This window comes from Halomonas salinarum, assembly GCF_012062845.1.
GTDB lineage: Bacteria > Pseudomonadota > Gammaproteobacteria > Pseudomonadales > Halomonadaceae > Onishia > Onishia salinarum.
The window spans coordinates 115,344-325,730 of record NZ_WWNB01000002.1 but is presented as its reverse complement, the minus strand read 5'-3'; the positions used below and the strand labels follow the sequence as shown (position 1 = coordinate 325,730).

At 63.5% G+C, this 210,387-nt stretch carries 195 protein-coding genes, 4 tRNA genes, 1 rRNA gene and 1 pseudogene (1 of these 201 cut by a window edge); 111 read left to right on the top strand and 90 right to left on the bottom strand.

The genetic code is table 11. The annotated features are described in order from the left end of the window. Positions 1-95, top strand: a 5S ribosomal RNA gene (gene rrf, locus HF027_RS03035); the annotation flags it as partial. A gap of 230 nt (positions 96-325) precedes the next feature. On the opposite strand, the gene hisC is transcribed toward rrf, so the two are convergent. Next, positions 326-1,381 carry a histidinol-phosphate transaminase gene (gene hisC, locus HF027_RS03030; protein ID WP_168012732.1) on the bottom strand — a complete coding sequence of 352 codons (1,056 nt, stop codon included), beginning with the start codon at positions 1,379-1,381 and terminating at the stop codon, positions 326-328. Positions 1,382-1,491: 110 nt separating this feature from the next. Here hisC and HF027_RS03025 point away from each other — a divergent pair, with 110 nt between their 5' ends. After that, on the top strand, positions 1,492-2,394 hold the full coding sequence (locus tag HF027_RS03025) for an AEC family transporter (RefSeq protein ID WP_168012730.1): 903 nt from the start codon (positions 1,492-1,494) through the stop codon (positions 2,392-2,394). Positions 2,395-2,400: 6 nt separating this feature from the next. Here HF027_RS03025 and HF027_RS03020 read toward each other — a convergent pair whose 3' ends face one another. Beyond that, complete coding sequence (locus HF027_RS03020) at positions 2,401-2,907, bottom strand: MarR family winged helix-turn-helix transcriptional regulator (RefSeq protein WP_168012728.1); 507 nt, start codon at positions 2,905-2,907, stop codon at positions 2,401-2,403. Positions 2,908-3,217: 310 nt separating this feature from the next. Here HF027_RS03020 and hmgA point away from each other — a divergent pair, with 310 nt between their 5' ends. From hmgA to mnmH, 7 genes are all read left to right on the top strand, one after another. Continuing rightward, positions 3,218-4,531 carry a homogentisate 1,2-dioxygenase gene (gene hmgA, locus HF027_RS03015; protein ID WP_168012726.1) on the top strand — a complete coding sequence of 438 codons (1,314 nt, stop codon included), beginning with the start codon at positions 3,218-3,220 and terminating at the stop codon, positions 4,529-4,531. A 73-nt stretch (positions 4,532-4,604) separates the two neighbouring features. Further along, positions 4,605-5,624: a fumarylacetoacetate hydrolase family protein gene (locus HF027_RS03010; protein WP_168012724.1), complete on the top strand. Its 1,020-nt coding sequence runs from the start codon at positions 4,605-4,607 to the stop codon at positions 5,622-5,624. A 9-nt stretch (positions 5,625-5,633) separates the two neighbouring features. Continuing rightward, on the top strand, positions 5,634-6,275 hold the full coding sequence (gene maiA / locus HF027_RS03005; protein ID WP_168012722.1) for a maleylacetoacetate isomerase: 642 nt from the start codon (positions 5,634-5,636) through the stop codon (positions 6,273-6,275). 242 nt (positions 6,276-6,517) lie between these two features. Next, positions 6,518-6,976, top strand: coding sequence for a copper resistance protein NlpE N-terminal domain-containing protein (locus HF027_RS03000; protein ID WP_168012720.1), 459 nt, complete (start codon positions 6,518-6,520; stop codon positions 6,974-6,976). Positions 6,977-7,135: 159 nt separating this feature from the next. Further along, positions 7,136-8,512, top strand: a complete 1,377-nt coding sequence (gene radA / locus HF027_RS02995) for a DNA repair protein RadA (RefSeq protein WP_168012718.1) — start codon at positions 7,136-7,138, stop codon at positions 8,510-8,512. 43 nt (positions 8,513-8,555) lie between these two features. Beyond that, entirely contained in the window at positions 8,556-9,593 is a 1,038-nt protein-coding gene (selD, locus tag HF027_RS02990; RefSeq protein ID WP_168012716.1) for a selenide, water dikinase SelD, read from the top strand. Then, positions 9,590-10,690 carry a tRNA 2-selenouridine(34) synthase MnmH gene (mnmH, locus tag HF027_RS02985; RefSeq protein ID WP_168012714.1) on the top strand — a complete coding sequence of 367 codons (1,101 nt, stop codon included), beginning with the start codon at positions 9,590-9,592 and terminating at the stop codon, positions 10,688-10,690. Before selD ends, mnmH begins: the two co-directional genes overlap by 4 nt. On the opposite strand, the gene HF027_RS02980 is transcribed toward mnmH, so the two are convergent. Then, positions 10,670-11,377, bottom strand: coding sequence for a type 1 glutamine amidotransferase (locus HF027_RS02980; RefSeq protein WP_168012712.1), 708 nt, complete (start codon positions 11,375-11,377; stop codon positions 10,670-10,672). The two genes, mnmH and HF027_RS02980, sit on opposite strands and share 21 nt — an antisense overlap. Positions 11,378-11,634: 257 nt before the next feature. Here HF027_RS02980 and HF027_RS02975 point away from each other — a divergent pair, with 257 nt between their 5' ends. Together HF027_RS02975 and HF027_RS02970 are read left to right on the top strand one after the other, a co-directional pair. Beyond that, positions 11,635-11,931: an MGMT family protein gene (locus tag HF027_RS02975; protein ID WP_168012710.1), complete on the top strand. Its 297-nt coding sequence runs from the start codon at positions 11,635-11,637 to the stop codon at positions 11,929-11,931. A 108-nt stretch (positions 11,932-12,039) separates the two neighbouring features. After that, the gene (locus tag HF027_RS02970; protein ID WP_168012708.1) at positions 12,040-12,633 is read left to right on the top strand and encodes a YjaG family protein; all 594 of its coding nucleotides are present in this window, start codon (positions 12,040-12,042) and stop codon (positions 12,631-12,633) included. 89 nt (positions 12,634-12,722) lie between these two features. Here HF027_RS02970 and HF027_RS02965 read toward each other — a convergent pair whose 3' ends face one another. The 5 genes from HF027_RS02965 to hisB all read right to left on the bottom strand — a co-directional run bounded on the left by HF027_RS02965 (position 12,723) and on the right by hisB (position 16,214). Continuing rightward, the gene (locus HF027_RS02965) at positions 12,723-13,244 is read right to left on the bottom strand and encodes a hypothetical protein (protein ID WP_168012706.1); all 522 of its coding nucleotides are present in this window, start codon (positions 13,242-13,244) and stop codon (positions 12,723-12,725) included. Next, complete coding sequence (gene hisF, locus HF027_RS02960; RefSeq protein ID WP_168012704.1) at positions 13,241-14,014, bottom strand: imidazole glycerol phosphate synthase subunit HisF; 774 nt, start codon at positions 14,012-14,014, stop codon at positions 13,241-13,243. Before hisF ends, HF027_RS02965 begins: the two co-directional genes overlap by 4 nt. 15 nt (positions 14,015-14,029) lie before the next feature. Next, positions 14,030-14,785: a 1-(5-phosphoribosyl)-5-[(5-phosphoribosylamino)methylideneamino]imidazole-4-carboxamide isomerase gene (gene hisA, locus HF027_RS02955; RefSeq protein ID WP_168012702.1), complete on the bottom strand. Its 756-nt coding sequence runs from the start codon at positions 14,783-14,785 to the stop codon at positions 14,030-14,032. A gap of 117 nt (positions 14,786-14,902) precedes the next feature. Then, positions 14,903-15,544, bottom strand: coding sequence for an imidazole glycerol phosphate synthase subunit HisH (gene hisH / locus HF027_RS02950; protein WP_168012700.1), 642 nt, complete (start codon positions 15,542-15,544; stop codon positions 14,903-14,905). Between the two features lie 76 nt (positions 15,545-15,620). Continuing rightward, complete coding sequence (gene hisB, locus HF027_RS02945) at positions 15,621-16,214, bottom strand: imidazoleglycerol-phosphate dehydratase HisB (protein WP_168012698.1); 594 nt, start codon at positions 16,212-16,214, stop codon at positions 15,621-15,623. 145 nt (positions 16,215-16,359) lie between these two features. Here hisB and HF027_RS02940 point away from each other — a divergent pair, with 145 nt between their 5' ends. The 8 genes from HF027_RS02940 to HF027_RS02905 all read left to right on the top strand — a co-directional run bounded on the left by HF027_RS02940 (position 16,360) and on the right by HF027_RS02905 (position 22,409). After that, positions 16,360-16,815, top strand: a complete 456-nt coding sequence (locus HF027_RS02940; RefSeq protein WP_168012696.1) for an acetyl-CoA sensor PanZ family protein — start codon at positions 16,360-16,362, stop codon at positions 16,813-16,815. Then, positions 16,812-19,280, top strand: coding sequence for an AsmA family protein (locus HF027_RS02935; RefSeq protein ID WP_168012694.1), 2,469 nt, complete (start codon positions 16,812-16,814; stop codon positions 19,278-19,280). Before HF027_RS02940 ends, HF027_RS02935 begins: the two co-directional genes overlap by 4 nt. Positions 19,281-19,541: 261 nt before the next feature. Then, positions 19,542-20,651: an A/G-specific adenine glycosylase gene (gene mutY / locus HF027_RS02930; RefSeq protein ID WP_168012692.1), complete on the top strand. Its 1,110-nt coding sequence runs from the start codon at positions 19,542-19,544 to the stop codon at positions 20,649-20,651. A 4-nt stretch (positions 20,652-20,655) separates the two neighbouring features. Then, positions 20,656-20,928 carry an oxidative damage protection protein gene (locus tag HF027_RS02925; RefSeq protein WP_168012690.1) on the top strand — a complete coding sequence of 91 codons (273 nt, stop codon included), beginning with the start codon at positions 20,656-20,658 and terminating at the stop codon, positions 20,926-20,928. Between the two features lie 81 nt (positions 20,929-21,009). Then, positions 21,010-21,085, top strand: a tRNA-Phe gene (locus tag HF027_RS02920). A gap of 5 nt (positions 21,086-21,090) precedes the next feature. Then, positions 21,091-21,165: transfer RNA gene (locus HF027_RS02915), tRNA-Gln, on the top strand. 52 nt (positions 21,166-21,217) lie between these two features. Further along, positions 21,218-21,293: transfer RNA gene (locus tag HF027_RS02910), tRNA-Thr, on the top strand. 450 nt (positions 21,294-21,743) lie between these two features. Continuing rightward, on the top strand, positions 21,744-22,409 hold the full coding sequence (locus HF027_RS02905) for a fumarylacetoacetate hydrolase family protein (protein WP_168012688.1): 666 nt from the start codon (positions 21,744-21,746) through the stop codon (positions 22,407-22,409). Between the two features lie 129 nt (positions 22,410-22,538). Here HF027_RS02905 and speA read toward each other — a convergent pair whose 3' ends face one another. The 3 genes from speA to HF027_RS02890 all read right to left on the bottom strand — a co-directional run bounded on the left by speA (position 22,539) and on the right by HF027_RS02890 (position 25,997). Continuing rightward, positions 22,539-24,440, bottom strand: coding sequence for a biosynthetic arginine decarboxylase (speA, locus tag HF027_RS02900; RefSeq protein ID WP_168012686.1), 1,902 nt, complete (start codon positions 24,438-24,440; stop codon positions 22,539-22,541). Positions 24,441-24,631: 191 nt separating this feature from the next. Further along, complete coding sequence (locus tag HF027_RS02895) at positions 24,632-25,579, bottom strand: homoserine kinase (protein ID WP_168012684.1); 948 nt, start codon at positions 25,577-25,579, stop codon at positions 24,632-24,634. Positions 25,580-25,688: 109 nt separating this feature from the next. Beyond that, positions 25,689-25,997, bottom strand: a complete 309-nt coding sequence (locus HF027_RS02890; protein WP_168012682.1) for a DUF2782 domain-containing protein — start codon at positions 25,995-25,997, stop codon at positions 25,689-25,691. 144 nt (positions 25,998-26,141) lie between these two features. Between HF027_RS02890 and polA the strand changes: the two genes are divergently transcribed. Next, positions 26,142-28,973, top strand: a complete 2,832-nt coding sequence (gene polA, locus HF027_RS02885) for a DNA polymerase I (protein WP_168012680.1) — start codon at positions 26,142-26,144, stop codon at positions 28,971-28,973. Between the two features lie 188 nt (positions 28,974-29,161). Here the strand turns inward: polA and HF027_RS02880 are convergent, their stop codons facing one another. After that, positions 29,162-29,455: a YkgJ family cysteine cluster protein gene (locus tag HF027_RS02880; protein WP_168012678.1), complete on the bottom strand. Its 294-nt coding sequence runs from the start codon at positions 29,453-29,455 to the stop codon at positions 29,162-29,164. Positions 29,456-30,075: 620 nt separating this feature from the next. Here HF027_RS02880 and HF027_RS02875 point away from each other — a divergent pair. Continuing rightward, entirely contained in the window at positions 30,076-30,426 is a 351-nt protein-coding gene (locus HF027_RS02875; RefSeq protein ID WP_168012676.1) for a hypothetical protein, read from the top strand. A gap of 205 nt (positions 30,427-30,631) precedes the next feature. Here the strand turns inward: HF027_RS02875 and HF027_RS02870 are convergent, their stop codons facing one another. Continuing rightward, positions 30,632-31,660: a Fe(3+) ABC transporter substrate-binding protein gene (locus tag HF027_RS02870; protein WP_168012674.1), complete on the bottom strand. Its 1,029-nt coding sequence runs from the start codon at positions 31,658-31,660 to the stop codon at positions 30,632-30,634. A gap of 274 nt (positions 31,661-31,934) precedes the next feature. Here HF027_RS02870 and HF027_RS02865 point away from each other — a divergent pair, with 274 nt between their 5' ends. Beyond that, positions 31,935-33,062, top strand: coding sequence for an ABC transporter ATP-binding protein (locus tag HF027_RS02865; RefSeq protein ID WP_168012672.1), 1,128 nt, complete (start codon positions 31,935-31,937; stop codon positions 33,060-33,062). Here the strand turns inward: HF027_RS02865 and HF027_RS02860 are convergent. The 3 genes from HF027_RS02860 to HF027_RS02850 form a co-directional block, all read right to left on the bottom strand. Further along, positions 33,015-34,673 (bottom strand): ABC transporter permease, encoded by a 1,659-nt coding sequence (locus HF027_RS02860; RefSeq protein WP_425338659.1) that lies wholly within the window; start codon positions 34,671-34,673, stop codon positions 33,015-33,017. The genes HF027_RS02865 and HF027_RS02860 overlap by 48 nt on opposite strands. A 244-nt stretch (positions 34,674-34,917) precedes the next feature. Further along, positions 34,918-36,681 (bottom strand): C4-dicarboxylic acid transporter DauA, encoded by a 1,764-nt coding sequence (gene dauA / locus HF027_RS02855; RefSeq protein WP_168012667.1) that lies wholly within the window; start codon positions 36,679-36,681, stop codon positions 34,918-34,920. Positions 36,682-37,303: 622 nt separating this feature from the next. After that, a complete protein-coding gene (locus HF027_RS02850; RefSeq protein ID WP_168012665.1) occupies positions 37,304-37,453 on the bottom strand; it encodes a hypothetical protein in 150 nt (49 codons plus the stop codon). Positions 37,454-37,588: 135 nt separating this feature from the next. Here HF027_RS02850 and HF027_RS02845 point away from each other — a divergent pair, with 135 nt between their 5' ends. From HF027_RS02845 to HF027_RS02830, 4 genes are all read left to right on the top strand, one after another. Next, entirely contained in the window at positions 37,589-38,665 is a 1,077-nt protein-coding gene (locus HF027_RS02845) for a TRAP transporter substrate-binding protein (protein ID WP_168012663.1), read from the top strand. Between the two features lie 119 nt (positions 38,666-38,784). Then, entirely contained in the window at positions 38,785-39,414 is a 630-nt protein-coding gene (locus HF027_RS02840; protein ID WP_168012661.1) for a TRAP transporter small permease subunit, read from the top strand. After that, positions 39,414-40,778 carry a TRAP transporter large permease gene (locus HF027_RS02835; RefSeq protein WP_168012659.1) on the top strand — a complete coding sequence of 455 codons (1,365 nt, stop codon included), beginning with the start codon at positions 39,414-39,416 and terminating at the stop codon, positions 40,776-40,778. Before HF027_RS02840 ends, HF027_RS02835 begins: the two co-directional genes overlap by 1 nt. 118 nt (positions 40,779-40,896) lie before the next feature. Continuing rightward, positions 40,897-43,287, top strand: a complete 2,391-nt coding sequence (locus HF027_RS02830) for a tRNA(Met) cytidine acetyltransferase TmcA (RefSeq protein ID WP_280730167.1) — start codon at positions 40,897-40,899, stop codon at positions 43,285-43,287. A 202-nt stretch (positions 43,288-43,489) separates the two neighbouring features. Here the strand turns inward: HF027_RS02830 and HF027_RS02825 are convergent, their stop codons facing one another. Further along, complete coding sequence (locus HF027_RS02825; protein ID WP_168012655.1) at positions 43,490-43,963, bottom strand: Dps family protein; 474 nt, start codon at positions 43,961-43,963, stop codon at positions 43,490-43,492. Positions 43,964-44,106: 143 nt separating this feature from the next. After that, the gene (locus HF027_RS02820; RefSeq protein ID WP_168012653.1) at positions 44,107-45,276 is read right to left on the bottom strand and encodes a glycerate kinase; all 1,170 of its coding nucleotides are present in this window, start codon (positions 45,274-45,276) and stop codon (positions 44,107-44,109) included. A gap of 228 nt (positions 45,277-45,504) precedes the next feature. Between HF027_RS02820 and HF027_RS02815 the strand changes: the two genes are divergently transcribed. From HF027_RS02815 to HF027_RS02800, 4 genes are all read left to right on the top strand, one after another. Then, positions 45,505-46,131: a hypothetical protein gene (locus HF027_RS02815; RefSeq protein WP_168012651.1), complete on the top strand. Its 627-nt coding sequence runs from the start codon at positions 45,505-45,507 to the stop codon at positions 46,129-46,131. Between the two features lie 128 nt (positions 46,132-46,259). Beyond that, entirely contained in the window at positions 46,260-46,535 is a 276-nt protein-coding gene (locus HF027_RS02810) for a hypothetical protein (RefSeq protein ID WP_168012649.1), read from the top strand. Between the two features lie 199 nt (positions 46,536-46,734). Next, positions 46,735-47,400, top strand: a complete 666-nt coding sequence (locus HF027_RS02805) for a DUF1007 family protein (RefSeq protein WP_245184459.1) — start codon at positions 46,735-46,737, stop codon at positions 47,398-47,400. Further along, positions 47,388-48,395, top strand: a complete 1,008-nt coding sequence (locus tag HF027_RS02800) for a nickel/cobalt transporter (protein ID WP_245184458.1) — start codon at positions 47,388-47,390, stop codon at positions 48,393-48,395. Before HF027_RS02805 ends, HF027_RS02800 begins: the two co-directional genes overlap by 13 nt. A 31-nt stretch (positions 48,396-48,426) precedes the next feature. On the opposite strand, the gene HF027_RS02795 is transcribed toward HF027_RS02800, so the two are convergent. Continuing rightward, positions 48,427-48,849, bottom strand: a complete 423-nt coding sequence (locus HF027_RS02795) for an HIT domain-containing protein (protein ID WP_168012647.1) — start codon at positions 48,847-48,849, stop codon at positions 48,427-48,429. Between the two features lie 69 nt (positions 48,850-48,918). On the opposite strand from HF027_RS02795, the gene HF027_RS02790 reads away from it, so the two are divergent. The 4 genes from HF027_RS02790 to HF027_RS02775 all read left to right on the top strand — a co-directional run bounded on the left by HF027_RS02790 (position 48,919) and on the right by HF027_RS02775 (position 54,226). After that, a complete protein-coding gene (locus tag HF027_RS02790; RefSeq protein WP_168012645.1) occupies positions 48,919-49,098 on the top strand; it encodes an FAD-binding oxidoreductase in 180 nt (59 codons plus the stop codon). A 177-nt stretch (positions 49,099-49,275) separates the two neighbouring features. After that, entirely contained in the window at positions 49,276-52,941 is a 3,666-nt protein-coding gene (putA, locus tag HF027_RS02785; RefSeq protein ID WP_168012643.1) for a bifunctional proline dehydrogenase/L-glutamate gamma-semialdehyde dehydrogenase PutA, read from the top strand. A 302-nt stretch (positions 52,942-53,243) separates the two neighbouring features. Then, the gene (locus HF027_RS02780) at positions 53,244-54,002 is read left to right on the top strand and encodes a sulfite exporter TauE/SafE family protein (RefSeq protein WP_168012641.1); all 759 of its coding nucleotides are present in this window, start codon (positions 53,244-53,246) and stop codon (positions 54,000-54,002) included. A gap of 89 nt (positions 54,003-54,091) precedes the next feature. Next, the gene (locus tag HF027_RS02775; protein WP_168012639.1) at positions 54,092-54,226 is read left to right on the top strand and encodes an entericidin A/B family lipoprotein; all 135 of its coding nucleotides are present in this window, start codon (positions 54,092-54,094) and stop codon (positions 54,224-54,226) included. 124 nt (positions 54,227-54,350) lie between these two features. Here HF027_RS02775 and HF027_RS02770 read toward each other — a convergent pair whose 3' ends face one another. The 7 genes from HF027_RS02770 to HF027_RS02740 all read right to left on the bottom strand — a co-directional run bounded on the left by HF027_RS02770 (position 54,351) and on the right by HF027_RS02740 (position 61,559). Next, entirely contained in the window at positions 54,351-54,860 is a 510-nt protein-coding gene (locus tag HF027_RS02770; protein ID WP_168012785.1) for an acyl-CoA thioesterase, read from the bottom strand. 185 nt (positions 54,861-55,045) lie between these two features. Continuing rightward, complete coding sequence (locus tag HF027_RS02765) at positions 55,046-56,356, bottom strand: short-chain fatty acid transporter (RefSeq protein ID WP_168012637.1); 1,311 nt, start codon at positions 56,354-56,356, stop codon at positions 55,046-55,048. A gap of 71 nt (positions 56,357-56,427) precedes the next feature. Then, positions 56,428-57,762, bottom strand: coding sequence for an MATE family efflux transporter (locus tag HF027_RS02760; RefSeq protein ID WP_168012635.1), 1,335 nt, complete (start codon positions 57,760-57,762; stop codon positions 56,428-56,430). A gap of 117 nt (positions 57,763-57,879) precedes the next feature. After that, positions 57,880-58,482: a porin family protein gene (locus HF027_RS02755; RefSeq protein ID WP_168012633.1), complete on the bottom strand. Its 603-nt coding sequence runs from the start codon at positions 58,480-58,482 to the stop codon at positions 57,880-57,882. 373 nt (positions 58,483-58,855) lie between these two features. Beyond that, a complete protein-coding gene (locus HF027_RS02750; RefSeq protein ID WP_136254140.1) occupies positions 58,856-59,104 on the bottom strand; it encodes a YfhL family 4Fe-4S dicluster ferredoxin in 249 nt (82 codons plus the stop codon). 66 nt (positions 59,105-59,170) lie between these two features. Beyond that, positions 59,171-59,650 carry a pantetheine-phosphate adenylyltransferase gene (gene coaD / locus HF027_RS02745; RefSeq protein ID WP_168012631.1) on the bottom strand — a complete coding sequence of 160 codons (480 nt, stop codon included), beginning with the start codon at positions 59,648-59,650 and terminating at the stop codon, positions 59,171-59,173. A gap of 7 nt (positions 59,651-59,657) precedes the next feature. Further along, on the bottom strand, positions 59,658-61,559 hold the full coding sequence (locus tag HF027_RS02740; protein WP_168012783.1) for a beta-ketoacyl synthase: 1,902 nt from the start codon (positions 61,557-61,559) through the stop codon (positions 59,658-59,660). Positions 61,560-61,800: 241 nt separating this feature from the next. On the opposite strand from HF027_RS02740, the gene trmB reads away from it, so the two are divergent. After that, on the top strand, positions 61,801-62,487 hold the full coding sequence (gene trmB / locus HF027_RS02735; protein WP_168012629.1) for a tRNA (guanine(46)-N(7))-methyltransferase TrmB: 687 nt from the start codon (positions 61,801-61,803) through the stop codon (positions 62,485-62,487). A 13-nt stretch (positions 62,488-62,500) separates the two neighbouring features. On the opposite strand, the gene HF027_RS02730 is transcribed toward trmB, so the two are convergent. Further along, positions 62,501-63,394: a LysR family transcriptional regulator gene (locus HF027_RS02730; protein WP_168012627.1), complete on the bottom strand. Its 894-nt coding sequence runs from the start codon at positions 63,392-63,394 to the stop codon at positions 62,501-62,503. 181 nt (positions 63,395-63,575) lie between these two features. Between HF027_RS02730 and HF027_RS02725 the strand changes: the two genes are divergently transcribed. From HF027_RS02725 to HF027_RS02690, 8 genes are all read left to right on the top strand, one after another. Continuing rightward, positions 63,576-63,995 (top strand): PACE efflux transporter, encoded by a 420-nt coding sequence (locus HF027_RS02725; RefSeq protein WP_168012625.1) that lies wholly within the window; start codon positions 63,576-63,578, stop codon positions 63,993-63,995. After that, positions 63,992-64,321 (top strand): DMT family transporter, encoded by a 330-nt coding sequence (locus HF027_RS02720; protein ID WP_168012623.1) that lies wholly within the window; start codon positions 63,992-63,994, stop codon positions 64,319-64,321. The genes HF027_RS02725 and HF027_RS02720 overlap by 4 nt, the downstream gene beginning before the upstream one ends. A gap of 105 nt (positions 64,322-64,426) precedes the next feature. Next, entirely contained in the window at positions 64,427-65,875 is a 1,449-nt protein-coding gene (gene dacB / locus HF027_RS02715) for a D-alanyl-D-alanine carboxypeptidase/D-alanyl-D-alanine endopeptidase (RefSeq protein WP_168012621.1), read from the top strand. Positions 65,876-66,030: 155 nt separating this feature from the next. Next, complete coding sequence (locus HF027_RS02710; RefSeq protein ID WP_168012619.1) at positions 66,031-66,402, top strand: diacylglycerol kinase; 372 nt, start codon at positions 66,031-66,033, stop codon at positions 66,400-66,402. Positions 66,403-66,507: 105 nt separating this feature from the next. After that, a complete protein-coding gene (glnE, locus tag HF027_RS02705; RefSeq protein ID WP_168012617.1) occupies positions 66,508-69,516 on the top strand; it encodes a bifunctional [glutamate--ammonia ligase]-adenylyl-L-tyrosine phosphorylase/[glutamate--ammonia-ligase] adenylyltransferase in 3,009 nt (1,002 codons plus the stop codon). After that, positions 69,513-69,950, top strand: a complete 438-nt coding sequence (gene aroQ, locus HF027_RS02700) for a type II 3-dehydroquinate dehydratase (protein WP_168012615.1) — start codon at positions 69,513-69,515, stop codon at positions 69,948-69,950. Before glnE ends, aroQ begins: the two co-directional genes overlap by 4 nt. 113 nt (positions 69,951-70,063) lie before the next feature. Beyond that, positions 70,064-70,216: a hypothetical protein gene (locus tag HF027_RS02695; protein ID WP_168012613.1), complete on the top strand. Its 153-nt coding sequence runs from the start codon at positions 70,064-70,066 to the stop codon at positions 70,214-70,216. 406 nt (positions 70,217-70,622) lie between these two features. Next, positions 70,623-71,726, top strand: a complete 1,104-nt coding sequence (locus HF027_RS02690; RefSeq protein WP_168012611.1) for a potassium channel family protein — start codon at positions 70,623-70,625, stop codon at positions 71,724-71,726. 43 nt (positions 71,727-71,769) lie between these two features. On the opposite strand, the gene HF027_RS02685 is transcribed toward HF027_RS02690, so the two are convergent. The 3 genes from HF027_RS02685 to HF027_RS02675 all read right to left on the bottom strand — a co-directional run bounded on the left by HF027_RS02685 (position 71,770) and on the right by HF027_RS02675 (position 74,119). Next, positions 71,770-72,141, bottom strand: a complete 372-nt coding sequence (locus tag HF027_RS02685; RefSeq protein ID WP_168012609.1) for a hypothetical protein — start codon at positions 72,139-72,141, stop codon at positions 71,770-71,772. A 283-nt stretch (positions 72,142-72,424) separates the two neighbouring features. Further along, a complete protein-coding gene (locus HF027_RS02680; protein ID WP_168012607.1) occupies positions 72,425-73,435 on the bottom strand; it encodes an LLM class flavin-dependent oxidoreductase in 1,011 nt (336 codons plus the stop codon). A 96-nt stretch (positions 73,436-73,531) separates the two neighbouring features. After that, complete coding sequence (locus HF027_RS02675; protein WP_168012605.1) at positions 73,532-74,119, bottom strand: YqaA family protein; 588 nt, start codon at positions 74,117-74,119, stop codon at positions 73,532-73,534. A 96-nt stretch (positions 74,120-74,215) separates the two neighbouring features. Here HF027_RS02675 and HF027_RS02670 point away from each other — a divergent pair, with 96 nt between their 5' ends. Further along, complete coding sequence (locus HF027_RS02670; protein WP_168012603.1) at positions 74,216-74,419, top strand: hypothetical protein; 204 nt, start codon at positions 74,216-74,218, stop codon at positions 74,417-74,419. Positions 74,420-74,455: 36 nt separating this feature from the next. Here HF027_RS02670 and HF027_RS02665 read toward each other — a convergent pair whose 3' ends face one another. Further along, positions 74,456-74,698, bottom strand: a complete 243-nt coding sequence (locus HF027_RS02665) for a DUF1127 domain-containing protein (RefSeq protein ID WP_168012601.1) — start codon at positions 74,696-74,698, stop codon at positions 74,456-74,458. Between the two features lie 176 nt (positions 74,699-74,874). On the opposite strand from HF027_RS02665, the gene HF027_RS02660 reads away from it, so the two are divergent. From HF027_RS02660 to HF027_RS02615, 10 genes are all read left to right on the top strand, one after another. Beyond that, the gene (locus HF027_RS02660; RefSeq protein ID WP_168012599.1) at positions 74,875-76,311 is read left to right on the top strand and encodes an aminotransferase-like domain-containing protein; all 1,437 of its coding nucleotides are present in this window, start codon (positions 74,875-74,877) and stop codon (positions 76,309-76,311) included. A 154-nt stretch (positions 76,312-76,465) separates the two neighbouring features. Further along, on the top strand, positions 76,466-77,437 hold the full coding sequence (locus tag HF027_RS02655; protein ID WP_168012597.1) for an aldo/keto reductase: 972 nt from the start codon (positions 76,466-76,468) through the stop codon (positions 77,435-77,437). 120 nt (positions 77,438-77,557) lie between these two features. Then, positions 77,558-78,490, top strand: coding sequence for a cobyrinic acid a,c-diamide synthase (locus HF027_RS02650; protein ID WP_168012595.1), 933 nt, complete (start codon positions 77,558-77,560; stop codon positions 78,488-78,490). A gap of 227 nt (positions 78,491-78,717) precedes the next feature. Then, positions 78,718-80,127 (top strand): toxic anion resistance protein, encoded by a 1,410-nt coding sequence (locus HF027_RS02645; RefSeq protein ID WP_168012593.1) that lies wholly within the window; start codon positions 78,718-78,720, stop codon positions 80,125-80,127. A gap of 269 nt (positions 80,128-80,396) precedes the next feature. Further along, positions 80,397-81,701 (top strand): ATP-grasp domain-containing protein, encoded by a 1,305-nt coding sequence (locus tag HF027_RS02640; protein WP_168012591.1) that lies wholly within the window; start codon positions 80,397-80,399, stop codon positions 81,699-81,701. 126 nt (positions 81,702-81,827) lie between these two features. Beyond that, complete coding sequence (locus HF027_RS02635; RefSeq protein ID WP_168012589.1) at positions 81,828-83,870, top strand: CocE/NonD family hydrolase; 2,043 nt, start codon at positions 81,828-81,830, stop codon at positions 83,868-83,870. Positions 83,871-84,309: 439 nt separating this feature from the next. Beyond that, positions 84,310-85,947, top strand: a complete 1,638-nt coding sequence (locus HF027_RS02630; RefSeq protein ID WP_168012587.1) for a GGDEF domain-containing protein — start codon at positions 84,310-84,312, stop codon at positions 85,945-85,947. Beyond that, on the top strand, positions 85,944-87,338 hold the full coding sequence (locus HF027_RS02625; protein ID WP_168012585.1) for an MFS transporter: 1,395 nt from the start codon (positions 85,944-85,946) through the stop codon (positions 87,336-87,338). Before HF027_RS02630 ends, HF027_RS02625 begins: the two co-directional genes overlap by 4 nt. 63 nt (positions 87,339-87,401) lie before the next feature. Then, entirely contained in the window at positions 87,402-89,147 is a 1,746-nt protein-coding gene (locus HF027_RS02620; protein ID WP_168012583.1) for a VRR-NUC domain-containing protein, read from the top strand. Further along, positions 89,144-91,492: an ATP-dependent DNA helicase gene (locus tag HF027_RS02615; RefSeq protein WP_245184455.1), complete on the top strand. Its 2,349-nt coding sequence runs from the start codon at positions 89,144-89,146 to the stop codon at positions 91,490-91,492. The genes HF027_RS02620 and HF027_RS02615 overlap by 4 nt, the downstream gene beginning before the upstream one ends. 42 nt (positions 91,493-91,534) lie before the next feature. Here the strand turns inward: HF027_RS02615 and HF027_RS02610 are convergent. After that, positions 91,535-91,663: pseudogene (locus tag HF027_RS02610) on the bottom strand (DUF808 family protein); the annotation flags it as partial. A gap of 4 nt (positions 91,664-91,667) precedes the next feature. Continuing rightward, positions 91,668-93,488: a monovalent cation:proton antiporter-2 (CPA2) family protein gene (locus HF027_RS02605; protein WP_168012581.1), complete on the bottom strand. Its 1,821-nt coding sequence runs from the start codon at positions 93,486-93,488 to the stop codon at positions 91,668-91,670. A gap of 200 nt (positions 93,489-93,688) precedes the next feature. Here HF027_RS02605 and HF027_RS02600 point away from each other — a divergent pair, with 200 nt between their 5' ends. Continuing rightward, positions 93,689-94,354, top strand: a complete 666-nt coding sequence (locus tag HF027_RS02600) for a cupin domain-containing protein (protein WP_168012579.1) — start codon at positions 93,689-93,691, stop codon at positions 94,352-94,354. A 7-nt stretch (positions 94,355-94,361) separates the two neighbouring features. Here the strand turns inward: HF027_RS02600 and HF027_RS02595 are convergent, their stop codons facing one another. The 3 genes from HF027_RS02595 to HF027_RS02585 are packed head-to-tail and all read right to left on the bottom strand — an operon-like array spanning position 94,362 to position 95,553. Continuing rightward, a complete protein-coding gene (locus HF027_RS02595; RefSeq protein ID WP_168012577.1) occupies positions 94,362-94,925 on the bottom strand; it encodes a DNA polymerase ligase N-terminal domain-containing protein in 564 nt (187 codons plus the stop codon). Between the two features lie 54 nt (positions 94,926-94,979). Further along, a complete protein-coding gene (locus tag HF027_RS02590; RefSeq protein WP_168012575.1) occupies positions 94,980-95,186 on the bottom strand; it encodes a DUF3565 domain-containing protein in 207 nt (68 codons plus the stop codon). Positions 95,187-95,196: 10 nt separating this feature from the next. Continuing rightward, complete coding sequence (locus HF027_RS02585; protein WP_245184453.1) at positions 95,197-95,553, bottom strand: efflux RND transporter permease subunit; 357 nt, start codon at positions 95,551-95,553, stop codon at positions 95,197-95,199. Between the two features lie 162 nt (positions 95,554-95,715). Here HF027_RS02585 and HF027_RS02580 point away from each other — a divergent pair, with 162 nt between their 5' ends. Then, the gene (locus HF027_RS02580) at positions 95,716-96,387 is read left to right on the top strand and encodes a rhomboid family intramembrane serine protease (RefSeq protein WP_168012573.1); all 672 of its coding nucleotides are present in this window, start codon (positions 95,716-95,718) and stop codon (positions 96,385-96,387) included. Positions 96,388-96,494: 107 nt separating this feature from the next. Here HF027_RS02580 and HF027_RS02575 read toward each other — a convergent pair whose 3' ends face one another. The 3 genes from HF027_RS02575 to HF027_RS02565 all read right to left on the bottom strand — a co-directional run bounded on the left by HF027_RS02575 (position 96,495) and on the right by HF027_RS02565 (position 101,818). Beyond that, positions 96,495-97,211, bottom strand: coding sequence for a glutaredoxin (locus HF027_RS02575; RefSeq protein ID WP_245184451.1), 717 nt, complete (start codon positions 97,209-97,211; stop codon positions 96,495-96,497). Between the two features lie 349 nt (positions 97,212-97,560). After that, positions 97,561-98,814, bottom strand: coding sequence for a ribonucleotide-diphosphate reductase subunit beta (locus HF027_RS02570; protein WP_168012569.1), 1,254 nt, complete (start codon positions 98,812-98,814; stop codon positions 97,561-97,563). 94 nt (positions 98,815-98,908) lie between these two features. After that, a complete protein-coding gene (locus HF027_RS02565; RefSeq protein ID WP_168012567.1) occupies positions 98,909-101,818 on the bottom strand; it encodes a ribonucleoside-diphosphate reductase subunit alpha in 2,910 nt (969 codons plus the stop codon). Positions 101,819-102,254: 436 nt separating this feature from the next. On the opposite strand from HF027_RS02565, the gene HF027_RS02560 reads away from it, so the two are divergent. Together HF027_RS02560 and HF027_RS02555 are read left to right on the top strand one after the other, a co-directional pair. Further along, positions 102,255-102,956 (top strand): winged helix-turn-helix domain-containing protein, encoded by a 702-nt coding sequence (locus HF027_RS02560; RefSeq protein WP_136254082.1) that lies wholly within the window; start codon positions 102,255-102,257, stop codon positions 102,954-102,956. 2 nt (positions 102,957-102,958) lie between these two features. Next, positions 102,959-104,596, top strand: a complete 1,638-nt coding sequence (locus tag HF027_RS02555; RefSeq protein WP_245184449.1) for an ATP-binding protein — start codon at positions 102,959-102,961, stop codon at positions 104,594-104,596. Here the strand turns inward: HF027_RS02555 and HF027_RS02550 are convergent. After that, a complete protein-coding gene (locus HF027_RS02550) occupies positions 104,583-105,497 on the bottom strand; it encodes a LysR family transcriptional regulator (protein WP_168012565.1) in 915 nt (304 codons plus the stop codon). The genes HF027_RS02555 and HF027_RS02550 overlap by 14 nt on opposite strands. Before the next feature lie 103 nt (positions 105,498-105,600). Here HF027_RS02550 and HF027_RS02545 point away from each other — a divergent pair, with 103 nt between their 5' ends. From HF027_RS02545 to HF027_RS02535, 3 genes are all read left to right on the top strand, one after another. Continuing rightward, on the top strand, positions 105,601-105,789 hold the full coding sequence (locus HF027_RS02545; RefSeq protein WP_168012563.1) for a hypothetical protein: 189 nt from the start codon (positions 105,601-105,603) through the stop codon (positions 105,787-105,789). A gap of 116 nt (positions 105,790-105,905) precedes the next feature. Continuing rightward, a complete protein-coding gene (locus HF027_RS02540) occupies positions 105,906-106,733 on the top strand; it encodes an MliC family protein (protein WP_168012561.1) in 828 nt (275 codons plus the stop codon). Between the two features lie 147 nt (positions 106,734-106,880). After that, on the top strand, positions 106,881-107,498 hold the full coding sequence (locus HF027_RS02535; RefSeq protein ID WP_245184447.1) for an FMN-dependent NADH-azoreductase: 618 nt from the start codon (positions 106,881-106,883) through the stop codon (positions 107,496-107,498). Between the two features lie 200 nt (positions 107,499-107,698). Here HF027_RS02535 and HF027_RS02530 read toward each other — a convergent pair whose 3' ends face one another. Next, positions 107,699-108,769, bottom strand: a complete 1,071-nt coding sequence (locus tag HF027_RS02530) for a metal-dependent hydrolase (protein WP_168012557.1) — start codon at positions 108,767-108,769, stop codon at positions 107,699-107,701. Positions 108,770-108,874: 105 nt separating this feature from the next. Then, positions 108,875-109,408 carry a DNA-3-methyladenine glycosylase I gene (locus HF027_RS02525; protein WP_168012555.1) on the bottom strand — a complete coding sequence of 178 codons (534 nt, stop codon included), beginning with the start codon at positions 109,406-109,408 and terminating at the stop codon, positions 108,875-108,877. Positions 109,409-109,669: 261 nt separating this feature from the next. Here HF027_RS02525 and gloA point away from each other — a divergent pair, with 261 nt between their 5' ends. Next, complete coding sequence (gloA, locus tag HF027_RS02520; protein WP_168012553.1) at positions 109,670-110,110, top strand: lactoylglutathione lyase; 441 nt, start codon at positions 109,670-109,672, stop codon at positions 110,108-110,110. Between the two features lie 75 nt (positions 110,111-110,185). Here gloA and HF027_RS02515 read toward each other — a convergent pair whose 3' ends face one another. After that, a complete protein-coding gene (locus tag HF027_RS02515; protein WP_168012551.1) occupies positions 110,186-110,590 on the bottom strand; it encodes a DoxX family protein in 405 nt (134 codons plus the stop codon). Between the two features lie 173 nt (positions 110,591-110,763). On the opposite strand from HF027_RS02515, the gene HF027_RS02510 reads away from it, so the two are divergent. Beyond that, positions 110,764-111,216 (top strand): META domain-containing protein, encoded by a 453-nt coding sequence (locus HF027_RS02510; RefSeq protein ID WP_168012549.1) that lies wholly within the window; start codon positions 110,764-110,766, stop codon positions 111,214-111,216. Between the two features lie 229 nt (positions 111,217-111,445). On the opposite strand, the gene HF027_RS02505 is transcribed toward HF027_RS02510, so the two are convergent. The 4 genes from HF027_RS02505 to HF027_RS02490 form a co-directional block, all read right to left on the bottom strand. Beyond that, positions 111,446-114,295 (bottom strand): valine--tRNA ligase, encoded by a 2,850-nt coding sequence (locus tag HF027_RS02505; RefSeq protein WP_168012776.1) that lies wholly within the window; start codon positions 114,293-114,295, stop codon positions 111,446-111,448. 199 nt (positions 114,296-114,494) lie between these two features. Next, entirely contained in the window at positions 114,495-114,950 is a 456-nt protein-coding gene (locus tag HF027_RS02500) for a DNA polymerase III subunit chi (protein ID WP_168012548.1), read from the bottom strand. A 342-nt stretch (positions 114,951-115,292) separates the two neighbouring features. Further along, positions 115,293-116,393, bottom strand: coding sequence for a branched-chain amino acid aminotransferase (locus tag HF027_RS02495; protein ID WP_168012547.1), 1,101 nt, complete (start codon positions 116,391-116,393; stop codon positions 115,293-115,295). Positions 116,394-116,530: 137 nt separating this feature from the next. Continuing rightward, positions 116,531-118,054 carry a leucyl aminopeptidase gene (locus tag HF027_RS02490; RefSeq protein ID WP_168012546.1) on the bottom strand — a complete coding sequence of 508 codons (1,524 nt, stop codon included), beginning with the start codon at positions 118,052-118,054 and terminating at the stop codon, positions 116,531-116,533. Positions 118,055-118,264: 210 nt separating this feature from the next. Between HF027_RS02490 and lptF the strand changes: the two genes are divergently transcribed. The 5 genes from lptF (at position 118,265) to bfr (ending at position 122,129) form a co-directional block, all read left to right on the top strand. Then, positions 118,265-119,344 carry an LPS export ABC transporter permease LptF gene (gene lptF / locus HF027_RS02485; RefSeq protein WP_168012545.1) on the top strand — a complete coding sequence of 360 codons (1,080 nt, stop codon included), beginning with the start codon at positions 118,265-118,267 and terminating at the stop codon, positions 119,342-119,344. Then, complete coding sequence (lptG, locus tag HF027_RS02480; RefSeq protein WP_168012544.1) at positions 119,344-120,408, top strand: LPS export ABC transporter permease LptG; 1,065 nt, start codon at positions 119,344-119,346, stop codon at positions 120,406-120,408. Before lptF ends, lptG begins: the two co-directional genes overlap by 1 nt. A gap of 103 nt (positions 120,409-120,511) precedes the next feature. Continuing rightward, positions 120,512-120,964, top strand: coding sequence for an RDD family protein (locus HF027_RS02475; RefSeq protein WP_168012543.1), 453 nt, complete (start codon positions 120,512-120,514; stop codon positions 120,962-120,964). A gap of 237 nt (positions 120,965-121,201) precedes the next feature. Beyond that, positions 121,202-121,402 carry a (2Fe-2S)-binding protein gene (locus HF027_RS02470; RefSeq protein ID WP_136254066.1) on the top strand — a complete coding sequence of 67 codons (201 nt, stop codon included), beginning with the start codon at positions 121,202-121,204 and terminating at the stop codon, positions 121,400-121,402. Between the two features lie 250 nt (positions 121,403-121,652). Continuing rightward, on the top strand, positions 121,653-122,129 hold the full coding sequence (gene bfr, locus HF027_RS02465; RefSeq protein ID WP_168012542.1) for a bacterioferritin: 477 nt from the start codon (positions 121,653-121,655) through the stop codon (positions 122,127-122,129). 120 nt (positions 122,130-122,249) lie between these two features. On the opposite strand, the gene HF027_RS02460 is transcribed toward bfr, so the two are convergent. From HF027_RS02460 to HF027_RS02450, 3 genes are read right to left on the bottom strand one after another with little or no spacing between them, the layout of a single operon-like run. Further along, positions 122,250-122,486 carry a DUF1653 domain-containing protein gene (locus HF027_RS02460; protein ID WP_168012540.1) on the bottom strand — a complete coding sequence of 79 codons (237 nt, stop codon included), beginning with the start codon at positions 122,484-122,486 and terminating at the stop codon, positions 122,250-122,252. After that, positions 122,473-123,339, bottom strand: coding sequence for a tRNA cyclic N6-threonylcarbamoyladenosine(37) synthase TcdA (gene tcdA / locus HF027_RS02455; RefSeq protein WP_168012538.1), 867 nt, complete (start codon positions 123,337-123,339; stop codon positions 122,473-122,475). The genes HF027_RS02460 and tcdA overlap by 14 nt, the downstream gene beginning before the upstream one ends. Next, complete coding sequence (locus HF027_RS02450) at positions 123,336-124,127, bottom strand: pseudouridine synthase (RefSeq protein WP_168012536.1); 792 nt, start codon at positions 124,125-124,127, stop codon at positions 123,336-123,338. The genes tcdA and HF027_RS02450 overlap by 4 nt, the downstream gene beginning before the upstream one ends. A gap of 283 nt (positions 124,128-124,410) precedes the next feature. Here HF027_RS02450 and HF027_RS02445 point away from each other — a divergent pair, with 283 nt between their 5' ends. The 10 genes from HF027_RS02445 to HF027_RS02400 all read left to right on the top strand — a co-directional run bounded on the left by HF027_RS02445 (position 124,411) and on the right by HF027_RS02400 (position 133,612). Further along, positions 124,411-124,656 (top strand): DUF427 domain-containing protein, encoded by a 246-nt coding sequence (locus HF027_RS02445; RefSeq protein ID WP_168012534.1) that lies wholly within the window; start codon positions 124,411-124,413, stop codon positions 124,654-124,656. Between the two features lie 96 nt (positions 124,657-124,752). Then, positions 124,753-125,610 (top strand): tyrosine-type recombinase/integrase, encoded by an 858-nt coding sequence (locus tag HF027_RS02440; RefSeq protein WP_168012532.1) that lies wholly within the window; start codon positions 124,753-124,755, stop codon positions 125,608-125,610. Then, positions 125,603-126,754, top strand: a complete 1,152-nt coding sequence (locus tag HF027_RS02435) for an IS91 family transposase (protein ID WP_168012530.1) — start codon at positions 125,603-125,605, stop codon at positions 126,752-126,754. The genes HF027_RS02440 and HF027_RS02435 overlap by 8 nt, the downstream gene beginning before the upstream one ends. Before the next feature lie 339 nt (positions 126,755-127,093). After that, complete coding sequence (locus HF027_RS02430; RefSeq protein ID WP_168012528.1) at positions 127,094-127,495, top strand: GFA family protein; 402 nt, start codon at positions 127,094-127,096, stop codon at positions 127,493-127,495. A 126-nt stretch (positions 127,496-127,621) separates the two neighbouring features. Then, positions 127,622-128,338 carry a hypothetical protein gene (locus tag HF027_RS02425; protein ID WP_168012526.1) on the top strand — a complete coding sequence of 239 codons (717 nt, stop codon included), beginning with the start codon at positions 127,622-127,624 and terminating at the stop codon, positions 128,336-128,338. A gap of 74 nt (positions 128,339-128,412) precedes the next feature. Further along, the gene (locus tag HF027_RS02420; RefSeq protein WP_209316384.1) at positions 128,413-129,165 is read left to right on the top strand and encodes a hypothetical protein; all 753 of its coding nucleotides are present in this window, start codon (positions 128,413-128,415) and stop codon (positions 129,163-129,165) included. Between the two features lie 380 nt (positions 129,166-129,545). Continuing rightward, entirely contained in the window at positions 129,546-130,283 is a 738-nt protein-coding gene (locus tag HF027_RS02415; RefSeq protein WP_168012524.1) for an SIR2 family NAD-dependent protein deacylase, read from the top strand. Between the two features lie 198 nt (positions 130,284-130,481). Further along, positions 130,482-131,465, top strand: a complete 984-nt coding sequence (locus tag HF027_RS02410) for an MBL fold metallo-hydrolase (protein WP_168012522.1) — start codon at positions 130,482-130,484, stop codon at positions 131,463-131,465. Positions 131,466-131,744: 279 nt separating this feature from the next. Beyond that, complete coding sequence (locus tag HF027_RS02405) at positions 131,745-132,788, top strand: bile acid:sodium symporter family protein (RefSeq protein ID WP_168012520.1); 1,044 nt, start codon at positions 131,745-131,747, stop codon at positions 132,786-132,788. After that, positions 132,785-133,612: a tRNA-uridine aminocarboxypropyltransferase gene (locus HF027_RS02400; protein WP_168012518.1), complete on the top strand. Its 828-nt coding sequence runs from the start codon at positions 132,785-132,787 to the stop codon at positions 133,610-133,612. Before HF027_RS02405 ends, HF027_RS02400 begins: the two co-directional genes overlap by 4 nt. A 168-nt stretch (positions 133,613-133,780) precedes the next feature. Here HF027_RS02400 and HF027_RS02395 read toward each other — a convergent pair whose 3' ends face one another. From HF027_RS02395 to def, 8 genes are all read right to left on the bottom strand, one after another. Further along, positions 133,781-134,947, bottom strand: a complete 1,167-nt coding sequence (locus HF027_RS02395) for a GGDEF domain-containing protein (RefSeq protein ID WP_168012516.1) — start codon at positions 134,945-134,947, stop codon at positions 133,781-133,783. A gap of 422 nt (positions 134,948-135,369) precedes the next feature. Then, positions 135,370-136,599, bottom strand: a complete 1,230-nt coding sequence (locus HF027_RS02390) for a TraB/GumN family protein (protein WP_168012514.1) — start codon at positions 136,597-136,599, stop codon at positions 135,370-135,372. A gap of 138 nt (positions 136,600-136,737) precedes the next feature. Continuing rightward, a complete protein-coding gene (locus HF027_RS02385) occupies positions 136,738-138,186 on the bottom strand; it encodes a TrkH family potassium uptake protein (protein ID WP_168012512.1) in 1,449 nt (482 codons plus the stop codon). Between the two features lie 61 nt (positions 138,187-138,247). Beyond that, positions 138,248-139,621 carry a Trk system potassium transporter TrkA gene (gene trkA, locus HF027_RS02380; RefSeq protein ID WP_168012510.1) on the bottom strand — a complete coding sequence of 458 codons (1,374 nt, stop codon included), beginning with the start codon at positions 139,619-139,621 and terminating at the stop codon, positions 138,248-138,250. A gap of 203 nt (positions 139,622-139,824) precedes the next feature. Further along, on the bottom strand, positions 139,825-140,028 hold the full coding sequence (locus tag HF027_RS02375; protein WP_168012508.1) for a dodecin: 204 nt from the start codon (positions 140,026-140,028) through the stop codon (positions 139,825-139,827). Between the two features lie 133 nt (positions 140,029-140,161). Continuing rightward, entirely contained in the window at positions 140,162-141,544 is a 1,383-nt protein-coding gene (gene rsmB / locus HF027_RS02370; RefSeq protein WP_168012507.1) for a 16S rRNA (cytosine(967)-C(5))-methyltransferase RsmB, read from the bottom strand. After that, entirely contained in the window at positions 141,541-142,536 is a 996-nt protein-coding gene (fmt, locus tag HF027_RS02365) for a methionyl-tRNA formyltransferase (RefSeq protein WP_168012506.1), read from the bottom strand. Before fmt ends, rsmB begins: the two co-directional genes overlap by 4 nt. A 143-nt stretch (positions 142,537-142,679) precedes the next feature. Further along, entirely contained in the window at positions 142,680-143,192 is a 513-nt protein-coding gene (gene def, locus HF027_RS02360) for a peptide deformylase (protein ID WP_168012505.1), read from the bottom strand. A gap of 334 nt (positions 143,193-143,526) precedes the next feature. On the opposite strand from def, the gene HF027_RS02355 reads away from it, so the two are divergent. From HF027_RS02355 to aroE, 5 genes are all read left to right on the top strand, one after another. Continuing rightward, complete coding sequence (locus HF027_RS02355; RefSeq protein ID WP_245184444.1) at positions 143,527-144,687, top strand: LysM peptidoglycan-binding domain-containing protein; 1,161 nt, start codon at positions 143,527-143,529, stop codon at positions 144,685-144,687. 96 nt (positions 144,688-144,783) lie between these two features. Then, positions 144,784-145,944, top strand: a complete 1,161-nt coding sequence (gene dprA / locus HF027_RS02350) for a DNA-processing protein DprA (protein WP_168012504.1) — start codon at positions 144,784-144,786, stop codon at positions 145,942-145,944. A 79-nt stretch (positions 145,945-146,023) separates the two neighbouring features. Beyond that, entirely contained in the window at positions 146,024-146,605 is a 582-nt protein-coding gene (gene tsaC / locus HF027_RS02345) for an L-threonylcarbamoyladenylate synthase type 1 TsaC (protein ID WP_168012503.1), read from the top strand. Positions 146,606-146,679: 74 nt separating this feature from the next. Next, positions 146,680-147,612 carry an oxygen-dependent coproporphyrinogen oxidase gene (gene hemF / locus HF027_RS02340; protein ID WP_168012502.1) on the top strand — a complete coding sequence of 311 codons (933 nt, stop codon included), beginning with the start codon at positions 146,680-146,682 and terminating at the stop codon, positions 147,610-147,612. After that, positions 147,609-148,445, top strand: a complete 837-nt coding sequence (aroE, locus tag HF027_RS02335; protein WP_168012501.1) for a shikimate dehydrogenase — start codon at positions 147,609-147,611, stop codon at positions 148,443-148,445. Before hemF ends, aroE begins: the two co-directional genes overlap by 4 nt. A gap of 118 nt (positions 148,446-148,563) precedes the next feature. Here the strand turns inward: aroE and HF027_RS02330 are convergent, their stop codons facing one another. Together HF027_RS02330 and HF027_RS02325 are read right to left on the bottom strand one after the other, a co-directional pair. Then, positions 148,564-148,836, bottom strand: a complete 273-nt coding sequence (locus tag HF027_RS02330; protein ID WP_168012500.1) for a hypothetical protein — start codon at positions 148,834-148,836, stop codon at positions 148,564-148,566. Continuing rightward, the gene (locus HF027_RS02325) at positions 148,837-149,637 is read right to left on the bottom strand and encodes a M48 family metallopeptidase (protein ID WP_168012499.1); all 801 of its coding nucleotides are present in this window, start codon (positions 149,635-149,637) and stop codon (positions 148,837-148,839) included. Between the two features lie 122 nt (positions 149,638-149,759). Between HF027_RS02325 and HF027_RS02320 the strand changes: the two genes are divergently transcribed. After that, positions 149,760-150,629, top strand: a complete 870-nt coding sequence (locus tag HF027_RS02320; RefSeq protein WP_168012498.1) for an ATP-binding protein — start codon at positions 149,760-149,762, stop codon at positions 150,627-150,629. A gap of 55 nt (positions 150,630-150,684) precedes the next feature. Here the strand turns inward: HF027_RS02320 and HF027_RS02315 are convergent, their stop codons facing one another. The 15 genes from HF027_RS02315 to HF027_RS02245 all read right to left on the bottom strand — a co-directional run bounded on the left by HF027_RS02315 (position 150,685) and on the right by HF027_RS02245 (position 165,247). Beyond that, on the bottom strand, positions 150,685-151,335 hold the full coding sequence (locus HF027_RS02315) for a hypothetical protein (RefSeq protein WP_425338658.1): 651 nt from the start codon (positions 151,333-151,335) through the stop codon (positions 150,685-150,687). 135 nt (positions 151,336-151,470) lie between these two features. Beyond that, on the bottom strand, positions 151,471-152,874 hold the full coding sequence (der, locus tag HF027_RS02310; protein WP_168012497.1) for a ribosome biogenesis GTPase Der: 1,404 nt from the start codon (positions 152,872-152,874) through the stop codon (positions 151,471-151,473). Next, positions 152,871-154,022 carry an outer membrane protein assembly factor BamB gene (bamB, locus tag HF027_RS02305; RefSeq protein ID WP_168012495.1) on the bottom strand — a complete coding sequence of 384 codons (1,152 nt, stop codon included), beginning with the start codon at positions 154,020-154,022 and terminating at the stop codon, positions 152,871-152,873. Before bamB ends, der begins: the two co-directional genes overlap by 4 nt. Next, on the bottom strand, positions 154,019-154,678 hold the full coding sequence (locus tag HF027_RS02300) for a YfgM family protein (RefSeq protein WP_168012493.1): 660 nt from the start codon (positions 154,676-154,678) through the stop codon (positions 154,019-154,021). Before HF027_RS02300 ends, bamB begins: the two co-directional genes overlap by 4 nt. A gap of 66 nt (positions 154,679-154,744) precedes the next feature. Next, a complete protein-coding gene (gene hisS, locus HF027_RS02295; protein WP_280730166.1) occupies positions 154,745-156,061 on the bottom strand; it encodes a histidine--tRNA ligase in 1,317 nt (438 codons plus the stop codon). A 27-nt stretch (positions 156,062-156,088) separates the two neighbouring features. Then, a complete protein-coding gene (gene ispG / locus HF027_RS02290) occupies positions 156,089-157,204 on the bottom strand; it encodes a flavodoxin-dependent (E)-4-hydroxy-3-methylbut-2-enyl-diphosphate synthase (protein WP_168012491.1) in 1,116 nt (371 codons plus the stop codon). Between the two features lie 6 nt (positions 157,205-157,210). Beyond that, a complete protein-coding gene (locus HF027_RS02285; protein WP_168012489.1) occupies positions 157,211-158,233 on the bottom strand; it encodes a RodZ domain-containing protein in 1,023 nt (340 codons plus the stop codon). A gap of 30 nt (positions 158,234-158,263) precedes the next feature. Next, the gene (pilW, locus tag HF027_RS02280; RefSeq protein ID WP_168012487.1) at positions 158,264-159,028 is read right to left on the bottom strand and encodes a type IV pilus biogenesis/stability protein PilW; all 765 of its coding nucleotides are present in this window, start codon (positions 159,026-159,028) and stop codon (positions 158,264-158,266) included. A gap of 130 nt (positions 159,029-159,158) precedes the next feature. Continuing rightward, positions 159,159-160,307 carry a dual-specificity RNA methyltransferase RlmN gene (gene rlmN, locus HF027_RS02275; RefSeq protein WP_425338657.1) on the bottom strand — a complete coding sequence of 383 codons (1,149 nt, stop codon included), beginning with the start codon at positions 160,305-160,307 and terminating at the stop codon, positions 159,159-159,161. Between the two features lie 54 nt (positions 160,308-160,361). Continuing rightward, positions 160,362-160,790 (bottom strand): nucleoside-diphosphate kinase, encoded by a 429-nt coding sequence (gene ndk, locus HF027_RS02270; RefSeq protein ID WP_168012483.1) that lies wholly within the window; start codon positions 160,788-160,790, stop codon positions 160,362-160,364. 316 nt (positions 160,791-161,106) lie between these two features. Further along, the gene (locus HF027_RS02265; RefSeq protein ID WP_168012481.1) at positions 161,107-161,433 is read right to left on the bottom strand and encodes a HesB/IscA family protein; all 327 of its coding nucleotides are present in this window, start codon (positions 161,431-161,433) and stop codon (positions 161,107-161,109) included. 85 nt (positions 161,434-161,518) lie between these two features. After that, positions 161,519-162,667, bottom strand: coding sequence for an aminotransferase class V-fold PLP-dependent enzyme (locus HF027_RS02260; protein WP_168012479.1), 1,149 nt, complete (start codon positions 162,665-162,667; stop codon positions 161,519-161,521). 29 nt (positions 162,668-162,696) lie between these two features. Then, complete coding sequence (locus tag HF027_RS02255) at positions 162,697-163,176, bottom strand: Fe-S cluster assembly transcription factor (protein ID WP_168012477.1); 480 nt, start codon at positions 163,174-163,176, stop codon at positions 162,697-162,699. Between the two features lie 139 nt (positions 163,177-163,315). Next, complete coding sequence (cysE, locus tag HF027_RS02250) at positions 163,316-164,266, bottom strand: serine O-acetyltransferase (RefSeq protein WP_168012475.1); 951 nt, start codon at positions 164,264-164,266, stop codon at positions 163,316-163,318. 90 nt (positions 164,267-164,356) lie between these two features. After that, positions 164,357-165,247, bottom strand: coding sequence for an RNA methyltransferase (locus HF027_RS02245; RefSeq protein WP_168012473.1), 891 nt, complete (start codon positions 165,245-165,247; stop codon positions 164,357-164,359). A 173-nt stretch (positions 165,248-165,420) separates the two neighbouring features. Here HF027_RS02245 and HF027_RS02240 point away from each other — a divergent pair, with 173 nt between their 5' ends. Then, positions 165,421-166,218 carry an inositol monophosphatase family protein gene (locus tag HF027_RS02240; RefSeq protein WP_168012471.1) on the top strand — a complete coding sequence of 266 codons (798 nt, stop codon included), beginning with the start codon at positions 165,421-165,423 and terminating at the stop codon, positions 166,216-166,218. Between the two features lie 167 nt (positions 166,219-166,385). On the opposite strand, the gene secF is transcribed toward HF027_RS02240, so the two are convergent. The 5 genes from secF to queA all read right to left on the bottom strand — a co-directional run bounded on the left by secF (position 166,386) and on the right by queA (position 172,114). After that, on the bottom strand, positions 166,386-167,294 hold the full coding sequence (gene secF / locus HF027_RS02235) for a protein translocase subunit SecF (RefSeq protein ID WP_425338656.1): 909 nt from the start codon (positions 167,292-167,294) through the stop codon (positions 166,386-166,388). A gap of 11 nt (positions 167,295-167,305) precedes the next feature. Beyond that, complete coding sequence (gene secD / locus HF027_RS02230; protein WP_168012467.1) at positions 167,306-169,153, bottom strand: protein translocase subunit SecD; 1,848 nt, start codon at positions 169,151-169,153, stop codon at positions 167,306-167,308. Between the two features lie 119 nt (positions 169,154-169,272). Further along, positions 169,273-169,602, bottom strand: coding sequence for a preprotein translocase subunit YajC (gene yajC / locus HF027_RS02225; RefSeq protein ID WP_168012465.1), 330 nt, complete (start codon positions 169,600-169,602; stop codon positions 169,273-169,275). Between the two features lie 100 nt (positions 169,603-169,702). Continuing rightward, on the bottom strand, positions 169,703-170,830 hold the full coding sequence (gene tgt, locus HF027_RS02220) for a tRNA guanosine(34) transglycosylase Tgt (protein WP_168012768.1): 1,128 nt from the start codon (positions 170,828-170,830) through the stop codon (positions 169,703-169,705). Between the two features lie 240 nt (positions 170,831-171,070). Beyond that, a complete protein-coding gene (gene queA, locus HF027_RS02215; protein ID WP_168012463.1) occupies positions 171,071-172,114 on the bottom strand; it encodes a tRNA preQ1(34) S-adenosylmethionine ribosyltransferase-isomerase QueA in 1,044 nt (347 codons plus the stop codon). Between the two features lie 157 nt (positions 172,115-172,271). On the opposite strand from queA, the gene HF027_RS02210 reads away from it, so the two are divergent. Continuing rightward, a tRNA-Leu gene (locus HF027_RS02210) sits at positions 172,272-172,358 on the top strand. 316 nt (positions 172,359-172,674) lie between these two features. After that, entirely contained in the window at positions 172,675-174,438 is a 1,764-nt protein-coding gene (locus HF027_RS02205; protein ID WP_168012461.1) for a methyl-accepting chemotaxis protein, read from the top strand. Positions 174,439-174,617: 179 nt separating this feature from the next. Here HF027_RS02205 and HF027_RS02200 read toward each other — a convergent pair whose 3' ends face one another. After that, the gene (locus tag HF027_RS02200; protein WP_168012459.1) at positions 174,618-174,806 is read right to left on the bottom strand and encodes a hypothetical protein; all 189 of its coding nucleotides are present in this window, start codon (positions 174,804-174,806) and stop codon (positions 174,618-174,620) included. Between the two features lie 148 nt (positions 174,807-174,954). Beyond that, the gene (locus HF027_RS02195) at positions 174,955-175,887 is read right to left on the bottom strand and encodes a LysR family transcriptional regulator (protein WP_168012457.1); all 933 of its coding nucleotides are present in this window, start codon (positions 175,885-175,887) and stop codon (positions 174,955-174,957) included. 136 nt (positions 175,888-176,023) lie between these two features. Between HF027_RS02195 and HF027_RS02190 the strand changes: the two genes are divergently transcribed. From HF027_RS02190 to HF027_RS02175, 4 genes are all read left to right on the top strand, one after another. Next, positions 176,024-176,503 carry a DoxX family protein gene (locus HF027_RS02190; RefSeq protein WP_168012455.1) on the top strand — a complete coding sequence of 160 codons (480 nt, stop codon included), beginning with the start codon at positions 176,024-176,026 and terminating at the stop codon, positions 176,501-176,503. A gap of 113 nt (positions 176,504-176,616) precedes the next feature. Beyond that, on the top strand, positions 176,617-177,450 hold the full coding sequence (locus HF027_RS02185; RefSeq protein WP_168012453.1) for a DODA-type extradiol aromatic ring-opening family dioxygenase: 834 nt from the start codon (positions 176,617-176,619) through the stop codon (positions 177,448-177,450). A 247-nt stretch (positions 177,451-177,697) separates the two neighbouring features. Next, positions 177,698-178,306, top strand: coding sequence for a LysE family translocator (locus HF027_RS02180; RefSeq protein ID WP_168012451.1), 609 nt, complete (start codon positions 177,698-177,700; stop codon positions 178,304-178,306). 94 nt (positions 178,307-178,400) lie between these two features. Then, positions 178,401-179,660: an EAL domain-containing response regulator gene (locus tag HF027_RS02175; protein WP_168012449.1), complete on the top strand. Its 1,260-nt coding sequence runs from the start codon at positions 178,401-178,403 to the stop codon at positions 179,658-179,660. A 66-nt stretch (positions 179,661-179,726) separates the two neighbouring features. Here HF027_RS02175 and HF027_RS02170 read toward each other — a convergent pair whose 3' ends face one another. Beyond that, on the bottom strand, positions 179,727-181,388 hold the full coding sequence (locus HF027_RS02170; protein WP_168012447.1) for an acyl-CoA dehydrogenase family protein: 1,662 nt from the start codon (positions 181,386-181,388) through the stop codon (positions 179,727-179,729). Between the two features lie 158 nt (positions 181,389-181,546). Between HF027_RS02170 and HF027_RS02165 the strand changes: the two genes are divergently transcribed. Genes HF027_RS02165 through HF027_RS02140 form a run of 6 tightly spaced genes read left to right on the top strand, consistent with a single transcriptional unit; the run spans position 181,547 to position 187,047 of the window. Then, positions 181,547-182,086 (top strand): NUDIX hydrolase, encoded by a 540-nt coding sequence (locus tag HF027_RS02165; RefSeq protein WP_168012445.1) that lies wholly within the window; start codon positions 181,547-181,549, stop codon positions 182,084-182,086. After that, positions 182,083-183,012, top strand: coding sequence for an AAA family ATPase (locus tag HF027_RS02160; RefSeq protein ID WP_168012443.1), 930 nt, complete (start codon positions 182,083-182,085; stop codon positions 183,010-183,012). The genes HF027_RS02165 and HF027_RS02160 overlap by 4 nt, the downstream gene beginning before the upstream one ends. Before the next feature lie 28 nt (positions 183,013-183,040). After that, on the top strand, positions 183,041-184,219 hold the full coding sequence (locus HF027_RS02155) for a DUF58 domain-containing protein (RefSeq protein WP_168012441.1): 1,179 nt from the start codon (positions 183,041-183,043) through the stop codon (positions 184,217-184,219). Continuing rightward, a complete protein-coding gene (locus HF027_RS02150; RefSeq protein ID WP_168012439.1) occupies positions 184,216-184,515 on the top strand; it encodes a hypothetical protein in 300 nt (99 codons plus the stop codon). Before HF027_RS02155 ends, HF027_RS02150 begins: the two co-directional genes overlap by 4 nt. Further along, positions 184,419-186,533, top strand: a complete 2,115-nt coding sequence (locus HF027_RS02145; RefSeq protein ID WP_168012437.1) for a transglutaminase TgpA family protein — start codon at positions 184,419-184,421, stop codon at positions 186,531-186,533. The genes HF027_RS02150 and HF027_RS02145 overlap by 97 nt, the downstream gene beginning before the upstream one ends. A 19-nt stretch (positions 186,534-186,552) precedes the next feature. Beyond that, positions 186,553-187,047 carry a glutathione peroxidase gene (locus HF027_RS02140; protein ID WP_168012766.1) on the top strand — a complete coding sequence of 165 codons (495 nt, stop codon included), beginning with the start codon at positions 186,553-186,555 and terminating at the stop codon, positions 187,045-187,047. Between the two features lie 66 nt (positions 187,048-187,113). On the opposite strand, the gene HF027_RS02135 is transcribed toward HF027_RS02140, so the two are convergent. Next, entirely contained in the window at positions 187,114-187,509 is a 396-nt protein-coding gene (locus tag HF027_RS02135) for a DUF7079 family protein (RefSeq protein ID WP_136254013.1), read from the bottom strand. Between the two features lie 138 nt (positions 187,510-187,647). On the opposite strand from HF027_RS02135, the gene fabV reads away from it, so the two are divergent. The 4 genes from fabV to HF027_RS02115 all read left to right on the top strand — a co-directional run bounded on the left by fabV (position 187,648) and on the right by HF027_RS02115 (position 191,509). Beyond that, positions 187,648-188,847 carry an enoyl-ACP reductase FabV gene (gene fabV / locus HF027_RS02130; protein WP_168012435.1) on the top strand — a complete coding sequence of 400 codons (1,200 nt, stop codon included), beginning with the start codon at positions 187,648-187,650 and terminating at the stop codon, positions 188,845-188,847. A 65-nt stretch (positions 188,848-188,912) separates the two neighbouring features. Further along, a complete protein-coding gene (locus HF027_RS02125; protein WP_168012433.1) occupies positions 188,913-189,116 on the top strand; it encodes a hypothetical protein in 204 nt (67 codons plus the stop codon). A gap of 199 nt (positions 189,117-189,315) precedes the next feature. After that, the gene (locus tag HF027_RS02120; protein WP_209316383.1) at positions 189,316-190,293 is read left to right on the top strand and encodes a GlxA family transcriptional regulator; all 978 of its coding nucleotides are present in this window, start codon (positions 189,316-189,318) and stop codon (positions 190,291-190,293) included. A 184-nt stretch (positions 190,294-190,477) separates the two neighbouring features. Then, positions 190,478-191,509, top strand: a complete 1,032-nt coding sequence (locus HF027_RS02115) for an aldo/keto reductase (protein WP_209316382.1) — start codon at positions 190,478-190,480, stop codon at positions 191,507-191,509. Positions 191,510-191,541: 32 nt separating this feature from the next. Here HF027_RS02115 and HF027_RS02110 read toward each other — a convergent pair whose 3' ends face one another. Further along, the gene (locus HF027_RS02110) at positions 191,542-192,477 is read right to left on the bottom strand and encodes a LysR family transcriptional regulator (RefSeq protein ID WP_168012431.1); all 936 of its coding nucleotides are present in this window, start codon (positions 192,475-192,477) and stop codon (positions 191,542-191,544) included. Between the two features lie 196 nt (positions 192,478-192,673). Here HF027_RS02110 and rluF point away from each other — a divergent pair, with 196 nt between their 5' ends. Continuing rightward, positions 192,674-193,990, top strand: coding sequence for a 23S rRNA pseudouridine(2604) synthase RluF (gene rluF, locus HF027_RS02105; protein WP_245184441.1), 1,317 nt, complete (start codon positions 192,674-192,676; stop codon positions 193,988-193,990). Here the strand turns inward: rluF and HF027_RS02100 are convergent. Both HF027_RS02100 and HF027_RS02095 read right to left on the bottom strand, forming a co-directional pair. After that, the gene (locus HF027_RS02100) at positions 193,970-194,602 is read right to left on the bottom strand and encodes a class I SAM-dependent methyltransferase (protein ID WP_168012429.1); all 633 of its coding nucleotides are present in this window, start codon (positions 194,600-194,602) and stop codon (positions 193,970-193,972) included. The two genes, rluF and HF027_RS02100, sit on opposite strands and share 21 nt — an antisense overlap. Before the next feature lie 185 nt (positions 194,603-194,787). Further along, positions 194,788-195,582, bottom strand: a complete 795-nt coding sequence (locus HF027_RS02095; RefSeq protein WP_168012427.1) for an SDR family NAD(P)-dependent oxidoreductase — start codon at positions 195,580-195,582, stop codon at positions 194,788-194,790. Between the two features lie 312 nt (positions 195,583-195,894). Here HF027_RS02095 and HF027_RS02090 point away from each other — a divergent pair, with 312 nt between their 5' ends. The 6 genes from HF027_RS02090 to zapE all read left to right on the top strand — a co-directional run bounded on the left by HF027_RS02090 (position 195,895) and on the right by zapE (position 203,639). Next, positions 195,895-197,109 carry an aspartate aminotransferase family protein gene (locus HF027_RS02090; protein ID WP_168012425.1) on the top strand — a complete coding sequence of 405 codons (1,215 nt, stop codon included), beginning with the start codon at positions 195,895-195,897 and terminating at the stop codon, positions 197,107-197,109. 65 nt (positions 197,110-197,174) lie between these two features. Next, positions 197,175-198,239, top strand: a complete 1,065-nt coding sequence (locus HF027_RS02085) for an arginine N-succinyltransferase (RefSeq protein WP_168012423.1) — start codon at positions 197,175-197,177, stop codon at positions 198,237-198,239. Further along, the gene (gene astA, locus HF027_RS02080) at positions 198,239-199,291 is read left to right on the top strand and encodes an arginine N-succinyltransferase (RefSeq protein ID WP_168012422.1); all 1,053 of its coding nucleotides are present in this window, start codon (positions 198,239-198,241) and stop codon (positions 199,289-199,291) included. The genes HF027_RS02085 and astA overlap by 1 nt, the downstream gene beginning before the upstream one ends. 112 nt (positions 199,292-199,403) lie before the next feature. Further along, complete coding sequence (gene astD / locus HF027_RS02075) at positions 199,404-200,873, top strand: succinylglutamate-semialdehyde dehydrogenase (RefSeq protein WP_168012421.1); 1,470 nt, start codon at positions 199,404-199,406, stop codon at positions 200,871-200,873. Between the two features lie 20 nt (positions 200,874-200,893). Beyond that, entirely contained in the window at positions 200,894-202,243 is a 1,350-nt protein-coding gene (gene astB / locus HF027_RS02070) for an N-succinylarginine dihydrolase (RefSeq protein WP_168012420.1), read from the top strand. A gap of 217 nt (positions 202,244-202,460) precedes the next feature. Then, positions 202,461-203,639, top strand: a complete 1,179-nt coding sequence (zapE, locus tag HF027_RS02065) for a cell division protein ZapE (protein ID WP_168012419.1) — start codon at positions 202,461-202,463, stop codon at positions 203,637-203,639. A gap of 18 nt (positions 203,640-203,657) precedes the next feature. Here zapE and HF027_RS02060 read toward each other — a convergent pair whose 3' ends face one another. Together HF027_RS02060 and HF027_RS02055 are read right to left on the bottom strand one after the other, a co-directional pair. After that, on the bottom strand, positions 203,658-205,052 hold the full coding sequence (locus tag HF027_RS02060) for a PepSY-associated TM helix domain-containing protein (protein WP_168012418.1): 1,395 nt from the start codon (positions 205,050-205,052) through the stop codon (positions 203,658-203,660). 97 nt (positions 205,053-205,149) lie between these two features. Continuing rightward, positions 205,150-205,575 carry a DUF2946 family protein gene (locus HF027_RS02055; RefSeq protein WP_168012417.1) on the bottom strand — a complete coding sequence of 142 codons (426 nt, stop codon included), beginning with the start codon at positions 205,573-205,575 and terminating at the stop codon, positions 205,150-205,152. Positions 205,576-206,304: 729 nt separating this feature from the next. Here HF027_RS02055 and malE point away from each other — a divergent pair. From malE to malG, 3 genes are all read left to right on the top strand, one after another. Next, positions 206,305-207,501 (top strand): maltose/maltodextrin ABC transporter substrate-binding protein MalE, encoded by a 1,197-nt coding sequence (gene malE / locus HF027_RS02050; protein ID WP_168012416.1) that lies wholly within the window; start codon positions 206,305-206,307, stop codon positions 207,499-207,501. A gap of 79 nt (positions 207,502-207,580) precedes the next feature. Next, positions 207,581-209,155: a maltose ABC transporter permease MalF gene (gene malF / locus HF027_RS02045; RefSeq protein ID WP_168012415.1), complete on the top strand. Its 1,575-nt coding sequence runs from the start codon at positions 207,581-207,583 to the stop codon at positions 209,153-209,155. A 13-nt stretch (positions 209,156-209,168) separates the two neighbouring features. Then, positions 209,169-210,059 (top strand): maltose ABC transporter permease MalG, encoded by an 891-nt coding sequence (gene malG, locus HF027_RS02040; RefSeq protein ID WP_168012413.1) that lies wholly within the window; start codon positions 209,169-209,171, stop codon positions 210,057-210,059. A 214-nt stretch (positions 210,060-210,273) separates the two neighbouring features. Here the strand turns inward: malG and ugpC are convergent, their stop codons facing one another. Beyond that, positions 210,274-210,387: the 3' end of a sn-glycerol-3-phosphate ABC transporter ATP-binding protein UgpC gene (gene ugpC, locus HF027_RS02035; RefSeq protein WP_168012411.1), read on the bottom strand. It continues 1,002 nt past the right edge of the window; only the last 114 of its 1,116 coding nucleotides appear in the window; its start codon lies beyond the right edge, outside the window — the gene reads right to left on this strand; its stop codon occupies positions 210,274-210,276.

Below are 210,387 nucleotides of genomic sequence, written 5' to 3'. Positions count from 1 at the left end.
GAACCACCCGATCCCATGCCGAACTCGGAAGTGAAACCGCTTAGCGCCGATGGTAGTGTGGAGTCTCTCCATGCGAGAGTAGGTCATCGTCAGGCACTTACACTGAAGAAACCCCGGCCCTTACAGGCCGGGGTTTTTTTATGGCTGGACGGTCGCGGCGCTCGAGGCGGGGGCCGGGGCGGCGTGATATCATTGCGCTCAAAAAAATCGCCCCGGTTGCGTCGCTGCAACCGGGGCGATGTGGTTCAGAACTGCTGGCGGCCATTGAACTCAATCGGTGGTGCTCTGGATTGAATGTTTCGGCTTGAAGGCCGAAGGGGCGCCTTTAGCGAACCAAGGCTTCCATGGCCTCGATCAGGCTGTCCATTTCATCATCGGTGCCGATGGAAATGCGCATGAAGTCACGCAGGGCCTCGGTGTTGAAGTGGCGAACCAGGATGCTGCGTTCGCGCAGACCCACGAATAACTGGGCGGCGTCATGGTCAGGGTGGTGCACCAGGAGGAAGTTGGCCTGGGAGGGCAGGACCTCGAAGCCGAGCTCCGTGAGGCGACGACGAGTCCGCTCGCGGGTGGTGATCACCTGCTCGCGACAAGCCTCAAAGTAGGCCTTGTCTTCCAGGGCAGCGATGCCGACAGCACTGGCGAGGCTGTCGACCGGATACGAGTTGAAGGAGTTCTTGATCCGCTCCAGGCCTTCGATCAGTTCTCGTGAGCCGATGGCATAGCCCAGGCGGAGCCCTGCCAGGCTTCTCGACTTCGAGAAGGTGCCGGTCACCAGCAGGTTGGGGTAATCCCCGATCAGCGGCACGGCGCTCTCACCGCCAAAGTCCACGTAGGCCTCGTCGATGAGTACCACGCATTCTGTGACGCGCTTGAGCAGATTGGCGATGGCATCGCGGTTATGGCCATGGCCGGTCGGGGCGTTGGGGTTGGCGAAGATGATGCCGCCGCTGCGAGCCTCGAAGACCTCGAGCGGCACCTGCCACTCATCACCCAGGGCCACGGTGCGATAGTTGACGCCATACAGCCGGCAATACACCGGGTAGAAGCTGTAACTGATGGCCGGCATCGACAATGGCTGCGGCTGGCGGAAGAAAGCCTGGAAGGCGAGGGCAAGCACCTCGTCGGAACCGTTGCCGACGAAGACCTGCTCGACCTCGACGCCATGCTCCTGAGCCAGTGCCTCACGCAGGGCACGAGAATCCGGATCCGGATACAAACGCAGATGGTCGACGGAGAACTCGCGTAGCACGTCCTCGACGCCGGGCGCCGGCGGATAGGGGTTCTCGTTGGTGTTCAGCTTGACCAGGCGCTCGCGCGGCTGCTCACCCGGGGTATAGGGCGTCAGCTCACTGACACCTGGGCTCCAGTACTTGCTCATGGGCACTCGCAGTTAAAGGGGAGATGGGACTTTGGTCATGGTGACGTGCCTTACGGCCCTTCGCAAGCGGTTGGCATGCTAGTGTTGCAGGGCTAATTCAGGAGCTTACGATGATTGCGCAGATTCTTGCCACTCTACTGCCGGTCTTTCTGATCGCCGGCTGCGGCACTCTCTACGGACGCTATCGCAGCCCGGACATTCGCGGCCTCAACACCCTCAATATGGAGCTGTTCGTGCCCATGTTGGTGTTCGCCGTGCTGGCCGACCAGCAGGCGCCACTGCAGGACTATGCGGCGCTCGCCCTGACTGCCGCATTGGTCGTGCTCGGTTCTGGCCTGGTGCTTTGGCCACTGGCTCGTTGGCTCAGGCTCGACCTGAAGACCTTCCTGCCACCGATGATGTTCAACAACTCGGGCAACATGGGGATTCCGCTGATCGTGCTGGCCTTCGGCGAGGAGGCGTTGCCCGCCGCGGTGGTGCTGTTCATCGTCGAGATGTTGCTGCATTTTTCGGTGGGGCTCTACATGTTGAGCCCTCACACTCCGCTGTGGCGGCTGCTGCGCATGCCCATCGTGTTGGCGAGTATCGCCGGCCTGGCCTTCAATCTTGGGGGTATACCGTTGCCGGGGTGGTTGCTCGAGGCCCTCGACATGCTCGGCGGTGTCTGCATTCCATTGATGCTGTTCGCCCTTGGCGTGCGCATGCTCGATATCGATTTCAGTGACTGGAAGACCGGGGTGCTGGGCGCCATTCTCTGCCCACTCAGCGGCTTGGTATTGGCGGCGCCGATGATCCTTTTGCTCGATCTTTCTGGCTTGCAGGCAGCGAGCCTGTGGGTATTCGCCGCGCTACCCCCGGCGGTGCTCAACTATCTGGTGGCCGAGCAGTATCGCCAGGAGCCTCATAAGGTCGCCTCTCTGGTGTTGATCGGCAACCTGGGCAGCCTGATCGTGATGCCGATCGTGCTCGGCCTGGTGTTCAGCTATCAGCTCGCCCCGGTCGGAGCCGGCTAGGTCGGTTCAGCCTTCCAGACGGGCGAGCTGCCGTTCAAGCTTGCCCATGGTGTTCAGCAGGTCGCGATATTCTCCTGTCGAAAGCGTTGTCACCAGTTCGGCCTCCCAGGCGTGCGCCTGGGGGATCAGCTCGCCGAGCATTTCCTCCCCTTCCCGAGTCAGGTGCAGATAGTGCACCCGCTGGTCCTGCGATGATTGGGTACGGCGGATCAGCGTTCTGCCTTCCAGCGACTGAATGGCCCTCGACACCTTGGCCTTGTCCATGCGGGTATGCTCACCGATCTGCTTGGCAGTGAGTTCCTCCCGATGGCTGAGCCAGGCCAGCACCCGCCACTCGGCGATGGTGATGCCAAAGCGCTCGCCATAGATCCTCGACAGTGCCTGACTTATCCGGTCCGCCAGGCTATTCAACCGATAGGGCAGGAACTGTCCGAGATCGAGTTCGTGGCGTTCATCGCGGTGGTCAGGAGCCTCGTGGGAAGCGTCAGGATCAGATGGCGAGTGAGGGGACATGGTCTGTCTCCTGTTGAGCGGTATCGAATGCGGCCGGCAGCGAGAGAGTGAAAGACAGCGACACCTCAGCGTCTTTTTGTGGCCCTTGGACAGCCATTATGCGTCATGCGAGTGCTTGCGAGAAAAGAATCAGATGAAATGATCTCGTAGTGGCTTCTATATAGGGATTTTTCGCTCTCTTGCGACTTTGGTGGAGGTTGAGTGGTGAGCTCGGCTGTGCTTTCATTTGTCCATATAGTTTCAAGTGAAACTAGTTGCCGGGGCTACTTGCATCTGGCAACGATCCCGAGATCAACACGAGGCCAGGAGCATGTCCGCGTCATCGAATAAGCTTTCCTACCAGAGCGGTTTTCGAAATCACTTCGCAACCGAAGCACTGCCCGGGGCGTTGCCAGAGGGGCAGAACTCCCCTCAGCGCTGCGCTTATGGTCTTTACGCCGAGCAGCTGACCGGCTCGGCCTTCACCTCGCCACGCCCGCAGAACCTGCGAAGCTGGTTGTACCGGATCCGCCCCTCGGTGTCGCAGGGCGCCTATCGTCGTTTGCCGGAAGGGCGCGTCGCCTCTGCGCCGCTGGCCGGCCACGCCGACCCCAACCAGATGCGTTGGGATCCGCTGCCACTACCCGCGTCACCCACCGATTTCGTCGCTGGCCTCGAGACACTCGCCGCCAATGGCGATGCTTCCGCCCAGGCCGGCTGTGGCGTGCATCTCTATGCCTGTAACCGGGACATGGTCGAGCGCTTCTTCTATGACGCCGATGGCGAACTCCTCATCGTGCCCCAGCTGGGTGGCCTGGTGTTGCGCACCGAGTTCGGTGTATTCGAGGTGGCGCCCGGCGAGATAGCGGTCATTCCACGTGGCATCAAGTTCCAGGTGCGTCTTGGTGACGCTGCCACCACCGCTCGGGGCTATGTCTGCGAGAATTATGGAAGCCCCCTGGAGCTACCTGGCCTCGGGCCCATCGGCGCCAATGGCCTGGCCAACCCGCGGGACTTCCTGACGCCGGTGGCGGCTTACGAGGAGGTCAGCGGCGACTTCGAGCTGGTGGCCAAGTTCGGCGGGGGCTTATGGAGCGCCTCACTGGATCATTCGCCACTGGATGTAGTGGCCTGGCATGGCAACTACGCGCCTTATAAGTATGACCTGGCACGCTTTAATACCGTCAACACGGTGAGCTTCGATCACCCGGATCCCTCGATCTTCACGGTGCTGACCTCGGTCTCGGATACGCCCGGCATGGCCAATCTCGACTTCGTGATCTTCCCGCCGCGCTGGATGGTCGCCGAGGACACTTTCCGCCCGCCGTACTTCCATCGCAACCTGATGAGCGAGTTCATGGGGCTCATCGAAGGGGTTTACGACGCCAAGGCGGAGGGCTTCGCCCCCGGCGGTGCCAGCCTGCACAACTGCATGTCACCTCATGGCCCGGATGCCGCGACCTTCGAAGCCGCAAGCACGGCCGAGCTTTCCCCGCAGTACCAGGGCGAGACCCTGGCCTTCATGTTCGAGAGCCGCTACGTCTTCCAGCCGACCGAGACGGCACTGGCCGCCGACTTCCGCCAGCGGGACTACGTCGATGTATGGAAAGACCTCGTCTCTCACTTTGATCCGACGGCGCCGTGAGTCGCCGTAGCTAACGCTCGCGACGATATGCGTCCCTTACCCATTCGCCACACTGATTGTCAGGACATTGCTTATGAAACTTGCCACCCTCAACACAGGCCGCGACGGTGAACTGATCGTGGTTTCCCGCGACCTTTCCCGAGCCGTGCGTGTCACCGATATCGCCGCCACCCTTCAGCAGGCTATCGAGGCCTGGGACACTCTCGCCCCGCGTCTCGAGGCGCGCTATACCGCCCTCAACGACGGCAATGCCGAGGATGCCTTCGCGCTGGACATGGCCAAACTGCATTCGCCGTTGCCGCGCACCTACCACTGGGCCGATGGCTCCGCCTATCTCAATCACGTGCAATTGGTGCGCCGTGCCCGCGGTGCCGAAATGCCTGACACCTTCTGGACAGACCCGCTGATGTATCAGGGCGGGGGCGACCACTTCCTGGCACCGACCGAAGACATCGAGGCGGTCAGCGAGGAACACGGCATCGATTTCGAGGGCGAGATCGCGGTGATCACCGACGACGTGCCCATGGCGGTCAGCCCGGAGGCGGCCGCTGGCCACATCAAGCTGATCATGCTGGTCAATGACGTCAGCCTGCGCGGCCTGATTCCCGGTGAGCTTGCCAAGGGCTTCGGTTTCTTCCAGGCCAAGCCGGCGTCGAGCTTCTCGCCGATTGCCGTGACTCCCGACGAGCTGGATGACGCCTGGCAGGGCGGACGCGTGCACCTGCCACTGAGCGTGCATCTCAACGGTGAGGCTTTCGGGGTGCCCGAAGCCGGACCGGACATGATCTTCGGCTTCCCCGAACTGGTCGCCCATGCTGCCCGTACCCGGCATCTTGGCGCCGGTGCCGTGATTGGTTCCGGCACCGTTTCCAACCCGGATGCCGATGGCGGCCCTGGCAAGCCGATGCGCGACGGCGGCGTGGGCTACAGCTGCCTGGCCGAAGTGCGCATGGTCGAGAAGATCCTGCACGACGAGGTGCGTACGCCCTTCATGCACTTTGGTGATCGGGTGCGCATCGAGATGTTCAACCGTGATGGCCAGAGCATCTTCGGTGCGATCGACCAGCAGGTCGTCGAGTATCGGCCGAAGTGAGGAGGCGTCATGACGCTATACGGTTACTATCGTTCGTCGGCGAGCTATCGGGTGCGTATCGCGCTTAACCTGAAAGGGCTCGATGTCGATCAGGTGGCGGTCAATCTGGCCGCCGGTGCGCAGCACGGGGAGGATTTTCAGGCTCTCAATGCGCAAAGAATGGTACCGGTACTCGAAACTGACGATGGCCTGCGCCTGACGCAATCGCTTGCGATCTGCGAGTATCTGGACGAGTGCTACCCCTCGACGCCGGCCCTGCTGCCGGCCGATGCTGCCGGTCGCGCGCGGGTGCGCGGGCTCGCCAGCCTGGTGGCAAGCGAAATCCATCCGCTCAACAACCTGCGGGTGCTCAAGTACCTGGTCGGTGAGCTCGAGCTGGATGAGCGAGCCAAGCTTGACTGGTACCGGCACTGGGTCGCGGAAGGCTTCGCGGCGTTTGAGGCCATGCTTGAAAGCGAGCAGACCGGGCAGTGCTGCCATGGCGACACGCCTACGCTTGCCGATATCTGTCTGGTGCCGCAGGTCTACAACGCCAAGCGCTTCGACTGCGATCTCAGCGCCTACCCTCGTCTTAGCGCCATCGCCGGGCACTGCCTTTCGCTTCCCGCCTTCGAGCAGGCTAGTCCGCCCCGCCAGCCCGATGCCTGCTGAGCGGAAGCCCCCCTCAGCGGAGTGAGAATCGTGGTGTGACGGCGGGTTATGAGACTCGCGCGAAGCAGGGTGAGAACCAGGCACTGCGGGAGGTCGACGGGAAAAACGCTGGGATAACCGATGGACAGTTGAATCTGCGCTAACGCTTGATGATTGCGTGACTGTCCGTCGGCGCTACTTGACGTTATGCTGTGGGACAACCGCCGCCGCCGCGGCGTGTGTCTCACAGCTAGGAGAAATACATGCAGATTAGGACGCTGCTGGCCGGGACCTTCATGCTTGCCTCCTTGGCAGGCTGTGCCACCGGTCAGATGGATCAGACTGGTGGTGAAGTCGTCGATGACACGGCCCTCTATGAGGGTACCCTGCCTTGCCGTAACTGCGCCGGCATCGATATTGATGTCGAGCTCGATGGCACTGAAAGTGGTGCTGCCGCTGAACGTACGTTCAGCCTGAACGCCAGCTATCGCGAGCATCCGCAGAATCCGCCGGACGAGACATACACCGGCCAGTGGAGCGTGCTCACTGGTACGCCGGTCGACCCCGAGGCTACCGTCTATGAACTGACGCCTCAGGGCGAGGGGCAGATCTACTACTTCCTCAAGCTTGATGCGGACACCCTGGAACTGATCGATCCTCAGCGTCGGCGTTTCCAGAACCGCGACATGCTGCAACTGCAGCGCCAAGACGCCAGCCAGTAAGTCCGGCAGCGTGATTGGCAGGTGAAGAGGCGGCCCTCGGGCCGCCTCTTTGCGTCTGACTCTTTCTGCGTCCGGCGTCTCATGTTCGTGCCCTCGGCGCATGCGTCGCATCAACGGGCCCGGCTGGTAGAATAGGTCTTTTAACCGGTGGAGCCTGGCATGGCCAAAGCGAAGAGTGCTTTCGTCTGCACCGAATGTGGTGCGGAATACCGCAAGTGGCAGGGCCAGTGCACCAGCTGTCGTGAGTGGAACACCTTGAGCGAGGTGCAGTTGGCACCGGCCCGCCCCGGTGCGTCGGCTAGCGCCAGTAGTGGTCGCAGTGGCTACGCTGGCGGCATTTCCCGGGACGTCACCGATCTGGCATCGGTGGATCTGAGCGAAGTGCCGCGGCTGTCGTCGACCTTTGGCGAGTTCGACCGGGTGTTGGGCGGCGGGCTGGTACCAGGATCAGCGGTGTTGCTGGGTGGCCACCCTGGTGCCGGCAAGTCGACTCTCTTATTGCAGACTGCCTGCAAGCTGGCACAAGAGCGCTCTTCGTTATATGTCACCGGCGAGGAGTCGCTGTCTCAGGTGGCGATGCGCGCTAACCGCCTGCAGTTACCGACGCAGGGCCTCAAGATGCTTGCCGAGACCAGTGTCGAGACGATCCTTGGCGTCGCCGAGCGCGAGCGTCCTGAAGTGCTGATCATCGACTCCATCCAGACCATGCACCTGGAGGATATCGCCTCGGCACCCGGCGGCGTGGCTCAGGTGCGCGAGTCCGCGGCGGCGCTGACCCGCTTCGCCAAGCAATCCAACACGGTGTTGCTGCTGGTTGGTCACGTCACCAAGGATGGCAGCCTGGCCGGGCCCAAGGTGCTCGAGCACATGATCGATGCCTCGCTGCTGCTCGAGGGCGATACCGATTCGCGCTTTCGCACCCTGCGCGGCCAGAAGAATCGCTTTGGTGCGGTCAACGAGCTCGGCGTCTTTGCGATGCTCGAGCACGGCCTGAAGGAGGTGAAGAACCCCAGTGCCATCTTCCTCTCGCGAAGCGAGGAGCAGGCCTCGGGCAGCCTGGTGATGGTAATCTGGGAGGGCACCAGGCCCATTCTGGTCGAGGTCCAGGCGCTGCTCGACGACTCGCCGCTGGGTAACCCACGGCGCATCGCAGTGGGCCTCGATGGCAATCGGTTGTCGATGCTGCTGGCGGTGCTGCACAAGCATGGCGGGCTCTTCACCGGCGACCAAGATGTCTTTCTCAACGTGGTCGGCGGGGTCAAGGTGCTGGAGACCAGCGCCGATCTGGCCGTGCTGCTGGCGGTGGTCTCGAGCCTGCAGAATCGCCCGCTTCCCCGGGAGCTTGTAGTATTCGGTGAGGTTGGCCTTTCCGGCGAAATCCGCCCGGTGCCCAGTGGCCAGGAACGTATCATCGAGGCTGCCAAACACGGTTTCACCCGCGCCATCGTGCCGCGCGGCAATGCCCCCAAGACCTCGCCGGCCGGCATGGAAGTGGTCGCCGTCGACAAGCTGGCCGATGCCCTCGAGGCGCTGTGATGACCGGCGAGACAACAAGAACGTCTTCAACAAGGAGATCGTGATGAGCGCGATTCGTCTGACCCAATACAGCCACGGTGCTGGCTGCGGCTGCAAGATAGCCCCCGATGTGCTCGATGGTATTCTCGCCAAGGCAGGGCCTGGCATCAGCCATTCGCAGCTGATCGTGGGTAACCAGGGACGTGAGGACGCTGCCGTCTATGATCTGGGCGATGGGCGCGGCATGATCGCTACCACCGATTTCTTCACACCGATTGTCGATGATCCCTTCGATTTTGGCCGGATTGCCGCCACCAATGCCATCAGCGACGTCTATGCCATGGGCGGCAATCCGGTGATGGCGCTGGGCATCCTCGCTTGGCCACTGGATAAGCTCGGTGCCCATATCGCCGGTGATGTGGTCGCCGGTGCCCAGGCGGTGTGCCGTGAGCACGGCATGGCGCTTGCCGGTGGGCACTCGATCGATTCCTCGGAGCCGATCTTCGGCCTGGCCGTCAACGGCCTGGTCGATCTCGAGCATCTGACCCTCAACAAGGGGGCCGAGGTGGGCGACCTTCTCTATCTGACCAAACCGCTTGGTGTGGGTCTTCTGACGACTGCCGAGAAGCAGGGGTTGGTCAAGCCGGGTCACCAGGGTCTCGCGCGGGAGACCATGCTCGCTTCCAACCGGGCCGGTGCCGATTTCGCCAAGATCCAGGGCGTGCATGCCATGACCGACGTCACCGGCTTTGGGCTTGCCGGCCATCTGATCGAGATCTGCGAGGCCAGTGGCGTGGCCGCGCGTCTCGACTACAAGCGGTTGCCGCGCCTTGCCGAGGCTGAGCACTACCGGCGTATGGGCGCCGTCCCCGATGGCACCCGGCGTAATCACGCGGCATTGGGCGAACGGCTGCCGGTCATGGACGAGGCTCACTGGCAGTGGCTCTGTGACCCTCAGACATCCGGCGGGTTGCTGCTCTCGGTGCACCCCTCCTGGGCCGATGATGTCGAGCGTGTCGGCCGAGCCCATGGTCTGAGCCTGTCTCCCTGCGGCGAAGTCGTTGCCACTAACGGCTCCTCTCGCCTTGAGGTAAGGGGATGAGACTGCCCCTGGTCGACCCAAGCCTTGATCTGTTGCATAACCGCCGACGCCTGATCGACGTGCGAGCGCCGGTGGAGTTCGCCCAGGGGAGTCTGCCTGGAGCGGTCAACCTGCCGCTGATGGATAACGAGGAGCGCCACCGGGTCGGTATCGCCTATGCGGAGCAGGGCCAGGACGCCGCTATTGCGCTAGGCAAGCAACTGGTTGACGGGGGCATCAAGCGTGCCCGTATGACCGCCTGGCAGCAGGAAATTGCAGCCCATCCGGATGCGCTTATCTACTGTTTTCGCGGTGGGCTGCGCTCCGAGACTGCCCAGCAGTGGCTATGGGAGGCCGGCATCGAGCGACCGCGGATTCGCGGGGGCTGGAAGGCCATGCGCAAGCTGATCTGCAATCATGTCGATGCGGCCAGCGAACGCCCGATGCTGGTGATCAGTGGCTTGACCGGTTCGGCCAAGACACCGCTGATCAACAACCTCGAACAGGGGCTCGATCTGGAGGGCTGTGCCCGGCACAAGGGCTCGGCCTTTGGTCGTCATCCGCTGCCCGCCCCCTGTCAGATCGACTTCGAGCACGCCATGGGCATGGGCCTTCTGAATCAGCAACAGCCGCAGGGACCGACGGTGGTCGAAGACGAATCACGTCATATCGGCGCAGCCAATGTGCCGTTGATCTTCTGGCGTGGCATGGAAAAGGCACCGCGGGTTCGCGTCGAAATGCCGCTGGACTGGCGGCTGGCGCAGATCCGCAAGGACTACATCGACGATCTATGGACGCTGTATCAGCGCCAGTACGGCGATTGGTTGGGGTGGGCCCTGATGCGCAAACAGCTTTCCACGGCGCTTGTCCGCCTGCGCAAGCGCCTGGGCCTTGCGCGGCTGCAGCGTCTGCAGCGCCTGCAGACGCTGGCGTTTCGCGAGCATGAGCGTGGCAACCGTCATGCGCATGAGGCCTGGCTGGGGCCACTTCTCACTGAATATTATGATCCGCTGTATCGTTACCAGCTTGAAAAGCACCCACAGACCTTTCTGCATGTGGGCGACTGGGACAGCTGCCTGGCGTTCGCCAGAGACTGGTCAGCGCGCCACGCTGCGTAACCATTGCACCATCAACCGATCGAGCAAGGCCGCCTGACGATCCACGCGTCGCGTATCTTCACGTATCGCCTCGGCTGCCTGCACGTAGGGGCCCTCCAGAAGGCTGGCGCCTGCCTCGGTCTGTGCGTCGAGATGCTCGAAGAGGGCCGCGATGCTGGCGTCGGTGGCCTCCAGATGGCACTGCAGGGCCACGACGCGTCCACGGTCCCAGGCGAAGCCCTGCAGCGGGCTCGCCTCGCTGCTGCCCAGCGGCAGGGCATCATCGGGCAAGCCGAAGATATCCCGGTGCCAGCTGAAGGCCTCGAAGGTCTCGGGCAGGTCGAATGGGCTCTCTGGGGCAAGTTCGATGCGCTGCCAGCCAAGCGCGTGATAGGTGCCACGGGAGACGATGGCGCCCAGACCCTCGGCGATCAGGCGAGCCCCCAAGCCGACGCCAAGCACTGGCTTGCCGCTCTTCAACGCCCGGGTCAGCAGCTTCTTCTCGCGGGAAAGCCAGGGGTAAGTCGCGGTATCATCCACGGCCAGGTCGCCATCGAGCAGTATCAGGGCATCACAATCCTCTAGGCGCGGTGGTGACTCATCGGCATAGAGATGGCAGGTGTTGTGGCTGTGGCCCATGCTGTCCAGCCAGTCGGCAAAGCGGGCTGGGCCAAGCCCGGCGGCATGCTGAATAAAGTAGGTATGCATGTCGCCATGATGACCGGGCGAGGGTCAGGGCGTCCAGCGCTTGGCATGCCAGCGTTCCATGGCAGACCAGTTCGCCATGACCAGTTCAGCATGGTCAGTTCGACACGGTCAGTTCGACACGGTCAGTTCGACACGGTCAGTTCGACACGGTCAGTTCGACACGGTCGGTTCGACACGGTCGGTTCGACACGGTCAGTTCGACACAAGTACCGCGGCATCGTTATCAGACCCAGGCATCATGATAAGTGGAGGGCGCCATGGCGAGCAGCGCCGTGCTGGAACAGATCTATACCATTGTTGCCCAGATTCCCGAGGGGCGTGTTACCACCTATGGCAGCGTGGCCAAGATGACCGAGGGCGCCACCGCGCGCATGGTCGGCGGCGCCATGCGCCATCTGCCCGAGGGTCATGGCCTGCCCTGGCATCGTGTGATCAATGCCACCCGGCGCGTCACCGAGCACGGCGGCGCCGTTCGGCAGCGTGAAAAGCTACGCGCCGAAGGGGTGGTGTTTGATGCGCGGGGCAAGGTGCCGGCCGAGCTGCTCTGGCCCTGAAGCAAGTCTTGGGCGGTCTTGCCGATATACGTTCTGACCTTCATACGTACTTGCGTACTTACTTTCAATCTTGCGTGTTTTCTTTTCTACCTGATGTGGGGAGACTCAATGACTCAGCTCGCCGGTGGCTTCAATGACCGCCTGAAGAATCTCGACGCCCGTCGCCGGCTGGCCTTCATGGCCGCCCTCGGCGAGCGGCTGATGCCCAACTACGCCCTCTATGCAGACCATGCCGAGGTAGGCGACCCGGCGGCGCTGCGCAGCATTCTGGCGCTGGTCTGGGAGCATCTGACGGTAAAGGGCGCCAAGATCGACTTCGATCGCCAGGCCGAGAAGCTCGCCGAACTCGAGCCGCCGACCGATGATGACAGCTTCGGCGCGCGGCGTGCTCTGGAGGCGGTGATGGCGGTCTCGGCGATGCTCGACACCCTGCGTGGCGAGGCGCCCGAGGCGGTGCTGGAAGTCAGCCGTGCCTCACTCAGCGGTGTGCGTGCCTTCATCGAAGTCAGCGAAGGCGAAGAGGACGCCACGCGGTTGGCCGCACTCATCCGCGAACATGAGCTGATGGCAGATGAGCGCGACTTTCAGGATGCGGTGCTGGAGACGGTCGAAGAGGGCGAGCTTGATCGCGACGCCCTGAAGAAGCTCAAGGTCCTGGGGCGCAACGAGGGGGTCAGCAATCTGGGATTGACCCTGGACTAAGGTGTTGCCGGGAAAGCCCCGGTGCTCACCGGCTTATCAGAAGGCGCCGGTGTCGGCGTCGCGAGTCATCAGAAACCGCAAGGCTGAGGCTAGAAGCGCAGCCCGCCATTGACCATCGCGCCGGCGGTGCCGAAGAGTAAGACATCGGCTTCGAAGCGGCGCCAGCGCGCGCCGATGGTCGGCAGAATCGCCGGGGCCACGCCCAGGCTGTTGTAGGCGATCTTGTCTTGCTTGTCGCCGTCATAGCCGCGTATGCCACCGGCGGTGAGCTTGGCGCGCACCTCCAGGTTTTCCCGGGGCTGCCAGAGAGGAAACTCACGACCCGCATAGAAGTACCAGATCGGCTGGTCGAAGGAGTTCTTCAGCCAGGCCGTGCCGGCGAACCAGCGGTCGGGGTTGTGCAACTCAATCCCGATCAGGTTCTGCTGGTCGTTGTACTCCTCATCGTCCTCGTTGGTCTTGTAATGCGTGGTCACGAGGCTTGACTGCACCAGGCCGTGATCGTATTCGAAGAAGCCGTTGGCCTGGGCCCAGGAGGGGGCGAGCAGGCTCGCCAGTAGCAGTGCCGGCAGCAGGCGACGTGACGCTAGGTGATGACCGGTTCGGCTCACAGCCTCATCTCGATACCCTGGTCCGCCATGTAACGCTTGGCATCGGGAATGCTGTATTCACCGAAGTGGAAAATGCTGGCGGCGAGTACCGCATCGGCACGGCCCTTGGTCACCCCTTCGACCAGATGATCGAGGGTGCCGACGCCGCCCGACGCGATCACCGGCACGCATACCGCGTCTGAAATGGCGCGGGTCAGCTCGTTGTCGAAGCCGATCTTGGTACCGTCACGGTCCATGCTGGTCAGCAGCAGTTCGCCGGCGCCCAGTTCCACCATCTTCTTGGCCCATTCCACCGCATCCAGGCCGGTCGGCTTGCGCCCGCCATGGGTGAAGATTTCCCAGCGTGGCGTCTCGCCTTCGGCCGATACCTGCTTGGCGTCGATGGCCACCACGATGCACTGGCTGCCGAAGCGCTGTGTGGCTTCAAACACGAACTCGGGGTTATGCACGGCGGCGGTATTGATCGAGACCTTGTCGGCACCTGCGTTGAGCATGGTGCGGATATCCTCGCAGCTGCGGATGCCGCCGCCGACGGTCAGTGGAATGAACACTTCACCGGCAATCCGCTCGACCATATCAACGGTGGTGCCGCGGTCTTCGTGGCTCGCCGTGATGTCGAGGAAGGTGATCTCGTCGGCGCCCTGCTGGTTATAGCGCTTGGCGATCTCTACCGGGTCGCCGGCATCGCGGATGCCGACAAAGTTGACACCCTTGACCACGCGACCGGCGTCGACGTCGAGACAGGGAATGATGCGTTTGGCGAGTCCCATGAGTCAGATCCCTGCTTATTGAGAAGTGTCGGCAGCGCCGGAGAGTTCGTCGCAGAGGCGCTGAGCCTCGGCGAGATCCAGGCTGCCCTCATAGATGGCGCGACCGGTGATGGCGCCGAGGATGCCATCGCCTGCGACCTTGGCCAGCGCGCGCAGATCCTCGAGATCAGTGACGCCACCCGACGCGATCACCGGCAGGCCGCCGTGGCGGGCAAGCTCGGCGGTGGCTTCGACGTTGACGCCCTGCATCATGCCGTCGCGGGCGATGTCGGTGTAGACGATCGAGGACACGCCATCATCGGCGAAGCGCTTGGCCAGGTCGGTGGCCTTGATGGTGGAGACCTCGGCCCAGCCGTCAGTCGCCACGTAGCCGTCGCGGGCATCCAGGCCGACGATGATCTTCCCCGGGAAGGCGCGGCACATCTCGGTGACGAAGTCCGGCTCCTTGACCGCCTTGGTGCCGATGATCACGTGTGACACCCCGGCGTTCAGGTAGTGCTCGATTGTGGCCGCGCTGCGGATGCCGCCACCGATCTGGATCGGCAGGTCCGGGTAGGCGCGGGCGATGGCCGTGACCGCCTCGCCGTTGACCGGTTCGCCCTCGAAGGCGCCGTTGAGATCGACCAGGTGCAGGCGTCTGGCGCCCGCCTCGACCCAACGGGCCGCCATGGCCACCGGATCATCGCCGTAGGTGGTGGAGTCATCCATCCGACCCTGCTTCAAGCGAACGCACTTGCCGTCCTTGAGATCAATGGCGGGAATTACCAGCATGTCGTGTCCTCGTGGGCGCCTTGTGGGGCGCATGATTCTTGTCGGTGCGTATCGGGGCGGGCGGCGCCCGCCCCGTTCTGGCGTCATGGGACGCCATCAGTCAAAGCAGGCCTTTGCTCAGGGCGCCCACTGCACGAAGTTTTCGAGCAGGCGCAGGCCCGCCGCCGAGCTCTTCTCGGGGTGGAACTGTGTCGCGAAGACCGGCCCGCGACCCACGGCGACATGGGCCGTGATGCCGCCGTACTCGGTGGTGCCGAAGACATCGGCGTCTTCGGCAGCATCAACGTAGTAGCTGTGCACGAAATAGAAGCGCTCGCCGTCTTCGATGCCGTTCCACAGCGGGTGGTCATGGCGCTGGGTCAGGCGATTCCAGCCCATGTGCGGCACCTTGAGGCGCTCGCCATTGGCATCGCGCATGTCGGTAGGAAAGCGCCGCACGCTGCCCGGCAGGAATCCCAGGCAGGCCACGCCGTCATTTTCCTCACTCTCGTCGAGCAGCATCTGCTGGCCGACACATATTCCCAGCAGCGGCTTGTCGCCGCTGGTCAGCAGTTCCTGAACCAGGCCCTTGACCTGGCTACGCTCAAGCTCGCCCATACAGTCGCGGATCGCCCCCTGACCGGGCAGCACCAGCCGGGTAGCGCCACGAATACGGCGGGCATCACGGGTCACCACGATGTTCTCGTGGGTGACGTGCTCGAGCGCCTTGGCGACGCTGTGCAAATTGCCCATTCCATAATCGATGACGGCAATGGTCATGCTGCGCTCCTTGTCAGTGAGTGGCCGAGTGAATGGCCTGAGAGGCGAAGGGGGATCATCATGCCATCATGACAGCTTACAGGCTGCCTTTGGTGGATGGCATCTGACCCGCCATGCGCGGATCTTCGGCGGTGGCCATGCGCAGGGCGCGGCCGAAGGCCTTGAAGATCGTCTCGGCCTGGTGGTGGGCGTTGAAGCCTTTCAGGTTGTCGATATGCAGCGTGACCTGGGCATGATTGACGAAGCCCTGGAAGAACTCCCAGAACAGCTGGGTATCCAGTTGACCGAGACTTCCACGCGTAAATTCCACGTTCATGAATAGCCCCGGGCGTCCGGAGAAGTCCACGACCACGCGGGAAAGCGCTTCGTCCAGCGGTACATAGGCATGGCCATAGCGATAGATGCCACGCTTGTCGCCGATGGCCTGAGCAAAGGCCTGGCCAAGGGTGATGCCCAGATCCTCGACGGTATGGTGCGCATCGATGTGCAGGTCACCTACTGCCTTGATGTCCAGGTCGATCAGGCCATGGCGGGCCACTTGGTCGAGCATGTGGTCGAGGAAGTGTATGCCTGTCTCGCAATTAAGCTCACCCTTGCCATCGAGATTCACGCTGACCGTGATCTGCGTTTCCTTGGTGTCTCTGGAAACCGTGGCGGTACGCTGGGTCATGGTGGCATTACTCCTGCGCTGGGCGCATTGCGATGAAACGTCGTCGGGCGACGGGGGTCGAGCCCGCCATTATAGTGAATCGCGCCCCCCATCCGCTACAATGCGGGTATTGTCAGGTTGTCCCGTTAACCAAGGAGAAACGTCGATGCCGGTTACCCTGCACAAGGTTGGCAAGGCCGAGTGGGAACGGGATACGCAGCTTGCTCTGGATCTTTCCCGCATCTATGCCGATGTTTCGGCGGAGCGACTGCCGTTCCCGGCGGATGACTATATTCGCGATCAGCTCGAACGACAGGGTACCTTCTGCTGTGCCCGCTTCAATGATCGCTTGCTGGGGGCCGTGGCGATGAACGTCGTCGATGAGGCCTGGTGGCTATCGAACCTCTGCGTTCGCAAGACCACCCGGCGCCGTGGGGTGGCGTCCCGGCTGGTAACGCTGATCTGCCAGGACGCCTATCGAGATGGCTACCTGCTGCGCGTCGCGGCCTCCACGTTGCTGCTTGGCGACGAGTTGCTGCTCAAGAGGATGGGCTTCAAGCTGGTTGCTGGTGGAGAACACTACGAATTGGACCCCAAGGCTTCACTAGGAGGTAAAGGATGAGAGCACTGTTACGAACACTGCTAGCAGTGGTAGGGATACTTGGCTTGGTAGTGGTGGGTGCAGTGGTCTACATCACGACCTTCTTCGACCCTGAAGATTTGAAGCCACACCTGGTAGAGGTAGTGCGCGATCAGAGTGGCCTTGAGCTGACGCTGGATGGGCCGCTGACCTGGTCCTTCTACCCGCGACTGGGGCTAAGCGTTGCCGATGCACAAGCGCGCTTGCCTGATCAGCCCGCCAATGAGCAGGCCTTCTTGGCCTTTGATCAGGCCGAGGTCAGCTTGGCCTTCTCGACGCTGCTCTCCGGTCAGGTGGCCATCGATGGCCTGAGTCTCGATGGCATGCGCCTGAACCTCAAGCGAGACGATGAGGGACTCGGCAACTGGCAGACACTGCTTGATCGGCTTGAGCGTCAGCAGGAACTGGCCGCCATTGAGGCCGAAGCCAAACCGGCTGCCGCCGAGGCAGAAGCAGGCGGCGAGACAACTGACAATGCTGCCAACACAGCCTCCAACGAGAGCGGCAGTGAATCATCTACCTCGCAACTGCCAGGCGACCTGGGTGGCAAGAACGGCGTGGCCGTGGCGCTCGATATCGCGCGTGTCGACATTACCGACGGCAGCATTCGCTATTCTGATCGCCAGAGCGGTCAGACCTGGCACATCGATTCGCTCAATATCAGTGGCAGTAACGTCAATCCTGCCAAGCCCTTTCCGCTCAAGGCTGACTTCGCCCTGTCCTCGTTCCTGATTCCCGAGGGGCAGTCGCGTGAAGCCGACGCTCAGTGGGTAAGCCAGGTGAAACTCGACAGCCAGGTAGAGCTCGGTCTCGACGATGGCCGCTACGTGCTGAGCAATCTCAAGCTTGATACCACCACTCAGCTGGCCGGTGCCGACGGTAAGCAGCAGAAGGCCAACCTGCGCTTCCCGAGCCTTGAGGCCAATATAGGAACCGGCCGCTATGTGCTAGAGGACGGCCAACTGGAGGCCAGCCTGTCTCACCCGTCGCTTGGCGAGAAGTCGCTGCCGCTGACACTGACGTTTGCTGCCGATGCTGACCTCGAGGCGCAGACCCTGCGCATCAGCGAATGGCAACTCAGTGGAGAAGACAGCCTGAAGCTTGGTGGCAATCTGTATGTCGAACAGCTGCTTGAGGCGCCGCAGTATCGTGGTCAGTTGGCGCTTGAGCCGCTGTCGCTGCGCACCTGGCTCGAGCGTCTGGACAGCCTGCCTGAAACGGCCGATGACGCTGCGCTCGGTAGCCTTGCTCTGACCAGCCCGCTGGAAGGTGATCTCGAACGTGTCAGCCTGCCAAGCCTTAACCTGACGCTGGATGACACCACTCTGAGTGGTTCGCTCTCCGCCGGCCTCGATGGCCGCTCGCTGGCACTCGACCTGCAGGGCGACGTGCTGAACCTTGATCGCTATCTGCCGCCGGTCGAAGAGGGCAACGACAATGCACAGGCAAGTGCCGAGGGTGGGGACGCCGTTGGTGCGGCGAGCCAGGCGGGGGTCGCTGCGGTCAGCGAAGCCGGCGGCGAACTGGTGCCGGCGGCGACGCTCAAGTCCCTGAGCCTCGACGCGGATATCGCCCTCGAGCGGCTCACTGTCAAGAACATGGACCTTGAGCAGGTCGTACTCAAGGCGCGTGGCAGCAATGGCCAGCTGCGTCTGGAGCAGTTCGATGCGCGCTTCTTTGACGGGACGCTTGCCGCGAGCGCCGGGCTCGACCTGCGCGAAACGCCGCTGCGCTGGCGCTTTACCCCGACGGTCAAGGACGTGTCCGCCGAGCCCTTCCTCGCCGCACTGACCGGGGAAGCGTCTCCGCTGCGCGGCAAGCTCAACCTCAACGGCGAGCTGACGACCCGTGGCAATAGCGCCGCCGAGCTGCCTGCGCGGCTCAACGGGCAGCTGAGTACCCGCATCAACGATGGTGCGGTGCTGGACGTCAACGTCTCGGAGGAGTTGTGCACCGCCGTGGCGCTGCTCGAAGGCAAGCAGACCAGTCGCGATTGGCGTCCCGACACGCGCTTCGACAGCGCAAGCGCCACCCTCAATATCCGTAATGGCGAAGTGCGCAACGATGATCTGGATATCAGCATTCCCGGCATTCAGGTGACCGGCGAAGGCAAGGTGGGCCTGGTCGATAAGCGCTTTGATTATCGCGCCGCGGCCCGCTTCGTGGATACCGCCGACGCCGCCTGTGAGGTCAACCCGCGCTTGACCAAGGTGCCGCTACCGGTGCGCTGCGAAGGCAGCCTGTCCGGCGCGCCTGCCGACTGGTGCCGCTTCGATCGCGGCGCCTTCCGCGACGCAGTGACCAACCTCGCTCGCCAGGAGATCGAAGAAAAGGCCAGCGAAGAGGTCCAGAAACGTCTCGACGAGGCGCTGGAAGGGGTCGATGAACGCATCGGCGAAGATGCCTCCGGGGAACTTCGTAACGCTCTCAAGGGTCTATTCAACTAGTCGTGAGCCTCGGTGAGCTCGGTGAGCTCGGTGAGTAAGCCGAGGTCCATGACCAGTCGTTTCATGCAAGCCTTTATTGCGCCGACCTGACCGTCGGCGCTTTTTTATGGCCGCCTGTTTGATGGCCATCCGGGCGGTTTTTTGTGCGTGGCCCCGGCCACTCGCTACCATGTCGCTCCTGCCGGGTTCGTCCATTACCGTTGACGTTTTAACATGCGTGCCAACTGGCCACCTCGTCCACTCCTGCAAGCAGTGCCGACCATGACCGATATCCCCGAGGCCATAGAGCCGATCGACCTCTCACCCGACGAGTTCCAGCGCCGCCTGATGGCCTGGTTCGATGAGTATGGCCGCAAGACGCTGCCCTGGCAGCACAACACCACGCCCTATCGGGTCTGGGTCTCCGAGATCATGCTGCAGCAGACGCAGGTGGCCACGGTGATTCCCTACTACGAACGCTTCATGGAGCGCTTTCCCGACGTGAACGCCCTGGCCAGTGCCTCTCAGGACGAGGTGCTGCATCTGTGGACTGGGCTCGGCTACTACGCCCGCGGCCGCAATCTGCACAAGGCCGCCCAGATGGTCGTGGACGCGCATGGCGGCGAGTTTCCTGTGCATAGCGTCGAGGCCATGGCCGCGCTGCCCGGTATCGGCCGCTCCACCGCGGGTGCCATCATCAGCATCAGCACCGGCGAGCGCGCGGTCATCCTCGATGGCAACGTCAAGCGCGTGCTGACACGCCTGCACGCCGTTGAGGGCTGGCCAGGGCGTCCCAGGGTCGAGCGCCCGTTGTGGGCGCTCGCCGAGCGTTACACGCCCCATGAGCGCCTTTCTGATCACACACAGGCGATGATGGACCTGGGGGCCACCCTATGCCGGCGCGGCAGCCCCAGCTGCCTGCTGTGCCCCTTTGAGGACGTCTGCCTGGCCCATGCCCGCAACCAGGAGAAACGCTTCCCCGAATCCAAACCCAAGAAGGCGCTGCCCGAACGCTCGACCATCATGTTGCTGCTGCACGACGAAACCGGTCGCGTATTGCTTCAACAGCGTCCTGCAGTGGGCCTGTGGGGCGGTCTGTGGTGTTTCCCCCAGTTCGATGACGCTGAGGCTCTCACGGCCTGGCTGGACGCTCATGCGCCGGATGCCGAACTGGCGACGGCCTGGGACGCCTTTAACCACACCTTCAGCCACTTTCGCCTGTCCATCACCCCGCAGCCTGCCCGTAGCCGACAGGCTGCCGTGACCGAAGGCGGGGGCCTCTGGTATAACCCCAGCGAGCCCGCCAGTATTGGCCTGGCCGCGCCGGTCAAGGCGCTGCTAGAGTCGCTGGCACGACTCGCCACCTCATCCATACAGCAAGACCCGGAGTGATCCCATGAGCCAGACCGTGTTCTGCCGCAAGTATCAGCAGGAGCTCGAAGCCCTGCCGTTTCCGCCGCTACCCGGCCAGAAGGGTCAGGAGATCCAGGCCAACGTGTCCAAGCAGGCCTGGGAAGAGTGGCAGGCGTTGCAGACTCGCCTGATCAACGAGAAGCATCTGAGCATGCTTGATCCCAAGACCCGCGAGTACCTGATGGAGCAGATGGAGCTTTTCCTGGACAACCGCGATACCGATCAGGCCGAAGGCTACGTGCCGCCCAGCCAGTGAATTTTGGGGATTCCATCTCTTTGAAAGAAAAAGGGTTGACGGGCGGAAAGCTTTCTAGTTAAATACGTCCTCGTTGGCACGGGCCAGATAGCTCAGTCGGTAGAGCAGGGGATTGAAAATCCCCGTGTCGGGGGTTCGATTCCCTCTCTGGCCACCATCTGCTGGGGTATAGCCAAGTGGTAAGGCACCGCTTTTTGGTAGCGGCATTCGCAGGTTCGAGTCCTGCTACCCCAGCCATTGCCAACCCAGATTCAGTAGCATCATCTGGCACTTGTGGCGAGTTGCACCTGCCGGCATAGCTCAGTTGGTAGAGCAACTGACTTGTAATCAGTAGGTCCCGGGTTCGACTCCTGGTGCCGGCACCATTAAAGTTGCAGCAAGCTCAAGACGTTAGATATGAAGAGGTCGCCCATCGAGGCGGCTTTTTTGTGTGCGCGCAATAAAACCATCCCTCCACAAGCGCCCACTATCCACACCTGCCTTGTCTCAATTCCCCTTGTGGAGGACGTTTCCTCCATATTGTCCCCCTATCTGGTGCGATGAATGGCCTAGCGTGTGTCCTGCCTGCCCTCAAAACGAACACAGCCCGTTCTTTCTATCAGCACCGCTGTAAGCCTAGCGTATCGCTCCGGGAGGCTTGAGCGTTGAGCGCCCGCTCTTGAGCATAGGGCGTATCTCATGGCTCTATTGTGCATAGTTCTTTGGTGGTGGGGCGTCTCAATGAGGAAAGTGTGCAGTAAACTGGCATCAGGCCCTTCACCGTGAGATGCGCGCCCGCGGCACCGCTCACTGTCATTGTTAAGGAGAATCGCTCTATGCATTTTGTGCCTCGTTTCACCGACGGTCAGGATTTTCCCTATGCACTCGGAAAGATCGTGTGCGTGGGCCGCAACTATGCCGAGCATGCCAAGGAGATGGACAGCCCGGTGCCCGATTCGCCGCTATTTTTCATCAAGCCGGCTACCGCAGCAGTGCCGCTGAAGAACCCGATTTCAATCGAGCCCTCTCGCGGCGAGGTCCACTTCGAGACCGAACTGGCATTGTTGATCAGCCAGACACTGACCGATGCGAGCCCGGAGGAGGCCGAGCAGGCAGTTGCCGGCATAGGGCTGGCGCTTGATCTGACGCTGCGCCAGGTGCAGACCGAACTCAAGGAAAAGGGCCATCCCTGGGAAGTCGCCAAGGCCTTCGATGGCGCCTGCCCGCTGTCGCAGTTTCTTCGCCTGAGCGGCCCGCTGGATTGGTCGAACCTGACCTTCTCGCTGGATATCGACGAGGAGCGCCGCCAGACTGGCCACGCCAAGGATATGTTGTTCCCGATTCCTGAACTGCTGGCCGAGATGAGCCGTCACTTCACGCTCGCGCCTGGCGATGTGGTGATCACCGGCACGCCGGCCGGGGTAGGGCCACTGCCACGAGATGCCAGCCTGCACTTCGAGCTCAACGACTGGCTCGAACTCGATACCCGCGTCGCGCCCTGAATCGATGGCGCTGCCTTTGCGCTGAAGGCAAGCCTGTAAGAGATACGACACCGCCCCGCCAGGTAGCTGGTGGGGCGGTGTGGTTTGTAGCCCTGTGTGTCGGTGTGATGCCAAGGCGCGCCGACGTGATCACCCCAGGTAGGTATAGCTCTCGAGTCCTGCATGCAGGTCATCGAGGAAGGCCCGACGCTGAGCCTCTGGCAGGCCACTGGCCTCGAGCTGGCGGCTTAGCTTGCGGCGCAGCACCTCAGCATCGAAGTTGACGTAGCCGAGTACCTTGGCCACGTCATCACCAAGGATCGGTTCGGAGAGTATCCAGTTGCCGTTTTCATCCAGTGCGGCGTCCACCGAGTCGGTATCGCCAAACAGGTTGTGCAGGTCGCCGAGGATCTCCTGATAGGCGCCGACCAGGAAGAAGCCCAAGAGCTTTTCTTCGTCGTGCTGCCAGTCCGGTAGTGGCAGGGTGGCCTCGACGCCCTGGCCGTCGACGTAGCTGTCGATGCGGCCGTCGCTGTCGCAGGTGATGTCCTGCACCACGGCGCGGCGGGTCGGCTGCCGGTCGAGCCCCGAAAGTGGCAGCACCGGGAATATCTGCTGAATGCCCCACACATCGGGCACCGATTGGAACAGTGAGAAGTTGACGAACAGCTTGTCGGCGAGCTTCTCGGCCAGCTCATCGAGGATCTCTCGGTGGGCGCGGTTGCGGGCATCGAGCTGGCCGCGCAGCCGGCCACAGGCGGCGAAGTAGACGGCTTCGCCTTCGGCACGAGCGGAGATGTCGGCAAGGCCCAGCACGAAGCGGTCATGCAGCTCGGCCATCGCCTGGGCCAGGTCATGGTAGGCCTCGACCAGCCCGCGGGGCTCCTGGCTCGCTGAGAGCTGGTCATGCACTCGCCACAGTTCCTTGACTTCACCGTCCTGCGAGGCGCGCGCCGAAGGCGGCGCGTCACCGATGCGCTCTTCGCCGATCACGTTGGTGATCAGTACCGCGTGATGGGCGGTCAGGGCGCGGCCGGACTCGGAGATCAGATGCGGGTGGGGCAGGCCCTCGGCGTCGCAGGCCTGGCGAAAGGCGGCCACCACGTTGCCGGCGTACTCGCGCATTGAATAGTTGATCGAGCACTCGCTTCTGGAACGGGTACCTTCGTAGTCGATGCCGAGACCGCCGCCGACATCGACGGTATCGACCGGCGCGCCGAGTTCGCGCAGGCTCTGGTAGAAGCGGGCGCATTCGCGCAGGCCGCGTTGGATGTCACGAATGTTGGCGATCTGCGAGCCCAGATGGAAGTGCACCAGTTGTAGGCTTTCCAGGAAATCGGCCTCGCGCAGCCGCTCGACCACGCCGAGGATCTGGCTGGCGGTGAGGCCGAACTTGGATTTCTCACCGCCGGTGTTCTGCCACTTGCCCTTGCCCACCGAGGCTAGACGGGCGCGCAGGCCGATGCGCGGCGTCACCTCGAGTCGCTTGGCCTCCTCGAGGATCATCTCCAGCTCGGAGAACTTCTCGACCACCAGATAGACCTTGTGGCCAAGCTTTTCACCCATCAGTGCCAGGCGCACGTACTCGCGGTCCTTGTAGCCGTTGCAGACGATCAGCGAGGGGCCGTCGCCGGAAAGGGCGAGCACTGCAAGCAGTTCCGGCTTGCTGCCGGCCTCAAGCCCGACCCGGCCGCGACCGCGCTCCTGGGTGGCGAGGATCTCCTCGACCACGCGGCGCTGCTGGTTGACCTTGATCGGATAGACCGCGGTGTAGCCGCCGCTGAAATCCTCATCCTGCATCACGTGATCGAAGGCCGCGCACAGCTGCTCGACCCGGTCATGGAGGATGTCGGTGAAGCGGACCAGCACCGGCAGGCGTAGGCCCGCCTTGCGCAGTTGGTCGGTCAGGCCGTCCAGCGGCAGGCTGGGGCCATCCACTTCGCTTCCCAGCGGGCGCACCAGGGCGTGGCCCTGATCATCGACGTCGAAGTAGCCGCTGCCCCACTGATCGATGTTGTAGGTGCGGCGTGCCTTGGCGGCGGGTGAGGTCATGTCGCTCTCCTGAGCTGGCCTGAGCCGGCGCGATGACGGAAACGGAGCCGCATTATGCCGCGGGGCAGTGCGACTGTCAGTGGCCTGCGGCATCTGCGAGCAACGGGCCGGCACGAGGTAAGCACACATAATAACGCCCGCCGTGGTGGCGGGCGCATGGACCGAACGCCGATCGTGCTCTCGTGGAACGATCAGGCCGGCAGGGGCAGCACACCCTTGAGGCGCTGGCCGAGGATGGTGCGGAAGCGCTCCGGGTCGTGGGGCGTGAGGTCGTGAGCCGGCGGGTCCACATAGACCACCAGCAGCCGCGAGAGCCAGTAGCGCAGTGCCGTCATGCGCAGCATCATCGGCCAGGCGTCGCGCTCGTTGCTGGTCAGGGGGCGGCGAGTCTGATAGGCCGACAGGATGGCGTCGTGGCGCTCCTGGTTCAGGTGGCCATCGTCTTCGGAGGCCCAGTCGTTGATGACGATCGCCAGGTCAAAGAGCAGGTCGCCGGTGCAGCCGTTGTAGAAGTCGATGATGCCGCCCAGTCGTTCGCCGTCGAACAGGGTGTTGTCGCGGAACAGATCGCCGTGAAGGGCCCCCTGGGGCAGGTCGGGCGCGTCACCGAAGAAGGCCTGATAGGCGTCGATTTCGTCGCTCATCAGCGCTTGATCTTCGGGCGAAATATACGCAAGCACCCGGTGGTGCATGGGCGCTAGCCAGTGGAGGTCGCGGGGGTTGGGTCGCTGGCCCTCGAAGTGGCTCGATACGCCATGCATGCGGCCCAGTGTGTCGCCGAGAACGCGGCACTGCTCGATGCTGGGGTCGCTGGGGTGTTTGCCGGGCAGGCGCGGGAACAGCAGCGCGGGCTTGTCGGCCAGGCTCTGCAGGGCGACACCATCGCGGTCGTGCAACGGACCCGGCACGGGCAAGCGGTGCTCATCCAGGTAATCGAGCAGGTCGACGAAGAACGGCAGTTCATCGTGCTCGCCCTGCTCGAATAGCGTCAGCACCAGCTCGCGGGAGTCGGTGGACACGAAATAGGTGGTGTTCTCTGTACCGCTGGCCACGCCTTTGAGTCCCGTCAGGGAGCCTGCTTCGAAGCGTGTCAGGAAGTCCGCGACCTGCGCGTCGTCAAGCGGGGTGAATACGGCCATGTCTCTCTCGCCCGGAATGCCAAGCTGCATATTGTACCGGCTTGCCAGCACGATGCACGGCCGATGTCATCAGTCCTTAAGCTGTGTCATGTTCTTTGCAATACAAGGATTACCATTCGACCAGCACCCAACTGGGAATCGCGATCTCATCACCTGACTGGCGGGCGAAGTTGCCATCACCATCTTCGTCGACCAGGTAGTAGGACGGCCCCGCATCAGGATTGATCTTGATGGCATAGAGCTGGCCGTTGACGCGATACTCCTCGATGGTGCGTTCTTCCTGTTGGCGGATGGTGACATCGGGCTCGACATCGGTGGATTGCGCCCAGGAAGGGGCGGCGGCGCTCAGGCAAAGGCTCACGATGACGAAAAGGCCAAGGCCTGTCTTGAACGAAAGGCGACGCGGAATGGCGAACATGGTGGGCTCCTGAATATCAGCAACATGGTGTTCATGCTTGATGTGGCCAGTGTAGGTCAGCTCGCCCGTGCCAAGCGAGCCTGACGTGATGCGGGTAGCTGCGTATCATGGGTGATAGTGATCTTGCTCAAGGAATCGGTTTTTATGGCCACCCCGCCCATCGTCCTCGTCGACGGCTCCTCGTACCTGTACCGCGCCTTTCATGCCCTGCCGCCGCTGACCACCTCCAAGGGCCAGCCGACCGGCGCCGTAAAGGGCGTACTCAACATGCTCAAGAGCCTGATCAAGCAATACCCGGACAGTCCGATGGCGGTGGTCTTCGATGCCAAGGGCAAGACCTTTCGCGATGAGATGTTCGAGCAGTACAAGGCGCAGCGGCCACCCATGCCGGACGACCTGCGCAGTCAGGTGCAGCCACTGCACGACTGCGTCAAGGCGCTTGGCCTGCCGCTCTTGTGCATCGAAGGCGTCGAGGCCGATGACGTCATCGGCACTCTGGCACGCCATGCCACCGAGGCCGGGCGCGATGCGGTGATCTCGACCGGCGACAAGGACATGGCCCAGCTGGTGAATAATCACATCACCCTGGTCAACACCATGAAGGGCGAGACTCTCGACGTGGACGGGGTCAACGAGAAGTTCGGCCTGCCGCCGGAGTTGATCATCGACTTCCTGGCGCTGATGGGCGACAAGGTCGATAACATCCCCGGTGTGCCGGGTGTTGGCGAGAAGACCGCGCTGGGTCTCTTGCAGGGCATGCAGGGCGGACTCGATACCATCTACGACGATCTGGATCGTATCAAGACGCTGAGCTTTCGCGGTGCCAAGACGCTTCACAAGAAACTCGAGGCCCACCGCGACGAGGCCTTCCTCTCCTACAGGCTCGCCACCATCAAGACCGACTGCGAGCTGCCGGCGGGACTGGATGATCTCGATATCGCCCACCCGGATCGCGAGGCGCTGGCCGAGCTGTATCGCGAGCTTGAATTCAAGGCCTGGCTATCCGACCTGCTCGAAGGCAAGGATGAGGCGGTCGACGGCAAGCCAGCGAGCGATGGCGGGTCGGCTGAATCAGCAAAATCTGGCGCCAAGCAGGCAGAAGGCCAAGAAGACGCCGACGCTGGCGGCGATTCTTCTTCCAACTCTCCCACGGACACCCCTTCGGTCGAGCGCGTCGACCAGGTGATTCTCGAACAGGCCGATTTCGATGCCTGGCTCGAGCGTCTTCAGGGCTGTGACGCCTTCTGCTTCGATCTCGAGACGACGAGCCTCAACTACATGGAGGCCGAAATCGTTGGCGTCGGGCTGGCGCTGGAAGTCGGCGAAGCCGCCTATATTCCGCTGGCACACGACTATCTCGACGCCCCCGCCCAGCTCGATCGCCAGGCGGTACTCGAGGCGCTGACACCGCTTCTTGAAGATGCCGGCAAGACAAAGATCGGCCAGAATCTCAAGTACGACATCTCGGTGCTCGCCAACTACCACATCAAGGTGGCCGGGCCGCTTCACGACACCATGCTCGAGTCCTACGTGCTCAACTCCACCGCCACCCGTCACGACATGGATTCGCTGGCGCTCAAGTACCTGGGCGAGAAGACGGTGGGCTTCGAGGAGATCGCCGGCAAGGGCGCCAAGCAGCTGACCTTCAACCAGATCGCCCTCGAGCAGGCCGCGCCCTACGCCTGTGAGGACGTCGACATCACCCTGCGCCTGCACCATAAGCTGCGTCCGCAGCTCGAGCAGGAAGGCCGCGTCAGCGAGGTGCTGGACGCTCTCGAGCGCCCGCTGATACCGGTGCTCTCGCACATCGAACGTACCGGCGTGGCGCTGGATGCCGAGCGCCTGCACACTCAGAGCAAGGAACTCGAGACGCGCATCCGTGAGCTAGAAGCCCGTGCCCACGAGCTCGCGGGTCGCGAGTTCAACCTGGGCTCGCCCAAGCAGCTTGCCGAGATCCTCTTCGAGGAGCAGAAGCTGCCGGTCAAGAAGAAGACGCCCAAGGGCGCGCCTTCCACCGCCGAGGCAGTCCTCGAGGAGCTGGCGCTGGACTTCCCGCTGCCCAAGGTGATCATCGAGCACCGTGGTCTGTCCAAGCTCAAGTCGACCTACACCGACAAGCTGCCGCTGCTGGTCAACAAGGCCACCGGCCGGGTGCACACCAGCTATCACCAGGCGGTTACCGCCACCGGGCGGCTGTCATCATCTGATCCCAACCTGCAGAACATCCCGATTCGCACCGAGGAAGGCCGCAAGATTCGCCAGGCCTTCATTGCCCGGCCCGGCTACAAGATCGTCGCCGCCGACTATTCCCAGATCGAGCTGCGCATCATGGCGCATCTCTCCGAGGATGCCGGCCTGCTGGAAGCCTTCGCCGAGAACCGCGACATCCACGCCGCCACCGCCGCCGAGGTCTTCGGTGTCGAACTCGATAAGGTCTCCAGTGAGCAGCGCCGTAGCGCCAAGGCCATCAACTTCGGGCTGATCTATGGGATGAGCGCCTGGGGGCTCGGCAAGCAGCTCAACATCGAGCGCAATCAGGCCCAGACCTATATCGATCGCTACTTCGACCGCTACCCCGGTGTGGCCCGCTACATGGAGGGCATCCGCGCCCAGGCCGCCGAAGACGGCTTCGTCGAGACCGTCGCCGGCCGCCGCCTCTATCTGCCCGAGATCAAGGCGCAGAACCAGGGCCGTCGCCAGGCCGCCGAGCGTACCGCCATCAACGCCCCCATGCAGGGCACTGCCGCCGACATCATCAAGCGCGCCATGATCGACGTGCACAACTGGCTAATGGAAGGCGAGATGGATGCCTGGATGGTCATGCAGGTGCACGACGAACTGGTCTTCGAGGTGAAGGAAGAACAGCTCGACGACTTCATCGACGCCGTGAAGGCCCGCATGCGTGACGCCGCTGATCTGAAGGTGCCACTGATCGTCGAGGCCGAGAGCGGCATCAACTGGGACGAAGCGCACTGAGCACAGGCGCCCAGCAAGGGTGATCGAGGCTTGAGCGCCTCGAGCGCAGTAACGCATCGGCCCGGCCCAAGCCGGGCCGATGCGTATTGGAAGAGGAAAAGGGCAGGGCGGTGGCAACCAAGCAAAGCGCTACCGCGAAATAGAGAAAAGCTCAATCAGCTTCTATTTAGCTACTATCTATTTAGCTACTACATGCTGGCGGCGCGTTCGGCGAGGCATTCATCCGAGGCCACTTCGAATTCCCGGCAAATCAGCGGCCTATTTTCGTAGATGCTGCACATAAGCGTGTCGCGATCGAGTGCAGAGCACCAGCCATCGTCCAGGCGTCGCATCGTTTCCCTGCCCCACTCATCCACTGAGAGATGGCGTTCCGGCACTCCCGTGTCGGTCAAGATGACGACCTCCAGACGACAGCAGCAGGCCTGACAGTTCGAGCAGGCGACTTCGGAGACCGGCAGGTTCTTGGCTTCGATGGGCGTCATGGAAATCCGCGGTTGGCTAAGGTTGCCCTCATCATACGCCAGCTTTGCGTCGAAAGACCTTCTTAGTCATGTGCTTAAATCCTAATGCAATACCTGGAAGGTACCGATTGACCGAGCCCTTGAGAATACCTCTTTCCGTTTTACATTATTTTTCCAACCTGCCGATAGAGGGATTGAGACAGTCCATCAGTATGACCTCGACTTGGCGCGAAACCTTGGGCTTGCTACCGCCTACATCAAGCGCCCAGATGAGTTTGGCGCCACCCATCTCAAGGACGTGTCGGGTTCGCCTGCCAATGACTGGCACGCGTCGACACTGCTTGAGCTTGCCGCCCCAACTTGGCTGCTGAGCCTGCGGGTGTGTGCTGGTGATTTGTTGGCAGGCCCCGCAGGATAATTAAGCGTGCACAAAATTATCGTGGCGTATCTAACGCCGCGAATGGAGATATTGTAATATCGGTTTTTTGTATCGAATTCTTAGCTTTATTGGCTGAGTGTTCAAATAACGGACGTCAGGTATTTGCTATACAGAAGACTGGCAACCTTGGTGTGATCAGGGGCCTGCTGGCCGTTCATGTCTGCTGCGATTTACCGGATTTGTCACCAGAGGCATGTGGGATATGGAAAAAGACGAGGAGCAGGACAAGTATGTGTTGCTGGGGGCTGGGCCTCACGGTGGCTATATCATCTTGTGCTCTTGCGGTGCGGTAGAGGTCACGCGGCAGCCCAAGGAATGGCGACGTTTCAACCCCTGCTATACAAAGCGGCGCTGCCACTGCAACGAATGTGGTTCGACATTCCCCATGAAGATTCACGAAGCCGACTTTTACGGAATCGACCGCAAGGCGCTGTTAGACGCCATGGCTGATCCCGACAATGACGCCAAGTCCGACCCCGATAATGGCACCAAGTCCGACCCCGATAATGACACCATGTCTGATCCCGGGGACAATGATTCCAGCCTAACTTGACGGCGACGGGAGGTGGCTCCTCGCCAATGCCAGTGGTGTGTCGCGTTAAGTGAGTGAAAGCGACGAGACCCCATGACACCCGGTCAGATACGAGAAGGCCCGCGGCATCGCCGCGGGCCTTCTTGCATCAATGACCTGCCACGTTCGGCGGTCTGGCAGTGTGATGGTGTATCACCGCTATGGTGTCAGGCCTACCGGCCTAGACTTAACGCCAGCCGACGCGGTCGAAGATACGCACTGCCTGGGGGTTGTTTTCACCGAGCAGGCTGATGTTCAGGTCATCGCGCTTGAAGTCACCCCAGGACGCCAGTACCTCGTCGATCTCGACGCCATCGACCACCGGGAACTCATGGTTACCCTTGGCGAACAGTTCCTGAGCCTGATCGGAGGCCAGGAATTCCAGTAAGCGCTGGGCGTTTTCCGGGTGCGGCGCGCCCTTGACCATGCCGGCGCCACCGACGTTTACGTGGGCACCGCGGTCTTCCTGATTGGGGAAGAGGATATTGATCGACTCGGCGGCCTCGCGGTCTGCCTCGTTGTCGGACTTGAGCAGGCGCACGTAGTAGTAGTGGTTGGCGACTGCCACGTCACACTCGCCGCTGGCTACGCCGAGTAGCTGATCGGTGTCGCCGCCCTCGGGGTCGCGTGCCATGTTGTCGACCACGCCCTGGGCCCATTCCTCAGCCCCTTCCTCGCCGTGGTGGGCGATCATCGAGGCCAGCAGCGACTGGTTGTAGATGTTGTTCGAGGAGCGGATGCATACCCGGCCTTCAAGGCTCGGGTCGGCGAGGTCCTCATAGGTGGCAACGTCGCTCGCGTCGATGGCTTCCGGGTTGTAGAAGATGGCCCGTACGCGCTGGCTGAAGCCGAACCACTCGCCCTCAGGATGCTGCATGGAAGCTGGCAAACGTTCGTCGAGCACCTCGGAATCGACCGGGGCGAAGATGCCTTCTTCCTCGGCGCGCCACAGGCGCCCGGCGTCCACGGTCATCATGATGTCGGCGGGGCTGGCCTCGCCTTCCAGCAGGATGCGCTGGATCAGCTGGTCGGAGTTGCCCTCGAGCACGTTGACGTCGATGCCGGTCTTCTCGGTGAAGGCATCATAAAGCGCCTGGTCCGAGTCGTAGTGACGTGCCGAATAGACGTTCACGGAATCGGCCATGGCCTGGCTGGCAACAGCAGAGCCTGCCACCAGGGCGGCAAGGGGAATGACGTGACGACGCTGCAAGGGCATAGGACACCTCATGGAGATAGAACCTGAATTGGAATGATAATGCGTTGCATTAATCGGCTTTCATTGAAGCGCTTCTAGCGTGCAGCGTCAACTGCCATTACGGGCGTCTTGCGGAGAAGTTGAGGAGAAAGCGCGGTAGCACTGATCCATGTCATGTGGGTGTGGCGTGCGAAAGGGGCCATAAAACGAGTAGACTGGAATGCACTTAGGACGCATTCCCGCTTTCACGCTGCGGCGCCTGCCGCAGACGGACGCAATGAGACGACGAGCTTCCATGAACTCCCAAGCGACCCCGACCGACGCCGACTGCCAGGTTTCCCACGAGGCACCTGTCCTTGCCATGCACCACATACGCCATACCTACGGCCAGCATCAGGCGGTGGAGGATGTCAGCCTATACGTTGAGCAGGGCGAGGTCGTCTGCCTGCTGGGGCCATCGGGCTGCGGCAAGACCACGCTGCTGCGCATCGTCGCCGGCCTCGAAGCCGTGCAGGAAGGGGGCGTCGATCTGGGAGGCCGGCCGATCGGCCGCCCCGGTAAACCCCATGTGCCGCCAGAGAAGCGCAATGTGGGGCTGGCGTTTCAGGATTCGGCGCTGTTTCCGCACCTCTCCGTGCTCGACAACGTCGCCTTCGGCCTGGAATCGCTGCCCGGCAAGCAGCGCCGTGCGCGTGCCATGGAGCTGCTCGAGCAGCTGGGCATGCAGGCCTATGCCAAGAGCTATCCGCATACGCTGTCCGGCGGTCAGCAGCAGCGTGTGGCGCTGGCGCGTGCGCTGGCACCGGCGCCATCACTGATGCTGCTCGACGAGCCCTTCTCGAGCCTGGATGCACGCCTGCGTGACCGCATTCGCGACGATACGCTGCACGTGCTGAAGCGCGTCGGGGCGGGGGCCCTGTTGGTCACTCATGACCCGGAAGAGGCGATGTTCATGGCCGATCGCATCGCGCTGATGCGTGATGGCCAGATCGTGCAGATGGGCACGCCGCTGGAACTCTACTGCGCGCCGCGCGATCCCTTTGTGGTGACCTTCTTCGGTGAGGTCAACGAGATGGCCGGTGAGGTACAGGGCGGGCAGGTGAAGACCCCGGTCGGTAATGTACCGGTAAACGATATAGCGGATGGCAGCCCGGTGCGGGTGTTGATTCGCCCCGAGGCCCTCAAGGTAGTGACCCTCGATGAACCGCTGGCCGAGCACCACAGCCATGTGGTGATGGCCAAACTGCTGGGGCGATCAAGTCTCGTGCACATCTGCGCCCATGACGCGGATGGCTGGGAGTCCCATCTCCATGCCCGGGTGCCGGGCGTGTTCCTGCCGGAAGAAGGCCAGCCGGTACTTATCCAGCTGGACCCGTCACAGGTCTTTGTCTTTCCCGCTGAGGGTGCCACTGCCGGGGCGTGAGCCCCGGATCGCCAGGCTTAACAGAATCACCGGGATGATCCCCACGGCAACGATGGTAAGCGAGGCGGTAGAAGCCTCGGCGAGGCGCTCGTCCGCCGCCAGATTGTGTGCCCGCACCGCCAGGGTGTCGAAGTTGAAGGGCCGCAGGATGATGGTCGCCGGCAGTTCCTTCATCACGTCCACGAAAACCAGGATCGCGGCGGCCAAGAGGCTGCCGCGGATGATCGGCGTGTGTACCTTGCGCAGCGTGCCGCCGGCGGTCTGGCCCAGGGTGCGGGCCGCGGCGTCCATGCTTGGCGTCACCTTGCCAAGGCTCGCCTCGATGGCGTTGAAGGACACGGCCAGGAAGCGCACCACATAGGCATAGATCAGGATGAAGGCGGTGCCACTGAACAGGAGGCCGACCATCATGTTGAATTGCGCATCCATGAAGCCGTTGATGCGCTGGTCCAGCCACGAGAAGGGGATCAGGATACCGACCGCCACCACCGAGCCGGGCACTGCATAGCCGATGGCGCCGATGCGGGTGGCCAGTCGTGTAACCGGTTGCGGATTCAGGCGCGCCCCATAGCTGAGCACCAGCGCCAGGCCCACCGCCACCAGGGCGGCGATGGTCGCCAGTACCAGGCTGTTACCGGCGAACTCAAGGAACTGAGCGCCAAACAGATCATCTCCACCCCGCACCGAGAGATAGCCCAGCAGGCCGCTGGGAATCAGGAACCCCACCATGATCGGCGCCAGGCAGGCCGCGCAGGCCGCCACACCCCGCCAGCCGCGAAGATGAAACTCCGGTAGCTGCTGATAGCGCCCGGAGGTATGGAAGTATTGCCGCTTGCCCCGTGACCAGCGCTCGAGCAGCACGAAGATGATCACGAAGGCGAGCAGGCAGGCCGCTAACTGGGCAGCGGCGACCTGCTCGCCCATGCCGAACCAGGTGCGGTAAATGCCGGTGGTGAAGGTATCGACGCCGAAGTACTGCACCGCGCCGAATTCGTTGAGGGTCTCCATCAGGGCAAGCGATACACCGCCGACGATCGCCGGTCTGGCCAGCGGAATCGCCACGCTGGTGAACAGCCGCCAGGGGCCGCGCCCGAGGGTGCGGCCCACGTCCAGCACGCACACCGACTGCTCGAGGAAGGCCGCCCGGGTCAGCATGTAGACGTAGGGATAGAGCACCAGGGTAATCAGCGTCGCGGCGCCGCCCAATGAGCGGATATCGGGGAAGAAGTAGTCACCGCGACCCCAGTCGAAGACCTCGCGCAGCCAGGTCTGCACCGGCCCTGCGTACTGCAGGAAGTCGGTGTAGGCATAGGCGATCACATAGGTCGGCACCGCCAGCGGCAGCAGCAGCGCCCATTCGAACAGGCGTCGTCCGGGAAAGCGGCACATCACCACCAGCCAGGCCGTGCCGGTACCGATCACGAAGGTGCCAATGCCCACCGTCACTACAAGGAAGAGAGTGTTGCTGAGATAGCGCCCCAGCACGGTGCTTGCCAGGTGCTGCCAGATACCGTCGGTGGGCACCACAATATGGGCAAGCACCACGATCACCGGCAGGGCCACGATCAGGGCGATGCCGATGGTCAGTACGCTCCATGCACTGAAGTGCAGAGATAGGCGACGAGCAAGACTGGCCGGTCGGGAACTGGCGGGACTGGTCAAGCGGAGACTCCTTGCGTCAATAGGGCCTGCGGTGAGAGGTCCAGGTCCTGCGGGCCAGAAAATGGATCAATGCGACGAAATGACAGGTGAGAATGGTAACCGACGAGGATGTTACCAGTTGGTGCCACTCCCTGCAGCCTGCCGGGGCCATCACGAGGCCTCGGTGCGGTCGTTCAGCGAGAGTCGGGTCGTCTTAGTGTTGTACCGTCTTAGTGTTGTGCTGAGGGCCTTGGTCGAGCCAGCGCAGGGCGACCGTTCTTGCGCGGGTCAGGCTCCTGCAGTGTGTGAGTTCGCCGGCGGTGGTGTGGATGCCGGCGCGGCGTAGCTTGATGATCTGGCGGGGCGACAGGCCGATCAGGATCAGGGCGACCTGTTGGCGGCGCATCTCCTCGACCATGCGGCGCAACGCCACGAGTGCGGTGCCGTCGATGCTCGGCACGCCGTGCATGTCCACCATCACGATGCGAATCTCGGGGTCGACCATCTGCAGCGATGACAGGGCCTTCTCGGCGACGCCGAAGAACATGGGGCCGTTGATGTCGTAGAGCGCTACCTGAGGCGGCAGGTCCTGAACCTCGGGGTGCTGGTCGAGTTCGCGGGCGGTGGTCTGGGTCACCTGGGTCATGCGACGTATGAACAGAGCCGCCGCCAGGCCGATGCCGACGGACACTGCCAGCACCATGTCGAACAGTACCGTCAGCGAGAAGCAGATCGTAAGGATGGCAACATCGCCTGCGGGAGCGGAGCGCAGGGTGTGCACGAACATTCGAGCCTCGCTCATGTTCCAGGCGATGATGAACAGCAGCGCGGCCAGTGAGGTCATCGGCACCAATCCCAGCAGCCCGGCCAGGGCGACCACCGCCAGCAGTACCACCAGCGCATGTACCACGACGGCGATAGGGGAGCGCGCGCCACTGCGGATATTGGTGGCGGTGCGTGCCAGAGCGCCGGTGGCAGTGATGCCGCCAAAGAAGGGCACGACCATATTGCCAAGTCCCAGGCCAATCAGTTCGGCATTGGGATCATGTCGGGTGCGGGTCATGCCGTCGGCAACCACTGCACATAACAGTGACTCGATGGCGGCCAGCATGGCGATGGCGAAGGCGGGTCCCAGCAATGAGCGGATCAGATCGAAGCTAACCGTTAGTGGCTCGCCCTCTGCATTGGGCATCTGCCAGGGAAGCGCGAAGCTCGGGGCAATGGGCGGAATACCGACGCCGCTCTCGCCCTGGGCGCTCCATTCAAACCGCGAGGCAATGGTCGCGATATCGCCCCCCAGCCAGTGATTGGCAGCGTAGGCGGCCAGTGCCCCTGTTACCAGCCCCGCCAGCGGCGCGGGCACCGGTATGCGTAGCCGCGGCCACAGCAGCAGCACCGCCAGGGTGGTCACGCCGATGGCAAGTTCGTCAGGGCGAGTGTCGGGCAGAGCGATCAGAATGTTCGCCAGGCTGTCGGTGAAGTGCTCGCCCTGAGCGATCTCCAGGCCGAGGAAGTCCGGTACCTGGAGGGTGGCGATAACCACTGCGATGCCGGCGGTGAAGCCGAGTACCACCGGATAGGGCACGAACTGTATCAGCGCGCCCAGGCGGGCAAGCCCCAGGCCGACCAGGATCATTCCCGCCATTAGCGTGGCAATTAACAACCCACCCAGCCCGTAGTGCTGCACGATCGGCAGCAGGATGACCACGAAAGCCGCCGTTGGCCCCGACACGCTGAAGCGCGAGCCGCCGGTGAGTGCGATCACGATGCCGGCGATGATGGCGGTATAGAGGCCGTGCTGAGGCGCCACTCCGGTAGCGATGGCCAGGGCCATTGATAGCGGTACCGCGACGATGCCGATGGTCAGCCCGGCCAGAATGTCATGGCGTAGGTCCCCAAGCCCATAGCCTGCTTGCCAGGCGGCGAGCATACCGGTGCCAAAGCGAGGGCGTTTCGCAGAGGGAGGGGGAAGTGCCATGAGGAGTCCTTGAAGCAGAAGGGTGAGAGTCATCGAGCATGTAATGTAGAAAGCCGCCCGGGCTAATTGGCATCCAGGCTTCCGCGCCGTTTGGGGCCGGCGCGGGGAAGGACAGCCCTCCATAGCATCGCGGAAATGATGGGCGAGACAAAAGCGTTCTTTTGCCGCACCGCCTGATGCAGGGAGCCGTTGAATGCCGTCAGGCCTTGATATCTGTCCCTGTGCCTCTCTGTCTGGACAGTGAGTATGTGAAGGAAGTGGCTAAGGGGTGGGTAGTGTCTGGGGTCCGTTGGTCTAAGTGTCACCGTTGGCCTATCAGGGAGGTATTGGTCTGTCCAATTTTTGGAACTGCAATCTGGCTGTCATGTTCGGTTCATCTTCAAGGGCCATGATTGCCCTGAAACTTGCCATTTCACCCGTGTGATGACTGATCCATTCGTCGCACTCAAGCTGTTCTTGATGGATGATTGGTTTTTTATGAAAGTGTATTTTTCTCGCGTTTTTCCTGTTTATTCCGGCTGGAATGATGGTTTTCCAGCTTTTTATGGATGTTGCGCGGGAGTGGTGCATTGGTCTTTATTGGTAATACCAATTATCCAATGTTGAGTCGGTCATGGGGGCGCTATAGCCTCTCGACCTGGGCATCGCGTCGAGCGTTGACGCTTACGTTAGGTCCACTCGCGCAGCGCATGCCATAACTGATCTTGAGTTGTCGCGTCGCCAGGTCATCGGCCCGGTCAGTGTGTCGCTTGTCGATAACGTCACGCGGCATGATCAGGCAGTCCCGATCAGGAACGACCGATCAGGAACTCTCGGTTGGGCGACTGGATGACGTTTGCTGCGTCTTGCCCAGTGCCAGACGCTTACAGATGAACAATCACAACAACTGCAGACGGAGAATTCACTCATGAAAATCATCAAGACCCTGGTCGGCACTGCCGGCGCTCTGGCCCTGTGTACGGGTACCGCGGCCGCCGAGGACCTGCGCTGGAAGATGCCCACTGCCTTCGCCACCAATCTGCCGGGTCTGGGCTCGCCGGCGGCCTGGGTCGCCGAGAATTTGACCACTGCTTCCGGCGGCTCGCTGCAGGTGCGCGTCTATGAGCCGGGCAAGCTGCTGCCGGCCTTTGACATCCTGCAGGCGGTGTCCGATGGCAAGGTGTCGGTCGGCTACACCTGGATCGGCTATGACCAGGGCAAGGTCCCGGCCGTGCCGTTGTTCGCGGCCGTGCCCTTCGGGCTGAAGCCCTGGTCCTATACCGCCTGGTACTACTATGGCGGCGGCCACGAGATGCTGCAGGAGGTCTATGCCAACAAGGGCTTCGACGTGCATGCCCAGCTCTGCGGCATCATCGGGCCCGAGACCGCCGGCTGGTACGCCGACGAGATCACGAGCCTCGAGGACTACCAGGGCATGAAGATTCGTTTCGCCGGCCTCGGCGGCAAGGTCCTCGAGCGGCTCGGCGCCTCGGTGACCATGATGCCGGGCGGCGAGCTGTTCCAGGCGCTGGAGAAGGGCACCATCGATGCCACCGAATTCTCGATGCCGGCCATCGACCAGATCCTCGGCTTCGATCAGGTGGTGAAGTACAACCTCTTCCCCGGCTGGCACCAGCAGTTCACCGCCCAGTACATGCTGATCAACAACGACGAGTGGGAACGCACCACCGAGGCGCAGAAGGCGCTGATCGAAGCGTCCTGTACCGCGGCCGTGACGCGTGGCCTCGCCGAGGGTGAGTACAAGAACGGTGCGGTGCTGGCTGGCTTCCAGGAAAAAGGTGTTCAGGCCAAGCAGATCCCCGATGAGATCCTTGCTGAGCTGAAGGACGTGACCGATGAGGTGCTCGCCGAAGAAGCGGCCAACGACGCAGACTTCAAACGGGTCTACGAGAGTCAGCAGGCCTTCCAGGAAAGCTATTCCGTGTGGGGCAGCCGTGCCTATCTGCCGGCCGACATGAGTGAGCTCGAGTCCGACGACGAGTGATCTCGCTGCGCCGGGCCGCTGGCCCGGCCATCATCAAAGCGGGCGGCCTCTCGGTCGCCCGCGTGGAACATGCAGCGAGGCCCGTCGAGACGGGTCTCGTTTGGTAAGGGGGCAAGTCCATGACCTCGCCTGATCAAGACCCGTCGAAACAGCCGCACAGCTATACGACGGACGCAGAAAATATTCTTAACCATCACACCGAGTTGCCCCGGACGCGTCTCAGCCAGGGGCTCGATGCCTTGCTGATCGCGATCGGCAAGCTCGCCTCCTGGTTCTGGCTGCTCGTCGTCGGGGTCATCATCTGGTCAGTGGTCGGCCGCTATGCCTTCGGCCAGGGCTCGGTCACCCTCGAGGAGTGGCAGTGGCATATCGCCGGCGCCGCCTGGCTCTTGGGGCTCGGCTATACCCTGACCACCGACGACCATGTGCGGGTCGACGTCATCCATGAGCGTTTGAGCCTCAAGGCGCAGGGCCGCATCGAGCTTGCCGGCATTCTGCTGCTGTTGCTGCCGTTCCTCGGCATCTCGCTCTACGAGATGGTGCCCTACGCGATGAGCTCCTTCAGCCAGGGCGAGACCAGTCAGGCACCTGCCGGCCTGTCCCATCGCTGGGTGCTGAAGGCCGTCGTGGCGCTGTCCTTCGCGCTGTTGATCGTCGCTGCGCTGTCAAGGCTTACCCGGGTAACCGCCTTGCTGTTCGGCTTCCCCAGGCCGCTCGCCGATGATTCCACTAAAGAGGACGCGTCCTGATGTCTCTAGAAGCGATGTTCGTCATCGGCATGTTCGTCACCTTCGGCATGTTGCTGATGAGCGGTTTCCCCGTCGCCTGGGTACTCGGTGGTACCGCCGTGATCTGGACCCTGGTCGGGGTGGTCGCCGTCGACAGCTTTGGCGCCAACCTGTGGTTCGACTATTCCTCCTCGATGGGCCTGATGCCTGAGCGGGTATGGGGGCTGGTCGAGAGCGAGACCCTGGTCGCCCTGCCCATGTTCATCTTCATGGGCATCATGCTGGATCAGTCCGGCATCGCCGAGAAGCTGATGAACAACATGGTCAAGCTGTTCGGCGCGGTGCGCGGCGGCTATGCGGTGACCGTGATCGTGATCGGCGTGCTGCTGGCGGCCACTACCGGCATCATCGGCGCTTCGGTGGTACTGCTGGGCATGCTGTCGCTGCCGGTGATGATGGAGAACAAGTACGACAAGGGCTTCGCCGTGGGTACTGCCTGTGCCACCGGTACCCTGGGCATCCTGATTCCGCCTTCGATCATGCTGGTGCTGATGGCCGACCGCCTCGCGGTACCGGAAGCCTCGGTGGGTGATCTGTTCATGGGCGCCTTCTTCCCGGGCCTGATGCTGGGCGCGATGTACGTGGCCTATGCGATCCTTCGGCCGATGTTCCAGCCACATATCGCCCCTGCGCCGGAGAATCTGCCTGATATCGGTCCCGGCGTGATCTGGGATGTAATCAAGGCGGTCATCCCTACCGCCGCGCTGATTCTCGGTGTCCTTGGCACTATCTTCGCCGGCATCGCCACACCGACCGAGGCCTCGGGGGTGGGCGCGCTGGGGGCTACTCTGCTGGCGCTGATGTCGGGGCGCCTGACGCTGCCGGTGATGAGCAGCTCGCTCTACCAGACCACGCGGACCTCGGCCTTCATCTTCGCCATCTTCCTCGGCGCCACGGCCTTCTCGGTGGTGCTGCGCGGGCTGGGCGGCGATGAGGTGATCGAGAACGCGCTGCTGGGCCTGCCGCTGGAGCCCTATGCCATCGTGCTGGTGATCCTGTTCGCGGTCTTCCTGCTCGGCTTCTTCCTCGATTGGGTGGAGATCACCCTGATCATCCTGCCGCTGGTGGCGCCGGTGGTGCAGTCGCTGGGCTTCGATCTGGTCTGGTTCACCATCCTCTTCGCGATGTGTCTGCAGACCTCCTTCCTGACGCCGCCGGTGGGCTTCGCGCTCTTCTACATCAAGGGCGTGGCGCCGCCGGAGATCAAGGTCACCGACATTTACCGTGGGGTGGCGCCCTTCATCCTGATCCAGCTGGTGGCGCTGGTCTTGGTGTTCCTGCTGCCGGCGATCGCCACCTGGCTGCCGAGCGTGGCCTACGGCTAGGCAGAGAGGGCAATGACAATCCCCGCCTAGCAGGAAAAGGCCCCCGGCAGCGGGGGCCTTTGGTTTTGGGCAGTGCCAGGGCTGGCCCAATGCCCCTGCATGTCGCATGCTGTGCGCCATGACCATCCCGCCTACTACTCCTGATATGTTGTCGCCTGATGCGGTGCCTGCCCTCGATACGTCCGAGCATGAGGCGCTGATGACTCTGCTTGGCCACCTCACGGCCCGGCACCACCGCGGCCTTTTGTGGATCACCGCCCCTGCGGAGACCGCTATCGCCCGGGCAGTCTCGCTATGGCAGGCCATCGACTGGACAGATCCGCTATGGCTTGGGACACCCCAACCGAACCTCGAGGCGGCAGGCATCGTGGCGCTTCCCGCCGCCAAGGCGCGCACCCGGCTGGGGGGCGAGCATGGCCTTGTGGTGATCGATGCGGTGTCTGCAACGGCGGGTTTCGACCCCGAGGCCTTTGGTGCGGTCTCAGGCACGCTGCGCGCGGGTGGCCTGCTGGTGCTGCTGACGCCGATGGACTGGGGCGCCCGGCCGGATGGCGACTATGCCCGCCTCGCCGAGCATCCCTACAGCGCCGATGAGCTGAACTCGCGCTACCTGGCGCGTCTCGCCCGGTTGCTATCGGCCTCGCCACAGGTCGCGACCTGGACTGCCAATGGACTGAGCCTGCCTCAGGGGATGGATGCCGGCGCGAGTTTGCCGGCCAAGTCCTCCTGCGAGTCGGAGCCAGAGGATACTGACTGTGCCACCGTCGATCAGGCCCGGGCGGTGGCGCGCCTTTGTCGGCTGAAGCGCCGTCGCCCACTGGTGCTGACCGCCGACCGCGGCCGCGGCAAGAGCGCGGCCCTGGGCATTGCCTGCGCCCGGCTAATGGCAAAGGGGGAAACGGATATTCTGGTCACTGCGCCACGTCCGGCGGCGGTGGAGGCGCTCTTCGAGCGCTTGGCGATGCTCTGCCCCGAGGGCGCGCGCCAAGGTAATACTTTCGTGCTTGAGACACCCCGAGAGCCGATGGCGGAGGCCCCAGGCGATGGCCCGGCTCGTGTGCGCTTTATCGCCCCGGATGCCCTGGTGGAGTCAGCCCTTGCTGGCGAGCAGGGTGGGGCGGGCGCGCTGTTGCTGGTCGACGAAGCGGCGGCGATCCCTGCGCCCTTGCTCTCGCGGCTGCTCGCCGCCTTCCCGCGGATCGCCTTCGCGACCACCGTTCATGGCTATGAAGGCTCGGGGCGAGGCTTCGCGCTGCGCTTTCGCGAGCACCTCGATCGTCAGACCCCTAACTGGCAGGGCCTGCATCTGACCACGCCGATCCGCTGGGCCGCGGATGATCCACTGGAACGGCTCACTGATACGCTGCTAATGCTCGATGCCGAGCCTTTCGAGGCACAGGAAATGGCCGAGCTCGGCGAGGCCCGGCAACACAGTGAACCCGGCGACACACAGCCAGGCGCCAAGCCCGATGAGGCGAGGGGCAAAAGCGAGCCCGAGATTGTCGAGTGTGACCGGGATGAGCTGGCCGCTGACGAGCCACGCCTGAGGGCATTATTTGGCCTGCTGGTGCAGGCGCATTACCGCACTCAGCCAAGCGATCTGCGCCGGCTGCTCGATGGTCCCGGTGGCCGGGTAGTATGCCTTTATGATCAGGGGCTCCGCGCCGTTGCACTGACCGTCGATGAAGGCGGCTTCGAACCTGACTTGGCCGAGCAAGTGGCTCGAGGTGAGCGACGCCCCCGGGGTCACTTGCTGGCACAATCGCTTGCGGCCCACGCCGGCAGTCGCAGGTCGCTGGAATCACGGATTCGGCGCGTGATGCGCATCGCCGTTGACCCAGGCTGTCGACGCCTCGGCCATGGTCGAGCGTTACTCTCTGCCGAGCTGGAGCGAGCTCGCGAGACGGGCATCGATCTGCTCGGTGCCAGCTTCGGCGCCGAGGCAGGGCTGATGGCCTTCTGGCAGCGAAGCGGCTTTCGCGCCGTGCGTCTGGGCCTGACGAAGGAGGCGGCCAGCGGTGAACATGCGCTGATGGTGGCCTGTGCCACCAGCCCCCGCGGCGAGGCACTGTTAAGCGAGCTTGCCGATGGTTTCCAGGCCTTGTTGCCAAGCCTGTTGGCGTTTGAGCTCAAGGAATTCGACCCCTCCCTGGCGGCACGGCTGCTGGCGGAAGGCGTCATGCCTGAGCTTAATGCCATCATGCAGCGCGATATCGCCGACGTGGCGCTGGGTCATCGGGCGCCCGCATTGGCGCGGCCCGCGCTGCAGGCCCTGGTGCGCCGGGGGCTCGTGCTGCGCCGCGAGACAAGCGTGGTTATGAGCCAGTCGGTGGCAGGGCAAGAGGATGAACCAGGCCTTGATGACGACGCCTGGCTGCTGGTCGCGGTACTCTTTCAGGGCCGAGCCGATGCCTGGCTGGCCCGGCGCCTCGGCCTGCCCGGACGACGCCAGGTGGAAGCGCGCCTGCGTTCGACGCTTGATCGCTGGCGCAGGCTTTTTGCGCCGTAGGAACGCAAGAATGACCCTTATCCGCTCCGCTCCCGGGGACGGTTCTGCGGGCGGTTGCCGGCCCACGCGGACATTCATCATAAAAAAGCGCCGCCCGAAGGGGCGGCGCTTTTACGCTCGGTCGATCTCGACCCTTTGGGTCGTGTCGACCACTTGGGTGGTTCCACGCCCCAGGGTTGGAGTCATCTAGGTTGGAGTCCTATCAGCCGAGGTAGGCGTTAAGCATCCAGACGGTTTTTTCCTGCTCGCGGATGTAGTCACCCACTTGAGCCGCGGTACCTTCATCATCAGCATCTGAGGCGAGCGATAGAATCTCGCGCTGCAGGCCGATCAGCGACTGATAGCCCTGCAGGATGCCGCGAACGCAGGACTGACCGTCTTTCACGTCTTTGTCCTCGGCGATATCCGACATCTTCACGTAGTCGCTGTAGGCATGTACCGGCGTGTGGCCCAGGGTAAGGATGCGCTCGGCGACTTCATCGACCTTGAGCAGCAGGTCCGTGTAGTACTCCTCGAACTTGGTGTGCAGCTCGAAGAAGTGGTTGCCCTTCACGTTCCAGTGATAGCCACGCACGTTCATGTAGAAGATCTGGTAGTTGGCCAGCAGGGCGTTGAGGCGGTCGGCTAGCTGGCTGGCGCTGCTCTCGTGCAATCCAATGGCGTTGGTATCAGTCATCTAGATACCTCCTTGATCTCAAATGAGTTTATTCGCGTCTACTGTAAGGTGTGGTGAAGCCGGGCGATAACGAAGTTTCGCCATCATCCTCATAGTGCTGCCCTATGACATGCCGTCGACGGCGATCTTTTTCAAGGTTTGGCTTATGTGCTGTCACGCCTGCCATTGCCTGAAAGCGCGTGGGCACTGGCTTTCAGCAGGCGTACCAGGCTGCCGGCACGATCGGCTAGCAACGCTGGTGTGCGGGCGAGGGCTTCATCGAGTGTCATCGGGCCATCGGCCAGGGCAAAGGCCGCGCTGATGCCTTCGTCATGAGCGGCCTGCCAGCCGTCGCCCAGCCGCCCGACCAGGGCCACTACGGGTACGCCCTTGGCGCGGGCGGCGCGGGCAATGCCCACCGGGGTCTTGCCGGCGAGGCTTTGACCGTCGAGCTGTCCCTCGCCGGTAATCACCAGGTCGGCATTCTCGAGCAGGGCGTCGAAGCCCACCTGCTCCATCACCAGGGTGATGCCGGGGCGCAGTTGTGCACCAAGAAAGGCGCGGGCCGCGAACCCCATGCCGCCGGCCGCGCCTGCACCAGCGAGTTCTCGGTGATCCTCGCCGAGCTTGAGAGCGGCGAGGTCGGCGAAGTGGCTAATCGCCTGATCCAGTATACGGACATCGCTGTCGCTGGCGCCCTTCTGGGGGCCGAACACGGCGCTGGCGCCATGGGGGCCAAGCAGCGGGTTGTCGACGTCGACGGCAGTCTCGACGACAAGCTCGTCCAGGCGTGGGTCCAGGCCAGTGAGGTCGAGGATGGAGAGTTCGGCGAGGGCCGCTCCCCCTGGCGGCAGGGGCTTGTCCTGGGTATCGAGCAGACGCGCGCCGAGGGCCACCAGCATGCCAGCACCGGCGTCGTTGGTGGCGCTGCCGCCGATGGTCAGCAGCAGTCGCTCGGCACCGGCATCGAGGGCGGCGAGTATCAGTTCGCCGACGCCGAAAGTCGTGCTGTGAAGGGCACTGCGCTCGTGGCGCTCCAGGTGCTGGAGACCACTGGCTTCTGCCAGTTCGATAAAAGCGGTTCGGGTGTCGGCCTGATAGCCCCAGGATGCCTCCCGTGGCCGTCCCAGGGCATCCTGCACCCGGGCTTGGTAGCGCTTGGCGCCGGTCGCGGCCAGCAGGGCATCCAGCGTCCCTTCGCCACCGTCGCCCATCGGGCAGCAGTGGGTCTCGGCAGTGGGCACGGCCTCAAGAATGCCACGCGCCATGGCCTCCGCAGCGGCGCGGGCGGGCAGGGCATCCTTGTAGCTGTCGGGGGCGATCAGGATCTTCATAGAGGCTCTCGCAGTGGCGGAACGATGTCTTGATCATCCTCGACGCTTGCGCAAAAGACCACCCTGCTGGCGTTGAAGATAACGCTCGGCACTCTCCTTGCAGGTACTCTCCTTGCAGGTACTCTCCTTACAGGTGCTTTCCCAACGGGCATGCTGACGGCATACACTGTGATGGTAGAAACACGATAGATATAAGCTTGGACTCAGGAAGACAACAAGGCGCGGCGTATGCAGCGACACCGGAAGTGGTTCAGATGGGTAGGCGTGATGGGGGTGGCAGGAGGGCTGCTTCTTGCCGGCTGTGCGAGTGGGCCGGCGCACCTGCCACAACCGCCGATGTCGCCCGCGTCAGCCTGCCAGTGGGAGGCTGACGATGCGGGGTCATTAGGGTATCTGCGTCGCGTGATTGCGGCTCTCGAGGCGGATGACTTCGTGATCGTCGAGACAGAGGCTCAGCTCGGGCTGGTGACGGCGCAGCAAAGCCGCCTATTGGCCGGCTATGGGACCCCCTGGTATGAGCCATGGCCATTCGGGTTGTCAGGTTTCTTCGGGTTGGGAAGAGGCCACCACAGCGCCGGCATGTCGATTAATCTCAACCGTAGCTTCAGTGTCGACCCCACCCAGGTCGAGCGTGTTTCCGTGGTCGCCCATGACACCCAGGTCAGAGCGACACGGGATATACAGGTCGTCGAGGCAGATGGTCGCTTGCGCAGTAGTCAGGTGGCCACAAGTGATGAATTCTGTCGTGAGCTGCGCGACGCCATCATCCGTCAGCCAGACCTTGAGACAGACCTTGAAACAGAGCTTGAGTCGGGCATCGAGCCAGGCCTTCCACAGCAGGAGCCGACAGCATGATGTTCTGGCAGCGGTTGGTGGGCGGAGGGTCTCGAGGGCGCAGATGGCGGAGGCCCCTTGCCCTTCTTTTGATAGCGGGGCTCGCGGGTTGTGCAGGGGCGCCTGAAAAGCCGCAGCCCCGTGAAGTGATGGTGGCCGTCGAGCCCCGGCAGGTGCTGTCTGAAGGACTTCAGGTATTGCTCGATCGGGGCTTCGTGATTCACCACGCCGACCTGGACCTCGGTCGGCTGGATGCCGTACTTGCCACCTGGCCAGGCTATCGTCTGCGCCTTTATGCCCTATCCGCGTCAGAGGGCAAAACCCGTCTCTCGCTTAGTGGCTACCGCGCTCGTCAGCCGCTGGCGGCCGAAAGCCTCGATACGCTGCTCGCCGAGTTGCAGGCGAGACTATCGGCAAATCAATGAACGATGGCAGGCCGACACCATTGGCGCCATATTGTCCGCCTTCAGTCGGGGCCGAAAGGCTCGCTCCTGTGATGACGTTTCCCGCAGTCGATACGGCGGCATGTTGTGACGCTTCCCCCAGGGCTTGCCGGGCAATCTGAGGGTTGCCTGGCGCCGCTTGCTCCTTGATCCTTGCTTTTCCACGTTGCGGAGACCCCAAGTGAATAGAATATCCCTTCTCGGCCTTGTGCTGATGGCGCTGCTGTTCGGCTCGGCTGGCGTCGCGCATGCCCATCCTCATGGCTGGATCGATCTTGGCATGACGGTTCAATTCGACGACCGAGGCCGCGTCACGGCGCTACAGCAGCGCTGGCGAATGGATCCCTTTTACAGCCTGGTGGTGATGGAAGAGTTGGCCGCCGAGGAAAGCACCGACAGCATGGAAGAGCGTCTGGATCTTTTGGGCCTGGAAATTCGCGATAATCTGGCCACCCGTGAGTATTTCACCGAGATTGACCACGGCGGTCGCCCTGTTGCGGTGGGGGACGTCGAGGACTACAGCATCAGGCGGCAGGGTGACCGGCTGGTCTTCAGTTTCCTGCTGCCGTTGGAGAAACCGCTGGCGCTGGGTGATGCGCCGTTGCGTTATCAGGTCTTCGACCCGAGTTACTACATCGAGGTGGTGCACGAAGCCGAGGATGAGATGCCGCGGGACGATGCCCTGACGTTGCGGGGTGTGGGCGAGGCGTGTAATGCGCGGATCATCGCGGCCGACCCTGACCCGGCCAAGGTGGCGATGGCCGCGCAGCTGGATGCTGACGAGACCGCGGAGCCTGGCCTGGGACGCTTCTTTGCCGAAACCGGGGAGGTCGCATGCGAGGCATGAGCTTGCGTGCCCCGACGCGTTCGGCCCTCATGGGGATCAGCGTGCTGATGCTGCTTGTCGTCCTGGGCGTCTGGGTGGGGCAGGGCGGCGTGCAGACGCTATCGCTTGAAATCGTCAGCTGGCAGCGGGACCTGCATCGCCAGCTGACACTTGCCATCACCGCGCTGTCCGGGGCGCCGTCGCCGGCTACCTGGGCGGCGCTGCTGGGTGTGAGCTTTGGTTACGGGGTCTTTCACGCGGCCGGGCCTGGCCACGGCAAGGCCGTGCTCAGTACCTACTTGTTGTCTCAGGGCGGTGCCTGGGGGCGGGCGCTATCGCTTTCCGCGGCGGCCTCGTTACTTCAGGGAGTGGTCGCCATCCTGCTGGTCGCGGTGCTGGTGCATGGGCTTGGCTGGCTGACCCGCCAGGCAATGGGCTCGGTGGCCTGGGTCGAGCAGTTGAGTTTTCTGATGGTGACGGTGCTTGGCTTGTGGCTCTGCCTGAACGCGATACGGCGACTGTGGCGCACCAGAGTGGGCCATGAGTCGACCCACTCTTCGGCCGACCCTCACGTTCACCATGATGATGGCTGCGGCTGTGGTCATGAGCATCACCTGTCCCCTGAGCGGGTGGGTGATTGGCGCACGGCCCTTGCCACGGTCGTGGCAATCGGCATTCGCCCCTGCAGCGGTGGTGTGTTGCTGCTGGGGGCGGCTTCTCTGCTCGGGCAGTTCTGGGTCGGGGTGGCGGCCGTCATGGTGATGGCCGCCGGCACGGCGCTGGCGGTGTCCGGCCTGGCGGTGGCAAGCGTGATGGCGCGTGGCTGGGCCGAGCGGCGCCTGTCTCGTCAATCGCAGCACAGGTTGAGTCCTCGTCTCGCCTGGGCATCGCTTGTCGGCGGTTTGGTGATCAGTGCGCTTGGCGTGTCACTGATGATCACCGGCGGCACCGATCCCGGTGGCGCACTGTTGCTCGACCGTCCCGCCCGTGATGCCTCCTCGCCCTTTGGCGGATAACCCCGGTTCAGGGGATAACGCTTGAGTGCATTCAGTTGAGGCCGCTTGTCTCTAGGCAGCGCGTAATACAAGCCCGCATCGCCGTTTCCTGCGCGGTGTCATAGACAACAGCGCGGCCTTGTCCCCACACCGGTCCCGGCCAGGCCTCATCGGTTTCGTGACGCACGATCACGTGCAGATGCAGCTGAGGCACCATGTTGCCAAGCGTGGCCAGGTTGAGCTTGTCGCCAGCCTTGGCCGCCATCATCGCCTTCCCCAATATCGTGGCCTCTTTCCAGAGTTGCGCCTGATCATCCGCCGAGAGTTCATAGACCTCGCGGATGTCGGCTCGCCTGGGTATCAGTACCAGCCAGGAATAGCGGGCGTCGTTCATCAGTCGCACCTGACACAAGGGCAGGTCGGTGACATGAAGGGTGTCGGCATCCAGGCGGGGGTGCAGGGCAAAGTCGCTCATGGCTTTCTCGTCATCGAAGGGGGATAGGGCGATATCGTATCAGCGATGGGCTCAGGAAGGCGCAGGCATGTGCTCGGCTCACTTCGAGGCATTACGTCGCTGCACTTTGCCTTTGGCCACCAGCACCTGGGGGTCACCCAGGCGGCCATCACCGCGGAGCTATTGGCCGCGAAGGTGGGCGGAGAAAAGCCCGCCATGGATCTATTGGCCTATCGGGTGACCCGCTTCTCGCGATGTTGCGTGGATTAGGTTAATTGGCATTTTGCCTAGATTAGGCCGTAACCTAGTCATTAGACATCGCTCCTCACAGGGGGGGGATGTGTGCAACCCGCTTGGGGGGGCTACGCTATTAAATGGCCTTTTGAAGAATGATAATAATTAATCTGGTGCATTTCTTTTGCGCTGGGTTGTTGTGGGAGATCAATGATGAATGAAGTGACGACGCCCCAGGATGGAGCCGTGAGCGAGTTGCGCACACGTATCCGTGCCCACTATGCGGCCGATGAAGCGGCGGTGCTGAAGGGGCTGGTCGAGCGAATCAAGCTGTCGGAAGAAGAGCGTCGCCAGGTTGCCGACGTCGGCGCCAAATATGTGGACCGGGTCCGTAAGGAAACGTCACCCTCGATGATGGAGTCGTTTCTCGCCGAATACGGACTCTCGACCGAAGAGGGCGTGGGCCTGATGTGTCTGGCCGAGGCGCTGCTGCGCGTGCCCGACGCGGAAACCATCGACGATCTGATTTACGACAAGATCGAGCCGTCCGACTGGGGCGCTCACCTGGGCAAATCTTCTTCATCAATGGTCAATGCTTCGACCTGGGCGCTGATGCTGACCGGCAAGGTGCTGGACAACGATCCCAAAGGCCCGGTAAGGGCGCTGCGCAGCCTGGTGCGTCGGATGGGCGAGCCGGTGGTGCGTAACGCCGTGGGTCGGTCTATGAAGATCCTTGGTCGCCAGTTCGTGCTTGGCCAGACCATCGAGGAGGGCATGAAGAATGCCCGTGAACTCGAGAAGCAGGGCTATACCTACTCCTACGATATGCTGGGTGAAGCGGCGCGTACCGATGAAGATGCGGTGCGCTATTACGATGCGTATGCCAATGCCATCGCGGGTATTGCTAAGCAGGCCAAGGGCGATGTGCGCGGTAGCCCCGGCATCTCGGTGAAGCTCTCGGCGCTGCATCCGCGTTATGAATATACCCACCGTGAAACGGTGATGGCCGAGCTCGTACCGCGTGCCAAGAAGCTGGTCAAGCAGGCGGCGAAGGCCAATATCGGCTTCAATATTGATGCCGAGGAGCAGGACCGGCTGGACCTGTCGCTCGACGTGATTGAAGCGCTGATGTCCGATCCCAGCCTCGATGGATGGGACGGCTTCGGGGTCGTGGTGCAGGCCTACGGGCGCCGTGCCGCGCCGATGATTGAGGCCCTCTATGAGATGGCTGAGCGCTACGATCGCAAGATCATGGTGCGACTAGTCAAGGGCGCCTATTGGGATACCGAGATCAAGCTGGCTCAGGAACTGGGCGTCGATACCTTCCCGGTCTTCACCCGCAAGGTGAATACCGATGTCAGCTACATGGCCTGTGCGCAGCTGTTGCTCGATCGTCGTGATCGCATCTATCCGCAGTTTGCCACGCACAACGCGCATACCTGTGCCGCCATCGTCGCCATGGCCGGTGATGACAAGGACTCCTACGAGTTCCAGCGTCTGCACGGCATGGGCGAGTCGCTGCACCATATCGTCAAGGAGTCCGAGGGCACACATTGCCGCATCTATGCCCCGGTGGGTGCGCACCGAGACCTGCTGGCCTATCTGGTCCGCCGTCTGCTGGAGAATGGGGCGAACTCCTCCTTCGTCAACCAGGTCGTGGATGAATCGATTCCCGCCAGCGAGGTATCGAGGGACCCCCTGGCCGAGATGGAGAGCCTGGGTGAGTCCATCGCTAGTCCGTCGATTCGCCAGCCAGGTGAGCTCTTCTCGCCCGAGCGCAAGAACTCGCGTGGTTTCCGTATCAACGAACCGGCCTCCATCATGCCGCTGGTGTCTGGTCGCAAGGCGTTCGCTGACGCGACCTGGACCGCCGCGCCGATGCTGGCTGGCAACCCGGCGCCAAAGGGAGAAGCCCGCGATGCGGTATCTCCTGCCGACGCCTCGCGCGTGGTTGGCAAGGTGTATGAAGCGACCGCTGATGAGGTGGCAACGGCACTTGATGCCGCCGAGGAAGGCTTCCGCGACTGGTCGGCGCGGCCGGCGGCTGAGCGCGCCAAGGTGCTGCGTCGCACCGCTGATCTCTACGAAGAAAATTTCGCCGAGCTGACCGTCATCACCACGCGTGAAGCCGGCAAGATGATCTTTGATGGTATCGCCGAGGTGCGCGAGGCCGTCGACTTCCTTCGCTACTACGCAAACGAGTGCGAGCGGCTGGAGATAGAAGAGCCTGGCAGTGCACGGGGTATCTTTGTTTGCATCAGCCCCTGGAACTTCCCACTCGCCATCTTTACCGGCCAGATCGCGGCGGCACTGTCGGCAGGCAACGCGGTACTCGCCAAGCCCGCCGAGCAGACGCCCCTGATCGCTGCCCGTGCCGTCGAGTTGATGCGTGAGGCTGGCTTGCCGGAAGCCGCGTTGCAGCTGTTGCCGGGTGATGGCCCGACGGTTGGTGGGCCGCTGACCAGCGATTCGCGGCTCGCCGGTGTCTGCTTTACCGGTTCGACCGAAGTGGCCCAGATCATCCACAAGGCCCTGGTGCAGAACGCGGGGCCGGATGCGGTGCTGATCGCGGAGACCGGTGGTCTGAATGCCATGATCGTGGATTCGACGGCCCTGACCGAACAGGCGGTGCGCGACATCCTGATTTCATCCTTCCAGTCGGCTGGCCAGCGCTGCTCGGCGCTGCGCATGCTCTATGTGCAGGAAGAAGCGCGAGAGCGCCTGCTGACGATGCTGGATGGCGCCATGGATGCGCTGGTCGTCGGCGATCCGTGGAATATCGATACCGATGTGTCGCCGGTGATCGACGCCGATGCCAAGGCCGAGATTGGCGATTATCTGGATGCCCAGGAAAAGGCCGGCAAGGTGCTGAAGAAGTTGCCTGTCCCCAATGATGGCACCTACGTCAGCCCGGCCGTGGTCGAAGTCGGCGGCATCGAGGATCTCGAGCGTGAGATCTTCGGTCCGATCCTGCATGTGGCCACGTTCAAGGCGCGGGATATCGACAAGGTGGTCGATTCGATCAACGATCGGGGATACGGGTTGACCTTCGGTCTGCATACCCGGATCGACGATCGCGTCCAGCAGATTGTCGAGCGCATCCATGTCGGCAACGTCTACGTCAACCGCAACCAGATCGGTGCCATCGTTGGCTCCCAGCCCTTCGGGGGCGAGGGCCTCTCGGGTACCGGTCCCAAGGCTGGCGGTCCGCAGTATGTCGCGCGTTTCCGGCGCACCGCTTCCGTGGAGAGCCACGACGCGCCTAAAGGTGAGGCTCTGTCCCTTAAAAAGCTGCAGTCGGCCATCGATGGTCTGGATGCGCGCAATTGGTCGATGCGAACCAACCGGGTCGAAGTCCTGCGCAAGGCGCTATCCGGCAAGAGCGGGGTGATTCGCAAGGCGCTTGCCGAGACGGCGGCGCTGGACATGACCCCGCAGACCCTGCCGGGGCCGACGGGCGAGAGCAACCGGCTGGCAATGTATCCCAAGGGCCCGGTGCTGTGCCTTGGGCCGACCCTCGACATCGCTGTCGCTCAAGCCGTTCAGGCACTGGGCGTGGGCTGTCCAGCGGTGATTGTCGCGGCCGGTGCAGAACAGGCCATTCAACCGCTGAAAGCGGCTGGGGTGCCAGTCACTGCGTTGGAAGGCTGCATCGAGGCGAAGGCGCTCACTGAGCTCAACGGCATTGCTGCGGTGGCCGCGACCGGTGCCAGCGACTGGACGCGCGAGCTGCGACTTGCACTGGCTGAGCGTGATGGTGCCATCGTCTCGCTCGAAACCCAGACCATCTCGCCGGAGCGTTACGTGGTGGAGCGTCATCTGTGCATCGACACCACGGCGGCAGGCGGTAATGCCAGCCTGCTGGCAACGGCCGAATAGCAACCTGGGCGGGGCGCTCTCGGCAGTCGCCCTGACCCCTTCACCTTTCGTTTTTCCTTCTGAAACCTCCCGTGTAGCCAAGGGCTCGCGGGAGGTTTCTTTTTGCTTATGCAAGGATGACTATTGCGGCCGTGAACAGGCGTTGGCTTGTTGTCTCAGCGCCGTGGTCGCTGCCTGGCGCGATACGCTCCGGTAGCGATCCGTGTCATCATCCGCCATCAGCTCTCTCATATGCTTTCTCATATCGGCTGCCTGGTTGGCCTGGTGGCCCAGCATTTCTTAACGTCACAACGGAGCGTGACATGACGGTATACCCAGGCTTTCTCGATGCCTTGGCCCTGATAGCGTTTGGCGGTCTTGCGGGCTTTATCAATGTGCTCTCGGCGGGCGGGTCGATGCTGACGCTTCCCCTGTTGATGTTTCTGGGCTTGCCGCCCCAGGCGGCCAACGCGACCAACCGCGTGTCGATTGTCTTCCAGAGCATCTCGGCGGTAGGCAATTTCAGGCGTGCCGGAGCGAGTCAGGTGGGGCTCAGCTTACGGCTGGCGGTCCCGGCGGTGGCGGGCTCAATGTTTGGCGTGTGGCTGGCGCTTGTGGTCAGTGATGCGTTCTTCGAGGCGGTACTGGTCACGGTGATGGCGGCCAGTGCCCTGATGATGCTGTTGCCTCAGCCGGCACTCGAGACCCGCTCCCTGACCCGCGAGCGCCTGACGCCTGTCGTCTATCTGGCGATGTTCGCGATCGGTGTATACGGTGGCTTTATCCAGGTCGGCGTGGGGGTGTTGTTCATTGTCGTTCTCTACCGGCTATTGAAGATCGACCTGGCCCAGGTCAACGTCTTCAAGGTCTTCATCATTCTGATCTACACCCTGCCGGCGCTGGCGATGTTCGTGTATCACGACCAAGTGCGCTGGAGCTATGGTTTGCTGCTGGCGGTGGGCAGCATGAGCGGTGCCTGGTTGGCGGTAAGGGTCAACATGGGGCCGCGTGGCGCCCTCTGGGTACGCTGGCTGACGCTTGCGATGATTGCGGCGATCATCGTGCGCCTGGTGATGGGCTAACCTTGACCTTGGGGGGTCCGCCGAAAAGAGTGCTAATGTATGAGTGGACGTTTGCGGATTTGACGATGCCAACCCACGAGGACACCACCATGACACGATTGATTGCACTGACACTGCTGACCCTTTTCTGTGTGTCTCTGCTGGCCGGCTGTAACACCATGCGCGGTGCCGGTGAAGATATTCAGCAGGGTGGCCAGGCGATCGAGGACGCGGCCGATAGCTAGATCGCGCATCGATAACGGATAGCCAAGGCGATGGGTTAGAAAAGCATCATGGTTAGCGACATATAAACGGGGGCAGGCCATGGGCCTGCCCCCGTTGCGTTGTAGTCAACACAACGCAACGTGATCACCTGGATGACTGGCGAGAGGCTTTCAGGGCGTCCTTGCGCTCGGCGTGATGGCTTTCCTGCGTCTGGCGGGCTTCTTCCTCGGCTTGCTTGCGTAGCTTCTTGCGCAGCGCGGCCTGGTCGAAGCGCAGTCGCTGAAGCGGCGTTTCCAGCGGCAGCGGCGGTACCTCGGCGGGCTTGCCATCGCCATCGCCATCGACGGCGACCATGGTCAGGTAGCAGCTGTTGGTATGACGGATCAGGCGCTCCTGAATCGACTCGGCCACCACCTTGATGCCGACTTCCATCGACGAGCGGCCAACGTGGTTGACCGACGCCAGGAAGGTGACCAGCTCGCCGACATGGATCGGCTGGGAAAATTTCACCTGATCGACCGACAGGGTCACGACATAGTGACCGGAATAACGGCTGGCACAGGCGTAGGCGACCTCGTCGAGCTTCTTGAGGATAGCGCCGCCATGCACCTTGCCGCTGAAGTTGGCCATATCGGGGGTCATCAGCACGGTCATCGAAAGCTCGTGCTGGCGGGGCAGGTCGTCTTGACTCACTGAGGGCTCCAGGGGATGGAAGGGCAGAATTATCGTTACCCCTCATCATAGCGTGTTGCCCCTGGACAGAGGTAGCTAGCGAGGTAGTTAGCCCCCATGGCGATGGCCATGAGGGCATAGGCGGTACCTATTGAGCTGGCGCGTGCCTATAGATACGTCAGACCCAGCGCGATGATGGCACCGCTAATGAGCAACTGGACCAGGCAATAGCCCATGATGTCCTTGGCCTTGAGCCCCGCGATGGCAAGCACCGGCAGTGCCCAGAAGGGCTGCAGCAGGTTGGTCCACGCATCGCCCCAGGCAACCGCCATGGCAATGCGCGGCACGTCGGCACCCAGTGCCGCTGCCGCCGGCAGCATCACCGGTGCCTGTACCGCCCACTGACCGCCGCCGGAAGGCACAAAGAGATTGACCACGCCGGCGCTGATGAATGACCAGAAGGGCAGTGTTTCGGCGCTGGCAAAGGAGACAAAGGCCTCCGACAGGCTCTGAGCCAGCCCCGACTGCACCATGATCGCCATGATGCCGGCATAGAAGGGGAACTGGATGACAATGCCGGCACCGCCCTTGATGGCTTCCTGCAGGCTCGCCAACAGCCGCCGCGGCGTGCGGTGCAGCACAATGGCCAGGAACAGGAACAGGAAGTTGATGACGTTGAGGTTGAGCCCACCGCCGCGCAGCACGAAGTGATCGAGCAGGAACAGCAAGCCGGGAATGCCGACCAGCCAGGCCAGGGCGCGGCTGTTTTCCAGGTGCTCGGCCGGGCGGGTGATACGCACCCGGGGCTCCTGATCTTCCTCCAGCAGCGCGGGGTCGACATAGACGCTTTCATCCTCGCTTGGCAGCATCAGACGGTTGACCAGCGGCACACTGACCAGCAGTACAGCGACGATCGTCAGGTTGAACCAGGAGAAGATGGTTTCGGAAGTGGAAACCACGCCGATCTGCTCGACGGTGAAGTGGCCTTCCGTCGCGATGGTCAGCGGGATCGAACCGGCGAGCCCCGCATGCCAGATCAGAAAGCCCGAATAGGCACTGGCGACCAGCAGTCGGTAATCGACGCGCACCTGGCGAGCCAGTTCCTTGGCGAACAGCGCCCCTACCACCAGGCCAAAGCCCCAGTTGATCCAGCTGGCCACAAGCGATACCAGGGTGACCAGGACGATGGCGCCGCCGGCGTTCCTAGCCTTGCCGGCGAGCCCAGACAGGGCGCGTTTGACCGGCGGCGTGTTGGCGAGCATGAAGCCGGTAATCAGTACCAGCAGCATCTGCATCGAGAAGGTCAGAAGGTTCCAGAAGCCATCGCCCCAGAAACGCAGTACCTCAAGCGGCGTCTGGCGCTCTACCGCGATGGCCGCTACAGCAGCAACCAGCGTTAGCAGCAGCACGAAGATATACGGATCCGGCAGGTAACGCTCGACCAGCTTGACCGCTGGCCGCGAGATAAACTTGAGCATGATCATGGTCTTCTTGTGAGTAAAAAAAGAAGGTAAGCCGCACCAAGGTATCGGATTGGACGATGATGTGGCTATCCACCTTGGTCTCTCCCGCTGACCCAGACATGGCGCCGATAATGCAGGTAATAGGCGCCTAATGTTGCCGAGCGCACCAGCATGAAACTGCTGAAGGCGAGCCATAGCCCGTGGTTGCCGAGCGGTTGGGCCAACCACCACACCGGCAGGTAGACAGCGAGCCCGGCGAAGATACTGTTGCGCATCTCACGGGTGGCGGTGGCGCCAATGAAGACACCGTCCAACAGGTAGCTCCAGACCGCGAGCAGCGGCATCAGCACCATCCAGGGCAGGTAGCTGGCAGCCGTGTCGCGTACCTCGGGCAGATCAGTGAGCAGGGCGATCAGCGCCTCGCCGCCCAGCGCGAAGGCCAGCATGGACGCGGCGGCGATCGCCAGCGAAAAACGCCCCGCGCTGCGAACCGAGGCGGCGAACTCATCCCAGCGCGCCCGCCCCACCGCACGCCCGGTCAGCGCCTCGGCCGCATGGGCGAAGCCGTCCAGGCCATAAGAGATCAGCATGATGAACTGCAAGAGCACCGCATTGGCGGCCAACACCGTATCACCCTGGCTGGCGCCCTGGGCGGTGAAGAAGGCCATGGCGAACAGAAGCCCCAGGGTGCGCAGGAAGAGTTGAGCGTTGACCGCGAATAGCGCCTGATAGGCCTTGAGAGCGAATAGCCGCGCTCGGTCGAGGTAGCCGCCCAGGGTCACGAGTTGACGGCGCACCAGCCACAGGCCCATGACAAGCGCCGTGTAGTCGGCGATCACCGTGGCCCAGGCCACGCCATCGCTGGTCATGCCAAGGCCGACCACGAACCACAGGTCCAGGACGATATTCACGCTGTTGGTCAGTACCATCAGGATCAGGGTCACCCGAGAATTCTGCTGACCGAGAAACCAGCCGAGGATCGCATAATTGGCCAGTACCGCCGGGGCGGACAGAATGCGGATACCGGCATACTCTCTGGCCAGCTCGGTGGCCTGTGCGCTGCCATCGAGCAGTCTGAGACCCAGTTCGACCAGCGGCGTAGAGAACAGGATCAGCCCCGCGCCGATCAGCCCCGCCATCACCAATGACTGACCGAGCAGGGTGCGCACATCGGTGTCGCTTTCGCGGCCGACCGCCTGGGACGTCAGGCCGGTAGTGCCCATGCGCAGGAAGCCAAAGCCCCAGTAGAGAAAGCCAAAAAGCGTTGCCCCGAGGGTTACTGCCGCCAGATAGCGGGAGTCCGGCAGGTGGCCGACGACTGCGGTATCAACGAGCCCCAGCAGTGGCACGGTGATATTGGAGAGAATGATCGGCCAAGCCAGCGGCCAGATGCGCGGCGCTTTAGAGCGTGAAGGGGGCAAGCCGTTTCCTCGATTGAACCCATGGGCCGGCAGGATACCGCAAGCTTTCTGCTGATACAGCCCGAAACAAAACAGCCCCGCCAAGCGGGGCTGTGAATGCTTCGACGCACGTTTTTCTTAGAAGAGGTAGCCCAGACTGACCGAGGCCAGATCGATGGTGAAGTCTTCACCACTATCGCTGAGGTCGTAGCGCTCGTACTCACCTCGGATCATCACCCGGTCGATGACATATTCGGCGCCTACACCGTAGAAAGGGTCGGTACCATCTTCTCCAAGCGAGAAGTCAGAGCTAGTTGTCGACTCTGAATAGTCGATATCTCCATCCCAAGCGAACATGCCTACCTTGGCATGAATGCTGAAACCGCTCTGGATGGGCAGTCTGCCTACTAGCCCAATGCCGAAGCCGTCGGCGCTAGCCTTAAGCGACTCAGTTCCAGCGTTAGCTTCGAATTCCCCAAAGTCTACGAAGCTGGCTTCTAGCGCAAAGTTGGCATTGAAGTCGTATCCCGCAAATAGTTTATAAGCCGTATCGCTATCGTCGGTATTCGCACCAAGACTATCTAGAAGGTCCAGGGAATCATTATCCAACACGGCATTACCAACGCCGGCGCCGAGGTAGAGGCCGGCGTGCGGATCGTACTGGTAGCCCTGGGCCAGGGCGGGGGTGCTGACGAGCAGCGCCAGGGTGGAAATCACAGCGGTTGTGGCAAGACGGTTCATCGGGCTCTCCATCGCGTGTATGACTGGGGTAGCCCATCCATCTGGGTACCCTTCAGCTGTTTTTTGTAACCATGGGTTACGAAAAATAACATAGGCGAGGTGCGAGCGTAGTGCCACAGCATGAGAGGTTTTTTTTCAGTTGGTGGTCCAGGGACGAGGAGAGGCGCCATGTTCAGGAAGGGGATGGCGAGCCAGTACGATGCCTTTCGCGGGTATCGACACGGTTAGCCATCCTCGACGCTGCTTGGGCTGTCGCCTCAGGCACCGCCGCGGCGCATTTTACCCAGATCGATACACAAACGCCCCGCAAGGCGGGGCGAATGGGGTTGTTGCAGGCGCATCGGCGAGCCTTGAGGCATCCGCTCGGAGAAAATCAGGCGGCAGTGATGGCGTGATACTTGTCCATCAGTTGGTCGCGGGTTTCCTCGCGCTCCGGGTCCAGGGGGATGCAGTCGACCGGGCAGACCTGCTGACACTGTGGCTCATCGAAGTGGCCGACGCATTCGGTGCACAGGGCGGGGTCGATGACGTAGATTTCTTCCCCCGGCGAGATAGCGCCGTTGGGGCATTCGGGTTCGCAGACGTCGCAATTGATGCACTCGTCGGTGATCATCAGGGACATAGGGTTACTCCAGGAAAGGGGCTGCTCGATCAGGAGCACGGGCCGGCTAATATCCGAGTAAAATACTCAGACATTATAACGAGCATTCAAGGCGTCGACGACCCTTGGATGAACCAGCTTGGAGATATCTCCACCGAGCTTGGCGACCTCGCGGACCATGGTCGAGGAAATATAGGAGTTCTCGAGCGCCGGGGTCAGGAAGACGCTCTCTACATCCGGCGACATGGCGCGGTTCATGTTGGCAAGCTGCAGCTCGTACTCGAAGTCCGAGACGGCGCGCAGCCCGCGCAGGATGATACGCGCCTGTTGATCGGCCAGGAACTCGGTCAGAAGCCCGGAGAAGCCCGTGACCTCGACATTGGGCAGCTTTGATACCACTTCCTGTGCCAGCGCCACCCGGGTATCCAGATCCAGCGCCGGTTGCTTACCTGGGCTTGCGGCGATGGCAATGATCACCTTGTCGAACATCCTGGCACCGCGTTCGATCAGGTCGAAGTGACCGTTGGTGATGGGGTCAAAGGTGCCGGGATAGACCACGATGTTCATAACGCGCCTACTTGTCGTCCGAATGGGCGTTGCCGTCGAGAGAACCGAAGGGGTTGTCGACGGAAAGCGAGACCGGCTGAGCATAGCCGGGGATGCCGATGTGATCGGCTTCCACCGAGAGTTCGGGGCCTTCCAGCACGCCTTGCCCGAAGCGATAGAGCGCCTGGAATTTCCCCCGCTCAGCGTCTGCCTCGTAGCGCTGTGAGCTCTCGAGGATGGCAGTGCGGCGGTCTTTCCAGGCATCGACCGCGGCTTGGCCGTGGCGCTGGACCAGCAGCCGCTCGGTGGCCTTTGGTGACAGCACCAGGCCTGTCGCGTTGTTGCCGCCGAAGCCCTTGGCATTGATGAAGGCGGCATCGGCGTCAAAGGCCTGCGGTTCGGCGAAGAATTTCAGCCGCTCAGCGTGAACATCATCGGCCACGGCATCAAGTGTCGGAATGCCGGGTAGCCAGCCGTGGGCGAAACTGCCAAGAGCACTTGCCATCTGATCACCGGCGGCGCTGCCCTGCGAGTGGCCGACGTAGGCCTTGACCGCGACCACCGGCCAGGAGGTGATGCCGTTGGCGGCAGCCACCTGGTCAAAGACATGCGACTCGGTAATGCGATTCTTCGGGGTGCTGGTGCCATGCGCATGCAGGAAGGTGCGGTTGCGCAGGGCGTCCTCACCGAGGATATTTCTCGCCAGGCTGACGGCCTTGCCAAGGGTGATGTAGTTGCCGATGCCGGGTGCCGAAATCGAGCGTTTCCAGCCATCGGCGTTGACGAAGACGCCCGGCACACTGCCCAGTACCTGAGCGCCGGTTTCCATGGCCAGGCTGTCATCCATCAGCAGCACGAACTGGCTGGCTTCCGCGATGGTGAAGCCGCAGTTGCGGGCGAAGGGCCGGCAGGCGCGCTGGTAGTCGGCATCGGTGAGCAGGGTCAGCGCATCCAGTGCCTTGAGACTGTCATCGTCAGCAAGCGCTCCCATGGTGCGGAACCCCTCGATGACCTCGGGCGTGATCGGCGCATCGGAGGTACCGACCATGACGACCCGGCGGCGGCCACTGGCGATTTCCTCGACACCCTGGCGCAGATTGTAAAGGAAGGTCGCGCAGGCGCCCTGAATGGCGCCGGTGGCGCCGACGCTGCCGAGCACATAGGCGTTGAGGAAGTCGGCCGGCATCTGGCCATAGCCGAGCGGCATCTGCTTGGAGGTGGCGCGATTGCCCGAGACATAGCTCTTCAGCAGGCCACCCCAGCCGGCATCGTCTAGCTGGCCGATGGAATTACCGGCATAGACGGCGATCGCATCCGGGTCGAGCCGGTCGCGCAGGGTTTCCCAATCGAGGCCACTCTGGCCAAGACAGTCTGAGGCACCGAAGACCGCCATCGACAGGCCGCGAGGATGGTGGACGCTGCGATACAGGCTGTTCGGCTCGAACCCGCTGGGCAGCTGGCCGGCGGCGCGTACCTGGGCGCTGCGGCGCTCAGGGAGCATGACGTCGAATTGGCCAGGCGGTACGGTCACTTCGACGTGGCGACGATCAAGATCGCGCACCTGCCAGGTATCGGGCAGTTGATCGGGCAGTTGACGTCGACGTATCTGGAAGGTGAGCGGCGCGTCGATGGTCAACTGGGCCTGGCGGTTGGCCGGGATGCCATCGGCCCCGAAATCCGGGTCTTCGATACGACGAATCAGGGTGTGATCGAGGATCTGTTGCTGGTAGCGGGCGACAATCTCATCGGCCAGAAGCGGTTGGCCGCTGGCGTCTTTCCAGGCAGCACTGCCGTCGGTATCTACCAGACGCATCATTGCTGCCAGACCGATCAGGGTGCTGGCCTGGGTGTCTGCGTCGAGGGCCGAGAGGACCGTGCGCCGAAACGCCTGATGGCCCGAGGTTCTGCCGGCAGCATTCACTCCCCCCATGCCGACGATCACCGGTAACTGTGACAAGCCGCTTACCTCATTGTGCTGGTGGCGCCTGGGCGCTGATGTTTCCTTCATTTAACGCTCATAATATCACCGTGGCTGCTACCCCGTCATGCGGCCCTCGCCCTGCAGGTGCTGGTTTTCATATTCTGGCAACGAACATGTGTTTGAATCTGCGCCCGGTCGGCCGGCCCTGATAGAATGGGCCTTCTTTTCCTTACCCGGCTGCCGGATGCCCATGCACGACAACTCCCGAGCTATCGTTACCAATCAGTCTGGACCCCATCAGGATCTTGCCCGTCGCGTCGCTCGCTCCCTTGAGCACCCACTGAAGAAGCCGGTCGCCGACCACACCCGCCGTGCCTTTGCAGAGGCTGAGGCATGGCGGTTGGCGAGAGGTCAACCGCTGATTCTTGATGCGGGCTGCGGCGTTGGACTCTCGACACGTCATCTGGCCAATCAGTTCCCTGATCATGCCGTCATAGGCATCGACCGCAGCGCTGATCGCCTGTCCCGTGAGCATGGCGAACTGCCGGGCAATGCCCTGCTGGTGCGCGCCGATCTGGTGGACTTCTGGCGTCTGGCGTTGGCGTCGGGCTGGCAGCCGGCGCGTCATTATCTGCTTTATCCGAATCCTTACCCCAAGGCGTCTCTCCTCAAGATGCGCTGGCATGGCCATCCGGTGTTTCCGGCCATTCTGGCTCTCGGCGGGCGGCTTGAGCTGCGCTCCAACTGGCGACTCTATGTCGAGGAGTTTGCGCTGGCCACCGAGCAGGCCATCGGCAAACCGGTGCAGGTCGAGGCCCATTGGCCGAATGACGACTTTTTGACGCCCTTCGAGCGCAAGTACCACGGCAGTGGTCAGTCACTGTGGCGGCTGGCGGTCGACTTACCATCGGCGCCTGACCTGTTGCCCGTGCCCTGACGCCTCGGTGGCCTCAGCGCTCTCCGCGGCCGTGGAAGCCCTTGCCAAGCGATCGGCGTAGCCAGTGGGCCACCGGGCCTTGAGCGCTATCGCGGCGGGCGATCATCTCTACCTCAATGCGCGGCGCTACGCCGAGGGCGTCACCGCTCAGTATGCTCAGGTGATCGCGAAAAGGCGGGTAGTTGGCGATATGCTGCGGCACCAGTGCCCATCCCAGGCCTCGCGTGGCCAGTTCAGCCATCGAGTAGAAACTGTTCAGCCGCCAGAAACGGGCACTGGTGACATCTCCCATTGCGCTTCCGGTGCGTGAGGCGATCACCAGCTGGCGATGGCTCGCCAGATCGGTAAGGTTCGCATCGGGCAGGCTGGCCAGCGGATGATCCCGGGAGACGACGACCAGCTGCTCCAGGTGGGCGATGCGCTGTCCTTCTAATAGCGGTCCGCGGGCCTGCTGGCTTAGCAGGATACCGATATCGGCGGTGCGATCCTCGACCCAGCCCGCAATGTCCCCCTGGGCGCCATAGAGCAGTGTCAGCTGCAGCGCCGGGTAGCGATGCGCCAGGGCTTCCAGGGTGGCATCGACCGGCGGCATTTCGACCAGCGCCTCGTCGATGGCCATGACCAGTCGTGCCTCCTCGCCCTCGGCGATGGCTCGTGCCCGGGCATCCAGCCGCTGGCATTGATGCAGCACCGCGCGTGCCTCGTGGAGCAGCGCGTCTCCGGCCGGCGTCAGCTGCGGCAGCCGGCCCTGGCGGTCGAAGAGCGAGCAGCCCAGATCGTCTTCCAGGTGACCGATGGCGGTGCTGATCGCTGATTGGGCACGCCCCAGCCGTCGCGCTGCGGCGGAAAACGAGCCCTGCTCGGCGGCGGCGATCAGGCATTCCAGCTGGTCCAGGGTCCAGCGCATTGATGTCTCCTGTGAGGCTCGTCAAAGGCCGAGCGATTTTCTGACCTATCAGAATATCAGATGGAACCTAACTGGATGCTATCTCTCTAGCGGCTAGAATAGCCGCCACTATCAGGTCAATGGCCTGCCCGTGGACCGTTTCGTTGTCTGGAAGGTGGGAAAAGCCCATGGAGAGGAATACATGCGCTCGATAAAGGAACGGCTTATGCACAGCGCCCTTTTCGAGGCCGGCGGTCTGCTCATGGTCACGCCGCTTGCCAACCTGCTCAGCGGTCATGGCATGGGCAAGTTGGGTGTCTTGGGGGTTGCCCTTGCCACCCTGGCCATGGGCTGGAACCTGATCTGGAATCGGCTCTTCGATCATTGGGTGCCAAGCCGGCGGCGCAGCTTTGTTCAGCGCCTCGCCCAGGCGCTGGGTTTCGAGACGGGCCTTGTCGTGCTGAGTCTGCCCTGGGTGGCCTGGTGGCTCGATATCGGCCTGCTTGAGGCCCTGTGGCTCGATATCGGCTTTGTCCTCTTCTTCCTGGTCTATGGCCTGATCTTCAATACATTATTTGACCGTGTGATGCGCCGTCGACTGGCGCAGGGAGGTAACTCATGACCTATGTGTTCCTGGCGTTGGCGATCATCGCCGAAGTGGTGGCGACCAGCGCTCTCAAGGCATCCGATGAGTTTTCCCGGCTGTGGCCGAGTGTGTTGGTGGTGGTCTGTTACGGGCTCGCCTTCTACCTGCTGTCTCTTGTGCTGCGTACCTTGCCGGTGGGGATTGCCTATGCCTTCTGGGCAGGCCTTGGCATCGTACTGGTGACCCTGATCGGTATCGTGGTCTATGGGGAGCGTCCGGATATGCCGGCGATCCTTGGGCTTGGCATGATCGTTGGCGGCGTGGTGGTGATTCAGGTATTTTCCAGCGTGGCTTCTCATTAAGGCTAAGCCTAATCCCTTGCCTGGGTGTGGTTTTTGGGCTGATCGAGTCCCACTTCTGTCTCCTCCTGAGGCGTGTCGTCGCCTCTTCTGCTACCGGACTTCCCCATGTCTCGTCTGTTGCTGCGTTCGTTGCTGGCTGTGCTGTTGTGCTGTGTCTGGATATCGCCGATGGCATCGGCGGCGGGCTTCGAGCGCCTGTCTGCCCTTGAGGAGCAGGGCTTTCTGATCGGTGCCGAGGCGCGAATGCTGGACAGTGGCGAAGTGCTTGGCGAGATTGCTCCCGACCGCGAGCTGTCGCCGGCATCGGTCAGCAAGCTCTATATGGCCGCGGCGGCACTCGATCGCTGGGGGCCACAGCATCGCTTTACTACCCGGCTGGTGACGACGGGACAGTTGACCGCCGACGGTGTGGTAAGCGGTGATCTGATCTTTATGGGCGATGGTGATCCGGCGCTGGTGTCTGAGGATCTCTGGCGGTTGGTGCAGCAGCTTCGCCAGCAGGGGGTGACCCGCATCGACGGTGAGCTCAAGATCAATCAGTGGCGCTATGGGCCTGTGCAGTGCATCACCACTGACCGCTGCGAGGCCCGCCATCGTGGCACCAATGCCTATAGTGCGCTCCTGTCGGTGGCAGGCGTCGATTACGGCAGCTGGTGTCTGGCGGTGCGGCCCGGTCCTTCATTGGGCAAGCCTGCGCGGGTGGCCAGCTGTTCGAGCGGCGTGCTGCTGACGCGTCTCGATAACCAGGTACAGACGGCGCGTGCCGATGGCCGTACCCGACTCGATGCCGAGCGCTTCACCGACGGTCAGGGCGATCGCATGGTACTCAAGGGCACCATCGCCATGGGAGACGGGCCGCGCTATGTCTATCGTGCCAGCTCTGATCCTGCCGAGCAGACCGCAAGCACCCTGGCCTCGCTGCTCGAGCAGGCGGGCATCGCCGTGACCGGTGGCGCCCGGGTGGTCCGCACTCAGCCCTCTCCTGCAAGCACCGAGCTTGCCGCGGTCCAGGGTAAGCCGTTGCAGGAGCTTCTCCAGCGTACCCTCAACTACTCCAACAATTTCATGGCCGATGTGCTGGCGCTTGACCTGGTCGGCACGCCACGCGCGACCCTGCCCCAGGCCGGCGACACGCTTGAGGCCTTTGCCCGGACGATTCCCGGCCACGGCCCCCTGACGCTTGAAAGCGGTAGTGGCCTGACCACCGGCAATCGCACCACGGCGCGAGGCGTCACGGCACTGCTCGAGCACATGTACCAGCGTTCGGCGCTGTTCCCGAGCTTCATTGCCGGCCTGCAGTCGCCCGCCAATGGCACCATGCGTTTCCTGCGACGCGGCAGTGACACCTTTCAGGAGCACGTGATGCTCAAGACCGGCACCCTCAATCAGCCCTTTTTGGTGCGGGCGACCGGTGGTTATTTCCGCACCCAGAACGGGCGTTGGGGCGTGTTCTCGGTACTGGTCAATGGTACCGCCAGCACGCCTTACCTGGCCTGGCGCCAAGTGCTCGAACCGCTGGCCGATGATCTTGAGACGATGATTCTCAACCACTGAGGCAAGGCGCCCTGTGTAATGCCCCTTTGCACCCGTCACGTCATCACAAGATGCACGACGAACCTTCATATGCGTCTGCTAGACTCGGCGATCCTTGGCCTGGATCCTTCAAGGACGATGGCCGCCTTTGACCACCGATCAGCAGGACAGACTCCATGAAGCCTGGGCATACCGGCTGGCGCCACTTGAACCACTCTGCTCGCTATTCCATCAAGGGGCTGCGCGCCGCTTTTCGCAACGAGACGGCCTTTCGCCAGGAATTGGGGCTGTGTCTGGTGCTGGTGCCGCTGGCGCTGTGGCTGGGGCAAACCCCCGTCGAATGGATCCTGCTGATCGGTAGCTGTTTGCTGGTGCTGATTGTCGAGCTTGTCAATTCGGCCATCGAAAGCGTGGTCGACCGCATCGGTCTGGAGCGCCATGAGTTGTCTGGCCGAGCCAAGGACATTGGCTCGGCGGCGGTGATGATGGCGTTGATCATCGCTGGGCTGACCTGGGGGCTGTTGATCTGGCAGCGCTTCTTCGGCTAGCACCTGCAACGAGCGCGTAACCGCTCGCTGGGCGAAGGAATAAACCTGTCGCAGACAGCGGGGGGGCGGCTTCGCTATGCTTGAGAAAATGACAAGGAGACGCTCATGGCGCTGCCCGACGGCTTCCTGCCGCTGATCGATATCCCGCACAGCTTGCACGCCGCGCTTGGCGAAACATCTCGACGCCTGAATGAAGCGCTGGAGCGCGCCGATGCGCGCGCCCGCCAACAGGAAAGCGACCCACTCAGCGAGACGTGGCTGGCGCTGAGTGAACCGCGCCGCGAGCAACTGGCCAAGGTACTTTCGGTCTCCACTTTCGCGGCCGATACCCTGGTGCATTATCCCGGTTGGCTGACGAGCCTGGATGCCAATGGAGAGCTGGATAACCCACCGTCGTCGACGCTCCTCGCCCAATGGCTGGATGAGGCCCTTGGCGATGCCAATGACGAAGCCGCCATGCAGTCGGCGATTCGCCGCTTTCGTCGCGAGCGCATGCTGGGCATCGTCTGGCGAGACCTGACCCGCCCCTCTGGCACCGACATGTGGGAAACCGCCGGTGCCGTCTCGCGCCTCGCCGAGGTCTGTCTGGAAGGTGCCCTCGGGTGGCTCGAGGCGCACCTCGAGGCCCGTTGGGGCCTGCCGGCACCGCGCGCCGATGGCAGCCCCCAGCGCCTGGTCGTGCTGGGGATGGGCAAGCTCGGCGCCGGCGAGCTCAACCTGTCGTCCGATATCGACCTGATCTTCGCCTTCCCGGAGAAGGGGGTGACCCAGGGCGGCAAGCGCGAATTCGAACACCAGGAATACTTTACCAAGCTTGGTCAGAAGCTGATCGCTGCGCTGGACGCGATGACCGCCGACGGCTTCGCGTTTCGCGTCGACATGCGCCTGCGCCCGCTGGGTGACGGCGGGCCGCTGGTCGGCAGCTTCGCCATGCTGGCAAGCTACTATCAGGATCAGGGTCGCGAGTGGGAACGCTACGCGATGCTCAAGGCCAGGCCCGTCGCCGGCGATATCGATGCCGGCCGTGAACTGCTGGCAAGCCTCAGCCCCTTCGTCTATCGCAAGTATCTCGACTTCGGCGCCATTGAATCGCTGCGCGAGATGAAGTCGATGATCAATCGCGAGGTCAAGCGACGGGGCATGGACGACAACATCAAGCTCGGTCGGGGCGGTATACGAGAGGTCGAGTTCGTCGTCCAGGCCTTCCAGCTGATTCGCGGTGGCCGTGACACCGAGCTGCAGGTGACTTCGCTCAAGACAGCACTCGAGCGACTGCCGGCGCTAGGCCTGCTGCCTCAGGCGGTAGTCGACGAGCTGACCCCGGATTACGTCTTTCTGCGTGATCTGGAGCATGCCATCCAGGCGCTCGATGACCGTCAGACCCAGGCGCTGCCCCATGATGATGGCCAGCGCGAGCGGATCGCCCTGGCGCTCAACATGGAAGACTGGCCGGCGCTGATGGCCAGGCTTTCTGAGCTGCGCGCCCGGGTGCGTGGCCACTTCGATGCGGTGATCGCCGACCCCGAAGATGATGACGAGAGCGCTGAAGACGACGACAGCAAGGCTTACGCCGAGCTGCGCGCCCTATGGCGCGGCGAGCTCTCCGAAGAGGAGGCGAGGTCGCTTTTGGAAACCGCCGGCTTCGAGGAGCCGGACCGCGGTCATAAGCGTATCGCTGCCCTGCGTCAGTCCCGGGCGGTGCAGAGCATGCAACGCATTGGCTTTGAGCGCCTGGATGCGCTGATGCCGATGCTGCTCGAAGCGGTGCTTGAAAGCCAGACGCCGGATACCGTGCTCGAGCGGGTGTTGCCCTTGATCGAATCGGTGCTGCGACGCACCGCCTATCTGGCCTTGCTGCGTGAAAATCCCGATGCACTCGGTCATCTGATGCGCCTGTGCGGCGCGAGCCCCTGGATCGCCGAACAGATCGCCCGACACCCCGTCCTGCTCGATGAGCTGCTGACGCCCTCGACGCTTTACACCCCTGCCGACAAGTCACGCCTGGCCGACGAGCTGCGCCAGGCTCTGGGGCGAATCCCTGAAGACGACGAGGAAGCTCAGCTAGAGGCGCTGCGGGTCTTCAAGCATGCCCAGGTGCTGCACGTGGCGGCCTCCGACATCGTGGGCACCCGGGCGCTGATGAAGGTCAGCGATTATCTGACCTTCATCGCCGAGGTGGTGCTCGAGCAGGTGCTGTCGATGGCCTGGAAGCACCTGACTCGCAAGCATGGCTACCCCAAGCGTCGTGATGGCAGTCATGGTGAGACCGATTTCATCATCGTTGGCTATGGCAAGCTCGGCGGCATCGAGCTTGGCTACAGTTCTGACCTGGATCTGGTATTCATCCATGATGCCGCCTCCCAGGGCAGCACCGACGGCGAACGGCCGCTCGACAACCCGGTGTTTTTCACACGGCTCGGCCAGCGCATCATCCACCTGCTGACGGCAGTGACGCCTGCTGGCGCCCTCTATGAGGTCGACATGCGTTTGCGCCCGTCGGGCAATGCCGGTCAGCTAGTGACCACGCTCGATGCCTTCGCCGACTATCAGCGCCGCGAAGCCTGGACCTGGGAGCACCAGGCGCTGGTGCGGGCAAGGGCCGTGGCCGGCGATGCCGAGCTTGCGCAGCGTTTCGATGAGGTGCGCCGTGACGTGCTCGGCCAGCCCCGCGACCTGCCGGCGTTGCGCGAAGAAGTGATCAAGATGCGCCACAAGATGCGCGCTCATCTGGGGAGCTCGGCGATGGCCCAACAGGCCGGTGCCTTCGACCTCAAGCAGGATGCCGGCGGCATGGTCGACATCGAGTTCCTTTGCCAGTACGCGGTGCTGGCCATGGGGCATGAGTGCGCTGCGCTGCTGGTCTATAGCGACAACATGCGCATTCTCGAGACGCTTGAAGAGCACGAACTGCTACCCGCCGAGGATGCCAGTGCGCTGCGCGAGGCCTATCTGGCCTACCGCCATGCCTTCCACCGGGCGGCACTCACCAAACAGGCCGTCGATGCCGAGGTTGGTGACCAGCGCGAGCTTGTCAGCCGGCTCTGGCAGCGCCTGCTGGGAGAAGACGCGCCGTCTTCATCCCCCGCTATATCGAATCAGGAGACACCCAAGTGAGTCACGGCAAGGTACTCGTGCTGCATGGCCCCAATCTTAACCTGCTCGGCACCCGCCAGCCGGAGATCTACGGTCATGAGACCCTCGAGGACATCAACAACGGCCTCTATGAGCAGGCCGCGCTGAACGACTGGGAAATTGCCTGTCACCAGAGCAATCACGAGGGGGCGCTGATCGATGCCATCCAGGCCGCGCGGCTCGATGGCACCACGGCGATCATCATCAACCCGGCGGCCTATACCCATACGTCGGTGGCGATTCTCGACGCGCTCAACGCCTTCGAGGGCCGGGTGATCGAGGTGCATTTGTCGAATGTGCACAAGCGCGAGGCGTTTCGGCACCACTCCTATGTCTCGCTGCGAGCCGATGGGGTGATCGCCGGTCTTGGTAGCCAGGGCTATCGGGCGGCGCTCGCGGCACTGATCAGGAGCTGATGAAGGTCCAGATAGGGTGGGGCGGGGTGGTCCATGCTAAGGCCGATTAGACTAAAGTCTATGACCCAGGTATCATGAGGCCATTCCAATACGCCATACAGGTTCTATCCCTCATGACTACCTCAACATCCGTATCTGCCACTGCCTCGTCCTCACTGACCAAGCGTATGGGTCGGTTGGCCTACCGTGTGCTCTCAAGCATGACCGAGAGTTCCTATCAGGGCTTCATTGCTCGCGAAGGCTATCGTTACGCCACATCTGAGTGATCGGTGGCAGGGGCGCTCATCCGCCCCGGCACCACTCCTGCATTTCTTACCCGGCTCTTCCCCCGGTCGTATTGTCCGTCAGATAACGGTCACTTCCCTCCAAGCGTTCCAGCTCGTCTCATCTCTCCCAGCTCTACCCAGCTCTTCTCGCACGCTCCGCTTGTTTTCTTATAGCCTCACCGCGTTGCTGCCAGCATGGCTTTTGCTGCTTACTGGATAGCGTTGGTAATGCACTCATTCGCATCACCAGGTCGCCTGTCGTAGCATGCGCTGTCATTCAGCTGATGTTCGGCTGTTATTAAAGACTGCATGGCTCGACATCGCCTCGCCCGATGGCGTGACGCTCAACGATCATGCATGGCCACGCTTAACGACAGGGAGCTCTCGCCAAGCGAGGGGGATCGCGATGCGACTGATTCAGATGCTGCGCCGGCGCTCGACATGTCGACAGCTCACGCAGCAGCTCAACATCGATATGCGTGCCCGGCTGCAGCGTGCCTTCCTGTGGCTGATGGCTCTCACCGGGTTGCATACCCTGGCCATGGTCGCCTTCGAGGCGCTGGGCTTTGGCGATGCACTGTGGCTGACACTGACCACCATGACCACCGTCGGCTATGGCGATGTGTCGGCGGTCACACCGCTTGGGCGCGCCGCCACTGTGGTGCTTTTATATGTCGCCGGCATCACTCTGCTCGCGCAGCTGGCAAGCGATTACATCGATTATCGTCTCAAGCGGAAAGAATCCATGATCAAGGGCCGCTGGAGGTGGCAGATGAATGACCATGTGCTGATCATCAACAGTCCCGCCAATAATCCAGCGGTCTATTTCGACCGGCTGGTGCATCAGCTGCGGGCCACGCATGAGCTTAACGACACCCCGGTGCAGATACTTACCGAGGCCTTTCCTGACGGGCTGCCCGACAGCCTGCGCGAGCAGGGCGTGGTCCACCACCACGGCGAACCCTCCGACCCCCAGGCGCTTGCCGCCACGACCCCGGAAAGCGCCCGGGCCATCATCGTGCTGGCAAGCGACGAGTACAGCCGGGTCTCCGACAGCATCACGCTCGACGTGCTGATTCAGTTGCGGGATCTGTGCGGCGAAGCATTGCCCTATACCGTCGCCGAGTGCGTGCATGAGGATAGCCGGCGTCGCCTGGCGCTGGCCGGGGCCAGCACGACGCTAAGACCGATCCGTGCCTACCCGGAGATGCTGGTGCGCTCGCTGGTGGCGCCGGGGGCCGAGAAGATTCTCGAGAACCTCTTTACCCACCATGATGACCACGCCATGCGCTACAAGGTGTCGCTTGAGGATGCGGTATGGTCTGACGTGACCTGCCGCCTGATGGCCGCCGGCATGGGTACCCTGATGGCTTACGTGGGCGATGACGGCGACATCGTCTGTCATCCCGCGCATGATCACCGCTTCACCGCCAGCGCGCTGATCCTGATGGTGCGCGAAGAGTTCGTGCCGAGCACCGAAGACATCAAGGCGTGCCTGGGCATGGGGTAGGGTGCAGGCGCCTTCCCTTCAGTGGTTCACGCTAGGCTAGCCATCATTTCTTCTCTTTGAATTCACCTTCGAGCACCTCGTGCTCCTCTAGACGACCGTCGGAGCGATAGCGAGATTCCCGGTAGTGAGTCTCGCCTGAATGCATGCCACCACCAATATCCTCGGCCTGCTGGGCGCGCATCTGCTCCATGCGTTTTTTCATCCGGTGACGCAGGAAGGGCAGCATGGCCCAGCCGATCAGCAGGAAGAAGAGACCAAGGATGGTGCCGATGATCATCAGCACGCCAAACATCAGCCAGGTCAGTACCAGCCGTGGTCCGCTCATGCCCTGATGCGGCCGCGCCTGTCGAGCCCGTTCCTTCCATTGATGGGCCGCCTGCCAGGCGGCATTGCGTTGGCGATCTTGCTCGTTCATGAACTGCTCCCGAGGGGAAGGAAGTGTCACCCTTTGATGTCACTCGAAGGGGCAGGTTCCGTGATTTTTACCGCCATGACGAGGCGGGTGGTTTCCGTCAATCGTGGCACGCCCCGGGGCTGGCGTCACGCCAGCGAAGGCTGTGGCCATTGAGGCGGCCGCGAAGGTGACACCCTGTGCATTGCCGGCTGACCGCTGCGCTGTGCCGCCCGCTCAGGCAGGCGCCACAGGGTGGCGATAGCCACGCCCAGTTCACTAGTCAGTGGGCTATTAGTAGTAGCTATCAGTTGTGCCAGAGGCCGGCGACGATCTCATAGCTTTTCAGCCGGTCTTGTTGAGCGAAGACATCGGTATGCAGCATCAGCTCATCGGCGCCGGTATGCTCGAGCACGTCCTCGAGCCCTTGTCTGACCGTCTCGGGTCCACCGATGACGGCTGCCCCCAGAAACTGCTCGACCTGTGCCCGCTCGCGGGCGTTCCAGTCCAGCGCCTCGACCGGCGGCAGTGAGCGGGTCGGCCGACCGCGAATCAGGTTGAGAAACTTCTGCTGGGCGGTGGTCGCCAGATACTGGGCGTGAAGATCACTCTCAGCGGCAATCACCGGCAGGCCGACCATCGCATAGGGAGCATCCAGTACCGCCGAGGGCTGGAAGTTATCGCGATAGACCCTGAGTGCTTCGAGCAGCTGGGCGGGTGCGAACTGGGCGGCGAAGGCGAACGGCAGGCCGAGCCGGGCGGCCAGGCGGGCACTGTAGTCGCTTGAGCCGAGCAGCCAGGTGGGCACATGGCTGCCCTGGCCGGGAATCGCCTTGACCCGTTGGCCGGGCCTGGCCTCATCGAGATAGCCGCGCAGTTCCTCGAGCCGTTCCGGGAAGTCGTTGACCCCGGCCTGGGGGTTGCGGCGCATGGCGGCCATGGTAGCGCCGTCAGAGCCCGGTGCGCGGCCAAGGCCCAGATCGATGCGATCCGGATAGAGGGTAGCCAGGGTGCCGAACTGCTCGGCGACCACCAGCGGCGGATGGTTGGGCAGCATGATGCCACCGCTGCCGACGCGAATTGTCGAGGTCTGGCCGGCCACATGGCCGATTAGCACCGAGGTGGCGGCGCTGGCGATGCCATCGATGTTGTGATGCTCGGCCAGCCAGTAGCGGCTGAAACCGAGACGCTCGGCCTGCTGGGCCAGGGCGACGGTGTCCTTGAAGGTGTCACTGGCGCTGCCGCCTTGGCGAATCGGCGCCAGGTCGAGCACTGAAAGGGCCGTGTTCGAGAGACGTGAGTGGGCGAGTCGTGACATGGGGCTCCCGGCTGGAATCCGAAGAAGGGAGGATTGTTAGCATCCTCATGATTATAGGGTGAGGGCATTGCCGGGTAATAACAAGGGGGCCATGCGCTAGCCGAAGAACTCCCAGGCCAACCAAATGCCCGCCACGGCCGTCAGGCCGGCCCCCAGCGGACGGGCGTGGCGCTGCCACAGGCGCAGCGTGGTATCGCCGATCAGGGCCACCAGCAGCGCCAGACCAAAGTAGCGCAACCCGCGACCCAGCAGGGCGGCCAGCATGAAGAGGGCGACCGGGTAGTCGCTGGCGCCGGCCACCAGCATGGCGGTCTGGAAGGGGATGGGGATTACGCCGACGGCCAGAATGGCCTGGAAGCCGTTGTCCATGAAACGCGCCTGAAAGGCCTGGAAGGCCGCCTCACCGCCGAAGGTGGGAATCAGGATATCGCCCCATTGGGCCATGGCCAGGCTGCCCAGCGAGTAACCGATCAGGGCGGCGAGCAGGTTGCCGGCCAGCGCCACGCCGGCGAGACGCCAGCGGCGCTCAGGTTCGGCGAGCATCCAGGGAATCAGGATCAGCTCGATGGGAATCGGCACCAGCAGCGTTTCCAGCACTGATGCCAGGCCCAAAAGCCACAGGGCGTGGCGGGAGGCGCTCAGGCGCACAAGCCAGCGGCGGGCGGAGGTCAGGGAGCGCAGCATGGCATCTCGTGGACTCGATATCGGGTAACCAGTATACCAGCGACAACGCGCGGCCTATGATGAAGAAACGATATCGCCAGCCGCGGGGGTGCGTCGATGCCCACCCAAAAGCAGCGCCACCATACTGCTCGTCGCGGTGCCACCCGCCGCGAGACACCTCCCGTATTGCCGCGCCATTGGCTGACGCGTCTCAATGGCTGGTTGACCGAGTCACGCCTCAATCGGCTGGTGGATATCAGCGTGCTGACCGCCCTGATCATGGCCGGCTTGGCATTGTTGAGCGCCCTGATCTCACCCTGAATGGACCTTCCGTCGGTGGCCTCTGCCGCCATTCTGTCACTCCGTCAGCCTCCTTAGATCCTGCCAGAAGCGCTTGCGACCTTCCTGTTCGGCCTGACGGCGGGACTTGCCAATATCCCTGAGCTGGTGATCGTCCAGCGCGAGCAACTCACGACGCGAGGCCTGGCGTTGCCTGAGGTAGTGAAGCCGATGGCGTAGCCGCTCATAGCGCTCGGCGAGCCGAGTCAGCGATGACCGCGGGAACAGTGCCAGGAGTCTGGAGCGGTGAGCGAGTCGCATGGCAAGCCTCCAACCTAGTCGTTTGATGGAACCATCATCAGCTTATGGCCGGCACGAATTGCCATACAGATATAGAGAAGTTAAAAATTAACCAGACAGAAGGGCGATCACCCCCTCTGTATGGCCTAGGGTGTTGCCATCTGTATGGCTTTTCCAGTGATGTGGAGACAAGTGTCATGACGCGCTATGCGCAACTGGCCGACGAGCTGCATCGACGCATCGATGGCGGCATCTATCGCGGGGGCGATCGCTTGCCATCGATCCGGGCGCTGTGTCGCGAATTCGCGGTCAGCATCTCCACGGCGCAAACGGCCTATGCCCGGCTCGAGGATGCCGGGCTCGTCGAGGCAAGGCCCAAGTCGGGGTTCTTCGTACGCTCCTCGCAAGCGTCCGCTAGTCTGCCGGCGGTGACCCGCCCGGCTCAGCGGCCGCTGGATGTCTCACGCTGGGAACAGGTCCTGGAGCTGGTCGAACGCCACTCGCTGGAGGATCAGATACTGCTGCTGGGGAGCGGCATTCCCGATCTCGCCTCCAAGACCTTGAAGCCGCTGCATCGCCTGTTAGCCGAGCGCTATCGGCACGCCAATGGTCAGGACCTGAACTACGATGCCTTGGCCGGCAGCCCCGCCCTGCGTCAGCAGATCGTGCGGCTGATGGCGGCAGCGGGCAGCCTGCTGCATCCCGACGATGTGCTGGTCACCACCGGTTGTCAGGAGGCGCTGTCGATCGCCATTCGCACCCTGACCGCGCCGGGAGACGTGGTAGCGGTGGACTCGCCGAGTTTCTACGGCACCATGCAAATCCTGCAGGCCAATGGCCTCAAGGCGCTGGAGATTCCCACCGACCCTCGCACCGGTATCAGTCTCGAGGCCCTGGAACTGGCCCTGGAGCAGTGGCCGATCCGCGCCATCCAGATCACCCCGACCTGCAATAACCCGCTCGGTCATACCATGCCGGAGCCGCGCAAGCGCGCCCTGCTGGCGCTGGCGCAGCGCTTCGACGTGGCGATCATCGAGGACGACATCTACGGCGAGCTGGCCTTCGAGACACCGCGCCCCCGTACCCTCAAGGCCTTCGACGACGACGGCCGGGTGCTGTTGTGCAGTGGCTTCTCGAAGACCCTGATGCCGGGGCTGCGGGTGGGCTGGATCGCCCCGGGACGCTACCGCGACCGCGTCCAGCACATGAAGTATGTCTCCACCGGCGCTTCGGCAACCCTGCCGCAACTGGCCATTGCCGACTTCATTGCCAAGGGCCACCACGAGCGGCATGTGCGCGCGGTGGTCGCGCAGTATCGCCGCCAGCGGGATCAGATGATCGATTGGGTGAGGCGCTACTTTCCGGTCGATACCGGGATCAGCTATCCCCAGGGGGGCTTTGTGCTGTGGCTGGAGTTGCCGGTGGGCATCGATTCCCTGCGCCTCAACGAGCGCCTCACGCCGGCCAGGCTTCGCATCGCCCCCGGGGCGCTGTTCTCGGCCTCAGGCAAGTACCGCGAGTGCCTGCGCCTCAACTATGCCGGGGCCATGACCCCGACCATCGAGGCAGCCCTGCGCCGCGTCGGCGAGGAGGTGGCACGGTTAAAGGACGAGCAGGACGCCCTGGCCGGTTGAGTGAGAGGGCTTCTGGCGGGTGCCCGGCCTCTGTCTGTGTCGGCATGCCCGGGCGGGGGACCCTGGCCGTCAGGGGAAAATCTTTCACTCGAGCCGATGTACCTTGCCGGCCGTGATATCGATAATGCAGGCTCTTTTCAATCAAGAGGTGGCCATGTCACAACTCCCTCTGGACCGCTTTCTTCCCGGTGTCAGCGCACTGGCCTATGGTTGCATGGGGCTGGGCGGCGACTGGGATTCACGTCCCGTCGAGGCTCGTCACGTCAAGCAGGCGCACTGCGCAATAGATGCCGCGTTGGAGGCGGGGATCAACTTCTTCGATCATGCCGACATCTACGCCCTGGGCAAGGCCGAGAGCGCCTTCGGCCGGGCGCTCAAGGAGCGCCCGTCGCTGCGCGATGCGGTCTTTCTGCAGAGCAAGTGCGGCATCCGCTTCGAGGACGCCAAGGCCCCCAAGCGCTTCGACTTCTCCGCGGAGTGGATTCGCGCCTCGGTGGAGGGCAGTCTTGATCGCCTCGGGGTCGAGACGCTGGATGTGCTGCAGCTGCATCGTCCCGATCCGCTGATGGTACCCGAGGAGATCGCCGAGGTGTTCACGGCGCTGAAAGCCGAGGGCAAGGTACGCCACTTCGGTGTATCGAACATGCAGCGCCACCAGCTCGAGTTTCTGCAGGCGTCGCTTGAGGCACCGCTCGTTGCCAACCAGCTCGAACTCGGCCTGCATCGGCTCGATTTCCTGGAGGAGGGCGTGCTGGCCAACCAGCCCGAGGGCGCGACCAGTAATTTCACTCCCGGCACCCTGGAATACTGTCGTCGCCATGGCATGCAGCTGCAGGCCTGGGGATGTCTGAGTCAGGGGCGTTTCACGGGGCGCGCGCTTGATGATCAGCCGGCCTCGGTGCAGGCAACGGCAGCGCTGGTAAGCGAGCTTGCCGAGCACTATAGGGTCAGCCGCGAGGCCATCGTGCTGGCCTGGTTGCGTCGCCACCCGGCCAACATCCAGCCGGTGATTGGCAGCACCGATCCGGCGCGAATTGCGGCCAGTGGCGAGGCAATGACAATCACGCTTTCCAGGGAAGACTGGTATCGGCTCTACGTATCTGCCCGCGGTGGCGAGCTGCCCTGAGGCAATGGGCAGGGGCGAGTCGCGCCTGCCCCACGGGGCTTATGCTCGTTGGCACCTTCCTCTACACTCGTCTCTCATATACCCATATCGTCTTTTCTGTAACGCGGGGTCGTGTGGCCAATGCTGGGTTTCTTGCAGGGATTTTCCTATGGACTCTTTCTCACCAGCACGGTGTGGCTGGTGGTGGGGGTGATCCGTCCCGGGCTTGGCGATCCTGTCATGCCACCGCGACGCTGGGCGGTGGTGGTGCGCTACGCTTTCGCGACACCGAGTCTTGCGGTACTTCTCTGGCTGACCTCGTTATGGGGCGGTTTCTCACCGAGCCTTGGCGGCTGGCTGGCGGGTCTCGTAGCGATTGCCGTCGAGGTGCCGCTAGAGCGGCGCTGGCGTGGCTGGTGGGCCCGTCGCCGCAAAAATCTGGATGCACAAAAGCGTAATGCCGAGACGGCCCGCCGCCAGGCGAGCGAGCGCCAGGAGGCCGGCGTTCAGACACTCGATCCTGAGCACCCGCCCGCCGATGCCGATGAGCTGGTGCTGTCGCTATGTCGGGCCAAGCAGGCGCTGCTCGAGGTCGATCGTCAAGATCATGCGCCCCAGGCCGATCGTCTCTATAGCCGTTATTGCCACGTGACTGGCGTGTTGGGCAGTCGCTTTGACGTGGGCGAGCTTGCCTATGAGCGTGCCCGTGGTCTGGTCACTCAGGTATGCCTGGGCGCCATCGATAATCTAACCGCGATGGCCCATCAAGCCAGCGGCATCGCCGGTGTCGATGCGGCCTACGTCAAACGACGGCTGACGCGCGACGCCGATCAGTTGACTATCGAAGAGCGCATTGCCCTCAAGCGACGCTTGGCCTTGGTCGAGGATACCGAACACCAGCTGCGCCAGTTGGCGGCACGCAATGAGGCAGCGCTGACCGCGCTCGATGATGCAGCCGTGGCAGTGGCCCGTTTGCGCACCGATAAACCCCAGGCAAACCTTGCTGCCGACCAGGCCTGTGCCGAACTCAAACGCTTCGTCGAGGGTGCTGAACGCTATGACCGTAACCATTGAGGCCAAGTAGCCAATGCCTTGATCCACACATCCTTGTGCAACAAGCTTGGTGAATCATACCGGATGCTTAGCATCCAAGGCCGATGATCATTGTCTGGTCAAATGGACGCGATTTGCGCAGTGGGTCTCTGCCATGAACTGGGCTAGGCTTCGTCTGAACAGTCGGTGAATGCTGAGGCGTTTCAGGTATGGCCCGGGGACGTCACCATGACCCGAGGAGAATAACGATGAGCGATGAAAACAGGGGGGATTCCTCGCGTCTGTCCCTGCCCCCGGTCGAGGTGATCGAGGCAGAGCTTCGTCAACCCCGCACCGGCAGATCCCAGAGTGACGTGAATATAGAGGCCGGCCGAGCGTCGGAACAAGCGCGTGGCGATGCTCGTGATAAGGCAGGTGGTGACGGACGCGATGAAGAGCGTAATAAAGAGCGTAATAAAGAGCGCGGTGACGAACGCGGCGGCGCGCTGAGTGATGATCCTGGCGCAGACCCCGATGAAGATGCCGACCCGGAACTGGCTTCTCTGGCAGCGGATTTCGTGGAAGAAATTCTCGTCGACAAGGGAGCAGCGACCCGTCAGCGCCGGGCCGTTGACGAGATGGGCCTGTCGCTGCAGCGTCAGGCCGCTCACTACAGCAGCATGCTCAATGCACCCCTGCGTGAACTCGCGGAGAAAGGCGATGACGGCGGTCCGGTCGCTCGGGCACTGACCGACCTCAGGGATCGCATGGGGCGTCTCGATCCCAGCCATCATAAGCTGAGCCCCGGACGCTTTGATCGCCTGCTCGGGGTGTTGCCTGGGGTAGGCAATCGCCTGCAGCGCTATTTTCAAAAGTTCGAGACCGCCCAGCAGGCCATCGATTCGATCATTGGTGATCTCGAGTCGGGGCGCGACCGCTTGCAGCGCGACAACCTGACCCTTGGCGATGATCAGGCCAGCCTGCGACAGATTCATCATCAGTTGGCGCGCCAGGTGACGCTTGGACGGCTGATTGATCGGCGGCTTCAGGATGCCCTGCCGGAGGCCAGCGATGATGATCAGCGACGCTTCATCGAAGAAGAACTGCTGTTCCCATTGCGCCAGCGCATCCTCGATCTGCAGCAGCAGCTGGCGGTCAGCCAGCAGGGCGTGCTGGCGCTGGAGGTGATCATCCGCAACAACCGCGAGCTGATGCGCGGCGTCGACCGGGCGATCAATGTCACCGTCTCGGCGCTCAGCGTGGCGGCCACGGTGGCCATGGCGCTCGCCAATCAGCGGCTGGTGCTTGACCGCATTGAATCACTCAATGCCACGACCTCCGAGACCATTGCCGGCACCGCGCGTGCGCTTCGCCAGCAGGGCGTCGATGTCCAGAAGCGGGCCGCTTCGGCCACCCTGGACATGCATTCCCTGGAGCAGGCCTTTGGCGATGTGATGGCGGCACTCGATGACCTCTCGCGCTATCGTCATGAGGCGCTGCCCGAGCTTTCGGCGCAGATCGAACGGCTCGATGGGCTCGCTCGGGACGGCGAGGCCGCCATTGAGCGTCTGGAGCGCAGCGAGCCCGACCTGTTCGCCGACGTCGATTCAGACGGCACCAAGACACATGATGTGCCCCATGCGCACAGATCGGCAGGAGACGATGAGCGCCGCCGTTAGTGCGCATGTCAGTGAGAGTGGGCGTTATGGCCATTGTCGAGAGCGGCGGCTGGGCTCGCCGAGGCTCTTTTCGCACGATCGAGTAGGCATTAGTCCCTGGCGAAGGTAGAAATGTGGAGGGGTGCAAGCAGGGTGCCTGGAGGGAAAACCGCTGACTGTCGTCGGGTGAGCTATGCTGCTGAGTGACGGACAGGTTGGGTCATGGTCGGTGCCACTGCGGCGCGGCGCCCAGGTTGTCCTGGGCTTTTCACCCAAGCGAGACGCACGTCATGCACACCTCCAAACAGATCTTCGTGGTGGGGCTCAACGACTTCAATCGCGCCAGGCTCGAGCAATTACCGGGCGCCGAGAACTGCGAGTTCCACGGCATCATCCCACCCGAGGCCCTCTACGACACCGAAGTCTTTGATATCGCCGACATGCTGGCCCGGGCCAGCGCCGAACTTACGGCCTTCGACGGTCCCATCGACGCCATTATCGGCTACATGGATTTTCCCGTGTCGACGATGCTGCCGATCCTGTGTCGGCAATTTGGTACGCGCACCACCAGTCTCGAGAGCCTGCTCAAGTGCGAGCACAAGTTCTGGAGCCGGCTGGTGCAGCGCCAGGTCATTCCCGACGCCATTCCTGCCTTCACGGCGATTGATCCCTTTGATGATCATGCGCTGGACACCATCCGCGCGGCAGGGCTCTACTTTCCCTTCTTTCTCAAGCCCATCAAGTCGTCGGGATCGCGGCTTGGTTTTCGCATCGATAGCCCCGAGGACTTCGCCCACGCCATCGTGAGGCTGCGCGAAGATATCGGCCTGATCGCGACGCCTTTCAACACGGTGCTCGACTACGCCCTGCTGCCACCTGAGATCGCTGCGGTGGAGGGCCACTTCTGCATGGCCGAGGAGATCATCGGCGGCTGGCAGTGCACGGTAGAAGGCTATGTCTTCGATGGTGAGGTGGAAAGCTATGGCATCGTCGATTCGCTGCGCTATCCCCAGGTGCTGAGCTTCTTCCATTACCGCTACCCCTCGCAGCTACCCGCGGCTGTTCAGGCGCAGATGAAGGATTTGACTGAGCGGGTGATGACCCACATCGGCTATGACAATGCCGCCTTCAATATTGAATATTTCTGGGACGAGGTGCAGAACCGAGTGTGGCTGTTGGAAATCAACACGCGCATTTCCCAGTCCCACTGCGATGTCTTCGAGAAGGTCGATGGCATCAGTAATCAGCAGGTGAGTCTCGATCTGGGGCTGGGGAGGCGCCCGGCGATGCCATACCGCCAGGGCGAGTTCCCGGTCGCGGCCATGTTCTTCTACCGGGTGTTCTTCGTCGATGCCCGGGTGGTCCAGGTGCCAAGCGATGAGGAGCTTGCCGCACTCAAGGCTGAGTTCCCCGGAACCCTGATCGCCCTACAGGTCGCGCCAGGGCAGGTGTTGTCGAGTCTGCCAGAGCAGGACACCTGCAGCTTTGCGCTGGCCTGTATCTGGATGGGAGCCCAGGACGCTGACGAGCTGCTGGCACATTACGAGAGCCTGGCCTCACGCCTGAACTTTGTCTTCGAGGACATCGTCGGTTGAGTCGTCACAACCCGTGAGCCTTTATCGTCATACGTTTCTCGGTGACGCCCATTGAGGGCGAATCCGCTAAGACATCGCGAATAACGTCGCGGCAAGATCACAGCGAGAGCAAAGGGAGGGGCGTTCATGCGTATCGTGACCCAGTATTCGCGAGAGGTCTTTGAAGAGGAAACCTGGATTCGTCTTGCCGATGGTACCTGCCTTGCCGCCCGCATCTGGCGGCCGGTGGATTCAGACACTGACCCGGTCCCGGCGATATTCGAGTACCTGCCCTATCGCAAGCGCGACCTCACCGCGGAGCGCGATATACAGACGTACTACTACTGGGCGGGACATGGCTATGCGGGGGTCCGCGTCGATATCCGCGGCTCCGGCGAGTCCGATGGCGTGCTGACCGATGAATACCTGCAGCAGGAACTGGACGATGGCCTCGAGATCCTCGCCTGGCTTGAGCGTCAGCCCTGGTGCACGGGCGATGTCGGCATGGTGGGCATCTCCTGGGGCGGCTTCAACGGTCTGCAGATTGCCGCCCTGCGTCCTCCACAGCTCAAGGCAGTGATCACCCTGTGCTCCACCGATGATCGCTTCGCCGACGATGTTCACCACATGGGCGGCTGCCTGCTCGGCGACAACCTGTCCTGGGCTTCGACCATGTTCGACGGCAATACTTGTCCGCCGGACCCCGCTCTGGTCGGCGAACGCTGGCGCGAGATGTGGCATCAACGCCTCGACGGCAGTGGATTGTGGCTCGCCACCTGGCTCGAGCATCAGCGCCGCGATGACTACTGGCGCCATGCCTCGGTCTGCGAAGACTTCGCTGCCATCCAGTGTCCGGTCTATGCCATCAGCGGCTGGGCCGACGGCTACTGCAATGCAGTCTTCCGGCTGCTGGCTGGGCTCTCGGTACCCCGCAAGGGGCTGGTCGGCCCCTGGGCCCATAAATACCCCCACCTGGGCGTACCGGGACCTGCCATCGGGTTTCTCCAGGATAGCCTGAGATGGTGGGATAAATGGCTCAAGGGAAAGGAAACCGGGATCATGGACGAGCCCATGCTGCGGGTCTGGATGCAGGAGTCCACGCCACCCTCGGCGCGTTACGAGCAGCGGCCCGGTCGTTGGATCGCCGAGCCGTGCTGGCCATCGCTCAACATCGTCGAGAGCTCCTTCCGGCTCACCGCCGGTCATGACTTGCTGCCCGAGCAGGAACTGCACGCGCAGAAACATGACCCCGACGAGACACCGCTGACGATACGTTCGCCGCTCTCGGTGGGGCTCTATGCCGGCAAGTGGTGCTCCTACAATGCGCCGCCCGACCTGCCTCATGATCAGCGCGACGAGGACGGCGGTTCACTGATCTTTCAGACCTCGCGTCTCGAGAGCCCGCTTGAGATATGCGGTCAGCCGGTGGTCGAACTGGAGGTCTCCGCCGACCAGCCGGTGGCGATGCTTGCGTTGCGACTGATCGACGTGGCCGCCGATGACAAGGCCACTCGCGTTTCCTACGGGCTGCTTAACCTCACCCATCGTGACAGCAACGAAAATCCCGAGCCACTGGAGCCCGGGCGCCGCTACCGGGTGCGGGTGATGCTCAAGCATATCGCCCAGCAGTTTCCGGTCGGCCATGCCATTCGTGTATCCCTGTCGACCAGCTACTGGCCACTTGCCTGGCCGGCGCCCCAGCCGGCGCGAATAACCGTCTATCCCATGGCGAGTCGGCTGATCCTGCCCATGCGGGCCCCGCGTCCTGAAGAAGAAGCGGCGCTGCCCGCCTTCGCCGAGCCGGAAGCGGCGCCACCGGTTGCCAAGACGCTGATCCAGCCGACTCAGGAGCACTGGCGGGTGATTCGCGATCTTGCCGATGACACCACGACGCTTGAAGTGATCAACGATGAAGGCACCTACCGCCTGGATGATATCGATATGGAGATCTCGGCAACGGTCATCGAACGTTATCGTTACGCTTATGGAAGCTATGACAGCGTAAGCGGCTGGACCGAATGGGAGCGCAGCTTTCGACGGGGAGACTGGCAGGTGCGCACCCTGACACGCACCCTGCTCACCAGTGATGCCGACAACTTCCGCCTGCGGGCGACGCTGGATGCTTACGAAGGCGATACCCGGGTCTTCGCCAAGAGTTGGGATAAGACGATACCGCGAGACTTGGTCTAATGCTGGTGATGGCATTGTGTGGGGATCGACGTGTCATGCCCTTAACAGGAGTCTCGAGGCATTGCTGTGAGTCGCATCAAAGGGGTAATGCTTGAAGGGGTGATTTGTGTCATCAACGTGCACTTTCGCGTGGCGGACGCAGCATGGCGATGCCATATTGTATCTTTATGTAACAACTGCTGGAGGCAAGGTGTTTCGACAGCGCTGGAACGCACTCCTGGTGCATGAGGGCGGTAGGGCCTCGGCCATGGGGCAAAGGGATAGCTCGCAAGAAATAAGTGACCGCTCGCAGGGATAGCGCCTGTGCCATAGCCCAGATTCCATCGCCTTGATTTTATAGTCTTTTGTCACAACACCTAGTCGCAGCATTTCAGTCATGCACTTCAGGGCGTAATGCTTACGCTCAAGGATGAGACAAAATGTTCAAGGTCGGGTGGACATGAGCCAGATCGATTATGCCGCGCTGCTAGCCCAGTCGGATGACCTGATATGCGTGCTGTGTGTCGAGGGAAAAGTGCTCGAGGCTAATCCCGCCTTCACGGCGGCACTCGATAGTGTCGGGGATGACTTGGTGGGGGCGTCGTTTCTGGACTTGCTTCACCCGGATGATGCTCCCCTTTGCCGTGAGGCGTTGGCCAGCCATGTGTCTGGTGAGTGGCCTGCGCGTTTGCGTGCTAACAAGACAGCGCCACTTGGCTGGCGCCTGACCCCCGTCGTCGATGGTCGTCGCTTGTGTATCGCGTCGCCTGCGTTTGAGCCACCGCAGGCAAAGAGCTCCTTGCTCGCTCAGTTGGCACGCCATGTTCCCGGGGTGATTTTTCAGTACTGCATTCGCGCCGATGGCAGCTCGTATTTCCCCTACGTCAGCGATCGGTTCGAGGAATTCTTCGGCGTTTCGCCGGCCGTTGCCATGAAGGATGCGTCGCCGGTCTTCGCCTGCGCCCATCCCGATGATCTGCCTTACATCATGGACAGCATCGGGCAGGCGACGAATGGCCAGTATCCCTGGCACTGCCAGTATCGTTACTGCCGACCTGATGGCGAAATGCGCTGGCATGAAGGCAGCGCGACGCCAACGCAACAGGCGGATGGCAGCATGCTCTATCATGGCTACATCAGCGATATCACCGAACGCCATGAACTCGAGCAGGCCCTCGAAGAAGAACGCCTGCGGCTTGCCAATATTCTTGAAAGCACACATGCCGGGGCCTGGGAGTGGAACGTTCAGACCGGCGAGCTGATCATCAATGCGCGATGGGCGGAGATCATCGGCTACTCTCTCGCCGAGCTCGAGCCGATCAGTTTTACGACCTGGGAGCAGCTTGTTCATCCCGATGACCTGGCCAGAGCCCTTGAGCGTTTGAACGCACACTTTCACCACAAGGAGGAGTTTTACGAATTCGAATTCCGCATGCGCCACCGGGATGGGCAATGGGTCTGGGTACTGGGACATGGCAAGGTATTTCGCTGGACCCAGGATGGTCGGCCACAGATGATGGCCGGCATTCATCAGGAAATTGGTCATCGCAAGGATGCCGAGGCCGCTCTGCAGCGGCTGGCAACCACGGATTCTCTCACGGGCCTTTGGAACCGTCGCCATTTCCTGCAGCATCTCGAGCAAGCCTTCGAACGCTATCAGCGCTATGGTCAGTCGGCGGCGGTGATCCTGATCGACATCGATCATTTCAAGCGCGTCAACGACAGCCACGGTCATGCTGCGGGTGACCGCGTTATCCAATATACTTCCGAAGTGCTGAGCGCCTGGTGTCGTAGTCTGGATATTCCCGCACGCATCGGCGGCGAAGAGTTTGCCTTGTTGCTCACCGATACCGGCGAAGAGGGCGCCTATGCCCTGGCCGAGCGGATTCGATATGCTCTGGAGTTTCTTGAAGTGCCCTACGATGATATGTCGCTACGCATGACGGCCAGTTTCGGTATTGCCGCCATGGCGCCCGACGATCGGCATTACGAGGACGGCATGCGGCGCGCCGACCGGGCGCTATATGCGGCCAAGCGCGGCGGTCGCAACCGGGTCGAGGTCGACAAGGAATGCCCGGCCGGCACGGAGGGCGCATGACCCTAGCCGCGGCGGCCGTGGGGGCGTTGCCGGAGACAACACGCGCCTCGCGCAAGGAAATCCTTGGCTGGGCGATGTTCGACTTCGCCAACCAGGCCTTTACCCTGTTGATCATTACCGTGGTGTTCGGCGAGCTGTTCACCACGGTGATCGTTGGCGACCGTGGCGATGACTACCGTTTCGCCAACCTCTTGTGGAGTGCCGCCCTGGCACTGAGCTACCTGATGGTGGTGGCCACCGGGCCGATCTGCGGGGCGGCCATGGATTTCTCGGCGGCCAAGAAGCGCTTCCTGTTCGCAAGCTATCTGGCCACGGTGGCCTCCACTGCAATGCTCTACTTCGTGGCGCCGGGCTATGTATGGCTCGGGGTCGTGCTGATCGTTTTATCCAACTACGCCTACTCGATGGGTGAGTCGTTTATTGCCGCTTTCCTGCCGGATCTCGGCCCGCCCGAGGCACTGGGCAAGATCTCCGGCTTCGGCTGGGCTTTAGGCTATGTGGGCGGCCTGTTCGCTGCGGGCTTTACGTTGATGGTGCTGGGCGAGGCGACCGCCGAGAACTTCGAGCGTATCCGCTGGGTCGGTCCCTTCGCGGCGGGCTTCTTCCTGATCACGGCCATCCCTACCTTCCTGTGGCTCAAGGAGCGCGGCACGCCCCAGCGGTTGCCGCCGGGCCGCGGCTACACCGCCATCGCCTGGGCGCGGGTCGGCACCACCTTTCATGAGCTCAAGCGTTTTCGTGACCTGGGCATCTTCCTGGTTTCGCTGGTGTTCTCGATGGCGGGCGTCTATATCATCATCGCCTTCGCCTTCATTTACGGCGCTCAGGTGATCGGCTGGGACACCACGACCCGCAACCTGATGTTCATCATCGTGCAGATCACCGCGGCGGCAGGTGCCCTGGGCTTCGGCGCCATTCAGGACCGGCTCGGCGCCAAGCCCACCTACCTGCTGACTCTCTGCCTGTGGGTGCTGGCGATTCTCGCCATCTGGGCCACGCCGGAACTGACCGCCTGGCTCAACGCCACTCTGGGCCTCGGTTGGGAGCCTCAGCAGCTGTTCCTGGTGGTGGGCTGCCTGGCGGGGCTCAGCCTGGGCTCCAGTCAGTCGGCGAGCCGCGCCCTGGTGGGGCTCTTCTCGCCATCGCACAAGGCGGCGGAATTCTTCGGCTTCTGGGGCCTGGCCAACAAGCTTGCCGGGGTGATCGGCATCATCGGCCTGGGGCTGTTGCAGTCGGTGGTGGGCCTCAAGGCCTCGATCCTGCTCTGTGCCGCGCTGTTCGTGATCGCCATCCTGATCTGCCTGGCCGTCGATCAGCCCCGGGGGCGGCGCGCCGCCCTGCAGTGGGAAGCCCGCGAACTGGCCGCGGCGCGACCGCGGGAAGCGAGTTGAGGTCGTCTCATCCGGGGCCGGGCGTGCTGGTCGGGATCATGGCTTCCTTGCTAGCATGGACGAATGAACAGTGCCTCGCCGTCGGCGCCGGTCACCGCCTCCCTGGATGATCCCCGCTACTACCTGACCAACTTTCGCTTCGTGCTCGACTGGGTCGTCGCGCGCTATCCCGACTTGCTGACAGGCGAGGAGCGCGCCACCCTGGCGTGTCTCGGAGAATTGCCTGACGCCTCGCTGGCACTGCTCACGCGCATGGTGATGCGCAAGGGCCAGCGCTTTCGTCTCGCCAAGCTTCGCTATGCCGAGATCGGCGACCCCTGTCTGGCGTTGGCGCCGCTGGTCGCCGCAGGGGTCGTTGATGACGCCCCGCTGCTGGAGCTTGACGCGCTGTTCGGCCTTGCCACCCTCGCCGAGCTTCGCCTGTGGCTGGCGGATGACATCCGCGCCGCCGGTTTGCCGGCAGGCGCCAGCAAGACGCGACTATTCGAGGCCCTGAGCCCGCAGCGAGTCGATGCTCATTCCTTCATTGGCTGGGGCGCGCCCGAGAGTGATGCCGTGGTGGAACTCACCTGCATGCCACTCTGCGAGCGGCTGCGACTGATGTTCTTTGGCAATCTGCGCCAGGATTTCTCGGAATTCGTGCTCGCCGAGCTTGGCCATCAGCGCTTCGAGCGGGTCGCCTTCAGCGACGATTCCCGTGCCTTCCAGGCGCGTCACGAGGTGGATACCTACCTGGCCCTGGAAGGCCTGCGCGAGCGACTCGACGCCGGTGAGCCGCCGGCCGCGCTGTGGCCCCGGCTGCTCGAGAGCCTGCCCGACCGCCCCTCCAATGCCTGGCTGCAGACGCGCCGCGGGCGGCTGATCTTCCGACTCGCCCGCGAGGCCGAGCGTCAAGGGGATGTCGCACTTGCCGCCGAGCTCTATCCCCACTCCAGCCACCCCGAGGCACGGGTGCGGGCGCTGCGACTGGCAGAGCGTCGCGCGGAAAATGAGGCCGAGATCGAAGCGACGCTCGATGCTGCCACTCAGGCCCTGGTGGCCCCCCGTGATGCCGCCGAGGCGCAGGCGATGGCGCGCCTCGTGACTCGGCTGGGCCGCCGCCTGGGTCAGCCGGTGTCGACGAACCGGGCCCCCGCGCCCGAGCACTTCACCCTGACCCTGCCGGCCGCGCCCGGCCGGGTGGAGATTGCCGTGCAGGATCATCTCGGCCATGAGTCGGCTCCGCTGCACTATGTGGAAAACACCCTGATCACCGGGCTCTTCGGCCTGCTGTGCTGGCCGGCGATCTTCGCCCCGCTGCCCGGCGCCTTCTTCCACCCCTTCCATAGCGGGCCGGCGGATCTCTACCGCGAGGATTTCGTCAGCCGTCGCCGGGCTCTTTTCGAGGCCTGCCTCGCTGAGCTCGATGATGGCCGCTACCTTGCCACCCTGCGCGGGCACCTTAAGGACAAGCAGGGCCTGACCTCGCCCTTCGTGCACTGGGGCATTCTCGACGAGGTACTGCTCGAACGCGCGCTTACCTGTATCCCGGCAACACATCTGCGGGCGTGCTTCGAGCGCCTGCTTGAGGACCCGCGAGCCAACCGTGCCGGGCTTCCCGATCTGATTCAGTTCTGGCCGGAGGCAGACGGTGGCGCCGGTTATCGGCTGATCGAGGTCAAGGGCCCGGGTGATCGGCTGCAGGACAACCAGCGCCGCTGGCTTGCCTTCTTCGCCGAGCAGGGCATTCCCGCGGCGGTCTGCGAGGTGCGCTGGCAAGACAGCTTGGAAGAACCGCCTGATGCCTGCCTGAGAGCACCGACACCGTGAGCCTCAAGGTCGCGGTGCGGGCGCTTTGCGATTTCACCGCCCGGCGTGGCGATCTCGATCATCGCTTCACGCCGTCGCCCACCGCCAGCGAAGGCATCGCCGGCCATGCGCTGATCGCCGAGCGCCGCCGGGCCGCGGACGCGACCTTCGAGTCCGAGGTGGCCCTCGAAGGCCAGCACGTCGACGAGACGGGCCAGACCCTCGTGGTCAGCGGCCGTGCCGACGGCGTCGACGCGACACAAGGCTGTCTAGAGGAGGTCAAGACCCATCGTGGTGATCTTTCGCGCATGGCCGATAACCAGCGGGCCCTGCACTGGGCGCAGCTCTATGTCTATGGCGCCCTGTTGTGCCGGGCCCGGGGGCTCGAGCGCCTGAGCCTGGCGCTCGTCTACCTGGAACTCGGCAGCGGCCGCGAGACCCGGCTCAGCGAGACCCGCACGGCCTCGGAGCTGGAGGCGGTGTTCCACGATCACTGCAGGCGCTACATGGCCTGGGCCAAGCAGGAAAGCGAGCATCGTGCGCGCCGCGACGCTGCCCTTCGTAAGTTCTCCTTTCCCTTCGCCGATTTTCGAACCGGCCAGCGGCCGCTGGCCGAGGCGGTCTACAAGGCGGCGAGCACCTCGCGCGCGCTGCTGCTCCAGGCACCCACCGGCATCGGCAAGACGCTGGGGACCCTGTTTCCGATGCTCACCGCCATGCCTCGTCAGGGGCTGGACCGAGTGTTCTTCCTGACCATGAAGACCCCGGGACGGCGCCTGGCACTGGAGGCGCTGGAGCAACTGGATGCCTCTCTTGAGCCACGGCAAGGCGTACGGGTGCTTGAGCTGATCGCTCGCGACAAGGCCTGTGAATATCCGGAGGCGGCCTGTCATGGCGATGCCTGTCCGCTGGCCCGGGGCTTCTACGATCGCCTGCCCGCGGCGCGTGAGGCCGGCGTCGCGCGCGGGCGGCTCGATCGGGCAGCGCTGCGCGAGGTGGCGCTGGAGCATCAGGTCTGCCCCTACTACCTGGGGCAGGAGCTGGCCCGCTGGTGCGATGTGGTGGTCGGCGACGTCAATCACTATTTCGATGTTCACGCCCTGCTGTATGCGCTGACCCAGGTCCATGACTGGCGGGTCGGGGTGCTGGTCGACGAGGCCCACAATCTGATCGATCGGGCGCGGGGCATGTATAGCGCCGAACTCGATCAGCGCCGTCTTGCCGCGTTGCGCCGTCAGGCACCGCCGGCCCTGGCTCGCCCCTTGGCGCGGCTCGGACGCCAGTGGGCGACCCTGGGCCGGGAGGACGACACAGAGGAGGGCCAGAGCGAGAGCAAAGGTGCAAAGAAGGCTGAAGCCAGGCAGAAGGGCGGCGGCATGGACCGAGACCCCGACTATCAGGTGCTGTCCGCGCCGCCCACAGCGATGCTCAGGGCGCTCGCCCAGACAGCGACGGCGATTACCGATTACCTGGCCGAGCATCCCGGCGAGGTAGACCCGGCCCTGCAGGAGTTTCTCTTCGAGGCGCTGGCCTTCATCCGCCTTGCCGAGGCCTTCGATGATCATTCGCTCTTTGAGCTGACCCGCAGCGGTCGCGGGCGCGCTCGGCTGGCGCTGCGCAACCTGATCCCGGCGTCCTTCCTGGCACCGCGCTTCGCGGCCAGCCACAGCGCGGTGCTGTTCTCGGCGACCCTCTCGCCGGGAGGCTATTTCCGCGACCTGCTGGGCCTGCCCGACAATACCGCCAGCCTCGAAGTGGCTTCCCCCTTCGCTGGCGAGCAGCTCGAGGTGCGCATTCGCCGCGACATCTCGACCCGCTACGCCCATCGAGAGGCCTCCATCGAGCCGATCGTCGCGACCCTTGCCGAGCAGTTCCAGCGCAGGCCGGGCAACTATCTGGCCTTCTTCAGCAGCTTCGCCTATCTGGAAGCGGTCGCCGTACGCTTTGGCGACGCCCATGGCGAGATTCCCGTCTGGTGCCAGGCGCGGGGCATGGATGAGTCGGCCCGGGAGGCCTTTCTCGCGCGTTTCGTACCGGGTGGGGGGGGCATCGGTTTCGCAGTACTGGGCGGGGCCTTCGCCGAGGGCATCGACCTGCCCGGCGAGCGCCTGATCGGCGCCTTTATCGCCACCCTGGGTCTGCCGCCGGTAGGCCCCCGGCAGGAGACCCTGCGTGAACGGCTCGAGGCGCGCTTCGGTCGCGGTTTCGACTACGCCTACCAGTACCCGGGCATCAACAAGGTGGTGCAGGCCGCCGGCCGGGTGATTCGCACCCCTGAGGATCGCGGCGTGGTGGTGCTGATGGATGATCGCTTCGCCAGGCCCGAGGTCAGGGCCCTGCTGCCGGGCTGGTGGCGCCTGCCCTGAGGCAGGCGCTTTCCGGCATGGCTAGGCGAGGCGGCCACGCAAGGCGTTCAGCGCCAGGTCATCGCCGAGCACGCCGGCGGTCTTCCTGGCCGCCACCTTGGTCATCAACGAGACGTCGTCGAGCAGGGTGGCGATGTCATCGATCAGGCTCAGTAGGCTTGCACCAGCCAGGGAGTCATCCTTGTGGTGGGCGTGAGGGGGGCGTCAGCGAGGTGACGATCTCTTCGTCGGCCTCGTAGAGGGCTTCGAGCTCGCGCGCCGCCTCCTGCACGGTCTGGATCTGTTTCTTCTCGTTGCCGAACACTTCGAGCTGGCGACGCAGGGCCTGCTCGTCGTGGGGGCGGAAGGTGTCGATGGTGTGCTGGGCCTGATCACGCGTCACGCCCAAATCGATCAGTACCTCACGGGTCAGCTCCAGGCTCGATGGTAGCAGTTCGCGCACCAGGTGCTCGACGCCTGCGCGCATCAGCAGGTGAGCATGGTAGCGATTGCGTGCCCGGGCATAGAGGTGCAGGTGCGGGAACTGGCGCTGCACCTGGGCGACGATGCGCATCGAGGGCTCGGTGTCGCCCACGGCGATGACCATCACCCTTGCCTTGTCGGCGCCGGCGGCCTCGAGCAGGTCGATGCGCGAGGCATCGCCATAGTAGACCTTGTTACCGTAGCGACGCACGAACTCGACCTGGTCGGCGTTGATGTCGAGCACCGTATAGGGAATCTTCAGGCCCTGCAGGGCGCGACCCATGATCTGCCCGAAGCGGCCGAAGCCGGCGATGATGATCTGGGGCGACTCGTCCACCGGCTCATCGAAGCTGGGCTTCTTGCGCTTGCCCTTGAACAGCGGACGAATGCCGCGCACGTGGACGAGATACAGTAGCGGCGTGGCCGCCATCGACAGCGACACCACCAGCACCAGCAGGTTGACCAGCTCGCTATCCAGCAGCGCGGCGCTGCCGGCCGCCGTGAGCAGCACGAAGCCGAACTCGCCGCCCTGGGAGAGCAGCATGGCAAGCGTGGTGGCTTCCTTCCAGCTGGTGCCATAGAGCTTCGATGCCGCCAGCACGGAGAGGCCCTTGGCCAGCAGCAGGGCGGCGGTCAGGCCAAGAATGATCCACGGCATCTCGGTGAGCAGGCCGATCTGGGCGGTCATGCCCACCGCCATGAAGAAGAGCCCCAGCAGCAGGCCGCGGAAGGGCTCGATATCGGCCTCGATGTTGTGGCGGTATTCGGAGTCGGCCAGCAGCACGCCGGCGATGAAGGCGCCCAGTGCCATCGACAGGCCGGCCAGCGCCATCAGCAGCGCCGCGCCGATCACCACCAGCAGCACGGTGCCCGAGAAGACTTCGCGGCTCTCGGTGCCGGCGGCGAAGCGAAACAGCGGGCGCAGCAGCAGCCGTCCGCCGATGATCAGCACGGCGAAGGCGCCGATGGCGATGGCCATTTCGGTGAGTAGCGGTGTGATGCCCGCGGCCAGTAGCGAGCCGGCGCCAAGGATCGGGATCGCCGCCAGCACCGGGATCGCCGCCAGATCCTGAAACAGCAGCAGCGAAAAGGCATTGCGACCGTGGCGAGTCTGCAGCTCGTGACGCTCACCGAGCAGCTGTAGCACCAGCGGGGTGGAGCATAGCCCCAGGCTGAATCCCACCACCAGGGCCGCCACCGGGGGCAGGCCCAGCCCCCAGGCCGCCGCCGAGAGCGCAAGCGTCGTGACGGCGACCTGCAGGCCGCCGAAGCGAAAGATCGCCCGGTGCATCAGCTGGAGTCGGGAGGGCTTTAGCTCGAGCCCGATCACGAACAGCAGGAAGACGATGCCTACCTGGGAGAACTGCAGCACCGCATCGGCGTCCGGCACCAGGGCCAGCGCCGAGGGGCCGATCACCACCCCGGCGGCCAGGTAGCCGAGTACCTCGCCGAGCCCCAGGCGCTTGAAAAGTGGTACGATGAGCACCGCCGCGGCGAGGAAGATCAGGACGTTGTAGAGCAGGTCGATGGCCAAGGCAGGGTCCTTTTCTGGGTCGATTCGGCGAAATGATGCCCGGCGACTAGCTTAACGCAGGTGGGCATCAATATTTATTGCAAGAATCGGGCCCGATGGCGCAGCGGCGGATGCCGGCGGTTCAATCACGAGATGACGGGGGCGGTGAGCCGGGTGACAATCCGGTCTGATACCTATTCCTCAACCCCCAAGGTGCTGCGATGCGACTCAATGCCGATTTTTCTCGACGGGCGGTCGTCAGGCCCGATGACTACCACTGGATCGAATCCCCGGTGTCAGGCGTGGAGCGAATGATGCTCGATCGTGTCGGCGATGAGGTGGCCCGAGCCACCTCACTGGTGCGCTATGCCCCCGACAGCACCTTTCCCGTGCACGAGCATGGTGGTGGCGAGGAGATTCTGGTGCTTTCAGGCGAGTTCGGCGATGAACATGGTCGTTATCCCGCCGGCTACTATCTGCGCAACCCGATCGGCAGCCGCCATGCGCCGCGGGTTGGCGCCGAGGGGGCGACGATCTTCGTCAAGCTGCATCAGTTCGATCCCGAGGATGACGTGCAGCTTGCCCTGGACACGCGTACGGCTCCCTGGCGGCCGGGGCGGGTCGAGGGCGTCGAGGTGATGCCGCTGCACGCCTTCGCGGACGAGCGGGTTCGCCTCGAGCGTTGGGCGTCGCATACCCGGGGCGGCGAGCGAGGTCTGCCCGGGGGCGCGGAATACCTGGTGCTGGAGGGCTGCCTGCACGACGCGGACGGTGCCTATCCGGCCGGCAGCTGGCTGCGTCTGCCGGCGGGTAGCCGGCATGCGCCTTTTAGCGAGGCGCTGGGGGCGCTGCTCTACGTCAAGAGCGGCCATCTGCCGCCGACCTGAGACCGGCTCAGTCCTCCTCCTCGGCGGCGACCTGTGCCAGGGTGCGCCCACTGACGACCGAGGCGGGCTCGGTGGAGACGGGGTTGCGCCGGGCGTCCGCGGCCGCGTCGTCGATCTTCACCAGCAGCCAGTCCTTGCCCTTCTCCAGCCGGGTGTGGATCAAGGCATAGCCGCCGCGCAGCTTATGCCCCTCCAGCCAGATGGTGGCGTGGCCGTCGGCGAGCTGCTCGGCGATCGAGGGCGCGTCCTCGCTCTCCTGGAGGTTGCGGTAGTGGCCGCGATCCCAGATCAGCACGCTGCCGGCGCCGTACTGGCCCGCGGGGATCACGCCCTCGAAGTCGGCATAGGCCAGGGGATGGTCCGCGGTGGGGATGGCCAGGCGCTTGTCCCGCGGATCGGTGGAGGGGCCCTTGGGGACCGCCCAGGACTTGAGCACGCCCTCGACCTCGAGGCGGAAGTCGTAGTGGAGGGTAGAGGCGTCGTGCTGCTGGATGACGAAGATCGGCCCGTCGTCGCGGCCGCCCCGGTGCGGGTCGTGCCTGGCTCGATGGCGGGCGAGGGATCGGGACATGGCGAGTGGCTCCGGTGGCGGCCTGTCCCTCAGTCTAGCGGATCGGGGCGGGCGTCAGGGCAGGTCCCGGGGCTCGCCCCGCTCGCACTTCACGCACTCGAGCGGAAGGCCCAGGCGCGAGCGCCGGCCTTCCGCGGTGGTCACCCAGGGGCGCTCGACCCAGGGTGGCTGGTGGCGCACGTGCTGCTGGTGCCCGCAGGCCAGTTCGGCCACCCAGTGGCCTTCCTCGTCGCGGTGATAGCCGACGATGGGCTGACGCATGGTGAGCTCCTCACTCCTCCGGGGCGGCATAGCGCCGCAGGTGGGCCTCGACCACCGCCTCGATCTCGACCAGGGTCGCCTCGTCGAAGGCCGCCATGCCGAGGCGGCGCAGCAGCGGGTCGCGGCCGAGGATCAGCGGCAGGAAGCCGAGGATGGTGGTGATCGCCGACATCAGGATCGGCCGCAGGCGCCGGGCCGAGGCCTTGATCACGGCGTCGCGCCCGGACAGCGCGGGATCGGCCCGCTCGATGTCGATACGGTCGATCAGCACGATGGCGTTGTTGATGATGATGCCGGCCAGGCTGTAGATGCCCAGCAGCACCATGAAGCCGAAATTGGCGCGGGTGGCCAGCAGGCCCAGGGCCACGCCATCGAGGCGGGGCCGCCATGAAGCGGCGCGAGTCTCGGCCCTGCTGCCTTCTGGTGGGCGGTGGCAGCGGTCCGTCGCGCGTCGCTGCGAAGAGCGGTTGCGCGAAGGGAGGCCCAGTGTCCACCCTGAGAGGAGCCGACTGGTGGGCGGGAGGATAGGATGGTGCGTGATAGCGAGCATCGCGAGGTAGGTCGACCTCAGGGAATATCCGTGGTCGGCCTGCTGTTGCTGGTGAATGGCCTGATCTTCCTGGTCGAGCTGATCCTGCCGCGGCCCATGTTCCAGCACTTCGCGCTCTGGCCACTGGGGGACGCCCCAGCGACCCTCCCATTGCTCCTCGACATGCCGCCGGGCGAGTTTCACCTCTGGCAGCTGCTCAGCTATGCCTTCCTCCACGGCAGCTTCTTCCACCTGGCCATCAACATGTTCGTGTTGTGGATGTTCGGCAGTCCCCTGGAGCGTGACTGGGGCAGTCGGCGTTTCGCCGCCTATTACGTCCTCTGCGTGCTGGCGGCGGGGGCGGTGCAGCTGGTGGTGGTGTCGGCGGGGGACTTCGCTCCCACGGTGGGGGCCTCGGGCGGCGTTTACGCGCTGCTGCTGGCCTTCGGCATGCGCTATCCGAACCAGTACATCCTGCTGCTGATCCCGCCGATTCCGATGAAGGCCAAGTACTTCGTGATCGTCATCGGGCTGGTCGAGCTGTGGTTCGGCATCTCCGGCACCCGCCAGGGCGTGGCTCACTTCGCCCACCTGGCGGGGATGCTGGCAGGGCTGGTCCTGATGCTCGCCTGGCGGCAGCGGCCCCCGCCCGTCGACGGGCGGCACGGCTAGTGGGCGTGGTGCTCGCCCGCCAGGCGCCCGGGGCGGTGCCTCAGCGCTCCACCGAGGCGGGCCGGAGGGGGACGCCTTTCCCATGGCCATGAGGGGGTGGCCGGTCATTAGAGGATCAACAGCTTCAACGGCATCCAGAGCCCCATGGCCAGCATGATCAGGTTTTCGGTCAATGAGACGAAGCCCAGCGGCACGTTGCTGTTGCCTCCCACACAGGCACACTTCAGCTCGCGCTTGTCGATATAGACGGCCTTGAACACCGAGATGGCGCCCACCGTGCCGATAAACAGCGCCAAGGGGGCGGCGAGCCAGATCAAGGCGCCTGCCAGCATCAGGATACCCGCCAGGGTCTCGGCGAACGGGTAGAGGTAGCCATAGGGCACATGGCGCTGGGCGAGCAGGTCATAGTTCAGGAACATGGTGCTGAAGCTTTCGATGTCCTGCAGCTTCTGAAGCCCCAGCAGGGTCATGGCAGTGGCAATCGCATACTCCAGCATGCGCACTGAAATGAGGGTGTCGCTCGCCGTCCAGCTCACTGCCAGCCCGATCAGCAGTGATGTCGCGAAGATGGCAATGACCGGCTGATAGGTGGTTTCCTTCTCGCCGGGCACACTCAAGCCCAGATACTCGCGCACTTCCTCATAGCCACCCACGCGCTTTTCACCGATATAGACCTGCGGGGTGGTGTCGACATCGGCTTCCTGCTTGAAGTCCTCGATGGCCTCGCGCGATTCGAGCGTGTGATCGTCGACCCGGTAGCCCTTGCGCTTGAGAAGGTCCACGGTCTTCAGGCCGAACGGACAGAGATGCTTGTCCGTTTTCATGCGGTACACGCGTGCCGTCTCGTGTTGTGAAGGCGAGGTTGAAGGGCTGGTACTCATAGGCATCAATCTCCTCGTAGTCGCTAGAGGGAGGCCGAATCCGGTTGTCTTCAGCCTGATGCCTTCATCCTAGAACCTTTGTGCCACACAAGGGTCAAGCAACCCTTGCCGACAAGGTGGGGACGCTCGGGGTCATTCAGGTGTCGATGGGGGAGACTCGGCCGTCATGGCCATGGCGATTGACAGCATGACGCTGGTGGCATCTATTGATCAGCGGATATGGCCGACAAAAAACACCCGCCGGCTGGCGGGTGTTTCGTGCAACAGACGTTACGCCATGCGTGTGGCGAACTCAGTCCCAGCTCAGCGCGCCGCCGACCTGATACTCGGTCACGCGGGTCTCGAAGAAGTTCTTCTCCTTGCGCAGGTCGATGATCTCGCTCATCCACGGGAAGGGGTTCTTGGCACCCGGGAACTGCTCCTTCAAGCCGATCTGTGCGAGGCGACGGTTGCAGATGAAATGGAGGTACTCCTCCATGATCGCTGCGTTCATGCCCAGTACGCCGCGGGGCATGGTGTCACGCGCGTAGGCGATCTCGAGCTCGGTACCCTCGAGGATCATCTGGGTGACCTCGTCCTGGAACTCCGGCGTCCACAGGTTCGGGTTCTCGATCTTGATCTGGTTGATCATGTCGACGCCGAAGTTCAGGTGCATCGACTCGTCGCGCAGGATGTACTGGAACTGCTCGGCGACACCGGTCATCTTGTTGCGACGGCCCATGGACAGGATCTGGCTGAAGCCGCAGTAGAAGAAGATGCCTTCGGTCACGCAGTAGAAGGCGATCAGGTTGCGCAGCAGTTCCTGGTCGGTCTCCGGGGTGCCGGTGTTGAAGTCCGGGCGCGACAGCGACTGGGTGTGCTTGAGGCTCCAGGCAGACTTGGCGGCGACGGAGGGCACCTCGCGGTACATGTTGAAGACTTCGCCTTCATCCATGCCCAGTGACTCCACGCAGTACTGATAGGCGTGGGTGTGGATCGCTTCCTCGAAGGCCTGACGCAGCAGGTACTGGCGGCACTCGGGGTTGGTGATCAGGCGATAGACTGCCAGCACCAGGTTATTGGCGACCAGCGAATCGGCGGTGGAGAAGTAGCCCAGGCTGCGCTCGACGATGCGACGCTCGTCGGCGGTGAGGCCGTCTGAGCTCTTCCACAGCGCGATGTCGGCGTTCATGTTCACTTCCTGAGGCATCCAGTGGTTGGCGCTGCCATCCAGGTACTTCTGCCACGCCCACTCGTACTTGAAGGGCACCAGCTGGTTGAGGTCGGCGCGGGCGTTGATCATGCGCTTCTGGTCGACCTCGATGCGCTTGGCGCCCATCTCGAGTTCCTCGAGGCCGGCGGCCACGTCGAGCTCCTCGAGGGACTGCTTGGCGCGCGCCTGGCGTTCCTGCTCGGCGATCTGGTAGGCGCCTGCGCTCTCCGCCACGGCTTCCGGGGTGGGCGCTTCAGCGCTGGGCGTAGGAGCCGGCGCCGGCGCGGCCGTGGCTTCGCTCGGCTGCTCGGCGACCGCGGTATCGTCTTCGTGAAATTCGTCCCAGTTCAGCATCTCGTCTTCCTCTATGTGTCGTGGGGCCGGAAGGCGGCTATGTAGGCCTTCCGGTCTTGAATGTTAATGACACTTGGCGTCGCGGGGCGCGCCGTTACTGGCAGGCCTCGCAGCCCAGTTCATCGATCTCGCCGGCGGTCGGGGCACGCGAACCGCTGCCGCTCTTGCCGCTCAGGAAGTCGTCGACGCCGCGTGCTTCCGGTTGAGGAGCGGACGGCGCCGGCGCCGCCTCGGGCTGTGGCGACGGCTCGCTACCGTTGCCGACGGCGTTGAGGTTGCCGCGATCGACGGTGGACTTCTCGACCGAGGTGGCACCCAGCGCACGCAGGTAGTAGGTGGTCTTGAGACCGCGGAACCAGGCCATGCGATAGGTCACATCGAGTTTCTTGCCGGATACGCCCTGGATGTAGAGGTTCAGCGACTGCGCCTGATCGATCCACTTCTGGCGACGCGAAGCGGCTTCCACCAGCCACTTGGGCTCGACCTCGAAGGCGGTGGCGTAGCGGGCCTTGAGATCGGCCGGCACACGGTCGATCGGCTGTACGCTGCCATCGTAGTACTTGAGGTCGTTGATCATCACCTCGTCCCACAGGTCGCGTTCCTTGAGGTCATTGACCATGTAGGAGTTGACCACCGTGAACTCGCCGGACAGGTTCGATTTCACGAACAGGTTCTGGTACGTCGGCTCGATCGACTGCGACACGCCACAGATGTTGGAGATGGTCGCGGTCGGGGCGATGGCCATGACGTTGGAGTTGCGCATGCCCTGGTCAGCCAGCTTCTGGCGGATGCGGTCCCAGTCTTGGGTCATGGAGGTGTCGACCTCGATGTACTTCTCGCCGCGCTCCTGCTTGAGCTTCTCGATGGAGTCGATCGGCAGCACGCCCTGGCTCCACAGCGAGCCTTCATAGCTCTGGTACTGGCCACGCTCGGCGGCGAGGTCAGAAGAGGCCTCGATGGCGTGATAACTGACCAGCTCCATGGAGTGGTCGGCGAACTCGACGGCGTCCTGGGACGCGTAGGCGATGCCATGGGCGTACAGCGCATCCTGGAAGCCCATGATGCCAAGCCCCACCGGACGGTGCTTGAAGTTCGAGTTCTTGGCCTGCGGCACTGCGTAGTAGTTGATGTCGATGACGTTATCGAGCATCCGCACGGCGGTGCGCACGGTCTTCTTCAGTTTCTCGTCATCGAGCTTGCCGTCGGTCATATGCTGCGCGAGGTTGACCGAGCCCAGGTTGCACACCGCGATCTCGTCGACGCTGGTGTTCAGGGTGATCTCGGTGCACAGGTTGGAGCTGTGCACGACGCCGGCATGCTGCTGCGGGCTTCTCAGGTTGCACGGATCCTTGAAGGTGATCCACGGATGGCCTGTTTCGAACAGCATCGACAGCATCTTGCGCCACAGGTCCTTGGCCTTGACCCGCTTGAAGAGCTTGAGCTGACCGTTGCGGGTCATCTCTTCGTATTCCTGATAGCGCTTCTCGAAGGCGGCGCCGTATAGGTCGTGCAGGTCCGGGCAGGTGGCCGGTGAGAACAGCGTCCATTCCTGATCGTCGAAGACGCGCTTCATGAACAGGTCCGGCACCCAGTTGGCGGTGTTCATGTCGTGGGTGCGGCGACGATCGTCACCGGTATTCTTGCGCAGTTCGAGGAATTCCTCGACGTCCAGGTGCCAGGACTCGAGGTAGGCACAGACCGCGCCCTTGCGCTTGCCACCCTGATTGACGGCAACGGCGGTGTCATTGACCACCTTGAGGAAGGGCACGACGCCCTGAGATTTGCCGTTGGTGCCCTTGATGTAGGAACCCAGTGCGCGAACTGGCGTCCAATCATTGCCGAGACCGCCGGCCCACTTGGAGAGCATGGCGTTATCGCGGATCGCGCCGTAGATGCCGTCCAGGTTGTCGGGCACGGTGGTCAGGTAGCAGCTGGAAAGCTGACTGCGCTGAGTGCCGGAGTTGAACAGGGTTGGCGTGGAAGCCATGTAGTCGAAGCTTGAGAGCAGCTCGTAGAACTCGATGGCCCGCGCTTCGCGGTCGTCTTCGTTGAGCGCAAGGCCCATGGCGACGCGCATGAACATCACCTGGGGCAGCTCGTAACGTACCTCGTCACGGTGGATGAAGTAGCGGTCGTAGAGGGTCTGCAGGCCCAGATAGGTGAAGGCGTTGTCGCGGGTATGGTCGAGTGCCGCACCGAGGCGATCCAGGTCGAAATCAGCCAGCGCTTCGTCGAGCTGCTCAAATTCGATGCCGCGCGCGATATAGGCCTTGAAGGCCGGCGCATAGAGCTCGGCCATGTCGCCATAGGTGGCTTCCTCGGCCACACCCAGGAAGGAAAGTGCTTCGCGGCGGATGCTGTCCTGCAGTAGGCGAGCGGTGACGTAGGTGTAGCTCGGGTCCTTCTCGACCAGCGTGCGGGCGGTCATGGTCAACGCCTGGGAGACGCCGTCGCTGCTTACACCGTCATAGAGGTTACGCACCGAATCATCGACGATCTTCTGCGGCTCGGTATTGGGGAGATCCGAGCAGGCTTCATAGACCAGGGTTTCGATGCGGCCAAGATCCAGCGGACGTACACTGCCATCAGGCAGGGTCACGTTGAGGCTCGGATGGGGTTTCTCTATATCGCCGCCGGCAGCGGCACGGGCCCGGGCATGCTCTTCGCGGTACAGGACATAGGCGCGGGCGACCTTCTGCTCACCGGCACGCATCAGCGCCAGTTCGACCTGGTCCTGGATGTCTTCGATGTGCAGGGTGCCGCCGTCGGGCATGCGACGCAGGAAGGCGTCGCAAATGGCATCTGAGGCCTGGGTCACGAAATCGCGGATGCGCGAAGAGGCCTCGGCGTTGTCGCCTTCCACAGCGATAAACGCCTTGGACATGGCGACAGCGATCTTGCTGGCATCGAAGGGGGCGACATCGCCGTTGCGCTTGATCACCCGCAGTTGCTGAGGGGCGGTCACGTTGACGGACGAGTTGCCGGGGGAGAGCGTTGTATCCATGGCGCCGTGTCTTCCTAGCGGTAAGTGATGGATGAGAGGAACCCAGGAGGTTGAACAAGGTGGCCTGAACAACGCTCAACACTGGGCAAAACCGGGGGCCACACTGATTGGACAGCGTAGTTTGACAGTGGTGCTCTGAATTGCTAGGTGCACACCATCTTGTGTCGTTTCCAATATGCAGCACAAGATAGTGTGCTCGAGAGCTTTCATCAAGTGGATAACCTGTGGGTATCTTGTGCCTGAATTGGGAGAGAAAACGTGCTGCGTTGAAGTCCGCATCCCAGAGCGGTTGCTGGCGTTAACATTAGATATTATTCATTATCCAATCAGGCTCATAGACAGCCAAAAATGGCATTGGCTGCGGTACCATGGGCCTGATATACATTATCGAATGACAATGACCGTCACCGGACGTCAATGAGGAGCGAGCGAGAGCGTGCTAAGCAATGACCACGATCATGTCCTGATCATCGAGGACGACGAGCGGCTCGCGGAGCTCACGCGAGACTATCTTGAGGCCAACGGCTTCACCGTGACGGTAGAAGCCGATGGGGCTAAAGGGGTCGACAAGATCGTCGAGTTGCAGCCAGATCTGGTGATACTCGATCTGATGCTGCCCGGTGAGGATGGTCTGTCGATATGTCGGCGCGCTCGGCCAGATTACGACGGTCCGATCCTGATGCTGACCGCCCGTACCGATGACATGGATCAGGTGCTGGGGCTCGAGATGGGTGCCGATGACTATGTGCCCAAGCCCGTACAGCCGCGGGTGCTGCTGGCCCGCATGCGTGCGTTGATGCGCCGCACCGATGTCAGTGTGCCGACCGGGGAAGGGCGTCTGACCTTCAATAACCTGGAGATCGATAGCGCCACTCGCGAGGCCTGGCTCGACGGCGAACGCATTGATCTAACCAGTGCCGAGTTTGATCTGTTGTGGCTGCTGGCAAGCAATGCCGGGCGGGTGCTGACGCGGGAGGAGATCTTCTCTCAGTTGCGCGGCATCAAGTACGACGGCCAGGATCGCTCCATTGATGTGCGCGTATCGCGTATTCGGCCCAAGGTCGGTGACGACCCGAATCAGCCGCACCGTATCAAGACGGTTCGCAGCAAGGGTTACCTGTTCGTCAAGGATAGCTGACGGTGCTCTCCCGCCTGTTGCCGAGGCCGCTGGCCGACAGTGCCTTCCTGAGGGTCTACGTATGGCTGGCGCTGGCACTGGTGCTGACCTTCGCGCTGGCCCTGTCGACGTTCGCCCTGGTCGACAAGGTTCGCCACGATCACTACAGCGAGCAGCTGGCGGAGGCGCCGATGACGCTGCTTTCGCTTCAGCTGGCGGCCATGCCGCTGTCGCAACGCGATGTCTGGCTGGCCCGCAAGAGCGAGCAGCTGTCGATGACGCTCAGTCTTCACGATCGTCGCAACTACCCGCTCAATTTCTTTCAGCGCACCAGCCTCGAGAGCGGTCGCACGCTGGTCGAGGAGCTCAATGGCCAGGGCTGGCAGTTATACCGTCAGCTGCCGGGCGAACCCTGGATGCTGCGCGCCGAACTCGAGAGTCTCTCCGAACAGCAGCTGATGGGGCTTGCACGCCAACTCGGGGAGTGGCTGTCCGAGGTCGAGGGCGAGGCTCGCCAGGAGCGCCTGGAACGTCTCAATAGTCCTGTGATTGAGGCACGGCTTTCCGATACGCCCCCCGACGATCTCCCGCCTGCCCAGATTGCCCGGCTGCGTGATACCGAGGTCGTCATTCGCCTGCTACCTCAGCGCTGGGCAATGACACTCTATCTGCGCCTACCTAACGCCGACGGAAGTACTCAGTGGGTCGAGGTGGGACCGTTGGCGGCGTTCGAACCGATGTCGATGTCGTTATCCCTGTCGTTGCTGGTCGCCATGCTCGGTGTGCTGGCGGGCATCATCTACCTGATCGTGAGAGGCGTGGAGTCACGTATGGCACGCCTCGAGCAGGCCGCCACACGCATCGCCTGCGGTCACCTGAACACGCGGGTCAAGGTCGAGAGCGGGGACTTTCTGGGGCGGGTCGGCATGGCCTTCAACGGCATGGCGTCCCAGGTGCAGTCACTGCTGCGCGCTCAGCAGGAAATGATTCGTGCGGTATCGCATGAATTGCGCACCCCGGTGGCACGTATTCGCTTTGCCGTGCAGATGGTCGAGGACATGACCGACAGCGCGCCGGTACGGCGTCAGCTCTCCGGTATCGACGGTGACATCGAGGAACTCGACGGTCTGATCGACGAGATCCTGACCTACGCCAAGCTCGGCAATGACCACGCCCAGGGCGTGCTGCAGGAGGCCGAGCTGATCGATTGCCGGGCGCTGGCCGACAATGTGGTCGAGGCCCTCGCACCGCTGCATGCCAAACTGGTACTGCGCGTGATGCCGGGGCCGCCTGTCGAGGTCGTGGCCGATCCTCGCTATTTACAGCGGGCACTGCAGAACCTGGTCGCCAATGCCTGCCGGCACGCCAATGGTGAGGTCCGGGTGAGTCTTGGCGACGACGGTCAGGTGGCCCGGCTGGATATCGAGGATGACGGTCCTGGTGTGCCGGTCGGCGAGCGAGAAGAAATCTTCAAGCCCTTCGCGCGGCTCGACGACAGCCGCACCCGGCGCTCCGGCGGCTATGGCCTGGGCTTGTCGATTGTCCACAAGGTCATGCTCTGGCACGGCGGTAGCGTGATGGTCGACGATAGCCCACGTCTCGGCGGCGCACGCTTCAGTCTGCTGCTGCCGCTCAAACAGGCCGATGTCACGCCGGCTTGATGCCCTCAAGCACCGCGAACGAGGTCTCGCGCGCGGTGCGCAGAAAATCTTCCATCCAGGGTGCATCGCGGCTGTCCTCACGGATTGCCGCGAACAGCGTGCTCCACATGCCCTGCTCGCCCAGCGCCACGCCGCGCACATAGTCGCGTTCCAGGTATTCCGTCAGTGCCCAGCTGGGCAGCGCACAGACGCCGCGTCCACTGGCCACGAGTTGCATCATCATGATGGTCAGCTCGGCGGTGCGTACTTCGCGCGGCCGCAGGCCGGCGGGGTCGAGGAACTGGGTAAAGACATCCAGACGCGAATGTTCCACCGGATAGGTAATCAGGGTCTCGTCGACGAGCTCTTCCGGTTTTATCCAGGCCCTGCCGGCCAGGCGATGTTGCTTGGCCACCGCCAGCAGCCCCTCATAACGAAACAGCGGCTCATAGTGCACGCCGGATAGTGGCTGCGGGTCCGCGGTGATGACCAGATCGAGCTGTTCCCGGGCCAATGCCGGCAGCGGGTCGAAGTTGTGGCCACTGGGGATATCGACTTCGACCTCGGGCCAGTGATCGCGGAAATAGTCGATGGTCGGCATCAGCCACTGGAAGCAGCTATGACACTCGATGGCCATGTGCAGTCGGCCACGCTCATCGCCGGCGAGTCGCGCCAGGTCCCGCTCGGCCATGCGCACCTCGGGCAGAATCTGCTCGGCCAGCGCCAGCAGTCGCTGGCCAGCGCGGGTGAACTCCACGGGGCGGGTCTTGCGCAGGAACAGCGGGTTGCCCAGGCGTTCCTCGAGATCCTTGAGCTGATGGGATAGCGCGGACTGGGTCAGGTGAACGCGCTCGGCGGCTTCCACCAGCGAGCCGGCATCACGCAGGGCTATCAGGGTACGAAGGTGACGGAGTTCCAGCATGAGGTGTGAGCGCTTTTCATGTTGTAGATTAGATAATTTAGTTTGGTTCACCCGTGGTGGCCAGCGAGACCGCCTTCATCGCTTATGGCGAATGCATTGTTAAGTGTATCTCTTAATTGCGCACAGGAATAACCATGGCGCTGGCCTATCTTCTCGGCTACCCACGGATCGGCCCGACCGCGAACTGAAGAAAGCCACCGACGCCTACTGGAATCACGCTATCGACCAGGCGGCACTCGAGGCCGTCCTGTCCGTCTACGCCCAGGTGCTGTTGCGCCGCCACGATGGCTGAGCGGTGACTGCACGCCATCGCCATGCAGGGGGCGGCGCCAAGGGAGCCGGCCCCTGTTATGCTTGAGCCGATCAGGCATTATTCGATCAGGACTTTTCAACCGACAAGGAGGTTGTATGCCCTTGCTGTCTCGCTCTGCACCTTTTGGCGCCGCCGTATCTGCTTTCACACCCCGCGGGGTATCCCGCTCTCTGCCGGCGATAGCGCTTGGCCTGAGCGCGCTGCTTGCCGGCTGTGCCGGCACCCCTTCGCTTGACCAGACACCGCCCACCGTCAGCGATGTCAGCACGTCCCCGGACACGGAAAAGGACGATGCGACCAAGGCAAGCGATGCGACCAAGGCGCCGCTGATGCCATCGGCCTTCTTCGCGGGCGATGCCGAGCGCTTCGAAGCCTGGCGCTGCATGCCGGCCCAGGATCTGGTTACGGCCTTTCCGCAGGGGGAGTTACGGCTGTGGTCGGCCTATGATGCCTATCGGCTGACGCCAGCGGTGGTTGCCTCCGGCAGTCGCTATGTGAAGGGGGACCTGAGCTTCTGGGAGAAGGGGGAAACGGCCATGGTGGAAAGCGACCGCGGCCGCCTCGAGTGTGAGCGCGACCAGACGCGTGCGGCATTGACCCGTGCTCAGCGACCCGGCGTGATGTTCCACGGTCGTGGCAATGAGCCCGGCTGGACGGTACGGCTGGCCCACGATGCCCCGCGCCTGGCGCTGCTGCTCGACTACGGCGAGCGTGAAATCGAGGCGCCTTATCGTGTCACCTCGCTGGACAACGAGCGGGGGCGTGTGACGCTTGCCAGCGGTCGCGCCGATACGCCCTTCAAGCTGGAGCTCGACGCGCGGGCCTGCTTTGACAGCATGAGTGGCAAGCCCTTTCCGGTGCGGGTGACGCTCGAGGTTGATGGAGAGACCTATCACGGCTGTGGGCAGGGCATTGCCCCCTGAAGCAACGCGCACAGACGCTAGCCAGGGTGGGTGAGGATTCATTCTATTTTATCGCATGGAAGACGCGTATTTTTGCGCTTTTCATGTCATGGCGTGCATCTAAAATGGGCCTTACCGATTAACACCCCTGCTTTCAAGGAGATGCTCATGACCGCCTCATCCACCAAGGTACTTGTCGTCACCTCTTCCATTCTCGGCGATAACAGCCAGTCCCGTGCGCTGGCCGGCCATTTCATGCAGAGCCTCGAGGGGCGAGATGATGTCACGGTGACCGAGCGCGATCTGGTAGCTAACGAACTGCCGCACCTGGATATCGATGAGCTATCCAGCTGGGGCACGGATAGCGCCGAGCGCAGTGCCAAGCAGGCCGAACTGCTCAAGCGCTCCGATGAACTGATTGAAGAGCTGCTTGAGCATGACGTTCTGGTGCTGGCGGTCCCGCTCTACAACCTGGGCATTCCCTCTCAGCTCAAGGCCTGGTTCGATCGCATCCTGCGTTCCGGCCAGACCTTCCGCTACACCGAAAACGGCCCGCAAGGCCTGGTCGAGGGCAAGCGTGCCCTAGTGATGACCACCCGTGGCGGCCAGTACGTGGGCACCGAGATGGATTCCCAGACGCCGCACCTCAAGTCGATGCTTGGCCTGATGGGCATCAGCGACGTGGAAATGATCTTCGCCGAAGGTCTGGCCATGGGCGAAAAGCATGCCGCCGCTACCATGAAGGAAGCGCACCAGGCCATCGACAGCTACATCGAGCGTTTCTAGTATTTGGCTGACACCTCGACAGAACGTGTCCCGTTGAGTCTGTACGCAATGGTTGAAATGAGCTCGGCCCCGACGATTGTCGGGGCCGAGCTTTTTTCATGCGTTATGTGACATGGTGTTTTATATCCCGGGGTAACGAACGCGCGGCTCCAGTCTCGTCACGCTGCATGATGAGAGCCCGGAAGCGCGCTACTTCAGCATCAGCAGCTGCGGGTCTCGATAGCCAGGGACTTGGCCACATAGTCGCCGAGGCAAAGCGGCGCCTGATTCAGGGCCCGGCGGGCCAAATGGTCGAGTGCCTGTCGGGTATCGCGAGACGCTTCTTCGAGTTGCCGGCTTGCTACCGGCTGCCAGTCGCTTCCTTCGCGCTTGGCAAGCGTGAAGGTAAAGGGATGAAAGCCGGGAAAACCGAGGCGCAGGTCGGTCGCGATCAGCGTGGTATCACCGCTCAGTTCCCGGCGGTCATAGCGAAGGAAGGGGCCAGCGAACCAGCTCAGTCGCGCCCCGTCGACGGTTGCCAGGGCCGCCTCTTCGAGCTCTGTCCCGCGCCGGAAGGTCTCGAGTCGGGGTGCGGTATCGTCAAGAAGGCTGACCAGCGTCTCATGGTAGACCTCGCCATCGATGACAGTGGCTCGCCACAGCAGGGTATTGAAGGGCGTGGGCTGAACCAGACGCGGGGCGTCCTCAAGGCCACGTTCGGCAAGCACCGGGGCCAGCCGGTCATCGATGATCGTTTTGGCGACCAGGCCGAAGGCCAGGTAGGCGCAAGACAGGGCCAGCCCTATTCTGCTTGGCGTCAACACCCGGCCGCCGACCAGGCTCACCAGCGCTGCTACCAGCAGAGGCAGGGTGTAGAGCGGGTCGATGATGAAAATCGAGGCCCAGCTGACCGGCGGCGTGGTCAGTGGCCACCAGAGCTGGGTGCCGTAGGTAGTGAAAGCGTCCAGCAAGGGGTGTGTCAGCAGGCAGAGGGTGAAAAAGAGCCACCAGTGGCCGAGTGTGATCGAGGTAACACCCCCGGCACGCCAGCGCGTAAGCCTTGCAGTAAGCACTGAGAGTAGCCCGGCAAGGCCTGCCAGCACGAACAGTGAATGGCTGAAGCCGCGATGGTAGGTGTAGTCGGCCACGGCATCGCCGAAGTCGATCATCACATCAAGGTCGGGCAAGGTGCCGAGCAGGGCGCCGCCGATGACCGCCTTGCGGCCGAGTTGTCGCCCGAGCACGGTTCCGCCGACCGCGCTGCCGAGCAGCATCTGGGTGACTGAGTCCATTTATGACACCTCGTTAAGCGCTCGCGGCGAGCGGTTGGGTAAGCCACGTGGCTGTGGATAAGCTGTGTGTAGCATGTTGAGGCAAGGCCGCGGGGCAGAAGGCGTTCAGCGCGCCCAGGGCGGAGCAGCCGCCAGCACCTGGGCCTGCACCGGGCAGTCGTCGCGGTGGGCGCCGGACAGGTAGCCGGTACTCATCAGAAACTCGTTGACGATCTCGGGGCCGGTGAAGCGGAATGTACGCTTGAAGAGTTTCACCCAGTCGCCGTGGGGGCGAGGGTGATGGGCGTCGAGCCAGGCACGAAAGCTGCCGTATTCCTGCTGAAGCTGCTGGACCACCTGAGCATTGTGGATCGCCGCGTCGACCTTCAGGCGGTTGCGTATGATGCTGGCATCGCTTAGCAGTCGCGCCCTGTCATCATCATCGAAGGCCGCGACCCGGTCGATATCGAAGCCTCTGAAGGCCTCGAAAAAGGCCTCGCGCTTCTTGAGCACGGTCAGCCATGACAACCCCGCCTGGTTGATTTCAAGCACCAGTCGCTCGAACAAAGTCGCGTCATCCTCGACCGGAAAGCCGTAATCGTGGTCGTGGTAGGGCCCATGGAACGGATGCCCGGGCGCCAGGTCGCAGTAATCAGCCAAGAGGGCTCCTGTGGTCTTTCAGCTCTGGGTCGTTCAACTCAGGTTGTTCAACTAAGCGTCGTTCAGGTCAGCGTCGTTCAGATCAGCGTCGTTTAGCTAATGCCGTTTAGCGCGCGGCTGTCTCAACGTCTTGTCGCTTGCCCTCATCGGTTCAGGATAAAGGCCTGAGTGTTAGGGGACAGGCATCGATGATACGCGTTTCGTCGATCCTTTTGATCGTCGTACATTGTCTTGTGCATTTCGTTACCAGGAGAAAGGTCGATGCAATATCTTCACACCATGGTTCGGGTCAGTGACCTTGATGCCTCGTTGCATTTCTACTGCGATCTGCTGGGGCTCACCGAGATCAGCCGCAAGGACAGCGAAAAGGGGCGTTTCACGCTGGTATTTCTCGCCGCACCAGACGATGAGACCCGGGCTCGCGAGGATCGCGCGCCGATGATCGAGTTGACCCATAACTGGGACCCCGAGGAGTACACCGGTGGGCGCAACTTCGGTCATCTGGCTTACCGTGTCGATGATATCTATGCCCTCTGCGAGCATTTACAAGCCAATGGGGTGACCATCAACCGGCCACCCCGCGATGGTCACATGGCCTTCGTGAAGAGCCCTGACGGCATCTCCGTCGAGCTCTTGCAGGCGGGCGATGCGCTGCCGGCCAAGGAGCCGTGGGCGTCGATGGAAAACACCGGCAGCTGGTAAGACAGGGGGTGTTCATGACCTGTCCCGCACGGCCTGGTCTTTGCGAACCAGGCCGTGCGAGTCGGTCCAGACGAATCAGTCCGGACGCATCGCCAGGCGACCACTGCCGAGGAAGATCAGCGCCAGGCTGCCGGCAAGAAACATACCCTGTAGCTCCAGTGCCCAACCACCGCTGTCGCTCAATGTGAACAACTCGCCGGTATGCACCAGCACGAAGGCCACCAACATGTTGCCGGCCATCAGCAGACCCGCCAGCCGGGTCTGCCAGCCGACGATGGCCATCACCGGGGCGACGATCTCGCCGATCAGCACGCCATAGGCCAGAAACCGCGGCAAGCCGTAGCCATCAAGCAGGCCGCTGATCCAGCTCATGGTTTCCGGGTGGGTCAGCTTGGCGAAGCCGTGAAGCAATATCAGACCGCCAACGGCGATACGCAGGATCAGTTTGCCGACGGCGTCGTTGTGGAGGGCGTTAAGCATGGAGTCTCTCCTTGTCTGTCGATCATCCCTTGAGTGTTCGATTCGTGCTTTTCGATTTGTTCGCACGGCGTCTTGCGAGGCAGCTATGGCCAGTATACAAGAGTCCCTGTGAAGCGACCGCGACGGTTTTCCAACCCAATGAATGAGCAAGTGACGGACCAGAAGGAGCCAATATGCGCAAGGGATGGTTGATAGGCGCCGTACTAACGGGCCTGCTGGCGGGCTGCAGTAGCGCTCCCGCGCCGGACTACGATCAGGATAGTGCGACAGCCACAGAAGCGTCGCCGGTGATTGGGCCGCGTTGGAACCTGTTGCTGCTGGGCACGAACGAGCGCTGGGATCACGCGAATACGCCCTATTTCGAGGCAGTGCGCCAGGGCGGCGAACTGCGCCTGGTAGGCAGCAACGGGTGTAACCGTATCACCGGTGAGCTGCACCTTGAGAGCGGCAATCGCTTCATCGTCGAGAACCTCGCCTCGACGCGCATGGCATGTCCCCATGGCGATGATGCACAACGGGTCGATGCCATGCTGAGCGGCGCCTACCGCTACCTGATCGATCATGACCGGCTGGTGCTTTTCGGACGCGACAGCAGAGTGCTGGGTGGCTTCAGGCGCGCCAATTGATAGCGTCAGTCTGACAAAGTCAGCGCCATACGATCACCCGTCAGGGGATCGGATACGACAACGCCGCCCCCTGGGGCGGCGTTGTCGTTGATGGGAGCATCAGCTGCGGCCAGGATTCTGGCGAGCAGCGGGGCCGATACTTAAACCCCAGTCCCTGACCCTGACCATAGGCTTTCCGACCGGTACCGGAGCCGCGTGTTCAGCCACGGCCCCGGGTGGCATCAAGTGCTTAAAGCGCGGCAATCTTGTCGCGCTGCTCGGCGAGCAGGGCGCGGGCCGCCTTGAAGTCAGCCAGCTTGTCGCGCTCCTTCTGCACCACGGCCTCGGGGGCCTTGGCGGTGAAGCTCTCGTTGCCGAGCTTCTTCTCGGTGCCGGTGATCAGCTTGTCCTGCTTCTCGATCTCCTTGGCCAGGCGCGCGAGTTCCACCTCCTTGTCGATCAGGCCGGCCATCGGCACCAGCACTTCCATCTCGCCGACCAGCTGGGTGGCACACAGCGGTGCGTCGGCCGGGTCGTCGAGCCAGCTGACGCTCTCGAGCTTGGCGAGCTTCGCAAGGAACCGCCGATTGGCCTCCAGACGCTCGCGGTCGCCGGCATTGCCCTTGGTCAGCAGCACGTCGAGGGTCTTGCCGGGTGGAATATTCATCTCGGCGCGGACGTTGCGCACGGCGATGATCACGCCTTTCAGCCACTCGATGTCGCGAGTCGCCTGCTCGTCGATCTTGGCGTCCTCGGCCACGGGCCAGGGCTGGGTCATGATCGAGGGCGAGGCCGCGGTGTCGATGCCGGCAAGCGGGGCGACCCTCTGCCAGATCTCCTCGGAGATGAAAGGCATCATCGGGTGCGCCAGGCGCAGGATGGCTTCCAGCACGCGCACCAGGGTGCGGCGGGTGCCACGCTTGGCGGCGTCGCTGGCGGTTTCGTCCCACAGTACCGGCTTGGAAAGCTCCAGGTACCAGTCGCAGTACTCGTTCCAGACGAAATCGTAGAGCGCCTGGGAAGCATGGTCGAAACGGAATTCCTCAAGCGCCTTGGTAACCTGAGCCTCGGTCTGTTGCAGGCGCGAGATGATGAAGCGATCAGCAAGCGATAGCTCGATCTCTGCCTGAGGGTCGAGCCCCGTGTCCTGGCCCTCGGCGTTCATCAGCACGTAGCGCGAGGCGTTCCACAGCTTGTTGCAGAAGTTGCGGTAACCGTCCAGGCGGCCCATGTCGAACTTGATGTCGCGCCCGGTGGTGGCCTGAGACAGGAAGGTGAAGCGCAGCGCATCGGTGCCATGGGGCTCGATGCCCTCGCTGAATTCGGCGCGGGTGGCCTTGGCGATCGCCTTGGCCTTCTGCGGCTGCATCATGTTGCCGGTACGCTTCTCGACCAGATCATCGAGGCTGATGCCGTCGATCAGGTCGATGGGGTCGAGCACGTTGCCCTTGGACTTGGACATCTTCTGGCCCTGGCCATCGCGCACCAGGCCGTGGACGTAGACCTTCTTGAAGGGCACCTCGTCGGTGAATTTCAGCGTCATCATGATCATCCGGGCGACCCAGAAGAAGATGATGTCGAAGCCGGTGACCAGCACGCTCGACGGGTGGAAGGTGGCAAGCTCCGGGGTCTGTTCGGGCCAGCCGAGGGTGCCGAAGGTCCAGAGCCCCGAGCTGAACCAGGTGTCCAGCACGTCTTCGTCCTGGGTAAGCGCCACATCGCCACCGAGGTCGTGCTTGTCGCGCACCTCAGCCTCGGTGCGGCCGACGTAGACGCGGCCATCGGCGTCATACCAGGCCGGGATGCGATGGCCCCACCACAGCTGGCGGGAGATGCACCAATCCTGCAGGTCGCGCATCCAGGCGAAGTACATGTTCTCGTAGTTCTTGGGCACGAACTCGATGTCGCCGTTCTCGACCGCGGCGATGGCCGGCTTGGCCAGCTCCTCGACGGCCACGAACCACTGATCGGTCAGCAGGGGTTCGATGACATCGCCCGAGCGGTCGCCGTAGGGCAGGGTGTTGGTGACGGCCTCGACTTTTTCGAGCAGACCCGCGGCCTCCATGTCGGCGACCAGCGCCTCGCGGGCGGCGAAGCGGTCGAGCCCCGCATAGGCGGCCGGCAGGCTGGCATCCTCATCCGGCTGCGGACGGCCCAGCAGGTCGAAGATCTCGGCCTGTTCACGGATCTTGGCGTCCTGGGTCATCACGTTGATCAGCAGATGGCCCTGGCGCTTGCCGACTTCATAGTCGTTGAAGTCATGCGCCGGCGTGATCTTCACGCAGCCCGAACCCTTGTCCATGTCGGCGTGTTCGTCGGCAACGATAGGGATGCGCCGGCCCACCAGCGGCAGATCGATGAACTTGCCGATCAGCGAGGCGAAGCGCGGGTCATGAGGGTTGACCGCGACACCGGTATCGCCGAGCAGGGTCTCGGGACGGGTGGTAGCGACGATCAGATGATCTTGGCCGTCATCGGTGGTCACGCCATCGGCCAGCGGATAGCGGAAGTGCCAGAACTGGCCCTGCTGCTCGCGGTTCTCGACTTCGAGATCGGAGATCGCGGTGTGCAGGGTCGGGTCCCAGTTGACGAGACGCTTGCCGCGATACACCAGGTCCTCTTCATAGAGGCGCACGAAGACTTCCTGTACCGCCTTGTAGAAGCCGTCATCCATGGTGAAGCGCTCACGGCTCCAGTCGACGCTGGCGCCCATGCGGCGCAGCTGGCGGGTGATGTGGCCGCCGGATTCCTGCTTCCACTCCCAGATCTTGTTAGTGAAGTCCTCGCGGCCCAGATCATGGCGCGTCTGGCCTGTCTCGGCGGCGAGCTTGCGCTCGACCAGCATCTGCGTCGCGATGCCGGCGTGGTCGGTGCCTACCTGCCACAGGGTGTTGTTGCCCTGCATCCGCTTCCAGCGCGTCAGGGTGTCCATGATGGTGTCCTGGAAGGCATGACCCATGTGCAGGCTGCCGGTCACGTTGGGCGGCGGAATCATGATCGAGAAGGGCTGCCCCTCACCGGAAGGCGCGAAGCGGTTGTCGGCTTCCCAGCGCTCATACCAGCGGGTTTCGATCTGTTCGGGTTGGTAGGTCTTGTCCATTGCAAACTCTGCCTGAAAGAAGTGCTGCCTGAAATGAGGCGCGACGCCTGACCGCGCTAGGTCGAGATCGGCGAGGAAGACGCGAAAAATGGGCACGATTATAGCCTGCCGGGGCGCTCGCGTCATGACCGTCGACCGGCCTCGCCAGGGCCGTGGCACGTTGGCGGGATAACGGACGGCAACGTGACGCTGGATGCCGTCAGTTGCCCTGGGCTGGCAGGTGATGAGGGGTGACCGGATAGCCGCGCTGCTTGTAGACCCGCCAGCACTCGCGCTTGGCGGTCAGCACGTCCTGGTGCTGGTTGATGATCTCGGCGACCCGGGAGAAGCGCGAGAACCACTCGGGAATCTCCGGATGCAGGTTGAGCATGGCCATGTCGGGGGCCATCTCCCGGGCCGGGTCCGGCGGCCCCTGCCAGCCGATGGTCACCGGCACCGTGGCGGCCATATCGCTGCCGACCAGCGCATGGGGAAGGTAGCTCTCGGGCTTGAAGGTCCATAGCCGGTCGTCGATGTCTTGGGCCATGGCCTCGTTTTCGGCGTGCAGATGCAGCCGGAAGCCCTTGCGATGGATGGTCTCGGCGAGCCGGCAGGCGAAGCCCAGCCGGGCATCGAGGGTGGTGTCGGGGAGAATGTAGAAATCGATCTGGGTCATGAGACTCCGTCTAAAACGGACTGCGCTTGGCCATACGGCGTTAAAAATCGGCTCAAGATACTCATTTAACAACCAGTAAACTCCGTTCTTTCGCCGATTTTTGCCTTGTCTGGCCTTCGCTCGTCGGCGTTTTATCTCGGAGTCTTGGGAGGCAAAGGAGCAGCCTGGGCGGCGAGGCGGGCTCAGGGGAGGGCGATGTGAGGGTCTTTTGCCATGGATGGCAAAAGTAGCGCCCAGGGACGGGTTCACAGCGCCCTCACGGAGCTCTCACCGGAGCCCTGCCGCCGGACAGACCACCACCCCCAATCGACACCTGAGCCTCGGGAGGGTGGTGGCTGAGGCTCAAGCCAGGCGGGTCATCCAGCCGCGCTTATCCTCGCGACGACCGTACTGCAGGTCGAGCAGCTGGCTGCGCAGGCGCTTGGCGATCGGGTTGCCGGTGTCACCGGCCAGACGAATGGTGTCGTCCTCGGTCACCAGTTCGCCCACCGGGGTGATCACCGCCGCCGTACCACAGGCGAAGACCTCGGTGATCTCGCCGGAGGCCGCGCCCTCGCGCCACTCGTCGATGCTGATGGCACGCTCTTCCGGGGTCAGGCCCTCGTCGGCGGCCATCTCGAGGATGGAGCTGCGCGTTACGCCCTCGAGGATGGTGTCGGTGAGCCGCGGGGTGACGATGCGCCCGTCCTTGTAGACGAAGAACAGGTTCATGCCGCCGAGCTCTTCGACCCACTTGTTCTCGACAGCGTCGAGGAAGGCGACCTGGCTGCAGTCATGGCTGGCGGCTTCCTTCTGGGCGGCCAGTGATGCGGCGTAGTTGCCGCCGCACTTGGCGAAGCCGGTGCCGCCGGGGGCGGCGCGCTTGTAGTTCGAGGACAGCCAGATCGACACCGGCGCCACGCCGCCCTTGAAGTAGGCCGCCGCCGGGGAGGCGATCACGTAGTAATCGACTTCCTTGGACGGGCGCACGCCGAGGAAGCTTTCGCTTGCGATCATGAAGGGGCGCAGGTAGAGACTCGATTCCTCACCTTCATGGGCCGGTGTCGGCACCCAGTCGCTGTCCACTGACAACAGGGCCTTCAGCGAGCCGATAAAGGTCTCGTCGTCGAGCTCAGGCAGCGCCAGACGCCGTGCGCTGCGACGGAAGCGTTCGGCGTTCTTCTCCGGACGGAAGGTCCATACCGAGCCGTCGGCATGGCGGTAGGCCTTGATGCCCTCGAAGATTTCCTGGGCGTAGTGCAGCACGGCGGCGGCCGGGTCGAGGGTCAGCGGGCCGTAGGGGCGTACTTCGTTGCCGTGCCAGCCGGCGTCTTCGGTCCAGCGCACGTGGGCCATGTGGTCGGAGAAATGCTGACCGAACCCGGGGCTCTCTAGAATGTCGTCGCGGATCTGAGAGGCCGTGGGGTTAGCATTGGGCCGAACGTCGAAGCCTGAAGGGGTCACGGGAGGGTCTCCATAGCAGCAGGCACGCGGGGCCTGATCGTGATCGAGAAACGGGGTTTCATGACAAACACAGCGGGCCGGGAAATCCCGGCCCGCAATGTCTAAACGCTAGCACGCCGCCAGGGCGATGCGAAGCCTCAGTCGTTGTCGGTGACGACCTCAGCCAGCTCGACTTCGCGATCGAGCAGATACTGGGTCAACAGACCGACCGGGCGGCCACTGGCCCCTTTGTTCTTGCCGGACTCCCAGGCGGTACCGGCGATGTCCAGGTGCGCCCAGGGGAACTTGTCCGCGAAGCGTGACAGGAAGCAGCCAGCGGTGATGGTGCCCGCCGGACGACCGCCGATGTTGGCCAGGTCGGCGAAGTTGGAATCGAGCTGCTCCTGATACTCGTCCCACAGCGGCAGATGCCAGGCGCGGTCCCAGGAGGTTTGGCCGGCGTCCAGCACATCAAGCGCCAGGTCATCGTCGTTGGACAGAAGGCCGGTGGCATGGTGGCCAAGCCCGATGATGACGGCACCGGTCAGGGTGGCGATATCGATGACGCTTGCCGGCTCGAAGCGCTCGGCGTAGGTCAGGGCGTCGCATAGCACCAGACGGCCCTCGGCGTCGGTGTTGAGCACCTCGACCGTCAGCCCCTTGAGCGTCTTGATGATGTCACCGGGCTTGGTGGCGCGGCCATCGGGCATGTTCTCGGCGGAGGCGACGATCGCCACCAGGTTGATCTTGGGCTTGATGGCAAGCGTCGACTTGACGGTGCCGAACACGCTGGCGGCACCGCCCATGTCATACTTCATCTCGTCCATGCCGGCGCCGGGCTTCAGCGAGATGCCGCCGCTATCGAAGGTGATGCCCTTGCCGATCAGCACATGGGGCGCTTCGTCCGGGTCATCTGCGCCCTGATACTTCATGACGATCAGGCGCGAAGGCTCTTCGCTACCGCGACCGACAGAGAGCAGCGAATGGGCGCCGAGGGCCTCCAGGGCTTCCTCGTCGAGAATCTCGGTGCTGAGCGCGCCCTTGGACTCTGTCGCCAGCTTCTCGGCCTGGTCGGCCAGATAGCGTGGCGTGCAGATGTTGCCCGGCAGGTTGCCAAGGGTACGGGTGTAGTTCATGCCTTCGCCGACGGCGGCGCCGATACGCACACCTTCCTTGGCCTTGTCCGCGTCGCTGCTCTCGCTGAGCTGCAGGGTTACCTGCTCGATCCGCGGCGCCGGGGCGGGGGATGACTTGAACTCGGTGAAGCGATAGATGCTGCGGACGGCAGCTTCGCTGATCATGCGCGCCTTCCAGGCGGTATCGCGGTCCGGGACCGGCACGTCGGTCAGGGCGACGCTTGCTTCACTGATCGGCAGCTCGGCGAGGGCGGCGAAGGTGGCGTCCAGCGCCTTGCGGAAGCCGCTTTCATTGCACTTGTCACGCTCACCCATGCCGACCAGCAGCAGGCGGTCGGCATTGAGGCCGGGTGCGAAGGGCACCATCTGCACGCGACCGAGGTCGGCGGTGAAGTCGCCGCGCTCAATCAGCTGGCCGATCAGGCGCTCGCTGGCATCGTTGAGCTTGGCGGCGGCCGAGAGCAGGTCACCGTCCTTGAATACCGGAAGGACGAAGCAGGCCGTTTCGGTCTTGGCCGGGTTGGCCGTCTGAACAGGGAATTCCATGGCGTCTCCACAAGACAAGCGAAGGGGGATTCTGGATAATGCCGGCACGGCCGGGTGTGCCGTGGGCGATACCCCAGTGTACGCAATGCCGTGGCGCATTGCATTGGGCGCAGCGCCTACGGCACCCAGGCACGCCGCGCGGGAAGCCGGCGCCAGCACAGGCATGTGTCGCCAGTCGATGCGGCCTGCCGGGAGACACGGGAGACCGTCTTGATCATTTTTCGTTATCTGACCCGCGAGATCCTGCAGACCATGGCCGCCGTGGCCGGCGTGCTGCTGTTGGTGATCATGGGCAGTCGTTTCATCCGCTATTTTACCAACGCTGCCGACGGCGAGATCCCCGTCAGCATCCTCGGCACCCTGATGCTCTTTCATCTGCCGGGCTTCCTTGAGCTGATTCTGCCGCTGTCTTTCTTCCTCGGCATCCTGCTGGCCTACGGTCAGCTCTACCTGAACAGCGAGATCACCGTGCTGGTGGCCTGTGGCATGAGCCCCAACCGGTTGCTGAAGATCAGCCTGCTGCCGGCCGCGCTGGTCGCGGTAATGGTTGGCGTGTGCAGCCTGTGGCTGACCCCTGCCGGCGCCGAGCACAACGAGACGCTGATCGAGGAACAGAAGAGTCGACTCGACTTCGGCGCCCTGGCGCCGGGGCGTTTCCAGGATTTCGGCAATGGCCGTACCGCCTACACCGAGTCCTTCAACGACGATCAGACGCGGATGCAGGAGGTGTTCATCAGCGAGCGTCAGCGCCGCAGCGACGGTACGCCTGGCAATGTGGTGACGCGTGCCGCCGAGGGCTATCAGACTCGCGACGAGGAGACCGGCAGTCGCTTTCTGGTGTTAAGCGATGGCCTGCGCTATAGCGTCGACCCCGGGAACCCGATCGCCGAGCGATTGGCCTTCGAGACCTATGCGGTGCGCCTCTCGACAGACAGTACCTCGCGTGCCGCTGAAGACCCTGAGCTCTCAAGCACGCGCGAGCTGCTGGCGAGCGGCACGCCCCCGGCCATGGCGCAATTGCAGTGGCGCGTATCGATGCCACTGATGGTGCTGGTGTTGACGCTGATCGCTCAGCCATTGTCAAAGGTCAACCCACGCCAGGGGCGCTTCGGTAAGCTCTTGCCGGCGATCTTTTTGCACATTGCTTATCTAAGCCTGTTGCTCACCGCCAAGGATGCCATCGCCCAGGGCAGCTTGCCGGTTAACGTCGGCATGTGGCCCATCCACCTGACGTTTCTGATTATTGGCTTGTGGTTGCTGCGTCGCTCGCGGCTGGCGGGGGTGAAATAATGGTGCTCGATCGTCTCGACCGCTATATCGCGCGCAATGTGCTGGCGGCCATTGTCGTGGTGCAGGTGGTGCTGCTGGGTCTCGACCTTGTCATCACCTATATCAATGATCTGGGCGATGTCGAAGGTAACTACGGTGCCTTCGACGTGCTGCTTTACCTGATCATGCGACTGCCCTATCGCTTCTACCAGTATGCCCCGGTGGGGGTGCTGATCGGTTCCCTGATCGGTCTTGGCAGCATGGCGACAAGCAATGAGTTGACCGTGATGCGCGCGGCTGGCCGCTCACTGGTTCGCATCTTATGGGGTGTGATGAAGCCGGTGATCCTGATCGTGGCGATTCTTCTTTTGATTGCCGAGTTCGTGAGCCCGCGTACCGAGCAGTTTGCCAATGCCTGGCGCCTCGAGCAGATGCAGGGCGAGGGGACCCTTGTTACCGAACGGGGCGGCTGGCAGCGGGAGGGCGAAAGCGTTTATCGCTTTGGCGCCATCCGCGCCGATGACACGGTGCTCGACCTGACGCGCTACCGCTTCGATGATCGCGAGCTCGTGGTGGCGATGTACGCCTCCCAGGCGGTCTGGGAAGAGGATCATTGGGTGCTCATGGACGTGGATCTCACCCGCTTCTTCGAGGATCGTACCGAGGTCGAGCATCATGATCGGCTGCAATGGCAGACTGACCTGACACCCGAGCAACTCAATCGCCTGCTGCGCGACGTCGACAGCCAGGCGCCCAGCGAGCTCTGGGCTTACGCCAACTATCTCGAGAGTCAGGGGCAGCAGGCGACCCAGCCGCTTTTGTATTTCTGGCAGAAGATGCTGTTGCCGCTGACGCTTGGCTCGCTGGTGCTGATTGCGGCGTCTTTCGTGTTCGGCCCCTTGCGCACGGTGGCCGCGGGTACGCGTGTCTTCTACGGGGTGATCACCGGTCTCTCCTTCAAGTACCTACAGGACCTGCTGGCGCCGGCATCGACGGTGTTTGGCTTCTCGCCGGTGTGGGCGGTGCTGGGGCCGACGCTGTTATGCACGGTACTGGGGCTCTACCTGTTGCGTCGCAGCGGCTAGCCGAGCGCGTGGCGGCCCTTCAATGCAGGTTCTTTTTTACATCACGGCCCGCTCTCCTCTGTTAGGCGTGCTGAGGGGCTGTGAGGCGTGCTGAGGAGTACTCATGCAGAAGCGTTTTTCCCACCTTGATCAGACCTGGCCGGCCGGCCTTGGCCGTCGCCTCGGTGCGATGATCTATGATGCCCTGATCCTGATGGCCATCTGGATGCTGCTCGGCTTCCTCGCGGTGGCGCTCAACGACGGCGAGGCCAATACCTCGCCGCTTTTCCATAGCCTACTGTTCGTCGCCACCTTCGCCTTCTTCGCCTTCTTCTGGATGCGTGGCGGCATGACACTGGGGATGCAGGCCTGGCGGCTGCGCGTCGAGACGCCGGAGGGGCTATCCCTGACCCTGCCTCAGTGCCTGATGCGCTTCATTGCAGCGGGCATATCTTATGCGCTGCTGGGCCTCGGCTATTGGTGGATTCTGATCGACGGCGAACGTCGCGGCTGGTCGGACATCGCCTCGCGCTCGCGGGTGGTTGTCGTGCCCAAGGCGGAAAAGAAGAAAGCCTAGCGGCAGGCCCATACCGTCAGATCGGTGCTCGCTCAAGCTCGTTGAGGTTTGGCGAGCGGCGGTGATGAGAAGTCGTGACGAGCAGCGGTGAAAGGGGCCCGCAGCGGGGTGGCGAGGGGCTAATACGAAAGGACTAACAAAAAGCGCATCGATCGTTACGATTGGCGACAGTATTTTGTTGCAATGCTCTATGCGAATCATTTACATTCATCACATAGCCGATAGCGAGGTGATGTGATGTACGTATGTCTTTGCAAGGGCGTATCCGATCGGATGATTCGCAATGCCGTCAGTGACGGTGCCCGTAGCTGGCGCGAAGTCCGTGAGCACACCGAATGTGCAACCCAATGTGGCAAGTGTGCCTGCATGGCCAAGGCCATCACCCACGATGCTATCGCCGAAGAAATGCTCTCGGCAGATCTGGCTTATGCTGTCTGAGGGCGGTCAGGAGGTTGGGGGAACTTCCTGATCCTGCACTCTTTTCTCACCTGGCTCACGCTCACTGCGAGGCGCAATCGCTCGCTATCGCATGACCTTCTCAGTTGGCAGCCATTCCCCTTTAACACATTGTCCTGATTCGACTTTCTGCCTTTTCTGGGCGATACTCACAACTTTGTGGGGCAGCCTGTACTGTCCCAGTGTTTGAGTGTTTGCCGCCACCGGCAAACCCCGCTTCGGGAGAGTTGTAATGAAAGGTGATGCCAAGGTCATCCAGTATCTCAATACTGTGCTCGGTAACGAGCTGGTAGCCATCAACCAGTACTACCTGCATGCCAAGATGTATCAGGACTGGGGTCTGGCGGTGCTGGGCAAGTGGGAGTACGACGAATCCATCGAGGAGATGAAGCACGCCGATACCCTGATCGAGCGCATTCTCTTCCTCGAGGGGCTGCCCAACCTGCAGGATTACGGCAAGTTGATGATCGGTGAAAACACCCGCGAAATGCTCGAGTGCGATCTCAAGCTCGAGCACAAGGCGCACACCGACCTCAAGGACGCCATCGCTCACTGTGAGCAGGTTCGCGACTACACCAGCCGCGATCTGTTCCAGAAGATCCTCGACGACGAGGAAGAGCACATCGATCACCTCGAGACCGAGCTGAGTCTGATCGACGCGGTGGGCATCCAGAACTACCTGCAAAAGCAGATGCACAAGGCGGGTTGAACCACCCTCTGACGACGAAAGGCGCCCCGCGGGGCGCCTTTCGTGTTTTAGGGGAGAGCTTAGGGGAGAACTTTGGGGATAGGTTCGGGGAGCACCTCGGGTGCGAGGTTCAGCGCCGGCTCAGTCGAACGCCTTCTCCAGGGCGAAACGGGGCACCGGCTCGCCCTGCACCTCGATGCTCTCGCAGAACATCGTAAGCGGCCTGACCCACAGGCCGTAGTCGCCGTAGAGCGCCCGGTAGACCACCAGCGCCTCCTCGGTCTCGCTGTGCTGGGCCACGCCCATTACCTCATAGCGAGCGCCCTTGTAGTGGACATAGATACCCGGCACCGGGCGCGGTGGTTCATGAGCGATCATCACGAGACTCCTCTGAGGACAGGGCGGTGGCCGTGTCATGGTTACGGGTGGCCTGGCGAGCGAGCCGCGCCATTACCCGGGCCGCGGCGGCAAAGCCAAAGGCGCCGGTAACGAAGGTGGCAGCGCCAAAGCCACTGGCGCAATCCAGGCGGGTACTCTCGCCGTCGCTTGGCTTGGTATGACAGACCTCACCGTCGGCGCCGGGATAGACCAGCTGCTCGTCGGAATACACGCACTCGACGCTGAAGCGGCGCTTGGGATTACGCGAGAAGCCGTAATCGCGGCGCAGCCGGGCGCGCACCTTGGCAAGCAACGGGTCATGCTCGGTGCGGCTCAAGTCGGCGGTGCGGATGCGGGTCGGGTCCAGTTGGCCGCCGGCGGCACCGGTGACCGTCAGGCCAATCTTGCGCCGCTTGCACCAGGCGATCAGCGCCGCCTTGGCGATCACGCTGTCGATGGCATCGACCACATGATCGGCATCGGCGGGAATGCGCTGCGCCAGGTTGGTCGGGGTCACGAAGGCCGTGTCGGCGATCACCTCGATCTCCGGTGAGATCGCCCGGCAGCGCTCGGCCAGCACCTCCACCTTGGGCCGGCCGATGGTGCCATCCAGCGCATGCAGCTGACGGTTGATGTTGGAGACACAGACATCGTCGAGATCGATCAGCGTCAGCTTGCCGATGCCGGCCCGGGCCAGGGCTTCCACCGTCCAGCTACCCACACCGCCAACGCCAACCACCACCACATGGGCATGGCGAAAGTGCGCGGCGGCGCGCTGGCCATAGAGGCGCCGGATGCCGCCGAAGCGGAAGTCGTAGTCGCCATCCAAGGAAGTGGGATCAGTGTCGGTCATGGTGTCGGTATCGCTGCGTGAGTCGTTGACGATTGGCTATCGGCCTTTTCGAAGCGGTGGCCATGTTGCGGTAAATGGGCGCCCCAGCCGAAGCGCTCGAAGAGCTGTGTCATGTCGTCTTCAAGGCCAGCGCTCACGGTCAGGCGATCACCAGTCACCGGGTGCGCAAGGTTCATTTCTACCGCCGCCAACAATAGCCGGTGTGTGTCCAGGTTCTCGCTGAAGAAGCGGTTGTGGTTGCCCTTGCCGTGTCGGGCATCGCCGATGATCGGGTAGCCGCGCCGCGACAGGTGACGACGGATCTGGTGGCGACGCCCGGTCAGCGGCCGCGCCTCCATCAGCGAATAGCGCGCGCTGGGGTAGCGATCGACCCGTACCGGCAGCTCGACGCTATCCAGGCGCTGTACCTCGGTCGCCGCCTCCATTGCCGGCATCTCGGCCTTGGGCCGGCGGCCATCTTCCTCGCGCAGCGCATAGTCGAGGCACTCGGCCTCAGGGCCAAGGCCGCGCACCACCGCCAGATAACGCTTGCTGACCCGCTGCTCGGCGAAGGCCTCGCCGAGGGTACGCGCGATCTCGGACGACAGCGCGAACACCAGCACCCCGGAGGTCGGCCGGTCCAGGCGGTGCACCGGGTAAACGTGGCGACCCAGCTGGTCGCGCAGCAGCTGCAACGCGAAGCGCGTCTCGCCGCGGGCGAGCGCCGTGCGATGCACCAAAAGCCCCGAAGGCTTGGCGATAACGACCAGGGCATCGTCCTGATACAGAATGGGAAGCGGTGTAGACATGAAACGACTGCGGCCGAAAAAGGGCGCCTATTGTCGCCGCTCGGCGCGGGGATGTCATCCGCCGGGCGGCTCCTGCGCGGGGTGTCGGCCCAGATGTTCGACGGCTCCCCTAGCGCAACAGGCAGCGCTTCATGGCCGACGCCGAGGAGCGGCCGAGTCGCGATGACGGAATCATGCCCAAGCGTTGATCCAGCGCAGGAGAAAATCATTCCTCGGTGCTAGTCTGAAGACTAGAAAACTAACAACAGCATAATGACATCGCCCATACGCAGGGATACTCCATATGGCAACGGCTTCCTCCGCGCCTCGCATCACCCTGCGCCCGTACGACCGTCGGGTGCGGGTGAGGGTCGGCGACACCCTGATCGCCGGCACCACCTCCGCCGTCGAGTGCGGCTACCCGCTACGGCAGTACCTTCCACACCACGATCTGCGGATGAACCTGCTGATTCGCCCCGAGACCGCGACTATCGACCCGAAGGGGACGTGCCAGCAAAGGCAGCATGCGCGTTTATTGGTGTTGAACTAAACCGCTTCGCGGTAGCTGTCGTCGAATCCTATCTTTCGCCTCATCGAACCACACTGTTCCTTGACCTACGTGGGTCAACGAACAGGAGTGACGACGATGACCGCCTTGCGACAGATGATGATCGAGGCCATGCGTCAGCATGGCTTCGCGCAACGTACCCACACTACCTACCTGACAGTGATCACGGACCTGGCGCGCTATTTCCACCGTTCGCCAGACACCTTGAGCACCGACGATCTGCAACGCTTCTTCAATCACCTGGTCCAGGAGCGTGGTTTGTCCGTCGCCAGCTGCCGCGTCTATCTACACGGCGTGCGGTTCCTGTACCTCCAGGTGCTGCACTGGCCGTCGGTTGAGGTATCCCCCGTGGTGCCGAAGACACCGCAACGGATTCCGGAGCTGCTGACCCGCGACGACGTTCGGCGGATCCTGGCCGCCTGCCACAATCCCAAGCATCGCATGATGCTCGACCTGTGCTACGGCTGCGGACTACGCGTCAGCGAGGTCTGTCACCTGCGGGTCAGCGATATCGATAGTCAACGTGGTCAGCTGCGTGTCGCCCAGGGCAAGGGCGCGAAGGATCGCATGGTCCTGCTATCGGCGACCCTGCTTGATCGCTTGCGCGACTACTGGCGCGCCTATCGGCCGGCGACATGGCTATTCCCTAGCGCCCTGTTTCCGGATCGCGCGCTGCATCCGAGCGCACCGCAGAAGGCCTTTACCCAAGCCAAACGCCAGGCTGGGGTCGAACGGATCGGTGGCATCCACAGCCTGCGCCATGCCTATGCCACGCATGTTCTGGAGCAGGGTATGCCCGTCCATCAGCTCCAGCGGCTGCTGGGCCACCGCAGCATCCAGTCGACGATGCGCTACCTGCACTGGCTGCCGGGCCAGCAAGGGGCGAGTCAGGGCCACATCGACCTGGTGGCCGGCCTGGAGGTGGGCCATGACTGAGACCGCCACCCTCCAACAGGCCCTGACCCGCTTTCTCAACCCGGCCGGCCTGGATCGCCAGCGCCAACGCGTGTGCCACCACCTACTCGCCTGCCGCACCGAGGCGATGGGCGGGACGGCCTTGCAGTGCTCGGACTGCGGCCACACCCAGCCACACTATTTCGGCTGTCGCGACCGCCACTGCCCGCAGTGCCAGGGCCGTGCCATGGCGCAGTGGGCCGAGCGTCAGCAGGCGAACATCCTGCCGGTGCGCTACTACCACGTCGTGTTCACTCTGCCGCACAGCCTCAACGGCTGGGTCCAGCTTCACCCCGGGGTGATCTACCGACTGCTGTTCCAGAGCGCCTGGCAGACACTACGTACCTTCGGTCGCGACCCCAAGCGTCTCGGTGGCGAGATGGGCATGAGTGCGGTGCTCCATACCTGGGGCCAGAACCTGAGTCAGCATGTGCATCTGCACTGCCTGGTCCCCGGCGGTGCGCTGGGCGACGATGGCATCTGGCGCGAGGCGCGCAGCCACTACCTGTTCCCGGTCCGGGCCCTGTCGCGCCACTTTCGTGGACACCTGGTCAGTGGACTGCGCCAGGCCGCTACTGCCGGTGAACTCCACCGGGTCACCCGGCCCGGTGACGTCGATGACCAGCTCAACGCGCTGATGGCCACCGAGTGGGTGGTCTACAGCAAGGACTGTCTCGAACACACCGACACGGTGGTGCGCTACCTGGCGCGCTACACGCGCCGGATCGCCATCAGCAATGCCCGCATCCTCGCCGTGGACGACCGCCAGGTGACCCTTTGCTACAAGGACTACCGCGACCGTGACCGGCGTAAACAGCTCATCCTCGATGGCGAGGAGTTCGTGCGCCGCTTCCTGCTCCACGTCCTGCCCAAGGGGCTGATGCGGGTCCGTCACTACGGTTTTCTGGCCAATCGCTGCCGGCGACGACGCCTAGCACAGATCCGCCAAGCTCTATCGGTTGTCGAGGTGACACCGGATGCCGAACCTGCCGTCGGCGACTCAGAGCCGACCTACATTTGCCGACACTGCGGGCAACCGACACTGCGAATGATCGGGACCCTCACGCCCCAGCGACTCAAACGTAGCTGCTCCCCCAACCACAAGGAGCAACGCTATCGAGGATGAGATAACGCCCTATCCACACACCGGACTCGGCGATCCGGCCCGCTCGCGGGTCGCGGCGGCGCTCGTTCCGATGATGGATTTTGCCCAGCAGGCGCGCTACGTTGGGGCATATTAGACCCGGAGGGACCTGGGATCATGGCCAACATCACTGCCCGAACGCGTCACAACCGCTCCTTATGTACGCGACCTGACGTCTCAGGTCGCACACCGGCCAATACAATACCCTATAGAAGCTTTGTAGCAGCTTGATGGGCGGCTTAGTCCAACAGGCATTTATACGCCATGCTCCGCACGGCGAAGAAATGCTGAACAGTTAAATGTGTAGAAGGAGATCGCCCTATGGGGCTGAAGGGAAGCTGTTTGTGTGGCGAGATAAGCTACGAAATAGACTCTGTGGATATGCCAATTGTGCACTGTCATTGTCAGACTTGTCGTAAAGCCCATGCGGCCCCGTTTGCCTCTACTGCTGGCGTGAAGCGCGAAAATTTCCGTTGGCTCAAGGGCGCGAGCTGCATTTCTACGTTCGAATCCTCGCCTGGAAAATTGCGCCATTTTTGCAAACGCTGTGGTTCTCATTTGGTAGCAGAGAGGCCGGCGCAGCCGCATGTGATTGTTCGGGTGGCCACTCTGGACGATGAGCCTGAATTGAGGCCAGAGGCTCATATTTGGGTTTCACATGATGCACCATGGCTTGAGTACGATAGGGTACGCAAGCATAGAGAATGGCGTGACGACATTTAACCAGTCAATCAAGTTCGTTCCCGGCCTGCGGCCGTCCACCGGACGCCCCTGTCGGGCCGCCGCTTATTATCGGCGTTGGGCGCCTCGAATGATCTCAACTTATGCAATGAGTTCTAAGATAAAAGAATGAAGCTACCGAATTGGTTTCTCATTATTTGGTGGGGGCTCGCCCTAGCGGGCATGCTTCTATTCCTGTCTGCCCGGTTTCCGGAATTGGAGGGTGGGAACGCAACGTTTGCGGACGTGGTCGTTTTTCTTGTATTTGTAGCTCTTTGGGTGCTTCCACTGGTCTCAGAAATTAACCTTTTTGGCGTAAAGCTAAGGAGAGAGGTGGAAGCAGTAAGAGAGGAGCTAAAGGGAGAAATTCGTGAGCTCAAGAACGTTGTCGAAGTAAGAAATAATGTCAGCGCGCAGTTCTACAACGGCCATCCACCCCCTCCATCAGACCAGGAAATCCCCGAGCTCCGTGAGCAAATACGAGAGGTGATTTCAGAGGCGCTAGGGGAAAATCAGTTTGGTCGACCTATGGATAAAAACGCCAATCTGGATGTGCCAAACGATGCGGAGTACCTATTCCAAGTAAGGTATAGCTTGGAGAAAGAGTTGCGCCGGATTTACAAAAGCAGAATCTCTGATCCCAAGGATCGATATACGTCTGTAATAGCAATGGCAAGGATGCTGGTTCGTTCCGAAGAGCTGACACCTCAGCTAGCTGGTGCTATCAAGGAAGTTTATTCGGCTTGCTCTGCTGCCATCCACGGAGAGGATGTAACTGAAAGCCAAGTGGCTTTCGTGCGTGATCTTGCCCCTGAGCTAGTTAGCGTCCTACGGGGTATACGATGAAGATCGCCCAACAAGGCGCTCCAGCCGACCGCTAAAGCGGCGGCTGAGCTTTGGCGTTATACGTAAGGAGTGCCATGTATCTGTATCAGCTGACTTACCCCGGGACATGGCTTCAGCTTGAGAGTGATGAGGTTCGGTTCGAGATAGAAGGCGCGCTGCGTGCACTTGAAGGAATTCTGACTGAAGCAGCTATCGCTCTTTCGATGTTTGAAGAGAGTCAAAGTCAAAGACCTGATCCCCGTAATGAGTGGGAAAGAGATGCTGAGATAAGGCGACAGGCCGAGGATGCAATTAGGAAAGAGGCTGGCGACGATTACTATCAAAATTTCGATGAGTATCGGCTTTTGTCGGAAAAACGAGTGAGGGATAAAAAGGCCGAACTCGGTATGTTGCCACGTTCTTACCTACATAAAATTCCGTTTATTCATGCTCACACATTTGTATACGCTGTTGATTCGTTTGGTAAATATTTAGAGGTTCTCCAGGAGTACGATGAGATTCCCGGAGAAATTGAAAAGTGCTCACATGAATTTGATCGTCTATTGCCATCGGTACGAAAAATCAGAAACTCAGCGCTTCACATAGAAGATCGTTCCCGCGGTTACGGGCCACCCCGGGATAAGAAAAAGGGTAAGAAAATGGAAGTCGAAGGGTTTTTAGGGTTGAGTAACTTGGAGGGCAATAGTCTTTGCTACACCATTGATGACGGGAGTTACCAGAGAGTCGAAATTAGCCCCGAAGTACTGGGGATTCTCGTCAGCCTGGCGAATCGAGTATTGGCTAGTTTCGAGTGGAGTGGGCCGGCACACATTGAGCCAAGTTATTGAAACGTATAACCAAGCCAGGCACGGCGACGCCTTTTTCGTTGCGGCTTCGCCTCCACTACAAAGTCGCGCATGCTGGCGGCGTTATATCCGCTCTGGCACAACGTCTGCTTCTGGCCGAACGGTCTTTCCAGCGACCCCGGCTTTTCCTCGGAGGCCGTGGTCTGGCCGTGTTCACTTCCTCGACTCTATCCCGTCTGGCCTCAATCAGGCGTTGAGCAAACCGCGCATTTCACTCAAGTGATAGCACCACTCACCTATGGGCTGGCTCTCTGGCTGCGCTGGGCTCGTAGTGATAGCGTCAGCTACGGGCAAATGATGCAAAGTAGGTCGCGGGTTGCTCAAAAGTGAGGAACCGGCGACCCAGTGACGAGAGGTAGTGAATGGAAGAACAAGGTGCGCCGCACCTGGTGGTGCTGACCGGAGCAGGTATCAGCGCGGAGAGCGGCATCCGTACCTTTCGGGCAAGCGATGGCCTATGGGAGGAGCATTCCATCGAGGCGGTGGCAACACCCGAGGGCTTCGCCCGCGACCCCGAGCGGGTGCTGCGCTTCTATGACGAGCGCCGGGAGCAGGTGCGTCGCGCCGCGCCCAACGCCGCCCACCGGGCGCTGGCCGAGCTTGAGCGCGCGGGTATCCGGGTCAGTATCATCACCCAGAACATCGATGACCTGCACGAGCGGGCCGGCTCGCGGGATGTGCTGCATCTGCATGGCGAGATACTGATGGCGCGCTCTTCGGTAGATGACGCGTTGCGTTATCCGCTGAGCAGTGGCGGCATTCGCTTGGGTGATGTCTGCGACAAGGGCAGCCAGCTACGCCCGGACGTGGTCTGGTTCGGCGAGTCGGTGCCGCGCTATGGCGATGCCTGCGATATCGTCGCCGAAGCGGACATGTTGCTGGTGGTGGGCACCTCGCTTGCGGTGATGCCGGCGGCGCTGCTGCTCGAACAGGCACCCCTGGAGGCGCAGGCGGTGTTGGTCGACCCCGAGGCTAACGACCTGGCGCCACCGGGTGTCGGGCGCATGGCCTTGTCGGCGGGGCAGGGCGTGCCGCGGCTGGTTAAGTATTGGCGAGCCACCGGCAGGCTTGAACTGCCCAATGACCTGCTATCACTCTGATCGCGTCATGGCGGTGTATTGGCTGAGTGCAGATCCGGCAGGCTCATGGGTGCTCTCACTGTCTTGTTGAAGAACGTCTTCTCGCGGGCTCTTTAAGCGTTAGCTTGTACAAAATTTATTTGTCCACTAGCTTTGTGTCCAAGTTACTCGTCAATGACTGACACACTGGAACGCCAATACGATCAACAGGAGATTGCCATGACCGCCTTGATGACGCGTGCGACCTGGCCGCTGGCCACCGCGACGGCGCTGGGCCTTGCTATCAGTGCCTCGGCGGCTGCCGCCACCGAACCGGCAGAGGGGCCCAATCCCGGCTATTACCGCATGATGCTCGGTGACTTCGAAGTCACGGCGCTGTCTGATGGCACCGTCGAGTTGCCCATGCATGAACTGCTGCACATGCCGGCCGATGAGGCCAAGGCGCTCTTCGAGGACGCTTACCTGGATGTACCCGTCGAGACCTCGGTCAACGCCTTCCTGATCAATACCGGCGATCGGCTGGTGCTGGTCGACACTGGCGCGGGCACCCTCTTCGGGCCGACGCTTGGCAAGCTGGGTGCGAGCTTGGAGGCTGCCGGCTATCGGCCCGAGCAGGTCGACGATATCTACCTGACGCATCTGCACCCTGACCATGTGGGCGGGCTGATGGATGGCGAGTCGCGGATGTTCCCCAACGCCACCCTGCACGCCGATCAGGACGACATCGACTATTGGCTCGACGCTGACCAGCTCGAGGCCGCACCGGAAGGCCAGAAGGGCTTCTTCCAGGGTGCGATGGCCTCCATGAACCCCTACATCGAGGCCGATGCCTTCGAAGCCTTTGATGATGACAGCGAACTCTCGCCGGGCATCCATGCCGAGCAAACCCACGGCCACACGCCGGGGCACAGCATCTATCGTGTAGAGAGCGACGGCGAGACTCTGGTGCTATGGGGCGACATCATGCATGCCGCTGCGGTGCAGTTCCCTCATCCCGATGTCACCATCGATTTCGATAGCGCCCCGGACGAGGCCCGTGAGCAGCGCAAGGCGCTGTTCGCCTCCATCGCCGAGGAGGGCGACTGGGTCGCGGGGGCACACTTGTCCTTCCCCGGTATCGGTCATCTGCGTGCCGAAGGTGATGCCTATGAATGGTTGCCGGTGAATTACAGCTACGATCCACAAGCGGCGTCTGGGGAGTAACAACCGCGGATAGGCCATCTGGCAGAATAAGCAGGTTGAAGGCGGCCAGATAACTCATCATCGCGCTCTTGCACGTTCGATATAGATGGCCGTCCGTTCGGCCCATGACGAAGGCGCGCCCCGAATACCGGGGCGCGCCTTCATTCGTTAGGGCGCATACGGCATGATAGGCGGCCGCCCCGATGTGAAGCACGCTGGGCGGACAACAGAGCCGTCTTAAAGGCCTAGGGTCAGGCAGCGGCCTGGCCATCTTCCAAGACACAACGCCAAGGACACTTCATGCACGTCTTCGAACGCCTCAATCGCCTCTTCCCCGTCTGGGCGATCCTCTTCGCACTCTGCGCCGCCTGGCAACCGAGCTGGTTCACCGGGCTCTCAGGCCAGATCAAGCCGCTGCTGGCGCTGATCATGTTTGCCATGGGCCTGACCCTGTCGCGCCAGGATTTTCTCGGCGTGGTACGCGCCCCCAAGCCGGTGGCCGTGGGTATCGTGTTGCAGTTCACGCTGATGCCGCTGGCGGCGCTGGCCGTCTCGACCCTGCTGGGTCTCGATCCGGCCTTGACCGTCGGCATGGTGCTGGTCGGTGCCACGGCCGGCGGTACGGCCTCCAACGTCATGGCCTGGCTGGCCGGTGGCCATGTGGCGCTGTCGGTGTCGATGACGCTTGCTTCCACTCTGGTGTCGGTGGCCGCCACGCCGCTGCTGACCTGGTTGCTGGTCGGTGAGAGCATCGCCGTGCCGGTGGCCGGGATGTTTTTGAGCATTGCGCAACTGGTCATCGCGCCGATCGCCCTGGGCGTGGTGGTGCACCACCTGCTGGGTCAGCGTGTGCGTCGCGTCGAGCCGATGTTGGCGACGCTCGCCATGGCGGCCATCGTATTGATCATCGCCATCGTGGTGGGGCTCAACGCCGACCGCCTGCTGACACTTGGGCCGCTGGTGGCGCTGGCAGTTGTGCTGCACAACGGCATCGGCCTTGCCGGCGGCTACTGGCTCGCGCGGGTGATGGGCTTCGGGGAGCGCACCGCGCGTACCGTGGCCATCGAGGTGGGAATGCAGAACTCCGGCCTCGCCGTGGCGCTGGCCAGCCAGTTCTTCTCCGCAAGCGCGGCACTGCCGGGCGCGCTGTTCTCGGTATGGCACAACGTGTCCGGTTCGCTGCTGGCGGGTTACTGGAAGCGTCGCCCCGTCGGGCAGGAAGCGCCAGCCAGTGCGCTTAGCAGAAGGATAGGGTGTCTTCCCGCGGTCGCGGGTCGGGCTCGGGCCGCGCATGCTAGAATGCGCGGCCTACCAAGCGACGATCCCGAGTCCGATTATTCATGAATGACACCAACGAGCCGGCGGGCGATTCTGCCGGCTCCTCCACCAGCCCCTCCACAGGCTCCTCGGCCAGCGGTAGTGACGCGTCCGAGGCGTCTCACGAGCCTTCTGCTGATGCGTCTCGCCCGCCGAGCAAGCCATTCAAGGCCCGGGGCAGCACCATCACGCGCTGTGAAACCTGTCGGTTGCCGGCGCTGAACTGCCTGTGTCCGTATCGGGTCGAGGTCGAGAGCCTGGCGCGTTGCTGGTTGATCACTCACCCGCTCGAGCACTTCAAGCCGACCAACACCGGGCGACTGATCGCCGACGTGCTGCCGAGCACCGAGGTCTTCACCTGGTATCGTACCGAACCGGACGAGCGGCTGCTCGCGCTGCTGGCCGACGAGCGCTTCGCGCCCTTCGTGATATTTCCCGATGACCAGCCAGACTACGCTGATCGCGTGGTCGGCATTGAAGCGGTGCATGATGCCAAGGACCCCGCGACGGGGACGGGGGCCAGGATGCCGGTGTTCATCATCCTCGATGGCACCTGGCGCCAGGCACGGCGGATTTTTCGTCGCAGCCAATACCTTGATCGCTTGCCGGTGCTGCCACTTTCCACCGAGCGCGAGACGCGCTACCGGCTGCGCAAGCCTGCCTCAAGCGCGCATCTCTGCACCGCTGAAGTGGCCGCGGAGTTACTGCGCCAGGCCGGCGACGTTGAGGCAGGAGACGTGCTCGATGATTACTTCGATGCGTTCAACGACAGCTACGGCGCCAGCCGTCGACACAGTCGTCTGCAAGCGCCGACGCCGGCCATGGAGCGTTTGCTGGCGCGGCGCGGCTAGGCCATGTCTAAAAGTGTCTGCGCTCGGCTATACGGCGTTAAAAATCAGCTCAAAATACTCATTTACTACCTGTAAACTCCGCTTTTTCGCCGATTTTTGCCTTGTCTATCCTTCGCTCGTCGACTTTTAGGACAAGGCCTAGAGCGCCTAGATGGTGCCGGTTGGCGTCTATGCCGGCTCGTCGATTTCCTGGAAGCGGCCCTTGCCGTGATACTTGGCCTGATACAAGGCCTGGTCTGCACGAGAAAGCAGGCTCTCGAGCCGTGCCCGGTCGATGCCGCGCCAATCCTCGCAATGCACCACACCGACGCTGAGCCCCAACCCTGCATAGTGCTGGCTGATATCGGCGACAGCATCGATCAGTCGCTGTGCGATACCGCGGCTCGATTCGGGGTCGATGCCGGGCAGCAGGATCACGAATTCATCGCCGCCCCAGCGTGCCACAATGTCGTGATGGCGCAGGGTCTCTTTCATCAGATCGGCAATCTGTCGAAGTAGCTCATCGCCCACCGCGTGGCCGTAGGTATCGTTGATGGCCTTGAAGCCATCAAGGTCCGAGTAGATCAGGCTTGCGGGGAATGGCCTGCGGCCACCGTCGCGTATCGTCAATACCTCCTGGAACCAGCCGCCTCGATTGAGTAATCCGGTCATGGGGTCCTGGTGTGCCAGCCGACGGTTGTGATATTCGCCGAGCAGGGCCTGCTTCGAGGTCTCATGAAGGGAGTGAACCATCTTGTGGATGGCAAGCCAGAAGAACGGCCCCTGCACCACGAAAACCCAGAACCAGGGCTCCGGCTGGAAGGGAACCGCAAGTTTCAGTGGCATATCCAGCAGCAGGATCTGGAGTACGGCATAGCGTGGGGTGCCATGGCTGAAACTCGCTGAGGCCGTGGCCAATCCGACCATGGAAGGGATAGCCAATACCTGCAGGACCGTATCGCCGCTGAGCAGACACAGGGCGGTGCCAAGACCGGTGGTGGTGCTCCATAATAGGTTGACCAGATAGATCTGGTCGGTGGGCGTTTTATCTGTCTTTAGCCGCCATTGCTTCTTGGCAGAATAGTGCAGAAGAACGCGAGACGTCGCGCATAGTAACGTCGCTAAAAACCACAGCCAGAACAGCGGCTCTGGATGCCGGTAGAGGCCGATCAGGGTCATCGCCAGGGAGGAGAGCATGCCCGACCACATGATCGATGACTGGATACTGGGGCCCGACTGCAAACGCCGCTGAATGCTTTCAGGAAGGCTGCTGTCGCAGAGCAGCCATTGCATGAAGCGCCAGCGCGGCAGAGAGTAAAGATGCTGGGGCGTGTAAAGCTGATGTCGCGTCGGCATCGCGTCTGGCCTTTAGGCAGGGCGCAACGGTCCCGTTATCGGGGGCACGACGGCCGCCCTGCGGAAAGCTGCTTTGATGGTTGTCATCACCTGACGTAGAGCCGGCAGTGTCCATGACAGTGTTTTTTTGTATATCGGCTATGTGAGGCGTTCTCTTGAGCACCATCATCGACGATGAGCCTTGATGCTCTGGTCCATAAGGAGGTGGATGCGAGACGCAAGCTTACGGCATGTAACATTTTTCTAGGCGTGCCAGTGCCTTGCCTTCATCCGCTCATGAAGGGCCGATGATCTGAAAAAGAAACTGTTTGTTACTGTGCCATAGGGCCTGGGTAGAACGATAGCGGCCAGCTCAAGGCTGGCCGCTGTGGCAGGCAGGAAGGCGTTGCCATCCTTACGCAATAGATTGAGTCAGGTGAGAGTCAGCCGATCAGCTGACCGGCGATGCGTAGCCCGGCGATCCAGGTGCCGGCGGCCGAGCCGAGTGTGGCCAGCAGGAACACCAGCAGGGTGCGGGAGACGCGGTTCTTCCACCAGCCCTTGGGCGTGGCGACGTCGTGACGCAGGGTCGAGAAGTCGCGCACCTTGGGCTTGCGCATGGCCAGCTCGACCCCGGCGGCCACGAAACCGGCGCCGATGGTGGGGTTGAGCGAGGTCAGCGGTGCGGCAAAGAAGGTGGCGATCACCGTGACCGGGTGGCCCAGCGCGATGGCGGCCCCCAGGCCGGAGAGGATGCCGTTGATCAAGAACCACTCGCCGACCAGCTGCCAGCCAAGCCCGGTATCCTTCGAGAAGCCCAGTGCGAAGCCGGCGAGCACCAGCACGGTGATCGCCCAGGGCAGTAGCTTCCAGACCTTCGAGCGTGGGGGCGTATGCTCGAGAGACTCGCGCTCGGCCCGGGGGGCGGCGGGTAGATCGCCTTCCAGGTGTTCGGCCATGCCTCTGAGATGCCCGGCGCCGATAATGACCAGCACGTTGCGGTAATGCTTGGGCGCCTGCTCCTCGAGGCTCAGCGCCATATAGCGGTCGCGCTCGCGAATCAGGGGCGTGTAGAGACGCTCGGATTGCTCGGCGAACTCGTTGAACGTGGATTCCAGCACGTCGCCTTCCTTGAGGCGCTCTATATCGGCGGAAGAGACTTCCTGGCGTGATACCACGCTGCCCAGCAGCCCTGAGAACAGCCCCAAACGCTGCCACCAGGGCACATTGGCGTAGATGCGCTTGAGCGTCACGCCGACTTCGCGGTCGATCAGCAGCAGCGGCAGCTTGGCACCCTGGGTTTCCTCAAGGGCCGCGCGCATCTCGGCGCCGGGCTCGATGCCTGACTGTTCGGCAACCCGCTGCTGGAAGGCGCCCAGGGCAAGGCTGGCGGCGACCATGCCGGCCTTGCCCTGGCGGAAAATCTGGAAAAGATCCTGATTGGCCAGGGCATCGGGTTCGATCAGGCTCTGGTGGCGCGAGGCGCACAGCTCAATGGCGACGGCGTCGAACTCGCCGGAGCGGATAAGCTCTCGAACCTCGGTGGCGCTTTCGGCGGAGACGTGGGCGGTGCCGAGCAGGGTATAGCGGGTATCGCCGCGCACGATCACCCGGCGCGGCCCCTGGCCTGTTACCTGCGGCTCGGGAATGGTGATGTCCTGGGGTTCTGTCATGGACGCTCGCTAGACGGTTAAGAGAAAAAGATTATCCACGATGCCCGCGGCCAGGCCAAACCCGCTTGGCATAATGGCGCTGCAAGCGGGGTCGGCGGGCTTTCTGGAAGGGCGCTTTTCTAAAGGGCTCGCCAGGGCTTAGCGGCGCCAGAAAGCCGGCGTGAACAGTACCAGTACGGTGAAGATTTCCAGGCGACCCAGCAGCATCGCCAGTACCAGGATCCATTTGGCCACTTCCGGCACATTGCCGTAGTGGCTGCTGGCTTCGCCGAGCGCCGGGCCCAGGTTGTTCAAGGCCGAGCCGACCGTCGACCAGGCGGTGACCTGGTCGACGCCCGTGGCCATCACCCCGACCAGCATCAAGAAGAACAGCAGCACATACACCGAGAAGAAACCCCAGACCGCCTGGGCGATGCCGTCCGGGACGCTGACCTTGCCCACCTTGACCGCGATGACCGCGTTGGGATGAATCAGGCGCATGATCTCGCGCATGCCCTGCTTGACGATCAGGATGATGCGGATCACCTTCATGCCCCCGCCGGTCGAGCCCGAACAGCCCCCCACGAACGCGGCCATGAAAAGTAGAAAGGGCAGGGCGCCGGGCCACATGGAAAAGTCCGCGACGCCAAACCCGGCGGTGGTCGCCACCGAGACCACCTGGAACACACCGTGGCGTAGCCCGCGCAGGGTATCGTAGGTATCGGTGAGCCATAGTGATAGCACCGTGACAACGGACAGCCCGAGCAGGAACAGCATCAGAAAGCGTCCTTCGGGATCCTGGAAGTAGTGCGTCAGACGCTTTTCGCGCCAGGCGATGAAATGCAGGCTGAAACTGAACGCCGAAATCAGCATGAAGCCCACGCAGATTATTTCGATGGCGGCGCTATCGAAATAGCCGATGCTGGCGTCGTAGGTGGAAAAGCCGCCAATCGCCACGGTGGAAAAACTGTGCCCCAGCGCATCGAACCAGTCCATGCCGGCGGCCATGTAGGCCAGCATACAGGCTACCGTCAGCGTGGCGTAGATGTACCACAGCGCCTTGGCAGTTTCGGTGATACGCGGCGTCAGCTTGGAATCCTTCAGCGGCCCGGGAATTTCGGTGCGGTACAGCGCCATGCCGCCTACGCCCAGGGTGGGCAGGATGGCGACCGCCAGTACCACGATCCCCATGCCGCCCAGCCACTGCAGCTGCTGGCGGTAGTAGAGGATGGATTCGGGCAGGAAGTCGATGCCGGTAATCACGGTGGCGCCGGTGGTGGTCAGCCCCGAGAAGGACTCGAATACCGCATCGGTGAGGCTCAGCGAGTCGTCGCCAAACAGCATCAGCGGCAGCGAGCCGAACAGCCCCAGCACGGTCCAGAAGAGCGCCGCGATCAAGAAGCCGTCGCGGGTACGCAACTCCTTGCGGGCATTACGATTGGGCCAGTAGAGCAGCGCACCGGTGGACACGGTGATCGCCATGGCGATCAAGAAACTGCTCCACACGCCGTCGTTGAAGATCAGCGAGATCAGGACCGGGGGTAGCAGGGTCAGGCTGAACAGCATCAGTAGCAGACCCAGAATGCGCAGAATCATGCGCAGGCTCATGGCGTGACCGTCCTTGTCATCGAAAACGTAAGGGGGATGGCATGCATGCGGCCTTGGCCCATTAGAAGAAGGTCAGACCGACCTGGAACAAACGCTCCACATCACGGATGCGGCGCTTGTCGATGACGAACAGGATGACATGATCGCCGGATTCCACCACTACGTCATCGTGGGCGATCAGCACCTCCTTGCCGCGCACGATGGCGCCAATGGTCGTGCCGTTGGGCAGATCAATATGGTCGATGGTTCGGCCCACCACCTTGGAGGAGTGCGCGTCGCCATGGGCGATGGCCTCGATGGCCTCGGCAGCACCGCGGCGCAGCGAGTGGACATTGACGATATCGCCACGCCGCACGTGGGTCAGCAGGCCGCCGATGGTGGCCTGCTGGGGCGAGATGGCGATGTCGATCTCGCCGCCCTGCACCAGATCGACGTAGGCGGCGTTGTTGATCAGGGTCAGCACCTTCTTGGCACCCAGCCGCTTGGCCAGCATCGACGACATGATGTTGACCTCGTCGTCGTTGGTCAGTGCGCAGAAGATATCGCAGTCCTCGATGTTCTCCTCGAGCAGCAGCCGCTTGCTGGTGGCACTGCCATGCAGCACCACGGTGCGATCGAGGCGATCGGAGAGCGTCGTGCAGCGCTCAAGGCTATGCTCGATGATCTTGACCTGATGGCTGTGCTCGAGGGTCTCGGCCAGGCGCTCGCCGATATGGCCGCCGCCGGCGATGACGACGCGACGGAAGTCACGGTCCAGTCGGCGCAGCTCGCTCATGACGGCACGAATGTCGCGACGCGCGGCGATGAAGAAGACCTCGTCATCGGCTTCGATCACGGTGTCGCCGCGGGGGATGATCGGTCGGTTGCGACGATAGATAGCCGCCACCCGCGTATCCACGTTGGGCATGTGGCGGCGCAAAAAGCCGAGTTCCTGTCCGACCAGTGGCCCGCCGTAGAAGGCCTTCACCGCGACGAGCTGCACCATGCCGCTGGCGAATTCCAGCACCTGCAGCGCACCGGGATAATCGATCAGCCGGCGGATGTGGTCGGTGACGACCTGCTCGGGGCTGATCAGGACATCGATGGGCACGGCATCGTGGGCGAATAGGCCCTTGCGGGTCAGGTAGGCGGTGGCGCGCACGCGGGCGATCTTGGTCGGCGTACGAAACAGCGTGTGCGCCACCTGACAGGCAATCATGTTGACTTCGTCGGAGTTGGTGACCGCAATCAGCATATCCGCGTCTTCGCAGCCTGCCTGACGCAGCACGATCGGATAGGAGGCTGAACCCGACACCGTGCGAATATCCAGGCGGCTATGCAGCTCGCGCAGGCGCTCGCCATCGGTATCCACCACGGTGATGTCGTTTTCTTCATGGGCCAGGTGTTCGGCCAGGGTTCCACCGACCTGGCCAGCACCTAGAATGATGATCTTCATGAATGCGTCCGCAGGCTGATTGGCCGACGGCCTGAGAGGGGCGTCGGCAGGCGGTGGCTAGCATAAACCACTCGACCAGTAGGCGACAGGGTACGGCAGGTACGCCATCTAGGCACGACCTGTGGCCGTGCCGAGAGAAGCAAGCGCGGAAAGTGTCCCCGACGATTGATCTGGCTCAAGGGTTTCTCGAGATCCCGTCAGGCTTACTCGAGCGTGAAGCCGACCTTGACGGTGACTTGCCAGTGGGCCACACGGCCGTCTTCGATATGGCCGCGGGTTTCGACGACCTCGAACCAGCGCATGCCGTGCAGGCTACTGCTGGCGCGTTCGATGGCCTGATTCACTGCATCTTCGATGCTTTCGGTGGATGAGCCGGTCAGTTCGACATGCTTGTAGACGTGGGACATGTATCACTCCTTTGTCATGGGTGAAGCCCCGGCCTCCACCGGGACTCTGCCGCCAGTATAGGCATCAAGCGTGGCCTGATCGCAAGCCGTCCCCTTGCCCGACGCCTGGCGGTGGCCTGTCACGGGCCCGGCCTTACTTGCGCTTGAGTCGTGCATAGAAGAAACCGTCGTGACCGTGCTCACGGGGCAACAGCTGACGCCCGGCGCCGGACTCGACGCCCCAGGCCAGTCCTTGCGGTGTGTCGATCTCGGCGTCCGGTGTGCGCTCGAGGAAAGCGGTGATCTGCTCGCTATTCTCCTCGGGCAACACCGAACAGGTGGCATAGACCAGGGTGCCGCCGGAGGCCAGGGTCTGCCATAGATTGTCGAGCAGCCTCGCCTGCAGTGCTGCGAGCTGCCCGATATCATCGGGGCGGCGCAGCCGCTTGATGTCCGGGTGACGGCGGATCACCCCGCTGCCGGAGCAGGGGGCATCGAGCAGGATGGCATCGAAGGGTGTGCCGTCCCACCAGTCCTGTTCGCCGGCATCGGCGGCACTGAGTTGCGCGCTCAGGCCGAGGCGCTCAAGGGTGCCCTCGACGCGCTGCAGGCGCTCGGCGTCGCTGTCCAGGGCTTGCAGCGAGACATCGAAGGCTTCGAGCAGGTGCGCAGTCTTGCCACCAGGCGCGGAGCAGGCATCCAGCACCTGGGCGCCGGGGCGCGGTGCCAGGGCCGGGCCCAGTAGTTCGATGGCGAGCTGAGCGGCCTCGTCCTGTACGCTGACATTACCCTCGGCAAAGCCTGGCAGGGCGCTGACGTCACAGGGGGTCTCGAGGGTCAGGCCATCCGGGGCATGCTCGCAGGGGCGCGCTTCGATACCGTTCTCGCGCAGGCGTTCCAGGTAGGCTTCCTGGCTGGTCCGACGACGGTTGACGCGCAGTGTCATCGGTCCTGCCTGGTTGTTGGCGATGGCGATCTCGCGCCAGTCGTTGGGCCAGGCCTGACGCAGCGCCTTGAGCCACCACACCGGATGCAGCAGGGCAACGGCGGGGTCGCGGTCGACCTTGGCCTGCATCTCGCTTGCCTCGCGCTGCAGACGACGCAGGCAGCCGTTGAGCACCCGAGTCGCCCAGCCCTTGTCGAGCAGGCGGGCGGCGCCGGCCGTCTCACCCACCGCGGCGTGGGCCGGAATGCGCAGATACAGAAGCTGATAGATACCCACCAGCAGAAGCGCCTGGATGTCGGTGTCGCGCGCCTTGAAGGAGCTCTTGAGCAAGACGCTGGCCAGCGCCTCGAGGCGCGGTAGCGTGCGGCAGACGCCGTAGCAGATCTCGCGCAAAAGCGCCCGGTCGCGGGGCGCCACGCGGCTGTCATCGAGGCTTGCAAGCGATCCGCGGGCATTGAGAATCGGTACCAGTGCACGCGCGGCTTCGGCCCGCAGGCTTAGACCATTCTGTCCCTCGGCGGGCGCCTGCTTGGGATTTCGTTGGGAACGCTTGTTGGTTCCCTGGCGACGGTTGTTCTTGGCCTGATTCATGAGGAGGCCTCCTGCGAGGAAGTGGTATCGCCAAGGTGAGTGCCCGTTGCGAAGCGCTCACCCCGGGCGTTGAGTAGGTCACGGGCGGCCAGAGGTTTGCCGCCGGGGAGTTGAGCGCGGGTGATGCGCAGCACCTCGTCGCCGTCTGAACCACAGGCCACGCGCAGGGCGTCGCCAGCGGCCGGCAGCAGGGTGCCGGGGCGGGCGTCGGGGTCCTGAGGATCGCTCGCGCCGGGTTCGGCCAGCCAAAGCCTTAGCGGCTCGCCGGCGAGTCGTGTCCAGGCGACCGGCCAAGGGTTGAAGGCACGTACCTTGGCGGCCAGGCTTGCGGCCGGAGCGGTGAAGTCGAGCTCACCCTCGGCCTTGGAGAGCTTGGCCGCGTAGGTGACACCCGCGTCGGGCTGCGGCGTGGCGCTCAGGCCAGGGCCTGCGAGCCCGTCCAGGGCCGCGACGATCGCTTCGCCGCCGAGCGCGGCCAGGCGGTCGTGCAGTTCGCCGCCGGTGGTCGTGGCATCCAGCGGTGTACGCCGTTCGAGCAGCATGGCGCCGGTATCGAGCCCGGCATCCATCTGCATGATGGTCACGCCGCTCTCGGCATCGCCGGCCTCGAGGGCGCGCTGGATCGGCGCCGCGCCGCGCCAGCGTGGCAGCAGCGAGGCATGCACGTTGAGACAGCCCATCGGCGGGATATCGAGCACCGCCTGGGGCAGCAGCAGCCCGTAGGCCACCACCACCATGATGTCGGCATCAATGGCGGCAAGCTCGGCCTTTGCATCGGCATGCTTGAGCGAGGCAGGCTGATGGACCGGCAGGCCGTGCTCCAGTGCCCGCGCCTTGACGGGGCTCGGGGTGAGCTTGCGGCCACGCCCGGCGGGGCGGTCGGGCTGGGTATAGACGGCCACCACCTGGTGGTCGCTTGAGAGCAGTGCATCGAGGCTTGCCGCCGCGAAGTCCGGGGTGCCGGCGAAGATCACGCGCAGGGGTCGGGTCATGAAAGGCCTTGCTGAGTAAAACGATCAGGATGGGCGACATCATAGCGTAACGTCGCCGACAACGACGAAGGCCGGCCCCGCCACGAGGCAGGGCCGGCCTTCGGGAGGCCAGAAGCTGGCCTGGGTCCCCGAAGGGGTGGCGCTCAGGCGGGCTGCATCTGGCGGTGGCGTTTCTGCATCTTCTTCATGACTCGGTCGCGCTTGAGCGGCGACAGGTAGTCGACGAAGAGGCGTCCTTCCAGGTGGTCGTATTCGTGCTGAATGCAATGCGCCAGCAGCCCGTCGGCCTCAAGCTCGTAGGCATTGCCATCGCGATCCAGTGCCTTGAGCTTGACAGTCAAGGCACGCGGCACTTCAGCGTAGTATTCGGGGATCGACAGACACCCTTCCTGCATCGCCTCTCGCTCGTCGCTGAGCGGCGTGTATTCGGGGTTGATCATCACCAGCGGGTCGTTACGGTTCTCGCTGACATCCATCACGATGACGCGACGGTGCACGTCGACCTGACTGGCTGCCAGGCCGATGCCCTGGGCGTCGTACATGGTTTCCAGCATGTCGTCGATTAGCTGACGAACCTGATCATCGACGGTGTCGACCGCCACCGCCTGAGTGCGCAGGCGCTCGTCCGGGAACTCGAGGATGGGTAACTTGGCCATGACGTTGAAATCACCGTATGTAAAATTCTGGGATATTACCCGTATTGTAGTGGGCAGGCTCTGCTAACGGAACCGCTATCCATATTATGGTCGCGATAGGGCGTGACTATGCTTTGTCCACGTCCCAGCCCTTATAGAAGTTGCTATGGAGGCTGTCACTAGAGACCCGTCATCCCCTTCCGGGGTTCCGTGATGCCGCCACTCAGATAGGGCCTGACACGCCCGGCGAGCGTGGCCGCGGCAGCGCGCCAAGGATACACTGGCCTCGGGTAGACGAGTGGCGCCAATGACGAAGGTGATGCCCGGCCGCATGCCGAGGATGAAGGAGCAGGAAATGACAGGAAGATGGGAGCGGTCCAGGCGCATCCTGATCGGGCTTTGCCGTGCCATTGGCATGGGACCGGGTCATGAAAATGACCCGCGAGAGAAGCCACACGCAAGCACCGGAAGGGGCGGGGTTCTGGCAGTGCTGATCGTCAGCCTGTTTGCCGCGGGCATGGCGCATGCTCAGCAACAGATGCTGCGTGATGACGCCCCCAAGCGTTACACCGTGGTCCGCGGCGATACCCTCTGGGACATTTCCGGCCGCTTCCTGAATCACCCCTGGCAGTGGCCACAGGTATGGAGGATCAACCCGCAGATCGATAACCCGCACCTGATCTATCCCGGTGATGTCATCGTGATTCGAGACTGTAATGGCAAGCCCTGCCTGGGCATCGAGCGCGGCCAGAACGTGGTCAAGCTATCGCCCGAAATGAGGCGTGTCCCGCGTCGTCAGGCCATTGCGCCGTTACCCCTCGATGTGGTCGAGCATTTCCTGACCCGTCATCGTATCGTCGATGCCTCGGTCAACCTGTCCGAGCAGCCCTATGTGGTGGCAAGTGGCGACAAGCGACTGATCAGCGGTGCAGGCGATACCGTCTATGTGCGTGGGGACCTGACCGGGGATACCCGCTACGGCATTTATCGGCCCGGTGAGGTCTATCGCGATACCCAGGGCGCCATTCTGGGCAGAGAATTGATCAGCATCGCGGAAGGCCGCCTGACCGGCGGAGACGGTGAGCTTAACCGGTTTGCGGTGACCGCTTCTCGACAGGAGGTGCGCGACGGCGACCTGGTCATGCCGCTAGAGCGCCTCGAGCTTGTGGGCGAATTTCAGCCTCGCCCACCCGAGCATGCGGTCGAGGGTCGCATCCTCTCCGTGCCTGGCGGTGTACGCTTTATCGGCCGGCTTCACGTGGTAGCGATGGATGTCGGCACCCGTGATGGCGTCTCGCCGGGAAGCGTGCTTGCCGTCGAGCAGCAGGGGGAGCTGGTCAGCGACCCCCGGAGCGAGGAGATGGTGCGCTTGCCGGGCATCGATGCGGGCCAGGTAATGGTCTTTCGCAGTTACGACCGGGTCAGCTATGGCCTGGTCATGCGGGCCACCCAAACGCTTGAAATCGGAGATCGGGTGCATACCCCCGATGCCATTGACCTGTATTCATTGAAATGACGAGGCGTCGAGTACGCGCTTGATCGAACCGCAATCGCTTACGTTCTGATGGATAGAACGACTCACTGATGGAAAGACGGAAAAGAGGACGGCGCGATGACGGCCAAGGACTGGCTGGTGCTTTCGCTACTGCCGGGGCTCGGTCCCCGGCGCATCCAGGCCCTGCGCGAACGCGCGCCGGAATGTATCGAGAGCTGGCCCGAGGGCTGGCTGGCACTGTTGCCGCGCCCGGCGGCCACGGCGCTGAGGCTGTGGCTCGATCACCCCGGCCGCAGCCCGCTGTCTTCCTCCGTGGAGGCACTCGACAGCTGGCTGGCCGCCGCTCCCCACCACACCCTATTGCATCCCGACCACCCGCATTGGCCGACCCTGCTCGATCAACTGCCCGATCCGCCGCCGGTGCTGTGGGCCAGTGGCGATCTTGCTGCCCTGAGGCCGCCGGCGCTTGCCATCGTGGGCTCTCGACGCCCCACGCGAGATGGTCTGGAGAGCGCCGCCGAGTTTGGCCGCCGCCTCGCCGAGGCAGGCTATGGCATCATCAGCGGCCTGGCGTTAGGCATCGACGGTGCGGCCCAGCGAGCGGCTCTGGACGCCGGCGGGCGCAGCGTCGCGGTGCTGGGGTGCGGCGTCGATGTGGTCTATCCGCCGCGTCATGAGACGCTGCACCGCCGGCTCATGGGTGACAGTGGACTTTTGCTTTCCGAACACCCGCCGGGCACCCAGGCGCGAGCCGCTTTCTTTCCCAGGCGCAACCGCATCGTCACCGGGCTCTCGCTTGGGGTGCTGGTGGTCGAGGCCGCCGAGAAGAGCGGGTCTCTGGTCAGTGCTAGGCTCGCCATGGAACAGAACCGTGAGGTCTTCGCGCTGCCAGGGTCGGTCCATAACCCCCAGGCCCGCGGTTGTCTGGGGTTGATTCGCCAGGGCGCGACCCTGGTGACCGGAATCGACGACATCCTCGACGAATTACCGCCCCAGCCCGTAACAGCCGCCGCCGGCTCGCCTAGCACGGCTTTACTATCCGATAGCGTATCAGGCAGCGGGCCCTCTGTTTCAGCGGCGAGCGAGGCAGACCCCGAGGACCCACTGCTTGCGCTGCTCAGCGACCGGCCCACGCCGCTGGATGTGTTGATCGAACTCACGGGGCTTGATGTCGGCAGCTGTCAGCGACGACTGCTGGAGTTCGAGATCGAGGGCCTTGCCACCCAGGCGGTGGGCGGTTGGATTCGCCTAACCCAGACACGCACCCAGGCACGCTGAGCGTCTCCTCGGGCACCCTCAGGGCAGGGCGCACATGATAGACTTTGCGCCAGTTGCCCCCGATGCACGAGGACCGCTGATGACCGATATTTCCGCACTCGACGCCGCACACATACCCGCTTTGGATACCGCCGTGGACGCCCTGGTGGCGGGTGGCGTGATTGCCTATCCGACCGAAGCGGTCTGGGGCCTGGGTTGCGACCCCGACAATGACCAGGCGCTAACGGCATTGCTGCGCCTCAAGGAACGGGATCCGGCCAAGGGGCTGATTCTGATCGCCGGCGAGATCGGCCAGCTCGCGCCCTGGCTCGAGGGGCTGCCCCCGGCGCTTCACGCGCCGCTGGTGGCGAGCTGGCCGGGACCCAATACCTGGCTGGTGCCGGACAATGGCCGTTCGAATGCCCTGCTGCGCGGGGCGCACCGGAGCGTAGCGCTGAGGGTCAGCGATCATCCGCTGGTGGCAAGGCTTTGTGCCGCGTATGGCGGCCCCATCATCTCGACCTCGGCCAATCGGGCCGGCGAGCCGCCAGCGATGACGGCCGCGGCCGTGCGCGAGACCTTCGGCGATGGCCTCGCGGCGGTGCTCGAGGGGCCGCTTGGCGATCACCCCAGACCGAGTACCATTCGCGACCTGGTCAGCGGTCAGGTACTGAGAGACTGAAGGCCGCGGCGGCGATGCCCGTTGCGTCGCCGCGGTAATCTACCTTCCCATTTAATGCTGTGACTGGAGGCCGTGTGGCACACGCCAATCTCGATGCCGTCAAGACCTACCTGCTCGACCTGCAGGACCGTCTGTGTACGGGGCTTTCCGCCGAAGACGGCGGCGCCGAATTCCATGAAGATTCCTGGGAGCGCCCCACCGGCGGCGGTGGCCGCTCGCGGGTGATCGAAAACGGCGCCGTTTTCGAGAAGGGCGGCGTCAACTTCTCGCATGTCTATGGCGAAGAATTGCCCCCTTCTGCAAGTGCCGCGCGCCCCGAACTCGCCGGGCGCAGCTTCCATGCGGTCGGTGTGTCCTGGGTGGTGCACCCGACCAACCCGCATGTGCCGACCAGCCACGGCAATGTGCGTTTCTTTATCGCCGAGAAAGAGGGTGAAGCGCCGGTATGGTGGTTCGGCGGCGGCTATGACCTGACCCCCTTCTATCCGGTGTTCGAGGACGTGGTGCACTGGCATCGGGTCGCCAGCGATGCCTGCGCGCCCTTTGGCGAAGAGGTCTATTCACGCTACAAGGCGTGGTGCGACGACTACTTCTATCTCAAGCATCGCGACGAGACCCGTGGCGTTGGCGGGCTTTTCTTCGATGATCTCAATGAGTGGAGCTTCGATGACTGCTTTGCCTTCCTGCAAGCGGTGGGCGACAGCTTCCTAGACGCCTATCTGCCAATCGTCCAGCGCCGCCGCGACGAGGCCTACGGCGAGCGGGAACGCAACTTCCAGCTGTATCGCCGCGGGCGTTATGTGGAGTTCAATCTGGTCTGGGACCGCGGCACCCTGTTCGGCCTGCAGAGCGGCGGACGCACCGAGTCGATCCTGATGTCGATGCCCCCGGCGGCCCACTGGCACTACGGCTGGACACCGGACCCGGACAGCCCGGAAGAGGTGCTGTATCAGGATTACCTGAGGCCGCGGGATTGGCTCAGTGAAGCCGAGGAGGTCGAGGCATGAGCGATCGCTACTGTGTATTTGGCCATCCGATCGGGCATTCCAAGTCACCGCAGATCCATACGGCCTTCGCCGCCCAGAGCGGTGAGGCCATGGAGTACACCGCCATCGAGGCGCCGAAGGATGACTTCGCCGGTGCCTGGCGTGACTTCGTGGCCGCCGGTGGTCGCGGCGCCAACGTCACCGTGCCCTTCAAGGAAGACGCCTACCGCCTCTGTGAGGTGCTGAGTCCCCGCGCCCGGCGCGCCGGGGCGGTGAATACCCTGGTGCTTGGCAAGGATGGCCGCACCTTTGGCGACACCACCGATGGTATCGGCCTGGTACGCGACCTGAAGCATCATGGCGTCACGCTTGCCGGGGCGCGGGTGCTGGTATTGGGTGCTGGCGGCGCGGTGCGTGGCGTAATCGAGCCGTTGCTGGCCGAGGGCCCTGCCGAGGTGCTGATTGCCAATCGTACCGCCGAGAAGGCGAGTGGCCTTGCCAAGGACTTCGCTGCCCTGACGGATGGTCAGACACGACTGCATGGCAGCGGCTTCGATGCCGTGCCGGCCCATTTCGATGTGGTGATCAACGGCACCAGCGCGAGCCTTGGCGGTGATCTGCCACCCTTGCCCGAAGATGTGTTCGCACCGGGGGCGACCGCCTACGACATGATGTATGGCGCCGCGCCGACGGTCTTCCTGGCTTGGGCGGCCGAGCGCGGCGCCCGCCCGGTCGATGGCCTGGGTATGCTCGTCGAGCAGGCGGCCGAGTCCTTCTATCAGTGGCGCAACCGCCGTCCCGATACGGCGCCGGTGCGCGAGATGTTGCGCCAGGCGCTTGAAGCCAACGCCTAGGCCCGCAAGGCGTTAGCGGGTTGCCCCCATACAGAGAAGCCCGCCGGTCCTGAGACCGGCGGGCTTCTTGTCGTTCGCTTTAGTGTGTCGCTTCTTCGAAGACGAAAACGAGGCTTTCTCAGCGTTTCTTGACGTACAGCCCCACCATGGTCATGCCAAGCCCCAGCACTGACAACAGGAGACCGCCGTTGACCAGCCAGGGCGCACGCTCGAGCCAGGGTACGAAGGGCTGAGGCGTATCGCGGCAGACCCCGGCGATGTAGTCCCAGTGGCCATTATCGAACAGGCATTCACGTACCTTGCCAAGCTCGACGAAGTAGATCGTCAGCAGCACCAGGATGGGCAGAATCAGCAGCGCGAGCCCCACACGTGTAAGGAGTCTCCGGCTCATTTAGGACCGCCCGCAGTTGGGTGTCTTGCCGGCACGGCGTGCCTGTTCATAGCGGGGTACGACCTCACTCATGCTGGCCTGAAGGCCGCTGATACGCTGGCTGTTGGTGGGGTGTGTGGACATCCAGGCCGGTGGCTGACTGCCGCCTGCCTGGCTCATCTTCTCCCACAGGGTGACGCTGGCACGCGGATCGAAGCCCGCATCGGCCATCAGCCGAACCCCCAGCGTATCGGCCTCGCTTTCGTGACTACGCGAGAAGGGCAGCATGATGCCAAACTGCGCTCCTGCACCCAGTGCCCCCATCAGCGCCTCGCCCTGAGCACCCTCGAGACCGGCGGCAGCTTGGATCACCGACAGCCCCAGCTGAGTCGCCTGCTGGGTGGATACCCGCTCGTTGGCATGGCGGGCCAGCACGTGGGCGATCTCGTGGCCGATTACCGCCGCCAGCTGATCCTGGGTATTGGCGATATCCAAGAGGCCGGTGTTCACGCCGATGTAGCCACCGGGCAGGGCGAAGGCGTTGGCCGAGTCGTCGTCGAAGACCTTGACCTGCCACTGGGGGGCCAGGTCCGTTGACGGCAGTTCAGCGACGATCGCACGCGACACGCACTGCACGTAGTTCAGGGTGGCACCGCCCACGGTGGGTAGTTCCTGTTGATACTGCTCGAAGGTCTGCTCACCCATCTGGTTGAGCTGCTGGTCGGACACCAGTGTCAGCTGCTGGCGACCGGTGGGGGAATTCGAACAGGCTGCCAGGGCGATGGTCAGCGCCCCTACGGCTATTCCATTGATCCAACGCATTTTGGGATTCTCCTTGGGCCGGCAGCGAAAAGGGTCGCTGGACGACATGTCACAGTTTGCCACAAGATACCCCGATCGCTGGCGCGGTAAAACCGCGAGACCTGAGACGAAGGAGATGATGCATGGATGATGCCCTGTCCCGGCGCCTGCTGGAGCTGATAGAACGGGTAGAGCCCTGGTTGCCACCCGCGTCGATCGAGATCGACTGGCGACATGATACCGCCGCGCTGTGGCAACGAAATGCCCTTGGCGGGCAACTGATGCCGGTGCCGCCCAGGGATGCGCTCGGCCTCGATGACCTGCTGGGCATCGAACGTCAGAAGCGCGCCCTGATCGACAATACCCGTGCCTTCCTGCGCGGCTATCCCGCCAACCATGCCCTTCTGTGGGGGGCACGGGGCAGTGGCAAGTCATCGCTTGTCAGAGCGCTGCTCAATGGCCTGGCGCCAGAAGGCCTGCGTCTGGTGCAGGTGGATCGCCACGACCTGGCGGGGCTGCCGAACCTGGTGGCCATGCTGCGTAACGAGCCGCAGCGTTTCGTGGTCTATTGCGATGACCTGTCCTTCGAGGGCAATGACGATGCCTACAAGGCCTTGAAGAGCGTGCTCGACGGTGCCATCACCGGCCCGCCCGAGAACGTCCTGCTCTACGCCACCTCCAATCGCCGTCACCTGCTGCCAGAATCGATGAGCGACAACCAGGAAACGCGAGTGGTGGACGATGAGTTGCATCACGGTGATGCGGTCGAGGAGAAGATATCGCTCTCCGACCGCTTCGGCCTCTGGCTGGCGTTTCATCCCTTCAGCCAGGACGCCTATCTGGAAACTTGCCAGCACTGGGTTTCCCATCTCGGTGGCGACGAGGACTGGTCGCCAGACGCCCGCGGCGAGGCGCTGCGCTTTGCCACGCTGCGCGGCGGGCGCAGCGGACGCATTGCCTGGCAGTTTGCCTGTCAGTGGGTGGGCCGCCAGCGGCTGGAAGCAGAGACCTGATCGGACGGCCTGGCTGGCGGGGTGACGCTCGCTGTCGCGCTGATCGTGAGCAGCGCTAGCCCGAGCGGCCCTCTGGAATCAGGGTGCCGCTTTCCCCGACGTCCAGCTTGAGCTTCGGCATCAAAAGGCCGCCGGGCAAGGTCATGCCGAGCCCGCTGAGACTCCCCGGCGTGATCGCGAATTCGCTGCCGGCGGGCAGGTTGCCGGTGCTGGCCATCTGCTGGGCGAGGGCGACCAGCGGGTCGAGCTGGCTCCTGTCGGCCTCGAGCAGATCAAACGCCAGCGGCAGTCGCAGGTCGGCCTCGTCTCCGGAGCGCAGGGTCACGTCCTGATCGTAGCGGCCGCTGATGGCGTCCAACCCGGGCATGTCGAGGGTCCAGTTGAAGCCCGCCATCTCTACCGCGGGCAGCCCGGCGGGAAGCCCCAGGCCCAGTGCCATGGTGGCCTTGAGTGGCAGGCTGCCCATGCCGAGGCTCGAGGCCACCAGGGAGCCGATGTCGCTGGTATCGAGGCCGGCATCGATCTCGTAGGGCCCGATGCTGACCTTCTCGATGCCGAGCGACGTGACCGCCAGGCGCATGGCGAAGAGCCCGGTCTGGGGCAGGGCAAAGCAGGCGCTCAGCAGCATCAGCAGGCCGCCGGCCAGCAGGTGTCGCCAGGGCCGCCGCCGCGCCGACGAGGGGCGAGACAGGGAAAGACGTAACATGAGGGTTACCTCCGGTATCCACTCAAGGCGGACATTCAGCATAGTCGAGGGAAAGGGGTTCACCAACACAGCGCCCCCGTCGGACCAGATCCGGCGGGGGCGCTGTTGCGTCAGGCTAGACGGCGGGAGGAGGGCCTAGCGACGGTTCTTGCGGGCTTCCTTGGTCCGGTCGAGCTCGCGCTTCTTGGCCTTCTCCTTGTCGCCGGCACCGGCCATGTTGTCATACGGGTTCTTGCCGGAGCGGAACTCGAAGCGGATCGGCGTGCCGCGCACCTTGAGCACCTTGCGGAAGGTGTTGGTCAGGAAGCGCTTGTAGGCTTCCGGCAGCGCCTCGGTCTGGTTGCCGTGCACGACGATGATCGGCGGATTGCTGCCGCCCTGGTGGGCCATGCGCAGCTTGATGCGACGGCCATGCACCATCGGCGGCTGATGCTCGGTGACCGCATCCTGCAGGATGTTGGTCAGACGATTGGTCGACCAGTGGCTGTTGGCGGAGGCGAAGGCACGATCGATGGAGGGGTAGAGATCACCCACTGCCGTGCCGTGCAGCGCCGAGATGAAGTGCATCTCGGCGTAGTCGGCGAAGCCCAGACGACGCTTGATGGCGGCGCGCATCTTGTCCTTGGCCTCGGACTCCAGGCCATCCCACTTGTTGACCGCCAGCACCAGGGCACGCCCGGAGCTCAGCACATAGTCGAGCAGGTGCAGGTCCTGATCAACCAGCCCAGAACGCGCGTCGAGCACCATGACCGCGACATGACATTCCTTGATGGCATCCAGGGTCTTGACGATCGAGAACTTCTCGGCGATTTCCTTAACGTTCTTGCGACGGCGCACGCCGGCGGTGTCGACCAGCACATAGGGCTTGCCGCGCCGCTCGAAGGGGATCTCGATGGCATCGCGGGTGGTGCCTGCCTCGTCGAAGACCACCACGCGGTCTTCGCCCAGCAGGCGGTTGACCAGGGTCGACTTGCCGACGTTGGGCCGGCCGATCACACCGATGCGCACACCGTTGCTCAGATCCGGCGGTGCGGCGTTGGCCTCGCGCTCGGGGAAGGGGGCGAGCACTTCCTCGATCAGTGAAGTGACGTTGCGTCCGTGGGCCGCGGCGACCGGGCGCGGATCGCCGATGCCCAGGCCCCAGAAGTCGCCGGAGGCGGTGTCTTCGTCGAGGCCATCGGTCTTGTTGACCACCAGCCAGGTCTTCTTCTGGTTGACGCGCAGGTGGTTGGCAATGGCCTCGTCGGCGACATTCAGACCGGCGCGGCCATCGACCATGAACAGCACGATGTCGGCCTCGTCGATGGCTACCAGCGATTGCTCGGCCATGGCGGCGTCGATGCCGTGCTCGTCACCGCTGATGCCGCCGGTATCGATCACCGTGTAGGTCTTGTCGCCCAGCGCGCCGTTGCCGTACTTACGGTCACGGGTGAGGCCCGGGAAGTCGGCCACCAGGGCATCCCGCGAACGGGTCAGGCGGTTGAAGAGCGTGGACTTGCCGACATTGGGTCGGCCGACCAGGGCAATGACAGGATTCATGGTAGTTCGCGGATCTCCAGCGCCTCTAGGCGCCCGTCGTTGGCCAGCGCATGAATGCGGCGGCCGTCAGTAAGGGGGCGCAGGCTGATCCCCGAGCTATCGATGTGCTCACGACCGGCCAGTTGGCCGTTGGTGGCATCGAGCAGGTGCACATAACCTTCGAAGTCGCCGACCACCAGCTTGCCATCGGCAAAGGCCGGGGAGGTCAGCTGGCGACCCTCGAGGGTGTTGCTGCGCCATTTAAGTTGGCCGGACAGGGCGTCCAGTGCCAGCACGTGGCTGGCGTCGTCGATGACGTAAAGGGTTTCGCCGACCATCAGCGGTGACAGGTAGCTCGAGATATCGCGCTCCCACAGGGGCTCGCCGCTCTGCGCTTCCATGGCCACCAGGCGGCCGTGGTAACTGGTCAGGTAGAGACGACCGTCACGGGTCAGCAGCGGCTCGCCGTCGAGATCGATCAGACGATCCACTTCGCTTCTGCCCTTGGGCACGGCGATGCGCTTTTCCCACAGCGGCTGACCGCTACGGTTATCCAGCGTCGCGATACGGCCGTTGGCAAAGCCAGCGAAGGTCACCTGTTCGATGACCCTCGGCGTCCCGGTGCCACGCAGGGTCAGGGCCGGGTCGCTGGTGGAGTAGACCCACTGCTCGGCGCCGCTTTCGCGCTCCAGTGCGGTGATGCTGCCGTCGACACTCTGCACGACCACCAGTTGCTGGTTGGGCTGGGGCGCGGCCAGCACTTCGCTGGGCACGCGTGAGCGCCACAGCACCTCGCCGTCGGCCTGATCGATGGCCAGCACCTCACCGTTGCGCGTGCCCAGATAGAGCCGCTCGGCAACCGCGGTCAGGCCACTGGAAATGGGGTTGTCCAGCTCGACCGTCCAGCGCCGCTCGCCGTTCTCGGCATTGATGGCCATCAGTTCGCCTTCGGCATCGGCAGCGAACAGAGTGTCACCATCCTGAGAGGGGCTGATCGGGTAGCGTGCCTCACCGAGACCGTCGCCGACCTGCACCGACCAGGCGCCGTCCAGCGTTACACTCTCGCTGAAGCTCTTGAGTTCCTTGGGCGGTGTTTCGGGTTCAACCTGACCGGCACAGCCGGCCAGCAGGCCAAGGGATGCCAGGGCGATCAACAGCGTCGATTTCATAGCGTAGCTTCCTCTGCGCCGAGGTTGTCGAGCTTGAGCTGAGTGCCGAACAGCGGTTGGCCGCTGGCTTCAGCGGTGGCCAGGGCCTCGCGATAGGCATCGCGGGCCTCGTCCTTCTGACCAAGGGCCAGCTGGGCATCGCCACGCAGCGCCAGGCGCTGGGCGTTGAGTGCTTCACTGTCGATGGCGTCCAGGGTCGAGAGTGCGGTATCGGCCTCGTCACCGGCCAGCTGCAGGCGTGCCAGACGTAGCCGCGCCAGATCCTTGAGGTAGCCGCGTTCGGTTGCGTCGATCAGCGAGGACAAGGCATCACGGGCACCGGCCAGGTCGCCGTCGGCCACCGCCAGACGCGCTTCGATCAGCGTCGCCAGATCAGCGTAGAGGGTACCATCGTGCTCCTCATTGAGCGCGGTCACCTGTTCGCGGGCCTGGGCCAGGGCAGCATCTTCAAGCGTTGGCTGGCTGGCAAGCGACAGCAGCTGCTGGTAGCGCATGGAGGCCGCTTCGGCCTGATTGGCCTGATAGCCCTCCCAGGCCTTCCAGCCGAAGATCCCGGCGGCGGCGATGACCACGCCGGCGATCAGCGAGGTGCCGTTTTCCTTCCACCAGCGCTTGATGGCCTCTAGCTGTTCTTCATCGGTGTTCAGCTCCGCCACGGGCGGTCTCCTTGCGTCAGTGACCCCCGCACCGATCGGTGGTGCGGGGGTGGGCATCATGGATGTTTAGGCTTGGCCAAGCGGCCGGTCGACCAGCGCCGGCAGCATCTCGGCGAGGGTCTCGCGGGACAGGCGCTGCTGCTCGCGGTCCTCGCGCATGAACTTGACGGTGACGGCATTCTCGGCGAGCTCGTCTTCACCGATCAACAGCGCGAGACGAGCGCCGCTCTTGTCTGCCTTCTTGATCTGGCTCTTGAAACTGCCGCCGCCACAATGCACCTGGGCGCGCAGCTCGGGCAGCTCGCCGCGCAGGCGTTCGCCGAGCAGCAGGGCGCTGCGGGTCGCCGCGGCATCCATGCCAAGTATGTAGACATCCAGCGGCGGGCGAGCCTCGTCGGGCACCAGCTCAAGGGTCTCGAGCAAGAGGATCAGCCGCTCGACGCCCATCGCGAAACCGACCGCCGGGGTCGGCTTGCCTCCCAACTGCTCGACCAGGCCATCGTAGCGGCCGCCGGCACAGACGGTACCCTGGCTGCCAAGGGCGGTGGTGGTCCACTCGAAGACGGTGCGCGAATAGTAATCGAGACCACGCACCAGGCGCGGGTTGATCACGTAACCGATGCCGGCGGCATCGAGAATCGCGGTCAGCTCCTCGAAGTGAGTGCGGGACGCCTCGTCGAGGTGGTCCAACAGCTGGGGCGCGCCCTCGATGACATCAACCATCGCCGGATTCTTGGAATCCAGGATGCGCATCGGGTTGCTTTCGAGACGGCGCAGGGAGTCCTCGTCGAGGACATCCATGTGCTGCTTGAAGTAGGCCACCAGCAGGTCGCGATAGGCGGCGCGGGCATCCAGGGAGCCCAGCGAGTTCAGCTCCAGGGTCACGTGCTTGTCGAGGCCCAGCTGCTGCCAGAGGCGGGCGGAAAGCAGGATGACTTCGGCGTCGATGTCCGGGCCTTCGAGGCCATAGGTCTCGATGCCGACCTGGTGGAACTGCCGATAGCGGCCCTTCTGGGGACGCTCGTGGCGAAACATCGGGCCCTGGTACCACAGACGCTGTGTCTGGTTGTGCAAAAGGCCCTGTTCCATGGCCGCGCGCACGCAGCTCGCCGTGCCTTCAGGGCGCAGGGTCAGGCTGTCGCCGTTGCGATCCTCGAAGGTGTACATCTCTTTCTCGACGATGTCGGTGACCTCGCCGATCGAGCGTTTGAACAGGGCGGTCTGTTCGAGCACCGGCGTGCGAATCTCGTCATAGCCGTAGCGGCCCATCAGCGCCCGAACCTGGCCCTCGAAGTACTGCCAGAGGGGCGACTGGTTCGGCAACAGGTCGTTCATGCCACGGATGGCCTGGATTTTTTTCTTGCTTGTTTCGGGCGTGCTCAATGCTTGCTCCTTGAGGGGGCGTCGGGATCAGGCGTCCCGGGCGATGACGTCCTGTTCGGTCTGCTCCTTGAGGCGAACCCGCTCACGGATCAGCGCTTCAAGGTCGTCAATCAGATGATCGTTACGCAACTTGCTGGCCGGCTTGCCGTCGAGATAAACGAGGTTGGCCGGAGAGCCACCGGTCAGGCCGACATCGGTTTCCTTGGCTTCACCCGGGCCGTTGACGACGCAACCGATCACGGAGACATCCAGCGGTGTCATGACGTCCTCAAGCCGCTCTTCGAGCGCGTTCATGGTGCCGATGACGTCGAAATTCTGCCGTGAACAGCTGGGGCAGGCGATGAAGTTGATGCCCTTTGAGCGCAGCTTGAGGCTCTTGAGCATGTCGAAGCCGACCTTGATCTCTTCGACGGGGTCGGCGGCAAGCGACACGCGAATGGTGTCACCGATGCCATCCATCAACAGCATGCCCAGACCGATCGATGACTTGACCGTGCCCGAGCGCAGACCGCCGGCCTCGGTGATGCCCAGGTGCAGCGGCTGCTCGATGCGGCTGGCCAGATCGCGGTAGGCGGCCACGGCCATGAACACATCCGATGCCTTGACGCTGACCTTGAAGTCGGGGAAATCGAGGCGATCAAGATGATCGATGTGGCGCATCGCCGATTCGACCAGCGCCGCAGGCGTGGGTTCGCCGTATTTCTTCTGCAGGTCCTTTTCCAGCGAACCTGCGTTGACGCCGATGCGGATCGGAATGCCGTTATCGCGTGCGGCGCTGACCACGGCCTGTACGCGGTCTTCGCGACCGATATTGCCGGGGTTGATGCGCAGGCAGTCGACGCCGAGTTCGGCGACGCGCAGCGCGATCTTATAGTCGAAGTGGATGTCGGCGACCAGCGGGACGTTCACCTCGCGCTTGATGCGCCCGAACGCCTCGGCGGCGTCCATGTCCGGTACGCTGACACGCACGATGTCGGCGCCGGCGGCTTCGAGTTGGCGAATCTGGCCGACGGTCGCGGCCACGTCCAGGGTGTCGGTGTTGGTCATGCTCTGCACCGAGATCGGTGCATCGCCGCCCACGGGTACGTTACCGACATGAATCTGGCGTGAGCGGCGTCTAACGATGGGAGACTGCGCGTGCATGCGGGATCATTCTCCTAGGCTGAAGCGGGCGACATTGTTGCTGCCGGCATACTCCGTCAGATCGACGGTCTCGCCCCGGTAGCGCATTTCGACGCCGCTGGCGTTGCCGACGGTCAGGCGGAAGGGCGGTACGCCTTCGGCACGGGCGGTGCTGCCGGCTGACTGCAGGCCAACGAAGATGCGCTCGTCGTTGGCATCGAAGATTTCGGTCCAGGACTGCTCGTTGAAGGTCAGTTCCAGTACGGCGGGGCCGGCGTCGCTCTCGGTCGAGGCCGTGTCGGCACCGTCGGTGCTCTGCGTGTCGCTGGAAGCGGCGCTATCCGCCTGAGCGACATCGCTGCCCGCCTCGTTGGATGTGGCATCGCTGGCTGACTGACCGGCATCCGAGGCGCTTGTGCCGGTATCCTGGCTCGCGTTCTGAGCGTCGTTCTGGCTATCCGTCAGCCCCATGTCGCTGTCCTCGTCGGGCAACGGCGGCATGTCTCCGGATTCGGCGCTTGTGTCGCTGTCGGTCGGGTTTTGCGAGGTCGACCCATCGGTCACGGCGGTGCCGTCCAGGGTGTCCACGGCCACCGGCTCGTTGTCGCCAATGCCGGGCAGGCCACTGCCGTCGCGGCTCTGCCACCACAGCAGCGTCAGGCCGATAAGACCCAGGATCACCAACAGGGTGACCAGCTTGAACAGCCAGGCACCCAGTCGCGAGGGTGGCTTGGCCGTCCTGACCGGTGTCACGCGACGCTCGGTCTCGGTCACGCCGCCGTTGGCAGCCCGGTAGGCGTCCAGCACGCCTGTTTCGTCGATGCCCAGCAGGCGGGCATAGGCGCGCAGGTAACCGCGACGGTAGGCTTCCACCGGCACCTGCTCGTAGTCGTCCTTTTCAAGACCCGTGACCACGGCCGGGCGCAGGTTCAGGGACGAGGCGACCTCGTCCAAGGAAAGTCCCTGATTTTCACGCTCGCCGCGCAGGATGTCACCGGGAGATGACGGGCGGGCCGTATCGATGCTGTCGTTATCGTGCATGTCGCTCATGACTGAGCATCCTTGATCGAGAATCGGTTGTCAGGGTGTGCCAAGGGACCCGTCCGGAGAAGCCGATGACGTGAGCTGGCGGGCGTAGAAATCGGCCTGCTCGGTATCGCCTCTGGCGAGAGCGATGTCGCGCGCCAGCGTCAGGTTCTCCTGCGTAATGCCTGTCAGGCGCATGTGCGCCTGAATGTTGTCCCACGCACGGGTTTGGTGTCCCTGCGCGTATTCAAGCTGTGCCAGCAGCAGATAGCTTCTGGGGCGACGCGGGTTGATGGCCTTGGCGCGTTTCAAGGCCTCACGCGCCTCTGCCATGTTCCCAAGGTCGCGCTGGCACTGGCCCAGATTGGCAAATAGCTGGGCGCGATTGGCATATTGTGTGTCTTCGCTGGCCAGAGCCAGCTGATCGCAGGCTTCGCGAGTCTGCCCCTGAGCATACAGGAAGGCAGCGAAATTGTTGCGTGCCCGGGTCAAGCCGGGGTCAGCGTCCAGCGCGCGCCGAAAGTAGTCATTGGCCATGGATGTCTCGCCCTGGCGCTGGAAAATCATCGCCATGGCCTGCAGCGCCTCGGGATCATTGGGTGCGACATCCAGCGCTCGGCTCAGGGCACGTGTGGCGCGCGGCAGGTTATTGCGCTCGAGATAGGCCGTCCCGAGGCGCGTATACGCCTCGGCGGAGCCGTCCTGATCAGGTTGCTGCGCCGCTGGAGTTGCACAACCACCCAGCCACACCACGCAGAGTAGCGTGGTAATCAGGGCACCCCGTCCGGTTCTTGCCGGACGACGGTGATGAGGGTTCATGAGCATCTCTTGCGGCATGATGGAAGCGATCCGGGTGACGGTCGGCCACAGCACATGAGGTGCCAGCGTGGCCGATAAGGCTTGTCCATCAAAGCGTTCTGCCTGATTGAAGTCAAGCGCACCCCAGGCGTCAGTCGGCGTCGATCTGGATCGACTGGATGTAGCGTTCATGGCGCTTGGTGCGGTCTTTGACTCGACCCACCAGCTGGCCGCAAGCGGCATCGATGTCATCGCCGCGGGTGCTGCGCACCGGGGCGGTATAGCCCAGTTCGTAGAGCCACTGCTGGAAGCGCATCGTCTGGTTGCGTGACGGCTTCTCGTAGCCCGAATGCGGGAACGGGTTGAACGGAATCAGGTTGATCTTGCACGGCAATTCGTCGAGCAGAGCGGCAAGCTGTTCGGCATGCTCCTGCTGGTCATTGACGTCCTTGATCAGGGTGTACTCGATGGTGATGATGCGCGTGTCATCGCACTTGGCGAGGTAACGTTTGCAGGCATCGATCAGCGAACGAATGTTGTACTTGCGGTTGAGCGGTACCAGTTCACTGCGCAGGTCGTCGGTGGCGGCGTGCAGCGAAATGGCCAGGCTCACGTCGATGTCGTCGCCAAGCTGGTCGATCTTCGGCACCACGCCTGAGGTCGACAAGGTGACGCGACGCTTGGACAGGCCGTAGCCGTTGTCGTCGAGCATCAGCTTCATCGCCGGCAGGACGGCATCGTAGTTCATCAGCGGCTCGCCCATGCCCATCATCACCACGTTGGTGACCGGACGATTGGCGGTGTCGCGACGCGGCCCCACGCTGCGCTGAGCCACCCACACCTGGCCGATGATCTCAGCGGGGGTGAGGTTGCGCTGGAAGCCCTGCTTGCCGGTCGAGCAGAAACTGCAGTCAAGCGAACAGCCGACCTGCGAGGACACGCACAGGGTGCGGCGCTTGCCGTTCTCGGCCGGGATCAGCACGGTTTCCACGTAGCTGCCGTCCTCGACCTCGAGTACCCACTTGCGGGTGCCGTCGCTGGAGGTGCCTTCATAGACCACACCGGGGCCACGGATTTCGGCCACCTCTGCCAGGCGTTCTCGCAGGGCCTTGGAGAGGTTGGTCATGGCGGAGAAGTCGTCACAGCCTTCCTGATGAATCCACTTCATCAGCTGGGCGGCGCGGAACTTCTTCTCACCGATGGACAGGAAGAAGGATTCCATCTGCTCTCGGGACATGCCGAGCAGATTGGTGCGGGTCGGGGTATCGGTCGTGACAGTCGTGGCAGTCATGGTGGGCATCGCGGGGTCGGTGGGCGGTACGCGGGAGGCCAAGCCCCCCGCGTGGAGACGCTATCAGCCGCGCGGGCAGATCTCGTCGGCGCCGAAGAAGTAGGCCACTTCGCGCTCAGCGGACTCGGCAGAGTCAGAGCCATGAGCCGCGTTGGCATCGATGGACTCGGCGAAATCGCCGCGGATGGTGCCGGCTTCGGCTTCTTTCGGGTTGGTCGGACCCATCAGGTCACGGTTGATGGCGATGGCGTTCTCGCCTTCGAGCACCTGAACCATGACCGGACCGGAGGTCATGAAGCCGGTCAGGGCGCCGAAGAAGGGGCGTTCCTTGTGTTCGGCGTAGAAACCTTCGGCCTTCTCCTGAGAGAGATGGATCATCTTGGCAGCGACGATCTTGAGGCCTGCGTTTTCGAAGCGAGTGTAGATCTCGCCGATCACGTTCTTGGCAACGGCATCGGGCTTGATGATGGACAGCGTGCGTTCGGTAGCCATGGGGCAGGTCTCCGTAAGGTGTTGGAAGCGTCAGGAACTTCATAGGACGGCGCGCCGCCCGCGGCGACACTGGAACGTGCATGCCACGGGCGGCGCGTCGAAAATCGTGGATCCACCGCGCTCGGCGGCCGATGAGGCGCGGATTATAACGCCGGAAGTCCGCGAGGGACAATCTTTGACCAACTCGCCCTTGCCGGCCATCACGCCGGGGGACGCGCTGGCCGCAAGGGCGTCAGGGAGTCGCTGTCGTGGCCACCCACATTTTCCATGGACGGCTCAGGAACGGCTCATGGTCGGCTTCGGGCTAAGACGCGTCTCAGACCGTGAAGCTTTCGCCGCAGCCGCACTCATCCTTGACGTTGGGATTGTTGAAACGGAAGAAACGGTTGAGGCCTTCCGAGACATAGTCGACTTCGCTGCCGTCGAGCATTTCCAGGGCTTCGGGCGCGACATAGACCGCCACGCCATGCTCCTTGAAGCTGACGTCTTCGGCGGCTTGTTCATCGGCAAAGTCCAGCACATAGCTGTAACCGGAGCAGCCGCTCGGCTTGACCGAAACGCGCAGGCCGAGGCCGTGGCCGCGCTCGTCGAGCACCTGACGGATTTGGCTGGCGGCGGCGGGAGTGATCGAAAGATGGGCCATGGTGCGAGCCTCCTTGAAGGTGTCGGGTGCGTGGGAGTGCAAAGGGTACGCAGGGCAGACGGAAAGCGAGCTTTCCTTGATAACGTTAGCGTCTCAGCGCCGGCACTGCATGCCGCAGTTCGGCGATGGCCGTGTCGATATCCGCCTCGGTGGTGAAGCGGCCGACGCTGAAACGCAGCGAGGCCAGGGCTTGAGGCCTGGGAACGCCGATGCCTTTCAATACATAAGACGGTTCGACGCTTGCAGAGTTGCAGGCGGAGCCTGTGGATATCGCCAGGCCTCGCAGCGCCATCAGCAGCGACTCGCCGTCCAGGCCACTGAAGGCCAGGTTGATGATGTGCGGTACCGATACCCGGGTGTCGGTGTTGCAGTGCATGCCCTCGAGGCCTTCAAGACCATCGAGGAAGCGTTGCTGCAGGGCGCTTGCATGGGCGCGGTCGGCCTCACCTTCGCTTGCTGCCTGGGCAAAGGCTTCCCCCATGCCGACGATCTGGTGGGTCGGCAGGGTGCCCGAGCGCATGCCGCGCTCGTGACCGCCACCGTGGATCAGCGCCTCGATGCGCAGGTTTGCATCGCGCTTCACATAGAGCGCGCCGATGCCTTTCGGGCCATAGGCCTTGTGGGCCGACAGCGACAGCAGGTCGATACCCATGGCGGTGACGTCAATCGGCAGTTTACCGGGAGCCTGGGCGCCATCGACATGGAAGCTCGCCCCATGGGCATGCACGACCTCGGACAGCGCGGCCAGATCATTGATGGTGCCCAGCTCATTGTTGACCGCCATCAGCGACACCAGTGCGGTGTCCTCGCGCATGGCATCGGTCAGCTGATCGGGGGTAATTCGGCCATCGGCACCCGGCGTTAGCCAGGTCACCTCGACGCCTTCCGCCTCGAGCGCCTTGGCGGTATCGACCACCGCCTTGTGCTCGATGATCGAGGTCACCATATGACGCCCCCGGGCACGATTGGCCCGCATGAAACCGATCAGCGCCAGGTTGTCGGCCTCGGTGGCACCACTGGTCCAGACGATCTCCCGCGGGTCCGCGCCGATCAAGTCGGCGACCTGACGACGCGCCCCCTCGACCGCCTGCTCGGCTAGCCAGCCGGCGATATGGCTGCGCGACGCCGGGTTGGCGAAGGTGCCATCCATGGTCAGGTGACGCGCCATGATCTCCGCGATCCGGGGATCGACGGGGGTGGTGGCAGCATAATCGAGATAGACGGGAGCGCTCATGGTAATCCGATAACAGTGAGGATACGGGGTTAGGGCGCCGTCGGCGACGACACGGCGATAGTGTCCTCGTCGGCACGCAGACGCTGGCGCTTTGCGATATCCTTGACCTCGTGGCGCTTGACCAGCTCGCCGAGGCTAATGCCGTCGAGAAAGCCGTATATTTCCTTGGAAAGGTCGCACCACAGGTGATGCGTCAGGCAGGTATCGCCCTGCTGGCAGTCGGATAGTCCCTGACAGCGAGTGGCATCCACTGACTCATTGACCGCATCGATGACCCGAGCCACCGAGATATCCACGGGGTCGCCCGATAATAGATAGCCACCGCCGGGGCCACGCACACTCTTGACCAGGCCGGCACGGCGCAGCCGCGAGAACAGCTGCTCCAGATAGGAAAGCGATATCTCCTGGCGCTTGGAAATGTCGGCAAGGCTCGTGGGCGCAGCGGCGCCATTCATCGCCAGATCAAGCATCGCAGTGACGGCGTAGCGTCCTTTCGTGGTCAAGCGCATAGAAGTGTCGCACGCATTGGGTCGAGGACAGACCCGCCCGCGGCAGGTCAAAGGGTGGTCGCTAAACCGTCATTATGAGAAACCCGAGTATCGCGGTCAACAATTAGGCATCCAGCAGAACGCGGAAGCCGCCTCGTGTTCAGGAACTGCCGCTACCCTCCTTGCGGGGGGCTTCCTCTTTGGCGCCATCCCCTTGGTGGGTATTTTTGCCCGCGCCTTTGCCGGGTTTGTCGCCACTCTTGTCGCCACTCTTATCGCCTGACCGGCCATTGTGACTGCTATCGTCGTCGAGCGACGGGCAGCAGCTATCGACATCGGCGAGTACGCCGGCGAAATCTTCGTCGCGCAGTTCAGGCAGCTGGCCGGCACGGTAGCTGTTGTCGAGCTGGCGAAGGGTCTCGCACATTTGCTCGATGCGGCCGTCGACGGCATGCATGTGATCGAGCATCGCCTGCATCGAACGTGCCACCGGGTCGGGCATGTCCTGGCTGACGCCGTAGGCGTCGAAGCCGAACTTCTCGCGCATGGCTTCGCGGCGGGCCGGATCGACATTGGGGAGGTCTTCGCTGTCGGGTTCCTCGCGCTTGACGATCTTGCCGGGAATGCCGACCACGGTGGCACCGGCCGGCACCTCCTTGGTGATCACCGCGTTGGAGCCGATCTTGGCACCCGCGCCCACCGTGAAGGGGCCAAGTATCTTGGCGCCGGCGCCGACGATCACGCCGTCTTCAAGGGTCGGGTGACGCTTGCCCTTGTGCCAGCTGGTGCCGCCCAGGGTCACGCCCTGATAGAGGGTCACGTCGTCGCCGACCTGGGCCGTCTCGCCGATCACCACGCCCATGCCGTGGTCGATGAAGAAGCGCCGGCCGATGGTGGCGCCGGGGTGAATCTCGATGCCGGTCAGCACGCGAAACAGCTGCGACAGGCTGCGTGCCAGCCACTTGCAGTTCTTCTGCCACAGCCAGTGGCTCATCCGGTGTGCCAGCAGGGCATGCAGGCCCGGGTAGTTGGTCAGCACTTCAAGGAAGTTACGTGCCGCCGGGTCTCGGGCAAACACGCTGTTGATATCTTCTCGCAGACGACGAAACATGCGGCAAATCCTTATGGAAAAAAGTCGGCGCGCAGCGGAGCCGAGCAGGCCCTGATTATTGGGGCATGGAATAATGGCTGCAAGACACTCTCATGACTCCCCGGGGTCGCGTTTTGCTACCTGCTTCTCGGTGGCGCTGAGAATCCCGCGCAGGATATTGATCTCCATCTGGTCCGGGCGGGCGCGCATGTAAAGGCGACGCAGCCGTGCCATCAGCTGGCGCGGCTTTTCCGGGTCGTGGAACTTGAGGGTGATCAGCGTGCGCTCGAGGTGCTCGAAATAACGCTCCAGGTCCGCGTGGCTTGCCGGCGGGTGATCCCAGGCGATACCAAAGACCGTCTCATGCTCGGCGCTCGGCACCACCGGCTGTGCCCCGGCGACGTCTTTATTGTCGGCGTCGGCATCAGCGCCGCTCTCAGCGTCACTCGCAGAGCCTTTATCGGCAACAGTCTCAGCGTCCGTGATGGCGTGCGAGGCTTCAGTAGACGCAAGCCAGGCCAGGCGGCACTCGTAGGTCAGCACCTGCACGGCGGCGGCCAGGTTCAGCGAGCTGTAATCCGGGTTGGTGGGGATATGCACGTGCGCATGGCAGCGCTGTAGCTCAGCGTTGGTCAGGCCGGTGTCCTCGCGGCCAAACACCAGTGCCACCCGGGCCTCGGGGGCGGCAAGCTCTGCCGGCAGCCGTTCGCCCAACGCGCGCGGAGTGAGCATCGGCCAGGGCAGGGTGCGCGAGCGGGCGCTGGCGCCGACCACCAGCCGGCAGTCGGCAACGGCGGTCTCCAGATCATCGTATACCGGCGCATGATGCAGGATCCCGTCGGCCCCCGAGGCCCTGGAGATGGCATCCGCCGAGCGCGACTCACTGCGCGGCGCGACCAGCGCCAGGTCGGCGAGGCCCATGTTGTGCATGGCGCGGGCGGTAGCGCCGATATTGCCGGGATGGCTGGTGCCGATGAGGACGATGCGAATGCGCTCGAGCATGGGGCCAGGGCCTGTCTTCAGTGTCGATGGGCGGCATAGTCTAGCATGTGCGACCGGTCGCTTGCGGCCCCTGAGCCAAGCGGTCGATAGCGAGGCAGCAGCGGATCTGCTAGGATACGCCCCGATTTGCGTCACCGTTCTTTAACAGTACCCGACTCCTCGAAGGCCCGATCATGCATCCTATGGTCCAATTCGGTCTGCGCGCCATGCGCAGTGCCGCTGAACAATTCGTGCGTATCCGTGAGCGCATCGAAAACTCTCACGACGAACATAACCTCGACCGTCTGCTCGAAGATGCCGGCCGTAACGTCGAGACGCTGGTTGCCAATCAGATTTCGCGTGGCTACCCCGAGCACGGCATCTCCGGTCGCTACATTCCTTACCGCGAAGGCCAGGGCGAAGGCGCCGACCATCACTGGAAGATCGAACCCTTCCACGGCTACTCCAATCTGAGCGTTGCCAGCAGCGCCTTTGCCATGTCGCTGGTATGCATGGTCAAGGGTCGCCCCGAGCATGCCATCGTGATCTGCCCGTTCGCCGATATCGAGATCCTTGCCAGCCGTGGTCGCGGCGCCCAGCGCAACGGCAAGCGCATCCGCGTGCCGAAGACCACCGCCGTCGGCGGTTCGCGTCTGGCGCTGAGCATGCCGGAGCTGTGGCTGCGTCCGCGCAACCTGCCCACCTATCTGACCCTGGTGCAGCAGCTTGGCCCGCAGATCGAGCTCCAGATTGCCACCGGCAGCGGCCTGCTCGATATGGCCGAACTGGCGAGCGGCCGCTGCGATGCCGCCTTCGTGCTCGGCCTCGAGGAGCAGGACAAGCTGGTTGGTTCCTTGCTTCTCAAGGAAGCCGGTGCACTGATGGGCACGCCTGATGGTAGTCCCAGCGTCGAGATCGAAGGCCAGCTAATGGCCGCCGGCCCGCGCCTCTACAAGGCGATGATGCAGCAGCTCAAGCCGCACATGGTCTGAGGCCTTTCTCGCGAAGCCTCTACCACGATAGAGACCGCGATAGACGAAACCCCACACGCCCAGGCGTGTGGGGTTTTTTTATGCCCGGCAAAAAAACGCCCCCACTCGATGAGCGGGGGCGCGGGCGTCCGTCAGGAAAGCGACGGGAAAGCGGAGGAGGGCACCCCTCAGGGCAGTTCCTCTTCCTCCTCGTTTTCCTTCTGTGCCGGGATCAGATCGGTGCGCGCAAGCTTGAGCGGCAGCAGCAGCGCCGAGGCCACATAGATCGATGAGAAGGTACCGACACCGATGCCGATCAGCAGTGCCACGGCGAAGTTGTGGATCATGTCGCCGCCCAGGATCAGCAGCGCCAGCAGCACCAGAATCGTGGTACCTGATGTTGCCAGTGTCCGGCTCAGGGTCTGGTTGATGGCTTCGTTGAAGATGGCCGGCATGTCATCGATGCGCGAGGTACGGATGTTCTCGCGAATCCGGTCATAGACGATGATGGTATCGTTCAGCGAGTAGCCGATCACGGCCAGTACCGCGGCCAGCACGGTCAGGTCGAAGTCGAGCTGGAACAGCGAGAACGCTCCCAGCACCAGGATGACGTCGTGTACCAGCGCCAGCAGCGCGCCGACGGCGAACTTGTACTGGAAACGGATGGCCACGTAGAGCATCACCATGCCCAGCGCCACCAGCATGCCAAGCCCGCTCTGATCGCGCAGCTGCTCGCCGACCTGGGCGCCGACGAACTCGGCTCGCACCAGCGAGACCTCATCGCCGCTGGCGCGCAGCAGGTCGGTGACCTGCTGGCCGACATCGGGATCGAAGGCCTGTTGCAGGCGGATCAGGATCTCGTCGGCTGTGCCGAAGGTCTGTACCGAGATGTCCTGGAAGCCGGCGGCCTCGAGTGTCTGGCGTATGGTGTCAAGCGCTGGCGCCGTGGCGTAGTTGATCTCGACCAGGGTGCCGCCGGTGAAGTCGAGCCCCAGGCTCAGCTGCTGGATTGCCAGCGAGCCGAGGGCGATTAGCAGCAATATCGCCGAGGTAATGAAGGCCAGGCGGCGCTTGCCCATAAAGTCGAACTGTCGCATCGCGAGGCTCCTCATATCCAGAGTTTCTTGAGTGGCTTGCCGCCGACGGTCACGTTGACCATGGCGCGGGTCACCATCAGGGCGGTGAACATCGAGGTCAGGATGCCCAGCGACAGGGTTACGGCGAAGCCTTTGACCGGGCCGGTGCCGATCGAGAACAGGATCAGTGCGACCAGCAGGGTGGTCAGGTTGGCGTCGACGATCGAGGTGAAGGCGCGTTCATAACCTGCATGGATCGCTTGCTGCACCGAGAGTCCGGTTCGCAATTCCTCGCGTATGCGCTCGAATATCAACACGTTGGCATCGACTGCCATGCCGAGTGTCAGCACGATACCGGCGATGCCGGGCAGCGTCAGCGTGGCGCCGAGCATCGACATGGCCGCGATCACCAGCACCAGGTTGATGCCGAGTGCAACGTTGGCGATCACCCCGAAGGCCTTGTAGCGCAGCAGCATGAAGGCGACCACCAGTAGCAGGCCGATCTGCACCGAGAGGATGCCGCGGTCAATGTTGTCCTGACCAAGGCTTGGACCGATGGTGCGCTCCTGCACGAAGTAGATCGGCGCGGCAAGCGAGCCCGAACGCAGCAGCAGCGACAGCTCGGCGGCTTCGGTGGGCGAGTCAAGCCCGGTGATGCGGAAGCTGTTGCCCAGGGCGCTCTGGATGGTCGCCAGGCTGATGATGCCGCGCTCGGTGTAGGGGTCACGCTTCACCACCGGCTTGCCGTCTTCCATCACCGTACGGTCGCGGGTCTTGTGCTCGATGAACACCACCGCCATGTTGCGGCCGATGTTGGAGCGGGTGGCCCGGTTCATCAGGGTGCCGCCGGTGCCGTCCAGGTCGATGTTGACCTGAGGGCGGCCATTCTCATCGAAGCTGCGATTGGCGCTTGAAACGCTGTCACCGGTGATGATGACATCGCGCATCAGCGTCGCGGTCCGTTGGCTGGAGCGGAACTCGAGGGTTTCGGTTTCCTGCTCTGGCGTATCCGGACGTGCCTCGAGGCGGAACTCGAGGTTGGCGGTGGCACCTACCACGCGCTTGGCAGCGGCAGTGTCCTGCACGCCGGGCAGCTCGACCACGATGCGGTTGGGGCCCTGACGCTGCACCAGCGGCTCGGCCACGCCCAGCTCGTTGACGCGATTGCGCAGGGTGGTCAGGTTCTGGTTGATCGCGTAGTCCTGAATCTCCTGAACCGCCTGATCGGTGAGCGTCATGCTCAGGGCCGCACCCCGTTCCGCCTCGACATCTTCGTAGTCGAAATCCGGGAAGTCGCGGCGAATCAGGTTGCTGGCTTCATCACGATCTTCAGCGTTCATGAAGTCCATGCTCAGCTGGCGACCGTCGATCTCCGTGTTGCGGTAGCGGATGCGTTCACCGCGCAGGGTTTCGCGTATGGCACTGGCGTTGACCTCGAGACGCTGGGTCACCGCGGCGTCCATGTCGACCTCGAGTAGGAAATGCACGCCGCCGCGCAAATCGAGGCCCAGGGTCATCGGCGAGGCGGCCAGGCTCTTGAGCCAGCCAGGCGTCGAATCGGCGAGGTTGACGGCAACCACATGGTCGTCGTCGAGCAGGCCATCGACCACGCCACGGGCGCGCATCTGGTCAGTGGCACTATCAAGACGCAGCAGGACGCTGTTGGGGTCGCGCTCGGTAGACTTGAGAGGAATATCGGCATCGGCAAGTGCCGACTGGACTCGATCCAACTGGGATTCGCTAAGGTTTTCACCGCCGCTGGCGGGACTGATCTGCACCGCGGGGTCCGCGGGGAAGAGATTGGGTAGCGAATAGACCAGGCCGACGGCGAGGACAAGAAGTATCAGCAGATACTTCCATAGGGGGTAACGGTTAAGCATGCAGGCCCTGCCTTGTAGCTAACATGGCGACATCGCGAGAGCGAAATAGGGGGGTCGCCACCAGCACACCGCCGACGGGCGGGCGCGGGCCTGCCCGCCGGCGGTGCCGGGGTGCGAAATCAGATGGACTTGATGGTGCCCTTGGGCAGGACAGAGGCAACGGCGTTCTTCTGCACGTTGATCTCGGTGCCTTCGGCGATTTCCATAGTGATGAATTCGTCGGCCACTTTGGTAATCCGGCCCAGCATGCCGCCGCCGATGACCACTTCGTCACCCGTGGACAGGCCGCTGATCAGCTGCTTGTGCTGCTTCGCGCGCTTGGCCTGAGGGCGCCACAGCAGGAAGTAGAAAATCAGCACGAAGCCGCCCAGCATCACGATTTGGGCGATACCGCCGCCTGCGGCTGCGCCGCCTTCGGCGTGTGCCTGGGAGATGAAAAAGTCCAGCATGAGGTTGGTTCTCCTGAGAGGGTTTCTAGGGTCCTAAATAACGGGATGATGTCACCATCATCCCGCCGTCAGATTCGGTGCGAACGGGCCTGCCACCCCGTCATACGGGGCTTTGTTCCAGCGGTGGAACCGATAACCCGCGACGACCATAGTATGCTTCTACAAAGTTTGCCAATGTACCCGCTTCGATGGCACCGCGCAAACCAGCCATCAGGCGCTGGTAGTGGCGCAGATTGTGGATGGTGTTGAGCATCGCACCGAGCATCTCGCCGCAGCGATCCAGGTGATGCAGGTAGCCACGCGAAAAGTGCTGGCAGGTGTAGCAGTCGCAGTCGGCTTCCAGCGGCGAGGTGTCGTGACGGTGCCGTGCGTTACGGATCTTGACCGTGCCCTCGAAGGTGAACAGATGACCGTTGCGACCGTTACGGGTCGGCATCACGCAGTCGAACATATCGACGCCACGACGCACGCCTTCAACCAGATCTTCCGGCTTGCCCACGCCCATCAGGTAGCGCGGCTTGTCGTCCGGCATCCACTCCGGCAGGTAGTCGAGCACCTTGATCATTTCATCCTTGGGCTCGCCAACCGATAGCCCGCCAATCGCGTAACCATCAAAGCCGATCTCGTCGAGGCCCTTCAGCGAGGCCTCGCGCAGGTCCGGATACATGCCGCCCTGGATGATGCCGAACAGCGCCGACGGCGAATCACCATGGGCATCGCGTGAGCGCTGGGCCCAGCGCAGCGACATTTCCATCGAGCGCTTGGCTTCGTCATGAGTGGCCGGGTAGGGCGTGCACTCATCGAAGATCATCACTACATCAGAGCCCAACGAGCGCTGCACCGCCATGGATTCTTCAGGCCCCATGAACACCTTGGAGCCATCGACCGGCGAGCGGAAGTGCACGCCTTCTTCGGTGATCTTGCGGGTCTTGCCCAGCGAGAAGACCTGAAAGCCGCCGGAATCGGTGAGGATCGGCTTGTTCCAGTGGGCGAAGTCATGCAGGTCGCCGTGGCCCTCGATGACCTCGGTGCCCGGGCGCAGCCACAGGTGAAAGGTATTGCCAAGAATGATCTCGGCGCCGATCTCCTCGACCGACTGGGGCGTCATGCCCTTGACGGTGCCGTAGGTGCCCACCGGCATGAACGCCGGGGTTTCCACCGTGCCGCGGGGGAAACTCAGGCGGCCACGGCGCGCCCGGCCATCGGTGGCCAGGCGCTCGAAGGTCATGAAGCATTCGTTACGCATGGAAGCTCTCTCGCATGAAAACGTTCTATCTAATAGGGACGGGGTGGCAAGCTGCGCCCGCCAACAATAAGTACGCCAGAGCCTCGGGATGCCAGAGCCCATGGCTGCCAGTACAGGGGAGGGCTCGAACGCTTGGCTTTCAATGCCTAGGTGTTTCACAACATGGCAGCCTGGGGCACGCCCTGGCGAACGGCGCCGGCCATTGGCGAATGGTGTCGGTCGCTAGCCCGCGCTCTTGCGGGTCAGGAACATGGCATCGCCATAGCTGAAGAAGGCATAGCGCTCTTCGACCGCGGCCTCATACGCCTTGATCACCGCCTCGAAGCCCGCGAAGGAGGCGACCAGCATCAGCAGCGTCGATTCCGGCAGGTGGAAGTTGGTCACCAGCGCATCGACGCAGCGCCATTCATAGCCCGGATAGATGAAGATGTCGGTCTCGCCGCGATAGGGCGCGATCTCGCCGTCCTCGCTCTTCATGCAGGCCGATTCCAGGCAGCGTACGCCGGTGGTGCCCACCGCCACCACCCGATTGCCGCGGGCCTTGGCCTCTCGAACCTTGGCACAGGCGACCTCGTCGACCTCGATCCACTCGCTGTGCATGTGGTGGTCGCGGATGTCGTCGGCGCGCACCGGCTGGAAGGTGCCAGCGCCCACGTGCAGCGTGACGAAGGCACTCTCGATGCCTTTTTCCTCGAGGGCCGCCATCATCGGCTCGTCGAAGTGCAGGCCTGCGGTGGGTGCGGCCACCGCGCCGTCGCGACGCGCATATACCGTCTGGTAGCGCTCGCGGTCGGTGAGTTCGTCCTCGCGGGTGATGTAGGGCGGCAGCGGCATGTGGCCGTGGGCCTCGAGCAGCGCGATCAAGGGCGTCTCGCCAAGGAAGCGCAGCTCGAACAGTGCATCCTGACGGCCTTCCACCACCGCCCGAACGTCACCCTCGAAGATCAGCTCGGTGCCCGGCTTAGGCGACTTGCTGGCGCGAATGTGCGCCAGGCCGCGGTGGGCATCCAATGGGCGTTCGAGCAGCATCTCCACGCGCCCGCCGCTGGCCTTCTGGCCGTGCAGGCGGGCCGGAATCACCCGCGTATCGTTGAACACCAACAGATCACCCGGCTCAAGCGCGTCGAGCAGGTCAGGAAAACGGCGGTGCTCAAGCGCCCCCGAGGCGCCATCGACGCACAACAGGCGGCAGTCACTGCGACGCTCGGAGGGATAACGGGCGATAAGCTCGTCGGGAAGCTCGTAATGGAAATCGGCGCGCTGCATGGGAGATATCGACTCGGGCTAGCTAAAGCGGTGCTGGAATGGCACTGGACCATTCGGACAAGGCGCACAGGATACCCGTTCCCACCAGTGAAGTCAGTCGCTTGCGTGACTTTCATGATTGACCCGGGGCCGTTCTTGCGTATAATTCCTCCCCGCTGCCGGTGTGGCGGAATTGGTAGACGCAGCGGATTCAAAATCCGCCGCCCTCACGGGTGTGTCGGTTCGAGTCCGACCACCGGCACCATTACATCAAGCCTCATTTCCCTCCCCGAGTCTTGATGCCCTCAGCACCCCCGTATTAATCCATCCAGCGCGTCCCTAGTTCTCAGGCTTCGTGCTTGCAGCTTCGTCGCTGCCATATCGCCAAGCGACAGCTAGCCATTGCGTTCGTCCATAATGCATCGCCGCGCTGCCTGTCGGGTCTCATTTCCTTCCTCATGCTCTGCTTTTCCTCCTTTGGTCTCAGGTGCATCAAGTGGGTGCGTGTTCATGCCGATAGAGATAGTCGACTGCCGACCATCATTCATTCGCTAGACGCACGTATTCGGGAAAGGGCATCTATGACGACACAAAACAATAGGCTGAGCCGATGGAACCTGCAGACCAAGGTGATGACGCTGGTACTGGTCCCCATGCTGTTGATCACCATCACGCTGGTGAGCATGAACATCTACCACAACATTCAGTCCTCACACGAGCATATGGCGGAACAGCGTAAAGAACTCCTTGAGGGCCGTAAGGAGGCCGTGAAGGACGTGGTGCTGGCGGCCAGGAGCGCCATCGCGCCCATCTATGACAAGGCCGGCCCCAACGATGAGGAGGCCAAGGCTCGCGTGGCCGAGCTGCTGCGCTCGATCCGTTTCGACGGTGAGAACTACGTCTTCGTGTTTCGCTACGATGGCACCACCGTGGCCCATGCCAATCGCGATCTCGAAGGCAAGAATCTGATCGACCTGCAGGGGTCGAACGGGGATTACATCATCAGTTCGTTGATCGATGTCGCCAAGGCCGGCGGCGGCTTCTATGAATACTCCTGGCCGCATCCCACCACTCAGCAGGAAGAAAACAAGTACTCCTATACGCTCCCGCTGGAGAAGTGGGGCTGGATGCTGGGCGCTGGCGTCTATGCGGTGGATGTCGACACGGCCATGGCCGATGCCCAGGCCCTCGCCGAGGATAGCCTTCATGGCTCGATCATCAAGTCGCTGCTGATCGCGCTGGCCCTCTTCATCGCCGTTGCGGTGCTGGCGAGCTGGCTGGTCAAGCGCACCATCCGGCCGATCCGCTCCGCTGCCCAGGCGATGGGCGGCATCGCCAGCGGCCAGGGCGACCTGACCCAGCGGCTCGAGGTCGCGACGAATGACGAGGTCGGCCAGCTGGCCGAGGGCTTCAATGCCTTCGTTTCGCGCATGCAGGACACCCTGCGTGAGGTGCGTGCCAGCACCAGCCACGTGCACGACGCGGCGACCGAGATGGAGCAGGGCAGCCAGGAACTGGCGACCCGGACCGAGCAGGCGGCGGCCAACCTGCAGCAGACTTCGGCGTCGATGGAGGAGATCACCTCCACCGTGGATCACAGCGCCCAGTCGGCCCAGCAGGCCAACCAGCTGGTGCTCGGCACCGCCGAGGTGGCGCGGCGCGGCGAGTCGGCGATGCATGAGGTCGAGCGCACCATGGCCGACATCCACGACTCGTCCAGCAAGGTCAGCGACATTGTCAGCATGATCGATTCGATCGCCTTCCAGACCAACATCCTGGCCCTCAATGCCTCGGTGGAGGCGGCCCGCGCCGGCGAGCACGGCCGCGGCTTCGCCGTCGTGGCCGAAGAGGTGCGCACGCTGGCGAGCCGCTCGAGTGAGGCCTCCAAGGAGATCCGCGGGCTGATCGACGCCTCCGCTGCCCACACCGAATCGGGCCGCGAGCTGGTGCGCAATGCCGGCGCCACCATGCAGGAGATCGCCGCGAGCGTGGCCAAGGTGACCGACGTGATCGGCGAGATCTCCGCCGGTGCCAAGGAGCAGAGCACCGGCATCGGCCAGGTCAACACGGCCGTGACCGAGATGGACACCATGACCCAGCAGAACGCCGCCATGGTGCAGCAGTCGACCACCACCGCCAGCCAGATGCGCGACCAGGCCGAACAGCTTCAGCGGCTGCTCGGTGCCTTCGTGCTGGGCGAGGGGAGCGTGGCGGCGTCTTCCCGCCCGGAAGCGCTGTCGCTGCCGTCGCAGTCCCGCGGCAGCGCGCCTGCATCGGCATCCCCGTCGGCACCGGCCCGTAACCGGTCGGTGGAGCCGGCCGAGGCGGAGTGGGAAGCCTTCTAGATGTGACGCGCCAGCGGATCACGCGGCTCGCCCTCGCCACGAGGCCGGATCGCCCGTGAAGCTCCCTGCGAAGCCCTATCCCATAGCCCTATCACGAAGCCGGCGGATCGAGAGATCCACCGGCTTCGTCGTGGTGGCCTGCGAGAACTCGGCGCGGCGAGCGCGGTGCCAAGCCCGACCTAGCGCGTCACGGGCAAGAAGATGCGCAGCAGGTAGGCCAGGACCAGCAGGATAACGGCCTCGATCCAATCGCCCGTGACGGCGTGCCGGATGGCGAAGAAGACGAACAGCAGCCGGGCAAGCGTCACGCCATTGATCTCATCTCTCAGGCGCCTGTATTCCCGTTCCTCGGGCGTCTCTTTCTTCATTTCGTCCCTCCCTGGCGTCGACCCTGATGGCGTCGGCCTTGATGGCGCTGGCAAGAGGCCAAGCGCTATTTCCAAGCACTGTTCCCAAGCACTCTTTCAAGAATAGACGCTGCATCGTCACTCTGGCCGGAGCGCTGAGGAGCATGGCTCAGTGAGCCAACGCCTCGCGCAGGAAGTCGCGGAAGACCCGCACGCGCGCCGGGGCCTCGAGGCCGGAGAGGGTGATGGCATAGAGCCTGCCTTCGCTGAGGGCGTAGTCGGCCAGCACGGGCACCAGGCGCTGGTCATCGAGGAAGGGGCGGGCGATCAGGCTCGGCAGCACACCGATGCCGCCACCGGCGGCCAGCAGCCGAGCGAGACTTGAGTAGTCGGAGGCCCGCAGGTCGGGGCGGGCGCTGATCTCGCTGCGCTTGCCGCGAGGGTCGGTGAGCACCAGGGGGGCAGGGCCTTCCATTTCCCGACAGCTCGCCAGGCTGTGATGGGTAAGATCGCTTGGCACCGCCGGCACCCCGTGTGCCTCCAGATAGCTTGGCGATGCATACAGGCGCATGCGGAAGTCGGCGATGGAAGAGGCGCGATAGTTCATGTCAGGCAGGTCGTCGGCGCTGGCGCGCAGGGCCAGGTCGATGCGGTTGGCGGCGAGATCAAGCGCTGTATCGGTGATCAGCAGTTCGATGCGGATCTGCGGATGCAGGGCGCGAAACCTGACCACCAGCGCCGGCAGCAGGTCGATGCCCATATCGACCGGCGCGGTGACGCGCAGATTGCCCTGGGGTTCAGAGCGAGAGGCGCGGGCCCCTTCGGTGGCATCTTCCAGCAGACCCAGGGCCTCCCGGGCCTTGGTATGAAAGAGCAGTCCTTCCTCTGTAGCGCTGACCGCGCGAGGCGTGCGGGCCAGTAACGCTGCCCCGAGCCGGCTTTCCAGCCGCGAGATACGCCGGCTGACCCCACCCTTGGTTTCCCGAAGCTCCCGCGCCGCCGCGGAGATGGAGCCGAATTCCACCACGGCGCAGAAGGCGCGGATATCGTCTAGTGCACCGCCCAGAGTGAAACTGCCTGAGGTTTCTGAATCATCAACCATGAGTTGCCATTTCACTCTCTGTCAGAAAATTGGAAACCTCAATATGCTGTCTTCCATCAACAGGGACAAGTGCCCTTGTTGGCCCAATCATGGTCGCACAGATAGTGCGGCCCAACGTTGATGCGAGGACTCTCTCATGATCCGGAATACCGCTATTGCCACCGATGCCGCTGCTACCGCCACCCCTGGCCCGGCCATCTTCCAGCGCCTCTCGGTGCTTGCCTATCCGTTGATTCGCGTGACCGCAGGCCTTTTGCTGATGCCGCATGGTGCCCAGAAGCTCTTTGGCTGGTTCGGCGGCTATGGCCTGGAGGCGACGGGGCAGTTCTTCGCCGAGAGCCTTGGCATGACCCCTGGTGTACTCTTTGCCCTGCTGGCGGGTCTGGTCGAGTTCTTCGGTGGCCTGGCGCTGGTGCTGGGGCTCTTGACGCGTCCCGCGGCGCTTGGGGTCATGGTGCTGATGGGCGTGGCACTGACCGTGCATATTCCCAATGGCTTCTTCTGGTCCAACGGCGGCGTCGAATATCCGCTGATGTGGGGGCTGGTCGCCCTGGCCATCCTGCTGCGCGGCGGCGATCGCTTCTCGCTGGATGCGAAGCTCGGCCTGAAGATCTGACGGGGCGACACTGAGCGGTGCTACCCACCTCCTCGGTGCTGGCCTCGATGAGCCGGTACCGGGGCGGTTCCCCTTCCCGGCGTCTCTCTCATTTGCGTAACAAAGGCTCGACCATGACGACTTCTTCCCACCCACTGCCCACGGTATTTCTTCCTCATGGCGCCGGCCCCTGCTTCTTCATGGACTGGCAGCCAGCGGGGCTCTGGGAGCCAATGGCCGCCTGGCTTGGCGGCCTTACCGAGTCCCTGAAGGTGGAGCCGCGGGCGATTCTGGTGATCTCGGCGCACTGGCAGGCTGATACCTTCACCGTCAATGCCCAATCGGCGCCGTCACTGTATTACGACTACTACGGCTTTCCCGACCACACCTATCACCTGAGCTGGCCGGCCCAGGGCGACCCGGCGCTTGCCGCCGAGGTACGTGAGCAACTGGCCGAGGCGGGGATTGCAAGCGCCGAGGAGCATCATCGCGGGCTCGATCACGGCGTCTTCATTCCGCTCAAGCTGGTCTTTCCGAAGGCCGATGTGCCGGTGGTGCAGCTCTCGCTGAAAAAAGGGCTCGACCCGGACGAGCACCTGGCCCTGGGACGCGTCCTGGCCCCGCTGCGCGAGCAGGGTGTGCTGATCATCGGTAGCGGCATGAGCTATCACAACATGGCCCGTTTCAAGCGTGGCGACGGCCCGGTCGACCCGGACTCCCGGGCCTTCGATGCCTGGTTGAGCGAGACCGTGGCGTTGCCCGGTGAGGCGCGTGCATCGCGACTGCGGGACTGGGCGACGGCCCCCGGTGGACGCGAATCACACCCCGAGGAGGAACACCTGCTGCCGTTGTTCGTGGCGGCCGCTGCCGGTGGTGAGGCGCCAGGGGTAAAGGCCTTCGAAGACGAGGTGATGGGCAGCGTGCAATCGGCCTTCGTGTTTGGTGCTTCCTCAGGGCAGGCTACATGAGGGCAGATAAGGGACAGGTAAGCAGATGAGCCTCACGCAGGGCGTGGGGCATTGCATAGAACCTTGGCCTGGCTAAATCGCGGCTCGGCTTGGCGAAGATGGGGTCGGGGACTAAGATAGCTGCCTTGCATTGCGCTCCGGCACCCTGATGGGCCGGAGCGACGTTCGTTCTTGCCATGGCCAGCCAGGGAGGCGCACGGCTTCCGGCCGCGCCGGGCGGGTCAGCTATACGATAAAGGAGCAGAGCATGCCGATGACCCTGTGGTTGTCGCTGGCGGCGGTATGCGCCATGGGCGCCATGTCGCCGGGGCCCAGCCTGGCGCTGGTGCTTCGCCATACCTTGGGTGGGGGGCGCTTGCCGGGTGTGGTGGCGGCGCTTGCGCATGCCCTGGGGGTGGGGCTCTATGCGCTGTTGACGGTCTGGGGGCTGGGCGCGTTGATCGCCCGCCACCCGATGCTCTTTCAGGTGATCACCTGGGGTGGTGCTGCGTATCTCGCCTGGTTAGGTATCAAGGCATTGCGGGCCGGTCGGGCATCAGCACTGCAGGCCAGTGGCGTTGCCACGACCCGCGTGCAGGCGGCTCGCGATGGAATGCTGGTGGCGCTTGGCAATCCCAAGCTGATCCTGTTCTTCGTTGCCCTGCTCAGCCAGTTCGTCAGTCCGGACATGGGCGTGGCTGCCAAGGCCTTGATCGTTGCCACCGCCATGGTGATCGATGGCGGGTGGTATGTACTGGTGGCGGTGGCGTTTTCGCATTCGTCGGTGTTGCCCTGGTTGCAGGCTCGCTCCCACTGGATCAATCGCCTCACCGGGGTGATTCTTCTCGGCCTGGCATTGCGGGTTGTGGTCGGGTAGTCCGGTCTTTAACAGGGTGATGGCTGGGCTCGATGTATAAGTTATGTAATGGTTGCATGCGAACTTAGTTAAAACTTTCATAGTGAGAGTGCTCATGCCTCTGGATACTGCTCCGCTGGCTGTTGTCGTCGACAATGACCCTGATATCTTGGCTGCTCTGTCACTGCAATTACGCACCTTGGGTATCTCGACTCACCACCTGGCCTCTGACCTGCGGCCATGTCTTGCCCATCTGCGGCCGCGTCTGGTGATCCTCGATCTGGAAATCGACGGCGTCGAGGGCATCGATACCCTGCGCTACCTGGCCGAGCTCGAATATAACGGCGCGGTGATGTTGCTGAGTGGCGTGGCCCCCAAGGTCATGCGCATCGCCGAACGGGTCGGCCAGACCCTCGGCCTGACGATGCTGGATTCGCTGAGCAAGCCCTATTCCCTGCATGACCTGAGCGCGAGTCTCGACGGGCTTTTGATGCCGTCACAGGGCGAGGTGTCCGGAAAAGGCGGGCAAGAGTGGGGACGAGAAGAGATTGCCCGCGCGCTGAGCGAGCAGGAACTCGTGGTTCACTACCAGCCCCAGTTTGATTTGAGCTCTCAGACGCTGAGCGGGGTCGAGGTGCTGGTGCGCTGGCAGCATCCCGAGTTTGGCCTGATCTGTCCGGGTCGCTTCCTCAAGCTGATGACGCCGGAACAGACGCGGCAGATGACCCGGCATATCGTCGCCCGGGTGGCGTACGATGCCCAGCGCTGGGTGGTCGCGGGTCACCGGCTCTCGGTGTCGATCAATATCTCGCCCACCGAACTGCTGAACGACGACCTGGTGCCGTTGATGAACGAGCTGCAGCAGTCGCTGGGATATTGGCTCTCGCTGGTGGTGGAAATCACCGAAAATGATGCCATGCAGGATGAGCTATTGAGCAGTGAGGTGGCGGCAAGGCTGCATCTGCTGGGTATGGAGCTGTCGGTCGATGATTTCGGTATTGGCTTCTCGTCTCTGGCTCGCCTGCAGTTGTTACCGATCAGCGAAGTGAAGATCGACCGAGGTTTTGTTCGCCATCTCAACGAAAACCCTGAGGATGCGGCTATTGTCGAGGCGGTGGCACTACTCGGTCAGCGCCTGGGTATCCGGGTAGTGGCCGAGGGGGTCGAGACGCTGGAGTGCCTTGAGACGTTGGTGCGTTTTGGCTGTACCCATGCTCAGGGCTTCGCGCTGGCAAGGCCGATGCCGGTAGAGGACCTGCTTTCATTGCTCACACGCCTGGGAAGCTGCCCGTCACCCTGCTCGAATGCGGATCATGCACATGATGACCGATTATGGCAGTCAAGGATCGCCCAGTCCCTCAGTCACACGCCTTGATCCCGGCATCATTTTTAACACCCGCGTCCCCCCGTTTGATGACCACACGACCGCTTTCAAGCGGTTTCAAGACGTGATGCGTTCAAGAATAGCGGCAAGCGGCGCGTCCGCCGGCAGCACCCCATAGGCCGGGCTCGGGTCATGGCCAAGTCGCGAACGGCAGAACGTCTCGGCTATCGCCGTGGGGGCATGGCGCAGAAGAAGCGCCGCTTGCAGGGTCTGGGCCATGCGCTGTGTCAGCCAACGGGCGCGCAGGGTCATCGTCTCGTCGCCTGCCGTCAATGCCTGCTCGAGCTCGGCCAGCGCGCGGTCGAAGTCGGCCTGCTGACTGTGTGCTGCCTTGAGCTCGCTCATCAGTGCCTCGATGCTTTCCGGATGACGCGCCATCACCCGTAGGACATCCAGGCAGATGACGTTGCCGGACCCTTCCCAGATCGAATTTACCGGTGCTTCGCGATATAGCCTGGCAAGCGGTGTTTCCTCCACATAGCCGATGCCGCCCAGGCACTCCATGGCCTCGGCCATGAAACCGGGGCCGCGTTTGTTGTGCCAGTACTTGGCCAGTGTCGGCAGGAGGCGTGCCAGGGCGCGTTCGTGGTCGTGGCCACTGGCGGCGCCATCGAAGGCGCTGGCCGCTCGCAGGCCAAGGCCTACCCCGGCCTCGACCTCAAGCGCCAGATCGGCGATCACCATGCGCATTAGTGGCTGCTCGGCGAGCGGTCGGCCGAAGGCGTGGCGATGGCAGCTGTATCGCCATGCCTCGCGCAGGGCCTGGCGCATCATGCCCACTGGCGCCACGGCAGCATCGAGACGGGTCTGCTGGACCATCTCGAGGATGGTGGCGATACCACGGCCCGGCTCACCGATGGGCTGTGCCCAGGCATGGCGGTACTCGATTTCGGCTGAGGCGTTGGCGCGGTTGCCGCACTTGTCCTTCAAGCGCTGAATCTCGATCGGGTTGCGACGGCCGTCGGGCTGGAAACGTGGCACCAGAAAGCAGTCAAGGCCGTCAGACGTTTGCGCCAGGGTCAGGAAGGCATCCGACATCGGCGCACTACAGAACCACTTGTGGCCGCTCAGCCAGGCGCCGTTGCGGTCACTGTCGGCCACTTCGGCGTAGGTGGTATTGGCCCGCACGTCGCTGCCGCCCTGTTTCTCGGTCATCGCCATGCCCAGCGTCACCGCCGTCTTGTCATCGCTTGGATGGGCACGCGGGTCATAGCCCCAGGTCAGCAGCCGCGACCCCCAATGGGCCATCACCCGCTTTTTCTGGCGCAGCACTGGCATGGCGGCATGGGTCATGGTTAGCGGACAGCAGATGCCGGGTTCGGCCTGGGTCAGCAGGTAGAGCGCGGCCACATGAGCCTGATGGCCGCCGCGGCCTTCTTCCTGCCAGGCCACTGCATGCCAACCGTGATCGAAGGCTTCATGCATCAGCGCGTGATAGGCGGGGTGATACTCGACCTCGTCCAGGCGCCGTCCGTGGCGATCAAATAGCCGCAAGCGTGGCGGATGCTGATTGGCGGCCTCACCCAGTGCCTGAAGTCGTTGGCTGCCCACCGCTCGACCGAGGGCGGCGAGGCGACGTGGCACCCAGGCGGGCGCCTGGTGCGATAGGGCCTCACGCAGCGGAAGGTCGTCGGTAAGCCAGTCTTCGTCGCTGGGCACCGGTGGCTGGTTGACGATGTCATGAGTGGCAAGATGTTCACGGGGTGCGAAATCGGCCATGGCGAGTCTCCCGGCGGTGCCTCGAAGGCAGCGAGCGCGTTTCGAGGCGAGCATCTTCTGAGCATGGTCAGCGCTCACTGATCGGTCAAACGCCTCAAGGCTGGCCCTGTCTCGTGTGACTGGTTAGGCTAAAAGACTGATCCGACAGGGAGAGCCCGATGACTGCCAATGATTCCACGTTGCCGCCCCCGGTGGTCGCCGATGAACATATCCAGCTGGTCGATGCCCGCAACCGACCTTGCGGCAGCGCGCCCCGGGCGATGATGCGCCGCTTCCATTTCTGGCACCGGGCGACCTATATCGTGGTGCGAAACGCCACGGGAGACATCTGCGTACAGCGTCGCACGCTGACCAAGGAAGTCTTCCCCGGGGATGATGACCTGGCCGCCGGCGGCGTGGTGGGGGCCGGTGAGGCCGTGCATCAGGCGGCGCGTCGCGAGCTTGCCGAGGAGCTGGGTATTCGTGGTCAGCCGCTGCGTTCCTGTGGCGATTTCCGTTATGCCAAGGACGGTCACCACATCTATGGCAGCATCTACCTGGTCGATTACGACGGGCCGCTTTGTCTGCAGCCTGAAGAAGTCGCCTCGGTGCGCTGGATGCCGCTCAAGGAGGCGCTGGCGCTTGAGACCGCGACACCCGATACCCACAGCGCGCTGGGCATGCTGTATGCCGGTGGCTGGCTCGAGGAGGCGGCATGAACTCGCTTTCGGCGCACCAGGCGAGCGTCGATGAGCTCGTTGCGGTGCTGTCGATGGTGGTGCGCGGCAAACCGCAGGAGGTGCGGCTGGCGCTGTGCTGTCTGCTGTGTCGAGGTCATCTCTTGATCGAGGATCTGCCGGGGCTTGGCAAGACCACCCTGGCTCAGGCGCTGGCGCGGGTCACTGGACTCGACATGCAGCGCTTGCAGTTCACCAGCGACCTGCTGCCCGCCGATGTGCTCGGGGTCTCGGTCTTCGATCCGGGGCAAGGGCGTTTTCATTTTCACCCTGGGCCGGTGTTTCATGGTCTGGTGCTGGCCGATGAGGTCAACCGGGCCACGCCCAAGACGCAGAGCGCGCTGCTCGAGGCGATGGAAGAAGGGCAGGTGACCGTTGAAGGCGAGACCCGCGCGCTACCCGATCCTTTCTTCGTGATCGCCACCCAGAATCCCCAGGATCAGGCGGGTACCTTCCCGCTGCCTGAGTCTCAGCTCGACCGTTTCCTGATGCGACTCTCGCTTGGCTATCCCGACCGTCAGGCCGAGCGCGAAATTCTGCGCGGCGAAGCGGGGCGCTCGCGCCTCGATGAGTTGCCGGTATTGCTCGATGCGACCACCTTGCGCGACATGCAGGCGCGGCTCGCGCGCCTGCATGTCGCCGAACCGCTGCTCGACTACGTACAGGCGCTGGCGGCGGCCAGCCGCAGTCACCGCGACCTGCCCTGGGGGCTCTCGACCCGCGGCGTGCTGGCGCTGCTTCAGGCGGCCCGAGGCTGGGCGCTGCTCGAAGGGCGTGATCATGTCTTGCCCGAGGACATTCAAGCGGTGTGGGTGCCGGTGGTCGCTCATCGGCTGAGCAGCGGCAACCGTGAAGCCGATGAGCGGCTGGCGAGGCAGTTGCTTACCTCTGTGCCGGTGCTTGGCTAGTCGATGATAGATGTCGATGAAAAGTGTCATGAGATATAGAGACGCCTCGGGGGCCGGGCCGCTGGCGCGGGGATGGGCATGGCTGCGTCACTGGAGCTGGAAGCGTCGGTCCATTCCGGCCGACGCACCGCTCTCCCAGCATCGGCTCTTTGTGGTGCCCACCGGTTTCGGCCTGGCCTGGGCGGGCCTGGTGCTGATCCTGTTTCTGTTCGGTGCCAACTACCAGAACAACCTCGCCTATGGCCTGTCTTTCTGGCTGTTCGCCATCGCCCTGGTGGCGCTCTTTCGTGGCTGGCGCAACCTGCTTGGCGTGCGCCTGACCATCACGCCCGAAGGGGAGGCCTTTGTTGGCAGCGAGGCCCAGCTTCGGGTGCGGCTCGCTGCCTCCCGGGACCGCCAGGCGCTGGTCGTGTGCCTGGGCCGGCGGCTGGGCCGCAGGGCGGGTCGACGGGCCAAGCCCCAGCATGCGGGGTCGCGTGAGACGGTCGATGTCGTCGATGGCGAGGCCAGTCTGACGATTGGCTGGCCGGTCACGATACGGGGCGCGCAGCCGCTGCCGCGTTTGCGTCTGGAAAGCGACTGGCCGCTGGGGCTGGTGCGGGCGCTTGCCTGGATCGAGAGCCCCGAGACGCTGCTGGTCTATCCTGAGCCCTTGTCCGGCGCCGAGACCGTCACGCCATCACCGGTTGCGGGTCAGACAGCGCCAGAGGTGGCAAGGCCACGAGCGCCGCGTGAGGCGCAGGACTTCGCCGGGCTCAAACGCTACGTGCCCGGTGATTCGCCATCCCGGCTCGCCTGGAAGCAGTGGAGCCGCACCGGGGTGCTTGCGACGAAACACTTCACCGAACCACCGGCGCCGCCGACCTGGCTTGATTACGCCGCGATCAGTGGCGATAGGGAAGCGCGCCTGTCGTGGCTCTGTGCTCAGGTGCTCGCCTATCATCGCCGCGGCGAGCCCTTCGGCCTGCGCCTGCCCGGTCTCACACTTTCGCCCGCCAGTGGCTTTGCTCAGCGGCGCCGAGCCTTGAGTGCTCTGGCGTACTTTCCTTCTGAAAGCGCCTCCAGCGAAGATATTTCTCGAGAGGGTATCTCTCAGAAGCGTGGCTTTGGCGAGGATGTCTTTCGCGAAGGCCTCGCGCCGCGGGCACCCGACGGCGATGTGCCAGGAGATGTGCCAGGCAATGCTGCCGGGGAGGGGACACCGTGAAGGCTGTTGGCACTCCCGTGCTGCTGGCCGATGGTGAAACGCTGTCAGCCGCCATGCTGCGCCAGCTGTTCATCGGCCAGTGCCTGGTGCTTGGCATGCATCTGGCGGTCATGCCGCTTTGGCTGATGGCGGTGGCTGCTCTGGTGGCCTGGCGGCGTCATCGCCAGCTGATCGAACGGGCGCCCAGAGCCGGCGTGGCGTGGCGTTGCGTCTGGTCGCGGTGGCGGCACTGCTCGTCGCCCTGTGGGCCGAGTACGGCAGCTTCGGACGTCTCGAGGCGCTGCTCGGGTTATTGATCGGTATCTACCTGTTGAAGCTTCTGGAGACCCGCACCCGGCGCGATGCGCGGGTGGTGATCGGTATCGGCTTCGTGGCGCTGACGGCCAGTTTTCTGCACGACCAGGGCATCGTGACGGCGCTTGGCGCGGTGCTGGTGGCGAGTTGGCTGGTGCAGTCGCTGGTGGCCCTGACCGGCGGCCCGCACTCATCTGCCAACCGCATCGCCTGGCGTGAGACGGCCTGGCTGATGGGGCTTTCGGCGCCGCTGATGGTGGCGGTCTTTATCGCCATGCCGCGGTTCGAACCGCTGTGGAGCCTGCCGACGCTCGAACGGGCCTCGACGGGGTTGTCCGACAGCATGGCACCGGGCGACTTTGCCAGGCTTTCGAGAAGCGATGACCGCGCCTTTCGGGCGAGCTTCGAGGGGGCGGTGCCGCCGCCTGCCAAACGCTACTGGCGGGTCTATACCCTGAGCCACTTCGATGGCGAGCGCTGGTCGCGGGAGACGCCTGAGTCGCTTGCGGCGACCCTCGAGCGCCCGGTACGTGACTTCGCCCGCTCGGCGCGGCGCAATCCCTTTGTGTCGGCCTCCATGATGTCAGACCTGGTCTCGCAGAAAGCCACCGCTGACGCGTCCGAGGGGCGCCCGGCGCCTTACCGGACCGAGCTGTTGCTTGAGCCGGACAGCCGGCCCTGGCGACCTTCGCTGGGTACGCCACTGGCAAGTCCCGAGCGACAGCGTTTTCTCGGCGATGGCACCGTCGAAGGCCTCACATCGCTATCCTCACGCGGTCTAGTGACGCTCAAGAGCAGTGGCGAGGCACCGAGCTTCGCCGACCCGGCCGGCCGCGCCTGGCATACGCTGCTGCCCCAGGGGCGCAACCCGCGTACCCTGGCGCTTGCCAAGGCGCTGTGGCGCGACGCCGAAGGGGACCCTCAGGCCTATCTGGCCGCCGTGATGGCGCGCTTCGCGCAGGCGCCGTATCGCTATACCCTCGAACCGCCGCGGCTCACTGGCGAGCATCGCGTCGATGCCTTCCTGTTCGATAGCCGGGCTGGCTACTGCGCCCACTATGCCTCGGCCACCGCCATGCTGGCGCGGGCCGTGGGGATTCCCGCGCGAGTGGTGGCAGGCTTTCAAGGCGGTGAGCGTCACCCGGACGGGCACCTGACGGTGCGCGATTACGACGCCCATGCCTGGGTCGAGGTCTGGCGCGAGGGCAGCTGGCGGCGGCTTGACCCTACGGCGGTGATCGCGCCTGAGCGCATCGAACAGGGCCCGGCGGCCCTGAGTGACGGCAGTGAGGCCTTCCTGGCCGATGCCCGCCTGTCGGCACTGCGTTTTCGCGACGTCGCCTGGTTGAACAGTGCAAGGCTTGCCTGGGAAAGGCTCGAATACCGCTGGCAGCGCCAGGTCGTGGGCTATGAGCGCGGCCATCGTGAGGCGCTGATGGCGCAGCTAAAGCAGGCGCTGGAGGCGTTCATCAACGCTGTTTCTGATCTGAAGGAAGGTGTCCTGGCCATGATCTCGGCGGGCGCTGCTGGTGCTCTGGTCATCGCGGGCTGGGGGCTGGCAGTGGCATTGGCGGGGCTTGCGATAGTCGCGTTGCTTGGCATTGGCCTGCGAACGGCTATCAGACGCTTGCGTGGACCGGCGACGCTGCACCAGATACTGCTTGCCGATGCGGCCTGGCTCGAGCGCCATGGACACCCGGCGCGCCCCGCTGAATCCCCGGCAGCGCACCTTCGCCGCCTGGCGATGCAGTCGCTGAGCGGTGATATAGGCGCGACGGGCGTGGGCGCTGAGGACCTGCAGGGCCGGCGGGATTTCGCCGCGGCGTGCGAGGCGTTAGCCGAGGCCATCGAGCAGCTCTACTATGCCCCCCTCGATGGAGACGAGCGCGACCGCTGGCGGACACGCTTTGAGGTGCGCCGACACGAGTGGCGGCGCCTGTTTCTCAGCATCCGGCGATGCCGCTCAGGAAGCGCCGGCAGGCTGGCGCGTTGGCGACAGACATGGCATCTTGGAGACTAAAGCCGGACTGGTGCTCGCCATGCATATCCACGACATCGACTGTCAAACTGCCGCGGGCGAACCCTTCAACCTGCTCGCCTTGCGTGGACAGGTGCTGCTGGTCGTCAACGTCGCCAGCCGCTGCGGTTTCACCCCACAGCTCAAGGAACTCGAGAACCTCTATCGCCGCTATCGCGAGCGGGGGTTCATGGTGCTGGGCTTCCCCTGCAACCAGTTTGCTCGTCAATCGCCGGAATCGGCCCCCGCCTTCTGCAAGTTCGGTGAGCAGGAGTTTGGGGTGACCTTTCCGCTGCTCCAGAAGGTCCGGGTCAACGGTCCGGGTACCCACCCGCTGTTCGTTGAGCTGCGCCGTCAGGCCCCGGGCGTGCTTGGCACCACGGCCATCAAGTGGAATTTCACCAAGTTCCTGGTTGGCCGCGAGGGCCAGGTACTGCGCCGTTTCGGGCCGCGGGAAGGAGAGCGTGAGATTCGCGAGGCCCTGGAAGCAGCGCTGGATGAGCCCTTTTCCGCCTGAAACGCACGCTTTCTGAAGCCCTTGCCCACGGCATCCAGTGCCAGGGCTTGCATGGGGTGGCGTCGGTCAGGACTGCTTCGGGGCTTCGCCGCGTTCCACCATCACGCGCATCATCAGCTCATTCCAGCGGTGGCGGGTCATCATGGTGGTCAGCCCCGAGAACAGCATCCACATCTTCCTGCGCCAGCCGCTTAGCCGCTGATAGTGAGCGACCAGTTGGGCCACTAGCTGGCGGTCGTTGAAGCGGCGCCATTCGCCGGCCACCGACAGTTGGTGGCGTGCCAGCACCGGTGCCAGCTCCAGGCGAAATATCCACTCCAGCTCCTGGAGCGTCAGATCATGGCGCTCGATTTCCTCGACCATGCGGGTGTAGTCGCTCTCGCGAGGTTCGCGTTCGAGCCACAGCGGGGCCAGGGCGAGCCATAGCTCGGCGCGCATGTCGACCAGGGTTTGCGTGTCCATGGCTATCCTCTAGGTTGAGGTAGGCATCTTCGGTGATGGGCGCGGCCGACTCAAGGGGCGGACACTCGCGCGTCGAGTCGCTAGAATGTCGCCACTGTCATTTTGAAACTTCTTTTTTACCGACTGTCGAGGTTGCCTGTGATCATCAAACCCAAGGTTCGCGGTTTCATCTGCACCACCACCCACCCCGTCGGCTGCCAGCAGAACGTCCTCGAGCAGATCGAAGCCACCAAGGCGCGTGGTCTGGACAAGGCGAGCGGACCCAAGAAGGTGTTGGTGATCGGAGCCTCCAGCGGCTATGGCCTGGCGGCTCGCATCACGTCGGCCTTCGGCTACGGTGCCGATACCCTGGGCGTGTTCTTCGAGAAGCCCGGCACCGAGAAGAAGCCCGGCACCGCTGGCTGGTACAACTCGGCGGCTTTTGACAGGTTCGCCAAGCAGGAAGGGCTTTACAGCAAGTCGATCAACGGCGACGCCTTCTCCCATGAGGCCCGTGAGAAGGCCATCGAACTGATCAAGCAGGACATGGGGCAGGTCGACCTGGTGGTCTATTCGCTGGCCTCGCCGGTGCGCAAGCTGCCGGACAGCGGAGAGATGAAGCGCTCGGTGCTCAAGCCGATCGGCGAGACCTACCGCGCCACCGCCATCGATACCAACAAGGACGCCATCATCGAGGCCGAGGTCGAACCGGCCAACGAGCAGGAGATCCAGGACACCATCACCGTGATGGGCGGTGAAGACTGGGAACTGTGGATGAATGCCCTCGACGAGGCGGGTGTGCTGGCGCCGGGCGCCAAGAGCGTGGCCTTCAGCTACATTGGCACCGAGATCACCTGGCCGATCTACTGGCACGGGGCGCTGGGCAAGGCCAAGGAAGACCTGGATCGAGCCGCCCACGCCATCGACGCCAAGCTCAAGGCGACCGACGGTAGCGCCAACGTAGCCGTGCTCAAGTCCGTGGTGACTCAGGCCAGCGCCGCCATCCCGGTCATGCCGCTCTACATCGCCATGGTCTATAAGGTGATGAAGGAACAGGGCCTGCACGAGGGGACTATCGATCAGCTCAATCGTCTCTTCGGTGAAGCGCTCTATTCAGGTGGCCAGGTGGCAACCGATGACGCCGGACGCCTGCGTCTGGACGACTGGGAACTGCGTGACGATGTCCAGCAAGCCTGCCAGGACCTGTGGCCCAAGGTGACCACCGAGAATCTCTTCGACATTACCGACTATGCTGGTTACAAGCATGAGTTCCTCAAGCTGTTCGGCTTCGAGCGTGACGATGTCGATTATGACGCCGATGTGGATACTGTCGCCGATTTTGATGTCGTAAACCTGTAAGAGGCTGTCGGCGCCCTACTTGATGGTCTCTGCTGTCAATGACTCAGCAATCGCGGAGGTGCGTGATGGACACACGAACCAGTAAGGATTCCGAGGAAGAGCTTCAGCATTTCAAGGAGGTCAGCCAGCCAGAGGATTTCAACGACCCGGAACCTGATGCCAGTCAGCCTGAGGCTCGGGAGTCCGACCAAGGCCTTCACTGGTTGCTGCCCGTCGTGGTGGGGCTGGTGTTGGTGGCGGGCGTGGCCTTCGTGCTGTTGAAAGGCTGAGTGGCGAGGGCGCCACTTGTCGTAACCTATCTGTTCTGACGACCGCCTTCTGGCGGTCGTTGTCTTCCGGACGCCCGTCTCAGGTCGGGCGTTTTTCATGCTGGCACCGCGAGTTTCATCCTCGCTCCGCGAAGCTGTCGGCACAGCGTCGATGCCCTATGATGTGTTTCCCGCGCTAGCTGAATGATGGCGACTCTCGATGCCTGATCTACTTCTCGAGTCTTTGGCTCACACGCCGCCACGCCAGGTGGGGGTGCTGCTATTGCCCGGCTTTTCGCTGCTGGCGCAGGCCTGTGCGCTGGAGCCGCTGGCGGTAGCCAGCCAGATGGCCGGCCGGCGACTCTATGCGCCGGTTGCCTTCAGCCTCGATGGCCGGGCAGTGACCAGTGCCGCCGAGATGTCGCTGTCGCCCTCGCTGGGTGCAGGCGATGACGACCGGGACCTTGATCTGCTGCTGGTCTGTGCCCCCAGCCCCCTGGCGGCTGCACTGCCGTCGAGCCTGGTCGACTGGCTCAAACGCCTCGCGGGTCGTGGCGTGGTGCTGGGGGGCATCGCTGGCGGTGCCGAGGTACTGGCCTTGGCCGGCGTGCTCGATGGCTACCGGGCGACCCTGCCCTGGCAGCGGGTCGAGGCCGTGGGGCAGGATCATCCGCGTATCAACCTTTCCCCGCAGCTCTTCGAGATCGACCGTGATCGGCTGACCTGTGGGGGCGGGACCTCGGCCATGGACATGGTGATGACTCTGATCGGCATGCACCACGGCCAGCGCCTGGCCGAGAAGGTGTCCGAGCATTTCGTCTGTGAGCGCATCCGCATGGCCGATGAGCCCCAGCATGTGCCGTTGCGCTCACGGCTAGGCCATGCCCCGCAGAGCCTGATCGATGCCGTGTCGCTGATGGAAGCCAATATCGAGGAGCCCCTGACCACCCACGAGCTGGCCGAACACCTGGGCATCTCACGGCGACAGCTCGAGCGGCTGTACAAGAAGTACCTGCAGACGGTGCCGAGTCGCTATTACCTGGATCTGCGCCTGCAGGAGGCACGCAAGCTGTTGCGTGAGAGTGATCGCGCAGTGGGCGACATCGCCCTGCAGACCGGTTTTTCCTCCGGTGCTCACTTCTCCACCGCCTACCGCAACCATTTCGGCATGACGCCAAGGGAAGAGCGGCTGAGCTGAGCCGCAATGACGGGAGCATCGGCGAACATCGGTCCCTCGGCCAGGCACGCCAGCCGCGTGTGGCGGATGCGTGGCGGTGATGGGGCAATGGTGATGCTTTAAAGGTATTGCCAATTCGGCAATTCCCGCTCCGGCGCGTTCGCGCCATGCTGTGCCTCGACACTCCATCAGGACGAGGTAATGCATGACAACGCCCAACGTTTCTCCTTCCCCGCTGCCCCTGCGTGAACTCGGCCAGGGCCTGCGCGTTTCCAGCATGGGCTATGGTGCCATGGGGCTCAGCGAGTTCTATGGTGCCACCGATGAGGCCAATGCCCTGGCCATCCTGCACGAGGTCGTCGAGTCCGGCGTTACCTTGATCGATACCGCCGACATGTACGGTCGCGGCCACAATGAGCGCTTGATCGGTGAATTGCTGGCGTCACCCCGCGCCAGTGCCGGCCTGGCGGATCTCAAGGTGGCTACCAAATGTGGCATCGACCGGCCGGCCGATGCCAGCTATGCCCGCGGCATCAACAACCGCCCCGAGTACATCCGCGCCTGCTGCGAGGCTTCCCTCAAGCGCCTCGGCGTCGAACGCCTGGATCTGTATTACCTGCATCGTGTCGATCCGGCCGCGGATATCACCGAGACCATGGGCGTCATGCAGCAGCTCGTGGCCGAGGGCAAGGTGGCACATGTGGGGCTATGCGAGGTTTCGGCCGCTACCCTCAAGCAGGCCCATGAGGTCCACCCGGTGACGGCCCTGCAGACCGAATACTCGCTGTGGACGCGCGACATCGAGGCCGACATCCTGCCCACGGTCGAGGCGCTCGACATCGGCCTGGTGGCCTATTCGCCGCTGGGCCGGGGGTTCCTGACCGGGCGCATCGCGTCCAAGCAGGACCTGGCCGAGGATGACTTCCGCCGCCACAACCCGCGCTTTCAGGATGACTGCATGGCTCACAACCGGGCGCTCTTGAGCAGCGTCGAGGCCATTGCCCGGCGCCATTCGGCGACCCCGGGCCAGGTCGCGCTGGCCTGGCTGCTCGGCAAGTACGCGCGTCTGGTGCCCATTCCCGGCACGCGCCGCTCGCGCTATCTCCGGGAAAACCTCGGCGCCCTGTCGCTCGGCCTGACCCGGCAAGAGGTCGATGAACTGGAGGCCGTGATGCGGCCCGAGCGGATTCAGGGCGAGCGCTACAGCCCCGAGGGCATGAAGGGGGTCAACGCCTAGCCGTCGGCCCTGACCCGGGTGTCAGGCGTGGCTCAGGTGACACGATAGCGGCCATGCTCGACCCGGCATGACAAGGCCTCTATCAGCTGCCGCGCCTGCTGGCGTTGTTCATCGACGCGCCAGACCAGATGAATATCGATGGCCAGGCGGCGCTGCAGGGTGGGTGCCAGTTCGCGATACACCACGCCGACGCGGCTGGCGGCGAGCATCGAGGCGGGCAGCAGGGCAAGCCCCTCGCCGTTGGCGATCCTTGCCAACAGCGTGATGTGGTCCGCCGGCTCGGTCAGGCGCGGTGGGTGGTAGTCAGCGGCGCTGAACACCGCCTCGCAGCGATCGAAGAAGGCCGGGTTATCGGGACGTGGGAACCAGTAGAGAGAGGTATCGGCAATGTCTGCCAGGTCGATGACCTCGTGCATCGCGGCTGGATGCTGGGCCGGCAGCGCGACCACCAGCGGGTCGGTGGCGATATGAGTGATGCCTAGCCCTGCCGGCAGCCGTTCGAATTCTCCGACGATGGCCAGATCAATCTGCGAAGCGGCCAGGCGCTCGATCAGGTGTTTCGTGTAGTTATGCTCCAGCCGCGCCTGATGGTGGCTTCTCGCCTGGGTCAGTGTCTCGTGCAGGGCGGGGAACTGGCTGAAGTCGAGCACGCTGGTGAGGCCGATGCGAATATCCCGCTCGGCATCTTCCTGGTGGGCGAGGCGGGTGGCCACGGCGGCCTCCAGCTGGTTCAGCAGGCACTCGGCCTCGACCAGAAAGGCCTGGCCGGCGCCGGTCAGGGCGACCCGGTGAGTGTCACGATCGATCAGGCGCGTGCGCAGCAGCGTTTCCAGGGCATGGATCTGTCTCGACAGCGGTGGTTGAGACATGTTCAGGCGCTGGGCGGCGCGGCGGAAATTGAGCTCCTGGGCCACGGCCACGAAGCACTGCAGCTGCTTGATGGTAGGCAAGCGAGGGGAAAGGTGCATGATATGAGCCTGGTCGGTCGAGGAGCCTGCTGGCGAGCGGGGTGTTTACCTGCGGTGGTGGCTATCACGAACAGGACGGGGGCGCTGGCGGCTACGATTATAGCAACGATGATTGCGCGCACTAGCCCGCGGCCACTGGGCGCGGGCGGCCCAGGGCGCTACCATTGGCCGACATTCATTCGTGCAGGAAGCGGCGATGGCGCGAGATGCGCCTCGACAGTCGCGTCATGCCCCGGCTACCCACGGTTTTCTCATGGCACTCGACCAAAGCGATACCCGCCTCAACAAGTTCATCAGCGAGACCGGCATCGTGTCGCGTCGCGAGGCCGACCGGCTGATCGAGGAGGGGGCGGTGAAGGTCAATGGCCGTCGTGCCGAGATGGGCATGCGGGTGACCGATGCCGACCGGGTGACGGTGCGCGGCAAGCCGCTGCGCCCCAAGCCCCGGCCGGTCTACCTGCTCTACAACAAGCCGGTCGGGGTGACCTGCACCACCGACCCTGCTGACCCGACCAACATCGTCGATGCGGTCAATTATCCCGAGCGCATCTTCCCCATCGGGCGGCTCGACAAGCCCTCCCAGGGCCTGATCCTGCTGACCAATGACGGCGATATCGTCAACAAGATCCTGCGTGCTGGCAACGCCCACGAAAAGGAATATCAGGTGCGGGTCGATCGCCCGATCAATCAGGCCTTCATCGAGCGCATGGGCGCGGGTATTCCGATTCTCGGCACCATGACCCAGCCCTGCCCGGTCCGCCAGACCGGGCCCAACAGCTTCACCATCGTGTTGACCCAGGGGCTCAATCGCCAGATACGTCGCATGACCGAGTATCTGGGCTATGAGGTCACCTACCTCAAGCGCGTGCGGCTGATGAACATTCATCTGGCCGGCTTGTCATCCGGCCAGTGGCGCGAGCTGGGCGCCGATGAGATGGCGACGCTTGACGCCATGCTGGGGGATTCGCGCAAGACCGAAGACGCCTCCTTGCCCAAGCGCAAGGCACGCCCCGGCACTAAAGGGACCGGCAAATCAGGAGCTGGGGCGTCAGGCGCGGGCAAGCCCGGCGCCAAGCGCACCGCCGGGTCAGAACCGCGTAAGCCAGGTACGGGTAAGCCGGGGCAGGGCAAATCAGGTCAGAGCAAGTCCGGTCAGGGAAAGTCCGGTTCAACTCAGGGAAAGCCCAAGCGGGCGATCAAGCAGGGCACAGGCACGGCAGGCGATGGGCAGAGCACCAAGCCCAGACGCGCGATCAAGCAGACATCGTCCTCGGATGCCGGCAAGCCCGGTCAAGCCAAGCCCGGTCAGGCTAAATCCAGCCAAGCTAAGTCCAGTCAGGAACGGAGCGGACAAGGCAAGCCCAGCCACGGTGCCCAGGCCAAGGGCAAGCCCGCCGGCAAGGGCGGTCAGGGCAAGGCGGGGTCTGGTAAGCAAGCTGGCAAGCAAGGTGGTAAACCCGCCAGCAAGGGCGGCGGCCGCCCCGCACGCCACTCACCGCGCGGTCGTTCCTGACTTTCTTGCCAGCAGGGCGCGAAACAGCTCACCCATCATCGCCGGTTCGTCATTCTCGATGGTAAAGCCTGCGTCTTGCAGCAGTGGCCTGGCCTGACGGGTGATATCGGTGGCGATGGCGCTGGTCACCAGGTTCAGGGTCCGCCGCCCAAGACCCGCCGGGCGGTTATCGGGCTGAAACTTGTCCAGCACACATAGCTGACCTTCATCGGCGAGTACCCGGTGGGCCTCGCTCAGGCCCTGTTCGGGGTGCGGCATCACCGCGAGAATCAGGTGCATGATTACCACATCGAAGTGGCCATCCGGGTAGTCGAGATGCTCGCCATCCATGACCCGGGCGCTGGCATCAAAGCCCAGTCGATCCGAGCGTGTCTGGAAGCGCCGCACCATGGCCGGGGCGAGATCGGTACCATGCAATTCGATACTGCGAGGCAACCAGGGGAGATCGAGCCCGGTACCCGCGCCGACAATCAGCACCCGCTGACCGGCTTGCCATCCCACTGCGTCGAGTGCCTGGCGCCTTGCGCGACGGAAGGCGCGGTCGGCCACCAGGTCATAGACCGGGGCATAGAGGCTATAGCGCCAGCGGTTCCAGCCGGTGGTGTTGAACATGGCGCCTGCCTCCTTTGAGCATTTTTCTCGATCCCTGCCTGGCATCATGCGCCAGACACGCAAGCCTGAGAAGAGGTCTGCGCGCTGTTGCTCGCACTTGGCAAGACTTGGTGTCTTGCCTTGAAGGCCGCCGGCATGGCAGCGGGACCGATATCGCATCATCAACGCCTGATGGCGAGTGGCGATCAGGCCATGCTGTCGACGATGCCGCCTTCTACCTTCAGCGCCGCGCCGGTGGTGGCGCTGGCCTGGGGCGAGGCCGCATAGACGCTCATGTTGGCGACCTCTTCAGGGGTTGCCAGGCGCTGGATGATCGAGGAAGGGCGGTTCTCCTGAACGAAGCGGGCTTCCATTTCCTGCTGCGAGATACCTGCCTCATCGGCGGCCTGCTTGATCATCTCGAGCACGCCTTCGGAGCGGGTCGGCCCTGGCAGAATGGCGTTGACGGTGACGTTGGTGCCGGCGAGCACCTTGGCAAGCCCTCGGGAAATCGACTGCACGGCGCTCTTGGTCATGCCGTAGTGGACCATCTCGCTTGGAATGTTAAGCGCCGATTCGCTGGACAGGAACTGGATGCGACCCCAGTCGCGATCGCGCATGCCCTTGGCATAATGACGCGACAGGCGCACCGCGCTCATCACGTTGACGTCGAAGAACTGCTGCCAGGTGTCATCGTCGGTCTCGAAGAAGTCCTGTGGTCCGAAGATGCCGACGTTGTTGATCAGGATATCGGTGTCGGGCTTGGCGGCGATCAGTGCCTGGCAGCCTTCCGCGGTGCCGAGATCCGCGGCGACTCCCGATATACTGGCCCTGGGATGCGCTTCTTGAAGGCTCGAGATGGCGTCATCGACCCGGGCCTGAGTGCGCCCGGTGATCACCACCTCGGCGCCGGCGTCGACGAGACCCTGCGCGATGGCGTAGCCGATGCCGGCGGTGGAACCGGTGATGACGGCGTGCTTGCCGGATAGATCGATATGCATGTGGCAGACTCCTTGTTGAGGCCCTGACGGGTGGATCAAGCATCCCTGACGGAATCGAAAAGGAATTTTTAGCGTGCTAATAAGAATGGGGCATTCACCGTATTCTTCAAGGGGCGTCTGCAGGGCAGGTTGCCAGGCAGCGCCTGAACCCCGAGCCCGCGGGTGGGCTTTTTCTGGCATCGGCAAGGGGGTTCACTTGCCCGACAGTCGCCCGCCGCTTTTCATAATTCACCGTCCCATCGCTGAAAGCCTTGCGTGACGAGGCCCCCGTATACTCTTTCAATACCTAGATCCAAAAGGATGGAACAGATCATGACCTATACCCCGAGCCGTAGCGATTTTGACCACTACATGACGCCGAACTACTCGCCTCAGCAGGTGATTCCGGTACGCGGCGAGGGGAGCCGGCTGTGGGACCAGGACGGTCGCGAGTACATCGACCTCGCCGGCGGCATCGCCGTCAACGCCCTAGGCCACTGCCACCCGGTGCTGGTCAATGCCCTCAAGGATCAGGCCGACAAGCTGTGGCACCTGTCCAACATCTACACCAATGAACCGGCCCTGAAGCTTGCCAGGACACTCACCGAGCGTACCTTCGCCGACAAGGTGTTCCTGTGCTCCTCCGGTGGCGAGGCCAACGAGGCAGCGCTCAAGCTGGCGCGTCGCTGGGCCTACAACGAGCATGGCGAGCACAAGGACAAGATCATCTCCTTCCGCCAGTCGTTCCATGGCCGTACCTTCTTCACCGTCAGCGTCGGTGGTCAGCCCAAGTATTCCCAGGGCTTCGGACCGGTACCGGGCGGCATCCTGCACGCCGAGTTCAATGACCTCGAGGCGGTGCGTGAACTGATGGGCGACGACACCTGCGCGGTGATGGTCGAGCCGATGCAGGGCGAGGGCGGTATCGTGCCGGCCACCCAGGCATTCCTCGAGGGCCTGCGGGCGCTGTGTGACGAGCACCAGGCGCTGCTGATCTTCGACGAGGTACAGACCGGCATCGGCCGCAGCGGTTCCTTGTTTGCCTATATGGAATACGGCGTGACCCCGGACATCCTGACCAGCGCCAAGTCGCTGGGCGGCGGTTTCCCGGTCGGCGCCATGCTGACCACCGATGCCATCGCCCCGGCGCTGGGTATCGGTACTCATGGGTCCACCTACGGCGGCAACGCCCTGGCCTCCGCCGTGGCACTGGCCGCCGTCGAGTTCATCGATACCCCCGAGGTGCTCGAGGGCGTCAAGCGTCGTCATGCGCTGTTTTGTGAACGGCTTGAGGAGATCAATCAGAAGTACGGCGTGTTCGAGGAAGTGCGTGGCATGGGCATGCTGATAGGGGCCCAGATGGCGCCGGCCTATGAGGGGCGCGCCAAGGAAATCCTGCCGCTGGCCATCGAGGAGGGCCTGATGGCGCTGATCGCCGGGCCTAATGTGTTGCGCCTGGCGCCGTCGCTGGTGATTCCCGAGGACGACATCCGCGAGGGCATGGCGCGCCTCGAGCGGGCCATTGCCAAGTTCGTCGCCCAGGCATGAGCGTGTCCATGACGGCCTCCGCCCTCGGTTCATCGCCCACTCATGGTTCAGATGGAGGACAGCCCATGCTGGTCGTTCGCCCTGCGAGATCGTCGGACCTGCCGGCGCTCGAGCGCCTGGCCGGCACCGCCACGCCGCGCCTGACCAATCTGCCGGCCCACCGTGACCGTCTCGAGGAGCGGATCACTCGCTCCCAGCGTTCCTTCGGTCGTGTGGTCGACTTTCCCGAGGACGAGCACTACACCTTCGTGCTCGAGGACCGGGAGCGTGGTGAGGTGGTGGGCACCGCCACCATTCGCGCCCAGGCCGGGGCGGTGGATGCCTACTACACCTACCGTCAGGAGACCCTGATTCACGCCTCGCAGCAGCTCAATGTGCGCCGCGAGGTACAGACCCTGTCGCTGTCTCATGAGGTCTCCGAGGCGTCGCTTTTGTGCGCGCTGTCGCTGGACCCGCGCTACAAGGGCACCAGCGCCGAGAGCCTCTTGCGCCGGGCGCGGCTGATGTTCATCGCCCAGTATCCGGAGCGCTTCGCCGATCTGTTGGCGGTGGCCTTCCCTGGCTTTCTCGATGAGTCGGGCGAGTCGCCGTTCTGGGCAAGCGTCGGTCAGCACTTCTTCCAGCGCGGCTATCAGGAGATCAACCATATCGCCGGGGTGCGCTCGAAGAGTTTCATTGCCGAGGTGATGCCGCAGTTCCCGCTCTATCTGCCGCTGCTCACGCCCCCGGCGCGGGCCGCCATCGGCCGCGAGCATCCGGATCACGAAGCGGCACTCGAGGAGATGCTGGCCGAGGGCTTCGTGCGCAGCCGTCATGTCGACATCTTCGATGCGGGGCCGGTGATCAAGGGCGAGCGTGACCGCCTGGAAACCTTCCGCCGCGCCAGCTGGCATCCGGTGCGCATTCGCCCGGCGAGCTCGCTGCCCGATGCGGAGCCGGCGATGATCGCCAACCAGAAGCTCGGTGATTTCCGCTGCGTGGTGGCTCGCTATGCGCTGTCGCCTACCGGTCAGTTGATGCTCTCGCCCGAGCACGCCGAGATCCTCGGCGTCGAGGAGGGCCGCGCCGTGCTGGCCGCGCCGCTGTCGCTGCCTGACGCCATTGATGCCCTCGACGAAGGAGAACTGTGATGCGCATTCGTCCGATTGCCCGTGGCGACCTGGACGGCCTGCAGGCCCTCTCCCGACAGACTGGCGTAGGTTTTACCTCGCTGCCCGATAACCGCGACTTCCTGGCCAGCAAGATCGAGTCGGCGGCGCGCGCCTTCGAGGAACGCACCCCGGTCGATGACCGCCTGTATTTCTTCGTGCTGGAAGACGAAGAGAACGGCGAGCTGGCCGGTTGCTGCGCCATCGAGGCCCAGGTAGGGCGTGAGGTGCCCTTCTATCACTACCGGCTCGGCACCCTGGCGCATTCCTCGGTGCAGCTCGACCTGCATCGCACCATCGACACCCTGTTCCTGAGTTCGGACCACACCGGTGATGCCGAGGTGGCCTCGCTGTTCCTGCGCCAGGAGTATCGCGGTGCGGATCGACGCCACGAACGCAACGGCGCCCTGTTGTCCAAGGCGCGCTGGCTGTTCATGGCGCAGTTCCGCGACCGGTTTCCGGACAAGGTGCTGGCCGAGATGCGCGGCGTCTTCAACGAGGAAGGCGTGAGCCCCTTCTGGGAGAACCTGGGCAGTCATTTCTTCCCGCTCAATTTCAACCAGGCCGACCGCCTGACGGGCCTGGGCCAGAAGAGCTTCATCGGCGAGCTGATGCCCAAGTTCCCGATCTACACCACCTTCCTCTCCGAAGAGGCCCAGGCCTGCATCGGCGAAGTGCACGAGCACACCCGTCCGGCGCTCGAGATGCTCAAGAAGGAAGGGCTGCGCTGGGAAGGCTATATCGACATCTTCGATGCCGGCCCCACTGTAGAAGCCTATATCGATGACGTGCGCGCGGTGCGCCTGTCGACGCTCTGTCAGGTGGAGGTGAGCAGCGGAATCACCGCCGAGGCCGCGGGTGAGATGCCACAAGGCGAACGCCCGCAATGGATGGTCTCGACCACCGCCATGGTCGGCTTCTGCGCCTGCTGGGTGGGCCGTGGTCCCGAGGGCGAGATCATCACCCTGAGCGAGGCCGAGGCTCATCGCCTGGGCGTCGTCGCCGGCGACACCGTGCGGGTGCTCGGCACCTGAACCGCCGACGGCGGATAACCCTTCTCGACCGGGCGCCACGGCAGTGCCGCGCGCCCGGTTCGTCACCCACTTCGCGAGCGCGGCGCCCCCGCCGCGCCGAGGGAGAGATTTCATGCACGCCAAGCAGCAACTCCTGATCGGCGGTACCTGGCTTCCCGGTGAGGCCGAGGGCTTCGTCAAGATCGACCCGGTATCCAACGACACCCTCTGGCAGGCCGCCAGCGCCAGCGCCGAGCAGGTCGGCGCCGCGGTCGATGCCGCCCGCGCCGCCTTCCCGGCCTGGGCCCGCATGCCCTTCGCCGAGCGCCAGGCGCTGATCGAGCGCTTTCGTGACGTGCTCGACAACCGCCGTGAGGTGCTGGCCACCGCCATCGCCCAGGAAACCGGCAAGCCGCTCTGGGAGGCCAGAACCGAGGTCGGCGCCATGATCGGTAAGGTCGCGCTGTCGGTTTCCGCCTATCACGAGCGCACCGGTGAACGCAGCAAGGACGTCAACGGCACCACCGCGGTGCTGCGCCATCGCCCCCACGGCGTGCTGGCGGTATTCGGCCCCTACAACTTCCCCGGTCACCTGCCCAACGGGCACATGGTGCCGGCGCTGCTGGCCGGCAACTGCGTGGTCTTCAAGCCCAGCGAGCAGACCCCTCTGACTGCTGATCTGACGCTGCAGTGCTGGCGCGAGGCCGGCCTGCCGGACGGCGTGATCAACCTGGTGCAGGGCGCCGCCCCGGTTGGCCAGGCGCTCTCCGCGCATCCCGGCATCGATGGTTTGCTGTTCACCGGCAGCGCCAAGGTCGGCGGCATCCTGCAGCGCCAGTTCGCGGATCAGCTCGACAAGATCCTGGCCCTGGAGCTCGGCGGCAACAACCCGCTGGTGGTCAAGGACGTGCCCGATGAGCGTGCCGCGGTGCTGGCCATCCTGCAGTCGGCGTTTCTTTCCGGCGGTCAGCGCTGCACCTGCGCGCGCCGCCTGATCGTGCCGGAGGGCCCGGTCGGCGATCGCCTGATCGAATCGTTAATCACGGCCATGGCCAAGCTGCGAGTGGCCGGTCAGTTCAGCGAGGACACGCCCTTCTACGGCGGCTTGGTCAGTGTCGAGGCCGCCGATGGCCTGCTCAAGGCCCAGGACGAGCTGGAAGGCATGGGTGGCCAGGTGCTTGCGCGCATGCAGCGCCTGGAAGAGAACACCAGCCTGCTGTCGCCTTCGCTGATCGACGTCACCGGCATCGACGTGCCCGACGAGGAACACTTCGGCCCGCTGCTCAAGGTGTATCGCTACGGCGACTGGGACGAGGCGATCGCACTGGCCAACGACACCCGCTATGGCCTCTCCGCCGGCCTGATCGGCGGCGAGCGGGATGACTGGGATGACTTCCTGCTGCGCATCCGCGCCGGCATCGTCAACTGGAACCGCCAGACCACCGGCGCCTCCGGCGATGCCCCCTTCGGCGGGGTAGGCGACAGCGGTAACCATCGCCCCAGTGCCTACTATGCAGCGGACTACTGCGCCTATCCGGTCGCCTCCATGGAAGCCGAGAGCCTGGTGTTTCCCGAGACCCTGCCGGCGGGGGTGCACTTGTGAGCGAGTCTGTGAGAGATACGGTGAACGCGATCGACGTGCGAGAAGTGAACTTCGATGGCCTGGTCGGGCCGACCCACAACTACTCGGGGCTGGCTCACGGCAACGTGGCCTCGATGAGCCACGGCGGCCTGGTCTCCAATCCCCGGGAAGGGGCTCTGCAGGGCCTTGGCAAGATGAAGTCGCTCAAGGATGCTGGCTACGCTCAGGGCGTGTTGCCCCCCCAGCAGCGCCCGGATATTGGCGCCCTGCGTGAACTGGGCTTCAGCGGTAGCGATGGTGAGGTGCTTGCTCGTGCCGCCAAAGAAGCGCCGCAGCTGCTGCGTGCGGTGTGTTCGGCCTCCAGCATGTGGACCGCCAATGCCGGTACCGTGACGCCGAGCGTCGATGCCCCGGACGGCCGGGTGCACTTCACGCCGGCCAACCTGCAGTCGAGCTTCCACCGCTATCTGGAGCCGCAGACCACCGGGCGGGTGCTGTCGGCGATGTTCAAGCACGAGGGCCACTTCGCCCATCATCCGGTGCTGCCGGCGACACCGGCCTTCTCCGATGAGGGCGCGGCCAACCACACCCGCCTGTGCGGCGCCTACGGTGAGCCCGGCGTGCACCTGTTCGTCTACGGCCGCCAGGCGTTCGGCGGCGATGGTGTCGAGCCCAAGCGTTACCCGGCTCGCCAGACATTGGAGGCCAGCCAGGCGGTCGCCCGCCAGCATGGCCTGACGGACGCACAGACGGTGTTCGCCCAGCAGCACCCCGGCGCCATCGACGCCGGCGTCTTCCACAACGACGTGATCGCGGTGGGCAACGGCCCGGTGCTGCTTTACCACGCCAAGGCCTTCCGCAATGAAGAGGGCACCCTGGACGAGCTGCGCGCCAAGATGGCCACGCCCTTGATCCCGGTGCGGGTGCCAGAAGAGGCGGTCAGCCTCGAGGACGCTGTGGGGTCGTATCTCTTCAACTCGCAGCTGCTTTCGAACCCGGATGGCTCGATGACCCTGGTGGTGCCCGGTGAATGCCAGGAGAACGAGGCCGTGTGGCGCACCATTCAGGACCTGCTGATCGCCGGCGCGAACCCGATCAACGAGGTGCTGGTCAAGGACGTCAAGCAGAGCATGCGCAACGGCGGCGGCCCCGCCTGTCTGCGCCTGCGGGTGGCGTTGTCCGAGGCCGAGCGCGCCGCCGTGACCGGCCGAGTGCTGCTCAACGACGGCCTCTACGGCGATCTCATCACCTGGGTCGAACGCCACTACCGCGACCGCCTGGCCGTGGAGGATCTGGCCGACCCGCAGCTGGCCGTCGAGACCCTCACCGCCCTGGATGAGCTGACGAGCCTCCTCGAGATCGGTTCGGTGTATCCCTTCCAGCTGGGCTGATAGATAGACCAGCGCACTGATGCTTCTGCCCGATGCGCCCTCGTTGACCAACCCGGTCGGCGAGGGCGTTTTTAGTGCCCCAAGGCTCGAGCCTTTTACCGTGCCACTTTTTAACAGGACCCGGGGCTGGCACTTTCTGTCGTGCCACTTTTTAACATGCCCCGGGACTGGCACAGTAACGCCCCATGATCGTTCACTCAGCCACCCGGGCTCGTCCATGACGTCGTTTTCACCCCTGTCACCCCTTGGCGCCTATGAACATGCCCTAGAGCAGGGCTTCGTCGAAGATGACGCCCAGCGCCGGGCCGCACAGGCGCTGCAGGCCTGCGCCGCGGCGCTTAGGGAGACAGATGCTCAACAAGGTGGGGCAGGGCACCAAGAAGACGACAGCGCCTCGGCCGGCGGCCTCTATCTGTGGGGGCCGGTAGGACGCGGCAAGACCTGGCTGATGGATCGCTTCGTGGCCTGTCTCGAGGTGCCGGTACGCCGTCAGCATTTTCATCATTTCATGCGCTGGGTGCACCGCCGCCAGTTCCAGCTGATGGGTACCGCTGATCCTTTGGGCCAGCTCGCGGCCGAGCTCGCGAGTGAGGTGCGGGTGCTGTGCCTGGATGAGCTTTACGTCAACGACATCGCCGATGCCATGCTGCTCAGGGGCGTGCTGATGGCGCTGTTCGACGAGGGCGTGATGCTGGTCACCACCTCCAATCAGGCGCCGGACGAGCTTTACGCCGACGGCTTCAATCGCGAGCGTTTTCTGCCGGCGATCGCCGCCCTGAAGGCGCATCTCGAGGTGCTTCACCTCGATGGTGGTCAGGACCATCGCCAGCATCCGGGCGAGGCACATGAGCGTTATTGGGTCGTCGAGCCGGCTACACCAAGTCCCTTGGCGGCGGTTTTCGAGGCACTGACGGCGGGGCAGGCTACCACGGTGGCGCCCATCACCCTGGGGCACCGTGCGCTCGATATCGAGCGGCGGGGAGAGGACGTGCTCTGGTGTCGCTATGCCACGCTATGCGAACAACCGCTGTCGGCGCTGGACTTCATCGGCCTGTGTGACCGCTTTCAGGCCATCCTGCTGGACGAGGTGCCAAGCCTTGGCGGTGAACCCGAGGCCGCCCGCATTGCCCGCGGCACCGAGGATGGGGTGGAACGGGTGGTCGCCGGCGACCGGGCGCTGCCCGCCTTGTCTCCTCAGGATGACGGGGTGCGCCGCTTCATCGCTCTGGTCGATGAATGTTACGACCGCGGCATTCCCCTCTACCTTGCTGCCCGGGTGCCCCTCGACGCGCTGTATTCCAAGGGGCACCTGGCCTTTCCCTTCCGGCGCAGCTTGAGCCGCCTTCAGGAAATGCAGCTTAGCCGCTTCGGCAGCCAGGCGGCTGCCGCCTGCTGAATCGCGACCCGTACTCGCCTAGCGAGAACCGCTCGCCGCTTCGCTGGCCGGCATGCGCTTGTCGCGGCGCAGCCCGTCGATGGCCAGCAGCACGAGCAGGCTCACTCCCATCACCGGCATGGCGATGCCCAGCGCCAGACTAATAATGCCAAGCGTTATCAGCGCGCTAGGCGGCAGACGGCGCAGTAATGGCCACAGCGCCTGGCCGTTGCCTGGCTGTCGGCGACGCCACCACATCATGTAGCCCCAGCTGACCATGACGATGATGCCGAGCCCAAGACCCGCCAGCAGCAGTTGGTTGGGCAAGCCGAATAGCACGCCCATGTGGGCATCGATGCCCCAGCGCGTCAGCTTGGCAGGCAGCGGATAGTCCTCGAAACGTACCCGCTCGAGCACCTCGAGGGTCTGCGGATGGATGGCCACCTCGTCAACCTGTGAAGGCCAGCCGCGATCGATCTCGCGTACCTGCCAGGCCTGTTGAGGTCCGGGCACCCTGAGTTCGATCTTGCCGGCATCCAGGCCCGCTTGCCGGGCCACGGCCAACACGCGGTCGATATCGTCTGTTTCAAGGGGGGCCTGCTGGCTGTGCGATGCTTGATGCTCCGCGTGGGGATCGGCGGCCACTGATTCGCCCAGTTCGAGCGAGACACGGGGTGTGCCCCAGCCGCCGGCCTTGAGCAGGGTAAAGAAATTGGCACCGGCCCATTTCGACCAGGTCATGCCGGTGGCCGATAGCGCGAGCAGCCCCACCAGTAACGTGAGGCCCAGCAGGCTGTGACGACGGCGGGTGCGCAGGCGCCGGGCGGTGCGGGTCTTCTTGCCGGCAGCGACCCTGGGGGTCGCCGAGAAGGCCCAGATGGCCAGGCCGCCCAGTGCGGCGAGCCACAGCCAGGAGGCGGCCAGCTCACTGTAGAGCCGGCCGATATCGCCCTGCATCAGGTTGCGATGCAGCTGGTCGATGAAGCGGCGCAGTGGCAGCACGCCGCTGGTGCCGTAGACCGTCAGGTCGCCGCGCACCGCGAGGCTCTCACGGTCGATGAAGACGGCGCGATGCTCGCCGGGGTCGAGGCTTGGGTCGGCGAACATCACTCGGGTGGTGGCACCGGTGGCGGGAGCCGGGCGCACGGCACTGACCGCGAGATCGGCATCCAGATAGGTCCTGGCCGCGGTGATCTGTTGGGCAAGTGACGCCGGGGCGGTGCCGCGCTCGGCAGAGTCGGTGGTCAGCGCCTCCTGATAGATCGCCTGCTCCAGCGCCGGGGTCAGCGCATAGAGCGTGCCGGTCAGGGCGGCAAACAGGATAAAGGGGCCGATTATTAGGCCGATGTAGCCATGCAGACGGATGATCAGCGACTTGAGGGTGCTGGTGGTGCGTGGCAACGCCGCCGTTTCGGTCGTCGGGTGTTCGTTCATGGGAGATCTCTGATGGGATAAGCGTCGTCCTGGCGGATGGCCGCCGGGCGCAGGCCTACCGGGGCGACCACCATGGCCACCGTCCGGCAGGAAAGGATCACGACACCAGAGTCTGGGGCGGTGCGCGGGGTGCAAATCGCGGATAAGAGGGCGCGGGGCAAGGCTGTGGGCGTGTTGCCACCGGCCTTGGATGAGCGGGTGCGGGCGGTGTCGTCAGTAAGGCCGGTGTTGGCACAAGCCCGGGCGTGTGGGCGAACAACTCGCAATAGCCACAGGCGACCAGGGCATTGGAGTGGTGCGTCTTCTCGCCATGATCAGCATGCTCAGGCCTATCAATGTCGCTGGTTGCCTGAGCCTGGGGCTGAGCCACGGGCACGCCGCTGGACTCTTGCATCAGCAGGCGCTGCGACTGGCTGATCAGCGGGCCTACCAACACCAACAGCATGGCGGCGAGTGCCAGCCAGGCAAGGCGGCGGCCAGGGCGCATCAGTCGCCCGGTATCGCGACACGCGGCGCTGGCCATGCAAGGAGGAGTTGGCCTTGGCAAGAGGGGCATCCTGAGCGGGACAACGAAAAGGCGTAAAAGCGGCCAGACGTGACCGATGGGTAACGAAGCGTACTATATAGCAGCACTTCTGCATGCTCCACCGGCGACATGGGGTGTCTTGTCGCAGGCAGAGCGCTTCGGGTGGTGGGTCAGTGCGTCATCGAAGGCGCGCCCCTGGAGGAGGGGCGCGCCTCTGACTGAGGGTTAGCCTTCGTTGCCGGCACCGCCCAGCATGCCGCCACGCAGGCCGGTCTGGCCGGCATTCACGGCATCTTCCGGCGCAGCCTGCGTCGGCTGCGCGAGATGCAGTTGGCGCGCTTCGGGTGCACCAGGTCTCCTCGGCCAGCGCGGGCGGGCCCTGATTGCCATTGTCGAAGGTGTAGCTCGACATCAGCTTGGGCGTGCCATAGGGCCAGGGTGATCGAAGTGGCCAATGGCTGTGCTTTCATGGGCATCCCGTTGTGGTTGTCGTGGAGGGAAGGCATGGCCCGACCCATGCTAGCGGCGCGCATCGAGCCAGGCCTCCTCCTGCAGGATGACTGGCTTTCCCCCTCCCTACGCCCTGACCTTACGCCGCCTCCTCCCCCCGCGAGGAGGAGGCATGCGGGCGGCCGAATGGCGACCCTGATCAAATTAGACGGCCGGCCCCGGATGAGGGGACCGCGCTTCCCGACATGACGCTGTACAACAACAAAGAGGCTCGACATGACACGACGCCATGCTTTCCTGACGCCGCTGTTGGTTGCCACCCTGGGGGCCGGTGCCGCGCTGCCGGCGATGGCCTTCGAGGACGATACCCTGACCGTCTGGATCGGCGACAACAAGGGCCCCCAGGGCATCCGCGAGGTGGCCGAGCGGTTCACCACCGATACCGGCATCGCCGTCGATATCGTCCACCCCGACGACATGACCAACCGCTTCCAGCAGGCCGCCGGCAGCGGCCAGGGGCCGGACATCGTAATCTTCGCCCATGATCGCATGGGTGAGTGGGCCAAGAGCGGGTTGCTCGATTCGGTCGCGCCCTCCGACAGCTACCGCGAGCGCTACTTCGACTTCACCTGGGACGCCGTCGAGTGGAACGGCGAGACCTACGGCTACCCCATCTCGGTGGAGTCGCTGGGCCTGATCTACAACAAGGCCCTGGTGGAGACGCCGCCGGAGAGCTTCGCCGAGCTAAAAGAGCTCGATGCCGAGCTCCAGGAGGAGGGCAAGAAGGCGATCCTCTTCAACTACGGCGAACCCTACTTCAGCTGGCCTTTGCTGGCGGCCAATGGCGGCTACCCCTTCCAGCGCACCGAGACCGGCTATGAGGTCGGCGATATCGGCGTCAACAACGCCGGGGCCGTGGAAGGTGCACGCCTGCTGCGTGAGTTGATCGAGACCGGCGTGCTGCCCGAGGGTACCGATTACAGTGTCACCGACACGCGGTTCAACAAGGGCGAGGTGGCCGCCATGATCAACGGTCCCTGGGCCTGGAGCAACCTGGAGAAGAGCGGCATCGACTTCGGCGTGGCGCTGCTGCCCCGGGTCGGCGACGAGCGCGCCAAGCCGCTGTTCGGGGTGATGGCGGCGATGATCAATTCGGCCTCACCCAACGACTTCCTGGCCACCGAGTTCCTCGAGAGCTATCTGCTCGAGGAGCAGGGCCTGCGCACCTTCAATGGCGATGGCTCCCTGGGCGCCGTGGCCCACAAGGCCTACCAGCAGGACCTGGAGAGCGATCCGCGGATCGCCGCGACCCTGGCCAATGCCGAGCTCGGCGAGCCGATGCCCAACATCCCCGAGATGGGCGCCTTCTGGTCGGCCATGGGACCGGCGATAGAGAACATCGGCAGCGGCCGACAGGCTCCCGAGCCGGCGCTGGATGCCGCCGCCGAGCGCATCCGTAACGCCATCGAGTAACGCTGGTCTTCCAGCCTTCCTTCCCGTGTCCATGCCCCCGGCCGGCCTTGCCAGGCCGGGGCAGACCGCAGGTGATCCCATGTTTATAACCAATGCCTCGCGCGGGTTGCCGCGCCATCGCTCCCGCCATCCCGCCGAACGCTACACCCGCTGGGCGCTGCGTGCACTGACGGTACTGCTGGTGCTGGCCACCCTGTGGCTGGTGGTGGCTTTCCACCTGCGCGGCCAGTGGATGTTCTCGCTGCTGTTCCTGGTGCTGGGGGCCAGCCTCGCGATCGTCTTCGGCAAGCGTGAGCTGATGAGTCATCGCTATATCTTCCCGGCGCTGGCCGGCATGGGCGTGTTCGTGATCTTCCCGCTGGTCTATACCATCGGCATCAGCTTCAGCAACTACAGTTCGAGCAACCTGCTCAGCGAGGAACGGGTGCGTGCCCAGTTCCTCGATCAGACCTACCAGGCCGAGGGCCAGGCCTTCGACTTCCAGCTGTATCGCGAGGGCGATCGCACGCGCCTCTATCTGGACGCCAAGGGGGCCGGCGACCTGGAAGGCACGCGGCAACTGGTGTCCCGCCCGCTGGCGCAGGCCGAGGCTGGGCAACCGCTGGCGGTCGAACCGGCCCAGGCGGCCCCGCCGGGCGAGGCGCTGGGCATCCGTGAGGTGATCGCTCTGCGCGACCGCCTGCAGGGCCTGACCCTGGTGACGCCGGACGGCACCGAGCTCAAGATGGCGGGCCTGCGCAGCTTCGCGCCGATACTGCCTCGCTTCGAAGCGAACCCCGACGGCAGCCTGACCGACCTTCGCGACGGCACCATCCTGACGCCGAACCAGGAGACCGGCTTCTTCGTTACCGAGGATGGCGAGCGCCTCACCCCCGGCTGGCCGGTGTCGGTGGGCCTGGACAATTACACCAAGATCTTCACCGACCCGGACATTCGCGGGCCCTTCCTGCAGATCTTCGTCTGGACCTTCGTCTTCGCCGGGCTGACGGTGGTGTTCACCCTGGCGGTGGGCTTCTTGCTGGCGTCGCTGCTGCAGTGGGAGCAGCTCAAGGGCAAGGCCATCTACCGCACCCTGCTGATTCTGCCCTATGCGGTGCCGGCCTTCATCTCGATCCTGATCTTCAAGGGCATGTTCAACCAGAACTACGGCGAGATAAACCTGATCCTCGAGAACCTGTTCGGCATCAGCCCCAACTGGTTCACCGATCCGGCGCTGGCCCGCAGCATGCTGCTGATCGTCAATACCTGGCTCGGGTATCCCTACATGCTGCTGCTGTGCATGGGGCTGATCCAGTCGATCCCCCGCGATCTTTATGAGGCCTCGGCGGTGGACGGTGGCGGACCGCTGACCAACCTGTTCAGGATCACCCTGCCGCTGATCCTCAAGCCGCTGACGCCGCTGCTGATCGCCGCTTTCGCCTTCAACTTCAACAACTTCGTGCTGATCGCCCTGCTCACCGAAGGGAGCCCGGACATCCTCGGCGCCAGCACGCCGGCGGGTACCACTGACCTGCTGGTCAGCTACACCTACCGCATCGCCTTCCAGGATGCCGGCCAGAACTTCGGCCTGGCGGCGGCTATCGCCACCATGATCTTCCTGCTGGTGGTCGGTCTGTCGGTGCTCAATCTGCGCCTGTCCAAGGTCAAGGTCTAACAGGAGTCGTCTCATGGCCATGGTTCAACCCCGTTCCATCCGCACCCGCAAGCTCGGGGCCCATCTGGCCCTGCTGGGCTTCGTCACCCTGGTGGTCTTTCCGCTGCTGCTGGTGATCTCGATCTCCTTCCGTGAGGGCAACTTCGCCACCGGCAGCCTGATCCCCGAGCGCTTCTCGCTCGAACACTGGGCGCTGGCCTTCGGCATCCCCTGGGAGCGCCCCGACGGCACCGTTGTCCAGCCGCCGTTCCCGGTGATGCTGTGGCTGTGGAATTCAATCAAGGTGGCGGTGGTGTCCTCGCTGATGATCCTGGCGCTCTCCACCACCAGTGCCTATGCCTTCGCGCGCATGCGCTTTTCCGGCAAGGCGCCGATTCTCAAGGGCATGCTGATCTTCCAGATGTTCCCGGCGGTGCTGTCGCTGGTGGCGCTCTACGCCCTGTTCGATCGCCTGGGACAGCTGGTGCCCTGGCTGGGCATCAACACCCACGGTTCGTTGATCCTCGCCTCGCTGGGGGCGGTGGCGCTGCACATCTGGACCATCAAGGGCTACTTCGAGTCCATCGACGGCTCGCTGGAAGAGGCCGCCATGGTCGACGGTGCTAGCACCTGGCAGGCCTTCCGCCATATCCTGCTGCCGCTGTCGGTGCCGATCCTGGTGGTGGTGTTCATCCTCGCCTTCATCATGTCGATCATGGAGTACCCGATGGCCTCGGTGCTGCTGCTCGACGAGGACAAGCTGACCCTGGCGGTTGGCGCCCAGCAGTATCTTGCCGAGCACAACCAGCGCTGGGGCGACTTCGCCGCGGCGGCGGTGCTCTCGGGATTGCCCATCACCCTGGTCTTCCTGTTCTGCCAGCGCTGGATCGTCGGCGGGCTGACCTCGGGGGGCGTGAAAGGCTGAGCCCCCACCCGATTTCCTCGTCCCGATAGGGACCCATGCTTCCCCGGCCTTCGCCGGGGTTTTTTATGTGTGGTCGTGGGCAGCGCCGGCATCGGCCGCTACCCCGCAGGGGAGCCATGAAACCCGATGAAGGGCCATGGCAACGATAACGCCTCAACGACAACGCCCCGGGCGCAAGGCGCACCGGGGCGTTGTCGGCAGGGGAGCCTCTCGTTCAGTGGGCGATGCCGGGGATCTCCACCTGGCGCGGGCAGGCCCGGCCATCGGCGGCGAACAGGTGGCAATGCTCGCTGGACAGGCCCAGATTGATGACCTGATGTTCCTCGAG

Excerpts from the sequence above, each read along its gene's own strand:
- HF027_RS02315 (WP_425338658.1), bottom strand. The coding sequence starts at position 151,335 with ATGTTACGTCTTTCCCTGTCTCGCCCCTCGTCGGCGCGGCGGCGGCCC.
- HF027_RS02845 (WP_168012663.1), top strand. The coding sequence starts at position 37,589 with ATGAAAATCATCAAGACCCTGGTCGGCACTGCCGGCGCTCTGGCCCTG.
- HF027_RS02185 (WP_168012453.1), top strand. The coding sequence starts at position 176,617 with ATGACGACTTCTTCCCACCCACTGCCCACGGTATTTCTTCCTCATGGC.
- HF027_RS02160 (WP_168012443.1), top strand. The coding sequence starts at position 182,083 with ATGAACTCGCTTTCGGCGCACCAGGCGAGCGTCGATGAGCTCGTTGCG.
- HF027_RS03000 (WP_168012720.1), top strand. The coding sequence starts at position 6,518 with ATGCAGATTAGGACGCTGCTGGCCGGGACCTTCATGCTTGCCTCCTTG.
- HF027_RS02170 (WP_168012447.1), bottom strand. The coding sequence starts at position 181,388 with ATGGCCGATTTCGCACCCCGTGAACATCTTGCCACTCATGACATCGTC.
- HF027_RS02935 (WP_168012694.1), top strand. The coding sequence starts at position 16,812 with ATGAGAGCACTGTTACGAACACTGCTAGCAGTGGTAGGGATACTTGGC.
- HF027_RS02625 (WP_168012585.1), top strand. The coding sequence starts at position 85,944 with ATGACCCTAGCCGCGGCGGCCGTGGGGGCGTTGCCGGAGACAACACGC.
- polA (WP_168012680.1), top strand. The coding sequence starts at position 26,142 with ATGGCCACCCCGCCCATCGTCCTCGTCGACGGCTCCTCGTACCTGTAC.
- HF027_RS02425 (WP_168012526.1), top strand. The coding sequence starts at position 127,622 with ATGAAGCTACCGAATTGGTTTCTCATTATTTGGTGGGGGCTCGCCCTA.
- hisA (WP_168012702.1), bottom strand. The coding sequence starts at position 14,785 with ATGCTGGTAATTCCCGCCATTGATCTCAAGGACGGCAAGTGCGTTCGC.
- HF027_RS02880 (WP_168012678.1), bottom strand. The coding sequence starts at position 29,455 with ATGACGCCCATCGAAGCCAAGAACCTGCCGGTCTCCGAAGTCGCCTGC.
- HF027_RS02400 (WP_168012518.1), top strand. The coding sequence starts at position 132,785 with ATGAATGACACCAACGAGCCGGCGGGCGATTCTGCCGGCTCCTCCACC.
- hmgA (WP_168012726.1), top strand. The coding sequence starts at position 3,218 with ATGTCCGCGTCATCGAATAAGCTTTCCTACCAGAGCGGTTTTCGAAAT.
- HF027_RS02620 (WP_168012583.1), top strand. The coding sequence starts at position 87,402 with ATGAACAGTGCCTCGCCGTCGGCGCCGGTCACCGCCTCCCTGGATGAT.
- HF027_RS02695 (WP_168012613.1), top strand. The coding sequence starts at position 70,064 with ATGACTACCTCAACATCCGTATCTGCCACTGCCTCGTCCTCACTGACC.
- HF027_RS02570 (WP_168012569.1), bottom strand. The coding sequence starts at position 98,814 with ATGCTGAACTGGGACGAATTTCACGAAGACGATACCGCGGTCGCCGAG.
- HF027_RS02925 (WP_168012690.1), top strand. The coding sequence starts at position 20,656 with ATGAGCCAGACCGTGTTCTGCCGCAAGTATCAGCAGGAGCTCGAAGCC.
- der (WP_168012497.1), bottom strand. The coding sequence starts at position 152,874 with ATGAATCCTGTCATTGCCCTGGTCGGCCGACCCAATGTCGGCAAGTCC.
- HF027_RS03025 (WP_168012730.1), top strand. The coding sequence starts at position 1,492 with ATGATTGCGCAGATTCTTGCCACTCTACTGCCGGTCTTTCTGATCGCC.
- HF027_RS03020 (WP_168012728.1), bottom strand. The coding sequence starts at position 2,907 with ATGTCCCCTCACTCGCCATCTGATCCTGACGCTTCCCACGAGGCTCCT.
- HF027_RS02635 (WP_168012589.1), top strand. The coding sequence starts at position 81,828 with ATGCGTATCGTGACCCAGTATTCGCGAGAGGTCTTTGAAGAGGAAACC.
- HF027_RS02515 (WP_168012551.1), bottom strand. The coding sequence starts at position 110,590 with ATGCTTAACGCCCTCCACAACGACGCCGTCGGCAAACTGATCCTGCGT.
- HF027_RS02255 (WP_168012477.1), bottom strand. The coding sequence starts at position 163,176 with ATGCGCTTGACCACGAAAGGACGCTACGCCGTCACTGCGATGCTTGAT.
- HF027_RS02970 (WP_168012708.1), top strand. The coding sequence starts at position 12,040 with ATGACTCAGCTCGCCGGTGGCTTCAATGACCGCCTGAAGAATCTCGAC.
- zapE (WP_168012419.1), top strand. The coding sequence starts at position 202,461 with ATGACGTCGTTTTCACCCCTGTCACCCCTTGGCGCCTATGAACATGCC.
- HF027_RS02500 (WP_168012548.1), bottom strand. The coding sequence starts at position 114,950 with ATGACCCAGATCGATTTCTACATTCTCCCCGACACCACCCTCGATGCC.
- HF027_RS02395 (WP_168012516.1), bottom strand. The coding sequence starts at position 134,947 with ATGCCGACGCGACATCAGCTTTACACGCCCCAGCATCTTTACTCTCTG.
- tcdA (WP_168012538.1), bottom strand. The coding sequence starts at position 123,339 with ATGACCGACACTGATCCCACTTCCTTGGATGGCGACTACGACTTCCGC.
- HF027_RS02755 (WP_168012633.1), bottom strand. The coding sequence starts at position 58,482 with ATGAACCGTCTTGCCACAACCGCTGTGATTTCCACCCTGGCGCTGCTC.
- HF027_RS02420 (WP_209316384.1), top strand. The coding sequence starts at position 128,413 with ATGTATCTGTATCAGCTGACTTACCCCGGGACATGGCTTCAGCTTGAG.
- HF027_RS02460 (WP_168012540.1), bottom strand. The coding sequence starts at position 122,486 with ATGATCGCTCATGAACCACCGCGCCCGGTGCCGGGTATCTATGTCCAC.
- HF027_RS02450 (WP_168012536.1), bottom strand. The coding sequence starts at position 124,127 with ATGTCTACACCGCTTCCCATTCTGTATCAGGACGATGCCCTGGTCGTT.
- ndk (WP_168012483.1), bottom strand. The coding sequence starts at position 160,790 with ATGGCTACCGAACGCACGCTGTCCATCATCAAGCCCGATGCCGTTGCC.
- gloA (WP_168012553.1), top strand. The coding sequence starts at position 109,670 with ATGCAATATCTTCACACCATGGTTCGGGTCAGTGACCTTGATGCCTCG.
- HF027_RS02490 (WP_168012546.1), bottom strand. The coding sequence starts at position 118,054 with ATGGAATTCCCTGTTCAGACGGCCAACCCGGCCAAGACCGAAACGGCC.
- HF027_RS02670 (WP_168012603.1), top strand. The coding sequence starts at position 74,216 with ATGCCCACCCAAAAGCAGCGCCACCATACTGCTCGTCGCGGTGCCACC.
- mnmH (WP_168012714.1), top strand. The coding sequence starts at position 9,590 with ATGAGACTGCCCCTGGTCGACCCAAGCCTTGATCTGTTGCATAACCGC.
- HF027_RS02750 (WP_136254140.1), bottom strand. The coding sequence starts at position 59,104 with ATGTCCCTGATGATCACCGACGAGTGCATCAATTGCGACGTCTGCGAA.
- HF027_RS02645 (WP_168012593.1), top strand. The coding sequence starts at position 78,718 with ATGAGCGATGAAAACAGGGGGGATTCCTCGCGTCTGTCCCTGCCCCCG.
- HF027_RS02140 (WP_168012766.1), top strand. The coding sequence starts at position 186,553 with ATGCATATCCACGACATCGACTGTCAAACTGCCGCGGGCGAACCCTTC.
- HF027_RS02405 (WP_168012520.1), top strand. The coding sequence starts at position 131,745 with ATGCACGTCTTCGAACGCCTCAATCGCCTCTTCCCCGTCTGGGCGATC.
- HF027_RS02770 (WP_168012785.1), bottom strand. The coding sequence starts at position 54,860 with ATGACCGTGCTGATGACCCCCGATATGGCCAACTTCAGCGGCAAGGTG.
- HF027_RS02115 (WP_209316382.1), top strand. The coding sequence starts at position 190,478 with ATGACAACGCCCAACGTTTCTCCTTCCCCGCTGCCCCTGCGTGAACTC.
- HF027_RS02655 (WP_168012597.1), top strand. The coding sequence starts at position 76,466 with ATGTCACAACTCCCTCTGGACCGCTTTCTTCCCGGTGTCAGCGCACTG.
- HF027_RS02175 (WP_168012449.1), top strand. The coding sequence starts at position 178,401 with ATGCCTCTGGATACTGCTCCGCTGGCTGTTGTCGTCGACAATGACCCT.
- HF027_RS02470 (WP_136254066.1), top strand. The coding sequence starts at position 121,202 with ATGTACGTATGTCTTTGCAAGGGCGTATCCGATCGGATGATTCGCAAT.
- HF027_RS02840 (WP_168012661.1), top strand. The coding sequence starts at position 38,785 with ATGACCTCGCCTGATCAAGACCCGTCGAAACAGCCGCACAGCTATACG.
- def (WP_168012505.1), bottom strand. The coding sequence starts at position 143,192 with ATGGCCAAGTTACCCATCCTCGAGTTCCCGGACGAGCGCCTGCGCACT.
- HF027_RS02205 (WP_168012461.1), top strand. The coding sequence starts at position 172,675 with ATGACGACACAAAACAATAGGCTGAGCCGATGGAACCTGCAGACCAAG.
- secF (WP_425338656.1), bottom strand. The coding sequence starts at position 167,294 with ATGCGACAGTTCGACTTTATGGGCAAGCGCCGCCTGGCCTTCATTACC.
- HF027_RS02125 (WP_168012433.1), top strand. The coding sequence starts at position 188,913 with ATGGACACACGAACCAGTAAGGATTCCGAGGAAGAGCTTCAGCATTTC.
- HF027_RS02685 (WP_168012609.1), bottom strand. The coding sequence starts at position 72,141 with ATGAACGAGCAAGATCGCCAACGCAATGCCGCCTGGCAGGCGGCCCAT.
- HF027_RS02135 (WP_136254013.1), bottom strand. The coding sequence starts at position 187,509 with ATGGACACGCAAACCCTGGTCGACATGCGCGCCGAGCTATGGCTCGCC.
- HF027_RS02435 (WP_168012530.1), top strand. The coding sequence starts at position 125,603 with ATGACTGAGACCGCCACCCTCCAACAGGCCCTGACCCGCTTTCTCAAC.
- HF027_RS02825 (WP_168012655.1), bottom strand. The coding sequence starts at position 43,963 with ATGACTGATACCAACGCCATTGGATTGCACGAGAGCAGCGCCAGCCAG.
- HF027_RS02445 (WP_168012534.1), top strand. The coding sequence starts at position 124,411 with ATGGCAACGGCTTCCTCCGCGCCTCGCATCACCCTGCGCCCGTACGAC.
- hisF (WP_168012704.1), bottom strand. The coding sequence starts at position 14,014 with ATGGGACTCGCCAAACGCATCATTCCCTGTCTCGACGTCGACGCCGGT.
- HF027_RS02875 (WP_168012676.1), top strand. The coding sequence starts at position 30,076 with ATGGAAAAAGACGAGGAGCAGGACAAGTATGTGTTGCTGGGGGCTGGG.
- hisB (WP_168012698.1), bottom strand. The coding sequence starts at position 16,214 with ATGACCCAGCGTACCGCCACGGTTTCCAGAGACACCAAGGAAACGCAG.
- dacB (WP_168012621.1), top strand. The coding sequence starts at position 64,427 with ATGTCTCGTCTGTTGCTGCGTTCGTTGCTGGCTGTGCTGTTGTGCTGT.
- HF027_RS02665 (WP_168012601.1), bottom strand. The coding sequence starts at position 74,698 with ATGCGACTCGCTCACCGCTCCAGACTCCTGGCACTGTTCCCGCGGTCA.
- HF027_RS02330 (WP_168012500.1), bottom strand. The coding sequence starts at position 148,836 with ATGAGCCGGAGACTCCTTACACGTGTGGGGCTCGCGCTGCTGATTCTG.
- HF027_RS02710 (WP_168012619.1), top strand. The coding sequence starts at position 66,031 with ATGAAGCCTGGGCATACCGGCTGGCGCCACTTGAACCACTCTGCTCGC.
- HF027_RS02375 (WP_168012508.1), bottom strand. The coding sequence starts at position 140,028 with ATGTCCCACGTCTACAAGCATGTCGAACTGACCGGCTCATCCACCGAA.
- HF027_RS02355 (WP_245184444.1), top strand. The coding sequence starts at position 143,527 with ATGACAGGAAGATGGGAGCGGTCCAGGCGCATCCTGATCGGGCTTTGC.
- HF027_RS02100 (WP_168012429.1), bottom strand. The coding sequence starts at position 194,602 with ATGTTCAACACCACCGGCTGGAACCGCTGGCGCTATAGCCTCTATGCC.
- HF027_RS02680 (WP_168012607.1), bottom strand. The coding sequence starts at position 73,435 with ATGTCACGACTCGCCCACTCACGTCTCTCGAACACGGCCCTTTCAGTG.
- HF027_RS02055 (WP_168012417.1), bottom strand. The coding sequence starts at position 205,575 with ATGGCCAGCGCCGCGTGTCGCGATACCGGGCGACTGATGCGCCCTGGC.
- HF027_RS02870 (WP_168012674.1), bottom strand. The coding sequence starts at position 31,660 with ATGCCCTTGCAGCGTCGTCACGTCATTCCCCTTGCCGCCCTGGTGGCA.
- HF027_RS02110 (WP_168012431.1), bottom strand. The coding sequence starts at position 192,477 with ATGCACCTTTCCCCTCGCTTGCCTACCATCAAGCAGCTGCAGTGCTTC.
- HF027_RS02325 (WP_168012499.1), bottom strand. The coding sequence starts at position 149,637 with ATGCGTTGGATCAATGGAATAGCCGTAGGGGCGCTGACCATCGCCCTG.
- dprA (WP_168012504.1), top strand. The coding sequence starts at position 144,784 with ATGACGGCCAAGGACTGGCTGGTGCTTTCGCTACTGCCGGGGCTCGGT.
- trmB (WP_168012629.1), top strand. The coding sequence starts at position 61,801 with ATGCACGACAACTCCCGAGCTATCGTTACCAATCAGTCTGGACCCCAT.
- lptG (WP_168012544.1), top strand. The coding sequence starts at position 119,344 with ATGGTGCTCGATCGTCTCGACCGCTATATCGCGCGCAATGTGCTGGCG.
- HF027_RS02810 (WP_168012649.1), top strand. The coding sequence starts at position 46,260 with ATGGTGGCCGTCGAGCCCCGGCAGGTGCTGTCTGAAGGACTTCAGGTA.
- cysE (WP_168012475.1), bottom strand. The coding sequence starts at position 164,266 with ATGTTTCGTCGTCTGCGAGAAGATATCAACAGCGTGTTTGCCCGAGAC.
- malF (WP_168012415.1), top strand. The coding sequence starts at position 207,581 with ATGTTTATAACCAATGCCTCGCGCGGGTTGCCGCGCCATCGCTCCCGC.
- HF027_RS02815 (WP_168012651.1), top strand. The coding sequence starts at position 45,505 with ATGCAGCGACACCGGAAGTGGTTCAGATGGGTAGGCGTGATGGGGGTG.
- HF027_RS02650 (WP_168012595.1), top strand. The coding sequence starts at position 77,558 with ATGCTGGGTTTCTTGCAGGGATTTTCCTATGGACTCTTTCTCACCAGC.
- astD (WP_168012421.1), top strand. The coding sequence starts at position 199,404 with ATGCACGCCAAGCAGCAACTCCTGATCGGCGGTACCTGGCTTCCCGGT.
- HF027_RS02660 (WP_168012599.1), top strand. The coding sequence starts at position 74,875 with ATGACGCGCTATGCGCAACTGGCCGACGAGCTGCATCGACGCATCGAT.
- HF027_RS02895 (WP_168012684.1), bottom strand. The coding sequence starts at position 25,579 with ATGGCCGTATTCACCCCGCTTGACGACGCGCAGGTCGCGGACTTCCTG.
- HF027_RS02890 (WP_168012682.1), bottom strand. The coding sequence starts at position 25,997 with ATGTTCGCCATTCCGCGTCGCCTTTCGTTCAAGACAGGCCTTGGCCTT.
- HF027_RS02850 (WP_168012665.1), bottom strand. The coding sequence starts at position 37,453 with ATGCCGCGTGACGTTATCGACAAGCGACACACTGACCGGGCCGATGAC.
- HF027_RS02095 (WP_168012427.1), bottom strand. The coding sequence starts at position 195,582 with ATGCATATCGATCTATCCGGCAAGCACGCCGTCATCACCGGTTCCACC.
- HF027_RS02550 (WP_168012565.1), bottom strand. The coding sequence starts at position 105,497 with ATGCTGGAACTCCGTCACCTTCGTACCCTGATAGCCCTGCGTGATGCC.
- HF027_RS02165 (WP_168012445.1), top strand. The coding sequence starts at position 181,547 with ATGACTGCCAATGATTCCACGTTGCCGCCCCCGGTGGTCGCCGATGAA.
- HF027_RS02835 (WP_168012659.1), top strand. The coding sequence starts at position 39,414 with ATGTCTCTAGAAGCGATGTTCGTCATCGGCATGTTCGTCACCTTCGGC.
- HF027_RS02575 (WP_245184451.1), bottom strand. The coding sequence starts at position 97,211 with ATGAAAACGGACAAGCATCTCTGTCCGTTCGGCCTGAAGACCGTGGAC.
- hisC (WP_168012732.1), bottom strand. The coding sequence starts at position 1,381 with ATGAGCAAGTACTGGAGCCCAGGTGTCAGTGAGCTGACGCCCTATACC.
- rsmB (WP_168012507.1), bottom strand. The coding sequence starts at position 141,544 with ATGAATCAGGCCAAGAACAACCGTCGCCAGGGAACCAACAAGCGTTCC.
- fmt (WP_168012506.1), bottom strand. The coding sequence starts at position 142,536 with ATGACCCGACCCCTGCGCGTGATCTTCGCCGGCACCCCGGACTTCGCG.
- HF027_RS02765 (WP_168012637.1), bottom strand. The coding sequence starts at position 56,356 with ATGCTCAAGTTTATCTCGCGGCCAGCGGTCAAGCTGGTCGAGCGTTAC.
- HF027_RS02260 (WP_168012479.1), bottom strand. The coding sequence starts at position 162,667 with ATGAGCGCTCCCGTCTATCTCGATTATGCTGCCACCACCCCCGTCGAT.
- HF027_RS02830 (WP_280730167.1), top strand. The coding sequence starts at position 40,897 with ATGACCATCCCGCCTACTACTCCTGATATGTTGTCGCCTGATGCGGTG.
- HF027_RS02720 (WP_168012623.1), top strand. The coding sequence starts at position 63,992 with ATGACCTATGTGTTCCTGGCGTTGGCGATCATCGCCGAAGTGGTGGCG.
- malE (WP_168012416.1), top strand. The coding sequence starts at position 206,305 with ATGACACGACGCCATGCTTTCCTGACGCCGCTGTTGGTTGCCACCCTG.
- coaD (WP_168012631.1), bottom strand. The coding sequence starts at position 59,650 with ATGAACATCGTGGTCTATCCCGGCACCTTTGACCCCATCACCAACGGT.
- HF027_RS02565 (WP_168012567.1), bottom strand. The coding sequence starts at position 101,818 with ATGGATACAACGCTCTCCCCCGGCAACTCGTCCGTCAACGTGACCGCC.
- HF027_RS02385 (WP_168012512.1), bottom strand. The coding sequence starts at position 138,186 with ATGAGCCTGCGCATGATTCTGCGCATTCTGGGTCTGCTACTGATGCTG.
- HF027_RS02155 (WP_168012441.1), top strand. The coding sequence starts at position 183,041 with ATGAGATATAGAGACGCCTCGGGGGCCGGGCCGCTGGCGCGGGGATGG.
- HF027_RS02440 (WP_168012532.1), top strand. The coding sequence starts at position 124,753 with ATGACCGCCTTGCGACAGATGATGATCGAGGCCATGCGTCAGCATGGC.
- ispG (WP_168012491.1), bottom strand. The coding sequence starts at position 157,204 with ATGCACGCGCAGTCTCCCATCGTTAGACGCCGCTCACGCCAGATTCAT.
- maiA (WP_168012722.1), top strand. The coding sequence starts at position 5,634 with ATGACGCTATACGGTTACTATCGTTCGTCGGCGAGCTATCGGGTGCGT.
- malG (WP_168012413.1), top strand. The coding sequence starts at position 209,169 with ATGGCCATGGTTCAACCCCGTTCCATCCGCACCCGCAAGCTCGGGGCC.
- speA (WP_168012686.1), bottom strand. The coding sequence starts at position 24,440 with ATGACCTCACCCGCCGCCAAGGCACGCCGCACCTACAACATCGATCAG.
- HF027_RS02505 (WP_168012776.1), bottom strand. The coding sequence starts at position 114,295 with ATGGACAAGACCTACCAACCCGAACAGATCGAAACCCGCTGGTATGAG.
- HF027_RS02540 (WP_168012561.1), top strand. The coding sequence starts at position 105,906 with ATGCCCTTGCTGTCTCGCTCTGCACCTTTTGGCGCCGCCGTATCTGCT.
- HF027_RS02740 (WP_168012783.1), bottom strand. The coding sequence starts at position 61,559 with ATGGGGGGAGTGAATGCTGCCGGCAGAACCTCGGGCCATCAGGCGTTT.
- tsaC (WP_168012503.1), top strand. The coding sequence starts at position 146,024 with ATGACCGATATTTCCGCACTCGACGCCGCACACATACCCGCTTTGGAT.
- trkA (WP_168012510.1), bottom strand. The coding sequence starts at position 139,621 with ATGAAGATCATCATTCTAGGTGCTGGCCAGGTCGGTGGAACCCTGGCC.
- mutY (WP_168012692.1), top strand. The coding sequence starts at position 19,542 with ATGACCGATATCCCCGAGGCCATAGAGCCGATCGACCTCTCACCCGAC.
- radA (WP_168012718.1), top strand. The coding sequence starts at position 7,136 with ATGGCCAAAGCGAAGAGTGCTTTCGTCTGCACCGAATGTGGTGCGGAA.
- HF027_RS02775 (WP_168012639.1), top strand. The coding sequence starts at position 54,092 with ATGACACGATTGATTGCACTGACACTGCTGACCCTTTTCTGTGTGTCT.
- HF027_RS02415 (WP_168012524.1), top strand. The coding sequence starts at position 129,546 with ATGGAAGAACAAGGTGCGCCGCACCTGGTGGTGCTGACCGGAGCAGGT.
- hisH (WP_168012700.1), bottom strand. The coding sequence starts at position 15,544 with ATGACCATTGCCGTCATCGATTATGGAATGGGCAATTTGCACAGCGTC.
- HF027_RS02200 (WP_168012459.1), bottom strand. The coding sequence starts at position 174,806 with ATGAAGAAAGAGACGCCCGAGGAACGGGAATACAGGCGCCTGAGAGAT.
- HF027_RS02980 (WP_168012712.1), bottom strand. The coding sequence starts at position 11,377 with ATGCATACCTACTTTATTCAGCATGCCGCCGGGCTTGGCCCAGCCCGC.
- HF027_RS02675 (WP_168012605.1), bottom strand. The coding sequence starts at position 74,119 with ATGCTGCGCTCCCTGACCTCCGCCCGCCGCTGGCTTGTGCGCCTGAGC.
- HF027_RS02595 (WP_168012577.1), bottom strand. The coding sequence starts at position 94,925 with ATGTCCCGATCCCTCGCCCGCCATCGAGCCAGGCACGACCCGCACCGG.
- HF027_RS03010 (WP_168012724.1), top strand. The coding sequence starts at position 4,605 with ATGAAACTTGCCACCCTCAACACAGGCCGCGACGGTGAACTGATCGTG.
- pilW (WP_168012487.1), bottom strand. The coding sequence starts at position 159,028 with ATGAACCCTCATCACCGTCGTCCGGCAAGAACCGGACGGGGTGCCCTG.
- HF027_RS02820 (WP_168012653.1), bottom strand. The coding sequence starts at position 45,276 with ATGAAGATCCTGATCGCCCCCGACAGCTACAAGGATGCCCTGCCCGCC.
- HF027_RS02690 (WP_168012611.1), top strand. The coding sequence starts at position 70,623 with ATGCGACTGATTCAGATGCTGCGCCGGCGCTCGACATGTCGACAGCTC.
- dauA (WP_168012667.1), bottom strand. The coding sequence starts at position 36,681 with ATGGCACTTCCCCCTCCCTCTGCGAAACGCCCTCGCTTTGGCACCGGT.
- secD (WP_168012467.1), bottom strand. The coding sequence starts at position 169,153 with ATGCTTAACCGTTACCCCCTATGGAAGTATCTGCTGATACTTCTTGTC.
- HF027_RS02905 (WP_168012688.1), top strand. The coding sequence starts at position 21,744 with ATGCATTTTGTGCCTCGTTTCACCGACGGTCAGGATTTTCCCTATGCA.
- HF027_RS02730 (WP_168012627.1), bottom strand. The coding sequence starts at position 63,394 with ATGCGCTGGACCCTGGACCAGCTGGAATGCCTGATCGCCGCCGCCGAG.
- HF027_RS02090 (WP_168012425.1), top strand. The coding sequence starts at position 195,895 with ATGACCTATACCCCGAGCCGTAGCGATTTTGACCACTACATGACGCCG.
- glnE (WP_168012617.1), top strand. The coding sequence starts at position 66,508 with ATGGCGCTGCCCGACGGCTTCCTGCCGCTGATCGATATCCCGCACAGC.
- HF027_RS02590 (WP_168012575.1), bottom strand. The coding sequence starts at position 95,186 with ATGCGTCAGCCCATCGTCGGCTATCACCGCGACGAGGAAGGCCACTGG.
- HF027_RS02180 (WP_168012451.1), top strand. The coding sequence starts at position 177,698 with ATGCCGATGACCCTGTGGTTGTCGCTGGCGGCGGTATGCGCCATGGGC.
- HF027_RS02195 (WP_168012457.1), bottom strand. The coding sequence starts at position 175,887 with ATGGTTGATGATTCAGAAACCTCAGGCAGTTTCACTCTGGGCGGTGCA.
- HF027_RS02085 (WP_168012423.1), top strand. The coding sequence starts at position 197,175 with ATGCTGGTCGTTCGCCCTGCGAGATCGTCGGACCTGCCGGCGCTCGAG.
- HF027_RS02940 (WP_168012696.1), top strand. The coding sequence starts at position 16,360 with ATGCCGGTTACCCTGCACAAGGTTGGCAAGGCCGAGTGGGAACGGGAT.
- HF027_RS02865 (WP_168012672.1), top strand. The coding sequence starts at position 31,935 with ATGAACTCCCAAGCGACCCCGACCGACGCCGACTGCCAGGTTTCCCAC.
- HF027_RS02725 (WP_168012625.1), top strand. The coding sequence starts at position 63,576 with ATGCGCTCGATAAAGGAACGGCTTATGCACAGCGCCCTTTTCGAGGCC.
- aroE (WP_168012501.1), top strand. The coding sequence starts at position 147,609 with ATGAGCGATCGCTACTGTGTATTTGGCCATCCGATCGGGCATTCCAAG.
- rlmN (WP_425338657.1), bottom strand. The coding sequence starts at position 160,307 with ATGCCCACCATGACTGCCACGACTGTCACGACCGATACCCCGACCCGC.
- HF027_RS02530 (WP_168012557.1), bottom strand. The coding sequence starts at position 108,769 with ATGGACTCAGTCACCCAGATGCTGCTCGGCAGCGCGGTCGGCGGAACC.
- bamB (WP_168012495.1), bottom strand. The coding sequence starts at position 154,022 with ATGAAATCGACGCTGTTGATCGCCCTGGCATCCCTTGGCCTGCTGGCC.
- HF027_RS02285 (WP_168012489.1), bottom strand. The coding sequence starts at position 158,233 with ATGAGCGACATGCACGATAACGACAGCATCGATACGGCCCGCCCGTCA.
- tgt (WP_168012768.1), bottom strand. The coding sequence starts at position 170,830 with ATGACCTTCGAGCGCCTGGCCACCGATGGCCGGGCGCGCCGTGGCCGC.
- HF027_RS02240 (WP_168012471.1), top strand. The coding sequence starts at position 165,421 with ATGCATCCTATGGTCCAATTCGGTCTGCGCGCCATGCGCAGTGCCGCT.
- selD (WP_168012716.1), top strand. The coding sequence starts at position 8,556 with ATGAGCGCGATTCGTCTGACCCAATACAGCCACGGTGCTGGCTGCGGC.
- HF027_RS02245 (WP_168012473.1), bottom strand. The coding sequence starts at position 165,247 with ATGCTCGAGCGCATTCGCATCGTCCTCATCGGCACCAGCCATCCCGGC.
- HF027_RS02475 (WP_168012543.1), top strand. The coding sequence starts at position 120,512 with ATGCAGAAGCGTTTTTCCCACCTTGATCAGACCTGGCCGGCCGGCCTT.
- HF027_RS02640 (WP_168012591.1), top strand. The coding sequence starts at position 80,397 with ATGCACACCTCCAAACAGATCTTCGTGGTGGGGCTCAACGACTTCAAT.
- yajC (WP_168012465.1), bottom strand. The coding sequence starts at position 169,602 with ATGCTGGACTTTTTCATCTCCCAGGCACACGCCGAAGGCGGCGCAGCC.
- HF027_RS02795 (WP_168012647.1), bottom strand. The coding sequence starts at position 48,849 with ATGAGCGACTTTGCCCTGCACCCCCGCCTGGATGCCGACACCCTTCAT.
- HF027_RS02390 (WP_168012514.1), bottom strand. The coding sequence starts at position 136,599 with ATGACAGAACCCCAGGACATCACCATTCCCGAGCCGCAGGTAACAGGC.
- HF027_RS02190 (WP_168012455.1), top strand. The coding sequence starts at position 176,024 with ATGATCCGGAATACCGCTATTGCCACCGATGCCGCTGCTACCGCCACC.
- putA (WP_168012643.1), top strand. The coding sequence starts at position 49,276 with ATGAATGAAGTGACGACGCCCCAGGATGGAGCCGTGAGCGAGTTGCGC.
- HF027_RS02580 (WP_168012573.1), top strand. The coding sequence starts at position 95,716 with ATGGTGCGTGATAGCGAGCATCGCGAGGTAGGTCGACCTCAGGGAATA.
- HF027_RS02320 (WP_168012498.1), top strand. The coding sequence starts at position 149,760 with ATGGATGATGCCCTGTCCCGGCGCCTGCTGGAGCTGATAGAACGGGTA.
- astA (WP_168012422.1), top strand. The coding sequence starts at position 198,239 with ATGCGCATTCGTCCGATTGCCCGTGGCGACCTGGACGGCCTGCAGGCC.
- HF027_RS02510 (WP_168012549.1), top strand. The coding sequence starts at position 110,764 with ATGCGCAAGGGATGGTTGATAGGCGCCGTACTAACGGGCCTGCTGGCG.
- HF027_RS02780 (WP_168012641.1), top strand. The coding sequence starts at position 53,244 with ATGACGGTATACCCAGGCTTTCTCGATGCCTTGGCCCTGATAGCGTTT.
- HF027_RS02265 (WP_168012481.1), bottom strand. The coding sequence starts at position 161,433 with ATGGCCCATCTTTCGATCACTCCCGCCGCCGCCAGCCAAATCCGTCAG.
- HF027_RS02800 (WP_245184458.1), top strand. The coding sequence starts at position 47,388 with ATGCGAGGCATGAGCTTGCGTGCCCCGACGCGTTCGGCCCTCATGGGG.
- HF027_RS02535 (WP_245184447.1), top strand. The coding sequence starts at position 106,881 with ATGACCGCCTCATCCACCAAGGTACTTGTCGTCACCTCTTCCATTCTC.
- queA (WP_168012463.1), bottom strand. The coding sequence starts at position 172,114 with ATGCAGCGCGCCGATTTCCATTACGAGCTTCCCGACGAGCTTATCGCC.
- HF027_RS02430 (WP_168012528.1), top strand. The coding sequence starts at position 127,094 with ATGGGGCTGAAGGGAAGCTGTTTGTGTGGCGAGATAAGCTACGAAATA.
- HF027_RS02120 (WP_209316383.1), top strand. The coding sequence starts at position 189,316 with ATGCCTGATCTACTTCTCGAGTCTTTGGCTCACACGCCGCCACGCCAG.
- HF027_RS02630 (WP_168012587.1), top strand. The coding sequence starts at position 84,310 with ATGAGCCAGATCGATTATGCCGCGCTGCTAGCCCAGTCGGATGACCTG.
- rluF (WP_245184441.1), top strand. The coding sequence starts at position 192,674 with ATGGCGCGAGATGCGCCTCGACAGTCGCGTCATGCCCCGGCTACCCAC.
- HF027_RS02600 (WP_168012579.1), top strand. The coding sequence starts at position 93,689 with ATGCGACTCAATGCCGATTTTTCTCGACGGGCGGTCGTCAGGCCCGAT.
- bfr (WP_168012542.1), top strand. The coding sequence starts at position 121,653 with ATGAAAGGTGATGCCAAGGTCATCCAGTATCTCAATACTGTGCTCGGT.
- HF027_RS02410 (WP_168012522.1), top strand. The coding sequence starts at position 130,482 with ATGACCGCCTTGATGACGCGTGCGACCTGGCCGCTGGCCACCGCGACG.
- HF027_RS02060 (WP_168012418.1), bottom strand. The coding sequence starts at position 205,052 with ATGAACGAACACCCGACGACCGAAACGGCGGCGTTGCCACGCACCACC.
- HF027_RS02975 (WP_168012710.1), top strand. The coding sequence starts at position 11,635 with ATGGCGAGCAGCGCCGTGCTGGAACAGATCTATACCATTGTTGCCCAG.